Origin of the sequence: Amycolatopsis mediterranei (assembly GCF_026017845.1) — a bacterium.
Taxonomy (GTDB): Bacteria; Actinomycetota; Actinomycetes; order Mycobacteriales; family Pseudonocardiaceae; genus Amycolatopsis; species Amycolatopsis mediterranei.
The window spans coordinates 838,829-1,030,452 of sequence record NZ_CP100416.1 but is presented as its reverse complement, the minus strand read 5'-3'; the positions used below and the strand labels follow the sequence as shown (position 1 = coordinate 1,030,452).

The 191,624-nt window shown below is 71.2% G+C and carries 191 protein-coding genes (1 of these 191 cut by a window edge); 88 read left to right on the top strand and 103 right to left on the bottom strand.

Annotated elements, in window-relative coordinates; all coding sequences use genetic code 11:
• The 7 genes from ISP_RS05000 to ISP_RS04970 all read left to right on the top strand — a co-directional run.
• A partial coding sequence (locus ISP_RS05000; RefSeq protein ID WP_462477294.1) for a COG1361 family protein occupies positions 1 to 1,360 on the top strand: 1,360 nt, incomplete at its 5' end.
• 10 nt (positions 1,361 to 1,370) lie between these two features.
• Positions 1,371 to 1,880 carry a GtrA family protein gene (locus tag ISP_RS04995; RefSeq protein ID WP_013222897.1) on the top strand — a complete coding sequence of 170 codons (510 nt, stop codon included), beginning with the start codon at positions 1,371 to 1,373 and terminating at the stop codon, positions 1,878 to 1,880.
• A 37-nt stretch (positions 1,881 to 1,917) separates the two neighbouring features.
• Positions 1,918 to 2,445: a GtrA family protein gene (locus ISP_RS04990; RefSeq protein ID WP_034286038.1), complete on the top strand. Its 528-nt coding sequence runs from the start codon at positions 1,918 to 1,920 to the stop codon at positions 2,443 to 2,445.
• A gap of 242 nt (positions 2,446 to 2,687) precedes the next feature.
• Positions 2,688 to 3,977 carry an MFS transporter gene (locus tag ISP_RS04985; protein WP_459542243.1) on the top strand — a complete coding sequence of 430 codons (1,290 nt, stop codon included), beginning with the start codon at positions 2,688 to 2,690 and terminating at the stop codon, positions 3,975 to 3,977.
• 10 nt (positions 3,978 to 3,987) lie between these two features.
• Entirely contained in the window at positions 3,988 to 4,836 is an 849-nt protein-coding gene (locus tag ISP_RS04980; protein WP_013222894.1) for an NAD(P)H-binding protein, read from the top strand.
• 19 nt (positions 4,837 to 4,855) lie between these two features.
• The gene (locus tag ISP_RS04975; protein ID WP_013222893.1) at positions 4,856 to 5,500 is read left to right on the top strand and encodes a response regulator; all 645 of its coding nucleotides are present in this window, start codon (positions 4,856 to 4,858) and stop codon (positions 5,498 to 5,500) included.
• Between the two features lie 103 nt (positions 5,501 to 5,603).
• On the top strand, positions 5,604 to 6,227 hold the full coding sequence (locus tag ISP_RS04970) for a response regulator transcription factor (RefSeq protein WP_013222892.1): 624 nt from the start codon (positions 5,604 to 5,606) through the stop codon (positions 6,225 to 6,227).
• 19 nt (positions 6,228 to 6,246) lie between these two features.
• Here the strand turns inward: ISP_RS04970 and ISP_RS04965 are convergent, their stop codons facing one another.
• Positions 6,247 to 7,530, bottom strand: coding sequence for an ATP-binding protein (locus ISP_RS04965; protein ID WP_013222891.1), 1,284 nt, complete (start codon positions 7,528 to 7,530; stop codon positions 6,247 to 6,249).
• Positions 7,531 to 7,534: 4 nt separating this feature from the next.
• On the bottom strand, positions 7,535 to 8,230 hold the full coding sequence (locus ISP_RS04960) for a response regulator transcription factor (RefSeq protein WP_013222890.1): 696 nt from the start codon (positions 8,228 to 8,230) through the stop codon (positions 7,535 to 7,537).
• Positions 8,231 to 8,272: 42 nt separating this feature from the next.
• Here ISP_RS04960 and hisN point away from each other — a divergent pair, with 42 nt between their 5' ends.
• A complete protein-coding gene (gene hisN / locus ISP_RS04955) occupies positions 8,273 to 9,058 on the top strand; it encodes a histidinol-phosphatase (protein WP_013222889.1) in 786 nt (261 codons plus the stop codon).
• A gap of 129 nt (positions 9,059 to 9,187) precedes the next feature.
• Entirely contained in the window at positions 9,188 to 12,448 is a 3,261-nt protein-coding gene (locus tag ISP_RS04950) for a GH92 family glycosyl hydrolase (protein ID WP_013222888.1), read from the top strand.
• A 25-nt stretch (positions 12,449 to 12,473) separates the two neighbouring features.
• Here ISP_RS04950 and ISP_RS04945 read toward each other — a convergent pair whose 3' ends face one another.
• The 5 genes from ISP_RS04945 to ISP_RS04925 all read right to left on the bottom strand — a co-directional run bounded on the left by ISP_RS04945 (position 12,474) and on the right by ISP_RS04925 (position 16,343).
• Entirely contained in the window at positions 12,474 to 12,734 is a 261-nt protein-coding gene (locus ISP_RS04945) for a hypothetical protein (RefSeq protein WP_003105220.1), read from the bottom strand.
• Entirely contained in the window at positions 12,734 to 13,717 is a 984-nt protein-coding gene (locus ISP_RS04940) for a TNT domain-containing protein (protein ID WP_230468712.1), read from the bottom strand. The genes ISP_RS04945 and ISP_RS04940 overlap by 1 nt, the downstream gene beginning before the upstream one ends.
• Positions 13,718 to 13,944: 227 nt before the next feature.
• Positions 13,945 to 14,871, bottom strand: a complete 927-nt coding sequence (locus ISP_RS04935) for a hydroxymethylglutaryl-CoA lyase (RefSeq protein WP_013222886.1) — start codon at positions 14,869 to 14,871, stop codon at positions 13,945 to 13,947.
• The gene (locus tag ISP_RS04930) at positions 14,871 to 15,461 is read right to left on the bottom strand and encodes a PH domain-containing protein (protein ID WP_013222885.1); all 591 of its coding nucleotides are present in this window, start codon (positions 15,459 to 15,461) and stop codon (positions 14,871 to 14,873) included. The genes ISP_RS04935 and ISP_RS04930 overlap by 1 nt, the downstream gene beginning before the upstream one ends.
• Before the next feature lie 84 nt (positions 15,462 to 15,545).
• The gene (locus tag ISP_RS04925) at positions 15,546 to 16,343 is read right to left on the bottom strand and encodes a biotin--[acetyl-CoA-carboxylase] ligase (protein ID WP_034286032.1); all 798 of its coding nucleotides are present in this window, start codon (positions 16,341 to 16,343) and stop codon (positions 15,546 to 15,548) included.
• Positions 16,344 to 16,424: 81 nt separating this feature from the next.
• Here ISP_RS04925 and ISP_RS04920 point away from each other — a divergent pair, with 81 nt between their 5' ends.
• Positions 16,425 to 17,453, top strand: coding sequence for a C40 family peptidase (locus tag ISP_RS04920; RefSeq protein ID WP_013222883.1), 1,029 nt, complete (start codon positions 16,425 to 16,427; stop codon positions 17,451 to 17,453).
• Between the two features lie 2 nt (positions 17,454 to 17,455).
• Here ISP_RS04920 and ISP_RS04915 read toward each other — a convergent pair whose 3' ends face one another.
• Both ISP_RS04915 and ISP_RS04910 read right to left on the bottom strand, forming a co-directional pair.
• Entirely contained in the window at positions 17,456 to 18,112 is a 657-nt protein-coding gene (locus ISP_RS04915) for a response regulator (protein WP_013222882.1), read from the bottom strand.
• Positions 18,109 to 19,209 carry a sensor histidine kinase gene (locus ISP_RS04910; protein WP_013222881.1) on the bottom strand — a complete coding sequence of 367 codons (1,101 nt, stop codon included), beginning with the start codon at positions 19,207 to 19,209 and terminating at the stop codon, positions 18,109 to 18,111. The genes ISP_RS04915 and ISP_RS04910 overlap by 4 nt, the downstream gene beginning before the upstream one ends.
• 191 nt (positions 19,210 to 19,400) lie before the next feature.
• On the opposite strand from ISP_RS04910, the gene ISP_RS04905 reads away from it, so the two are divergent.
• From ISP_RS04905 to ISP_RS04895, 3 genes are all read left to right on the top strand, one after another.
• The gene (locus ISP_RS04905; protein ID WP_013222880.1) at positions 19,401 to 19,721 is read left to right on the top strand and encodes a DUF6223 family protein; all 321 of its coding nucleotides are present in this window, start codon (positions 19,401 to 19,403) and stop codon (positions 19,719 to 19,721) included.
• A gap of 10 nt (positions 19,722 to 19,731) precedes the next feature.
• Positions 19,732 to 20,070 carry a VOC family protein gene (locus ISP_RS04900; protein WP_013222879.1) on the top strand — a complete coding sequence of 113 codons (339 nt, stop codon included), beginning with the start codon at positions 19,732 to 19,734 and terminating at the stop codon, positions 20,068 to 20,070.
• Positions 20,071 to 20,156: 86 nt separating this feature from the next.
• The gene (locus tag ISP_RS04895; protein WP_014466615.1) at positions 20,157 to 20,342 is read left to right on the top strand and encodes a nuclear transport factor 2-like protein; all 186 of its coding nucleotides are present in this window, start codon (positions 20,157 to 20,159) and stop codon (positions 20,340 to 20,342) included.
• On the opposite strand, the gene ISP_RS04890 is transcribed toward ISP_RS04895, so the two are convergent.
• A complete protein-coding gene (locus ISP_RS04890; protein ID WP_013222878.1) occupies positions 20,300 to 21,349 on the bottom strand; it encodes an alkene reductase in 1,050 nt (349 codons plus the stop codon). The two genes, ISP_RS04895 and ISP_RS04890, sit on opposite strands and share 43 nt — an antisense overlap.
• A gap of 65 nt (positions 21,350 to 21,414) precedes the next feature.
• On the opposite strand from ISP_RS04890, the gene ISP_RS04885 reads away from it, so the two are divergent.
• The gene (locus ISP_RS04885; RefSeq protein WP_013222877.1) at positions 21,415 to 22,269 is read left to right on the top strand and encodes a sigma-70 family RNA polymerase sigma factor; all 855 of its coding nucleotides are present in this window, start codon (positions 21,415 to 21,417) and stop codon (positions 22,267 to 22,269) included.
• On the opposite strand, the gene ISP_RS04880 is transcribed toward ISP_RS04885, so the two are convergent.
• Positions 22,259 to 22,846 (bottom strand): dihydrofolate reductase family protein, encoded by a 588-nt coding sequence (locus ISP_RS04880; RefSeq protein ID WP_013222876.1) that lies wholly within the window; start codon positions 22,844 to 22,846, stop codon positions 22,259 to 22,261. The two genes, ISP_RS04885 and ISP_RS04880, sit on opposite strands and share 11 nt — an antisense overlap.
• A gap of 190 nt (positions 22,847 to 23,036) precedes the next feature.
• On the opposite strand from ISP_RS04880, the gene ISP_RS04875 reads away from it, so the two are divergent.
• Both ISP_RS04875 and ISP_RS04870 read left to right on the top strand, forming a co-directional pair.
• Complete coding sequence (locus ISP_RS04875; RefSeq protein WP_013222875.1) at positions 23,037 to 23,855, top strand: class I SAM-dependent methyltransferase; 819 nt, start codon at positions 23,037 to 23,039, stop codon at positions 23,853 to 23,855.
• A 15-nt stretch (positions 23,856 to 23,870) separates the two neighbouring features.
• Positions 23,871 to 24,530, top strand: coding sequence for a TetR/AcrR family transcriptional regulator (locus ISP_RS04870; protein WP_013222874.1), 660 nt, complete (start codon positions 23,871 to 23,873; stop codon positions 24,528 to 24,530).
• Positions 24,531 to 24,649: 119 nt separating this feature from the next.
• Here the strand turns inward: ISP_RS04870 and ISP_RS04865 are convergent, their stop codons facing one another.
• A complete protein-coding gene (locus ISP_RS04865) occupies positions 24,650 to 25,033 on the bottom strand; it encodes a nuclear transport factor 2 family protein (RefSeq protein ID WP_013222873.1) in 384 nt (127 codons plus the stop codon).
• A 96-nt stretch (positions 25,034 to 25,129) separates the two neighbouring features.
• Here ISP_RS04865 and ISP_RS04860 point away from each other — a divergent pair, with 96 nt between their 5' ends.
• On the top strand, positions 25,130 to 26,032 hold the full coding sequence (locus tag ISP_RS04860) for a LysR family transcriptional regulator (RefSeq protein WP_013222872.1): 903 nt from the start codon (positions 25,130 to 25,132) through the stop codon (positions 26,030 to 26,032).
• Here the strand turns inward: ISP_RS04860 and ISP_RS04855 are convergent.
• From ISP_RS04855 to ISP_RS04840, 4 genes are all read right to left on the bottom strand, one after another.
• Positions 25,989 to 26,873: a transglutaminase-like domain-containing protein gene (locus ISP_RS04855; RefSeq protein ID WP_013222871.1), complete on the bottom strand. Its 885-nt coding sequence runs from the start codon at positions 26,871 to 26,873 to the stop codon at positions 25,989 to 25,991. The genes ISP_RS04860 and ISP_RS04855 overlap by 44 nt on opposite strands.
• Before the next feature lie 22 nt (positions 26,874 to 26,895).
• Positions 26,896 to 27,894 (bottom strand): GlxA family transcriptional regulator, encoded by a 999-nt coding sequence (locus ISP_RS04850; RefSeq protein ID WP_013222870.1) that lies wholly within the window; start codon positions 27,892 to 27,894, stop codon positions 26,896 to 26,898.
• Between the two features lie 148 nt (positions 27,895 to 28,042).
• Positions 28,043 to 28,792 carry an SDR family oxidoreductase gene (locus tag ISP_RS04845; protein ID WP_013222869.1) on the bottom strand — a complete coding sequence of 250 codons (750 nt, stop codon included), beginning with the start codon at positions 28,790 to 28,792 and terminating at the stop codon, positions 28,043 to 28,045.
• Positions 28,789 to 29,646, bottom strand: a complete 858-nt coding sequence (locus ISP_RS04840) for an NAD(P)-dependent oxidoreductase (RefSeq protein ID WP_230468710.1) — start codon at positions 29,644 to 29,646, stop codon at positions 28,789 to 28,791. Before ISP_RS04840 ends, ISP_RS04845 begins: the two co-directional genes overlap by 4 nt.
• Positions 29,647 to 29,728: 82 nt before the next feature.
• Between ISP_RS04840 and ISP_RS04835 the strand changes: the two genes are divergently transcribed.
• Complete coding sequence (locus tag ISP_RS04835) at positions 29,729 to 30,094, top strand: winged helix-turn-helix transcriptional regulator (protein WP_176742073.1); 366 nt, start codon at positions 29,729 to 29,731, stop codon at positions 30,092 to 30,094.
• Here the strand turns inward: ISP_RS04835 and ISP_RS04830 are convergent.
• Positions 30,060 to 31,250: an FAD-dependent monooxygenase gene (locus tag ISP_RS04830; protein ID WP_014466614.1), complete on the bottom strand. Its 1,191-nt coding sequence runs from the start codon at positions 31,248 to 31,250 to the stop codon at positions 30,060 to 30,062. The genes ISP_RS04835 and ISP_RS04830 overlap by 35 nt on opposite strands.
• An 86-nt stretch (positions 31,251 to 31,336) precedes the next feature.
• On the opposite strand from ISP_RS04830, the gene ISP_RS04825 reads away from it, so the two are divergent.
• Entirely contained in the window at positions 31,337 to 31,909 is a 573-nt protein-coding gene (locus ISP_RS04825; protein WP_013222865.1) for a TetR/AcrR family transcriptional regulator, read from the top strand.
• Here ISP_RS04825 and ISP_RS04820 read toward each other — a convergent pair.
• The gene (locus ISP_RS04820) at positions 31,906 to 32,469 is read right to left on the bottom strand and encodes a flavodoxin family protein (protein WP_013222864.1); all 564 of its coding nucleotides are present in this window, start codon (positions 32,467 to 32,469) and stop codon (positions 31,906 to 31,908) included. The genes ISP_RS04825 and ISP_RS04820 overlap by 4 nt on opposite strands.
• Before the next feature lie 77 nt (positions 32,470 to 32,546).
• On the opposite strand from ISP_RS04820, the gene ISP_RS04815 reads away from it, so the two are divergent.
• Genes ISP_RS04815 through ISP_RS04800 form a run of 4 tightly spaced genes read left to right on the top strand, consistent with a single transcriptional unit; the run spans position 32,547 to position 35,603 of the window.
• Positions 32,547 to 32,963, top strand: coding sequence for a MarR family winged helix-turn-helix transcriptional regulator (locus tag ISP_RS04815; protein WP_013222863.1), 417 nt, complete (start codon positions 32,547 to 32,549; stop codon positions 32,961 to 32,963).
• 54 nt (positions 32,964 to 33,017) lie between these two features.
• Entirely contained in the window at positions 33,018 to 33,815 is a 798-nt protein-coding gene (locus ISP_RS04810; protein WP_013222862.1) for an SRPBCC family protein, read from the top strand.
• A gap of 34 nt (positions 33,816 to 33,849) precedes the next feature.
• Complete coding sequence (locus ISP_RS04805) at positions 33,850 to 34,956, top strand: sensor histidine kinase (protein WP_013222861.1); 1,107 nt, start codon at positions 33,850 to 33,852, stop codon at positions 34,954 to 34,956.
• Complete coding sequence (locus tag ISP_RS04800) at positions 34,953 to 35,603, top strand: response regulator (RefSeq protein ID WP_013222860.1); 651 nt, start codon at positions 34,953 to 34,955, stop codon at positions 35,601 to 35,603. Before ISP_RS04805 ends, ISP_RS04800 begins: the two co-directional genes overlap by 4 nt.
• Here the strand turns inward: ISP_RS04800 and ISP_RS04795 are convergent.
• A complete protein-coding gene (locus ISP_RS04795) occupies positions 35,587 to 36,381 on the bottom strand; it encodes a GNAT family N-acetyltransferase (RefSeq protein ID WP_013222859.1) in 795 nt (264 codons plus the stop codon). The genes ISP_RS04800 and ISP_RS04795 overlap by 17 nt on opposite strands.
• A 55-nt stretch (positions 36,382 to 36,436) precedes the next feature.
• On the opposite strand from ISP_RS04795, the gene ISP_RS04790 reads away from it, so the two are divergent.
• Both ISP_RS04790 and ISP_RS04785 read left to right on the top strand, forming a co-directional pair.
• Positions 36,437 to 38,074, top strand: coding sequence for an acyl-CoA carboxylase subunit beta (locus ISP_RS04790; RefSeq protein ID WP_013222858.1), 1,638 nt, complete (start codon positions 36,437 to 36,439; stop codon positions 38,072 to 38,074).
• Positions 38,071 to 38,295 (top strand): acyl-CoA carboxylase subunit epsilon, encoded by a 225-nt coding sequence (locus tag ISP_RS04785; RefSeq protein WP_013222857.1) that lies wholly within the window; start codon positions 38,071 to 38,073, stop codon positions 38,293 to 38,295. Before ISP_RS04790 ends, ISP_RS04785 begins: the two co-directional genes overlap by 4 nt.
• Here ISP_RS04785 and ISP_RS04780 read toward each other — a convergent pair.
• Entirely contained in the window at positions 38,286 to 38,744 is a 459-nt protein-coding gene (locus tag ISP_RS04780) for a MarR family winged helix-turn-helix transcriptional regulator (RefSeq protein WP_013222856.1), read from the bottom strand. The genes ISP_RS04785 and ISP_RS04780 overlap by 10 nt on opposite strands.
• A gap of 9 nt (positions 38,745 to 38,753) precedes the next feature.
• Positions 38,754 to 39,647 carry an LLM class flavin-dependent oxidoreductase gene (locus tag ISP_RS04775; protein ID WP_013222855.1) on the bottom strand — a complete coding sequence of 298 codons (894 nt, stop codon included), beginning with the start codon at positions 39,645 to 39,647 and terminating at the stop codon, positions 38,754 to 38,756.
• A gap of 468 nt (positions 39,648 to 40,115) precedes the next feature.
• Here ISP_RS04775 and ISP_RS04770 point away from each other — a divergent pair, with 468 nt between their 5' ends.
• The 3 genes from ISP_RS04770 (at position 40,116) to ISP_RS04760 (ending at position 44,055) form a co-directional block, all read left to right on the top strand.
• Positions 40,116 to 41,696, top strand: a complete 1,581-nt coding sequence (locus tag ISP_RS04770; RefSeq protein WP_013222854.1) for a TROVE domain-containing protein — start codon at positions 40,116 to 40,118, stop codon at positions 41,694 to 41,696.
• A 138-nt stretch (positions 41,697 to 41,834) separates the two neighbouring features.
• Entirely contained in the window at positions 41,835 to 42,461 is a 627-nt protein-coding gene (locus ISP_RS04765; protein ID WP_013222853.1) for a PadR family transcriptional regulator, read from the top strand.
• The gene (locus tag ISP_RS04760) at positions 42,442 to 44,055 is read left to right on the top strand and encodes a DHA2 family efflux MFS transporter permease subunit (protein WP_071831451.1); all 1,614 of its coding nucleotides are present in this window, start codon (positions 42,442 to 42,444) and stop codon (positions 44,053 to 44,055) included. The genes ISP_RS04765 and ISP_RS04760 overlap by 20 nt, the downstream gene beginning before the upstream one ends.
• 72 nt (positions 44,056 to 44,127) lie before the next feature.
• On the opposite strand, the gene ISP_RS04755 is transcribed toward ISP_RS04760, so the two are convergent.
• Complete coding sequence (locus ISP_RS04755) at positions 44,128 to 45,981, bottom strand: glycoside hydrolase family 3 protein (RefSeq protein WP_013222851.1); 1,854 nt, start codon at positions 45,979 to 45,981, stop codon at positions 44,128 to 44,130.
• Between the two features lie 118 nt (positions 45,982 to 46,099).
• Here ISP_RS04755 and ISP_RS04750 point away from each other — a divergent pair, with 118 nt between their 5' ends.
• The gene (locus ISP_RS04750; RefSeq protein ID WP_013222850.1) at positions 46,100 to 46,729 is read left to right on the top strand and encodes a Maf family protein; all 630 of its coding nucleotides are present in this window, start codon (positions 46,100 to 46,102) and stop codon (positions 46,727 to 46,729) included.
• Positions 46,730 to 46,829: 100 nt separating this feature from the next.
• The gene (locus ISP_RS04745; RefSeq protein ID WP_034286026.1) at positions 46,830 to 48,182 is read left to right on the top strand and encodes a dicarboxylate/amino acid:cation symporter; all 1,353 of its coding nucleotides are present in this window, start codon (positions 46,830 to 46,832) and stop codon (positions 48,180 to 48,182) included.
• Positions 48,183 to 48,279: 97 nt separating this feature from the next.
• On the opposite strand, the gene ISP_RS04740 is transcribed toward ISP_RS04745, so the two are convergent.
• Positions 48,280 to 49,002 carry a hypothetical protein gene (locus ISP_RS04740; protein WP_013222848.1) on the bottom strand — a complete coding sequence of 241 codons (723 nt, stop codon included), beginning with the start codon at positions 49,000 to 49,002 and terminating at the stop codon, positions 48,280 to 48,282.
• A gap of 179 nt (positions 49,003 to 49,181) precedes the next feature.
• Here ISP_RS04740 and ISP_RS04735 point away from each other — a divergent pair, with 179 nt between their 5' ends.
• The 6 genes from ISP_RS04735 (at position 49,182) to ISP_RS04710 (ending at position 54,053) form a co-directional block, all read left to right on the top strand.
• Positions 49,182 to 49,457, top strand: coding sequence for an SAV_915 family protein (locus ISP_RS04735; protein ID WP_014466613.1), 276 nt, complete (start codon positions 49,182 to 49,184; stop codon positions 49,455 to 49,457).
• 106 nt (positions 49,458 to 49,563) lie between these two features.
• Positions 49,564 to 51,363 (top strand): acetyl/propionyl/methylcrotonyl-CoA carboxylase subunit alpha, encoded by a 1,800-nt coding sequence (locus tag ISP_RS04730; protein ID WP_013222846.1) that lies wholly within the window; start codon positions 49,564 to 49,566, stop codon positions 51,361 to 51,363.
• Between the two features lie 58 nt (positions 51,364 to 51,421).
• Positions 51,422 to 51,958 carry a DUF1707 SHOCT-like domain-containing protein gene (locus tag ISP_RS04725; RefSeq protein ID WP_013222845.1) on the top strand — a complete coding sequence of 179 codons (537 nt, stop codon included), beginning with the start codon at positions 51,422 to 51,424 and terminating at the stop codon, positions 51,956 to 51,958.
• Positions 51,959 to 51,965: 7 nt separating this feature from the next.
• On the top strand, positions 51,966 to 52,361 hold the full coding sequence (locus tag ISP_RS04720; RefSeq protein WP_013222844.1) for a DUF1707 SHOCT-like domain-containing protein: 396 nt from the start codon (positions 51,966 to 51,968) through the stop codon (positions 52,359 to 52,361).
• 76 nt (positions 52,362 to 52,437) lie between these two features.
• Positions 52,438 to 53,463, top strand: coding sequence for a hypothetical protein (locus tag ISP_RS04715; RefSeq protein WP_230468709.1), 1,026 nt, complete (start codon positions 52,438 to 52,440; stop codon positions 53,461 to 53,463).
• Between the two features lie 59 nt (positions 53,464 to 53,522).
• On the top strand, positions 53,523 to 54,053 hold the full coding sequence (locus tag ISP_RS04710) for a GNAT family N-acetyltransferase (RefSeq protein WP_013222842.1): 531 nt from the start codon (positions 53,523 to 53,525) through the stop codon (positions 54,051 to 54,053).
• Positions 54,054 to 54,100: 47 nt separating this feature from the next.
• Here ISP_RS04710 and ISP_RS04705 read toward each other — a convergent pair whose 3' ends face one another.
• Positions 54,101 to 54,994, bottom strand: a complete 894-nt coding sequence (locus tag ISP_RS04705; RefSeq protein ID WP_013222841.1) for an SDR family oxidoreductase — start codon at positions 54,992 to 54,994, stop codon at positions 54,101 to 54,103.
• A gap of 119 nt (positions 54,995 to 55,113) precedes the next feature.
• Between ISP_RS04705 and ISP_RS04700 the strand changes: the two genes are divergently transcribed.
• On the top strand, positions 55,114 to 55,701 hold the full coding sequence (locus ISP_RS04700) for a TetR family transcriptional regulator (RefSeq protein WP_013222840.1): 588 nt from the start codon (positions 55,114 to 55,116) through the stop codon (positions 55,699 to 55,701).
• Positions 55,702 to 55,736: 35 nt separating this feature from the next.
• On the opposite strand, the gene ISP_RS04695 is transcribed toward ISP_RS04700, so the two are convergent.
• Positions 55,737 to 57,470 carry a glycerol-3-phosphate dehydrogenase/oxidase gene (locus ISP_RS04695; protein ID WP_013222839.1) on the bottom strand — a complete coding sequence of 578 codons (1,734 nt, stop codon included), beginning with the start codon at positions 57,468 to 57,470 and terminating at the stop codon, positions 55,737 to 55,739.
• A 259-nt stretch (positions 57,471 to 57,729) separates the two neighbouring features.
• On the opposite strand from ISP_RS04695, the gene ISP_RS04690 reads away from it, so the two are divergent.
• Positions 57,730 to 58,479: an MIP/aquaporin family protein gene (locus tag ISP_RS04690; RefSeq protein ID WP_176742072.1), complete on the top strand. Its 750-nt coding sequence runs from the start codon at positions 57,730 to 57,732 to the stop codon at positions 58,477 to 58,479.
• Positions 58,480 to 58,513: 34 nt separating this feature from the next.
• Positions 58,514 to 60,028, top strand: coding sequence for a glycerol kinase GlpK (gene glpK / locus ISP_RS04685; protein WP_013222837.1), 1,515 nt, complete (start codon positions 58,514 to 58,516; stop codon positions 60,026 to 60,028).
• Between the two features lie 48 nt (positions 60,029 to 60,076).
• Here glpK and ISP_RS04680 read toward each other — a convergent pair whose 3' ends face one another.
• The 5 genes from ISP_RS04680 to ISP_RS04660 all read right to left on the bottom strand — a co-directional run bounded on the left by ISP_RS04680 (position 60,077) and on the right by ISP_RS04660 (position 64,307).
• A complete protein-coding gene (locus ISP_RS04680; RefSeq protein WP_013222836.1) occupies positions 60,077 to 60,880 on the bottom strand; it encodes a VOC family protein in 804 nt (267 codons plus the stop codon).
• A gap of 80 nt (positions 60,881 to 60,960) precedes the next feature.
• A complete protein-coding gene (locus ISP_RS04675) occupies positions 60,961 to 61,608 on the bottom strand; it encodes a class F sortase (protein WP_013222835.1) in 648 nt (215 codons plus the stop codon).
• Between the two features lie 100 nt (positions 61,609 to 61,708).
• Positions 61,709 to 62,227: a hypothetical protein gene (locus ISP_RS04670; protein ID WP_013222834.1), complete on the bottom strand. Its 519-nt coding sequence runs from the start codon at positions 62,225 to 62,227 to the stop codon at positions 61,709 to 61,711.
• A 139-nt stretch (positions 62,228 to 62,366) separates the two neighbouring features.
• Positions 62,367 to 62,834, bottom strand: a complete 468-nt coding sequence (locus tag ISP_RS04665; RefSeq protein ID WP_013222833.1) for a hypothetical protein — start codon at positions 62,832 to 62,834, stop codon at positions 62,367 to 62,369.
• Between the two features lie 72 nt (positions 62,835 to 62,906).
• Positions 62,907 to 64,307, bottom strand: coding sequence for an NAD(P)H-quinone dehydrogenase (locus ISP_RS04660; protein WP_013222832.1), 1,401 nt, complete (start codon positions 64,305 to 64,307; stop codon positions 62,907 to 62,909).
• A 126-nt stretch (positions 64,308 to 64,433) separates the two neighbouring features.
• On the opposite strand from ISP_RS04660, the gene ISP_RS04655 reads away from it, so the two are divergent.
• Positions 64,434 to 64,886: a gamma-glutamylcyclotransferase gene (locus ISP_RS04655; RefSeq protein WP_187324689.1), complete on the top strand. Its 453-nt coding sequence runs from the start codon at positions 64,434 to 64,436 to the stop codon at positions 64,884 to 64,886.
• 70 nt (positions 64,887 to 64,956) lie between these two features.
• Here the strand turns inward: ISP_RS04655 and ISP_RS04650 are convergent, their stop codons facing one another.
• From ISP_RS04650 to ISP_RS04625, 6 genes are all read right to left on the bottom strand, one after another.
• Complete coding sequence (locus tag ISP_RS04650) at positions 64,957 to 65,790, bottom strand: hypothetical protein (protein ID WP_013222830.1); 834 nt, start codon at positions 65,788 to 65,790, stop codon at positions 64,957 to 64,959.
• Between the two features lie 218 nt (positions 65,791 to 66,008).
• Positions 66,009 to 67,310: an amidohydrolase gene (locus ISP_RS04645; protein WP_013222829.1), complete on the bottom strand. Its 1,302-nt coding sequence runs from the start codon at positions 67,308 to 67,310 to the stop codon at positions 66,009 to 66,011.
• 197 nt (positions 67,311 to 67,507) lie between these two features.
• On the bottom strand, positions 67,508 to 67,810 hold the full coding sequence (locus ISP_RS04640; RefSeq protein ID WP_013222828.1) for a hypothetical protein: 303 nt from the start codon (positions 67,808 to 67,810) through the stop codon (positions 67,508 to 67,510).
• Positions 67,811 to 67,859: 49 nt separating this feature from the next.
• Positions 67,860 to 68,843: a methylmalonyl Co-A mutase-associated GTPase MeaB gene (meaB, locus tag ISP_RS04635; protein ID WP_013222827.1), complete on the bottom strand. Its 984-nt coding sequence runs from the start codon at positions 68,841 to 68,843 to the stop codon at positions 67,860 to 67,862.
• A 3-nt stretch (positions 68,844 to 68,846) separates the two neighbouring features.
• Positions 68,847 to 71,015 carry a methylmalonyl-CoA mutase gene (gene scpA / locus ISP_RS04630; RefSeq protein ID WP_013222826.1) on the bottom strand — a complete coding sequence of 723 codons (2,169 nt, stop codon included), beginning with the start codon at positions 71,013 to 71,015 and terminating at the stop codon, positions 68,847 to 68,849.
• A complete protein-coding gene (locus tag ISP_RS04625) occupies positions 71,012 to 72,847 on the bottom strand; it encodes a methylmalonyl-CoA mutase family protein (protein ID WP_176742071.1) in 1,836 nt (611 codons plus the stop codon). The genes scpA and ISP_RS04625 overlap by 4 nt, the downstream gene beginning before the upstream one ends.
• A 152-nt stretch (positions 72,848 to 72,999) precedes the next feature.
• Between ISP_RS04625 and ISP_RS04620 the strand changes: the two genes are divergently transcribed.
• A complete protein-coding gene (locus tag ISP_RS04620; RefSeq protein WP_013222824.1) occupies positions 73,000 to 74,742 on the top strand; it encodes a serine/threonine-protein kinase in 1,743 nt (580 codons plus the stop codon).
• On the opposite strand, the gene ISP_RS04615 is transcribed toward ISP_RS04620, so the two are convergent.
• Positions 74,739 to 75,359 carry a MerR family transcriptional regulator gene (locus ISP_RS04615; RefSeq protein WP_230468708.1) on the bottom strand — a complete coding sequence of 207 codons (621 nt, stop codon included), beginning with the start codon at positions 75,357 to 75,359 and terminating at the stop codon, positions 74,739 to 74,741. The two genes, ISP_RS04620 and ISP_RS04615, sit on opposite strands and share 4 nt — an antisense overlap.
• A 119-nt stretch (positions 75,360 to 75,478) precedes the next feature.
• On the opposite strand from ISP_RS04615, the gene ISP_RS04610 reads away from it, so the two are divergent.
• From ISP_RS04610 to ISP_RS04600, 3 genes are read left to right on the top strand one after another with little or no spacing between them, the layout of a single operon-like run.
• Positions 75,479 to 76,438, top strand: a complete 960-nt coding sequence (locus ISP_RS04610; RefSeq protein ID WP_013222822.1) for a hypothetical protein — start codon at positions 75,479 to 75,481, stop codon at positions 76,436 to 76,438.
• Positions 76,435 to 76,854 (top strand): ABA4-like family protein, encoded by a 420-nt coding sequence (locus ISP_RS04605; protein ID WP_013222821.1) that lies wholly within the window; start codon positions 76,435 to 76,437, stop codon positions 76,852 to 76,854. Before ISP_RS04610 ends, ISP_RS04605 begins: the two co-directional genes overlap by 4 nt.
• Positions 76,851 to 77,630, top strand: coding sequence for a purine-nucleoside phosphorylase (locus tag ISP_RS04600; RefSeq protein ID WP_013222820.1), 780 nt, complete (start codon positions 76,851 to 76,853; stop codon positions 77,628 to 77,630). The genes ISP_RS04605 and ISP_RS04600 overlap by 4 nt, the downstream gene beginning before the upstream one ends.
• Before the next feature lie 139 nt (positions 77,631 to 77,769).
• Here the strand turns inward: ISP_RS04600 and ISP_RS04595 are convergent, their stop codons facing one another.
• Positions 77,770 to 78,933, bottom strand: coding sequence for a nucleotide disphospho-sugar-binding domain-containing protein (locus tag ISP_RS04595; protein ID WP_013222819.1), 1,164 nt, complete (start codon positions 78,931 to 78,933; stop codon positions 77,770 to 77,772).
• A 30-nt stretch (positions 78,934 to 78,963) separates the two neighbouring features.
• Between ISP_RS04595 and ISP_RS04590 the strand changes: the two genes are divergently transcribed.
• The 9 genes from ISP_RS04590 to ISP_RS04550 all read left to right on the top strand — a co-directional run bounded on the left by ISP_RS04590 (position 78,964) and on the right by ISP_RS04550 (position 87,701).
• Positions 78,964 to 80,598, top strand: coding sequence for a phospho-sugar mutase (locus ISP_RS04590; protein WP_013222818.1), 1,635 nt, complete (start codon positions 78,964 to 78,966; stop codon positions 80,596 to 80,598).
• On the top strand, positions 80,598 to 81,056 hold the full coding sequence (locus ISP_RS04585; protein WP_013222817.1) for a flavodoxin family protein: 459 nt from the start codon (positions 80,598 to 80,600) through the stop codon (positions 81,054 to 81,056). The genes ISP_RS04590 and ISP_RS04585 overlap by 1 nt, the downstream gene beginning before the upstream one ends.
• Before the next feature lie 289 nt (positions 81,057 to 81,345).
• Entirely contained in the window at positions 81,346 to 81,774 is a 429-nt protein-coding gene (locus ISP_RS04580; RefSeq protein ID WP_014466609.1) for a helix-turn-helix transcriptional regulator, read from the top strand.
• Positions 81,771 to 82,292, top strand: coding sequence for a hypothetical protein (locus tag ISP_RS04575; RefSeq protein WP_013222815.1), 522 nt, complete (start codon positions 81,771 to 81,773; stop codon positions 82,290 to 82,292). Before ISP_RS04580 ends, ISP_RS04575 begins: the two co-directional genes overlap by 4 nt.
• Positions 82,289 to 83,413, top strand: coding sequence for an MAB_1171c family putative transporter (locus ISP_RS04570; protein ID WP_013222814.1), 1,125 nt, complete (start codon positions 82,289 to 82,291; stop codon positions 83,411 to 83,413). The genes ISP_RS04575 and ISP_RS04570 overlap by 4 nt, the downstream gene beginning before the upstream one ends.
• 1 nt (position 83,414) lies before the next feature.
• Entirely contained in the window at positions 83,415 to 84,581 is a 1,167-nt protein-coding gene (locus ISP_RS04565) for an amidohydrolase family protein (protein WP_013222813.1), read from the top strand.
• 86 nt (positions 84,582 to 84,667) lie between these two features.
• Positions 84,668 to 85,057, top strand: a complete 390-nt coding sequence (locus ISP_RS04560) for a hypothetical protein (RefSeq protein ID WP_013222812.1) — start codon at positions 84,668 to 84,670, stop codon at positions 85,055 to 85,057.
• A gap of 23 nt (positions 85,058 to 85,080) precedes the next feature.
• Positions 85,081 to 86,370, top strand: coding sequence for a histidine--tRNA ligase (gene hisS / locus ISP_RS04555; protein ID WP_013222811.1), 1,290 nt, complete (start codon positions 85,081 to 85,083; stop codon positions 86,368 to 86,370).
• A gap of 56 nt (positions 86,371 to 86,426) precedes the next feature.
• Positions 86,427 to 87,701, top strand: a complete 1,275-nt coding sequence (locus ISP_RS04550; RefSeq protein WP_013222810.1) for a HEAT repeat domain-containing protein — start codon at positions 86,427 to 86,429, stop codon at positions 87,699 to 87,701.
• Between the two features lie 112 nt (positions 87,702 to 87,813).
• Here the strand turns inward: ISP_RS04550 and ISP_RS04545 are convergent, their stop codons facing one another.
• The 8 genes from ISP_RS04545 to ISP_RS04510 all read right to left on the bottom strand — a co-directional run bounded on the left by ISP_RS04545 (position 87,814) and on the right by ISP_RS04510 (position 96,355).
• Positions 87,814 to 89,007, bottom strand: coding sequence for a sensor histidine kinase (locus ISP_RS04545; protein ID WP_013222809.1), 1,194 nt, complete (start codon positions 89,005 to 89,007; stop codon positions 87,814 to 87,816).
• Positions 89,004 to 89,651: a response regulator transcription factor gene (locus ISP_RS04540; RefSeq protein WP_013222808.1), complete on the bottom strand. Its 648-nt coding sequence runs from the start codon at positions 89,649 to 89,651 to the stop codon at positions 89,004 to 89,006. The genes ISP_RS04545 and ISP_RS04540 overlap by 4 nt, the downstream gene beginning before the upstream one ends.
• Positions 89,652 to 89,714: 63 nt before the next feature.
• Positions 89,715 to 90,995 carry a cation:proton antiporter gene (locus ISP_RS04535; protein ID WP_013222807.1) on the bottom strand — a complete coding sequence of 427 codons (1,281 nt, stop codon included), beginning with the start codon at positions 90,993 to 90,995 and terminating at the stop codon, positions 89,715 to 89,717.
• Entirely contained in the window at positions 90,992 to 92,257 is a 1,266-nt protein-coding gene (locus ISP_RS04530) for a cytochrome P450 family protein (protein WP_013222806.1), read from the bottom strand. The genes ISP_RS04535 and ISP_RS04530 overlap by 4 nt, the downstream gene beginning before the upstream one ends.
• Positions 92,254 to 93,324 (bottom strand): alpha-hydroxy acid oxidase, encoded by a 1,071-nt coding sequence (locus ISP_RS04525; protein ID WP_013222805.1) that lies wholly within the window; start codon positions 93,322 to 93,324, stop codon positions 92,254 to 92,256. Before ISP_RS04525 ends, ISP_RS04530 begins: the two co-directional genes overlap by 4 nt.
• On the bottom strand, positions 93,324 to 94,865 hold the full coding sequence (locus ISP_RS04520) for an NAD(P)-binding domain-containing protein (protein ID WP_034286053.1): 1,542 nt from the start codon (positions 94,863 to 94,865) through the stop codon (positions 93,324 to 93,326). Before ISP_RS04520 ends, ISP_RS04525 begins: the two co-directional genes overlap by 1 nt.
• Before the next feature lie 114 nt (positions 94,866 to 94,979).
• Positions 94,980 to 95,903 carry an aldo/keto reductase gene (locus tag ISP_RS04515; RefSeq protein ID WP_230468998.1) on the bottom strand — a complete coding sequence of 308 codons (924 nt, stop codon included), beginning with the start codon at positions 95,901 to 95,903 and terminating at the stop codon, positions 94,980 to 94,982.
• Between the two features lie 50 nt (positions 95,904 to 95,953).
• Positions 95,954 to 96,355, bottom strand: a complete 402-nt coding sequence (locus ISP_RS04510; RefSeq protein ID WP_013222802.1) for a MerR family transcriptional regulator — start codon at positions 96,353 to 96,355, stop codon at positions 95,954 to 95,956.
• A gap of 83 nt (positions 96,356 to 96,438) precedes the next feature.
• On the opposite strand from ISP_RS04510, the gene ISP_RS04505 reads away from it, so the two are divergent.
• Positions 96,439 to 97,056, top strand: a complete 618-nt coding sequence (locus ISP_RS04505) for a TetR/AcrR family transcriptional regulator (RefSeq protein ID WP_013222801.1) — start codon at positions 96,439 to 96,441, stop codon at positions 97,054 to 97,056.
• Here the strand turns inward: ISP_RS04505 and ISP_RS04500 are convergent.
• The 5 genes from ISP_RS04500 to ISP_RS04480 are packed head-to-tail and all read right to left on the bottom strand — an operon-like array spanning position 97,029 to position 100,920.
• The gene (locus ISP_RS04500) at positions 97,029 to 98,306 is read right to left on the bottom strand and encodes a hypothetical protein (RefSeq protein ID WP_013222800.1); all 1,278 of its coding nucleotides are present in this window, start codon (positions 98,304 to 98,306) and stop codon (positions 97,029 to 97,031) included. The two genes, ISP_RS04505 and ISP_RS04500, sit on opposite strands and share 28 nt — an antisense overlap.
• Positions 98,303 to 98,887: an RNA polymerase sigma factor gene (locus ISP_RS04495; protein ID WP_014466608.1), complete on the bottom strand. Its 585-nt coding sequence runs from the start codon at positions 98,885 to 98,887 to the stop codon at positions 98,303 to 98,305. The genes ISP_RS04500 and ISP_RS04495 overlap by 4 nt, the downstream gene beginning before the upstream one ends.
• Before the next feature lie 35 nt (positions 98,888 to 98,922).
• A complete protein-coding gene (locus ISP_RS04490; RefSeq protein ID WP_013222798.1) occupies positions 98,923 to 99,834 on the bottom strand; it encodes a pentapeptide repeat-containing protein in 912 nt (303 codons plus the stop codon).
• Positions 99,835 to 99,868: 34 nt separating this feature from the next.
• Positions 99,869 to 100,492, bottom strand: a complete 624-nt coding sequence (upp, locus tag ISP_RS04485; protein ID WP_013222797.1) for a uracil phosphoribosyltransferase — start codon at positions 100,490 to 100,492, stop codon at positions 99,869 to 99,871.
• Positions 100,493 to 100,497: 5 nt separating this feature from the next.
• Positions 100,498 to 100,920: a protein-tyrosine phosphatase family protein gene (locus ISP_RS04480; RefSeq protein WP_013222796.1), complete on the bottom strand. Its 423-nt coding sequence runs from the start codon at positions 100,918 to 100,920 to the stop codon at positions 100,498 to 100,500.
• A gap of 85 nt (positions 100,921 to 101,005) precedes the next feature.
• On the opposite strand from ISP_RS04480, the gene ISP_RS04475 reads away from it, so the two are divergent.
• From ISP_RS04475 to ISP_RS04460, 4 genes are all read left to right on the top strand, one after another.
• Positions 101,006 to 101,620 carry a DUF1707 SHOCT-like domain-containing protein gene (locus tag ISP_RS04475; RefSeq protein WP_049878216.1) on the top strand — a complete coding sequence of 205 codons (615 nt, stop codon included), beginning with the start codon at positions 101,006 to 101,008 and terminating at the stop codon, positions 101,618 to 101,620.
• Between the two features lie 84 nt (positions 101,621 to 101,704).
• Complete coding sequence (deoC, locus tag ISP_RS04470; RefSeq protein ID WP_013222794.1) at positions 101,705 to 102,679, top strand: deoxyribose-phosphate aldolase; 975 nt, start codon at positions 101,705 to 101,707, stop codon at positions 102,677 to 102,679.
• Positions 102,679 to 104,112, top strand: a complete 1,434-nt coding sequence (locus tag ISP_RS04465; RefSeq protein WP_013222793.1) for an aldehyde dehydrogenase family protein — start codon at positions 102,679 to 102,681, stop codon at positions 104,110 to 104,112. Before deoC ends, ISP_RS04465 begins: the two co-directional genes overlap by 1 nt.
• On the top strand, positions 104,105 to 104,971 hold the full coding sequence (locus ISP_RS04460; protein ID WP_013222792.1) for an aldehyde dehydrogenase family protein: 867 nt from the start codon (positions 104,105 to 104,107) through the stop codon (positions 104,969 to 104,971). The genes ISP_RS04465 and ISP_RS04460 overlap by 8 nt, the downstream gene beginning before the upstream one ends.
• Before the next feature lie 38 nt (positions 104,972 to 105,009).
• Here ISP_RS04460 and ISP_RS04455 read toward each other — a convergent pair whose 3' ends face one another.
• Positions 105,010 to 105,897: a GH12 family glycosyl hydrolase domain-containing protein gene (locus ISP_RS04455; RefSeq protein ID WP_080582911.1), complete on the bottom strand. Its 888-nt coding sequence runs from the start codon at positions 105,895 to 105,897 to the stop codon at positions 105,010 to 105,012.
• Between the two features lie 64 nt (positions 105,898 to 105,961).
• A complete protein-coding gene (locus tag ISP_RS04450) occupies positions 105,962 to 106,600 on the bottom strand; it encodes a TetR/AcrR family transcriptional regulator (protein ID WP_013222789.1) in 639 nt (212 codons plus the stop codon).
• Positions 106,601 to 106,778: 178 nt separating this feature from the next.
• On the opposite strand from ISP_RS04450, the gene ISP_RS04445 reads away from it, so the two are divergent.
• Genes ISP_RS04445 through ISP_RS04435 form a run of 3 tightly spaced genes read left to right on the top strand, consistent with a single transcriptional unit; the run spans position 106,779 to position 109,431 of the window.
• Entirely contained in the window at positions 106,779 to 107,999 is a 1,221-nt protein-coding gene (locus ISP_RS04445) for a cytochrome P450 (RefSeq protein ID WP_013222788.1), read from the top strand.
• A gap of 10 nt (positions 108,000 to 108,009) precedes the next feature.
• The gene (locus tag ISP_RS04440; protein ID WP_013222787.1) at positions 108,010 to 109,200 is read left to right on the top strand and encodes a cytochrome P450; all 1,191 of its coding nucleotides are present in this window, start codon (positions 108,010 to 108,012) and stop codon (positions 109,198 to 109,200) included.
• Positions 109,201 to 109,236: 36 nt separating this feature from the next.
• Entirely contained in the window at positions 109,237 to 109,431 is a 195-nt protein-coding gene (locus ISP_RS04435) for a ferredoxin (protein WP_013222786.1), read from the top strand.
• 46 nt (positions 109,432 to 109,477) lie between these two features.
• On the opposite strand, the gene ISP_RS04430 is transcribed toward ISP_RS04435, so the two are convergent.
• Genes ISP_RS04430 through ISP_RS04415 form a run of 4 tightly spaced genes read right to left on the bottom strand, consistent with a single transcriptional unit; the run spans position 109,478 to position 113,571 of the window.
• The gene (locus ISP_RS04430) at positions 109,478 to 110,311 is read right to left on the bottom strand and encodes a carbohydrate ABC transporter permease (RefSeq protein ID WP_013222785.1); all 834 of its coding nucleotides are present in this window, start codon (positions 110,309 to 110,311) and stop codon (positions 109,478 to 109,480) included.
• A complete protein-coding gene (locus ISP_RS04425; RefSeq protein WP_013222784.1) occupies positions 110,308 to 111,240 on the bottom strand; it encodes a carbohydrate ABC transporter permease in 933 nt (310 codons plus the stop codon). Before ISP_RS04425 ends, ISP_RS04430 begins: the two co-directional genes overlap by 4 nt.
• Positions 111,240 to 112,580 carry an ABC transporter substrate-binding protein gene (locus tag ISP_RS04420; RefSeq protein ID WP_013222783.1) on the bottom strand — a complete coding sequence of 447 codons (1,341 nt, stop codon included), beginning with the start codon at positions 112,578 to 112,580 and terminating at the stop codon, positions 111,240 to 111,242. Before ISP_RS04420 ends, ISP_RS04425 begins: the two co-directional genes overlap by 1 nt.
• The gene (locus ISP_RS04415) at positions 112,567 to 113,571 is read right to left on the bottom strand and encodes a zinc-dependent alcohol dehydrogenase family protein (RefSeq protein ID WP_013222782.1); all 1,005 of its coding nucleotides are present in this window, start codon (positions 113,569 to 113,571) and stop codon (positions 112,567 to 112,569) included. Before ISP_RS04415 ends, ISP_RS04420 begins: the two co-directional genes overlap by 14 nt.
• Positions 113,572 to 113,699: 128 nt before the next feature.
• Here ISP_RS04415 and ISP_RS04410 point away from each other — a divergent pair, with 128 nt between their 5' ends.
• Positions 113,700 to 114,680: a sugar-binding transcriptional regulator gene (locus tag ISP_RS04410; RefSeq protein ID WP_013222781.1), complete on the top strand. Its 981-nt coding sequence runs from the start codon at positions 113,700 to 113,702 to the stop codon at positions 114,678 to 114,680.
• Between the two features lie 158 nt (positions 114,681 to 114,838).
• Here ISP_RS04410 and ISP_RS04405 read toward each other — a convergent pair whose 3' ends face one another.
• Entirely contained in the window at positions 114,839 to 115,165 is a 327-nt protein-coding gene (locus ISP_RS04405) for a winged helix-turn-helix transcriptional regulator (protein WP_013222780.1), read from the bottom strand.
• 69 nt (positions 115,166 to 115,234) lie between these two features.
• Here ISP_RS04405 and ISP_RS04400 point away from each other — a divergent pair, with 69 nt between their 5' ends.
• A complete protein-coding gene (locus ISP_RS04400; RefSeq protein ID WP_013222779.1) occupies positions 115,235 to 115,816 on the top strand; it encodes an NADPH-dependent F420 reductase in 582 nt (193 codons plus the stop codon).
• Positions 115,817 to 115,819: 3 nt separating this feature from the next.
• Here the strand turns inward: ISP_RS04400 and ISP_RS04395 are convergent, their stop codons facing one another.
• Both ISP_RS04395 and ISP_RS04390 read right to left on the bottom strand, forming a co-directional pair.
• Positions 115,820 to 115,966, bottom strand: a complete 147-nt coding sequence (locus tag ISP_RS04395; protein WP_014466605.1) for a hypothetical protein — start codon at positions 115,964 to 115,966, stop codon at positions 115,820 to 115,822.
• 80 nt (positions 115,967 to 116,046) lie between these two features.
• On the bottom strand, positions 116,047 to 118,551 hold the full coding sequence (locus ISP_RS04390) for a DEAD/DEAH box helicase (protein ID WP_013222778.1): 2,505 nt from the start codon (positions 118,549 to 118,551) through the stop codon (positions 116,047 to 116,049).
• 151 nt (positions 118,552 to 118,702) lie between these two features.
• Here ISP_RS04390 and ISP_RS04385 point away from each other — a divergent pair, with 151 nt between their 5' ends.
• Positions 118,703 to 119,974 (top strand): hypothetical protein, encoded by a 1,272-nt coding sequence (locus ISP_RS04385; protein WP_013222777.1) that lies wholly within the window; start codon positions 118,703 to 118,705, stop codon positions 119,972 to 119,974.
• Between the two features lie 235 nt (positions 119,975 to 120,209).
• Here the strand turns inward: ISP_RS04385 and ISP_RS04380 are convergent, their stop codons facing one another.
• Positions 120,210 to 121,415, bottom strand: a complete 1,206-nt coding sequence (locus ISP_RS04380) for an MFS transporter (protein WP_013222776.1) — start codon at positions 121,413 to 121,415, stop codon at positions 120,210 to 120,212.
• A 100-nt stretch (positions 121,416 to 121,515) separates the two neighbouring features.
• The gene (locus tag ISP_RS04375) at positions 121,516 to 122,610 is read right to left on the bottom strand and encodes an adenosine deaminase (RefSeq protein ID WP_013222775.1); all 1,095 of its coding nucleotides are present in this window, start codon (positions 122,608 to 122,610) and stop codon (positions 121,516 to 121,518) included.
• A gap of 213 nt (positions 122,611 to 122,823) precedes the next feature.
• On the opposite strand from ISP_RS04375, the gene ISP_RS04370 reads away from it, so the two are divergent.
• Positions 122,824 to 123,948: a hypothetical protein gene (locus ISP_RS04370; protein ID WP_013222774.1), complete on the top strand. Its 1,125-nt coding sequence runs from the start codon at positions 122,824 to 122,826 to the stop codon at positions 123,946 to 123,948.
• Positions 123,949 to 124,045: 97 nt separating this feature from the next.
• Here ISP_RS04370 and ISP_RS04365 read toward each other — a convergent pair whose 3' ends face one another.
• The 8 genes from ISP_RS04365 to ISP_RS04330 all read right to left on the bottom strand — a co-directional run bounded on the left by ISP_RS04365 (position 124,046) and on the right by ISP_RS04330 (position 134,999).
• Positions 124,046 to 125,323, bottom strand: coding sequence for a thymidine phosphorylase (locus ISP_RS04365; protein WP_013222773.1), 1,278 nt, complete (start codon positions 125,321 to 125,323; stop codon positions 124,046 to 124,048).
• On the bottom strand, positions 125,320 to 125,709 hold the full coding sequence (locus ISP_RS04360; protein ID WP_033261417.1) for a cytidine deaminase: 390 nt from the start codon (positions 125,707 to 125,709) through the stop codon (positions 125,320 to 125,322). Before ISP_RS04360 ends, ISP_RS04365 begins: the two co-directional genes overlap by 4 nt.
• Entirely contained in the window at positions 125,710 to 126,975 is a 1,266-nt protein-coding gene (locus ISP_RS04355; protein ID WP_013222771.1) for an ABC transporter permease, read from the bottom strand.
• A complete protein-coding gene (locus ISP_RS04350) occupies positions 126,972 to 128,063 on the bottom strand; it encodes an ABC transporter permease (protein WP_013222770.1) in 1,092 nt (363 codons plus the stop codon). Before ISP_RS04350 ends, ISP_RS04355 begins: the two co-directional genes overlap by 4 nt.
• Positions 128,060 to 129,631, bottom strand: a complete 1,572-nt coding sequence (locus ISP_RS04345; RefSeq protein ID WP_013222769.1) for an ABC transporter ATP-binding protein — start codon at positions 129,629 to 129,631, stop codon at positions 128,060 to 128,062. The genes ISP_RS04350 and ISP_RS04345 overlap by 4 nt, the downstream gene beginning before the upstream one ends.
• A gap of 78 nt (positions 129,632 to 129,709) precedes the next feature.
• The gene (locus ISP_RS04340) at positions 129,710 to 130,852 is read right to left on the bottom strand and encodes a BMP family lipoprotein (RefSeq protein WP_013222768.1); all 1,143 of its coding nucleotides are present in this window, start codon (positions 130,850 to 130,852) and stop codon (positions 129,710 to 129,712) included.
• Between the two features lie 287 nt (positions 130,853 to 131,139).
• A complete protein-coding gene (locus ISP_RS04335; protein WP_013222767.1) occupies positions 131,140 to 132,996 on the bottom strand; it encodes a glycoside hydrolase family 97 protein in 1,857 nt (618 codons plus the stop codon).
• An 11-nt stretch (positions 132,997 to 133,007) separates the two neighbouring features.
• A complete protein-coding gene (locus tag ISP_RS04330) occupies positions 133,008 to 134,999 on the bottom strand; it encodes an NPCBM/NEW2 domain-containing protein (protein WP_013222766.1) in 1,992 nt (663 codons plus the stop codon).
• Positions 135,000 to 135,394: 395 nt separating this feature from the next.
• Between ISP_RS04330 and sdhC the strand changes: the two genes are divergently transcribed.
• The 5 genes from sdhC (at position 135,395) to ISP_RS04305 (ending at position 139,843) form a co-directional block, all read left to right on the top strand.
• The gene (sdhC, locus tag ISP_RS04325; RefSeq protein ID WP_013222765.1) at positions 135,395 to 135,838 is read left to right on the top strand and encodes a succinate dehydrogenase, cytochrome b556 subunit; all 444 of its coding nucleotides are present in this window, start codon (positions 135,395 to 135,397) and stop codon (positions 135,836 to 135,838) included.
• A gap of 1 nt (position 135,839) precedes the next feature.
• Positions 135,840 to 136,253 (top strand): succinate dehydrogenase hydrophobic membrane anchor subunit, encoded by a 414-nt coding sequence (locus ISP_RS04320; protein ID WP_013222764.1) that lies wholly within the window; start codon positions 135,840 to 135,842, stop codon positions 136,251 to 136,253.
• A 20-nt stretch (positions 136,254 to 136,273) separates the two neighbouring features.
• Positions 136,274 to 138,028, top strand: coding sequence for a succinate dehydrogenase flavoprotein subunit (sdhA, locus tag ISP_RS04315; protein ID WP_013222763.1), 1,755 nt, complete (start codon positions 136,274 to 136,276; stop codon positions 138,026 to 138,028).
• Positions 138,028 to 138,798: a succinate dehydrogenase iron-sulfur subunit gene (locus tag ISP_RS04310; protein ID WP_013222762.1), complete on the top strand. Its 771-nt coding sequence runs from the start codon at positions 138,028 to 138,030 to the stop codon at positions 138,796 to 138,798. The genes sdhA and ISP_RS04310 overlap by 1 nt, the downstream gene beginning before the upstream one ends.
• Positions 138,799 to 138,928: 130 nt before the next feature.
• Positions 138,929 to 139,843, top strand: coding sequence for a hypothetical protein (locus ISP_RS04305; RefSeq protein WP_013222761.1), 915 nt, complete (start codon positions 138,929 to 138,931; stop codon positions 139,841 to 139,843).
• 287 nt (positions 139,844 to 140,130) lie between these two features.
• On the opposite strand, the gene ISP_RS04300 is transcribed toward ISP_RS04305, so the two are convergent.
• Complete coding sequence (locus ISP_RS04300) at positions 140,131 to 141,528, bottom strand: S8 family peptidase (protein ID WP_034286006.1); 1,398 nt, start codon at positions 141,526 to 141,528, stop codon at positions 140,131 to 140,133.
• A 63-nt stretch (positions 141,529 to 141,591) separates the two neighbouring features.
• A complete protein-coding gene (locus ISP_RS04295; protein ID WP_013222759.1) occupies positions 141,592 to 141,831 on the bottom strand; it encodes an SCO4848 family membrane protein in 240 nt (79 codons plus the stop codon).
• Positions 141,832 to 141,874: 43 nt separating this feature from the next.
• Here ISP_RS04295 and ISP_RS04290 point away from each other — a divergent pair, with 43 nt between their 5' ends.
• On the top strand, positions 141,875 to 143,119 hold the full coding sequence (locus ISP_RS04290; RefSeq protein ID WP_013222758.1) for a D-alanyl-D-alanine carboxypeptidase family protein: 1,245 nt from the start codon (positions 141,875 to 141,877) through the stop codon (positions 143,117 to 143,119).
• Here ISP_RS04290 and ISP_RS04285 read toward each other — a convergent pair.
• The 7 genes from ISP_RS04285 to ISP_RS04255 all read right to left on the bottom strand — a co-directional run bounded on the left by ISP_RS04285 (position 143,116) and on the right by ISP_RS04255 (position 149,077).
• On the bottom strand, positions 143,116 to 143,553 hold the full coding sequence (locus tag ISP_RS04285) for a winged helix-turn-helix transcriptional regulator (RefSeq protein WP_013222757.1): 438 nt from the start codon (positions 143,551 to 143,553) through the stop codon (positions 143,116 to 143,118). The two genes, ISP_RS04290 and ISP_RS04285, sit on opposite strands and share 4 nt — an antisense overlap.
• Positions 143,550 to 144,659, bottom strand: a complete 1,110-nt coding sequence (locus ISP_RS04280; RefSeq protein ID WP_013222756.1) for an acyl-CoA dehydrogenase family protein — start codon at positions 144,657 to 144,659, stop codon at positions 143,550 to 143,552. The genes ISP_RS04285 and ISP_RS04280 overlap by 4 nt, the downstream gene beginning before the upstream one ends.
• A gap of 58 nt (positions 144,660 to 144,717) precedes the next feature.
• Positions 144,718 to 145,728, bottom strand: coding sequence for an inner membrane protein YhjD (yhjD, locus tag ISP_RS04275; protein WP_013222755.1), 1,011 nt, complete (start codon positions 145,726 to 145,728; stop codon positions 144,718 to 144,720).
• Between the two features lie 243 nt (positions 145,729 to 145,971).
• Positions 145,972 to 146,472 carry an ATP-binding protein gene (locus ISP_RS04270; protein WP_013222754.1) on the bottom strand — a complete coding sequence of 167 codons (501 nt, stop codon included), beginning with the start codon at positions 146,470 to 146,472 and terminating at the stop codon, positions 145,972 to 145,974.
• Positions 146,469 to 147,500 carry a tryptophan--tRNA ligase gene (trpS, locus tag ISP_RS04265; protein WP_013222753.1) on the bottom strand — a complete coding sequence of 344 codons (1,032 nt, stop codon included), beginning with the start codon at positions 147,498 to 147,500 and terminating at the stop codon, positions 146,469 to 146,471. The genes ISP_RS04270 and trpS overlap by 4 nt, the downstream gene beginning before the upstream one ends.
• 46 nt (positions 147,501 to 147,546) lie before the next feature.
• Entirely contained in the window at positions 147,547 to 147,924 is a 378-nt protein-coding gene (locus tag ISP_RS04260) for a hypothetical protein (protein ID WP_013222752.1), read from the bottom strand.
• A 316-nt stretch (positions 147,925 to 148,240) separates the two neighbouring features.
• Positions 148,241 to 149,077 (bottom strand): exodeoxyribonuclease III, encoded by an 837-nt coding sequence (locus tag ISP_RS04255; protein WP_013222751.1) that lies wholly within the window; start codon positions 149,075 to 149,077, stop codon positions 148,241 to 148,243.
• Between the two features lie 94 nt (positions 149,078 to 149,171).
• Here ISP_RS04255 and ISP_RS04250 point away from each other — a divergent pair, with 94 nt between their 5' ends.
• The 3 genes from ISP_RS04250 (at position 149,172) to ISP_RS04240 (ending at position 151,643) form a co-directional block, all read left to right on the top strand.
• Positions 149,172 to 149,930, top strand: coding sequence for an MBL fold metallo-hydrolase (locus ISP_RS04250; RefSeq protein WP_013222750.1), 759 nt, complete (start codon positions 149,172 to 149,174; stop codon positions 149,928 to 149,930).
• 503 nt (positions 149,931 to 150,433) lie between these two features.
• A complete protein-coding gene (locus ISP_RS04245) occupies positions 150,434 to 151,015 on the top strand; it encodes a TetR/AcrR family transcriptional regulator (RefSeq protein ID WP_013222749.1) in 582 nt (193 codons plus the stop codon).
• A gap of 79 nt (positions 151,016 to 151,094) precedes the next feature.
• The gene (locus tag ISP_RS04240; protein ID WP_013222748.1) at positions 151,095 to 151,643 is read left to right on the top strand and encodes a hypothetical protein; all 549 of its coding nucleotides are present in this window, start codon (positions 151,095 to 151,097) and stop codon (positions 151,641 to 151,643) included.
• A 14-nt stretch (positions 151,644 to 151,657) separates the two neighbouring features.
• Here the strand turns inward: ISP_RS04240 and ISP_RS04235 are convergent, their stop codons facing one another.
• Entirely contained in the window at positions 151,658 to 151,954 is a 297-nt protein-coding gene (locus ISP_RS04235; protein WP_013222747.1) for an SH3 domain-containing protein, read from the bottom strand.
• A gap of 181 nt (positions 151,955 to 152,135) precedes the next feature.
• Positions 152,136 to 153,359 (bottom strand): NADP-dependent isocitrate dehydrogenase, encoded by a 1,224-nt coding sequence (locus ISP_RS04230; protein WP_013222746.1) that lies wholly within the window; start codon positions 153,357 to 153,359, stop codon positions 152,136 to 152,138.
• Between the two features lie 257 nt (positions 153,360 to 153,616).
• On the opposite strand from ISP_RS04230, the gene ISP_RS04225 reads away from it, so the two are divergent.
• The 3 genes from ISP_RS04225 to ISP_RS04215 are packed head-to-tail and all read left to right on the top strand — an operon-like array spanning position 153,617 to position 155,171.
• Complete coding sequence (locus tag ISP_RS04225) at positions 153,617 to 154,138, top strand: hypothetical protein (protein WP_013222745.1); 522 nt, start codon at positions 153,617 to 153,619, stop codon at positions 154,136 to 154,138.
• A 25-nt stretch (positions 154,139 to 154,163) separates the two neighbouring features.
• The gene (locus ISP_RS04220; protein WP_013222744.1) at positions 154,164 to 154,544 is read left to right on the top strand and encodes a DUF2203 domain-containing protein; all 381 of its coding nucleotides are present in this window, start codon (positions 154,164 to 154,166) and stop codon (positions 154,542 to 154,544) included.
• Positions 154,545 to 154,553: 9 nt separating this feature from the next.
• Positions 154,554 to 155,171, top strand: a complete 618-nt coding sequence (locus ISP_RS04215; RefSeq protein ID WP_013222743.1) for a class I SAM-dependent methyltransferase — start codon at positions 154,554 to 154,556, stop codon at positions 155,169 to 155,171.
• Between the two features lies 1 nt (position 155,172).
• Here ISP_RS04215 and ISP_RS04210 read toward each other — a convergent pair whose 3' ends face one another.
• Positions 155,173 to 155,658, bottom strand: coding sequence for a hypothetical protein (locus ISP_RS04210; RefSeq protein ID WP_013222742.1), 486 nt, complete (start codon positions 155,656 to 155,658; stop codon positions 155,173 to 155,175).
• Positions 155,659 to 155,765: 107 nt separating this feature from the next.
• Positions 155,766 to 156,179 carry a DUF2000 domain-containing protein gene (locus ISP_RS04205; protein WP_013222741.1) on the bottom strand — a complete coding sequence of 138 codons (414 nt, stop codon included), beginning with the start codon at positions 156,177 to 156,179 and terminating at the stop codon, positions 155,766 to 155,768.
• A 50-nt stretch (positions 156,180 to 156,229) separates the two neighbouring features.
• Between ISP_RS04205 and ISP_RS04200 the strand changes: the two genes are divergently transcribed.
• The gene (locus ISP_RS04200; protein WP_013222740.1) at positions 156,230 to 157,006 is read left to right on the top strand and encodes a helix-turn-helix transcriptional regulator; all 777 of its coding nucleotides are present in this window, start codon (positions 156,230 to 156,232) and stop codon (positions 157,004 to 157,006) included.
• Between the two features lie 67 nt (positions 157,007 to 157,073).
• Complete coding sequence (locus tag ISP_RS04195; RefSeq protein ID WP_013222739.1) at positions 157,074 to 157,655, top strand: HhH-GPD-type base excision DNA repair protein; 582 nt, start codon at positions 157,074 to 157,076, stop codon at positions 157,653 to 157,655.
• Between the two features lie 42 nt (positions 157,656 to 157,697).
• Here the strand turns inward: ISP_RS04195 and ISP_RS04190 are convergent, their stop codons facing one another.
• Positions 157,698 to 158,132: a TrmH family RNA methyltransferase gene (locus tag ISP_RS04190; RefSeq protein WP_013222738.1), complete on the bottom strand. Its 435-nt coding sequence runs from the start codon at positions 158,130 to 158,132 to the stop codon at positions 157,698 to 157,700.
• A 197-nt stretch (positions 158,133 to 158,329) separates the two neighbouring features.
• On the opposite strand from ISP_RS04190, the gene ISP_RS04185 reads away from it, so the two are divergent.
• Complete coding sequence (locus tag ISP_RS04185) at positions 158,330 to 158,518, top strand: DUF1918 domain-containing protein (protein ID WP_034285998.1); 189 nt, start codon at positions 158,330 to 158,332, stop codon at positions 158,516 to 158,518.
• On the opposite strand, the gene ISP_RS04180 is transcribed toward ISP_RS04185, so the two are convergent.
• A complete protein-coding gene (locus tag ISP_RS04180; RefSeq protein ID WP_013222736.1) occupies positions 158,515 to 159,693 on the bottom strand; it encodes an MFS transporter in 1,179 nt (392 codons plus the stop codon). The genes ISP_RS04185 and ISP_RS04180 overlap by 4 nt on opposite strands.
• Before the next feature lie 108 nt (positions 159,694 to 159,801).
• Here ISP_RS04180 and ISP_RS04175 point away from each other — a divergent pair, with 108 nt between their 5' ends.
• Positions 159,802 to 160,125: an ArsR/SmtB family transcription factor gene (locus tag ISP_RS04175; protein ID WP_013222735.1), complete on the top strand. Its 324-nt coding sequence runs from the start codon at positions 159,802 to 159,804 to the stop codon at positions 160,123 to 160,125.
• Between the two features lie 184 nt (positions 160,126 to 160,309).
• On the top strand, positions 160,310 to 161,494 hold the full coding sequence (locus ISP_RS04170) for an MFS transporter (RefSeq protein WP_013222734.1): 1,185 nt from the start codon (positions 160,310 to 160,312) through the stop codon (positions 161,492 to 161,494).
• Between the two features lie 50 nt (positions 161,495 to 161,544).
• Here the strand turns inward: ISP_RS04170 and ISP_RS04165 are convergent, their stop codons facing one another.
• Together ISP_RS04165 and ISP_RS04160 are read right to left on the bottom strand one after the other, a co-directional pair.
• Positions 161,545 to 161,868, bottom strand: a complete 324-nt coding sequence (locus ISP_RS04165) for a DUF3017 domain-containing protein (RefSeq protein ID WP_013222733.1) — start codon at positions 161,866 to 161,868, stop codon at positions 161,545 to 161,547.
• Positions 161,868 to 162,722, bottom strand: a complete 855-nt coding sequence (locus tag ISP_RS04160) for a bifunctional methylenetetrahydrofolate dehydrogenase/methenyltetrahydrofolate cyclohydrolase (protein ID WP_013222732.1) — start codon at positions 162,720 to 162,722, stop codon at positions 161,868 to 161,870. Before ISP_RS04160 ends, ISP_RS04165 begins: the two co-directional genes overlap by 1 nt.
• A gap of 223 nt (positions 162,723 to 162,945) precedes the next feature.
• Here ISP_RS04160 and ISP_RS04155 point away from each other — a divergent pair, with 223 nt between their 5' ends.
• Positions 162,946 to 165,966, top strand: coding sequence for a glycohydrolase toxin TNT-related protein (locus tag ISP_RS04155; protein ID WP_013222731.1), 3,021 nt, complete (start codon positions 162,946 to 162,948; stop codon positions 165,964 to 165,966).
• A 46-nt stretch (positions 165,967 to 166,012) separates the two neighbouring features.
• Here ISP_RS04155 and ISP_RS04150 read toward each other — a convergent pair whose 3' ends face one another.
• Positions 166,013 to 166,600 (bottom strand): pentapeptide repeat-containing protein, encoded by a 588-nt coding sequence (locus ISP_RS04150; RefSeq protein ID WP_013222730.1) that lies wholly within the window; start codon positions 166,598 to 166,600, stop codon positions 166,013 to 166,015.
• A 128-nt stretch (positions 166,601 to 166,728) separates the two neighbouring features.
• Here ISP_RS04150 and ISP_RS04145 point away from each other — a divergent pair, with 128 nt between their 5' ends.
• A complete protein-coding gene (locus tag ISP_RS04145) occupies positions 166,729 to 167,478 on the top strand; it encodes a class I SAM-dependent methyltransferase (protein WP_013222729.1) in 750 nt (249 codons plus the stop codon).
• Here the strand turns inward: ISP_RS04145 and ISP_RS04140 are convergent.
• The 5 genes from ISP_RS04140 to ISP_RS04120 form a co-directional block, all read right to left on the bottom strand.
• On the bottom strand, positions 167,450 to 170,761 hold the full coding sequence (locus ISP_RS04140) for an error-prone DNA polymerase (protein ID WP_037374098.1): 3,312 nt from the start codon (positions 170,759 to 170,761) through the stop codon (positions 167,450 to 167,452). The two genes, ISP_RS04145 and ISP_RS04140, sit on opposite strands and share 29 nt — an antisense overlap.
• On the bottom strand, positions 170,762 to 171,292 hold the full coding sequence (locus tag ISP_RS04135) for a hypothetical protein (RefSeq protein ID WP_013222727.1): 531 nt from the start codon (positions 171,290 to 171,292) through the stop codon (positions 170,762 to 170,764).
• 2 nt (positions 171,293 to 171,294) lie between these two features.
• Positions 171,295 to 172,902, bottom strand: coding sequence for a DNA polymerase Y family protein (locus ISP_RS04130; protein WP_459542242.1), 1,608 nt, complete (start codon positions 172,900 to 172,902; stop codon positions 171,295 to 171,297).
• Between the two features lie 418 nt (positions 172,903 to 173,320).
• Positions 173,321 to 174,016, bottom strand: coding sequence for a hypothetical protein (locus tag ISP_RS04125; RefSeq protein WP_013222725.1), 696 nt, complete (start codon positions 174,014 to 174,016; stop codon positions 173,321 to 173,323).
• A gap of 154 nt (positions 174,017 to 174,170) precedes the next feature.
• On the bottom strand, positions 174,171 to 174,719 hold the full coding sequence (locus tag ISP_RS04120) for an HD domain-containing protein (protein ID WP_230468707.1): 549 nt from the start codon (positions 174,717 to 174,719) through the stop codon (positions 174,171 to 174,173).
• 53 nt (positions 174,720 to 174,772) lie between these two features.
• Between ISP_RS04120 and ISP_RS04115 the strand changes: the two genes are divergently transcribed.
• Both ISP_RS04115 and ISP_RS04110 read left to right on the top strand, forming a co-directional pair.
• A complete protein-coding gene (locus tag ISP_RS04115; RefSeq protein WP_013222723.1) occupies positions 174,773 to 175,261 on the top strand; it encodes a GNAT family N-acetyltransferase in 489 nt (162 codons plus the stop codon).
• 45 nt (positions 175,262 to 175,306) lie between these two features.
• Complete coding sequence (locus ISP_RS04110) at positions 175,307 to 176,077, top strand: hypothetical protein (protein WP_230468706.1); 771 nt, start codon at positions 175,307 to 175,309, stop codon at positions 176,075 to 176,077.
• Here the strand turns inward: ISP_RS04110 and ISP_RS04105 are convergent.
• The 9 genes from ISP_RS04105 to ISP_RS04065 all read right to left on the bottom strand — a co-directional run bounded on the left by ISP_RS04105 (position 176,074) and on the right by ISP_RS04065 (position 186,442).
• A complete protein-coding gene (locus tag ISP_RS04105) occupies positions 176,074 to 176,853 on the bottom strand; it encodes a hypothetical protein (RefSeq protein ID WP_013222721.1) in 780 nt (259 codons plus the stop codon). The two genes, ISP_RS04110 and ISP_RS04105, sit on opposite strands and share 4 nt — an antisense overlap.
• A gap of 153 nt (positions 176,854 to 177,006) precedes the next feature.
• Positions 177,007 to 178,575 carry a bifunctional phosphoribosylaminoimidazolecarboxamide formyltransferase/IMP cyclohydrolase gene (gene purH / locus ISP_RS04100; RefSeq protein ID WP_013222720.1) on the bottom strand — a complete coding sequence of 523 codons (1,569 nt, stop codon included), beginning with the start codon at positions 178,573 to 178,575 and terminating at the stop codon, positions 177,007 to 177,009.
• Positions 178,565 to 179,182 (bottom strand): phosphoribosylglycinamide formyltransferase, encoded by a 618-nt coding sequence (gene purN, locus ISP_RS04095; protein WP_013222719.1) that lies wholly within the window; start codon positions 179,180 to 179,182, stop codon positions 178,565 to 178,567. Before purN ends, purH begins: the two co-directional genes overlap by 11 nt.
• A gap of 77 nt (positions 179,183 to 179,259) precedes the next feature.
• Positions 179,260 to 180,753: a cell division protein PerM gene (locus ISP_RS04090; RefSeq protein WP_013222718.1), complete on the bottom strand. Its 1,494-nt coding sequence runs from the start codon at positions 180,751 to 180,753 to the stop codon at positions 179,260 to 179,262.
• 136 nt (positions 180,754 to 180,889) lie between these two features.
• Positions 180,890 to 181,690 carry a DUF5336 domain-containing protein gene (locus ISP_RS04085; protein WP_013222717.1) on the bottom strand — a complete coding sequence of 267 codons (801 nt, stop codon included), beginning with the start codon at positions 181,688 to 181,690 and terminating at the stop codon, positions 180,890 to 180,892.
• Between the two features lie 270 nt (positions 181,691 to 181,960).
• On the bottom strand, positions 181,961 to 182,851 hold the full coding sequence (gene sucD / locus ISP_RS04080; RefSeq protein WP_013222716.1) for a succinate--CoA ligase subunit alpha: 891 nt from the start codon (positions 182,849 to 182,851) through the stop codon (positions 181,961 to 181,963).
• A 1-nt stretch (position 182,852) separates the two neighbouring features.
• On the bottom strand, positions 182,853 to 184,022 hold the full coding sequence (gene sucC, locus ISP_RS04075) for an ADP-forming succinate--CoA ligase subunit beta (RefSeq protein ID WP_013222715.1): 1,170 nt from the start codon (positions 184,020 to 184,022) through the stop codon (positions 182,853 to 182,855).
• 118 nt (positions 184,023 to 184,140) lie between these two features.
• Positions 184,141 to 184,464, bottom strand: a complete 324-nt coding sequence (locus ISP_RS04070) for a hypothetical protein (RefSeq protein ID WP_014466598.1) — start codon at positions 184,462 to 184,464, stop codon at positions 184,141 to 184,143.
• Positions 184,465 to 184,534: 70 nt separating this feature from the next.
• Positions 184,535 to 186,442: a hypothetical protein gene (locus tag ISP_RS04065; protein ID WP_014466597.1), complete on the bottom strand. Its 1,908-nt coding sequence runs from the start codon at positions 186,440 to 186,442 to the stop codon at positions 184,535 to 184,537.
• A gap of 929 nt (positions 186,443 to 187,371) precedes the next feature.
• Between ISP_RS04065 and ISP_RS04060 the strand changes: the two genes are divergently transcribed.
• The gene (locus ISP_RS04060; RefSeq protein ID WP_013222712.1) at positions 187,372 to 188,052 is read left to right on the top strand and encodes a M23 family metallopeptidase; all 681 of its coding nucleotides are present in this window, start codon (positions 187,372 to 187,374) and stop codon (positions 188,050 to 188,052) included.
• 957 nt (positions 188,053 to 189,009) lie between these two features.
• On the opposite strand, the gene pcrA is transcribed toward ISP_RS04060, so the two are convergent.
• Positions 189,010 to 191,424, bottom strand: a complete 2,415-nt coding sequence (gene pcrA / locus ISP_RS04055; protein WP_013222711.1) for a DNA helicase PcrA — start codon at positions 191,422 to 191,424, stop codon at positions 189,010 to 189,012.
• Positions 191,425 to 191,590: 166 nt separating this feature from the next.
• On the opposite strand from pcrA, the gene ISP_RS04050 reads away from it, so the two are divergent.
• Positions 191,591 to 191,624, top strand: the 5' portion of a protein-coding gene (locus tag ISP_RS04050; RefSeq protein ID WP_013222710.1) for a DUF1707 SHOCT-like domain-containing protein. Its footprint extends 392 nt past the window's final position; only the first 34 of its 426 coding nucleotides appear in the window; it begins with the start codon at positions 191,591 to 191,593; its stop codon lies off the right edge, out of view.

Genomic DNA, 191,624 nt, shown 5'->3' with positions numbered 1-191,624 from the left:
CGACGTGAACACCGGGTCGTTCGTGCCGGGCCCGCTCGCCCTGGGCGCGGCGGACGACCCGGAGCTGACCACCGCCGGCGCGGGCCCCCGCGGGGTGCGGCGGGGCGCGGGCGGCGGGACGCAGGAGGTCCCGGTCGCCGCCCCGGTGCCGCCGCCGGCCCAGCAGGTCGCACCGCCGGCCCCGCAGCCGCCGCCCCCGGCCCCGCCCGCGCCGCAGCAGCCCGCACCCCCGGTACCCCAGCCCCCGGTGCCCCAGCCGCCCGCGCCGCCCGCGGCCCCGTCGGTCGCGCCCGCCCCGCCGCCGGTCGCGCCCCCCGCTCCGGCACCGCCGCCCGCCCCGGCCCCGCCCGTGCCGGCACCGCCGTCGATGTCCGCGACGACCCCGCCGGGTGGCGTCGAGCTCAGCCCGGGCGCCGCGTCGAACCTGCCGATCACCGTGCGCAACGACGGCGGGAGCGTGTCCGAGCCGGTGGCCGTCGCGCTGAAGCTGCCGCCCGGGGTGCGTGCGGTCGACACCGGCGGTGGTGGCGCGCCGCAGGCCCGCGCGGAGGACCCCACCCCGATCTCGGTGAACTGCCCCGGCGGCCAGGGCACGGTCGTCTGCAAGACCGGCGCCGGCCTGCAACCCGGCCAGAGCGCGACGCTGAACTTCCGGCTGCAGGCCGACGAAGACGCCGAGGGTGGCACGGTGACCGGGTCGGTCACGGCCGGCGTGCAGATCTCCGTCCACGTGAGCGTCAAGGTCACCGTGAAGCTCCCGCCGGACGCCGTGGTCCTGGAAGCCCAGGGCGACGGGCTGTCGGCGTTCCCCTGGAACCACCACCCGCTGGTCTACGTCCGGGTCCGCAACACCGGCGAGACGACCAAGCCGGTGACCGTCACCTTCGACACCCCGCTCAAGCAGTGGTGGAGCCTGCGCGGCTTTCCCTGCACGACGACCGACGAGAGCGCGAGCTGCACGACGAAGAGCGCGGTGGCGCCGGGCCAGCACGTCAACCTGTGGGTGCGGCTGCTGGGCCGTCCCAACGACGGACGGGTGACGATCAACGCCCAGCTCGGCCGGGCGACGGCACCGCCGGTGACCGTGGACTTCGGCTGCTGGCGCCACTGGTGCGGCAAGGACCCGCTGCCCACGCCGACGACCCCGTCGGTCCCCACGACGACGCCGTCCAAGCCGAAGCCGACGCCGTCGAAGCCCACGCCGAAGCCACCGGTGACGACGACGGACACCGACGAGCCGGCGAGCGAGCCGCCGGTTTCCTCGACCACGACGAGCGCACCACCGCGGTCGGGCGGGAACCCGGGGGCCAAGCCGCCGACAGTCAGCCCCGGGAAGGTTTTCGGCTGGCTGACGGGGTAGCGTCCGCGCGGTGCGCGAGCTGCTGAAGAAGCATCGCGAGCTCCTCCGCTTCGCCGTCGTCGGCGGGATCAGCTTCGTGATCACGATGTCCATCGACTACAGCCTGAAGTTCACCGTGCTGCGGACCCACCCGGTGACGGCGCTGATCGTCGGCGTCCTCGTCGCGACGATCTTCTCCTACGTCGCCAACCGCGAGTGGTCGTTCCGCACCCGCGGCGGCCGGGAGCGAGCCCACGAGGCCGCGCTGTTCTTCCTGTTCAGCGGGATCGCGCTGGGCCTGAACGCGCTGCCGCAGTGGGTCTCGCGGTACGTGCTGGACCTGCAGGTGCCGCGGCTGTCGCCGTTCGGCGTCGAGGTGGCCGACTTCGTCAGCGGCATCATCGTCGGCACGGTGCTGGGCACGCTGTTCCGGTGGTGGGCCTTCAAGAGGTGGGTGTTCCCCGACGCGGACGGCCGCCCGCGCGCGGTGCCCGCCGAAAGCCTCGAAGATCCGGACATTCACGGCAGCAAGGCCGCCTGAACCACAGGTGAACGCGGGTGCTCCTAGACTGCGTGGTGTGACCGTTGTGGAAACCGTGCTCAAGCGCACGCCGGAACCACTGCGTTCGGTGCTGATCAAGCACCGGGAGCTGCTGAAGTTCGCGATCGTGGGCGGCACGACGTTCCTGGTCGACAACGGCGTCTGGTACACCCTCAAGCTGACGGTGCTGGAGCCGAAGCCGACGACGGCGAAGGCGATCGCGATCATCGTCGCGACCATCGTGTCCTACATCCTCAACCGCGAGTGGTCCTTCCGGACCCGCGGCGGACGCGAACGCCACCACGAAGCGGCCCTGTTCTTCGTCATCAGCGGCATCGCGGTGGGCGTCAACCTGGTCCCCCTGATCGTCTCGCGGTACGTGCTCGACCTCGAGGTCCCGCACGTGACGTTCCTGGTCCAGGAGATCGCGGACTTCGCGAGCGGCTCGATCATCGGCATGCTGCTGGCCATGTTCTTCCGCTTCTGGGGCTTCAAGAAGTGGGTGTTCCCGGACGAGCTGGGCGAGCGGCGGCGGGACAACGACCAGGTCACCCGCCTGCCCTGACCGGGTTCGCAAAGTACTTGTCTTTTGACATGTAGTTGTCTACTGTCCTCTTCGTCAGTGTTCCTTCGCAGACGACGCCGTCCGGGTTCGGCCGGGCGAGCGGGACGATTCGAGGTGGTTTCCGAGCGCGAAGAGGTCGCATCCGTCCGCGGATGACGATGGAGCCTTTTCCCGACTCGACGGGACGCGCGTTCCCGCGCGTCCGCATCTCTCGTCCCTTCTGACGAAACATGGACTTTCTCGTGAGCACAATCGCGCCTCCGCGCGCCCTGAAACCTGCCCTCACGGGCCTGTTCCTGTCCGTTTTCCTCGCGATGCTCGACGCCCAGGTCGTCGCCACCGCCCTGCCCCGGATCGCCGCCGAGTTCGGCGGGACCGGCGCCTACGCCTGGGTCACCACCGCCTACCTGCTCGCCGGGAGCGCCACCGCGCCCCTGTACGGCAAGCTCGGTGACGTCTTCGGCCGCAAACGCGTGCTCCTGGGCGCACTCGCCCTCTTCCTGCTGGGCTCGCTCGCCTGCGGCCTGGCGCCGTCGGCCGCGTTCCTGATCGCCGGGCGCGTGCTGCAGGGTGCCGGTTCCGGTGGTCTCTTCGTCTCCGTCGGCGCTTCGCTCGGCGAGCTGTTCACGCCTCGCGAAGGCGCGAAGTACTTCGGCTGGTTCTCGATCTGCTTCGCCGTCGCGTCGCTCGCCGGTCCGGTCGCCGGCGGGCTGCTCACCGGGCTCGCCGGGTGGCGGTCGATCTTCCTGGTCAACCTGCCGCTCGGGCTCGTCGCCCTGGCCTGCCTGAAGACGCTCGACCTGCCGAGGCGGCGCCGGGAAGCGCCGTTCGACTTCGCCGGCGTGCTCCTGCTCGGCACGGCGATCACCGGGTTCACCCTGCTCACGCCGTGGTCGATCGCCCTCGGCGCGGTCGCGGCCGGGGTGTTCGTGGTCGTCGAACGGCGGGCCGAAGCACCGGTGCTGCCCCTGCGGTTGTTCCGGGACCGGACGTTCACCGTGTCCGTGCTGCTCAGCGTGCTCGCCGGGTTCGCGTTCCTCGGCTCGGTCAACTACCTCGCGGTCTTCCTGCAGGCCGACGCCGGTCCGGCCGAAGGCGGCCTGCGGCTGGTGCCGATGACGCTCGCCGTTTCGGTCTCCTCCGTCGTCGCGGGCAAGGTCATCGCCCGCACCGGCGCGTACCGCTGGGCGCCGCGGTCGAGCATGGCGCTCGGCCTGCTCGCGGTGCTCGGCCTGCTCACCGTGGACGGTCTGCCGCTGGTCCTCGCCTGCCTGGTCGTCTTCGGCTTCGCGGCCGGGCTGAACCTGCAGGTGCTCGCCATGGCCACGCAGAACACCGCCCCGGCCGCGGACCGCGGTGCGGTCGCCGCCGGCGTCAACCTCGCCCGCGCGCTCGGCTCGGCCCTCGGCCCGGTCGCGCTCGGCTTCGCCTACCACGCCGGCACCCACGGCGTGTTCCTCGCGCTGCTGCCCGTGCTCGCGCTCGGCCTCGTCACGGCGTTCGCGCTCCCCCACGTCCTGCTTTCCCGCTAGGAGAACCACGATGATCTTCGTCCTCGGCGCCACCGGCAAGGTCGGCCGCCACCTCGTCCCCGCCTTGCTCGACGCGGGCGCACCCGTCCGCGCGCTGACCCGCGATCCGGCGCGAGCCCGGATCGACCCGCGTGCCGAAGTGGTCCGCGGCGACCTCGGCACCTCGGACCTGCCCGCTCTGCTGGCCGGCGCGGACCGCGTGTTCGTACTGAGCCAGGGCCACAACGCCGACCGGGAAGCCGCCACTGCCCAGGCCGCCGCCCAAGCCGGCGTCACCCACTTGGTCAAGCTGTCCACCACCGGTGTCCACTTCGGACAGAAAGACCCGATCACCCTCGCCCACGCCGAAGCCGAGCAGGCGGTCCGCGAAGCCGGGCCGGCCTGGACGATCCTGCGGCCCGGGACCTTCATGGACAACCGGTTTGCGTGGGTGGGCTCGATCCGCGAAGAGAACGCGGTGTACGTGCCCGACACCGATCCGCCGTCCGCGCTGATCCACGCCCGGGACATCGCCGCGGTCGCGGCCCTGGTGCTGACGACGTCCGGGCACGAAGGCGCGACCTACGAGCTCACCGGTGGCGAAGCCCTGACCACCGAGCAGCAGGTCGCCATCCTGTCCGAGGCGATCGGCCGGCCGCTGAAGTACGTCGAAGAAAGCGAAAGTGCCGCGAAGGAGCGGCTGGTCCGGAGGTACGGCTGGCCCGCGAAGGCCGTCGACGGCCTCTTCGCCCTGAAGCGCGAGTCGGCCCCGCACGAACGCGTCGTCTTCGACACCGTCGAGCGGCTGCTCGGCGGGCCGCCGCTGACGTTCGCGGCCTGGGCGCGGGAGAACGCGTCCGCGTACCATCACCAGGAGTGACCACGGGGAGGTGCGGCGGATGAGCGACCTGCGCGTCCTCGTCGTGGACGACCATCCCCTGTTCCGGATCGGCGTGAGCACGCTGCTCGCCGCCGAACCCGGGATCGAGGTCGTCGGCGAGGCCGCCGGAGGAGCCGACGCGGTTGCCTCCGCCACCGCCCTGCGGCCGGACGTCGTGGTGATGGACCTGCACCTGCCCGACCTGTCCGGGATCCAGGCGACCCGGCACATCGTGGCGGCGAACCCGGGCACCGGCGTGCTGATGCTGACGATGGCCGACGAAAGCGAGTCGGTCTTCGCGGCGATGCGCGCCGGTGCCCGGGGCTACCTGCTCAAGGACGCCGAGCCGGACGAGATCATCCGCGCCGTCCGGGCGGTCGCCCGGCGGGAGGCGATCTTCGGCCCGGACATCGCCAACCGCGTGCTCGCCTTCTTCAACCAGCCACCGGTCAGCGAACCGGTGTTCCCGGAACTGACCGGGCGCGAACGCGAGGTGCTCGCGCTGATCGCGGCCGGGCACAGCAACAGCCTCATCGCGAGCACGCTGTGCCTGAGCCCGAAGACCGTGCGCAACCACATCTCGAACGTCTTCGCCAAGCTGCACGTGGCCGACCGGGCCGAGGCGATCGTCCGGGCCAGGGACGCCGGTCTCGGCCAGTCCTGAAAGACCGTGCGCCCGGGCAACATCGGGACGCCGGTCCCATGCGCCCGGGACACGCGAGCGGGCAGGCTGGACAGCCTGCACCGTTCGAGGGGAATGGGGAACGATGTTCGAATCCGACCGGACACCGGTGGTCGTCCGCGCCACCGATCCGATCCTGCACGACGGCGTCTGCACGGCGCTGCGTTCGCGCGACGACGTCCGGGTGGTCGACGACGCCACGGCGCAGGTCGCCCTGCTGGTCGCCGACCGGCTCGACGAGCCGATGACCCGGCTGCTGGCCGGGCTGCACCACCAGGGCTTCACCCGCATCGTGCTGATCGCGGGCGAAGTCGACGACAACGAGATCCTGAACGCCGTCGAGCACGGGGTCTGCGCGGTCGCCCGCCGCGCCGACGCGGGGCCTGAGGTCCTGGTGCGCCTGATCAAGGCCGCCGCGGCCGGGGAAGGCGCGTTGCCGCCCGAGTTGCTCGGCCGGTTGCTGAACCGGGTTTCGCGCCTGCAGCGCCAGGTGCTCGAGCCGCGCGGCCTGCGCCTGGGCGGCATGAGCGACCGCGAGACGGAGGTGCTCAAGCTCGTCGCGGCGGGCCATTCGACGCAGGAGATCGCCGACGAGCTGTGCTATTCGCAGCGCACGGTGAAGAGCATCCTCCACGACGTCACCAACCGGTTCCAGCTGCGGAACCGGTCGCACGCGGTCGCTTACGCGTTGCGGGAGGGGCTGATCTGAGCGGCCGGCCGGGCGTTTCCTAACGCGGGACGCGCTCGGCCGGCCAGCGCACCTCGGGGACGTCGGTCGGCCGCGGCACCTTGAGGAACAGGCTGAACACCGCCGGACGGCGGTTCGACAACTCGAGGCGGCCGCCGTCGGCCTCGACCAGGGCCCGGGCCAAGGCCAGCCCCACGCCCGTCGAGCCGCCGCCGGAGAAACCGCGCTCGAAGATGTGCGGCGCGAGCTCGTCCGGGACGCCGGGGCCGGTGTCGCTCACCTCGATCACCACCGTGCCCTCGGCGTCGCCGCGGCGGGCGATGAGCGTGACCGTGCCCGAGCCGTGGCGCAGCGCGTTGTCCAGCAGCACGCCGATGACCTCGCGCAGCCGTCCCGGGGTGGCGCGGGCCATCAGGCCGTCGGCCACGCGCGTCCGGAGGTTGCGGCCCTCCGAGCGGAGCAGCTCGCGCCACTCCTGGGCCATCGCCGGCAGCTGCGTCGGCAGGTCCACCGGTTCCGCACCGACCTCGCGCGCCGCGCGGGCTGCCGCCAGCAGCTCGTCCAGCGCCTCGGCGAGCCGGTCCGCCTGTTCCTGGGCCGCCTTCGACTCGTCGGCCACCTCTTCGTCCGGGTGCACCGTGAGGGGTTCCAGCCGCAGCTGCAACGCCGTCAGCCGGCTGCGCAGCTGGTGCGAGACGTCCCCGACCAGCTGGCGTTCCCGTTGCACGAGCTGGGCCAGCGCGGTGCCGGACGCGTCCAGCGCTTCGGCGACCATGTCGAGTTCGCCGACGCCGTAGCGGCTCGGGTCCGGCCGGAAGTCGCCGCCGCCGAGCCGGGCCGCGCGTTCGGCCACGTGCCGCAGCGGCTTCGCGAGCCGTCGGGCCGTCGCGATCGCCACCACCGCGCCGGTGCCCACCGACAGCAGCACCAGCAGCACGACGACGAGCGTCACCGTCGTCTGGCGCTCGTGCATCGGGCCGGCCGGGACGGCGATCTCGACCTTGCCGTCGCGGGCGAGGTCGGCCGTCTCGGTGACGGTGACGGGACCGGGGCTGCTGCCGTAGCGCTTCTCGGTCTGGCCGCTGGCCCGGACGGTCAGCAGCCCGTTCGCCGGGACCGCGGCGCGCACCTGGTCGAGGTCGATCTCCTGGCCGTTGGCGATTTCGGTGTCCAGGATCGCCGCCGCCGCGCGGGCGTTCTCCGCGAGCGTCTCGCGGTAGCTCGACTCGATCTGCCAGCTCGCCACGATGCCCAGCGGGATGCCGAGGACCGCCGCGGTGACGGCGACGGCCAGCAGGATGGCCAGCAGGATGCGGCGGCGCATGGGCTTATTCGGCGTTGAAGCGGAAGCCGACGCCGCGGACGGTCGCGATCCGCCGCTCGCCGTCGTGGGTCTTGCTGGTGCGGCCGGCGGCCTCGTCGGCGGCGATGGCGAGCTTCCGGCGCAGCCACGACATGTGCATGTCGAGCGTCTTGGACGTCTTCGACTCGAGGTCGTTCCAGACCTCGGCGAGGATCTCGTCGCGGCTGACGACCTGGCCGGCCCGGCTCATCAGCACGCGCAGCAGCTCGAACTCCTTGTTCGCCAGCTGGACTTCGTGGTTGTCCACCGTCACCAGCCGGGCGCCGAGGTCCATCCGCACCCCGCCGGCCTCCAGGACCTCGGGCACCCGACGGCGCAGCAACGCGCGGATCCGGGCGAGCAGTTCGGCGAGCCGGAACGGCTTGGCGACGTAGTCGTCGGCGCCCGCGTCCAGGCCGACGACGAAGTCGACCTCGTCGGTGCGGGCGGTGAGCATCAGGACGGGCAGCTCGGTGCCGGCCGCGCGCAGCCGGCGGCAGACCTCCAAGCCGTCCATTCCGGGCAGACCGAGGTCGAGCACGAGCAGGTCGACGCGCTGGGCGGCGGTCGCGTCGAGTACCGAAGGGCCGTCGGTGACGACGTGGATCTCGTATCCCTCACGTTCGAGGGCGCGGGAGAGCGGTTCGGCGATAGCCGGATCGTCTTCGGCGAGTAGGACCATGCTCACCTGGCCAACTCTACGGTGAGCGGGCGTGAAACCATCGTGACCGTGCCTGGCTACGAAGATGATCTGGCTCTCGCCACCCGGCTGGCCGACGCCGCCGACGCGATCACGACGGCGCGGTTCCGCGCCCTGGACCTGGCGGTGGAGCGCAAGCCCGACCGCACCCCGGTGACCGACGCCGACACCGCGGTCGAGGACGCGATCCGGTCCCTGCTGGCCGAAGCGCGGCCGGACGACGCCGTGCTCGGCGAGGAGCGCGGCGGCTCGGCCGCGACGGGCCGCGCGTGGGTGCTCGACCCGATCGACGGCACCAAGAACTTCCTCCGCGGAGTACCCGTTTGGGCGACCCTCATCGCCCTGGTGGAGGACGGCGACCCGGTCGTCGGCCTGATCAGCGCGCCGCTGCTGGGCCGCCGCTGGTGGGCGGCTTCGGGCGCCGGGGCGTTCTCGAGCGACTCGGCCGGCACCCGCCGGCTGGCGGTTTCGAAGGTTTCGTCCCTTTCGGACGCTTATCTGTCCACAACGGACATCAACTCGTGGCGCGAGTACCACTCGCGCGAGAAGTACCTCGACCTGGTGGACGCGTGCTGGGAGAGCCGCGCGTTCGGCGACTTCTGGCACCACGTGCTGGTGGCCGAGGGCGCGCTGGACGTGGCGGCGGAGTGCATCGTCAACCCGTGGGACGTCGCGGCCGCGCAGGTGATCGTGACCGAGGCGGGTGGCCGGTTCAGCGACCTGGACGGCGTCGCGCGGTACGACAACGGAAGCGCGTTGTCGACGAACGGCCGGCTGCACGACGAGGCCTTGGCGGTCCTCGAGCGCTGAGGGCAGCCCGGCGAGCACTTCTTGACCGGTCTGGACCAGCAGTGGTTCACTCACGGTGCTCGCCGGGTCACCCGGTCTTCTGACAACGTTGTCAACCGGGGTGATCCGCTCACCTCCGGGAGGAAGAGCATGCGCAGAGTCGTCACCGCGGCTTTGATCGTCCCCCTCGTCACGGCGGTCGCACCCGCGGCCGCCGAACCCCTGAACCGCGACTTCGCCGCCTACGTCAACCCGTTCGCCGGCGCGAAGGCCGGCGACACGCCCGAGACCAACACCTACGCCGGCGACACGTTCCCCGGCGCCGACGTCCCCTTCGGCATGGTGCAGTGGAGCCCCGACACGCCTCTGCAGCCCAAACCGCCCGCCGGCCAGGGCCGCTACTACGCCCGTGACCGCGACGGCGGCTACGCCTGGGAAGAGAACCGGCTCCGCGGCTTCAGCCTCACCCACTTCAACGGCGCGGGCTGCGGCGGCGCGGCGGGCGACGTCCCGTTTCTGCCGGTCGCCGGCGCCCTGACGACGTCCCCCGCCGTCGACGCCACGAAGTACTTCCCCACCTTCAGCCACGCGAACGAATCGGCGTCGCCCGGCTACTACAAGGTGACGACCGATTCGGGCGTGACCACCGAGCTGACCGCGACCCAGCGCTCCGGCCTGGGCCGCTTCACCTTCCCGAAGGACGCCCCCGCCACGCTGCTGATCGACGTCGCGCAGTCCGCGATGGGCAGCGACGACGCCGCCGTGACCGTCGACCCGATCCGGCGCACCGTCGAAGGCTGGGTCTCCAGCGGCCACTTCTGCCGCGGGCCGAACACCTACAAGGTCTACTTCCAGGCCACCTTCGACCAGCCGTTCCGCACGTCCGGGACCTGGCAGGACGCGACCGTGACGCCCGGCGGCACCAGCGCCCGCGGCGGCAACCTGAGCAAGACGACGTGGGACAAGCAGGTCGTCACCGCCGAGGGCGGCTCCGGCGCCTACCTGACCTTCGACCCGGCGAAACCGGTCCAGGTCCGGGTCGGTCTGTCCTATGTAGACGCGGCCGGGGCGCGGCTCAACGCCGACCTCGAACAGCGGCACGACTCCTTCGACGCCGTGAAGGGCAACGCACGCCGGGCGTGGAACGACCGGCTGCGGCAGATCGCCGTCGAAGGCGGCACGGACGCGGCCACGAAGACGTTCTACACCGCGCTGTACCACACGCTCATGCAGCCGAACGTCTTTTCCGATGTGGACGGTCGCTACCCCGGGTTCGACAAGGCGATCCACCACGCCAAGCCGGGGCACGCGCAGTACGCGAACTTCTCCGGCTGGGACACCTACCGCGACGAGGTCCAGCTGCTGTCGCTGCTCGCCCCGCACGAGGCCGCCGACATGGCGCAGTCGATGCTCAACCAGGCCGACCAGGCGGGCGGGATCTGGGACCGCTGGTCGCAGAACAACGACTTCATGGGGGTGATGGGCGGCGATCCGTACCACTCGATCATCGCCGGCACGTACGCCTTCGGCGCCACGGACTTCGACGCCCGAAGCGCCCTGAAGTCGATGGTGCACGGCGCCACCCGCGTCCAGCAGGCGGGCGAACGGGCGCTCGAACGCCCGGGCCTGTCGGACTACCAGACGCTGGGCTACCACCCGAACAACGTCTCCGACATGCTCGAGGAGACGACGGCGGACTTCGGCATCGCGCAGCTCGCCCAGCGGCTCGGCGATCCCGGGACCTACCACCGGTTCATGAGCCGCGCCCAGTACTGGGAGAACGTCTACAACCCGGCCACGGGCTACCTGCAGACCCGGATGCGCGACGGCCAGTTCCTCTCGCCGTTCGACCCCGCGCAGTACCAGGAAATGCGCTACCAGGAAGGGAACGCGGCGCAGTACACGTGGATGGTGCCCTACAACGTCCGAGGTCTCTTCGACGCGATGGGCGGCAATGAAGCCGTGAAGAAGCGTCTCGACTTCTTCTTCACGAAGCTGAACAGCGACGCTAGCTCGCCGTACGCGTTCATGTCGAACGAACCGTCGTTCGAGGTGCCGTGGGAGTACGCCTACGCGGGCGCGCCGTCGAAGACCCAGGACATCGTGCGCCGCTCGGCGGAACTGCTGTTCAAGCCGGGCGAAGACGGCCTGCCCGGCAACGACGACCTCGGCGCGACGTCGGCGTGGTACGTCTTCGCCGCGCTCGGGATGTACCCCGAGGCGCCCGGCCGCGCCGAAATGGTGCTGGCCAGCCCGATGTTCCCGAAGATCACGCTGACCCGGGCGACCGGGCAGCGGATCACGATCACCGCGCCCGGCGCGTCCAGCTCGGTGAAGTACGTGAAGGACCTGAAGGTGAACGGGAAGCCGAGCACGAAACCGTGGCTGCCGGAGTCGTTCTCGGTGAACGGCGGCCGGCTGGACTTCACGCTCGGCGCGTCGCCGACGTCGTGGGGGTCGGGCGCTTCGGACGTCCCGCCGTCGTTCCGCGACGGTGAAGTTCCGGTGCGCGGCCGGGTCGGCCCGGGCCGGGTCGCGGTCGCGCCCGGCGGAGCCACCGGCGCCACGGTGATCGCCGAAGGCATCACCGGCGCGGGCACGGTGTCCTGGCAGGCGAAGCCGCCGGCGGGGATCACCGTGACGCCGTCGAGCGGGACGCTCTCTGTGGGCGCGCACGGAACGGCCTCGCAGCAGGTGCGGATCACCGCGGCGGCCGGGACTCCGGACGCGTACACGAGCGTGCCGGTGACCTTCGACGGGCAACCGGTCCCCGCGGTCCTGCCGGTGACCGTCGGAAAGCCGGGGACGCTGCCCGCGGCGAGCACGAACGTCGGCGTCACGGACGACAAGTTCGTCCAGTACGGCGACTTCGGCGAGACCGACCTCTACCCGGGCGGGTTCGCGTTCTCCTACTCGGCGCAGGGCTTCGCCGTGAACGGCATCACCCCGGGCGCGACGGTGACCGCGAACGGGCAGCAGTTCCGCTGGCCGTCGAGCCCGGCCGGGTCACCGGACAACGTCGTCGCGGCGGGGCAAACGCTTGCGGTGGATGCTCCGGCGGGCGCGTCGAAGCTGTCGTTCCTCGGCGCGGCGACCGGCGCCGAGGCCCAGGGCACGGTGACGGTCACCTACACCGACGGCTCGGCCCAGCAGGCACCACTCGGGTTGTCGGAATGGCTGCTTAAGGGCGGAGCGGAGACGCCGCAGTTCGGGAACACGGTCGTCGCGAAGGTGCCGTACGTGAACTCGGCGTTCCCGAGGTACATGTTCCGGCTTCAGCGGCCGTACACGTCGTACCTGTTCGCGACGGCCCCGATCGCCCTCGACCCGGCGAAGCAGGTCCGCAGCATCACCCTGCCCCCGTCGACCGGCGCGGGGCAGGCGCACGTCTTCACCTACGCGGTGAGCTGAGGCGGCCGCCCGGGTCGTGCGTCCGTCACGACCCGGGCAGCAGGCCGACGGCGCCGCGGGCGACCTGGGCCCAGGCCAGCCGGCCGAACAGGTAGTGGCACGCGACCTGTTCGCTGGTGAAGCGCGCCCAGTCGTAGCGGTTGCCCTGCTCGCGCCAGAACACCTCCCACGCCTCGTCCTCGCCCTGCATCAGGCACCAGGCGTTGTCGACCTCGGCGCCGAGCGAGACGACCTCCGGGGGCACGCCCAGCACGCCGAGCCACCGCTGGATCGACTGGGTGTTCATCAGTCCTCTTCCCCCTTGGCCTCGGCGAGGTAGCCGAGGGTCACCAGTTCGTCGGCCGCCAGCAGGGCACGGTACCGGGTGCCGCCGCCGACCTGCCCGAACCAGCCCGCGGTCTCCGAGCGCCACATCGGCACCTTGCGCACCACGACGTACCGGCGGTACTCGGCGTCCAGGAACGCGGGTGGCAGCGAGCGTTCCGCGAACGGCGTCCCGTCGGCGAAGAGCACCCGCCCGTAGGCCGGGCCGAAGCGGTCGAGGACCGTGTCGGCCGGGACCATCACCGGCTCGGGCCAGTCCACGCTGCTCTCGGGGAACTGCTCGCCCGGTGGCCACGCGTACTCGGGGCCGAGCTCGCTGTGCCCGACGACGAACCGGCGGATCCAGACCGCCTGGGTCGCGCGCGCGTAGGGCACGTACCCGTTGGTGAGGTGCCGCGGCACCGGCCGCGACGGCGCGGTCGGCGAGCGGCGGAAGCCCGCGGTGACGTTGGTCAAAGCCTGGTCGTCGAAGATCAGCCGGGCGTCCGGGTGGTCGTTCGGCGGGAAACCGTCCGGGTCTTCGGGCAGCGGCAGCTGGCGCGCCGGCTTGTCCATCGCCACCGGCAGGTGCCCGATCGGGAACATGTGCACCAGGAACAGCGCGACGACGCTCTCGCGTTCCATACGCGGCGAGCCGAGCGGCGGCAACGGCACCGGCGAACCCGGGTTCGGCGGCGGCCCGGCCACCGGCGGTGGCGGGCCGGCCACCGGCGGCGGCAGCGGAGCCGGCGTCGGCGGGGCCGGTGGGGCCGGGGGCAGCGGGAACGGCGGCAGCAGCGGCGACACCGCGTGCGGCCAGGCCGCGGGGTTGCCCGAGGGCGGGGTCGGGGCCTCTTCGAAGGCGCCCGAATCCGCCAGGCCGTACCCGGGCAGCTGCACCGGCCCGGTGTCGAGGTCGGCCTCGACCGGTTCGGAGCCCGCCTCGGAAGGCTCGGTCACACCCATCCTCCGGCTCGGTCGGTGCCCGGGGGCACACGCTGTTCGACGCGGCCGCGGCGCTGCCGGTCCCCCTTGATACCGCACCCCTTCCCCGCGGGCGCGGCGAGGTCACTTTCTCCTTCGGGGGCTCCGGGTGGCGGAGCCCCCGGCCCGGGGCGGAGCCCCGGATGTCACAGCTTCCTTTCGGGGGCTCCGGGTGGCGGAGCCCCCGGCCCGGGGCGGAGCCCCGGATGTCACAGTGCGGCGACCACGCGGGACGGGCTCGGGCGGCCGAGCTGTCCCGCCATCCACACGCTGGCCGCCACCAGCGCGTCCAGGTTGACACCGGTGGCCACCCCGAGACCCTCCAGCATCCACACCAGATCTTCGGTCGCCAGGTTCCCAGTGGCCGATTCGGCGTAGGGGCAGCCGCCGAGCCCGCCCGCCGAAGAGTCCACAGTCGACACTCCACATCGGAGCGCCGCGAGCGTGTTGGCGAGAGCCTGACCGTAGGTGTCGTGGAAGTGCACGGCCAAAGTACCGACATCGCCGAACAGCCCGATGAGCGTTTCGACCTGCCCGGCCGTGGCGACGCCGATGGTGTCGCCCAGGGAAAGCTGCGAGCACCCCATGTCCAGCAGGCGACGGCCGGCGTCGGCGACCTGCTTCGCCGGTACGACGCCTTCCCAGGGGTCACCGAAGCACATCGAGAGGTAGCCGCGCACGGCCAAGCCCGCTTCCCGGGCCCGCGTGACGACCGGCTCGAACATGGCGAACTGCTCGTCGAGCGAGGAGTTGAGGTTCTTGCGCGCGAACGTCTCCGTCGCGCTGGCGAAGATCGCGATGTGCTCGACACCGGCTTCGAGGGCCCGGTCGAGGCCCTTTTCGTTCGGGACCAGCACCGGGTACCGGACGCCTTCGCGGCGGTCGAGCCGGGCCAGCAGCTGCTCGGCGTCGGCCAGCTGCGGCACCCACTTCGGGTGGACGAAGCTGGTCGCCTCCAGCGTGGTGAGCCCGGCGCCCGCGAGCCGGTCGAGAAATTCCAGCTTGACCTCGACCGGGACGATCGTCTTCTCGTTCTGCAGCCCGTCGCGCGGGCCGACCTCCCAGATCGTGACGGAGTCCGGCAGCTCCCCCGCCGAGGGGACCCGCTCGGGCAGTCCCAGTGCGCGCGTGCCCATCAGCGGCGTCTCTCGCCACGCGGCGGCCGGCCGCCGCCCTGGGGCGGCAGGGGCGTGGTCTGCTGGGGCTGTTGCGGGGCACCCGGCCGGTAGTCGTCGTACGGGTTGTCGTTGACCTCGCGGTAGATGACCGTGTGCACCTTCTCGACGTGCGGGATGTCCTCGAAGCGCAGCGGCTCGTCCGACGCCGACTCGATGATGAGCGTGCCGCAGCCGAAGACCCGGTCCAGCAGGCCGTGCTCGAACTGGACGCTGTTGATCCGGCCCATCGGGATGTCGATGCCGGTGCGCTTGAGGACGCCCTCGCGGGCGATCAGCCGGTCCGTCGTCACGATGAAGTGGGTGGTCCGCCAGCGCACGAGCGGCGCCAGGAACAGCCACACGACCAGCACGAGCGCGACGACACCGATGGCGATCAGCCCGACCGTGTTCCACGGCGAGCCGGCGTCCTTCGCGAGGATCGCGAGCCAGGTGCCCGCGCCCACGGTGACCAGCAGCGCGAGCGTCGGGAAGATCAGCATCTTGAAGTGCGGGTGACTGTGCACCACGACGTGCTCTTGCTCGCTGAGCAAATCGTCCGGATAAGCCACGGCGGACGCTCCCAAGGTCGGTGCGGCGGTGTCGTCTCACCGTACCGGCGAGCGAGGACGCGGTGGGGGCAACGCCCCGAAGAATCAGGCCGGACGCACGTGGACCACGTCACCCGCGAAGACGGTGTGCCGCTGCCCGCCCGCCACGTCGACCTGCAACTGCCCGGCGGCGTCGATGTCGGCGGCTCGCCCGGTCAGCGAAGTCCCGTCCGGCAGCTGCACCTCGACGTCCTGGCCGAGGGTCGCGCAGTGGGCGCGGTAGTCGCCGAGCAGGCCGGCCTCGGTGAGGTCGCCGCCGGCCAGGCGCCAGCGCCGCTCGAGGTCGTCGAACCCGGTGAGCAGCGCGATGGCGACATCGGTGCGGTCGGTGTTCGTGGCGCCCCGCTCGGCCAGCGACGTCGCGGGGAGCCCGCCCGGGCCCGGCTGGACGTCGCCGAGGGGCAGGACGTTGAGGCCGATGCCGAGCACGATCGACGGGTCGTCCCCGGCGACGGCCTCGGCGAGGATGCCGGCACACTTGGCGCCGTCGACCAGGACGTCGTTGGGCCACTTGAGCACGGCGTCCACCCCGACGGACGCGGCGGCCGCCCGGACGGCGAGCCCGGCGACGACGGACAGGGAGCCGAGCACCGCGAAGGGGACGCCCGGCCGGAGCGCGACGCTCAGGTACAGCCCGGCGCCCTTCGGCGAGCTCCACGAACGAGCCCGCCTGCCGACGCCCGCGGTCTGCTCTTCGGCGAGCAGGACGGTCCGGTCGGCGGCGCCGGTTTCGAGGGCTTTCCGCAGGTCGGCGTTGGTGGAGCCGGTGCGCTCGACGACGTCGATCTTTGCGTACCGACCGTGGAGCGCGGAGGTGAGCCGGGCAGCGTCGATCACAGACATGTGCCCACCATATGGGAGTCCCCCTAACGTGCAAGCTACTCGCTCGTTCACTAACAGGTGCGCTCTTCTAAGTTGGAACCTGTGACGACGAAGCAGACTTCGTGGGCCCGCGGCGCTGCGCTGCGCGGCCTGGTGGCGCTGCCGCTCGTCGCGGGTCTGGTCACAGCGGGCTGGCTGCTGGCCGACCGGTCGCCGGAACCCGCGGCCGTCCCGGCGCCCCCGCCGGTGGTGCGCGACGCGGTGTCGGGTCCGTCGGTCCTCGAAGTCAGCGCACCGGTGAAGGCGCAGGAGCCGGGCCAGGGCGCGTCCGGACAGGGCGGCAAGAGCCCGTTGCAGCAGTGGGCGGACCAGCTGGCCGGCCCCCTCGACATCCCCGCGGACGCGCTGATCGGCTACGCGAACGGCGAGCTGGCGCTGCGCGGCGAAGACCCGTCGTGCCACCTCTCGTGGGTCACGCTCGCGGGCGTCGGCGCGGCGGCGTCCAACCACGGCCGCGGCGGCGGCAACCTGCTGGGCCTCTCGGCGGCGCAGGCCAAGAAGTACGGCTCCGACGCACCGGTGGCGGCCGGCCGGGCGCTGTGCGCGGGCGGCACCGACCTCGGCGCCGGCCCCGGCTGGTGGAAGGCCGTCGCGGCCTACCACCCGGGCAGCGACACCGAGCTGTTCCGCCAGCGCGTGCTCGGCATGGCCCAGCTGTACGCCACGCTGTCCCTCGACCCGGCATCGGCGGACTCGCCGCGGGTCCGCGCGACCCGCTTCGCGCTGGGCCAGCTCGGCCTCCCGTACGTCTGGGGCGGCAACGGCCCGGACGCGGGCGCGGCGGGCTTCGACTGCTCCGGCCTGACGAAGGCGTCGTACGACAGCGCGGGCGTCGCCCTCCCGCGGACGGCGGACAGCCAGTTCCGCGCGCTCCCGCCGGTGCCGGCCACCCAGGAACCCCGCCTGGGCGACCTGGTGTTCTACGGCAGCCCGGCCACGCGCATCCACCACGTCGGCCTGTACCTCGGCAACGGCCTGATGATCAACGCACCGACCGAGGGCCAGGCGATCCAGATCCACACGTACCACTCGAAGGGCGACGACTACGCGGGCGCGGGCCGCCCGGCCTGAGCTCAGGTCGGGCGCGGCGCCACCAGCCCCGATTCGTAGGCGAACACCACCAGCTGCGCCCGGTCACGCGCGTGCAGCTTCATCATGGCCCGGTTGACGTGCGTCTTCGCGGTCAGCGGGCTGATCACCATCCGCCCGGCGATCTCCTCGTTCGACAACCCCCTCGCCACGAGCGAGACGGCTTCGCGTTCCCGGTTCGTCAGCTCCGCCAGCCCCGCGCCGGGGACGAGCGGCTGGGTCACGTACCGGTCGATCAGCTTGCGGGTGATCGACGGCGCCAGCAGCGCGTCACCGCGAGCCGCGACGCGTACCGCGTGCAGGAAGTCCTCCGGCTGGATGTCCTTGACCAGGAACCCCGCCGCACCCGCGCGCAGCGCCTCGAAGACGTACTCGTCCAGGCCGTAGTTGGTCAGGATCACCACGTGCACCGCGGCCAGCGCCGGGTGCGCGGCGATGCGCCGGGTCGCCTCGATGCCGTCGACGCCGGGCATCTGGACGTCGACGAGCGCGATGTCCGGCAGGTGCTCCAGCGCGAGCCGCACCGCCTCGCCGCCGTCGCCCGCTTCGGCCACCACCTCGATGTCGTCCTCGACGTCGAGGAGCGCACGGAATCCGCTGCGGATGAGCGGCTGGTCGTCGGCCAGCAGCACCCGGATCACGCGGGGTCCACCGGCAGTTCGGCCTGGACGCTGAAGCCGCCTTCGCGGCGAGGCCCGGCCTGGAGCCGGCCGCCCAGCGCCGTGACGCGCTCGCGCATCCCGGTCAGGCCGACGCCCGGCGCACTGTCCACGGTGGCCTGGCCGTCGTCGTCCACCCGGATGACCAGCGTGCCGGGCCGGTGGTCGATCCGGACCGACGCGGTGGCCGCGGCGGCGTGCCGGGCGACGTTGGTCAGCGACTCCTGGACGATCCGGTAGGCGGTCCGGCCGACCGCGGCCGGCACGGCGTCGCACCGGCCTTCGACCGTCAGCTGCGCGTCGAGGCCGGTGGTCCGGACGCGGCGCACGAGGTCGGGGACGTCGTCGAGCCCACGCGGCGGGTCCTTGTCGTCGTCGCGCAACGCCTCCAGGGTCGCCCGCAGCTCCCGCGCCGCCTCGCGCCCGGCGTCGCGGATCGCCAGCAGCGCGTCGGGCACGTCTTCGCCGCGCTTGCCGGCCAGGTGGACGGCGACTTCGGCCTGCACCTTGATGACCGAGATCTGGTGGGTGAGCGAATCGTGCAGCTCCCGCGCGATGTGCAGCCGTTCCCCGTCCGCGCGCCGCCGCGCAGTTTCCTCGCGGGTGCGCTCGGCTTCGTCGGCCCGGCGCTCGGCCTGGCGCAACGCCTCCCCGGCCGCCCCGGCGGCGATCAGCCACGCCAGCTGGAGGACGTCCCGAGCCTGCGTGAACGCGGCGCCGGTGCCGGCCACGCCCGAAGCCAGGAGCGCGAGCGGAATCGCGGCCAGCATGAGCACCGAAGCGACCACCGCGGCGATCCGGTGTCCCGCCCGGACGGCGGCGTACACGGCGAAGAGGTAAGCGACGACGGGCACTTCGAAGCCGGCGACCTGGTACGCGAGCGCGCAGACCGCGGTCACCGCCAGCACGGCGATCGGCGCCCGGCGGCGCGCGGCCAGCGCCAGCCCGCCGGCGGCCAGCGCCGCGTACCCCAGGACGTCGAGGTCCGGGCTCCGGTGCGTGCCGGACACCCCGGCGACCACCAGGGCCACCGCCACGCCGGCGGCGATCACCCCGTCGACGATCTGCGCGCGGCTCACCTCCGAACCCTAACCGGGCGACCGCGCGGCGAAGTCCTGCGCGAAGCGCATTTCCGGGCTACTGCACCTGCGGTAGCCCGCCGGTTCCTGCGGCGTCCGCGGCAGCGCGAAGTGTCTGCTCGCGCACCACGACGGGCGGCGAGTCCGGCGGACATGCTTCCGGTGTCCGATCCGAGCCGAAGGAGCACCTCATGCTTGTCCTCGCCGCGGCCAGTTCCTACGACCTCACCCCGGGACGGCTCTGGTCCTTGATCGCCGTCGTGCTCGGAGTGGCGGGGGTCGTCGCGGGCGGGCGGGCACTGGCCCGCGGCCGGGGAGCCGTCGTGGCCCTGGCCGGCGGCCTGGCCGCCGTCGTCATCGGCGGCTGGGTGGTGGCCGCCGCGAAGGGTGGGCCCGGCACCGGCTACGGGATCGTCGGAGGCTACGTGGACCTGGTGATCGGCGGGGTCGCCCTGGTCCTCGGCGGCCTGGCGATGGCCCGCTCGCGCGGTTTTGTCGGTGGTCGCCGCTAGCGTCCGGGGCATGTACGAAATCGACTTCGCCGAGTTCCCCTCCACGTCCGCCGCGGCGTCCGGGCAGTTCTTCGAGCGCGCGTTCGGCTGGGCGGTGACACCGTACGGCCCGGACTACACCGACGTCCGGGGCGCCGGCCTCACCTTGGGGTTCCAATCGGCGGCGGACGAACAGACGAGCGCACCGCTGCTCACGATCCGCACGGACGACCTGGCGGCGGCCCGCGAGGCGGTGGCGGCCGCGGGCGGCGTGGTGACGAAGGAACCGTTCGCCTTCCCGGGCGGCCGCCGCTTCCACTTCCGCGAGCCCGGTGGGAGCGAGCTGGCCGTGTGGTGCCCGGACGCCTAGCGCGGCGTCCGGTTTCCGCCGGTGGCCTGGCCGCCTCTTCGCCCCGGACTTCGTGCTGCACCAGGCCGATGGCCTGCCCTACGGCGGTGTCTGGCGCGGCCACGACGTCCCCGCTCGTCGTGCTGACGAACGTGCGCGCCCGGGCCCGCGCCACCGGCCGCGAGCTCGAATTCCCGATCCTCCAGACGATCACCGTGGCCGGCGGCCGCATCATCGAAGCCCGCCCGTTCTACTGGGACAGCGCCGCCATCGCGGCCGTCTGCTCGACGTAACCGGCGGCCCCGCCGCCGTAGTACGTCGCGGGGTCGGCCGGCGCGATCGGCAGGCCGAGCGCGAACCGCGTCACCAGGTCCGGATTCGCGATGAAGTGCCGGGCGAACGAAACCGCGTCGGCGATGCCGGCCTCGATCACCGCGTTGCCCGTCTTGCGGTCGAAGCCGTTGTTGACGACCATCGGGCCGTCGAACAGTGTCCGGTAGCGGGCGAAGGCGGCGAAGTCCTGCCCGGTGTCGGGACCCCGGAGGTGCAGGTAGTCCACGGCGAGGCCGGCGACCAGTTCGTCGTACTCGGCGCGGAGTGCTTCGTCCACAGTGAACAGTCCGCCGGTCCACCACGGCGAAAGCCGGACACCGACCCGGCCGTGCGCGGCGGCCGCGTCGACGACCTCGGTGAGGAACCTGCGACGCGCGGCCGGCGAGCCGCCGTAGGCGTCGGTTCGGTGGTTGAGCCGCGGGTGCAGGAACTGCGCGAGCAGGTACACGCCGTTGGCCGCGACCTCGACACCGTCGAACCCGGCGCGGTGCGCCTTCTCGGCCGCCGCGCCGTAATCCCGGACCGTGGCCCGGATCTCGGCCACGCTCATCTCGCGCGGGGTGACCGTGCGGCGTTGTCCGGAAGTCGGGTACACGGGCTCGTCCGGGTTCACGGCCGACGGCCCCGCCGGCTGCCCGCCGAGGAAGTCCGGGTGCGAAACGGCTCCGGTGTGCCACAGCTGCAGCACGATCCGGCCACCGAGCGCGTGCACGACGTCCGTGACCCGCCGCCACCCGGCCACCTGCGCTTCGGTGTAGATCCCCGGGACGTCCGAGAAGCCGATGGCCCGTTCGCTCACCCAGGTGCCTTCGGCGACGATGAGCCCGGCGCCGGCGCGCTGCGCGTAGTAGGCGGCCTGAAGGTCACCGGGCACCCCGCCGGGGACACGCGCCCGGGTGGTCGGCGCCAGGACGACGCGGTTGGGTAGGCGCCAGCCGCCCAGGTCGGCAGGGGTCAGCAAGCTCATCCGGTCACCTCCGGTCGCGGGGATACGTCGAGGAGGCGACGGTGAACCCGAGCGAAAGGTGACCGATGGACGACCTGGCGGCGGACTTCGAGGCCGAACGCGGCCGGCTGCGCGGGCTGGCCTACCGGATGCTCGGCTCGGCGGCCGAAGCGGACGACGCCGTGCAGGAAGCGTGGTTGCGGCTGAACCGGGCCGGCTCGGTCGACAACCTGGCGGCCTGGCTGACCACGGTCGTGTCCCGCGTCTGCCTCGACGTCCTGCGTTCGCGGAAAGTCCGCCGCGAGGAGCCGTTCGAGGTGTTCCCGGAACCGGTGGACGACGCCGATCCGGCGGACGAAGCCGCGCTCGCCGACGCGGTGGGCCGCGCGCTGCTCGTCGTGCTGGACGCGCTCGGGCCCGCCGAGCGGATCGCGTTCGTGCTGCACGACCTCTTCGCGGTGCCGTTCGACCGGATCGCCCCGGTGCTGGACCGCACGCCGGTGGCGGCGAAGAAGCTGGCGAGCCGCGCGCGGCACCGGATCCGGGGCACTTCCCCGGTGCCCCCGGCCGATCTGGCCCGGCACCGCCGGGTGGTCGACGCGTTCCTGGCCGCCGCCCGTGGCGGTGACCTCGCCGCGCTGCTCGACGTGCTGGCCCCGGACGTCGTCCGCCGCGCCGATGCCGCCGCGCTGCCGGTGGGCGCGGTGCTCGAGACACGCGGGGCCCGCGCGGTGGCCGAGGAGACCCAGGTGTTCGGGAAACGGGCCCGGTTCGCGGAAACGGCCCTGATCGACGGCTCGGTCGGGGTCGTCGTCGCACCCCACGGACGGCTGGTGCTCGCCTTGGCCGTGACGGTCGACGGCGAGCGGGTGGCGGCGTACGAGGTGATCGCCGACCCCGCCCGCCTCGCCGCGCTGCACGTCACGCTCCTCAGCGCTTGACCCGGTAGGACAGGTGCGTCACACCGGTGCCTTCCACGACCTCCGGGCCGGTCAGCTCGGTGGTCGTGTCGAGGTGGTCGAAGAAGCGGACGCCGGAGCCGAGCAGCACGGGGATCAGGTCGACCTGGACGCCGTCGAGCAGCCCGAGGTTGAGGCACTGCTGGGCGATCGTGGTGCTGGCGACCGCGACGATCTTGTCCCCGGCGGTCTTCTTCGCCTGCTCGACGGCGCTTTCGAGGCCGTCCGTGACGAAGGTGAACGGTGCGTCCGGGTGCGGCCACTCCGCGGGCTCCTGGTGGGTGACGACGAAGACCGGCACGCCCATCGGGTGCGTGCCGCCCCAGCCCTGGGTGAGGTTGAACAGGCGGCGGCCGGTGAGCAGCGCGCCGACGTTCTCCATCGCCGCGCGCAGCATCTTCGCGCTGGCTTCGGAGGTCTTGAAGGTGGCCCAGTCGACGGCGGTGGAGGTCTGGACGTCGCCGTTGCCGAACCACTCGAACAGGTGATCGATGCGGTCTTCCGGGTCGGCCACGAAGCCGTCGAGGGACATGGACATGTTGGCGATGACGTCGGCCATTTCGAACTCCTTTTCACTGGTCAGGGGCGGTTTGCCCCGATGACGAGAAGTCTTGCGCGTTCGCCCGCCGGGAAGATCTGCCACCTGGCCGACATCCGGCGGCGGGTGGCCGATGCCTTGACAGCGGGTGGCCGCGGCGGCAGCATGAACACGTGTTCATGAACGTGTGTTCACAACGGAGGGGATGGGGATGACCGGGATCGTCAACACCGCACAAGCCGAGGCATGGAACGGCTACGAAGGAGAGCACTGGGCGACGCACGCCGACCGCTACGACGCCGTGAACAGCGGCTTCAACGATTTCCTGCTCGAGCGGGTGAGTCCGGGCGATCGCGTGCTCGACATCGGCTGCGGCAACGGCCAGCTGACCCGGCTCGCCGCGGCGCGGGCCCGGTCCGCGCTCGGCGTCGACCTGTCCGGGCCGATGCTCGCGACCGCGCGGGCACGGGCGGCGGAGGTGTCGAACGTGACGTTCGAGCAGGGTGACGTCCAGGTCCACCCGTTCGTCGAAGGCAGCTTCGACCTGGCGGTCAGCCGGTTCGGGGTGATGTTCTTCGCCGATCCGGTGGCGGCGTTCGGCAACGTCCGGCGCGCGCTGTCCGCCGGCGGGCGGCTCGCGTTCCTCTGCATGACGGCGCTGTCGGGCACCGATCTCGGCCGGCTGTTCGGGGCGATGGCGGCCTACCTGCCGCAGCCGACCGGGCCGGACGGCAGCGGGCCGACGTCCTTCGCGGACCCGGACCGGACCAGGGCGGTGCTGACCGAAGCCGGCTTCGAAGACGTGGTGTGCACCCCCGTCGAGGCCGACCAGGTCTGGGGCCGTGACGTCCCCGACGCGGCCCGGTTCATCGCGGACTGGGGCCCGGTCCGCCACCACCTGGGCCTGCTCGACGGCGCGACGGCGGCCAAGGCGACCGAAGCCCTCACCGAGGCGCTCGAGCCGTTCGCGGGCCCGGAGGCGGTCCGGCTGCGCGGCACCGCGTGGCTGGTCACGGGAAGGAGGCCGTAGCGGGGCGCCCGTACGATGGCGGTGATGTCACCGAGGAAAGCCGCCGCCCAGCAGGACGGGCAGTCCCTGCACGACCTGCTGCTCGAGACCGCGCAGAAGATGATCGCCACGCACGGCACGACCGGGATGACCGTGCGCGAGATCGCGCGCATGGCGGGCGTCGCCGACGGCGTGCTCTACAACCACTTCTCCGACAAGGAGGAGCTGGTGGCCCGGGCCTTGCTGGAGCACGTGCGCACGACGGAGGCGGAGCTGGGCGAACTGCCCGTGCCCGGCGAAGGCGTCCTCTTCGGGAACCTCCGCCGCCACGTGGAGTTCGGCCTGGCGCTGCACAAGGCGGTCGTGCCGGCGTTCAGCGGCCTGGTCACCCAGCCCAAGGTGCTGGAGCGGTTCGCGGAGATCAGCGAGCGGTCCGGCCACTGGCGCGACCGGCTGGTGGCCTACCTCGAGGCGGAACGGGCACTGGGCCGCCTGCGCCCGGAGTCCGAAGTGGACGCAACGGCGGCCATGCTGGTCGGCTACTGCCACGCCTCGGTGCTGACGACGGTCTTCCCGCACACGGCACCCCTCGACCCGCCACCGGTGAACTCGGTGGTGAGCGCCGCCCTGCACGGCATCGCGCCGAGGGAGATCGAACCGGCGGACGACGAGCCAGGCCCGGTCGCCGAGACGTGATGCCCCGGCCGGCCAAGCCGGCCGCGGTCGCCGAGGGCTGATGTCCCGCGTGGCGGGACACCGGCCGCCGTCGCTCACGAGCGTCGTCCCGGCAGGCGGTATCCCTCGGGGCAACTCGCTCAGATCATCGGGTTGCCGCTCGCCGTCGTCTCCGGGATCTCCTGCACCACGTCCCAGTGCTCGATGATGCGGCCGTCGCGCACCCGCATCACGTCCGCGATCGCGCTGCCACGCGAGCCGGGCGTCAGGCGGAGCAGGCTGTGCGTGCAGACGAGGTCGTCCTCGGCGATCACCCGGTGGACGTCCAGGGTGAGCTGCGGGAACCGGGCCACGAACCCGGCCAGGTAGCGAGCCGAGGCTTCCGCGCTCGCCGGGGCGTGGGGGTTGTGCTGGATGTAGCTTTCACCGACGTGCTCGGCGAAGGCGTCGGCCGGGCGTCTTTCGGTGAAGGCCAACCGGAGGAAGGCCAAAACCACTTCCTTGTTGCGTTGCGATTCCGTCATCAGTGTCAGTCCTTTGTGGAGTTATCGACACCAAGCCCACCATGCGCGAAAGAGAAAGGGAAAGACCTGTGGACTCTGCCGCGATACTCTCCCGGTATGGACGATGTCGAGGTCCGTGAGCTGCGGTATTTCCGCGCGGTCGCCGAAGAGCTGAACTTCTCCCGCGCCGCCGAGCGGCTCGGGATGGCGCAGCCACCGCTGTCCCGCGCGATCCGGCTGCTGGAGCGGCGGCTCGGTGTGCAGCTCTTCGAACGCACCAGCCGGCACGTCTCGCTGACGCCGGCCGGCGCCGTCCTCTTCACCGAGTCGGCGAAGGCACTGGACGCCGTCACCGCGGCGGTCCGGCGCACGCGGCGGGCGGCGCAGCGGACGCCGGCGCTGGTCGTCACCGCGAAGCCCGGGGTCGCGACCGATCTGCTGCGGCGGATCGCCGATGTGCACCCGGATCCGGTCGACGTCCGGGTCAGCGGGTTCGGCGAACAGACGGAGTTGCTGCGGGACGGCCGGGCCGACGTGGCCGTGCTCGGCTGCCAGGGCGGCACGTACCACGGCCTGGACGTCGAGGTGCTGTTCAGCGAGCCGCGGGTGGCCGCGCTGCCGTCGGACCACGAGCTCGCCGGCCGGTCCGTGCTGACCTGCGCCGACTTCGCGGGGCGGCCGACGCCGTGCTGGCCGCTCTCCTCGGCCGCGGACCGGGCGTACTGGTCCGGGCAGGACGTGACCGGCGGGCCGGTGACGCCGGGACCGATCGTGCACGACAGCGCCCAGCTGCTGGAGACGGTCGCGCTCGGGCAGGCGGTCGCGCTGCTGCCGGCGTCGGTCGCCGAGCTGCGCTCGCGGGACGATGTCGTCTACCGGCCGGTTGTCGACGCGACGCCGTACTCGCTGGCCCTCGCCTGGCCGGCCGGGGCGCGGGATCCGCGGATCCCGCGGTTCGTGCGGACCGCCGCCGAGGTCAGCGAAGCACTACCTCGGCCAGGAGCCGTCCCGGCGGGGTGACCGTGTGGATCACCGGGGGCACCCGGACGTCGTCGGCCTCGAAGGCCACCCGCAGCTGTTCGACGTCCGCGTCGGCCGGCAGCTCGGCCAGCTCGTCGGCGCGGGCGAGGGTGGCTGGGGCGAGCGCGGCGGAATCGTCGAGTGCGCCCCAGATGTCCCACTGGAGCATCTCGTGCTTGTTGAGCGCGGCGAGGTCCAGCACGAGGTTGTGCCACGCGTACGGGAGCCCGCGCAGGAACGGCACGTCCAGGTCCGGCGAAACGACCAGCAGGGCCGGGTCGAGCTCGCCGGAGCGGGCGGCGGTCCACGCGTCGGGGCCGGTCAGGAACCGGTCGCGGGGGACGTCGAGGAGGTCGAACCCGACGTCGTCCACCGGGTCGCGGAAGCCGGGTGCCAGCTGGGGCTCGACCAGACACCAGCCGTCGGCGGTGCGGACCTCGGCGACGACGTGGTCGAGGTACCAGCCGGGCATCAGGTAGCTCGCGAAGCCGACGCGGGCGCGGGCCGGGATGCCGTGGTGGCGGGCCATCGAGACGAACAGCAGTGTGAAGTCTCGGCAGCAGCCGACGATCCGGTGCAGCGGCGGCCGAGGCTCGCCGGGTGGAGCCGGGTCGAGCTCGCGCAGGCGCGCCCACATTTCCGCGGCGTACCGCAGGGTGATCTCGTCGTTGCGGGCGGCCGGAAACCCGTGTTCGGTGATCGCGCCGGAACCCCAGTAGTGGAACACCAGCTGGGACGCCGCTTCACGCAGGACGGCGAGGTCGGCCGGCGTGGCGTCGAGCCAGTCCGCGTGCGGGCCGGGGTCGCTGAACCGGCTGTGGCTGACGTAGAAGTCGTCCATGGCGGCCGACGCTATCCGGATTTCAGCCGGCTTGAACAGCCAATTCTCCGCGGAACGTCGACCGGTACGCGCTGGGCGACACCGCGAGCGCCGCCTGGAAGTGCTGGCGCAGCGAGGCCGCGGTGCCGAAGCCGGCCTCGGTGGCGACGCGGTCGACCGGCAGGTCCGTCTCCTCGAGGAGCTGGCGGGCGCGCTCGACCCGTTGCTGGGTCAGCCACTGCAGGGCCGAAATGCCGACCTCCTCCCGGAAACGGCGGGTGAACGTGCGCGTGCTCATCGCCTCGCGGGCGGCGAGCTCGCGCAGGGTCAGCGGCCGGTGCAGGTTCTCCAGCGCCCACGCCCGTGCTGCCTTCGTCGACGATGTGCGGGGCTCGGGTACCGGCCGCCGGACGAACTGGGCCTGGCCGCCTTCGCGGTGCGGGGACACGACCGTGCCGCGGGCGACTTCGTTGGCCACCGCGGTGCCGTGGTCGCGGCGGATCATGTGCAGCACCAGGTCGATCCCGGCGGCGACGCCCGCCGAGGTCAGCACGTCGCCGTCGTCGGTGTAGAGCACGCACGGGTCGACGTCGACCGCGGGGAACCGGTCCTGCAGTTCCTCCGCGGAACGCCAGTGAGTGGTGGCCCGGCGGCCGTCGAGCAGGCCGGCCGCGGCGAGCACGAACGCGCCGGTGCAGATGGAGGCGATGCGCGCGGCCGGCGGGATGCGGTCGAGAGCGGCCTTGAGCGGCGGGGTCAGCACGCGCGCCAGCGGCTCGTACTCGGCCAGGGACGCCGGGACGATCACCGTGTCCGCCTCCGCCAGCACCTCGGGGCCGCGGTCGACCGGGATGGCGACGTCCCCGTCGGTGCGCACCGGGCCGGGCTCGAGCGTGCAGGTCACGACCTCGTACAGCGGCTCCCCCGCCGCCGAGCGGGCCTGCCCGAACAGGCGGTGGACGATGCCCAGCTCCATCACCAGCATGCCGTGGCGAACGAGCACGGCGACGTGGTGGCGGTTCGGGTGCACGAATTCGGCCATGGCCCGATTCTTGCACACGGTGGCCTCCGGGCCACGCGATCGCGTGCCCGCGAGCCGTCCACGGGCCGCGCGGGGCGAGGCGCCGCCTGGCCCGCGCGGGGCGAGGCGCCGCCTGGCCCCCGCGCGCCCGGGGCGCGGGGCGCCGACCTCACGCGGGCAACGTCAAGCGCTGCCCCAGACCGCCGTCCACGGGGAGGTCGGCGCCGGTGGTGAACGTCGCTTCGAACGCCAAGAACAGCACCGCCGCCGCGATCTCCTCCGGGGTGGCGTGGCGCTTCAACGGCGTCACCTCGTCGCCGATCTCCTTGAACTTCGCCAACACCGGCTCCGGGACGCCGGTGACGCCCATCGTCGGCGTGTCGGTGTAGCCGGGGCTGACCACGTTCACCCGGATCCCGCGCGGCGCGAGCTCGGCCGCGTACGTGCGGGCGAACGAGCGCACCGCCGCCTTCGCCGCCGAATAGAGGCCCATCCCGGCGATCCCCGCCTCGGCCGCGACCGACGTCGTGAAGACGAACGAGCCGCCGGACTTGACCAGCGGTGCCAGCCGCCGGGCCGTGAAGTATGCGCCCTTGGTGTTGATGTCGAACGTCCGGTCGTAGAGCTCGGGCGTCGCGTCCTCGTACGGGGTCAGTGTCGAGAACCCGACGTTGATGAACACCAGGTCCAGCTCGCCGAGCGTGTCGGCGGCCACCGCACCCAGCTCGGCGACGTCGGCCAAACGCGCCGCGTCCGAGGACAACAGGTGCGCCTTGCCGGGCAGCGTTCCCGTCAGCGGCGACACGTCCCGGCCGGTCAGCAGCACCTCCGCGCCGCCGTCGAGCAGGGCGCGCACCACCGCGAGCCCCATTCCGTGCGTGCCGCCGGTGACGACGGCCTTCTTCCCCTGGTACCTCACCGGATCTCCTCGATGACGCTGGCGATCGCGTGCGAGCCGTGGCCGGCCGCGACCGCTCGGTCGAACAACTCCCGCAGCACGGCGGGCACCGCCGTGCCGATCCCCTGCGCACGGCTGGTCTCGACCAGCAGGCCGAGTCCCGCCGCGTTGATGTCCAAAGAGGACACTTCGGTGGCGTAGTCACCGCTGGCGACCTGCGAGCCGATGCCCGGCAGGAACCCGCCGACGGCCGAATGCCACGCCGACGCCAACGGCTCGAACTGCTCGGGCGTGACACCCTCGGTGCCGACCAGCGCCAGCGCGTGCAGGTAGCCGGCCATGGTCGACCACATCATGCCGAGCAGCGCCAGGTCGTACAGCGCCGCCAGCCCGGCGTCCTCGCCGAGGAACACCGGCGCCCCCAATACCTCCAATACCTCGCGCTGCGCCGCGAACGTCGGTTCCGAGCCGCTGTAGAGGATCTGCGCGGCCGGCGTCCCGATGCCCTGCGGCACGGCCATGATCACGCCGTCCACGTAGCCGACGCCTTCGGACGCCGCCCACTTCGAGACATCCCGTGCCTGCTCCGGCGTCCCGGACGTGAGGTTGACCAGCGTCCGGCCGGACAAGGCCGCCGCTTCGAGCGCCGGCCACTGAGTGTCGTATGTGGACAGACAACTGAGGACGACGCCTGCCGAAGCCGCTTCCGCCGGGGTCGCCGCGAGCCGGGCGCCGCGGTCGAGCAGCGGCCCGGCCTTGTGCGGCGACCGGTTCCACACCGAGACGTCGTGTCCCGCCCCCAAGAGCGCCCCGGCGAGGGCGGTGCCCATCCGCCCCAGGCCGAGCACGCCCACGTGTTTCTTGCTTTCTCCCATGGATTCCATGCTGCTGGCGCGCTTTACACTGGACAAGTACCGACTAATAAGTCGGGTACCCACCAAAACGTAAGGATCCTGGATGCAGCCTCGAACGTACCGCTGCGGATTGGACGCGGCCGTCGACGTCATCGGCGGCCGGTGGAAGGCCCTGATCCTGTGGGCGCTGCACGCCGAGCCGCTGCGGTTCGGCGAGCTGAAGCGGAAGGTGGCGGGAATCAGCGAAAAGATGCTGATCCAGGCGCTGCGGGAACTGGAGGCGGACGAGATCGTGCACCGCGAGGTGTTCCACGAGATCCCGCCGAAGGTCGAGTACTCGCTGACCGGGCTGGGTCAGCGGCTGAACACGGCGTTGCTGCCGCTGGGCGACTGGGGGGAGGAGAACATGGCCGGCATCGCGAAGCGCCGCGGCGTCACGCCGGCGCCACCGGATACGGCTTCAGCGTGATCGCGTTGCCCGCCTTGAGCGGCAGCTCTTCGATCAGCTTGCGCCACGGCAGGTACGGCAGCAGCCGGTAGTTGAGGTTGCGGAACTTCAGCCACCCGCGCGTGGGCGGGACGAACCACTTCCCGTTGCCCTCGGCCAGTTTCTGGCAGGCGTCGACGAAGCCGCGCATCTCGCGGGAGTAGGCGTCGAACGCCGTCGCGTGGTCGCCGCCCGCGGCCGCGAGCTCGCCCGCGAGCACGTACGCGCCGACGATCGCCAGGCTCGTGCCCATCCCCGAGAGCGGCGCGGCGCAGTACGCGGCGTCGCCGACCAGCGCGACGCGCCCGCGGGCGTAGGAGTCCAGCTTGATCTGGCTCGCCGAGTCGAAGTAGAAGTCCGGCGCTTCCCGCATGGCCGCCAGCAGCGTCGAGGTCTCCCAGCCGACGTCACGGAACTTCTCCTCGACGATCCGGCGCTGCTGCGCGGCGTCGCGGGGGTCGTAGTCCAGCTGGTCGGCGCCGAACCAGAACAGCGCCTTGGCCTCGGTGTTGTCCCGCGCGCTGTAGACGCCGACGGTCCGGTTCGGCTCGTTGTAGAACCGACCGGCGCGGTCGAGGCCGAGGTGGTTGGGCACCGTGAAGATCGAGACGTAGTAGCCGAGGTCGCGGCGGAACCGGGACTCCTCGCCGAAGGCCAGCGACCGCACGTTCGAATGCAGCCCGTCGGCCCCGATGACCAGGTCGAACTCGCGCGGCTCGCCGTGGGCGAAGGTGACCGTGACGCCGTCGCCGTGCTCGGCGATGCCGGTGACGGAATCGCCGAAGACGTACTCGACGCCGTCCCGCGTCGCGTCGTACAGGATGCGTGCGAGGTCGCCGCGCAGGATCTCGAGTTCGCCGCTCTGGTAGGTCGGCGGCGTGACCACCAGCGGCCGGTTCGCACTGTCCACATAGGTCACTTCGCCCATCCGGGTTGCCGCCGCTTCGACCGCGCCCAGCAGGCCCATCCGGTCGAGGACCTGCAGGGACGCGCCGCGGAAGTCGACCGCGTAGCCGCCGTCGCGCAGCTCGGGAGCGCGTTCGACGACCGTCGGCGTGAAGCCGTGACGGCGGAGCCAGAAGGCCAGGGCGGGGCCGGCGACGCTCGCGCCGGAGATGAGGACTCGTCTGTTCTGCATGCCGAGCACGGTAACCCCGATTTAGGCGATCGCGCAATGCGATCGCCTAAATCGATCGCCTAAGGCATTCGTGCTAGGCTGCGGCCATGGGCAACAAGGAGTCACTGCTGGCCGGCGCGAAGCGCTGTCTGTACGAGAAGGGCTACGCCCGCACGACGGTGCGGGACCTGGCCTCGGCGGCGAACGTCAGCATGGCGGCCATCGGGTACCACTTCGGCTCGCGCGAGGCGTTGCTCAACGCCGCGCTGATCGAGGCGAACGAGGAGTGGGGCGAAACGCTCGCGAAGACGCTGCAGGTGGAGACGCCACCCGACACGTCACCGGCCGAGCGCTTCGAGCTGATCTGGCAGCGCGTGATCGAGTCGTTCGGCGAGCACCGCCGGATGTGGGCGGTGAGCTTCGAGGCCTGCGCCCAGCCGGACCTCGACGAGCAGGTCCGCGCCCAGCTGGCGAACGCCGTCGAACTGGCCCGGCACGGCCTGGCGAACCTCTTCCAGGGCCTCGACGACGGGAGCGCCGAGGCCCGGGCCGCCGGCACGGTGCACCAGGCCCTGCTGTCGGGCGTGATGCTCCAGTGGCTGATCGACCCGGACCACGCGCCATCGGGCGCCGACCTGGCCAGTGGCCTGCGCCTGATCGCGAAGGACGTCCTGACCTAGGCGGTGACCAGGTCCGCGCCGGCGAAGAACGTCCGCGCGGCCGCCGTCGCGTCGGCGTCCAGGAGCACGTCACCGGGGCGGCTGCCGTTGCCGAGCAGGACTCCGCCCCAGTTCATGCTCAGGTACTCGGCGCACAGTTCCAGCGTGCCGATCAGCGGCCTGGCCTCGTGCGCCGTCTCGCTCAGGACGCTCACGCCCCACAGCGTCTTGCCGCGCATCCGCGGCTTGAACTCCACCGGCAGCCGCATCCAGCCCGACCAGTAGTCGAGGTAGAGCTTCACGCTCGCCGCCACCGAGTACCAGTACACCGGCGACACGATCACGATGTCCGTCGCGGCGAACGTCGCGTCCATCAGCAGCTGTTCGTTCTCGCCGGGCTCCGGATGCGAACCGGCGCCGTGGCGGCGGTCCTCGAACGGCGGCAGCGGCACCTCCGGCAGCCGGATCCACCGCTGTTCGACGTCCTTGGGCAGTTCCTTGGCCGCCAGCCGGGCCAGCATTTCGGTGTTGCCCCCGGCCCGCGCGGCGCCTACCAGGAACAGGAAGCTGCGATCGCTCATGTCGCCCTCTCCATGTACTTGCATGTACATATAAATACTGTCCCTGGACTATCCTGACGTCAAGAGGAGGCCGGAAGATGACTGTCGACGAACAGGCCTGGGGCCGCGTTCTCGTGCTGCACGCCCGGATCGAGCAGGAACTCGCCAAAGCCCTGCAGCGGCGCCACGGGCTCGGCCTGTCCGAGTACCGCGCGCTCGGCAAGCTCGTCGCGGGCCCCCGCGGCGGCCTGCGGATGCAGGAGCTCGCCGACGCGATCGGCCTCAACCAGAGCTCGGTCAGCCGGATGTGCGCCCGCCTCGAAGACGCCGGCCTGACCCTCCGCGACCTGTGCGAAGACGACCGCCGCGGCGTCTACTCCGTGATCACCGACGCCGGCCGCAAGCGCTACAGCGAGACCGAGCCGACGTACTGCGCGGTGCTGCGGACCGCGCTCGACAAGGCCGCGAGCGACCCGGAGCTGGCCGCCGCCGTCTCCGCCGTCCGTGGCGCTTGACCCGCATATTCCTCAGTGGTTATATACCGGGACAGGCAACCCACGGGAGGACGCGTGTCCGGACGAGCGAAGCTGCAGACCGACGGCGAACGCCCGGCGCTCCGGCTGGAGCGCCGGCTGAAGTACGCGCCCGAACGCGTCTGGCGGGCCATCACCGACCCGGCGGAGCTCGAGCACTGGTTCCCCGCGAAGGTGGCCGTCGAGCTGCGGGCCGGCGGCGCGATCCGGTTCACCTTCCCCGGCCAGGACAGCACGACGACCGGGCAGGTCGTCACCGTCGACCCGCCGCGCGAGTTCACCTTCGTCTGGAACGACGACACGCTGCGCTGGCTGATCTCCCCCGACGGCGACGGCAGCCTCCTGGAGTTCACCCACACCTTCGGCCGCGGCGACCCGGCCATCGCGAAGCTCGCGGCGGGCCGCACCGCCGCGGGCTGGGACGTCTGCCTCGACGCGCTCGCCGCCCGCCTGGCCGGGCAGGACTTCGCGCAACCGCAGCAGTGGCACGGGCGGATGGCGTCCTATGTGGAGGAATTCGGCCTCGACGACGGCGAAGTCCTCGACGACGGCACGATCCGCTTCCGCCGCGACCTCGTCTGGAAGCCGGTGGACGAGGTCCGGGCCCTGCTGCCGGACGAGCCCGGCTGGCACGTGCTCCAGGACCCCCGCGAGGGGACCCGGGTCGAGTTCACCGAAGCGGCGGGCGACGACGTCCCGGCGCAGCTGGCCCGGCGCCACGAACAACTCGACAAGCTGTTCGCCGCCACCCACGGCGTCACCCTGCCGGACTGGCCGCCCGAGCGCGTCGAAGCCGTGAAGAAGCATTACGCGGAGCATCCGCCCCAAGGTTGACGCGCGGGCGGGAGGTCCGCATTACGGTCGGTTCATGCGCATTCGCGTCGTGCTGGACGTGCTGGCCGTCCTGGTGCTGACCCTGGGGGCCGGCGGCAACCTCGCCGCCGGCGCGTGGACGCTGCCGCTGTGGCTGCCCGCCTGGCTCGGCTGGGCCATCCTCGTGGTGAGCGTCGTGCCGATCGTCCTGCGGCGCTGGTCGCCGCGGGCCGCCTACATCCTGTCGCTGGTGATGACCGCGGCGGCGGTGCCGATCGGCGGGCCGGTGCTGGCGATCGCCGTCGTGGCGGCGGGCTGTGCGCTGTACACCTTCGTGGTGGCCCACGGCAGCCGCGCGACCCGGGTCGGTTTCGCGGCCGGGCTGTTCGGCGTCGGCGTGATCGGCGTCGCGGTGCCGAACCCGAGCACGGCGACGACGGTGAACTTCGGCGCGTCGGCGCTGATCGTCGGGTTCGCGCTCGGCATCGCCGTCCACGGCCGCCGCGAGCACGCCGCGATCGAGCGGGAAACCCATGCCCAGCAAGCGGTTTCGGCGGAGCGGCTGCGGATCGCCCGGGAGATGCACGACGTCGTCGCGCACAGCATGAGCCTGATCGCGGTGAAGGCGGCGGTCGGCAACCACGTCGCCCTCGAACAACCCGACCAGGCTCGGGACGCGTTGCGGGTCATCGAAGACACCAGCCGCGAGACCCTGGCCGAGCTGCGGCGCATGCTCGGCGTGCTGCGCGACGGCACCGGCGTCCCGGCGCTGGCGCCCGCGCCGTCGCTCGAGGACCTGCGGGCGCTCGCCGAACGCGCGCAGCAGGCGGGTCCGGCCGTCGACCTGGTCGTCGACGGCCTCACCGAACTGCCGGGCGGGGTCGGCCAGTCGGTGTACCGGATCGTGCAGGAGGCACTGACCAATGTGGTCAAGCACGCGGGTGCGGCGACGTGCCGGATCCACGTCACCGGCGGCGACGGCGAGGTGACGATCGAAGTGCTCGACGACGGCCGCGGCGGCGATGCCGTCCCCGGCCACGGGCTGATCGGGATGCGCGAACGCGTCGCGGTCTACGCGGGGGAATTCTCCGCGGCGCCCGGCGAAACCGGGTTCCGCGTCTTCGCGCGGCTGCCCTATGAAGAACCGGTGGCGGCCCGATGACCCGCGTCCTGATCGCCGACGACCAGGCGCTGCTGCGCGGGAGCTTCCGGGTGCTGGTCGACAGCGCACCGGGCCTCGAAGTGGTCGGCGAGGCGTCCGACGGCGCCGAGGCGGTGGCCCTGACCCGCCTCGAGCGGCCGGACGTCGTGCTCATGGACGTCCGGATGCCGGAGATGGACGGCATCGAGGCGACCCGCCGGATCTGCGCGGAAACCGACGTCCGGGTGCTGATGCTGACGACGTTCGACCTCGACGAGTACGTCTATTCGGCGCTGCGCGCGGGCGCGAGCGGGTTCCTCCTGAAGGACACCCGCCCGGCGGACCTCCTGGCAGCGATCGAGGTCGTGGCGTCCGGCGACGCGCTGCTGGCGCCGTCGGTGACGCGGCGCCTGGTGGCGGAGTTCGCCCGGCTCCCGTCGGGCCCGGTGACCCGGCTGGACGGCGTGACCGCGCGCGAACAGGAGGTGCTGACGCTGATCGCCCGCGGCCTGTCGAACGACGAGATCGCGGCGCGCCTGCACTTGGGCATCGCGACGGTGAAGACGCACATCGGCCGCCTGCTGCACAAGCTCGCCGCCCGCGACCGGGCGCAGCTGGTGATCGCCGCGTACGAATCCGGACTGGTCCGGCCTACGCCGCCCGCGTGAACGGCGCGAAGCGCCGGCGGGGATCGCCGGGGAGCGCGCGTCCGCCGAAGACCAGGCGCGGTGCGGGTGCCGTGGGGACCAGGTCCCGCTCCCGGACCCACGCGGTCAGGGCCGGGAACCGGAAGTCCGGATCCACCCGCACCTCGCCCGGCGCCGACCGGGCCGCCCCGCGGATCAGCGCCCGCGCCTGCTCCTCCGACTCCGCGACGACCGGGCCGATCACCGTCACGTGGCCGATGTCCGTCCCGAACGCGAAGCCGCCGTCGACCGCGTAGGCCGCACCCAGCCGTTCCAGCAGCGGCCGCCGGTTCACGCCGTGGGCGGTTTCGTCCAGGCTCACGATCTCCTCGAAGTCCGTCGCCGGCCGCGCCCCCGGCCCGCCGTCGTCGGCGAACGTGCCGAGGTGGCCCTGGCAGCCGCCGTCGGCCACGAATCCCATCGACTCGTACAGCGGCAGGCCGAACTTCGACGCGTGGAGCCAGACCACCCGGTCGCCGGCCGCCGACAGGGCGTGCGCGGTGATCGCCCGGCCCAGGCCGCGGCGCTCGTACCGGGCCGCGACCAGCACCATCGAGATCGACGCCACCGAGCCGAAGCGCATCAGGACGGCGGCCGCCGCCAGGCCGTCGCCGTCCGGCGCGGTCACCCCGAAGACCCGGCCGACGTCGTGCAGCAGTGTCCACTTGCGCGGCTCGCGCGGCCACGAGCGGGATTCGGCCAGGTCGGAGCACGCGGGCAGGTCGGCGGCGGCGAGGGTCCGGATCGGCGGGAAGTCCATGGACGTTGCCTACGCCACACGCCAAGTGACCGACAAGTAGTTAAGCTCCCGTGGCATGAGCAGTGCGACGGAGCCGCTCGGGACGCCGCCCGAGGATGAACCGGACATCCACACCACGGCCGGCAAGCTGGCCGACCTCTACCGCCGGTACGACGAGGCGGTGCACGCCGGCTCGGCCCGTGCGGTGGAGAAGCAGCACGCCAAGGGCAAGAAGACCGCGCGCGAGCGGATCGAGCTGCTGCTCGACGAGAACTCGTTCGTCGAGCTCGACGAACTGGCCCGGCACCGCTCGACCAACTTCGGCCAGGAGAAGAACCGCCCCTACGGCGACGGCGTCGTCACCGGCTACGGCACGGTCGACGGCCGGCCCGTGTGCGTGTTCAGCCAGGACGTCACCGTCTTCGGCGGCAGCCTCGGCGAGGTCTACGGCGAGAAGATCGTCAAGGTGATGGACCTGGCGATCAAGACCGGCCGCCCGATCATCGGCATCAACGAGGGCGGCGGCGCGCGCATCCAGGAGGGCGTCGTCTCGCTCGGCCTCTACGGCGAGATCTTCCGCCGCAACGTGCAGGCCTCCGGCGTCATCCCGCAGATCTCGCTGATCATGGGCGCGAACGCGGGCGGGCACGTCTACTCCCCCGCGCTGACCGACTTCGTCGTGATGGTCGACGAGACGTCGCAGATGTTCATCACCGGCCCGGACGTCGTCAAGACGGTCACCGGCGAGGACGTCACCTTCGAGGAGCTCGGCGGCGGCCGCACCCACAACACGAAGTCCGGCGTCGCGCACTACCTGGGCTCCGACGACGAGGACGCGATCGCCTACGTCAAGGAACTGCTCTCCTACCTGCCGCAGAACAACCTCTCCGACGCGCCGGTGTTCGAACCGTCGGACAGCCCGGCCGGCTTCTTCGAGGACGTCACCGACGCCGACCGCGAGCTCGACACGATCATCCCGGACTCGCCGAACACCCCGTACGACATGCACGAGGTGATCAACCGCGTCGTCGACGACGGCGAGTTCCTCGAGGTCCACGAGCTGTTCGCGCCGAACATCATCGTCGGCTTCGGCCGCGTCGACGGCCAGAGCGTCGGCGTGGTGGCGAACCAGCCGACGCAGTTCGCCGGCTGCCTCGACATCGACGCGTCCGAGAAGGCCGCGCGGTTCGTCCGCACCTGCGACGCGTTCAACATCCCAGTGCTCACCTTCGTCGACGTCCCGGGCTTCCTCCCGGGCACCGACCAGGAGTGGAACGGCATCATCCGCCGCGGCGCGAAGCTGATCTACGCCTACGCGGAGGCCACCGTCCCCCTGGTCACGGTCATCACGCGCAAGGCCTACGGCGGCGCGTACGACGTCATGGGGTCGAAGCACCTCGGCGCGGACATCAACCTGGCGTGGCCGACCGCGCAGGTCGCGGTGATGGGGGCCCAGGGCGCGGCGAACATCGTGCACCGCAAGACCCTGGCGAACGCGGACAACGAGGGCCGGGACGTCGACGCGCTGCGCGCCGAGCTGATCCAGGAGTACGAGGACACGCTGCTGAACCCGTACGCGGCGGCGGAGCGGGGGTACGTCGACTCGGTGATCGTGCCGGCGCACACCCGCGGCCACGTCGCGCGGGCGCTGTCGCTGCTGCGGAACAAGCGCGAGTCGCTGCCGCCCAAGAAGCACGGGAACATCCCGCTGTGAGCGAGGAAGAGAGCCGTCCCCTGCTGCGGGTGGTCCGCGGAAACCCGAGCGACGCCGAGCTGGCGGCGCTGACGGCGGTCGTCGCCGCGGCGTCGGCCGCGAAGGCGCCGGAGAAGCCGAAGCCGCGTACGTCGTGGTGGGGCGATCACGCTGCTTCGCTGCGTCGGCCGCTTCACCCCGGCGAAGGTGCTTGGCGCGCTTCGGGTCTGCCTCAGGGCTGAAGGGCGTCGAGGAAGACCGTCGGGGCTTGGTTTTCCCGCACGACCGTCCCCAGCAGCGCCGCGAGCCGGTCGCGGTCCGGCGTGCTCAGGCCCGCGGCCAGCTCGTCGACGCGGCGGCACGTCGCCGCGTAGAAGTCCTCCGCGAGCTCGTGGCCTTCCCCGGTCAGGACGACGTGCACGGCCCGGCGGTCGTCCGGGTCGGGTTCGCGGCGGACGAGCCCGCGCCGGACCGCGCGGTCGACCAGGCCGGTGAGGCTGGATTTTTCGAGGCCGAGCGTGGCGCCCAGGTCGCCCATGCCGTACGGCCGGGCCATCAGCACGCACAGCAGCTGCCCCTGCTGCACGGTGAGCCCGTATTCGCGGGCGGACTCGGCGTAGACGGCGTTCACCAGGAACGACGCCCGCACGAGCCCGGCCACCACACCGAGGTCCGCCCCGCTCTTCCCCATCCGGTCAGCCTACTTCGCGACGGCCTCGCGCACGGCGGGCACGATCTCCCCGGCCCACCGCGCGGCGGCGACCTCGTCGGGCGTGCTGCGATCCGGCCCGAAGAGCACGAACCCGGCGGCGCCGTGCTCCAGCACCGCACCGGTCAGCTCCTCGACCCACTGCGCGGACGAGCCGCCGATCCAGCGGCCGTCCTCGGCGCGGGTCTGCGCGAGCGGCTCCGCGGTGATGCGCCCGGGAAAGTTGTACACGGTGGCGATCTCGCCGGGGTCCCGGCCGGCGGCCACGGCGGCCTCGTCGATCACCGGACGCGAGGTGCGGTAGCGCTCGCTGAGCCAGTCGGCGGCGCGCCCGGGCATCCACCCATCGGCGACGCGTCCGGTGACGGCGAGCGACTTCGGCCCCACTGACCCGGTCCACACCGGCGGCATCGTCTCTTCCGCCGGCACGAGCTCGGTGACCTGGTAGAACTCGCCGTCGAAGCTGACCGGATCACCGCCCCCGCCCAGTAGCTTCACGAGCCGGATGCCCTCTTCGAAGGCGCGCACGGCCTGCCCGGGCGTCAGTTTGGTGAAGCCGAGCCGCGCGATGTCGTCCCACAGCCCGCCGACGCCCATGCCGAGCACGATCCGGCCGCCGGTCAGGGCGGACAGGCTCGTGATGGTGCGGGCGAGCATCGCCGCGGGCCGGGTGGGCAGGTTGGTGACGCTGACCAGGCCGGAGACCCGTTCGGTCTTGCCCAGTAGGACACCGAGTTCGGCGTACGCGTCGAGCCGGTCGGGGTAGTAGGGGTGATCGGAGACGGTGATGAGGTCGAGCCCGCCACGGTCGGCCTGGACGGCCAGCTTCAGGGTGTCGGGGACGGCGGTGACCGCTGTGGACACGCCGATACCGAAGTGCGCCATGATTCCTCCCAGTTAGTTCGTACTACGAACATATCATAGGTAGTTCCTAGTACGAACTAAGTCGACCGACGCCGCCGGCCCGGCCCACCGGAAAACCAGTCGAGCCGCGGGCGATCGCTTGCTACCTTGGGTTCCGCCCGGTGCGACGGGGAAGGTTACTTCCGGAATCCCTTGGTTCGAATCCAAAACCGGCCGCTTCACGGTGGCCGGTCGACACCTTCGCCGACCGAGACCTCGGGCACCGACTTCATCCGCGTTCCCGGTGCGTCACCGATCTCGGGAGCCACGGCCACAGCGATGCCCGGTGCGCAGGCGAGGGTTACTTCCGCTCAGTGGGCAGGTCGGGGGTTCGAATCCCTCCCGGACCACACGGTCCGGTAGTTCAGTGGCAGAACAGCTATGTACCTTCACCGAATTCGATCTCGGGCATCGCTGTGGCCGTGGCTCCCTCCGCAAGAGGGGGAAGAAATGAGCAAGTTCAACACCGCACGAGCACCCACCGCGACCTCTCCGGTCCGCGGCGAGGCCACGCCGTCCACCGTCACGCACGAGGGTGGCGCCGGCTACGCACGCGACAGCAAGTCCGAACTGTTCCTGCTCGCCGTCACCAACATGGTCGGCGAGCACGCCTTCTACGAGTCCGCGGACACGCGCGACACGCGCTTCGCCGAGCTCGTCCGTCAGTCCACACTGGACGATCCGGAGTGGACCGCCCGATTCCTGCGCTGGCTGCGGACGGACGCGAACCTGCGGACGGCGTCGCTCGTCGGTGCGGCCGAGTTCGCCAAGGCGCGGCGGGACGCCGGTCTCGACGGGCTGAGCCGTCAGGTCGTCGCCGACGTGCTGCAGCGGGCCGACGAGCCCGGCGAGCTGCTCGCGTACTGGACTTCCGTGCACGGCCGGGCCGTGCCGAAGCCGGTCAAGCGCGGCGTCGCCGACGCGGCGGCGAAGCTCTACGACGAGCGGTCCTTCGCCAAGTGGGATTCCGCCGCGCGAGCGTTCCGGTTCGCCGACGTCCTCGAGCTGACCCACCCGGTGAAGCGCGACGACGCCCAGGGCGCCCTGTTCGGGCACATCCTCGACGAGCGGCACAGCCGTGGCAACGCGATCCCGGAGGTCCTGAAGACGCTGCGGGCCCGCGCCGAGCTCATGAGCTGGGACGTCGGCCGGCGACGCGAACTGTTCACCCGGCCTGACGCGGCGGACGTGCTGCGCGCGGCGGGCATGACGTGGGAGTCGGTCGCCGGGTGGCTGCAGGGTCCCCTGGACGCGCGCGTCTGGGAGGCGCTGATCCCGTCGATGAGCTTCATGGCTCAGTTGCGGAACCTTCGCAATTTCGACGAGGCCGGCGTCTCGGACACCGTCGCCCGGCAGGTCGCCGAGCGGCTCGCCGATCCGGCGCAGGTCGCGAAGTCGCGGCAGCTGCCCATGCGGTTCCTGTCGGCCTACCGCGCGGCGCCGTCGCTGCGGTGGGCGTGGGCGCTGGAGCAGGCGATCGCGCACGCGCTGGCGAACGTGCCGGAGCTGGCCGGGCGGACGCTGGTCCTCGTCGACACGTCGGCGTCGATGAACGACCGCTTCGGCAAGGACGGCAGCCTGTTGCGCTGGGACGCGGCCGCGGTCTTCGGCCTGGCGCTCGCCCGGCGCTGCGCGCAGGCCGACGTCGTCTCGTTCTCGGACGGCTACTGGGGCCGGGGCACCAAGGTGTTCAAGCTCCGCCGGGGCGGGTCACTGCTGAGCGACGTCGAGCGGTGGAAGTCCGGCGGCTTCTTCCTCGGCGGCGGCACCGACACGGCGGGGGCGGTGAAGAAGCACTTCGCGAAGCACGACCGCGTCGTGATCCTCACCGACGAGCAGGCCGCGCACGGCGACGTCGGGCACGCGCTGCCCGCGCACGTGCCGCTGTACACCTGGAACCTCGCGGGCTACCGGGCCGGCCACGCGCCGTCCGGCAGCGGGCACCGGCACACGTTCGGCGGCCTGACCGACCAGGGCTTCCGGATGATCCCGCTGCTCGAGCGAGGCAAGAAGGCCGATTGGCCGTTCTGAAGACGCCGTGAAGGCCCCCATGACGAGATCATGGGGGCCTTCACGCTGTGTACGGACCGTCACAGGAATGACCGTGGACCGCGCACTAATCCAGGTCGTATAGTCCACGTGGAATAACCGACATGGAGGGATCACGTCATGGCCGCGGCCAAGCTGACGCCACTCGGCATCGCCGTGCTGGAGCTGCTCCACGAGAAGCCCATGCACCCGTACGAGATGACCCAGCTCATGCGCGAGCGGTACGTCCACACGCGGGTCAACGTGAAGGCGGGCTCGCTCTACCACACCGTGGAACGCCTGCACCGCGGCGGTTTCATCGAGATCGTCGACACGCAGCGTGACGGCCGACGGCCCGAACGGACCGTCTACGGCATGACGCAGACCGGGCTGGACGAGTTCAACCAGCGCGGCCGCGAACTGCTCGGTGACCTCGCCGTGGAGTTCCCCGCCTTCCTCTCCGGGCTCGCCGTGATCGACGAACTGGGGAAGGAAGGCTCGCTCGCCGAGCTCGAACACCGCATCTTGCGGCTGCGCGCCGCGGTCGCCGCCGACGAGGCGGTGCTGCAGCGGCTGACCGAAGACGGGACGCCGCCGATCTACTGGCTGGACTGGCGCTACCAGTGCGACCACCGGAAGTTCGAGCTCGGGTGGACCGAGCGGCTCCACGACGACCTGCGGTCCGGACGGATCCCGTTCCAGGACGACGGACAACCCAAGCTCACGCTCATCACCAGGGAAGACGACGATGAACGCAAGACAAGCTAACCCGTGGGCCGCGCTGGGCGCGCTGTGCCTCGGCTTCTTCATGATCCTGCTCGACACGACGATCGTGTCGATCGCGATCCCGACCATGCTGCGCGAGCTGGGCGCCGGGCTGAACTCGATCGTCTGGGTGATCAGCGTCTACCTGCTCACCTACGCCGTGCCGATGCTGTTCACCAGCCGGCTCGGTGACCGCTTCGGCCCGAAGCGCGTGTTCCTCGCCGGCCTGCTCGTGTTCACCGGCGCGTCGCTGTGGTGCGGCCTGTCCGGCAACGTCGAGATGCTCATCGCCGCGCGGGCCGTGCAGGGTCTGGGCGCCGCGCTGATGACGCCGCAGACGCTGGCGTTCATCACGCACCTGTTCCCGCCGGCCAAGCGCGGCCCGGCGATGGGCATGTGGGGTGGCGTCGCCGGGCTGGCGACGATCGCGGGCCCGCTGCTCGGCGGGGTGCTGGTCGACCACTTCGGCTGGGAGTGGATCTTCTTCGTCAACGTGCCGATCGGTGTGATCGCCGTCGTGCTCACCCTCGTCCTGGTGCCGGACTGGCAGCCGAAGCACTCGCACTCGTTCGACCTGCTGGGGATCGTGCTCTCGAGTGCCGCGCTGCTGTGCATCGTGTTCGGGGTGCAGAACGGCCAGCAGTACGACTGGGGCACGGTCTTCGGCGGGATCACCGTCTTCGAGATCATCGCCGCCGGTGTGGTGCTGCTGATCGCGTTCGTGGTGTGGCAGCGCTTCAACCAACGGGAGCCACTGCTGCCGCTGCAGGTGTTCTCGAACCGGAACTTCTCGGCCGGGACGCTCACCGCGGCGACCGTCGGCTTCGCGATGACCGGCATGTTCCTGCCGCTGGTCATCTACATCCAGTCGGTGCTCGGGCTGAGCCCGACCATGGGCGGGCTGCTCACCGCGCCGATGTCGCTGCTGTCCGGGATCGTCGCGCCGTTCGTCGGGCGCGCGTCGGACAAGGTCAACGGCAAGTACCTGGTGATGTTCGGCCTGGCGGCGCTCGCGGCCGGGCTCGGGATCATCGCTCTGCAGGCGACGCCGGACAGCAACGCGTGGACGTTCGTGCCGGCGCTGCTGGTGTGCGGGCTCGGCATCGGCTGCATCTTCTCGCCGATGAGCAACCTGACGATGGGCTCGGTCGAGCCGCGGCTCGCCGGGACCGCGTCCGGCATCTTCAACACCGCGCGGCAGGTGGGTGGCGTGCTCGGCAGCGCGGCGATCGGCGTGCTGCTGCAGGCACGGATCAGCGCGTCCATCGCGGACGAGGCCACGAAGGCGGCTTCGCAGCTGCCGGCGCAGTACCGGGCGCCGTTCGCCGAAGGGATCGCGCACGCGGCGGCGAGCACCGGGGAGTTCGGCTCGGCCGGCGGCCCGTCGCCGATGCCGGGGCTGCCCGCGGAGATCGCCGCGCAGGCCGGGAAGCTGGCGACCGAGGCGGTCCACAGTGGACTGACCGACGCGGCCCGGGTGACGATGCTGCTGCCGATGGGCGTGCTCCTGCTCGGGGTGATCTCGGCGGCGGTGATGCAGCGGGTCAAGCCGCGCTGGGAGGCCCCGGCGCCGGCGCCCGAAACGGCCGCGGCCTGAAACCCGCGCAGGCCCCCGGATCCGGTTGTCGGGACCGGATCGGGGGCCTGCACGGACCGCGGGAGCGGTGGCCTAGTGGTGGTGACGGCGGTAGGACAGGCCGTACCCGTACGGGAACAGGCCCTGCTTGCCGTCACCGGCGTTGATCGGTTCTTGAGAAGAGCTCTTCGGCCAGGTGAAGCTCAGCTTCCCGGTCGGGTTGTAGTCGCCGTAGAGCACGTCCGCGACGCCGGCGCCTTCCGAGCCCGGCAGCCAGGCCGCCACCAGTCCCTTGACCGACGGCAGCTGCGCCGCGATGTCCAGCGGCCGTCCGGAGACGGTCACCAGGACCGTGGGCACGCCCGAAGCCTTCAGCTTGGCGATGAGGGCGAGGTCCTCGGCGTCGAGGCCGAGTCCGTCCGGCCGGTCTCCCCGCCCTTCGGCGTACGGCGTTTCGCCCACCACGGCGACCGCGACCTTGTAGCTGGAGTCGATTCCACCACCCGCACGGTCATAGGTGACCACCGTGCCCTTCCCGGCATCGGCCTTGATGCCGTCGAGGATCGTCGTGCCCGGGATGACCCGCGCGCCGCTCTGGCCCTGCCAGGTCAGCGTCCAGCCACCCGCCTGGTTGCCCATGTCGTCGGCGTTCTTCCCGGCCACGAAAATCTTGTTGTCCTGCTTCGCCAGCGGCAGCACGCCGTCGTTCTTCAGCAGCACCTGCGATTCGCGCACCGCCTGCCGCGCCACGGCGTGGTGTGCCGCGCTGCCGAAGTCCTTCTGCAGCGAGCGGTCGGTGTAGGGGTGCTCGAACAAGCCGAGCTCGAACTTCTTGGTGAGGATCCGCCGGTTGGCGTCGTCGATGCGGGACATCGGGACGTGTCCGTTGAGGACTTCGGCCTTGAGCGTGCTGACGAACTTCAGGTAGTCGTTGGGGACCATGACCATGTCGATCCCCGCGTTGACGGACTGGCTGACCTCGGCCGGGGTGAAGCCTTCCTGGCCGTCGATCTGGTCGATGCCGTTCCAGTCGGAGATCACGTAGCCGGAGAAGTGCAGTTCGCCCTTGAGCAGGTCGGTGATGAGGAACTTGTTGCCGTGGTCCTTGACGCCGTTCCAGCTGTTGAAGCTGATCATCACCGAGCCGACGCCGTGGTTCACCGCGGCCTGGAACGGCGGCAGGTGGATGCGCCGCAGCTCGTCCAGGCTGATCTGGGTGTTGCCCTGGTCGACGCCGCCGGTGGTGCCGCCGTCGCCGATGAAGTGCTTGGCGGTGGCCATGATCGACGTCGGGGCTTCGAGCGAGCGGCCCTGCAGGCCCTCGATGATCACGGAGTTCTCGACGGCGTTGCGGGGGATTTCGCCGAAGGACTCGTACGTGCGGCCCCAGCGGTCGTCGCGGGCGACGCACAGGCAGGGCGAGAAGCCCCACTTGACGCCGGTGGCGGCGGCCTCGTCGGCGGTGATCGCGCCGATCTTCTCGACCAGCTGCGGGTCGTTCGCGGCCCCCAGGCCGATGTTGTGCGGGAAGACCGTGGCGCCGTAGACGTTGTTGTGGCCGTGCACGGTGTCGGCGCCGTAGATGATCGGGATGCCGAGGCCGGTCGACGTCGCCGCCTTCTGGTAGGCGTCGATCATGTCCGCCCACGCGGCGGGCGTGTTCGGTGTCGGCGTCGAACCGCCGCCGGAGAGGATGGAGCCGAGGCGGGCGGCGGCGGACTGGGCGGGGGTCGCGGCTCCGCGCTCGCCCTCGGTCATCTGCCCGACCTTGTCGTCCAGGGTCATCCGGGCCATCAGATCCTTGACGCGCTGGGAAACCGGAGCATGCGGGTTCCGGTAGAGCGGCGTCGTGGCGGCGGAGGCCGCCGGGACGAGGGCGGTGCCCGAAAGGAGCAGGCCGGCCAGGACAGCGGTTCGCAGCGATCTCGTGGTGCGGAGGAGCGGCATTGTTCTCTCCGTGACGATCCGTCGATCTATAAGTTGCGAGCCACAACAAACTAGCTCTCCTCCAGGGTGACGACGGTCACAATTCGGTCACGACCGCCTGGTCAAGTAAGTTTCAGTCGTGCAGTTCGTCCTCGCCTCCCAGTCCCCCGCCCGCCTCGCCCTCCTGCGTTCCGCGGGCCTCGATCCCGCCGTGTTCGTCTCCGGCGTCGACGAGGACGCGGTCGCCGCTTCCCTGCCCGATCCGTCGCCGTCCGAGCTGGTCACGGCCCTCGCCGCAGCCAAGGCCGAGGCGGTTCTCGACCAGGTCGCCGCCGCCCATCCGGACGCCGTCGTGGTCGCCTGCGACTCGATGCTGAACATCGGCGGGCAGATGGTCGGCAAGCCGGGGTCGCCGGACATCGCCCGCCGCCGCTGGGCCGCGATGGCGGGAACATCCGGTGAACTCCTCACCGGCCACGCGGTCGTCCGGCTCGAGGGCGGGACGCGCACGAAGGAGACCGCGGGCTGGGAGTCGACCACCGTCCGGTTCGGCACGCCGAGCCCGGCGGAGATCGACGCCTACGTCGCCAGCGGGGAGCCGCTCAACGTCGCCGGCGGCTTCACGATCGACGGCCTGGGCGGCTGGTTCGTCGAAGGACTCGACGGCGGCCACACCAGCGTCATCGGGATCAGCCTGCCGCTGACGCGCCGGCTGCTGGCCGAGGTCGGCGTGAGTGTCGTGGATCTCTGGCGGCCTCCCGCATCCTGAGAAGGGCGCCACACGAACGGGTGATCCGGAAGAGTCCTCCCTTGCCTAACGTTCTCTTCACGAGGCAAGACAAGAAACTTTCGAGCACCGGAGTCGCCCCGTGTCTTTTGTACGGACATACACCAAGCCGCGGGTGTTCGCGGCCGCGGTTCTCGGCTCGCTCGTCGTCGGCGCCCTGCTCGGCGTCGTCGCACGGCAGACCGAGGCCGGCTGGCTGACCGATCTCCTCGACCAGATCGGCACCATCTTCACCACGCTGCTGCAGATCGCGGTGATCCCGCTGGTCTTCACGGCGATCGTGGTCGGCATCAACAGCCTCCGCGGCCTCGGCGGCGGCCGCACCGCCGCGCGCCTCGGCGGCAAGACGGTGCTGTGGTTCGCGATCACGTCGTTCATCGCGTCGCTGATCGGCATCGCGATCGGCCGGATCTTCAACCCCGGCGCCGGCGGGCTCGGCGGCGTCGCGGCCACGGCCAAGAACGCCGACAAAGCCGCGAAGAGCGTCGACCACTGGGGCTCGTGGGACGCCTTCGTCAAGGGCCTGCTGCCGGAGAACTTCGTGAAAGCGTTCTCCGACGGCGAGACGCTGCAGGTGCTGTTCCTCGCGCTGGTCATCGGCGCCGCCGCCTACAGCCTGGGTGACAAGGCGAAGCCGTTCGTGGACTTCACGACGAGCGTGTTCGAGATCATCCAGCGCTACCTCGGCTGGATCGTCCGGCTCGCCCCGATCGGCATCATCGGCCTGATCGGCGCGGCGGTGTCCAACTACGGCGACGCGCTGTTCCGGCCGCTGTTCTCCACCACGCTCGCGGTGTACGTGGGCTGCCTGCTCGTGCTGTTCGTCGTCTACCCGATCCTGCTGCAGTTCGTGGCGAAGGTCAGCCCGCTGAAGTTCTTCGCGAAGGCGGGCACGGCGATCCAGTTCGCCTTCGCTTCGCAGTCCTCGGCCGCGACGCTGCCACTGACCCGCCAGTCCGCGGTGAACCTCGGCGTCCAGCCGGCGTACGCGGCTTTCGCGACTCCGCTGGGCAGCGCGACGAAGATGGACGGCTGCGCGGCGGTGTTCCCGGCGATCGCGGCGATCTTCGTCGCCAACCTGGCCGGGGTGTCGCTGAACTTCTGGCAGTACGTGGGCATCGTCGTGGTCGCCGTGGTCGGCGCACTGGCGACCGCCGGGACCACGGGCTGGCTGACGGCCTTCACCCTGACGACGTCGTTCATCGGCCTCGACGCCAAGCAGGTGGCGCTGGGCTTGGCGCTGATCTACTCGGTCAACCCGATCATGGACATGATGCGGACGGCGACGAACGTGGCCGGCCAGATCGTGGTGCCGACGATCGTGGCCCGCAGCGAAGGCCTCCTCGACGACGAGGTCCTCAACGCCCCGACCGACAACCCGCTGCACACCGACGACGGCTCGACGGCCCGGCACACGGAACCCGCCCCCGCCTGACCCGAGCGCCCCAATGTGGCCTTCGGTGCGTTCAACGCACCCAATGTGGCCTTCGGTGCGTTCAACGCAACCAAGGCCACATTGGGGCGTTCGAGACTCAGGATGGGCAGGTGCGGAGGTCGGCGCGGGTGAGCCGGATGTCCGGCCAGCCGCGCAGGTCCGACGGCGACGTCACCCGCCGCGTGCAGCCCACCGACCGGCCCGCCAGGTCGTACACCTCGCCGAGCACCGGCGCCGTCGTGCACTTCGGGGTGCCGGAAGCGGCGTCCGGGCAGTCATGGCGGACCACGATCACGTCGGGGCTGGCGTCGGCCGTGACGTCGTAGAGCGACAGCGTCCCGGCGTCCGCGTAGAACGGCTTGCCCGGGTCGCGCCACACTCCCCCGCTGCCGACCAGCAGCTCGCCGTACGCGGCCGTCCCGCCGTCGCCGACGTCGCCGCGGACCAGGCACGCCGGGGCCGGGCCGTCGATGCAGCGCAGGGAGTTCTGGTCCAGCCGCACGTTCAGCTGCGCGATCGACAGCTCGAACACCGTGCCCGGCTCGGGCCCGACGCGCAGGCGGGCCGAACCGCCTGCCGTGTCGGTCAGCAGCACCACCGGCGTGCCCCCGACCGTCACCGCCGCGAGCTGGCGGCACGGGTCGCCGCCGCAGGTCACCACGGGTTTCACCGGCGTGGCGGCGGGTTCGGCCAGCCCGGGGGCCGCCTCGGGCCGCGGCCGCAGCAGGAAGACCGCGCCGATCGCGCCGACGGTCACCACCGCGGCCAGCACCGCGGTGAGCAGCGCCGACCGGGGCGTCCGCGCTGCCGTAGTCCGCATAAGACAGAGCGTAAGCCGCTTCGCGACCAGGTGTCGGAAGCGCCCCGTCGCGATGTGACTGAATCCCCCGGCGGTGCAACGCCCGTACCCCGCCCGGGGGCTCCGCCCGCACGAACCTCCCAAAGCGTGAGTGCCCGACGGGTCGTGAGTAGCGGACCGTGTCCGTCTATGTTGTCCGGGTGACGAACCCGAACCTGCCTCCCGCCCTCTACCTGCCGACCGGGCCGGCCGGCGCCGAGACCGAAGGCGCGTCGATCGAGCTGCGCCGCACGCCCGACGGCCGCACCGCGCTGGTCGCCTTCACCGCGCTGGACCGGCTGATCGACTGCTGCGGGGAGCACCAGCCGTGGGCGCTGGTGAACACCGAGCACCTGGCGAAGGTCCACGCGGCGAACCCGTACGACGTGATCGTGCTCGATTCGCCGCTGCCCGAGGAGCTGCGCCACCACGTCTGAGCGTGGTTCACCTCTCACTCAAGAGACTCCCGACGTCATATCCGTAGACTTCCCTGATGCCGCGTGGGCGGTCAGCAATGCAGCTGTCGGACGCAGGAGGTGCGGGGTGGCCGAGCAGGTCGGCGAAACCACGGGTGGTCCGGTGACCAAGATCCTGGTCGCCAACCGTGGCGAAATCGCGGTACGCGTCATCAGAGCCGCGAAGGACGCTGGCCTGGCCAGTGTCGCGGTGTACGCCGACCCGGATCGCGACGCGCCACACGTCCGGCTGGCCGACGAAGCCTTCGCGCTGGGCGGCACGACGGCGGCCGAAAGCTACCTGAACTTCGACAAGCTCCTGGACGCCGCCAAGCGCTCGGGCGCCGACTCGGTGCACCCGGGTTACGGCTTCCTCTCCGAGAATGCGGACTTCGCCCAAGCCGTCCTCGACGCCGGGCTGACCTGGATCGGGCCGAGCCCGCAGGCCATCCGCGACCTCGGCGACAAGGTCACCGCCCGCCACATCGCCATGCGCGCGGGCGCGCCGCTGGTGCCGGGCACCAAGGAGCCGGTCAAGGACGCCTCCGAAATCGTCGCGTTCGCCGACGAGCACGGGCTGCCGGTGGCCATCAAGGCCGCGTTCGGCGGTGGTGGCCGCGGCCTCAAGGTCGCGCGCACCCGCGAAGAGATCCCCGAGCTGTTCGAGTCGGCCACGCGCGAGGCGGTCGCCGCGTTCGGCCGCGGCGAGTGCTTCGTCGAGCGCTACCTGGACAAGCCGCGCCACGTCGAGGCGCAGGTGCTGGCGGACATGCACGGCACCGCGATCGTCGTCGGCACCCGCGACTGCTCGCTGCAGCGACGGCACCAGAAGCTCGTCGAAGAGGCGCCCGCGCCGTTCCTGAACGACGAGCAGCGCAAGCGCATCCACGAGTCCGCGAAGGCGATCTGCAAGGAAGCCGGCTACTACGGCGCCGGCACGGTCGAGTACCTCGTCGCCACCGACGGCACGATCTCCTTCCTCGAGGTCAACACGCGGCTGCAGGTCGAGCACCCGGTGTCGGAAGAGACGACCGGTCTCGACCTCGTCCGGGAGATGTTCCGGATCGCCCGTGGCGAGAAGCTGCGGATCACCGAGGATCCCGAGCCGCGCGGCCACTCGATCGAGTTCCGCATCAACGGCGAGGACGCCGGCCGCGGCTTCCTGCCCGCGCCGGGCACGGTGACGAAGTTCGTCGCGCCGAGCGGCCCGGGCGTGCGCGTCGACTCCGGCGTCGAATCCGGCAGCGTCATCGGCGGGCAGTTCGACTCGATGCTGGCCAAGCTGATCGTCACCGGCTCGGACCGGAACAACGCCCTCGAACGCAGCCGCCGCGCCCTGGCCGAGATGGTCGTCGAAGGCATGGCCACGGTGCTGCCGTTCGACCGCGTGATCGTCGACGACCCGGCGTTCATCGGCGACGAGAACGGCTTCAGCGTGCACACGCGCTGGATCGAGACGGAGTTCGACAACAAGATCGAGCCGTTCGTGGCGCCCGACATCGAGGCCACCGAGGAAGAGCCGCGGCAGAACGTCGTGGTCGAGGTCGGCGGCCGGCGGCTCGAGGTGTCGCTGCCGGGCGGGTTCGCGCTCGAAGGTGGCGGCGGTCGCGGTGGCGGGGTCACTGTCAAGGCGAAGCCCCGCAAGCGCGCCGGCGGCACCAAGGCCGCGGTGAGCGGCGACGCCGTCACGGCGCCGATGCAGGGCACGATCGTGAAGGTGGCCGTCGAAGAGGGCCAGACGGTGGAAGCCGGTGAGCTGATCGTCGTCCTCGAGGCGATGAAGATGGAAAACCCGGTCACCGCACACAAAGCGGGCACCGTCACCGGGCTTTCGGTCGAGGTCGGCGCCGCCGTGACGCAGGGCACGCAGCTTCTCGAGATCAAGTAGCGCAGTTCGTTACAGATGTCGTGGTGGGCCGCCCCCGGGGCGGCCTACCATCGACACCGTGACCGAAGTCCCGTCTCCGCAGCTGCGGATCAGCGACCAGAACCGCGAGTCCGCGCTGTCCGCGCTCGGTGAGCACATGACCGCGGGGCGGATCGACATCGACGAGTACGGCGAGCGCTCCGCCCGGATCACCGCGGCCAAGACCCGCGGCGAGCTCGGCGAGATCTTCGAAGACCTGCCGGCCCCGCACCCGAAGTACGACGGCGTTCCCCAGGCCGTCGCCGCTCCCGAGCCCGCCGCCGCACCCGTGCCGGCGCACCCGCGGACGCCCGACCAGTGGTCGCCACCGCAGCGGTTCGTCGCCGCGATCGTGCCGTTGACCTGGATCGCCGCGATCGCGCTGATCGCCGCCGTCAGCGGGGCCCTGTGGCCGGTCATCTTCGTGCCGATCGGGCTCACCGTCTTCGGCAAGTCCATGTGGGGCCACGATTGGAACCCGAACCACGACCGCCGCGACCGGCACCTGCGCGACCGGGACCGGCGGCGCGAGCTGCGCGACTCCTACCGCGATCGCCGGCGCGGGCTGGACCGCTGATCCCGCCGTGGGCGACATGCGGTTGAGCGACGCCGAACGCCAGGACGCCCTGGACGTCCTCGAGGAGCACGTCCGCACCGGGCGCCTGGACATCGACGAGTACGGGACCCGCACGGCGAAGGTGACCGCGGCCAAGCGGGTCAGCGAGCTCGTCCCGCTGTTCGACGACCTCCCGTCGCCTCGCCCGAGCGCGCTGCTCAACGGCGCCTCTGCGCCCCGGGTGCCGGTGGCGTCCTCGGACGACAGCGCGCTGGTCCGCTTCCTGACCGCGGGCGCGGTGCCGATCGCGATCGTCCTCGCGCTCGCGGTGCTGATCCTTTCCCGCGGGCGGCTGCTGATCATTTCGGTCGCGCTGCCGCTGGTCGTCGCGATGATCGCCGGGGCCCGCCGTCGCCGTTCTTGATTACTCCTTTCGCCGGGCAACCCGCTCCCGCGTTCCGACGTGGTTGCTCACGCAGGTTGGGGAAAGGGAGGAATCCATGAACAGGACATGGGCGCGATCGGGGGTGCTCGCCACCGTGGCGATCGCCGTCGCGGCTTTGGCAGCGGGGCCGGCGCAGGCCGCGACGGGCCGACTGGGCTGGCAGCCGACGCTGCTGCCGTTGCCCGCTGGAGCCGACCCGGCGGGGCGCGGATTTCTGAACGCCTCGGACGGCCACGGCGAGTACGCGGGGTCGTTCATCGTAGGCGACAAGCTGCAGGTGGTGAGCTGGCGCGACGGCAAGCCGGTGCTGCGCGGGACGCCGGCGGGCTTCGAGTGGGCGAGGGTCGCCGGGGAGGACAGAGCGGGGCGGATCTACGGCGAGGCGCTCGACTACGACACCGACGTCAACCGGACCTTCACCCTCGACGCCACCGGCTTCCACCTGTGGGCGCCCCCGCCGGGCTATGGCGACTTCGGGCTCCGTGCGGTCAACCGGCGCGGCGACGCACTGGGCACCCTGCCCACCGGTACCCCGGCGACGTACGTGCCGGCCGTCTGGCCCGCTGGGGCGGCTGCCCCCACGGTCCTGGCCTACCCGGCAGGCGCGGACTCCGTGACCGACATCGACGACGACGGCGCGATCCTGTTCGGCGGGTTCGACCGCGACATCGTCTTGAAGGACGGAGTGAGCAGGCCGCTGGCCGACATCCCGGGCTTCTCGTACCCGCACGGATCGGCGATCCGCAACGGCGTCGTGGTCGGGTTCGCGTCGAACGGAAACGCGTCGCAGGCGATCCGCTGGACGACGCCGGAGACACCGGTCGCGCTGACCGGCGGCGACTACGCGGGCGACCTGAACGTGCGCGGCCTGACGGTCGGCGCGGCCCCGTTCCCGGGTTCGTTGTACGGCAAGCCGACGGCGTGGCGCGGAACGACCCAGGCCGGCGAGCTGAAGCAGCCGGGCACGTACACGGGCTACGCAGCAGGCCACGTCACCGACGACGGAGTGTTCGCGGGGTGGGCGTCGAACGGCCCGCTCGACGAGGGCGGAGTGCCGGTGATCTGGCGCTTCACCCCGTGAGCCTGCCTTGATCGCCAGGCCGGGGGCGGCGTGCTCCCGGCCTGGCTAGGCTGGGTGGAGTGGAACCGGTGGAGATCAACGCGGGCACGTACTACCTGCGTCAGCTGCGTGCCGACCGGCACATCGACGACCGCCCGTTGCTGATGGAAGCGTTCGCCGACCCGACGCACCGCAAGTACGTCTTGAACTACCGGTTGCGCACGCTGGACGAGGCCACGGAGTACGTGGCCCTGCGGGCGGCCCAGTGGGCGGGAGACGAGCGCTGTTCCTGGGCGATCGCGGAGCCGACCTCGGGCAGGCTCCTGGGCGAAGTGGGGCTGCGCGAGCTGAACCTGGACGCGTCGTACGCGGAGGCGACGGTCTGGGTCCACCCCACGGAGCGCGGCAAGGGCATCGCGACGACGGCGTTGAACGCGGCTCTTCGATTCGGTTTCGGCGGCTTGGGGCTGACCGAGGTGAGTTACCGGTACGAGGAGAGCAACGCGGCGTCGGCGATCGTGGCGCAGCGCTGCGGGTTCACGCTCGTGGGCCCGGAGGCGGACCTGGCTCCGACGGGCGAGCGCCTGATCCGCTGGCACCGAACGTCCTGACCCCGGCCGGCCGGCTGCCCACCGTGCCGGCCTCCGGGTTCCGGCGCCTACGCCGAGTACGCCCCGGCGGCGAGGTCGTCGAGGAGAGTCGGCCCGCCCGGCGTCCAGCCGAGCAGCTTCTGCGTCGCCGTGCTGGTCGCGGCGAGGTCCATGCCGAAAAACGCGCCGATCCAGCCGAAGTGGGCCGGGACGTCGTCGGCGGGGATCGAGGCGACGGGCAGGTCGAACGCGCGGCCGATCGCCTGCGCGATTTCGCGGGTCGGCACGCCTTCTTCGGCGACGGCGTGCAGGCGGGTGCCCGCCGGCGCCTGTTCGAGGCCGAGGGTGACCATCCGGGCGGCGTCGGTGCGGTGCACGGCGGCCCAGCGGTTGGTGCCGTCGCCGGGGTAGCCGGAGACGCCCTTTTCGCGGGCGATCGCGGCGAGAACGGCGATGAACCCGTGGTCGCCGGTGCCGTGGACGCTCGGCGCGAAGCGCAGGCTCACGCTGCGCACCCCCTGGTCGACGAACTCGAGCGCGAGGTTCTCGCTCCCGCCGCGCGGCGAGCCGGCGCCGTGGAACGGGGACGCGTCGTCCTCGGTCGCGGGCCGGCCCTGGACGAGGGCAGCGATGCCGGAGGCGAGCAGGAACGGGCGGCCGGTGCCCACGAGCGTGTCGCCGATGGTCTGGACGGCGGCGCGCTCGGCCGCGTTCGAGATGGCCGGGTTGGCGAAGTCGTGCTTGTTCGCGAGGTGGATGACGGCGTCGGCGTCCTTGGCGCCGGCGCGGAGGCCGTCCAGGTCGTCCAGGTCACCGCGGCGAACGTGGGCGCCCTTCGCCGCCACCGCGGCGGCGGACGCGTCGGACCTGGCCAGTCCGGTGACTTCGTGGCCCGCGCCGAGCAGGTCGGCGACGACGGCCGAGCCGATCCAGCCGGATGCTCCGGTGACGAACACGTGCATGAGTGATCTCCTCCGACGGCTCCGCGACGAGGCGAAGCGGGTGATGTCTGCGACTGACGTCAGCCACAGACATCACCGTACTCTTCAAGTCAGCCGCTGTCATCACTACACTCGATCGCATGGTGCGCTGGGAACCGGGAGCTGCCGAGCGGCTTCAGAAAGCCGCTCTCGAGCTGTTCGCCACGCGCGGTTTCGAGCAGACGACCGCGATGGAGATCGCCGAGTCCGTCGGCCTGACCGAACGCACCTTCTTCCGCCACTTCAGCGACAAGCGCGAGGTCCTCTTCCACGGGCAGCAGCTGCTGGTGGACGCGTTCCTCGCCGGGGTCGACGCGGCGCCACCGGACGCGTCCCCGATGGAGATCGCCGCCTCCGCGCTGCACTCCGCGACGACCTTCTTCCCGGCCGAGCGCCGCGCCCACTCCCGGCTCCGGCAATCGATCATCGACCAGAACCCGGCACTGCAGGAACGCGAGCGGCACAAGCTCGCCAGCATCGCCACCACGGTCGCCGACGCCCTGCGCCGGCGAGGCGTCGAGGACATGACCGCGACCCTGGCCGCGGAGTCGGGCGCCACCGTGTTCGCGATCGCGTTCACCCAGTGGATCCGCGAGGACGAGCAGCGGTCGTTCGCCGACATCGCCGCGGAGGTGCTGCGCGAACTGCTGAGCTTGACCGCTACGGCGTCGGCGAAGCTCCCGCGCTGACGGGGTTCTCCCACGGGATCAACTCGCGCAGGACCTCAGCTCACCGGCTCCACGATGCCCGCGCGGGCCTCCGGGGCCGCTGACCGCAACGCGTCCGCCGCCTCGTCGCTCGGCTGGGACTGGGACTCGCGCTCCGCCTCCACCCGGGCCCGGTAGACCTCGATCTCGTGCTTCACCGTTTCGGGCGACCAGCCCAGGACTTCGCCCACCAGGGCGGCCACCTGCTCGGCGCAGTCCACTCCCCGGTGCGCGTACTCGATCGAGATGCGCGTCCGGCGGGCCAGGACGTCCTCAAGGTGCAGCGCCCCTTCGTGTGAAGCCGCGTACACCACTTCGACGCCCAGGTAGTCCGGGGCGTGCTCGATCGGCTTCAGCAGCTCCGGGCGGCCCTCCGCCGAGGCCAGGACCTCGTGGACCAGTGAGCCGTAGCGGTCCAGGAGGTGCCTCACCCGGTAGGGGTGCAGACCGTGTTCCGCCGCCAAGTGGTCGGCCTGGTTGACCAGCGCGTGGTAGCCGTCCGCACCCAGCAGGGGGACCTTGTCCGTGATCGAGGGCTGGGACCGGCCCGGCAGGTCCACCGCCGCCGCGTCGACGGCGTCCGCCGCCATCACCCGGTACGTCGTGTACTTGCCGCCCGCGATCGCCACCAGGCCCGGGGCCACCCTCGCCACCGCGTGCTCGCGCGACAGCTTCGACGTCTCTTCGCTCTCCCCCGCCAGCAGCGGGCGAAGGCCCGCGTACACGCCTTCGATGTCGTCGTGGGTCAGCGGGGTCGCCAGGACCGTGTTGACGTGCTCGAGGATGTAGTCGATGTCGTGCTTCGTCGCCGCCGGGTGGGCCAGGTCGAGCTCCCAGTCGGTGTCCGTCGTCCCGACGATCCAGTGGTTGCGCCACGGGATGACGAACAGCACCGACTTCTCGGTGCGCAGGATCATCCCCGACTCCGAGACGATCCGGTCGCGCGGGACGACGATGTGCACGCCCTTGCTCGCGCGCACCCGGAACCGGCCGCGGCCACCCGACAGGCGCTGCAGCTCGTCGGTCCAGACGCCGGTGCAGTTGATCACCGCGGCCGCCGAGATCTCCGTTTCGCGGCCGTCCTCGACGTCGCGCACGCGCACGCCCGACACCCGGTCGGCTTCGCGCAGGAACCCGACGACCTGGGTCGACGTCCGCACGACCGCGCCGTAGTGCGCCGCGGTCCGCGCCACCGTCATCGTGTGGCGGGCGTCGTCGGACTGCGCGTCGTAGTAGCGGATCCCGCCGATCAGCGCCGACCGCTTGAGCGCCGGCACCATCCGCAGCGCGCCCGCGCGGGTCAGGTGCTTCTGCCCCGGGACGCTGCGGGCGCCGCCCATCGTGTCGTACATCAGCAGGCCCGCCGCGGTGTACGGGCGTTCCCACACGCGGTGCGTCAGCGGGTACAGGAAGCTGACCGGCTTCACCAGGTGGGGCGCGATGGTCGTCAGCATCAGCTCACGCTCGCGCAGCGCCTCCCTGACCAGCCCGAACTCGAGCTGCTCCAGGTACCGCAGGCCGCCGTGGAAGAGCTTGCTCGACCGGCTCGACGTCCCGGACGCGAGGTCGCGGGCCTCGACGAGCGCGACCCGCAGGCCGCGCGTCGCGGCGTCCAGCGCCGTGCCCGCCCCGACCACGCCGCCGCCGATGACGACGAGGTCGAACGTCTCCTTGCCGAGCCGCTGCCAAGTCTCTTCCCGCTTGACCGGACCCAGTCGAGCCGGGTTCGTCTCCGCTGCGTGCTGCGCCACGTGACAGTCCTCCTCGTGCCGGCGAGGCTTCCAGCATCGCACGACCCGGTGATCATCCGCCCGTCCACGGATGACACTTGTGGCGTAACCCTCCGCGATCTTGACCGGGCACTTCACCACGATCTTGAAAAGATTCGCCTTCCAGGTGCTTGGAAGTAGCTTCTACGCCCCGGTAACGTCGCGCGGACGTGGGTCGGCAACGGTGCCGTGGCACGCCGTGATCGACCCTGCGCAGAGTGTCCAGTGTGGAGGTGCAGCGGTGAGTGCAGGGGCAATAATCGTCTGGGAACTACTGGGTACGGCGGCCCTGATCCTGCTCGGCAACGGTGTGGTCGCGAACCACGTCCTCCGGAAAACCAACGGCAACAACGGCGGCATGCTCTTCATCAACTTCGGCTGGGCGTTCGCCGTCTTCACCGGCGCCAGCATCGCCGCGCCCAGCGGCGCGCACCTCAACCCGGCGGTGACGCTGGGCCTCGCCATCGCCGACAAGACCCCATGGGCCAACGTCCCGTTCTACTTCATCGGCCAGTTCGCCGGCGCCATCATCGGCGCCATGCTCTGCTGGGCCACCTACAAGCTGCAGTTCGACGACCACCCCGAGCCCGAGAACACCCTCGGCATCTTCTCCACCGGCCCGCAGATCCCGAACACCGTGTGGAACCTCGTCACCGAGATCATCGGCACCTTCGTCCTGGTCGCGTGGATCCTGCTCAGCCCGACCTACGCCGCCGGTGACGGCGGGACGCCGAACTTCGGCAACTCCGCGCTGGGCTACGCGGGTGTCTCCTTCGTCGTCCTCGTGATCGGCACCTCCCTCGGTGGCCCGACGGGGTACGCCATCAACCCGGCGCGTGACCTCGGCCCCCGGATCGCGTACGCGTTCCTGATGCCGATCCGCAACAAGGCGAACGCCAACTGGGGCTACTCGTGGATCCCCGTCGTCGGCCCGCTGGCCGGCGGCGCCCTCGCCGCCCTGCTCTACCTCGTCGTCCACAACCTGACCTGATCGCCTCCTCCGACGCCGATTTCCGGGAGCACACATGACTTCGTACGTAGCCGCGATCGACCAGGGCACGACTTCCACGCGGTGCATGATCTTCAACCACGAGGGCCGGGTCGTCTCGGTCGACCAGCGCGAGCACGAGCAGATCTTCCCCCGCGCCGGCTGGGTCGAGCACAACGCGGAAGAGATCTGGGAGAACACCCGCCGGGTCGCCGCGGGCGCGCTGGCCAAGGCCGACCTCACCGCCAAGGACATCGCCGCCGTCGGCATCACCAACCAGCGCGAAACCGCGCTCGTCTGGGACAAGACGACCGGCCGGCCGGTGTACAACGCGATCGTCTGGCAGGACACCCGCACCGACAAGATCGTCACCGAGCTCGGCAACCTCGGCGGCGGCCAGGAGCGCTACCGCGACAAGGTCGGCCTCCCGCTCGCGACCTACTTCTCCGGACCCAAGATCAAGTGGATCCTGGACAACGTCGAGGGCGCGCGCGAGAAGGCCGAGGCCGGTGACTTGATCTTCGGCAACATGGACACCTGGGTGCTGTGGAACATGACCGGCGGCACCGACGGCGGCGTGCACGTCACCGACCCGACCAACGCCTCCCGCACCATGCTGATGGATCTCGACACCCTGCAGTGGGACGACGGGATCGCCGGCGAGATGGGCATCCCCCTTTCGATGCTGCCGGAGATCCGCTCCTCGTCCGAGGAGTACGGCAAGGTCCGCGAGAAGGGCGCGCTGGCCGGCGTCCCGATCGCGGGCATCCTGGGCGACCAGCAGGCCGCGACGTTCGGCCAGGCCTGCCTCTCGCCCGGCGAGGCCAAGAACACCTACGGCACCGGCAACTTCATGCTGCTCAACACCGGTACCGAAAAGGTGATGTCGCAGAACGGGCTGCTCACCACGGTCTGCTACAAGATCGGCTCGAACGACACGATCTACGCGCTGGAAGGCTCCATCGCCGTCACCGGTTCGCTGGTGCAGTGGCTGCGCGACAACCTCGGCATGATCGCGACCGCGGCCGAGATCGAGGAGCACGCGCGCAGCGTCGAGGACAACGGCGGCGCGTACTTCGTCCCGGCGTTCTCGGGCCTGTTCGCTCCTTACTGGCGATCCGACGCTCGCGGCGCGATCGTCGGGCTCACCCGGTTCGTCAACAAGGGCCACCTCGCCCGCGCGGTGCTGGAGGCGACCGCCTTCCAGTCGCGCGAGGTCATCGACGCCATGAACGCCGACTCCGGAGTCCCGCTGAAGTCGCTCAAGGTCGACGGCGGCATGGTCGTCAACGAGCTGCTCATGCAGTTCCAGGCCGACATCCTCGGCGTGCCGGTGATCCGCCCGGTGGTCAACGAGACCACCGCGCTGGGTGCCGCGTACGCCGCCGGCCTCGCCGTCGGGTTCTGGAAGTCCGAGGACGACATCCGCACCAACTGGGCCCAGGACAAGCAGTGGGACCCGGGGATGGACGACGCCCGCCGCGAGCGCGAGTACCGCAACTGGAAGAAGGCCGTCACCAAGACCTTCGACTGGGTCTCCGAAGAGGACTGACCGGCGAGGGCCGGGGGTGCCGCCTCGTGGCGCTCCCGGCCCGTCCCTTCAGACCTCCCAGCCTTCCGGCTCGCCCGACTGCTCGTTCGGGGCGATGACCGTGAACGGCACGCCCTGGTCGTCGATGACCTTCACCTGCCGCCCGTACGGCGAGTCCCACGGTTTCCCGTCGACCGTGCCGCCGAGCTCGACCACCTTGGCCGCGCTCGCGTCGGCGTCCGCCACCCAGAAGTACGCCGCCCAGTACGACGGCACCTCCGGGGGTACCGAGGCGGGGATCGCGCCGAGGCCGCCGACCGGGCGCCCGTCGATGAGCACCACCGCGTACGTGAAGTCGTCGCCCGAGATGTCCTGGAAGCCGAAGCCGAAGATCTCTTCGTAGAACGGCTTCGCCGCCGGATAGTCCCGGCTCATGCAGTCGTTCCAGGCCAGGGTGCCCGGGGCCGACGTGACCTGCGTACCGATGTGGTTCCCGGCCTCCCAGAGGCCGAAGACCGCGCCCGCCGGATCGGCCGCGACGGCCATCCGGCCCTCCTTCATCACCTCCATCACCGGCATGACGATCTGCCCGCCCGCCTCGGTGATGGCCGCGGCCGTGCGGTCCACATCGGACACCGCGAGGTACGTCGTCCAGGCCGCGGGGATGTCCTGCCCCGGTGGGGTCTGGCCGATGCCGGCGACCGGGCGTCCCCGCAGCTCCGCCATGCCGTAGAAGCCGGTCTCCTCACCACCCCGATGCACGTCCCAACCGAACAGGCCGCTGTAGAAGGCGATCGCCTTCGCCTGATCGGGCACCATCAGGTCCACCCAGCCGGGCGTACCGTCGGGCCATCTTTCGTCCCGGAACACCATGCCGACTCCCAACCCTCGTCTGTGCCGCCGCTGGTGACGACCCGGACAGTCTGGCACCGGGCACCGACAAAAACCGAAAATCAGGCCTGGACCAGGCGGGCGTAGACGACGATGTTGTCGACGTAGTTGTGCGCGTTCCGGTCGAAGACACCCCCGCAGGTGATCAGCCGCAGCTCGGGACCGGCCGTGTCGTCGTAGACGCCTTCGGCTTCGAAGTCCTTCTTCGGCACCTGGTGCACCTTCGTCACCTCGAACACCACCGTGGTGCCGTCCTTGCGGGCGATCGAGACCCGGTCACCGGGAGCCAGCTCCTTGAGCCGGAAGAAGATGCCCTTCTGGTGGTTGCCGTCGACGTGCCCCAGTACGACGGCCGGGCCGGTCTCGCCCGGCGTCGGCGCGTAGGTGTACCAGCCGGCCTGCAACGGCGTGGTCACCGGCGGCACCTGGACGGTGTTGTCCGGGTTGAGGCCGAGCGGGACCAGCGACGAGTGCGCGCCGATCTTCGGGATGTCGATCGAGACGGGTTCCGACTTGGGCAGCGCCGCAGCGGCGTCCTGACCGCCCGCCTGGGGCGCCGGAACCACCGCGACCGGCTGGGCGGGCGGCGGCTGCGCGGTGTCCGAGCCTGGGCCACCACCGAACGTCAGCGCCAGCACCGCCAGCGCGGCCAGCACCGCCACGACGAGGGCGATCAGGACACCCCGTCGGTTCGTGATCCTGCTGGTCATGCTCTCCCCCTCACTGGCGTCGGCGAGTTCACACGTCCGGGTGGTCCGATGGTCGAGCCCGACGGTACCTCCCGCGAACCTCGAGACGCCCCCGCGGCGCTCAGCGGCGCCACGACCGCCGGGCCAGTACGAGACCGCCGCCGCCGAGGGCCAGCACGCCCATGGCACCCGCGGCGGCGAGCGAACCGTGATCGCCGGGTCCCCCGCCGGTCTGCGGTGCTCCCGACGGCACCTTGGCCACCTGACGACGTTCACCCAGAACGGTGAACTTCGTGGTCAGTTCCGCGCCGCCGCAGGAGAACGACACCTTGTAGACGCCGGGTGCGGCGGCCTGCACGGTCGCCGACGCGGCCGCGGCGGGTGCCTTGGCCGGGTCGTTCTGCGGGCCGACGCGCCGCAACGCGCCGATCTTCAGAACCGGGGAGGCCAGGTCGCTCGTGCTCGAGGCTTCGCAGCCGAGCCGGATCTGCACCTTCGCGCCCGCCCGGGCAGCGGTCGGCATGACGCGCAAGTAGGCCTTCGGATTTCCGGCGTGCCCGGCCGGCGTGGCGGCGAAGGCCGCCGGAGCCGAGAGCAGCAATCCGCCCGAAACAGCGGCGACCGCCAGCACCTTTTTCATTTCCGTCCCCTTTTCCCCTTGGAAAAACTCCCCCGGGAGCTCTGCTTCAAAAGACGCTCTACCTGCGGAGAGGTTGCCTCGGGCCCAGAAAAAACCACCCCGGAGCGCGGCTCCAGGGTGGTCGTGGGCGTTTTCGAAATCAGCCGGCCATGCTGCCGTCGCCCGCCTTCGCGGCGCCGGAGGGCACCTTCGCGACCTGCGTGGCCGGCACCGTGAACTGCGTGGTGTAGGTCTGGCCGCCGCAGGTCACGGTCAGCGGGTACGTCCCCGCCGCGGTGCCGGGCTTGAGCTCGGCGTCGGCGCTGATGTTCGCGTCGGCGCCCATGAACGGGCCGGGGGTGTAGTTGGTGAAGGTCAGCGCCGGCGAGGAGAACGCCGGCGAAGGGCCTTCGCACTTCGCGAGCGCGACGTTCGGCGCGTCGCGGACGTACTTGTCCACCAGCGTCTGGTTGATCGCGGTGTTCACGTTGAGCTGCACCATGCCCGCGGTGGCACTCCGGGCCGGGCTCGTGCTCGGCGCCGGACCGGTGCTCTGCGCCATCGCCGATCCCGTCAGCGTCGTCGCGCCGATCACCGCTGCCGCAACGAAAACCACCGTCTTGCGCACGTTCGCACCCTTCGCGTCCTTCAGCCTGACAACCGACAAGACGCGACGGGTGCGCCCGGGTTGCGTGCCGGATCAGTCGAGATCGTCGTGGCGCATGAGCTGCCGCCCGGCCTCGGTGATCGAGCCCGACAGCGACGGGTACACCGAAAATGTCAGTGCCAGGTGGTCCACTGTGAGCTGGTTCTGGACGGCGAGCGCGATGGGAAGGATGAGTTCGCTCGCCTGCGGCGCCACGACGACACCACCGACGACCACGCCGGTGGCGGGGCGGCAGAACAGCTTCACGAAGCCTCGGCGGAGGCCTTCCATCTTCGCGCGCGCGTTGGTGGCCAGGGGCAGCATGATGGTGCGCGCGGGCACCTCGCCGGAGTCGATCGCCTGCTGGCTGATGCCGACGGTGGCGATCTCCGGGTGGGTGAACACGTTGGCGGCGACGGTCTTGAGCTTGATCGGCGCGACGCCTTCGCCCAGCGCGTGCCACATCGCGATGCGGCCCTGCATGCTCGCCACCGAGGCGAGCATGAGCACGCCGGTGCAGTCGCCGGCGGCGTAGATCCCGGGAACGGAGGTGCGCGAAACGCGGTCGACGGTGATGAACCCGCCGGGGCCGGGCGAGATGCCGACCTTGTCGAGGCCGATGTCCTTGGTGTTCGGCACCGAACCGACGGTCATCAGCGCGTGGCTGGCTTCGATCACGCGGCCGTCGGCGAGGAAGATCTCGACGCCCTTTTCGGTGCGCTCGACGCGATCGGCGCGCGCCTGCTTCGCGACGGTCGTGCCGCGCTGCGAGAAGACCTCTTCGAGCACCGCGGCGGCGTCGGCGTCTTCGTGCGGGAGGACGCGGTCACGGCTGGAGACGACGGTGACCTTGACGCCCATCTCGGTGTAGGCGGACGCGAACTCGGCGCCGGTGACGCCCGAGCCGATCACGGCGAGGTGCTCCGGCAGCTCCTGGAGCTCGTAGAGCTGGCGCCAGTCGAGGATGCGCTCACCGTCCGGCACGGCGCCGGGCAGGACGCGCGGGGTGGCGCCGGTGGCGATGAGGACGACGTCGGCGGGCAGCTTTTCGGTGCCGTCCTTCGTCGTGACGGCGACCTTGTGCGTCGCCAGGCCGGGCTCTTCGTCGCAGAAGCGGGCCTCGCCGGCGATGACGCGGACGCCTTCGCGCTGGACGCGGGCACGGATGTCGGCGGACTGGGCGAGCGCGAGGCCCTTCACCCGGCCGTGGACGGTCGGGAGGTCGATGCGGGTGTCGGCCATGTCGGTGTTGATGCCGAGCTCGCCGAGGTCGTGCATCTTCGCCAGGGCGCCGGAGCTCGCGATGAACGTCTTCGAGGGAACGCAGTCGTAGAGGACGCAGGCGCCACCCAGGCCGTCCCGCTCGACGATCGTGACGTCGGCCCCGTGCTGGGCTGCGACCAGCGCGGCTTCGTAGCCGGCCGGGCCCCCGCCCATGATCACGATCCTGGTCACCTGGGTCCTCCTCTGGCAGTCCGTGCGGTGCTCACACCGTACGCGGCGAAGGTGACCGGACACTGAAGTGGGCGAACACGGCGAGTGCGTCCACTCGGGTGCGAGAGGTGTCGCTACGCTGTCGGCGTGCCGTTGTATGCCGCGTACGGATCGAACATGGAGCCCGCCCAGATGCTGGAGCGCGCGCCGCACTCTCCGATGGCCGGCACCGGCTGGCTGGAGGGGTGGCGCCTGACCTTCGGCGGCGAGGACCTCGGCTGGGAAGGTGCCCTGGCCACGATCGTCGAGGACCCGGGGTCACGGGTGTTCGTCGTCCTCTACGACGTGACCCCGCTCGACGAGACCGGGCTGGACCGCTGGGAAGGCGGTGAGCTGGGGATCCACTCGAAGATCCGCCTCCGCGTCCAGACCATGGACGGCTCGGTCCTGGCCTGGCTGTACGTCCTGGACGCCTACGAAGGCGGCCTCCCATCGGCCCGCTACCTCGGCGTCCTGGCCGACGCCGCCGAGGCCGCCGGCGCCCCAGCCGACTACGTCGACGACCTCCGAACCCGCCCCTGCTCCGGCATAACCGGCTAACTCGTGTCGTCCGCCCAGGTACGCGTGTCGTCCATCTGAGTACGCGTGTCGTCCGGTCGGGTACGACCGTCTAGGTGGAGCGGAGCCGGAACGCCTCGTCGAGGTCCTTCAGCAGCTGACTCGAGTCGCGAAGATCCGCCGCAACGGCGCGAATGGTGATCCAGCCACGCGCCGCCATACGTGCATTTCGCTCGGCGTCGTAGGTAGCTCGATCTTCGTGTGCGGCGTACCCGTCGTACTCCAGGGCGATACGCCGGGATGGCCAGGCCATGTCCAGCCGGTAGAGCAGTCGACCGTCGATGGCTGTCAGCTCGTACTGCGGCTCCGGTACGGGAAACCCCGCCTCGACGACGATCAGCCTCAAGATGCTCTCCGGGGGCGACTCGGCCTTGCCGGTGGCAAGTTCCAAGAGGGTCAGCGCCCTGTGGATACCTCGACGGTCCCGGCGGTCTTCGAGGCGGTCCCGAATGTTCTCCCGGAGCTTCCCGTCGTGGTCCGGTGGCAAGGCTCGGAGCCACTCGTCCAAAGCGGCGAACGCCGTTCGCCGATCACCGTCACAAAGGAACTCCGCCAGTGCGAGGTCTACCGGAAACGTGGCAAGCCCGTCGAGTTCGATCACGTCCGTCGGCCGGTAGTACCCCTGGTGAACGACGAGGCCGGGCTTTGACTTGATCCGGCGTTCGTAGGGCACCGTGATGTGAATGTTCGCGCATGCTGATGCCGAAATCCCATGCAGGGCAAGTGATGTCGGGCCGGACAACACTGCAGGCCGCCCAACGGCCAACAGGGCTCCCTCAGCCCTCGTCTTCAGTTTCAGTGCATCGCTCGAGCGCATGACGACGCCTCGCCACGGTTGCATCAGCAACCCGCTGGCCAACGCCTCACGCACAGCGCGCTGCCCCATTTCTTCCACGGCACGTTGACGCGAAGCCGCGCCATGCCGTCCTCCCCACCCGGTCACAGCATCAAGAATCAGGCTCTTCCGTGATCTCCGGAAGAGCCTGATTCACCAGCTGTGGATAACTACCCGCCTGTGGATAACCCTGGGGACAACTCCTGTGCACAGACGGACGACACGCGCACCTGGATGGACGACACGCGTACGTAGGCGGACGACACGAGTTAGGCGAGGGTGGTTAGGGCGGTGTGGACCAGGGTTCGGACTCCGCAGAGGAGGGCTCGCTCGTCGAGGACGAACGTGGGGCGGTGGATGTCCGATTGGGGGGCCGGGGGGCCGGGCCAGACGCCCAGGCGGGCGAAGGCTCCCTGGACGTGCTCCAGGTACCAGCCGAAGTCCTCGCCGCCCGAGGACTGCTCTGTCGCGGCCACCGCGCCCTCGCCGAGGGCCGCTTCGGTGCCCGCGCGCATCAGGGCCGTCGACTCGGGGTCCGAGACCACCGGCGGGACTCCGCGGCGGTAGTCCAGGTGGAAGCCGACACCGGTGGGCGCCAAGAGCGACTCCACCGACGCCGCCACCAGCGGCTCCAGGGCCGTCCAGACCTCGTGGTCGGCCGTGCGCAGCGTGCCGCGCAGGACGCCGTCCTGCGGGACCGCGTTGGCCGCCTGGCCCGCGTGGACCGCTCCCCAGACGAGGACCGTCCCGGAACGCGGGTCGACGCGGCGGGAGAGCACCGCGGGCAGGGACGTGATCACCGTGCCCAGCGCGTGCACCAGGTCGGCCGTCAGGTGCGGCCGGGACGTGTGGCCGCCCGGGGACGTCAGGCGCAGCTCGATCAGGTCGGCGGCCGACGTCAAGGCGCCGACGCGCATCCCGACGGAACCCACCTCGAGCCGCGGGTCCACGTGCAGGCCGTAGATGCGCTCGACGCCGTCCAGCGCGCCCGCCGCGATCATGTCCAGCGCGCCGCCGGGCATGACCTCCTCGGCCGGCTGGAAGATCAGCCGCACCCGGCCGGGCAGCTCCGGCGCGCCGGCCAGGGCGCGGGCCGCGCCGAGCAGGATCGCCGTGTGGGCGTCGTGGCCGCACATGTGGGCCGCGCCCTCGGTCGTCGACGCGTACGGCAGGCCGGTCGCCTCCGTCAGCGGCAACGCGTCCATGTCCGCACGCAGCGCCACGCACCGCTCACCACTGCCGATGTCGCACACGACGCCGGTGCCGCCCGGCAGCACCCACGGCTTGAGCCCGACCGAGCGCAGCAGCGTGACGACCAGTTCCGTGGTCGCGAACTCGTGCCGCGACAGCTCCGGGTGCGCGTGGATGTGCCGCCGCCAGGCGAGCACGTCGGTCGCGTTGGCGCGCAGCCAATCGTCCAGCCAGAACGGGCCGCGGCCCGCACCAAGGTCCTCCACGGGAGCCATGCTTACGCCGGCCTCGGAAATCAGCGCCTCGGACCCCTCCATGGGGTTGATGATGCGCCCTTGGGGGTCGCCTGGAACGTCCGGCCGTGAGTCCAACACCGTCACGCCGCACCTCCTCCCGCAACACGGGCAACCCGCGCAGCGGCTGGGGTCACGCGTCGTGCCGATCGATCTGTCGTACGCATTTGCAGACGATCGTGCACCATGCAGGCGGCAAGCCGCGCCTCGAAAACGGCCGTCCTAGACGGCCGGTACCGGATCTGCGTTGAACGGCGTGCACCACTTCGGCAAAGCCGAAAACCTCAGGACTTCTTGGCCCGCTTCGAACGGATCTTGCGCCCCCAGATCACGATGCCGAGCAGGACCACCGCGAGCAGGCCCGCGATCAGCTTGTTCTTGGTCTTTTCGGTGTTGGCCTTGTCCGTCTGGGCCGGGTCGAGGACCGGGCCGGGGGGTTGCGTCTGCGCCGGGGCCGGCACCGCGGCCGCGTGCGCCACGCTCATCGTGACGGCGGCCGGACGCACCGGCTCGGCCAGCGCCGGCGACGCGGTGAACAGCACCGCTCCCAGCAGCCCGACCAGGACCAGACCCCGCAGTTTCGCCATGTCATCCCTTCGCCGCGACCAGGCATTCTGCCCACGAACTTCCCGCACGTCAGCCACCGAACGCGTCGAGGATCCGCTGTGCACCGAGGGTAGCCGTCAGTTCACCGTCCCGCACCGCCCGTTCGACGTCGGGAACGACCGTTCGCACCTCCGGATGCGCCGCCAACCGACCCAGCAGCTGTTCGCGGACCATCGCCCACGTCCAGTCGACCTGCTGCTGCCGCCGCCGGGCGTCGAGCTCGCCGGACGCCGTCAGCGTGTCGCGGTGCTGCTCGATCGCGCCCCAGACCTCGTCGAGACGCAGGTTGTGCAGGCCGCTGCAGGTCAGCACCGGGGGCGTCCACGACGCTTCGGGCCCGTAGATCATCCGCAGCGCGCCCGCCAGCTCCCGCGCCGCGCGCCGGGCGTCCCGCTCGTGGTCGCCGTCGGCCTTGTTGACCGCGATGACGTCGGCGAGCTCCAGGACGCCCTTCTTGATGCCCTGGAGCTGGTCACCGGTGCGGGCCAGGGTCAGGAACAGGAAGCAGTCGACCATGTTCGCCACGGTCACCTCGGACTGCCCGACGCCGACCGTCTCGACCAGGACGATGTCGTAGCCGGCCGCCTCCATCAGCACGATCGTCTCGCGGGTCGCCCGCGCGACGCCGCCGAGCGTCCCGGACGTCGGCGACGGCCGGATGAACGCGCGTTCGTCCACCGCCAGCCGCGCCATCCGGGTCTTGTCGCCGAGGATCGACCCGCCGGTCCGGGTCGACGACGGGTCGACGGCCAGCACGGCCACCCGGTGCCCGGCCGCGGTCAGGTCGGTGCCCAGCTGGTCGATGAACGTCGACTTGCCGACTCCGGGGACGCCGGTGATGCCGACGCGCCGGGCGCCGCCGGCCGCGGGCAGCAGCTCGACCAGCAGCTCCTGCGCCAGCGCCCGGTGGTCCTCCCGCTGCGACTCGACCAGCGTGATCGCCTTCGACAGCGTCCCGCGGTCACCCGCGAGCACCCCCTTGGCGTAGGCGGTGACGTCGATCTTGCGCGGCAACGGTCAGGACTCCTGCGCCGACAGCTGGCCGAGCAGGTCGATGGCCGCGTCCGCGAGCACCGTGCCGGGGCCGAAGATCGCCGCCGCACCGGCCTCGCGCAGCGCCGGGTAGTCCTGCGGCGGGATGACGCCGCCGACCACGACCATGATGTCCTCGCGGCCCAGCTCGGCGAGCTCGTGGCGCAGCGCGGGCACCAGCGAGAGGTGCCCGGCGGCCAGCGACGAAACGCCGACGACGTGCACGTCCGCCTCGATCGCCTGGCGGGCGACCTCGGCCGGGGTGGAGAACAGCGGGCCGACGTCGACGTCGAAGCCGAGGTCGGCGAAGCCGGTGGCGATCACCTTCTGGCCGCGGTCGTGGCCGTCCTGGCCCATCTTGGCGACGAGGATCCGCGGCCGCCGGCCCTCCTCCGCGGCGAACTCGTCGACCAGCTGACGGGCCTTCTCGACGTTCTGCGTCTTCCCCACCTCCTCGCGGTACACCCCCGAGATGGTCCGGATCTGGCCGGAGTGCCGTCCCCAGATCTTCTCGAGCGCGTCGGAGATCTCGCCGACCGTGGCCTTCGCGCGGGCCGCGTCGATGGCCAGTTCCAGGAGGTTTCCCCCGTTGCCGGCACCTTCGGTGAGCCGCCGCAGCGCGTCTTCGGTGGCGGCGGAGTCGCGTTCGGACCGCAGCCGCCGCAGCTTCTCCAGCTGCTGGGCCCGGACGCCGGCGTTGTCGACCTTGAGGACGTCGATCTCTTCGTCGTCGGTGACCTGGTACTTGTTGACGCCGATCACCGGCTGCCGGCCGGAGTCGATGCGCGCCTGGGTGCGCGCGGCGGCTTCCTCGATGCGCAGCTTCGGGATGCCCGCGTCGATCGCCTTGGCCATGCCGCCGGCCCGCTCGACCTCGGTGATGTGTCCCCACGCCTTGCGCGCGAGGTCGTAGGTCAGCTTCTCGACGAAGGCGCTGCCGCCCCACGGGTCGATCACGCGCGTGGTGCCGGACTCCTGCTGCAGCAGCAGCTGGGTGTTGCGGGCGATCCGCGCGGAGAAGTCCGTCGGCAGCGCGAGGGCCTCGTCGAGGGCGTTGGTGTGCAGCGACTGCGTGTGCCCCTGGGTTGCCGCCATCGCCTCGACGCACGTCCGGACGACGTTGTTGTAGACGTCCTGCGCGGTCAGCGACCAGCCCGACGTCTGGGAGTGCGTACGCAGCGAAAGCGACTTCGAAGACGAAGGGTCGAAGCCCTTCACCAGCTTCGCCCACAGCAGCCGGGCCGCGCGCAGCTTCGCGACCTCCATGAAGAAGTTCATGCCGATCGCCCAGAAGAACGACAGCCGCGGCGCGAACTTGTCGACACTCAGCCCCGCGTCGACGCCCGAGCGGAGGTACTCGACGCCGTCGGCGAGGGTGTAGGCCAGCTCCAGGTCGGCCGTCGCGCCGGCTTCCTGCATGTGGTAGCCGGAGATGGAGATCGAGTTGTACTTCGGCATGTGCTGCGAAGTGAAGGCGAAGATGTCGGAGATGATCCGCATCGACGGCTGCGGCGGGTAGATGTAGGTGTTGCGGACCATGAACTCCTTGAGGATGTCGTTCTGGATGGTCCCCGCGAGCTGCTCGGGTTTGACGCCCTGCTCCTCGGCCGCGACGACGTAGAGCGCGAGCACCGGCAGCACCGCGCCGTTCATCGTCATGGACACCGACATCTTGTCGAGCGGGATGCCGTCGAAGAGCTGCCGCATGTCGTAGATGGAGTCGATCGCCACGCCCGCCATGCCGACGTCGCCCGACACGCGCGGGTGGTCGGAGTCGTAGCCGCGGTGGGTGGCCAGGTCGAAGGCGACCGAGAGGCCCTTCTGCCCGGCGGCGAGGTTGCGCCGGTAGAAGGCGTTGGACTCCTCGGCGGTGGAGAACCCGGCGTACTGGCGGATGGTCCACGGCTGGTTGACGTACATCGTCGGGTACGGCCCGCGCAGGAAGGGCGCGATGCCGGGGTACGTGCCGAGGAAGTCCACATCGGACAGGTCGGCGGCGGTGTAGACGGGCTTGACGCCGATGCCCTCGGGTGTCTCCCAGGCCAGGGCGTCGGGGCCCTTGCCGGTGGCGTTCTCCACCGCGCGCGCCCACGCGTCGCGGTCGCCCGGCGACGGCGTGCCGAGGTCGAGACCGGCGAAGTTCGGGATGGTCATCGCGCAACTCCCAGCTTGGCGTGCAGGCCGTCGAGGACTTCCAGGGCGTCGCAGCCGGCGAAGACGTTGGCGTCCACGCCGTCGTAGGACCCCTTCCCCGCCAGTAGTACGTATTCGGCGCCGAGCGACTCGGCGACCTCGGCCGCCTGTGCCGCGTAGGCGTCGTCGGTGCCGCAGAGGCAGGCGATCTTCGCGCCGGACGCGCGGAACGCGCCGGGCAGGTCGTCGGTCGCGCCCGGGTTGACGGCTTCGATCCCGCCCGCCTGGAACAGGTTGGCGGCGAAGCCGGCCCGCGCGGTGTGCGCGGCGACCGGGCCGAGGGTGGCCAGGAAGACCTTCGGCCGCTCGCCGTGCGAAGCGAGGTACGCGTCCGAAGCGTCCCGCAGGGCTTCGAAGCCTTCGGCGTACCGGTGCCGCGGCAGCCCACCGTCCACAGGGGACTCGAGGCGGGTCCTGACCACCGGTTTCTCGGCCAGGTTCGGGAACTCGCTGACGCCGGTGAGCGGGTCGCGCCGGGTGGCGATCCGCTTCGAGCGCTTCTCCCACGTCGAAGCCAGCCGCCCGGCCAGCGCGCCGGAGGCGAGCTCGGCGACCAGGCCGCCCGCGCCTTCGATGGCGGTGAACTCGGCCCAGGCCGCGTGCGCGAGGTCGTCGGTGAGCTTCTCGACGTACCAGGAGCCGCCGGCCGGGTCGGCCACGCCGGCCAGCTTGGCCTCCTCCAGCAGCACGGCGTGGGTGTTGCGGGCGATCCGCGCGGAGAAACTGTCGGGACGGCCGATCGCCGCGTCGAACGGCAGCACGGTGACCGCGTCGGCGCCGCCGGCGCCCGCGCCGAAGCAGGCCACGGTCGTGCGCAGCATGTTCACCCAGGGATCGCGCCTGGTCAGCATGGCCGGCGACGTCACGGCGTGCTGGCGCATGGGCGAGGCGAAGCCGCAGACCTCGGCGACGCGCGCCCACAGGCGGCGTGCTGCGCGCAGCTTCGCGATGGTGGAGAACTGGTCGGCGGTCGCGGCGAGCCGGAACTCGAGCTGCCCGGCGGCGGCCTCGACGTCCAGACCCGCGTCCGTCAAAGAACGCAGGTAGGTGACGCCGGCGGCGACGAGCGCGCCGAGCTCCTGCGCGTCCGACCCGCCCGCTTCGTGGAACGGGAGGCCGTCGGCGACGATCGTCCGCACTTTCGGGTACTTCCCGGCGACACGCGCGGCAAGCGCGGCGGCCGGTTCGAGCGCCATGGCGGAACCGGAGCGGGCCGCCAGCCCAATCGGGTCGGCGCCCAGCACGGCGGTGGCTTCGCTCGCCGGGATCTCGCGCTCGTCGAAGAGCTCGAACAGGGCTTCGGCGGCCGCTTCATACGAGGTCCCCGCGTCCAGGACGACGGGCGCCAGGTCGAGGTAGACCTCGTTCAGGGCGTCAGCGAGGGACGCGGGCGGCACCGAGAGCCAGATCGACGTCACGCCGCCTTCGAGGTCGGCGAGGATCGCCTGGTTGACCGCGCGGGCGTCGTCGCCGGTGAACCGGGCGCGGACGTCCCAGCCGGTGCTGACCTGACCGTCCGGCCGGGCGCCGCGCACGTAGGGCGGCAAGCCGGGGAAGCCGATGTCGCCGGGGACGTCCTCGGCCGTGTACAGCGGCTGGATCTCGATCCCGTCGTAGGTCCGCGTGACGAGCTTGCTCTCCGGGGCACCCGCGAAGTCCTCCGGCAGCTTCCCGCTCTTGCGCAGCACGCCGGCGACCAGCTCTTGCCACTGCTCGCGCGTCGCCTGGGGGAACTCGGCCGCGAGGTCGAGTTCGGAGATCGGCACTGACTCCGGACCGGCCACATCAGTCATAACCTGTGATGGTAGAGGCACTCGGCGCGCCCGACCTGTGAGTCTGGTCGCGCTAGGGGGCGGGCCGCGGCCGGGTTGGGGGCCAGCCTGCAGGGACTGCCGGTCCCGTACGCCACAATTGGCGGGTGCCCCCCTCCAGCGAAGAGACACGAGTGGTCGCCGGTCGCTACCGGCTGCGTTCGGTGCTCGGCTCCGGGTCGATGGGCACCGTGTGGTCGGCCTACGACGAGTTCCTGCACCGGCAGGTGGCCGTCAAGGAGATGAAGGTGCCGCCGGGCATCCCGGCGGCGCAAGCGGACGAGCTGCGGGAGCGCACGCTGCGTGAAGCCCGCGCCATCGCCGTCCTCTCCCACCCGAACGTGATCATCCTGCACGACGTCGCCCGCGAGGACGACCAGCCGTTCGTGGTGATGGAGCTGCTGCCGTCGCGCAGCCTGGCGCACATCCTGCGCGACCACGGGCCGCTGACCGTCGGGCAGGCCGCCGCGGTCGGCATCGCCGTCGCGTCCGCGCTGGAGGCCGCGCACGCCGCCGGGATCACCCACCGTGACGTCAAGCCGGGCAACGTCCTGGTGGCCAGCGACGGCCGGATCAAGCTGACCGACTTCGGCATCGCCCGCAACGTCTCCGAGGCGACCATGACCCGCACCGGGATCATGCTCGGCTCGCCCGCCTACATCGCGCCGGAAGTGGCCTCCGGCGGCGCCGTCACGCCGGCCGCGGACCTCTGGGGCCTCGGCGCGACGCTGTTCGCCGCGGTCGAAGGCGCGCCGCCGTACGACGCCGACGGCGACCCGCTGGAGACGGTCGGCAAGGTCGTCAACGGGAAGGTGCCGAAGCCGAAGGCCGGCCCGCTCGCCGACGTCATCAGCGCCCTCATGACGAAGGAGCCGGGGCGGCGGATCACGCTGCGGGACGTCCGGCACCGGCTGTACCCGCTGCAGACGAAGACGCCGCTCGACCTGTTCGGGCCCGAGCTGTTCCACACCCCGGACGGCAAGAAGACCTCCGCGCAGCCGGACGCGACCGACACGCAGGTGATCAAGACCGTCCTGCCCGAGAAGGCCAAGGCGGAGAAGAAGGCCGAGGCGTCGAGCAGCGAGCTCGCCGCCGACCCCGGCCCGCTGCCGTTCCTGCGCCCGCCCGCCCCCGCGCCGTCGGCGGGCCCCACCTCGGGTGCGCCGACGATGTTCGTCGCACCGCCTCCGCCGCGGCCGGCGCGGCGCAGCTCCACGGCCACCGCGGTGCTCGTCGCGGTGGCGATCCTGCTCTTCCTGCTCGCCGCGGGTGGCGGGTTCGCGCTGGCCAGGACGGTCGGCGGCCAGTCGCTGCTGCCTCCGGCCGCCGCGCCGCGGAGCCCGTCGAACGGCCCGACCGACGTGCCGCCGCCGACGCTGGTCCAGCAGTCCGGCGACGCGAGCTTCGCGACCGGCAACGGCGGGCAGTTCGGCCTCCAGGTGCCGGAGGGCTGGCAGAAGTTCGTCGCCCCGCACACGACGACGAAGTTCGGGGCGAGCACGGCGGTCCAGTACGTCTCCCCCGACGGCCGCCGGTCGCTGCGGGTCGAGCGGCTGGTGAAGTACTTCACCCAGTTCCCCGACGACGTCGAATACATCAACTGGCTGAAGACGTCCTACCAGGGCAACGGGTTCCAGCTCTTCAACCCGTCGCCGTTGGCGGACAAAAAGGGCACGACGCTGACGTACCGCGTGACCGAGGGCGGCAACCTCCCCGACCGCGACGGGGCCGGCGGCACCCGGGTGACGTTCATGAACCTGATCCAGGCGGGCACGAGCCTGTGGATCCTCTCGGTCACCGTGCCGGCCGAACAGGAGAACTCGGGCCGCGAGGACGTCTTCAACCGCGTCGCCCCCACCCTCAGCGTCTCGGACTAACCGCCGAGGACCTTGCGGGACACCTGTTCCTGGGCGAGGTGGCGCAGGCCGGCGAAGATCCGGTCGCCGAGCACGGTCGCGACCAGGCCGGCCTCGATGATCTCGTCGAACGACGTCAGGCCGTTCACCACCTCGACGTCGAGTTCCGCGACGCGCATCGCCAGGACGGCGTACTCCTCGAGCCGTTCGATCAGCTTCGCCTGCCCGAGCTCCTTGGCCGTGGCCAGCGCGGCGACGAGGTTGGCCATCGCGCGGTGCTCAGGGGAGTGCACCTTCCAGCCGCGGCGGTCCATGAGGCCCGCCAGCAGGCCGGCCGCCCACTCGGCGGCCTCCTCGGACACCTGGGGCGCGGGCCCGGCCAGCTCCTCCTGGACGACGCCCATGGTCCGGTGCGGGGTCCGGTCGCCGTCGATCGCGCTCAGCACGACGCCGACCGAGGCCAGCGACAGCCCGCCGACTTCGGTGAGCGCCTTGATCAGCCGCAGCCGCCGGACGTGCGCCGCGGAGTACCGCGCCTGGTTCGGGCTGGTGCGCTCACCGGGCGGGAGCAGGCCCTCGCGCAGGTAGAACTTGACGGTCGCGACCGGCACCCCGGACTCGGCGCTCAGCTCGGCCATCCGCATGCGTTTCCGCTCCGATCCCGGGGTCCGTCTCGGGGACAACCCTGAAGACTTCTCAGTATGGATAGTTTAACTTTCCAAAACGGAGAGTTTGACTATCCGTTCTGGGAGGAACCATGACCATCCTTGCCGATCTCCGGAGCAGAACGCACACGTGGCACCGGCCGTCCGCGCTCGCGGCCGCCGCACTGGGGGTGGTCGCGGTGCTGTGCGTCGCCGCCATGCTCCTCGACCAGCGGACGCTGGCGGGTGCGCCGATCTGGGCGAAGCCGTTCAAGTTCGCGGTGTCCGGCGCGCTCTACTTCGCCACCTGGAGCTGGCTCGTCTCGCTGCTGCCGCGGTTCCGGCGCACGGCGGCCTGGCTGACGAACCTCCTGGTCCTCATCTTCGCCGCCGAGTACGTCCTGCTGGTGTTCCAGGCGGCCCGCGGCCGCGCGAGCCACTTCAACAACGCGACACCGCAGGACGCGCTGATCTACGACGTCATGGGCAAGATGATCATGGGACTCTGGGCCGCCACGCTCGCGCTGACGGTCCTGGTGATGTTCACGAAGGTGCCCGACCGGGCGAGCTCCCTGGCCGTGCGCGCCGGCGCCGTGCTCTCCCTGGTGGGGATCTCGCTGGGCATCCTGATGACGAGTCCGACCGCGCGGCAGCTCGCGCAGTGGAAGGCCCACGGACGGCCGGACATGGTGGGCGCGCACACCGTCGGACTCGAAGACGGCGGCCCCGGCCTGCCGATCCTCGGCTGGAGCACGGTGGCGGGCGACCTGCGGATCCCGCACTTCGCCGGGATGCACGCGCTGCAGGCCCTGCCGCTGCTCGCCATCGCGCTGGCGGCGCTGGCCGGGCGGTTCCCGCGGCTGCGCGACGACGTCGTCCGCGCCCGGCTCGTCCTGGTCGGCGCGGCCGGGTACGCGGGGCTGGTCGCGCTGCTCACGTGGCAGGCGCTGCGGGCGCAGTCGATCGTGCACCCGGACGCGACGACACTGGGGGCCTTCGCGCTGCTGGTCGCGGCGGTCGGGCTGAGTGCACTGGCCGTCGTCCGCGCGCCGGGACGGAAGGCGGTTCGATGACGCTGTTCACCTGGGCGTTCCCCCTGGCGGCGCCGTTCTGGGCGCTGCTGATCCTGGCCCCGAAGTGGCGGTGGACGGCGCGGATCATGGCGTCACCGTGGGTGCCGCTGCTGCCGCTGGTGTGCTACTTCGGGCTGGTGCTGCCGCACTTCGGCGCGTGGGGGCGGGCGATGCTGCAGCCCGACCTCGGCGTCCTGCAGACGCTGCTGGCCACGCCGTGGGGCGCCGGGCTCGTCTGGGCGCACCTCATCGCGTTCGACCTGTTCATCGCCCGCTGGATGTACTTCGAGGCGCGCGACCGGGAGATCTCGCCGTGGCTCGTCAGCCCGATCCTGGTGCTGACGATCTTCCTCTCGCCGTTCGGCCTGGTCGTGTTCCTCGTGGTGCGGGCCGTCCGGATACGCTCGCTCGCATGACTGAACAAGAAGCCGCGAGCGCCATCGCCAAGCGCACCGGCGTGGACGCGCACGACATCGCGGTGGTCCTGGGCTCGGGCTGGCGCCCGGCGGCGGACGTCATCGGGGAGTGCGAGACGGAGATCCCGTTCGCCGAACTGCCCGGTTTCACCACGCCCGGCGCGGTGGGCCACGGCGGCACCATCCGCTCGCTGCGGGTCGGCGGCAAGAACGTCCTGGTAATGCTGGGCCGGACGCACTTCTACGAGGGCAAGGGCATCGACCCGGTGGTGCACAACGTGCGCACCGCGGCGGCGGCCGGCGTCCGGTCGGTGCTGCTGACGAACGCGGCGGGCGGCCTGCGCGAGGGCTTCCAGGTGGGTCAGCCGGTGCTGATTTCCGACCACTTGAACCTGACCGCGCGCTCGCCGATCGTCGGCGCGAACTTCGTCGACCTGACGGACCTGTACTCGAAGCGGCTGCGGGACATCGCCCGCGAGATCGACCCGTCGCTCGAAGAAGGCGTCTACGCGGGCCTGACCGGGCCGCACTTCGAGACGCCGGCGGAAATCCGGATGCTGCGCACCCTCGGCGCGGACCTGGTCGGCATGTCGACGGTGCTGGAGGCGATCGCCGCCCGCGCGGCCGGCGTCGAGGTCTTCGGCCTGTCCCTGGTGACGAACCTGGCCGCGGGCATGACCGGCGAGCCGCTGAACCACGAAGAAGTCCTGGAGGCCGGTCGCGCGGCCGCGACCAAGATGGGCTCGCTCCTGCGGGAACTGCTCACCCGCGCCTGACCTCGTGTCGTCCCCTCAATCACGCGTGTCGACTCGTCAATCACGCGTGTCGACCCTTCGTGCACCGGAGCGGTGTGCGGAAACCGCCGACACGCGTGATCAGGAGGTCGACACGCGTGATCAGAGGGTCGACACGATGTCAGACCAGGGTCGGGAGCTCGGCGGCGACCTCGGCCGGGGACGGCATGGCCGCGACCTCCGCGGCCAGGGTCCGGGCCGCGTCGCGGACCGCGGAGTCCGTGAGCAGGTGACGCGCTTTCGCCGCCACGGCTTCGGCGGTGACCTCGGCGCCGAGCAGGCGGTCGCCCACGCCGGCCGCCAGCACCGCCTCCGCGTTGGTGAACTGGTCCGCGCCCTGCGGCAGCAGCAGCTGGGGCAGGCCCGCGCCGAACACGCCGAGCGTCGTGCCGCTGCCACCGTGGTGGACCACCAGGTCGACGTGCGGGAGCAGCGCCGCCTGCGGGACCCACGCCTCGAGCCGGACGTTCGCCGGGACTTCGCCCAGCGCGTTCTCGGGCAGCGACGGGCCGGTGGCGACCAGCACGTCGACGTCCAAACCGGACAGTCCGGCGATCGCCTCGGTGAGCACGCCCGCGTGCCCCATCGCCGTGCCCAGCGTCAGGTAGACCAGCGGACGCCGCTTGTCCAGCACGCCCGGCGGCAGCTCGCCCGGCTCGCTCCAGCCGACCGGGCGCAGCGGCACCCGGTGGGTGCGCGCCAGGAAACCGGGGTCCTGCACCGACTCCGGGCAGATGTCGACGAACGGGCCGCCGAAGGCCAGGTCCTCGCCGATCTCGATGCCCAGCTCGGCGCCGTGCTCGAGGATCGCGTCCCGGATCTTCGTGGTCATCGGGTCGCCGGTCGACACGCGGCCGAAACCGTGCGCCACCACCGGGAGCCCGGCCTTCAGCGCGGCGAACGCCCCGCCCGAATTGCCCACCTCGCTGACCACCAGGTCGGGCCGGACGTGCTCGAACAGCGGCAGCAGATCGGCGAAGAACCGCTTCGGCATCAGCTCGCCGAAGACCTTCGCGACGACCGGGAACAACACCTCCCGCGGGATGTCCCCCGGCGGGCCGGGCGGCCCCGCTTCGCCGAAGGTTTCGCCGAACGCCTGCCCGAACGCGTCCTTGATGGCGAGCCCGGCGGCCGCCGTCTCGAGCCCGGCTTTCGTCAGCTGTGGCAGGAAGTCTTCCGAGGTGGCGAAGACGACGTCGTGGCCCGCGTCGCGCGCGGCGACCGCCAGCGGGACGAGCGGGAAGGTGTGACCGAAGGACCCCAGTGAGGTGAACAGTAAGCGCACCTACCCGACCATAGCCCGTAGGCTGGCGCGGTGACATCGGATTCCACCCTGCGTGACGCCGCTTCCCGCTGGATCGCCGCCGATCCGGACCCCGCCACCCGTGCCGAACTCGAGGCCGTGCTGGCCCGGGCGGACGGCGGCGAACCCGGTGCCGCCGAAGACCTGGCCGACCGGCTGGCCGGCCCGCTGGAGTTCGGCACGGCCGGCCTGCGCGGCCCGGTGCGCGCCGGGCCGAACGGGATGAACGTCGCCGTCGTCACCCGGACGACGGCCGGGGTCGCGGAGTGGCTGAAGGCGCACGGGCACGCCGGCGCGCTCGTCGTCGTGGGCCGCGACGCGCGCCACGGCTCGGAAGCCTTCGCGACGGCCGCCGCCGACGTGCTGACCGCGGCCGGCTTCGACGTCAAGGTGTTCCCCCGCCCGCTGCCGACGCCGGTGCTCGCGTTCGCCGTCGGCCGGCTCGGCGCGGTGGCCGGGATCCAGATCACCGCGTCGCACAATCCCCCGGCGGACAACGGGTACAAGCTCTACGACGCGACCGGCGGCCAGATCGTCCCGCCGTCCGACGGCGAGATCGAGCGCGCCATCGAGGCCGCGCCGGCCGCCGCCGACGTGCCGCGGGCGTCCGGCGCCGAGGTCGCCGACCTGCTGGACCGCTACCTCGACGAGGTCGCGACGCTGCCGCTGGGCCACGAACGCGCGGTGCGGGTCGCCGCGACGGCGTTGCACGGCGTCGGCGCCGACACGCTGCGCGCGGCGTTCGAGCGGGCCGGGTTCACCGACCTGCACCTGGTCGGCGCCCAGGCCGCGCCGGACCCGGACTTCCCGACCGTGTCGTTCCCGAACCCCGAAGAGCCGGGCGCGACGGACCTGCTGCTGGCGCTGGCGTCCGATGTGGACGCCGACCTGGCCGTCGCGCTCGACCCGGACGCCGACCGGTGCGCGCTCGGCGTGCGCGAGCGCGACGGGCGGTGGCGCATGCTGCGCGGCGACGAGACCGGCGTGCTGCTCGGCTCGTACGTCTTGTCCACAGTGGACCGCACGGTCCTGCCGGACCCGCTGGTGGCGACCACGATCGTGTCGTCGTCGATGCTCGGCGAGATCGCCAAGGCCGAAGGCGCCCGCTACGCCGAGACGCTGACCGGCTTCAAATGGCTGGTCCGGGCCGGCGAGGGCCTGGTGTTCGCCTACGAAGAGGCGCTCGGGCTGTGCGTGAACCCGGGCTTCGTGCGCGACAAGGACGGCATCGCCGCCGCGACGCTGGCGGCCGGGCTCGCCGCGCGGCTGAAGGCGCAGGGCCGCACGCCGCTGGACGTGCTCGACGAGCTGGCGCGGCGCCACGGCGTCCACCTGACCGACCAGGTTTCGCTCCGGGTCACCGATCTCGCGGTCCGCGGCCGGCTGATGGCGAAGGTGCGGGAGACGCCGCCGTCCCGGCTCGGCGGCGTCGAAGCCGGCCTCGAAGACCTGCTGCCGGACGCCGACGTGGTGCGGCTGACCGGCGACGGCGTCCGCGTGGTCGTGCGGCCGTCCGGGACCGAACCGAAGCTGAAGGCGTACCTGCAGGTGGTGGCGCCGGTGACGGACGAACTGGCCGACGCCCGCGACGCGGCACAGGAGCAGCTGACGGCGCTGCGCGCGGACGTCGAGGAACTGCTCGCCTGATGCCGAGGCTGCTGATCGTCCACCACACGCCGTCCCCGGCGACGCAGGCGCTGTTCGAAGCGGTCGTGGCCGGGGCTGCGCACCCGGACATCGAAGGGGTGGAGGTGGTCCGCCGCGCGGCGCTGGCGGCCACGGTCCCCGACGTCCTCGAGGCGGACGGCTACCTGCTGGGCACGCCGGCGAACCTCGGCAGCATGAGCGGCGGGCTCAAGCACTTCTTCGACACGATCTACTACCCGTGCCTGGACGAGACGCGCGGTCGCCCGTTCGGGTACTGGATTCACGGCAACAGCGACACTTCGGGCACTGAACGGCAACTGCTGGCCATCACGACGGGCCTGTCCTGGACCAAAGTGGCGGAACCCGTCGTCACGACGGGCGATCCGGGCAAAACCACCCTGGAAGCGTGCACCGAATTGGGTGCGACGCTGGCCGCGACCCTGATGTCCGGAAATTAAAGGGGCCTGTCACCGGAAGCCCTGGGGGTCGACCTCCGGCAACAGGCCGTGACCAAGGGTTCGCCCGAGGGCGATCAACCTTGGTCCTGTGAAGCGTACTACACAGGACCGATCATGACGAGTCGAAGGCGCGACAACCTCTCGCCTGAGCCGTTCCGTGCACCCCCAGGGCACGGAGGACCAGGCGAGAGGCGAGCCAACTGTAAACCACTGCATACGACAGCTGTCAACATGTGCGTACAGTGGTTTCCGGCTAGAATTTCCGCGGCTGGATTCCCAGGGGGTGGAGATGGCACCGGAACGCACCTTCGCGGAGCGCCTGAGCGCCCTGATCGAGGCCGCCCGGGTCGACGGGCGCGCACCGCACAGCTACCGGGAGATCTCGGCCGCCGTCGAGCGAGCGGGCGGCCCGGCCATGTCGCCCGCCTACCTGCAGCAGCTCGCGACGGGCAAGCGGGTCAACCCGAAGATCCACTACGTCGAGGCGCTGGCGAAGCTGTTCGGGGTGCCGGTGACGTACTTCTTCGACGAAGAGGCGGCCGCGGCACCCGCCGGTGAGGCGCAGCTGATGGCCATGCGCGCCCAGGAGCTGTCCCCGCAGGGCCGCCGTCAGGTGATGGACCTGCTGGAGCTCGTCGAGCGCTACGAGCGGGCCGAACGAGAGGGCCGGAACCCGGAAGACAGCGCGGGCCGGGACCCGGGAAGCACGGCCCGATGAAGGAGCGCGAGCTGCGCCGGCGCTGCCGGAAGCTGCTCAAGGAGCTGGACATCGAGCCGCCGCTGGACGTCGAGGTGCTGTGCGCGCGGCTGGGCGAGCGGCGCGGGAAGCCGATCCGGCTGCTGGCGTACCCGCTCGAAGTGCCGGGCCCGTTCGGCTGCTGGATCGCGACGTCGTCCGCCGACTACATCTTCTACCAGGCCGAAACGACGAAATCGCACCAGGACCACATCATCCTGCACGAGCTCGGGCACATGCTGGCCGACCACCACCCGCACGGCGACGCCGAGCCGGCGGACTTCCTGCGCGGCCCCGCTCCGGATCTCGACCCGGATGCCGTCCACCGCGCCCTGCGCCGCTCGTCCTACGATGACGCGCACGAGTGGGAAGCCGAAACGGTCGCGACGATCATCCTCGAATGGGCGTCGGTCCTGAACTACACGATCCCCAGGCGCGCCGCGGACCGGGATCTCCGCCGGATCCAGGGGGCGCTCGGCGATCACCAAGGGTGGTTGTGAGCACACTTCTCAGCCCCGTCAACCTGATCGCGCTGGTGCTGTTCGCCGCCGCGCTCGCGTGGCGGATCTACCAGGTGACCCGCGCACCGACCGTGCCGAACTGGGCCGTCACCGCGTGCGTGGCCGGGTTCGCGGCGGCGTTCCTGCTGCAGCAGACCGTGATCTCCGACGAGGTCGACGCGCTGTTCGGCCGCGGCGCGGCGCGGGTGGCGAACAACGCCCTGCTGGCGTGCGGCCTCTGCGCGCTGGTGATCTTCTTCCTCGGCTCGGCGCTGGGTCCCCGCCGGTACCGGCGGGTGGCGGCGGAGCTGGTGCCGCCGGCGGCGGCGATCGCGTTGATGGTCGTCGCGATGGCCTTGACTCCGCCGGAGCTGCGGGGCCTGCCGCTGGGGCCGTCGACGATCCACGACAGCGGGGTCGCGGTCTTCTACCTCGGCGCCGGGCTGTACCTGATCTACGGCCTCGTCGCCTGCACCGCCTGGATCGTGCGGTACCAGCGGGTGGCCGACCGGGACCTGCGGATCGGGCTGCGGCTGGGCGCGATCGGGATGGCCAGTGCGGCGGCCGGCAGCGTCTTCCGGGCGCTGTACATCGTGGTGGCGTGGGCGTTCGGGCCCGTCGTCAAGATCCTGCTGCTGCTCGGCGTGCCGTTCGTGATCGCCGGCGGGATGCTGTTCCTCGCCGGCGTGACCTACCCGGGGGTGCGGGCGCGGGTTTCGGCGCTGCGGCGCCGCCGTCGGCACCGGCGGGAGCACGAGGCGCTGGCTCCCTTGTGGACGGTCCTGGTCGAGGCGTTCCCCAGCATCGTGCTGCGGACCCCGCCGCGCCGCGGCGACCGGCTGTCCCCGCGCGGCACCCACCGCGGGCACTACCGCCGGGTGATCGAGATCCGCGACGGACTGGTGCAGCTGTCGCCGTACCTGGGGGCGGACTTCGGCGAGGTCGTGGCCACCGATCCCGCCGCCGCGGCGGCCTCGTTGCGGGCGGCGCTGCGGCGGCACGCGGACGGCGAGGCCAGCGACGGCCGCGCCAAGCAGGTCCTGCCCGCCGGGGCGGACGACCTCGAATCCGACGTCCGGCCGCTGCTCGCGCTGTCGGCCGCGATGACGAACGGGAAGTGACGTGGACACCCTGATCACCGCCGGCCGGGTGCTGCCCCGGCCGGCCACGCCGGTCGACGACGGTGCCGTGCTGGTGCGCGACGGCGTCATCGTCGCGGCGGGCCCGCGCGCGGACGTCGTCGCGCAGGCCGCGCCGGACGCGTCCCGGCACGACTTCCCGACCGGGACCGCCCTCGCCGGGCTGTGCAACGTCCACGTGCACCTGGCGTTCGACGCGTCCCGCGAGATGCCGGCCCACTTCTCGGAAAGCGAAGACCTGCTGGAGGGCGCGCGCTCGCGGCTCACGGCGATGCTGCGCAGCGGCGTCACGACCGTGCGGGACCTCGGCGACCGCGGGCACCTCGGCGCGGCCGTCCGGCGCTCGTTCGAGGGTTCCCCGGCGCCGCGGCTGCTGGTGTCGGGGCCGCCGATCACCGTGCCGGGCGGGCATTGTCACTTTTTCGGCGGTGAAACGGCTTCGGACGGCGAAATCCGCGCCCTGATCGACGCGAACGCGGCGGCGGGTGCGGACGTGATCAAGGTGATGGCCAGCGGCGGCCAGATCACCGAGGGCGGCGCGGACATGTGGGAGTCGCAGTTCGACGCCCGGCAGCTGCGCGTGGTCACCGAGCACGCGGCGCGCCACGGGCTGCCGGTGGCCGCGCACGCCCACGGCGCCGACGCGATCGAAGCCGCGGTCCAGGCCGGGGTGTCGACGGTCGAGCACTGCAGCTTCATGACCGGGCCTCGCTCCTTCGACCGGCGCTCGCACGTGGCGAAGCGGATGGTCGCGGAGGGCATCTCGGCGTGCTCGACGAGCAGCCGCAACTGGCGGACGATCGTCGAGCGGCTCGGCGAGGACCTCGGGCTGGCGGTCTACGGGCGGCTGCCGTGGCTCGAGGAGCAGGGCGTCCGACTGCTCGCCGGGACGGACGCGGGACTGGCCGGCTCGGTGTTCGACGACCCGGCGGGCGCGCTGGAGCTGTACGAATGGCTCGGCTTCTCCCGGCGCCGGATCCTGGAGATCGCGACCGAGGACAGCGCGGCCGGGCTCGGCCTCGGCGACGTGACCGGACGGCTCGAAGCCGGGCTCGCGGCAGACGTCCTGGTCGTCGAAGGCGACCCGCTGAAAACGCTGGCCGCGCTCCGGAACCCGCTGCTGGTGCTGACCCAGGGCCGTCCCGCCTAGTTCCCCCATCGGGGAATGACCTGTTTGGTGACAGCGTTTTAAAACAGTGTTACTGTTGCGCCACCCCACCTCGAAGGAGCTTCCCGATGCACGGACCGACCCAGCTGTTCACGGTGATCGCGCTGGTCTCGCTGCCGACCGTGATGTACGGCGGCTACGCGCTGATGGGCGTCATGCGCGACCGCAAGCTCACCGAACACCAGCGCGCGATGTTCCGCGCCGGCCACGCCCACGCCGGCGTCCTGCTGATCCTCGCCCTGGTCGCGCTGCAGATCCTCAGCCGCACCACGCTGTCCGACACGACGTTGTGGATCGGCTGCTTCCTGCTGCTGTTCGGGATCCTCGCCCAATCGGGTGGCTTCTTCTTCCACCTGATCCCGGGCCGGGGCAAGCTCGGCGGCCGCGTGACGTCCGCCGGTGCGCTGCTCCTGGCGGCGGCCACACTGCTCACCGCGTACGGGGTCGCCTTCGCCTGAGCACCGGTCGTTAAGCTGATGACGTGCCTGAATACCTGCCGACCGCGCCCTACAAGGGGACCCGGGACTTCCTGCCCGCCGAAATGTCCGTGCGTACCCAGGTGTTCGGTCATCTCTACGACGTCCTCGAGCGCCGCGGCTTCCTCCGCTACGACGGCCCGATCCTCGAATCGGCCGAGATCTACGAGCGGAAGTCCGGCCAGGAGCTCGCCGACAAGCAGCTGTACACGCTGACCGACAAGGGCGGGCGGCGGCTCGCGCTGCGGCCGGAGATGACGCCGTCGGTGGCGCGGATGATCGCCGGGAGCGCGAAGTCGCTGTCGTTCCCGGTCCGCTGGTACAGCCACCCGAACTGCCACCGGTACGAGGCACCGCAGCGCGGCCGCGTCCGCGAGCACTGGCAGATCAACGCGGACATCTTCGGCTCGGACAGCGCCAACTGCGAGATCGAGATCTTCGAGCTGGTGCACGACATGATGGCCGCGCTGGGCGCGACGCCGGACATGTTCGTGCTGCGCGTCAACGACCGGAACCTGCTGACCTCGGCGCTCACCGACGTCGCCGGCGTGTCGGCGGACCACCTGTCCCAGGTGTTCGCGCTGGTCGACCGGTGGGAGAAGTACCCGCGCGAGAAGCTGGCCGAGAGCGCCGGTGAAATCGGGCTCTCGGACAAGCAGTTCGAGAAGCTCGCCGAGACGCTCGACGCGGGCGAGGCGCTGCTCGACGAGCTGCCGGCCGAGGTGCGGGCGGAGTCGAACCTGGTCCGCGTCCTGAACAGCAGCGCGGGTTCGCTGGTGAAGTACGAGCCGATCATCGTGCGCGGGCTGGCGTACTACACGTCGACCGTGTTCGAGGTCTTCGACACCTCGCCGGAAAACCGCCGCGCGCTCTTCGGCGGCGGGCGCTACAGCGACCTCGCGTCGATGTTCACCCCGCAGCAGATCCCGGGCATCGGGTTCGGCATGGGCGACGTGACGCTGATCGACTTCCTCGACACGCACGGCCTGACCCCGGCCCCGCGCAGCGAGGTCGACGTCATGGTGATCCCGGTGACCGAGGACCTCGCGGACGCGGCCCGGTCGGTGGCGGGTTCGCTGCGCCAGGCCGGCCTGCGGACGTCGACGCCGATCGAGCACCGCAAGCTGGGCAAGGAGCTGACCCGCGCGGACAAGGCGGGCGCGGTCGCGGTGGTGATCGTCGGCCAGGAGGACTGGGCCGCGGGGAACGTCACGGTCCGCAGCCTGGCGACGCGGGAGCAGAACCCGGTCGCGGTCGCCGACGCCCCGGCGGCGGTGCGGGCGCTGCTGGCGTAATCGGTTCGACTCCTCTCCGGCGTCCGGGCATCCTGGGCGCCGGAGGGGGTGGACCGATGATCGTTTTCGAGGACGTGCGGCAGTGGGCCGAGTTCGAGTGGGCCGTCCGCCGAGCGTCGTGGTATTACGGTGAAAGACGGCTCAGCCGTCGGCCTTCACGGGAAGAACTGGCCGAAACCGCGTGCGGCCGCAACGGGTATTTGCGCGAGGCCGCTGTCGAGCGGCTGGCGGTGAGCACCGATCCCGAAGCACTGCCGCTGCTCCTGCTCCGGTGTGTCGACTGGGTGCGGCCGGTCCGGGAGCTCGCACGGTCGATCGTTCTGTCCAAACTGGACGACTCCACGCTACGGGCGATGCTGCCGCTGATCGGCATCCTGCGAAGACGTCAGGTCGACGACTGGATGACCTCGCTGTTGCGCGAAGCCCTGCCGAGCGTGCTCGACGACGCGTTGGCGCTCGAGGACCGGGAAACCCGGCGCTGGGTGCACGCGGAGGCGATCGGTCTCCTGTCGCGCGAACGGCTGCTCGACATCGCGGTGCGGGACCACGACTTCGTGGTCCGCGCGATGTGCGGCACCGTGCTGCTCGACCGCGGCGAGTGCGTCGGGGAACTGCTGGCGGCCGGGGCGCCGAAGGTCCGGATGCGGGCGTTGACCATGCTCGGGCCCGACGCCCCCGTGGCCCACCTGGCGGACCGGTCCTCGGCGGTCCGGTCGATGGCGCAGGCGCTGGTCCTGAAGGCGGGCGGCGACCCGGCGGCGCACTACCGGGCGCTGCCGGCGTCGTTCGGCGCGCTCGCGGGGCTCGGCGAAACGGGGACCGCCGACGACGCGCCGGTCCTGGAGCGTCACCTCGCCGACGACCGGCCCCGGATCCGCCGGGCAGCGGTGCGCGGCCTGCGCCGGATCGCGCCGGAGTCGCCGGCGGTGCGGGCGTTGCTGACCGACCCGTCGCCGGCCGTGACCCGGCAGGTGGTGGAGTTCCTGCGCGGCAAGCCGGCCCTGGTCGACGTCCCCACGCTGCAGGACCTCCTGGCCCCGGCCCACCCGGTCCACACGCGCCGGGCGGCCGCGGCCCTGCTCCGCGACCGCGACACCTGGCGGCGCCTGCACGCGGACCTCACCCTGCTGCCCGACCCGGACCTGGCCGCCGACGCCCACCAGGACCTCCACGCCTGGCTGGCGCACTCGGCGGACACCTACACGACCCCGTCCCCCGCCCTGGCCGCCGAGATCGACGCGGCCTGCACGACCCTCGACCCGGCCTTGGCCCGCCAAATCCGCTTCGCCCTCCCGGGCCGGCGTGCAGGAAGGGTCGACACGCGTGATTGAGCGGTCGACACGCGTGATTGAAGGGTCGACACGGCGGAACCGGGCGTGCCTTGCCGTGTCGTCGCTCCAATCACGCGTGTCGACCCTCGAAGCACGCGTGTCGGCTGCCTGATCACGAGGGGTCGGCGCGAAGGAGGCGGAGGGTGAAGGTGGCTCCGGCTCCGGGGCGGGCCGCGGCCGCGATGGTTCCGCCGTGGCCCGTCACGACTTCGCGGACCAGGGCCAGGCCGAGGCCGAAGCGGCGTCCGTCGCCGTCGGAGCCGCGGGCGAAGCGCTCGAAGATGCGGTCCGCGTCGGTGGCCGGGAAGCCCGCTCCCGTGTCGCGGACCCGCAGCTCCACGTGCCGCTCGTCGGGGACGCCGAGCCACACCTCGATCGAGCCGCCCGGCGGGGTGTGGCCGAGTGCGTTGTCCAGCAACGCCGACAGCACGCGGCGCAACGCCGTCGGCACGCCCTGGACGACGTACGGCCGCCGCTCGCGCGTCACCGCCAGGCGAACCTGGCCCTCGGAGGCGCGGACCGCTTCGGCCGCGACCGCCTCCTCGGCCAGCACCCCCAGCTCGACCAGCTCCAGCGACGGCCGTTCGCCGCACGCCTGCGCGGACAGCAGCAGGTCCTCGACGACCTCGCCGAGTTCCCGCGTGCCGCGCACCAGCTGGTCGAGGTCCGCCGCGTCACGCCCGGACGACCGCCGGGCGAGCAGCTGCGCGCGCGTGTGCAGCCGGGTCAGCGGGGCCCGCAGCTCGTGGGACGCGTCCGCGACGAACGTCCGCTGCCGCCGCAAGGCGTCCTCCAGCGGCCGGATCGCCCGGCGGGCCAGCACCCGCCCGCACCCCAGAGCCGCCAGCAGCGCGAGCACCTCGGCGACGCCGAGCCCCAGCACCAGTGACGCGCGGTCCTCGATCTGGTACCGCTCCTCGAAGAACGCCTGGGAGACAACGCCGCCGTGGTTCTCCACCCGGATCGTGTGCGTCATCCCGCCGATCGACCGCCGCTCGGTGTAGACGTCGCCGGGCGACGGCACGAACGCGGCCAGCTCCGGGATCGGCATTCCGGGCGGCGGCGGTCCCGCGGGCGTGTGCGCCCCCGGCGTGAACAGCCAGACGCAGCCCGGCGGGGTCGCGCCGGGACCGAGCTGGATCGTCCTGGCCAGCAGCCGGTCGGCGTCGGCGTGCTGGCCGGACAGCAGGATCCCGTACGCGATCGCGCCCGCGACGGCCACGAGCAGCGACACCACCACGGCGATCTGCGCGGTGATCACCCACCGCGCCCGCCGCAGGGCCCGTTCCTCGGAGCCGGGACTCATACCACGCCGATCTGGTACCCCAGGCCGTGCACGGTCCGCACGACGTCCCGGCCGAGCTTGCGCCGCAGGTAGTACACGTAAGTATCCACAATGGACTCACCGGTCGAATCGGCGAACACGCGCGTGCGCAGCGCCGCCCGCGGGTGGATCGCCTTGGGCCGCTGCGCCAGCGTCCGCAGCAGCTCGAACTCCCGCCCCGAAAGCGTGATCCGCTCACCGCGCGGCAGCACGACTTCGTGGCGCTGCAGGTCGAGGGCCGCCGTGCCGAGGGGCAGGCACTCGGCGCCTTCGAGGTCACGCCGGCCCAGCGCGCGCAGCCGCGCCAGCAGCTCCTCGGCCTCGAACGGCTTGACGAGGTAGTCGTCCGCGCCGGCGTCGAGGCCCGCCACGCGGTCGGCCACCTCGCCCAGCGCCGAGAGCACCAGGACCCGCGTGGTCACCGCCCGGGCCCGCAGCCGCCGCAGCAGTTCGAGCCCGTCGAGCACCGGGAGCCGCCGGTCGATGACCATCACGTCGTAGTGCCCGGTGAGCCCGAGGTGCAGGCCCCGCTGGCCGTCGTGCGCCGCTTCGGTTTCGTAGCCCTCGTCCGCGAGCAGCTCGCCCAGCATGCCCGCCAGTTCCCGGTCGTCTTCGACCAGCAGCACTCTCGGTTTCGCCACCCCGTCGCGCACCGATCCATCTTGACAGTTATTTCCGAACTTGAAGAATCAACTTTTCCCGGTCACCGGAACGGGCTCGGCCATCAGGAGTACCTCCGTAGTCCCGTTGCGGGCATCGCGCCGGTCGAGCCAGCTGAGCACCGGCGCGGTCATGATCGTGGTGACCAACGCGACCAGCACCAGCACCGTGAACAACGCCGGCGACACGATCCCCGCGGCGAGCCCGACGTTCAACGCGATCAGCTGCATCAGCCCGCGGGCGTTGACGAGCACGCCGACGCGCGTCGCGATGAACTGCGGCTCCCCCGCCAGCCGCGCCGCACCCCAGGACGCGCCCAGTTTGCCGACGATCGCGACCACCACGCACAGCACCGCGAAGGCGAGCAGCTTCGGATCGGCGAGCAGCGCGAACCGCGTGTTCAGGCCGGAATAGGTGAAGAACAGCGGCAGGAAGACGATCCGCCCGATCGGCACGATCTTCGCGAGCACGGCCTCCGTGGCCGGCGTGCGGGGGAACGCGATCCCGACGCAGAACGCGCCGAACACCGCGTAGAGCCCGATGACGTCCGTGAACCAGGCGGCGGCGAACAACGTCATCGCGGTGACGAGCACCCGGTGGTCGACACTCAGCCGCTCGCTGCCCATCGCCTTCGCCAGCAACCGCCGTCCGATGATGAACACCACCCCGGCGAAGAGCAGGCCGCCGCCCAGCGCGAGCGCGACCGGCCCGGCCGACCCGGCGTGCATGCCGAGCACGACCGCCAGCAGGATCCACGCCAGCACGTCGTCGAGCGCGCCGCAGGCCAGCGCCAGCGAGCCGAACTTCGTCGACGCGATCCCGCGTTCGGTGATGATCCGCGCGAGCATCGGGAACGCCGTGATCGCCAGCGCGACGCCGACGAACGCCATCGACGTCACCGGCGATACCCCGTCCTTGCCGATGCCCACCCAGCTCAGGCCGATCGCGCTGACGCCGAACCCGAGCGCCAGCGGCACGATCGTCCCGGCCGACGAGATCGCCGCGACCGACTCGCGCGATTTCCCGATGCTGCTGAGGCTGAATTCGCAGCCCGCGCCGAACATGTAGATGACCAGGCCGATCTGGCCACCGACGTAGAGCAGCGAGCGGACGGCGTCCGGGAACAGCGCCGCCTGCACGTCCGGCAGCAGCAGCCCGAACAGCGAGGGGCCGAGCAGGACCCCGGCGATCATCTCGCCGACCACCGGCGGCTGGCCGAGCTTGACCGCGGCCAAGCAGACCAGCCGGGCCACCAGGAGGATCACCACGACGGCGAGGAAGAACGCCGGTGCCGCTTCGGACGGGCTCATCGGTTGCCTCCGGCGAAGTAGGTCGAGCACAGGGCTTGGTGACGGGCGTCGAGGACCATGTACGTGCCGAACACGAGCTGGGCGAGGCTGCGCCAGACGTCTTCCCAGCGGTCGCGGACCGCGAGCCACACCAGAGGTGCGCGACGGCGGCGGGCCCCGCGGGGCGTGAGCAGTGCCGGGCCGCGGTTGGGGATCGAGCGCGTGTGGGCGGCCGTCGAGGCGAGGCTGAAGCGGCGCAGCACTTCGCGCGTCACGACCCGCATGGTCGGCGGCGCGAGCCCCCGGGCGGGGCAGGCGCGGTTCTGCGCGACGCCGAAGGGGATGAAATCGTCCTTTCCGGACTGGGCGGCGTAGCCCGGGTAGCTGAAGCACAGCACCGTGCCCGCCGGGATGGTCAGGTCCGCCACCTCGATGTCGGCGGTGGCGATCCGATGCGCGATGCCGAACAGCGGGAACCGGCGGAGGCCGTCGTCGATGACGCGGTCGAGGTAGGCGTCGTCGTCGGGGTGGCCGGCGAGGCGCCGCTGGGTGTCCGGGGACTGGGCGATGATCATCAGCAGGTGCGCCATCGCCTCGGACATCTGCACGACGGCGGTGTTGAAGAACGTCCCCTGCAGGTAGTAGGCCTGCTCTTCCGGGGTCAGGGACTCCGGCAGCGGGTGCGGGACGTCGGCGAGGCGCCGTCGCAGGTACTTCGTCAGCCGGGCCCGGCGGCGCATGTTCCGCGGGCGCACGCACTTGAGCGCCGAGACGACGTCGTCGGCGTGCCCGACGATGAGATCGCGCGCCTCGGGCGGGCACGGCTCCTCGAACACCAGCTCGTAGTACAGCTCGGCCCAGATCGGCATCATCACGTCGCGCAGCCGGACGAGCCCGGGCTCGACGTCGTCGAGGACGTGCGCGGCCACCCGCCGGGCCAGCTCCTCGGAGTCCTTTTTGGACCGGATCAGGATGTGCCGGGTGCACTTGGCGACGGCGTCGTAGCGCGGCCCGGCCTCGAGGTGCTCCTGGTGCACCTGGGGGCCGGGCGCGAGCCAGTACCAGAACAGGTCGGACAGCGCGGCGCCGCGGCTGCGGCCGTTCGCCGCCGGGTCGGCGTAGACGCGCTTGAAGTTCTCGGCGCCCACCTGCGGACCGGGGATCGTCACCGCGTCCTGGCCGTTGACCAGCGCGAAGATCTGCATCCGCAGCGCGACGACGCGGCGGGGCAGCCAGGCGGGCGCGGACACCGCCGCCGCGGCCGCCAGCACCTTGCCGATCACCGCCGCACCTGATCCGGGGTCAGGTCGGCCGGGTGCCGCCCGCCGCACAGCGCGAGGGCCTGGTCGAAGTCGTCCCGCAACAGGTCCAGGACCTCGGAGACGCCTTCGCGGCCGCCCGCGGCGAGCCCCCACACGATCGGGCGGCCGACGCCGACCGCGTCCGCGCCGAGGGCGAGCGCCTTGACGACGTCGGTGCCGCGGCGGATCCCGCCGTCGAGCAGCACCGGGATCGCTCCGCCGACCGCCGCCGCGATTTCGGGGAGCACCTCGATCGTGGCGGGCACGGTGTCGAGCTGGCGGCCGCCGTGGTTGGACACGACGATCCCGGCGACGCCGTGGTGCACGGCCAGCCGCGCGTCCTCGGCGTGGAGCACGCCCTTGATCAGCACCGGGAGCTTGGTCTTCGATCGCAGCCACGCGATGTGGTCCCAGCTCAGCCCGGCCGACATGACGATCTCGCGAACGTGGCTGGCGTTGCCACCACTGCGGTTTTCGCCCAGGTTGCGGAGGTTCTCCACGACCAGCCCCGGCGGCAGGTCGTGGAAGGCGTTGCGGTCGTCGCGTTCGCGGCGGCCGAGCACCGGCGAGTCGACGGTGACGACGAACGCCTTCACGCCCGCGGCTTCGGCGCGGCGGACGATCGCCTCGGTGAACTCCAGGTCCGGCTGCAGGTAGAGCTGGAACCACAGGGCCGGGTCCGGCGCGACCTCGCGGGCCGCCGCGGCGATGTCCTCGACCGCGGTGGTCGCGGCCATGCTGACGATCATGATCGTGCCCGCCCGCGCCGCCGCCCGCGCGGTGGCCAGTTCGCCGTCGGAGTGCGCGAGCCGGTGGAACGCCGTGGGCGCGACGAGGATCGGCATCGAGGACGGCGTCCCGAGCAGCTCGATGCTCAGGTCCCGTTTGTCGCTGCCGCGCAGCACCCGGGGCACCAGCCGCAGGTCCTGGAACGCCGTTTCGTTCTCCCGCAGGGTGATCTCGTCCTGCGCGCCGCCCGCGAAGTAGTCGTAGTGGACCGGGTCGAGGCGGCCGCGGGCCGCCGCCTCGAACTCGGCGATCGTGCGCATCACAGCTCCCGGGCGAAGAACGCGGTCAGCGGTTCGACGTGCACCTCTTTGTCCCACTCGTTCTCGAGGTTCTCGGTGACGTGGTGGGTGGCGACCAGCTCGCCGCGGCGGTAGTGGCGGACGATCGGGTGCAGGTAGTGGCCTTCGCCCTGGTCGTTCGCCTTGTCCTGGGCCGCGCGCGCGACGAAGTCGAACGGATCGATCTTGTCGTGGTCGGGGCCGTAGTCGAGGGTGACGACGTAGGCGTCGTCCGGCGGGTCATGGAGAACGCGGTCGACCGGCACCTCTTCGAGGTAGCGGGCGGTGTCGCCGTCCACGACCAGGACGTCGCCGAGGAAGCCGAACTGCTGGTACAGCGCGGAAGTCCGGTTGATCCGGGTGATCACCGCGTCGGTCAGCGCGTCCGGTTTGGCGGGCAGCTCGGTGCCCGGCCACGGCGTGTCGTGGTGGCGCTCGTTCAGGACCTTGGTGAGCGCGCGGACGCCGTAGCGGAAGCCGTGGATGAACGCGCTGGTGGCCTTCTTGAAGTCGCGGACCTGCGTGATCGTGCCGGCGAAGTAGAGGCCGGGCACGTTCACCGACTCCCAGTCCGGGGTCTGCGCCGGGAAGCGGTCGTTGATCGTCAGCTCCGGACGGCAGTCCTCGTCGAACAGCGACGCGTCGAACCGGAAGCCGGTGCAGCCGATCACCCGGTCGTAGCGGATCTCCTTGATCACCTCGTCGGCGCGGGCGAAGGAGAACTTGACGTGGTAGCCGTCGGCGTCCTTGCGGACTTCGCGCACGTCGCCGTCGAGGATCGCGTGCTGGAGCTTCAGCTGGTACATGTCGAGGATGCCGGCGTTGTACGCGCGGAGGTGGCCGACGAAGTGCGTGCGCCAGGCCAGCTTCACCGGCCGCGGGCCGCCGACGTGCACGACCGCGGCCGTCTCGATGAGGTTGTCCGCGGTCTCGAACGCCGAGTTCCCCTTGCCCAGCACGAGGACGCGCTGGCCGGTGAAGCTCTTCGGGTCGATGTCGACGTCCACGTACTGGTCGATCAGCTCGACGCCGGGGAACTGCGGGAGGTACGGCTTGGTGACGCCGGTGGCCATGATCAGCCGGTGGGCTTTGAACTCTTCGTCGCCGGCGGTGAGGACGAAGAGCTCCTGCTCGCGGCGGATGCGCGTCACCCGGGTGTCGTAGCGGACGTTGACTTCGTGCTTCGCCGCGTAGTCGGCGATGTAGCGGAGGAAGTCCGGGGCGTCCGGGAAGAGCTTGTCGCTGTAGCCGGTGAAGAGGAGCGCATCGTCGCCGGCGTCGGGCTCGGCGAGGATCGAGTTCCAGTCCATCCGCATGCGCAGCTCCGGGTCGGTGTACCCGGTGTGCTTCTTGTTGATGGAGATGAGGGTCCGGTGCCGGGGGAAGGTCTCGAAGAAGTGCCCGGGCGCGGACCCGGCTTCCAGCACCAGGTACCGGTGCCCGGCGTGGCCGAGGTGCTGCCCCAGCTGCAGCCCGGCCGGCCCGGCCCCGACGACCAGATAATCGAGCACTTCCTCCGCCACGACGACCTCCTGGGGCTCGGCACCGACCACATGATCGGCGCCGAGCCTGCTCCGGAGATCTCAGAAAAGCCTCAGAAGTAAGTTACTTCCCGGCCGCGCGGGCGGGATACGGGCTCACCGGCCGGCCGCGCGGGCGAGCCGTTCGGGGTAGCGCTCTCCGGCGATCGCCTCGGCCGGTGCGGCGGCCGCGATGGCCGCCAGGTCGTCGGCCGTCAGCTCCAGCGAGGCCGCCGCCACGTTCTCCTCGAGGTACTTGCGGCGCTTGGTCCCCGGGATCGGCACCACGTCCTCGCCCTGGGCCTGGACCCACGCCAGCGCCAGCTGCCCGGCGGTGACGCCCTTGTCCGAGGCCAGCTCGCGCAGGGCCTCGACGATCGCCATGTTCCGCTCGAAGTTGCCCTCGGCGAAGCGCGGCAGGCCGCGGCGCATGTCGTCCTCCGGCAGGTCCGCGACCGACTTCACCGCGCCCGTCAGGAAACCGCGGCCCAGCGGCGAAAACGGGACGATCCCGATGCCGAGCTCGCGGCACGTGTCCAGGATTTCGCCTTCGATCCCCCGCGTCCACAGCGACCACTCGCTCTGCAGCGCCGTCACCGGGTGCACCGCGTGGGCGGCCCGGATCGTCGCCGCGCTCGCCTCGGAAATCCCGGCGTGCCGGATCTTTCCGGCCTCCACCAGCGAAGCCAGCGCGCCCCAGGTCTCCTCGATCGGCGTGTCCGGGTCGACGCGGTGCTGGTAGTAGAGGTCGATGTGGTCGACGCCGAGCCGGCGCAGCGACTCGTCGCACGACTGCTTCACATACGCGGCGTCACCGCGGGCGCCCATCGCGCCGTCGTTCCACACGATGCCGAACTTCGTCGCGAGCACGACCTCGTCGCGGCGGCCGGCGATCGCGCGGCCGACCAGCTCCTCGTTGACGCCGTTGGCGTAGACGTTCGCGGTGTCCAGCAGCGTCACGCCGAGCTCGAGCGCGCGGTGGATCGTGGCGATCGACTCGTCGTCGTTGTCGCGGACGCCGTAGGCCTGGCTCATCCCCATGCAGCCGAGCCCCTGGGCGCCGACCTCCAGGCCGCCCAGCTTCCTGTTCTTCACGCGGAAATCTCCTCCATGCCGGGTTCCACGCCGAGCACCTTGCGCTCGACCTGGGCGTAGTTTTCGATCTTGTAGTCGAGGATGTCGAGGCAGCCCTGCAGCTCGGCGATCCGCTCAGCGACCGATCGGCGCTGCTCCACCAGCAGGGCCTTGCGGCGGCCCGCGCTCGCGACGCCGTGACGGCGCAGCGACGCGTACTCGCGCATGCTCTTGATGGGCATCCCGGTGGTGCGCAGCTTGGTCAGGAAACCCAGCCAGTTGAGGTCGTCGTCGGAATAGGCCCGGCGGCCCGCGGTGTCCCGCGCGGGCGGGTCGAGCAGTTTGATGCGCTCGTAGTACCGGAGGGTGTCGATGGACAGTCCGCTACGTCGCGCGGCTTCCGCTATCGAGTAGCTCATGGCCCGACAGTACGACCTGGAGTGCACTCCAGGTCAACTCCACGCTCTGGCCTTCCATAACGCTGTTCCGATACGCTGAGTGCATGGCGCGACCACGCACGCACGACGAAGCGCTCCGGCTCAAGCTGCTCGACCGGGCCGGCGAGCTGCTCGCGGCCGACGGGCCGAAGGCGCTTTCCCTGCGCAAGCTGGCCGCCGACGCCGGGACGTCGACCACCGCCGTGTACTCGCTCTTCGGCAGCAAACCCGATCTGGTGAACGCTCTGTACACCGAAGGCTTCCGCCGCTTCGGCGCCCGGATGGCCGGGACGCCGCTGACCGGCGACCCCGTCGAGGACCTCGTCGCCCTCGGCAGCGCCTACCGCACGAGCGCGCTGGCCGACCCGCACCTCTACGGGATCATGTTCACCAAGTCGGTGCCCGGGTTCGAGCCGAACGAAGACGCCGAGAAGCTCGCCCGCGAGACGCTCAAGCCGCTGGAACGGATCATCCGCCGTGCCATCGCCGACGGCGTCTTCCTCGACGTCCCACCCGAGACGGTCGCGGTCGGCTGCTGGGCCATCGTGCACGGCCTGGTGTCCCTGGAACTGACCGGCAACCTGCCGGACGAGTTCGACATCACGGGCGCCTACGAAGCCGCCCTGCGCGCGAACGCCTCCGGCTGGCTGCGGCCTCAGACCAGCGGTACCGTCCCGTCGTAGACGACCCCGCCCTTCGCGTCCCGCGCCGTCACGTGGACCTTCGTTTCCGGGAGGACCTTGACGTTCGCGGGGGCCCACACGACGACCATCCCGTCCACGACGTGGACCTCGGTGCTCGCGCCGCTCCCGAAGTCGACGACCGCCGTCGCCGCGGTCGCGGGCAGGACCGCGGCGAACGGCCGGCGAGCCACCCCCGGCGGGGCACCCGTCTGGGGATGGCCCAGGGTGTCCACGAGCAAGGGGTATGCCTGCGGTTTCTCCGGTGGGGGACCGCTGGGGAACGCGCGGACCCTCGTCTTCCCCGGCCGCCGGTAGTCGGGCTCGGTGGTGCACACCACGAACCGGTCGCCGCGGCGGCCGAGGACCACCCGGTAGTCGTCCGTCTCGAGCAGCGGCCCCGGCTCGTACGCCGCCGCGTCGGGGATCACTTCCAGCTCCGCCGCCGCCAGGCAGTCGCCCAGCGCCCGGCCCGCGGACGACGTCCGGTCGGTCGTCACCGGCCGGTCCACGACCGAAAGCAGGGGCGGCGGCGCCGCGGGCAACGTCTTCGCGCCCGGTTGCATCGGCCTGCCGATGGTGAGCGTCGTCCGTGCCGGGTCGCTCCGGGTCACTCCGACGAACTGCCGGGTGACCGGGGAGAAGTAGATGGTCTGCGACATGTTGTCGCCGCTTTCGGTCAGCGAGTCGAGGAACAGCCCGTCTCCGTCGGGGGCGAGGATCCCGCCGACCATCCCGGTCGCGCTGTGCAGCAACAGCCCGGTGCGCGTGTCCGGGGCGTAGGCAGGCGTGGCTCCCGGGTCCGACAGCGTCACGGTCGTCTCGGTGGTCTCGCAGAACATCGGCTTGCCGGCGGCGGTCGCCGCGACCACCGCGTCGGCCTGGAAGACCTCCGTGAACAGCGGGACCCAGTCCGCACGCGGGGGCACGCGGTCCTCCTTGCCCGCCGCCTGCACCGCGGCCCAGCAGCGGTCCAGCGACGAGGTCGCCACCTGCACGTCGAGGGTGAGCCGGTTGGGGACGTGCGGGCTCGGCGGCGGTCCCGATGCGGGACCGGCCACGGGCTGCGGCCGGATCGCCTGCGTCGCGACGACCGCGCCCGCGGCCAGCACCACGACGGCCGCCGCGGCGGCGTACCAGAGGTGCTTCGTCCGCCGTGGTTTCGCGAGGCCCTGGCGGACTTCGGTCCGCAACCGCGCCCGGACGTCGTCCGGGAGCTTCTGCCGGAGTGGCAGGCCGAGGTCGTCGCTCATTTCTCCTCCAGCAACGTGCGCAGCCGGGCGCGGGCCCGGGACAGGTGGGCGCGGACGGTGCCCTCGGCGACGGTCAGCAGCGCCGCGGCGTCGGCGGCGCTCAGGTCGCCGAGCAGGCACAGCTCGACGACCTCCCGCTGCGCCTTGGGCAGCGTCCGGACGGCCTCGACGATCTCGCGCAGCCGCCGCTCGCCGTCGAGCCGCTCGGCCACGGTGTCGGCGTGATCGGACACGACCGGCGCGTCCGGCATCTTCTGCAGCAGCCGCAGCCGCCTTCGCGCGCCGCGGTACTCGTCGCGGGCCGCGTTGCCGGCGACGGTGTAGAGCCACGGCAGCGCGCTGTCGCGCACCAACGTCACCTCGGCGCGGCGGCGCCAAGCGGTGAGGAAGGTGTTCGAAGTGAGGTCCTCGGCCGCGCTCCACGAGCCGGTCAGCCGGTAGGCGTGGTTCCAGACGGCCTCCACGTGCCGTTCGAAGAGCTCACTGAAGGCCGCTTCGTCGCCTTCGGCCGCCCGGTCCCACAGCGCCCGGTCATCCAGCGCCTGATCACCCACCGGCGCCCCCGTCGCTTGGTTGGTCACACCCCTTCGTGGCCGGCACCGGCCCGGATGTTGCGCTACCCGGCTTCGGGGAACTGCGCGTCCGTCAGGTCGAGCTCCTGGTGTTCGCCGCCGTCGAAGTCGGCTCCCTCGACGAAGACCGTGCGCGAGAACTCGAACCGGCCGCCGGAGCGGATCCGGGTGAAGCGGACGTTGCTGGTGAAGTGCGCCCGGGAGAAGAACGCGCCTTCCTCGAAGACCGACCGGTCGAAGTTCACGATGTCGCGGAACTCCGTGCCGTAGAACCCCGCCTGGCGCGTGAAGCGCGTGCCGCAGATGTGGAGCTGACCGATGAACCGGGCGCGGCTGAAGTCGGCGGCGGCCAGGGTGCAGCCGCTCAGCCGGAAGTCGACGAGCGTGGCTCGCTGCAGATCGATCGACATCCCCGGCCAGTAGCCCGCCGCGTCGTGGCTCAGGTGCGTCTTGAGCAGCTCCTGCACGGCCAGCCGGACGAGGAGTTCACTCTCCTCGGGGTCGTCCTCCAGGTCGCGTGCCGCAGTGCCTTTGAGTCCCACGACCGGGGCCTTGAACGGCATCCGCAGGTAGGCACACCACACGTTGACGATCGTCTGGCGCTGCTTCGGGTTGTCCTGCCCGAGCCGCTCAAGCGCGTACAGCCCGCCGAGCCGCACCGGAGCCTTGTCGCTGCCGAGCTGCTCCACGGCCTTCGTGTACAGCTCGGTGACGCGCCGCTCCTCCAGGTCCCGTTCGGTGACGCTCGCGACGCGGGTCGTCTCGGCCAGCTGCAGCTCCAGCGTGCGCTGGCGGCGCGTGGCGAGCCACAGCGCGAACACGCCGCCCGCGCCCGCGCCGACGCCGAACGCCGTCTTGACCGCGTCGATCCGGACCGGCGCGTCCGGCCGTGGAGACCAGGCCAGGAACAGCCAGAGCAGCACCCCGGTGACAGCCGCGACCGCGACGGCGGTCACGGCGATCCACCGCCACTTCAGGACCGGCACCGGCTCAGACGGCGCCGTACTGGCGGTCACCCGCGTCGCCGAGGCCGGGGACGATGAAGCCGGAGTCGTTGAGGCGCTCGTCGATGCTCGCCGTGACCACGCGGACCGGCAGGCCGGTCTTTTCCAGGTGCGCCAGGCCTTCCGGCGCCGCGAGCGCGCAGATGGCCGTGACGTCGTCGGCGCCGCGGTCGGTGAGCAGGCGGATCGTGTACTCCATCGAACCGCCGGTGGCGAGCATCGGGTCGAGCACCATGACCGGCCGGTCGGCGAGCGATTCCGGCAGCGACTCCAGGTACGGCGTCGGCTTGAGCGTCTCCTCGTCGCGGGCCAGGCCGACGAAGCCCATCTGCGCGTCCGGGATCAGCTTGTGCGCCTGGTCGGCCATGCCCAGCCCGGCGCGCAGCACCGGCACCAGCAGCGGCGGCTTGGCCAGCTTGTAGCCATCGGTGCGGGCGACCGGCGTGTGGATCTTCTCGATCTTCACCGGCACGTCGCGCGTGGCTTCGTAGACCAGCATGACGGTCAGCTCGTGCAGCGCGGCCCGGAACGCGGCGCTGTCGGTGCGCGCGTCGCGCATCGTGGAGAGCCGGGCCTTCGCGAGGGGGTGGTCGACGACGTGCACATCCATGCGGGTCAATCTAGCCGTTTCGCGAAGCTCTTCACCCAGCCGCGCTGCCAGGGCGTTTCGACGGCTCGCTCGTGGTAGTGCGTTCTGGTCCAGGCGACGGCTTCGCCGGCCGGGACGCCGGAGAGGACGGCCAGGCAGGCCATGACCGTGCCGGTCCGCCCGGCACCGCCGTAGCACGCGACTTCGACGGTCTCGGTCTTCGCCCGTTCGTGGAGGGCCTTGATCTTTTCGCGGGCATCGGCGGGGTGGACCGGCAGGAGGAAGTCCGGCCAGGTGACCCATTCGTGCGGCCAGGTGATGCCGCCGCCGTGCTTGCGCCGCAGCCGGCTCGTCCCCAGGTAGAGCCCGAAATCGGGCTCGGGTCCGTCGGGACGTGGGCGGCCCAGCCCACGCCCGTTCACGCGGGTGCCGTCCGGAAACTCGACCATCGGGTCAGTGTCCTCCGGAAGAGGGACACGCTCGGTGGTTTTCGCCGATAGGCTACGCCGGGTGAGCGAACTGACGCCCGACCAGATGCGGGCTTCCGACGCGGACCGCGAACGCGTCGCCCAGGTGCTGCACAACGCCCTCTCGGAGGGCCGGATCACGGTGAACGAGCTCGAAGAGCGGCTCACCACGGTCTACGCGGCGAAAACCGTCGGCGAGCTGAAGCCGGTGACGGCGGACCTGCCGACGTCCGCGGCGGCCCTCGAGCCGGCCACGACGCGGGCCCTCGGCTTCCCGGACCAGCGCATCGGCGGCCACCCGGGCAGCCCGGTGTCGATCGGCGTCATGTCCGGCGCGGTCCGCAAGGGCAGCTGGGTCCTGCCCCCGCAGCACAACAGCTTCGCGTTCTGGGGCGGCGCGGAGATCGACCTGCGCCAGGCCCGCTTCGCGGACAAGCACTGCACGATCACCGCGGTCGCGATCATGGGCGGGATCACGATCACGGTCCCGGACGACATCAACGTGGACGTCACGGGCATCGGCTTCATGGGCGGCTTCGTGCTGGAGGACAAGTCGGGCGCACCCCCGGCCCCGCCGACGGCCCCGACGGTGAAGATCAACGGGCTGGGTTTCTGGGGCGGCGTCGTCGTGTACCGGAAGCCGGCGAAACGGTCCGAACCGCCACAGATCGAAGGGGCCTGACCTCAGCGTTGTGACGCGTCATGCACGCCGCGTCACACCCAAGCTGGGCTCGCGCTGCCGGACCCGCCGCCTAGACTCAGGCGCATGACAGCCACGACCAGCACGTCAGCGGCGCCGGCCACCCCGGCACCGCTGGTGGACGCGACTCGCGACGACGCGAGCCTGCGCCGCTTCCTGCTCGGGCTGCCCGGTGTCGATCAGGTCGGCGTCGAGCAGCGCGCGGCGGGCCTCGGCACGCGCAGCATCAAGAAGGACGCCAAGCGGTGGGCCATCGACACCGCCATCTCCATGGTCGACCTGACCACCCTGGAGGGCGCCGACACCCGGGGCAAGGTCCGGGCGCTGGCCGCGAAGGCGGTCCGGCCCGACCCCGAACGCCAGGACACCCCGCGCGTCGCCGCCGTCTGCGTGTACCCGGACATGGTCGCCACGGCCGTCGAAGCGCTGAAGGGCAGCGGCGTGCACGTCGCGAGCGTCGCCACCGGCTTCCCCGCCGGGCGCACCAGCCGCGAGATCAAGCTGGCCGACACGAAGATCGCCGTCGAGGCCGGCGCGCACGAAGTCGACATGGTGATCGACCGCGGGGCCTTCCTCGAGGGCCGGTACATGGACGTCTTCGAGGAGATCCGGGCCATCAAGGCCGCCTGCGGCGACGCCCACCTGAAGGTCATCCTCGAGACCGGCGAGCTGGCGACCTACGACAACGTGCGGCGCGCGTCGTGGCTGGCGCTGCTGGCCGGCGGCGACTTCATCAAGACCTCCACCGGCAAGGTCTCCCCCGCCGCGACGCTGCCGGTCACCCACATCATGCTGCAGGCCGTGCACGACTGGCACGTCCAGACCGGCGAGCTGCGCGGCGTCAAGCCCGCGGGCGGCATCCGGACCACGAAGGACGCGATCAAGTACCTGGTCGCCGTGCACGAGGTCGCCGGCGAGCCGTGGCTGACCCCGGACCTGTTCCGCTTCGGCGCGTCCAGCCTGCTCAACGACCTGCTGCTGCAGCGCCGCACCCAGGTGGACGGCCACTACAGCGGCCCCGACTACGTGACGGTGGACTGATGCCTGTTTTCGAGTACGCACCGGCGCCGGAATCGCGCGCCATCGCGAACCTGAAGGACGCCTACAAGCCGTTCGTCAACGGCGAGTTCGTCGACGGCTCGGGTGAGCCGCTGAAGACGATCAACCCGGCCACCGAGGAGGTCCTGGCCGAGGTCGGCACCGCGTCGAAGTCCGATGTGGACATCGCGGTCAAGGCCGCGCGCAAGGCTTTCACGGGTGTCTGGTCGAAGATGCCGGGCACCGAGCGCGCGAAGTACCTCTTCCGGATCGCGCGGCTGATCCAGGAGCGTTCGCGCGAGCTGGCCGTGCTGGAGAGCCTCGACAACGGCAAGCCGATCAAGGAGTCGCGCGACTCCGACGTCCCGACGGCGGCCGCGCACTTCTTCTACCACGCGGGCTGGGCCGACAAGCTCGACTACGCGGGCTACGGCCCTTCGCCGCGCCCCCTGGGTGTCGCGGGCCAGATCATCCCGTGGAACTTCCCGCTGCTGATGCTGGCCTGGAAGATCGCCCCGGCGCTGGCCACCGGCAACACCGTGGTGCTGAAGCCCGCCGAGACGACACCGCTGACCGCGCTGGTGTTCGCCGAGATCTGCCAGCAGGCCGAGCTGCCGCCGGGCGTGGTGAACATCCTCCCGGGCGCGGGCGACATCGGCGCGTCCATCGTGGAGCACGGGGACATCGACAAGATCGCCTTCACCGGCTCGACCGAGGTCGGCAAGGCGATCCAGCGCCAGGTCGCGGGCACGCCGAAGAAGCTGACGCTGGAACTGGGCGGCAAGGCGGCGAACATCGTCTTCGAGGACGCGCCGCTCGACCAGGCCGTCGAAGGCATCGTCAACGGCATCTTCTTCAACCAGGGGCACGTCTGCTGCGCGGGCTCGCGCCTGCTGGTGCAGGAGTCCATCGCCGAAGAGGTGCTGGAGAAGCTGCGCTACCGCGTCTCGACGTTGCGCATCGGCGACCCGCTGGACAAGAACACCGACATCGGCGCGATCAACTCCGCCGAGCAGCTGGCCAAGATCCGCGGGCTCGTCGAAGCCGGGGACGCCGAGGGCGCGCAGCGCTGGACCAGCCCGTGCCCGGTCCCGGACCGCGGGTTCTTCTTCGCCCCGACGGTGTTCGCGAACGTCCACCAGTCGATGCGGATCGCCCGCGAGGAGATCTTCGGCCCGGTGCTGTCGGTGCTGACGTTCCGCACGCCGGACGAGGCCGTCGCGAAGGCGAACAACACACCGTACGGGCTTTCGGCGGGCATCTGGACCGAAAAGGGCTCCCGGATCCTGTGGATGGCGAACCAGCTGCGCGCCGGCGTGGTCTGGGCCAACACCTTCAACCGCTTCGACCCCACCGCCCCCTTCGGCGGCTACCAGGAATCCGGCTTCGGGCGCGAAGGCGGCCGCACCGGGCTGGAGGCGTACCTGAATGTCTGACCGAATTTCCGTCGCGAAGACGTACAAGCTGTACGTGGGCGGCAAGTTCCCGCGTTCGGAGTCGGGCCGGGTCTACCCGGTGACGGACGCGAAGGGCAAGTTCCTGGCGAACGCGGCCCACGCGTCGCGCAAGGACGTCCGCGACGCGGTGGTGGCCGCGCGCAAGGCCTTCCCCGGCTGGGCGGCGGCGACGGCGTACAACCGCGGCCAGGTGCTCTACCGGGTGGCCGAGGTCCTGGAAGGCCGTCGCGACCAGTTCGTCGCGGAGGTATCGGCGTCGGAAGGCCAGGCCGCGAAGAAAGCCGAGTCCCTGGTGGACGCGGCGATCGACCGCTGGGTCTGGTACGCGGGCTGGACGGACAAGATCGCCACGGTCCTCGGCGCGGCGAACCCGGTGGCGGGCCCGTACTTCTCGTTCACGGTCCCGGAGCCGACCGGGGTGGTGGGCGTCTTGGCGCCGCAGCAGTCGTCGTTGCTGGGCCTGGTCGAGGTCCTGGCCCCGGTCCTGGCCACGGGCTCGACGGCGGTGGTGGTCTCGAGCGCGGAGCGGCCGTTGCCGGCGATCACGCTGTCGGAGGTCCTGGCCACGTCCGACGTCCCGGGCGGCGTGGCGAACATCCTCACCGGCCACGCGGCCGAGCTGGGCCCCTGGCTGGCTTCCCACGGCGACGTCAACGCGCTGGACCCGACGGGAGCCGCCCCGGCGGACCGCCCGGGCCTGGCGCGCGAAGCGGCGAACACGGTGAAGCGGGTGCTGACGGTCCCGGAGGCGGAACCGGACTGGACAACGGCCCCGGACCTCACCCGGCTGCGGCGGTACCTGGAGGCCAAGACGGTCTGGCACCCGCTGGGCGTCTGACCTGGTGAGCCGGCGGCCGCCACCTCGCGTGGCGGCCGCTAGCTCATCGCCACCGAGAAGTCCGACAGCGTGAACCGGGCCTTGCCGCCGCCGGTCGAGCAGAACTCGATGCCGTAGCCGATCTGGTTGACCGTCGGGTTCGGGGGGATCAGGCCCTTGCCGATCGCCCACGCGATCATCGCCTTCAGGTCCACGCTGCCCGCATACTGCGTCGAGCGGGACACGAACGCCACGTACCCGTCGTCGTCCGCCCAGACGTCGTAGGTGAAGCCGGCCGCCGCGTACGTCGTCAGCTTGTCGCCCGAGGGTTGCTGCTTGAGGTTCTCCGTCCAGACCATCACCTCGGTGACGCCCTTGCCGTCACCCACGCCGTTCAGCCAGAGGTCGTACGCCACGTCGTAGACGCCCGTGCCCGGGCCGCGGCCGGCGAAGGTGGATTTGATCACCGAATAGTCGTTGAACGGTTTTCCGTTCTGGTTGTCGATGTCCTTGTGCACGTTCGGATAGGTTTTCACCGACGTCGAATCGGGTTGGGTGGATTCGACGTACCAGTTGTCGTACGCGCACGCCCGCAGCGTTTCCGGGCCCGCTTCCCCGGCGTTCCACATGTTGTTGTGGACGTAGTAGCCGCCGTCGGACCAGCCGCCGTCGGGGTCACTGGTGGTGAACTCCGGCGTGCGGCAGCTCCGGACCGCCGCCGTCGACGGCGGTGCCGGTGTCGACGGAGGCGCAGGTCGAGACGTCGAGGGCGCCGGCAGCGAAGAGGAAGACGAAGCAGGAGGGGGTGCCACCGAAGAAGAAGACGTGGGCACCGGCGCCGGCAGTGAAGCCGGCGCGGCCGCTACGCCGTCGGTGGGCGTGCCGCCGCACCCGGCGAGCACCGGGAAGGAAATCGCCAACACCACGGCCAGCGTTCTTCGTCGCATTTTCCCGCCCATAGCTGCAATTGCCGGCAGAACGAGGCGGACCCTAACACGGAAATCGGCGAAATCAGTCGGGGTCGAGATCCCGGGACGTGATCGGACGGCCGGGGAGCGCCGAACCCGGCCGCACGCTGAGGCCGTCGATCATGATGCCGACGCACCGCCGGGCCGCCATCTCGGCGACCTCCGGCGCCTTCGCGCGCATCTGCCGGAGCAGCGTCGCCAGCAGGATCGCGATGTCGCCGGCCCCGACGTCCTCGCGGAGCTTGCCCTCGGCCTTCGCGCCGTCGACGAAGCCGTCGAGGACCACCAGGATCTCGTCGCGCAGGCGGCGGACCTCCGGGTCGTTCTTCAAGATCACCAGCGCCCGGTGCGAGACCATGGCCAGCTGCACGCTCAGCTGCAGCGCCACCGAGTGCCGCAGCAGCCGCTCCAGCGCGCGCCACGGCGACGTCTCCTCGGCGGCGATCGTGCGGGCGTCGATGAGCACCCGCTCGAAGTTGTCCATAGCGACCGCCCGGATCAGCGCGTCCCGGTCCGGGAACCGGCGGTAGAGCGTGCCGACGCCGACGCCGGCCGCGCGGGCGATCTCCTCCATCGGCGCCTCGGGACCGGAAGCGGCGAAGATGCTCTTCGCGGCGGCCAGGATCTGGTCGCGGTTGCGCCGCGCGTCCGCCCGCAGGGTGGTCTCGGGGTCTGCCGTCATGCCGTTCGCCTTCCGCTGAATCGCGCGGGCTGATTCTCGCACGGGCAGCAGGCCACACACTCCCCGCGCGAATGGGTAGCCGCCACCTAGTGGACGACTTCCCTCCGCTTCGGTACCTTGGACAGAGAACCGGAATGTAATCCTCCGCATACTTTCCGTCCGATTTAGGGGGTCCGAAATGACTGAATTGGCCGAGCCCGCGACGCGGGACGAGACCTTCCCACTGCTCCGCACCTGCCCGTTCGCACCGCCGCCGGCGTACGGGGAGCTGCGCGAAGCCGGACCGGTCCACCGCGTCACGCTGCAGTCCGGACAGGAGGCCTGGGCGGTGACGCGGCTCGAGGACGTCCGGCAGCTGCTGACCGACCCGCGGTTCAGCTCCGACCGGTTCAACCCCGGCTTCCCGATCCTGACGAAGACCGGCCGGCCGCAGCGCCGCCGCTTCACCGCGTCGCTGATCAACATGGACCCGCCGGAGCACGGCGCCGCCCGGCGCGAGGTCGTCGGCGAGTTCACCGTCAAGCGGATGAAGGCCCTGCAGCCGCGGATCCAGCAGATCGTCGACGAGCACATCGACGCGATCCTGGCCGGCCCGAAGCCCGCCGACCTGGTCTCGGCGCTGGCTCTGCCGGTGCCGTCGCTGGTCATCTGCGAGCAGCTCGGCGTCCCGTACGCCGACCACGAGTTCTTCCAGGTGCGCAGCTCCACCCTGCTGAACCGGGAAGTGACGCAGGAAGCGCGGGTGCAGGCCGTCGAGGAGCTGCAGAACTACCTCGACGAGCTGGTCACGGCGAAGGAGGCCGATCCGACCGACGACCTCCTCGGCCGCCAGATCCTCAAGCAGCGCGAAGAGCACGGCGACGTCGCCCACGACGAGCTCGTCTCGCTGGCCTTCCTGCTGCTCCTCGCCGGGCACGAGACGACGGCGAACATGATCTCGCTGGGCACCGTCGCGCTCCTGGAGAACCCGGACCAGCTCGAGATCATCAAGAACGACCCCGGCAAGACGCTCGACGCCGTCGAGGAGCTGCTGCGGTACTTCACCATCGCCGAGTTCGCGACCTCGCGCGTCGCCACCGAGGACGTCGAGATCGGCGGGCAGCTGATCCGCGAAGGCGAGGGCGTGCTCGGGCTGAGCTACTCCGGCAACCGGGACGAAGCCGCGTTCGAGAACGCCGACCAGCTCGACCTGGAGCGCGGCGCGCGCCACCACGTCGCCTTCGGCTTCGGGCCGCACCAGTGCCTCGGCCAGAACCTGGCCCGGATGGAGCTGCAGATCGTCTTCGACACGCTGTTCCGCCGCATCCCGGAGCTCAAGCTGGCCGCGCCGGCCGACCAGCTGCCGTACAAGCACGATTCGTCCATCTTCGGCCTCTACTGCCTGCCCGTGACCTGGTGAAGGAGACGCCATGACCGCGCTCCACGAGTTCCCGATGACGCGCACGTGCCCGTTCGCCCCGCCGCCGGCGTACGCCGAGATCCGAGAGGAAGACCCGGTCACCCGGGTGGGGCTGCCCGACGGCCGGAAGGCCTGGGTGGTCAGCCGGCACGAAGACGTCCGGACCGTGCTGAACGACCGGCGGTTCAGCGCCGACCGGCAGCACCCGGACTTCCCGCAGCTGGTGCCGGGGTTCCGGCGGCCGGACGACGAGCGCACCATGATCACCATGGACGCGCCCGAGCACGGGCCGGCCCGCAAGGCCGTGCTCGGCGAGTTCACCGTGCGCCGGATGGAGGCGCTGCGGCCGCGGATCCAGGAGATCGTCGACGAGCGGATCGACGCGCTGCTGGCCGGCCCGAAGCCGGGTGACCTGGTCGAGGCGCTGTCGCTGCCGGTGCCGTCGCTGGTGATCTGCGAAATGCTCGGCGTGCCTTATGCCGACCACGACTTCTTCCAGACCCACACGACGAAGCTGATCAAGCGCGACACGCCCCCGCAGGAGCGGCGGGCCGCGGTCGAGGCCGTGCGCGAGTACATGGGCGACCTCATCGCCGGGAAGGAAGCGAACCCGCCGGACGACCTGCTCGGGCGGCAGATCGTCAAGCTCCGCGAAGAGGGCACCTACCGGCGGGCGGCGCTGGCCGCGACCGGGTTCCTGCTGCTGGTGGCCGGGCACGAGACGACGGCGAACATGATCTCGCTGGGCACCGTCGGGCTGCTGGAGAACCCCCATCAGCTGGCCCTGATCCGGGACGACCCGGGCAAGACGCTCGACGCCGTCGAGGAGCTGTTGCGGTACTTCACCATCGTCGACGCCGCCACGGCCCGGTTGTGCGTCGAGGACGCCGAGGTCGGCGGGCAGCTGATCCGCGCGGGCGAGGGCGTGCTGGCGCTCGGCTACGCCGCCAACCGCGACGGCACCGCGTTCGAAAACCCCGACGACCTCGACATCGAGCGCGGCGCGCGACACCACGTGGCCTTCGGGTTCGGGCCGCACCAGTGCCTCGGCCAGAACCTCGCCCGGATGGAACTGCAGATCGTCTTCGACACGCTTTTCCGCCGGATCCCCGGCTTGCGGCTGGCCGCGCCGGTCGACGACCTGCCGTTCAAGGACGACGCGAACATCTACGGCCTGTACCGGCTGCCGGTGACCTGGTAGAGACGAACTGCCAAACCACCACAGGAGAAGAGGACCATGAAGATCATCGCGGACACCGGCAAGTGCGTCGGCGCCGGCCAGTGCGTACTCACCGAGCCCTCGCTGTTCGACCAGAGCGAGGAGGACGGCACCGTCATCGTGCTCGACGACCAGCCGCAGGGCGAGCTGGTCGAAAAGGCCCGTGAAGCGGTGCACGTCTGCCCGAGCCAGGCCCTCTCCCTGCAGGAATGACGCGGGGTGAAGGCCACCTCGAGCCCGGCTCGAGGTGGCCTTCCCCTTACTTGACCGCGCCCATCGACAGGCCGCGGACCAGGTGGTTCTGCGCGATCCAGCCGACGATCATCACCGGCAGCGAAGCCAGCAGCGCGGCCGCGGACAGCTGCGCCCAGTACAGGCCTTCGCTGGTGATGAACCCGACCAGGAACACCGGGACCGTGCCGGCCCGGGCCGCGGTCAGGTTGACCGCGTAGAAGAACTCCGTCCAGGAGAAGATCACGCAGATCAGTGCGGTCGCCGCGATCCCGGGCGCGACCACCGGCATGATGATCTTGCGCAGCAGCGTCGGCAGGTTCGCGCCGTCGATCCGGCCCGCCTCGATCATCTCGTGCGGTACTTCGAGGAAGAACGACCGCATCATCCAGATGGCCAGCGGCAGGTTCATCGACGTGTACAGGATGACCAGCGCCCACACCGTGTCGAGCAGCTCGGTGTTCTGCGAGATCACGTACAGCGGGATGATCGCCGCCACGATCGGCAGCATCTTCGTCGAGAGGAAGAAGCCGAGCGCGTTCGACGTGCCCTTGACCGGCGCCAGCGACAGCGCGTACGCCGCCGGGACGCCGAAGAGCAGCACCAGGGCCGTCGACAGGATCGTGACGAACGCCGAGTTCGACAGGTACGGCAGGAACCCGCCGCTCAGGACGTTGCCGAGCTGCTCGAACGTCGGGGTGAAGAACAGCTTCGGCGGGTCGGTGTAGGCGTCCGCCTCCTGCTTGAACGCCGTGAGGATCATCCACAGCAGCGGGAAGACGAACAGGATCGCGATGATCCAGGTCGCGACGGTCAGCGAGCCCTTGCCGTACTCGCGCTTGCGCGGGGCGACGGTCGTCATTTGATCCCTCCGCTCACCGAGAACGTGCGGAACATCAGGCGCAGGGCGAAGGTCGCGACGATCATCGTCAGGATCACCACGATCACGCCCATCGCCGAGGACTGGCCGACGTCGAAGCCCTCGAACGCGCGCTGGTAGATGTAGTACGGCAGGTTGGTGCTCGCCGTGCCCGGGCCGCCCTGGGTCATCAGGAAGATCGCGTCGAAGCTGTTCACGATGTAGATCGCGCCCAGCAGGGTGGCCAGCTGCAGGAACCGGGACAGGTGCGGCAGCGTGATGGAGACGAACGTCCGCCAGCGGCCCGCACCGTCCACATTGGCCGCTTCGAGCACGTCCTTGGCCTGGCTCTGCAGGCCGGCCAGGATGAGCAGCATCATGAACGGCGTCCACTGCCACACGATCTGGGCCATCACCGACGCCAGCGGGAACTCCGAAAGCCAGTCGGTGTCGGTGCCGAAGACGAAGTGCAGCAGCCCGTAGGTCGGGTCGAACATCGTCGTCTTCCACAGCAGCGCGCCGGCCGCCGGCAGGATCAGGAACGGCGTGATCAGCAGGGTCCGGACGACGCCGCGGCCGAGGAACTTGCGGTCGAGCAGGATCGCCAGGCCGAGGCCGAGCAGGAGCGCGACGAACACGCACACGACGGTCAGCAGCACGGTGTTGAGCAGGGCGACCAGGAACGTCGTGTCGCTGAAGACGTCGATGTAGTTGTCCAGGCCGACGAAGTGCCGCGACCCGGGCCGGACCAGGTTCCACGACTGGAACGAGTAGAACACGGTGAGCAGGAACGGCAGCTGCGTCACCGCGATGACGAAGATCAGCGCGGGCAGCAGCGGCAGCCGCCGCTTGGCCGCGGTGCTCAGGCCGCGTTTCTCTTCGACCTTCGCGTGCGTTTGGGACGTGGGGGTGGATACGGAGAGCGTGGACATCACTGCACCGCCTTGTAGGAGTCGCCCACCGTCCGGGCGTAGTCCTGGGACTGCTTCAGGGCGTCTTCGACGGACTCGCGGCCGGCGATCGCCGCCGACAGCTGCTGGCTCACCCGGGTGCCCAGGTCCTGGAACTCGGGGATGCCGACGAACTGGATGCCGGGGTAGGGCACCGGGCTCGCCATCACTTTCTGCTGGTTCGCGTCCGCGATGCCGTCGAGCGTGGGCTTCGCGTAGGCCTTCGCCGCGTCGGCGTACTCGGGGATGACGTACGTCGACTGGCGGACGCCCGGCGGGACGCGGTTCCAGCCGTAGGTGTGGCCGACCTTCTGCACGTACGCCTTGTCGGTCATCCAGGCCATGAACTTCCAGGCCGCGTCCTTGTCCTTGGCGACCTTGGGGATGCCGAGGGCCCAGGTGTAGAGCCAGCCGCTGGCTGGGGTCTTGACGACCGGCGCGGGCGCGTACCCGGACTTGCCGACGATCTTGCTGCTCGACGGGTCCTCGTTGGTGCCCGCCATCACCGTGGCGTCGTACCACATCGCCGCGTTGCCTTGCGTGTAGCGCGTGCCGCACTCGGAGAACCCGGCGCTGGAGGCCCCGACCTCGCCGTGCTCGCGGATGAGGTTGACGTAGAAGTTCGCGGCCTGCGTGAACTCCGGCGAGGTCAGCTTGGCGTTCCAGTCCTTGTCGAACCACTGGGCGCCGAAGGTGTTGGCCACGGTCGTGAACGGCGCCAGGCTCTCGCCCCAGCCGGGCTTGCCGCGCAGGCAGATCCCCGCCACGCCGTTCGCCTTGTCGTCGAGCTTCGCGGCGAAGTCCGCGATCTGCGGCCAGGTCGGCTTGGCCGGCATGGTCAGCCCGGCCTTCTGGAAGAGGTCCTTGCGGTAGGCCAGGAACGACGATTCGCCGTAGAACGGCACCGCGTACATCTGGTTCCGGTACGACAGCGACTGCTTGATGCTGGGGATGAAGTCGCCTTCGTCGTAGCCGGGGGTGGCCGCCATGTGCGGTTCGAGGTTCTCGAGCCAGCCGTTGGCCGCCCACTGCGGGGCTTCGTAGTTGCTGATCATGACGACGTCGAACTCGCCGCCCTCGGTGGCGGTCGACGCGGTGATCTTGGCGCGGGCCTGGTTTTCCGGCAGGGACACGAACTTCAGCCCGATGCCGGTGGCCTTCTCGAACTCCGGCGCGAGCGCGATCGCGTCCTTCATCTGCGGGTTGGCCACGATGGCGATGACGAGCGTGCTGCTGCCGGTGCCGATCGAGCCGGCGCCCGCGCAGCCGGTGGCCAGCAGCGACGTCGCCGCGAGGAGGGTGAGGAGCTTACGCACGGCCACCTCCGGGGAGTACCTGCACCTTGAGGCCCGAGCCGCTGCGCATCTTGGCCAGCGCTTCGGGGTACTGCTCCAGCGGCAGGGTGTCGGTGAGCAGCGCCTCGGTGTCGATCGCGCCGCCCGCGACGAGGTCGAGGGCGGCGCCGAAGCTGTGCAGCACGGCCATCGAGCCGACGATGGTGATCTCGTCGTTGTAGATGCGGAACGGTGAAAGCGCGACACGGGCTTCGGCCGGGGCGACACCGAAGACGAGCAGCCGTCCCCCGCGCCGGATCGCGTCGAAGGCGGCTTCGATGGCGGGCGCGGCGCCGGTGCAGTCGACGGCGACGTCGAACTTCTCGCCGTTCAGGTCGCTGACGTCCTTCGCGGTGGCAACGGCGCCGAGGCTCGTCGCCCGCGGCAGCCGGGCTTCGTTGCGGTCGACCACCGTGACCTGCGCGCCCGAGCGCTGCAGCAGCTGCTGCATGATCAGGCCCATGGTCCCGGCGCCGACGACGAGGAAGCGTTCACCGGCCTCGACACCGACACGGCGGACGCCGTGCACGGCACAGGAAACGGGCTCGACCAGCGCGCCCTGTTCCCAGCTCATCGAGTCGGGCATCCGGTAGCAGGTGGCCGACGGAACCGCGACGTACTCGGCGAAGGCGCCGTTGACGGTGTCGCCGGTGGCGCCCCAGTTCGCGCAGAGGTTGCCGTGGCCGGCGCGGCACGGGCCGCAGTAGCCGCAGAACAGCGACGGGTCGACGGCCACGCGGTCGCCGACCTTCCACTCGCCCGGCACGTCCGCGCCGAGCTCGACGATTTCCCCGGCGAACTCGTGCCCGGGGACGATGGGGTACGGCGTGGGCGGGAACTGCCCGTCCGCGATGTGCAGGTCGGTGCCGCAGATGCCGCACGCTCCGACCTTGACGACGACCTGACGTTCCCCGGGTTTCGGATCGGGCACCTCGCCGACCCTGATCTCACCGGGCCGGTCGACGATGGCGGCACGCATGCCTTGCCCCTTCCTCGCGCTCAGATGAGCAACGTTGACCTATCGCGACGAGAAGATGTGAAGGCATTACAGGTCTGACGTCGGTGTTACGTCAACCTTTCGGCCGGATTTCGCGCTATTATGCTCATATGAGCGCTTCCCGTAAGGCGGCTTCGCTTACTGAAGCGATCCTGCTCGCCACCGTCGCCCGGCGCTTCTACGTGCAGGGACGCTCCAAGCTGGAGATCGCCGACGAGTTCGGCGTCAGCCGGTTCAAGGTGGCGCGGATGCTCGACACGGCCATGGAGTCCGGGCTGGTCAGGGTGGAGTTCTCGCTGCCGGCACCGGTGGACCTGGTGTTGTCCGACGAGGTGCGCTCGGCGTACGGCCTGGAGCGGGCGCTGGTGCTCGAACGCTCAACCGAGCGGGAGCCGAAGGAGGTCGTCCGGGCGAAGATCGGCTCGCTGGCGGCCCGGCTGCTGGAGGAGATCGCGGCCCCTTCGGACGTCATCGGGTTGTCGTGGGCGCGCTCGGTGAACGCCATGGCGGAGGCGGTCCGGTCGCTGCCGCGGTGCCCGATCGTCCAGCTCTGCGGAGTGCAGGCCGGGATGGACATGCGCGGCCGCTCGGTGGAGACGGTCAGCCGCGTGACCTCGGTGTCCGGCGGCGACGCGTACCCGATCTTCGGCCCGCTGGTGCTGCCCGACCGCCGCACGACGGAGACGTTGCGGCGTCAGCCGGGGATCGCCGAGACGTTCGGCCAGTTCCGCCACCTGACGAAGGCGGTGGTCAGCATCGGCGCGTGGCAGCCGGGCGAGTCGACGGTGTACGACGCGCTGGACGAGGCCGAGCGCGCGGCGATCGCGGCCCGCGGCGCGACGGCGGAGGTCGCGGCCCGGCTGTTCGACGCGTCCGGCAATGCGTTGTCGACGGGCCTGGCCCACCACGTCCTGGCGATCAGCCACGAGGAGCTGATGGCGGTCCCGGAGGTGATCGCGTTGGGTTACAGCCGCCCGAAAGCCGCAGCGGTGGACGCGGTCCTCCGGTCCGGCATGGTCTCGACGCTGATCACCGACGCCGCGGCCGCCGTCCCGCTGCTGGCGCTGGCGGCGAAGAACCCGCCCCGCTGATACTCCCCCGGGCGTACTTCGCCACTGGCTTCCGTGGTCGCCGTCCGCGAAGCCGCCGGCCGCGCCGACGTGGGTGTTCGTGGCGGGGCTCGCCGCACCCGCCGTGGACGTCGCCGCCGGGATCGCCCTCGGCTACCCGCTGCCCGCGGCGGAGCTGGTCATGCTGATCGTGTTGCTCGGTCTTGAGCGGCGAGGACGTCGTCACCGTGCTCGGCGGCCCACCGCCCGAAGCCCTCGATCGGCTCCAGCAGCGTCTCCCCCAGCGGCGTAAGCGCGTACGCGCCTTCACGACGCTCGATGAGACCGTCGAACTCCAGGCGTCGCAAGGTTTCCGTGAGCACCTTCGCGCTGATTCCGCCGATCTCGCGCCGCAGGTCGACGTGCCGCCGCGGCCCGTCGCGCAGCGCCCACACCACCACCGGGTTCCACGTGTTGGCGACCAGGTCGAACGCGAGCCGCGTCCGGCAATCCGCGAGGAAGTCCATGGTTACCGTTTGGTTCCTTCCCAGGCTCCTACCGTCGGTTCCGGTACCAGCCAAGCACAAGGAGGACGCATGCGGATCGGGATCTTCGGCACGGGCGGGATGGCGGACGCGCTCGGCACGCAGTGGGCGCGGGCGGGGCACGACCTGATGGTGAGCGGCCGGTCCGACCCCGCCGCCTTGGCCGCGCGGCTCGGCGCCGCGACCGGACCGTGGCGCGAGACGGCCGTGTTCGCCGACGTGCTGCTCCTTGCCGTTCCCGCCGCGGCGATCGGGGAGGTGCTCGCCGAGGCGGGCCCGCTGCCGGGGAAGGTGCTGGTGGACTGCACCAACCACCCGGACCTGACGGGCACCCCGGTGGCGGCGCGGATCGCCACGGAAGCCCACGTGGTCAAGGCGTTCAACCTGGCGCACGTCGACGTCTGGCGGATGACGCCACCGGTGTTCGACGGCCGTCCGCTGTCGGTGCCGTTGTGCGGCGACGACCCGGCGGCGCTCGACGCGGTGAGCACGCTGGTCCGGGACGTCGGCGCCAAGCCGGTGCCCGCGGGCGGCCTGGACCGCGCGGCCCTGCTGGAGGCCACGGCGGCGTTCGTCATCGGGCTGTGGTTCGCGGGCGAAGACGCCCAGGCGATCCTGACCCCGGTGGGCTGAGTCTCAGAGGCCGTACTCGATGGCGGTGGCGTTCGGGCTCGCCGACAGCGCGTATTCCACCATCGATGCGGCCGACGCGGCCGGGGCGAGCGCCACGACCACCGCCGCGGCGACGAAGATCCCGGCCAGCACGCGCTTGACTTTCCCCATGGTCCCCTCCCAGGGTTGCGAAGCCTCCACGCTAACCCGAAACCACGCCGCCGGACTGCGCCGTTGAGCGCAACCCGGCGTCAGTGCGCGCCCACCTCGGTCACCCGGACGACCGCCATCCCGGCCTCGTCCGACGCGGCCAGGTCGACCTCCGCGCTGATGCCCCAGTCGTGGTCGCCCGCCGGGTCGTCGAAGGTCTGACGCACCTTCCAGACGTCCGGCTGCTGCTCGATCATGATCAGCGCCGGGCCGCGGGCGTCCGGGCCGGTGCCGAGCGTCTCGTACTCCTCGAAGTAGCCCTCGATCGCTTCCTGCCACGCGTCGGCGTCCCAGCCCGATTCCGCGTCCAGCTCGCCGAGCGGGAACCACGCCCGCCGCGCGAACAGCTCGACCCGGCGGAACAGCTCGTTGCGCACCAGGACGCGGAACGCGCGCTCGTTGCGCGTGACGGCCGGCGGCTCGGACGGCGGCCGCGTCGAGACCGGCCCTTCTTCGTCCGGGTGACGCAGGGCTTCCCACTCGTCGAGGAGGCTGGAGTCGACCTGCCGGACGAGCTCGCCGAGCCACTCGATGAGGTCCTGCAGCGGCTCGGTCTTGGCCTCGTCCGGCACGGTGTGGCGCAACGAGTCGTAGACGTCGGTGAGGTAGCGCAGCACGAGCCCCTCGGACCGGGCCAGCTGGTAGAAGCCGATGTACTCGACGAAGTTCATCGCGCGCTCGTACATGTCCCGCACGACCGACTTCGGCGACAGCTCGTAGTCGTCGACCCACGGGTGGCCCTGCCGGTAGCTGTGGAACGCGCCCTGCAGCAGCTCTTCGAGCGGCTTCGGGTAGCTGATGTTCTCGAGCAGCTCCATCCGCTCGTCGTACTCGATGCCTTCGGCCTTCATCGCCTGCACGGCCTCGCCGCGCGCCTTGAACTGCTGCTGCGAGAGCACCGGGCGCGGGTTGTCCACTGTGGATTCCACTGTGGACACGACGTCGAGCGCGTAGCTCGGCGATTCGAGGTCGAACAGCTCGATCGCGGCCAGCGCGAACGGCGAAAGCGGCTGGTTGAGCGCGAAGTCGAACTGCAGGTCGACGGTGAGCCGGATGATCCGGCCCTGTTCGTCCGGTTCGGACAGCCGCTCGACGACGCCGGCGGCGAGCAGCGCGCGGTAGATCGCGATGGCGCGCAGGATGAGCTTGCGCTGCGACGCGCGGTCCTCGTGGTTGTCCTCGAGCAGGTGCCGCATCGAGTCGAAGGCGTTGCCCGGCCGCGAAATCACGTTCAGCAGCATCGAGTGCGTGACCTTGAAGCTGGACGTCAGCGGCTCCGGCTCGGCGGCGATGAGCCGGTCGAACGTGCTCTCGGTCCAGTTGACGAACCCTTCCGGCGCCTTCTTCCGGACGATCTTCTTTTTCTTCTTCGGGTCGTCGCCCGCCTTCTCGAGGGCCTTCGCGTTCTCGACGACGTGGTCGGGGGCCTGCACGACGACGTACCCGTCGGTGTCGTAGCCCGCACGCCCGGCCCGGCCGGCGATCTGGTGGAACTCGCGTGCCTTGAGGTGCCGCTGGCGGACGCCGTCGTACTTCGTCAGCGCGGAGAAGACGACCGTCCGGATCGGCACGTTGATGCCGACGCCGAGGGTGTCGGTCCCGCAGATCACCTTCAGCAGCCCGGACTGGGCGAGGGTCTCGACCAATCGCCGGTACTTGGGCAGCATCCCGGCGTGGTGGACGCCGATGCCGTGGCGGACCAGCCGCGAGAGCGTCTTGCCGAAGCCGGCGGCGAACCGGAAGTCGCCGATCAGCTCGGCGATGGCCTCCTTTTCGGCCTTCGACGTCACGTTGATGCTCATCAGCGTCTGCGCCCGCTCGATGGCCGCGGCCTGCGAGAAGTGTACGACGTAGACCGGCGCTTGGCCGCCGTTGAGCAGCTCGGACATCGTCTCGTGCAGCGGCGTCAGCGCGTACCGGAAGGTCAGCGGCACCGGGCGCTGCGCCGACGTGACGACGGCGGTCGGCTTGCCGGTGCGGCGGGTGAGGTCCTTCTCGAAGAAGGAGACGTCGCCCAGGGTCGCCGACATGAGGACGAACTGGGCGTGCGGCAGCTCGAGGATCGGCACCTGCCAGGCCCAGCCGCGGTCGGGCTCGGAGTAGAAGTGGAACTCGTCGGCGACGACCTGCCCGACCGGGGCGTCCGCACCGAACCGCAACGCGATGTTCGCCAGGATTTCGGCCGTGCAGCAGATGATCGGGGCGTCCGGGTTGACGCTGGAGTCGCCGGTCATCATCCCGACGCTGTCGGCCCCGAAGATGTCGATGAGCTGGAAGAACTTCTCCGAAACGAGGGCCTTGATGGGCGCGGTGTAGTAGCTGCGACGGCCCTGGGCGAGCGCGGTGAAGTGCGCGCCGACGGCGACGAGGCTCTTCCCGGAGCCGGTCGGCGTCGAAAGGATGACGTTCGATCCGGAGACGACCTCCATCACCGCCTCCTCCTGCGCCGGGTACAGCTCGATGCCCCGCTCGGCCGTCCAGGTCGTGAAGGCTTCGAACAGGGCGTCGGGGTCGGGATCCGCAGGCAGGAGGTCTGTGAGAGTCATCAGGCGTCCATCGTGCCATCCGCTCGTCGCAAAGTCGGCAGGGGCGATCGCATCGCGAGTGGGAAACCCGTAGGCTTCGCGGTACCGCGCGTCGACTGGGTGATACTTCCGGTCACGCGCGCACACGGGCGGTACTCCGGAGGGCTTAGGAATGGCACAGGACATCATCCCGATCGAACTCGGCCTGCCGCAGGGCGACGTCGTCACCCTGTGGGCGCCGCGCTGGCGGGAAGACGGCGAGGAGTGGGAAGCGTTCCTCGGCGACGAGGACGACCTGTACGCCTTCGCCGACGCAGCCCACCTGGCCGCCTTCGTCCGCACCTCCGAACGGCACGACCTGCTCGACCACCCGGCCTGGGACGCGGTGCCGTCGCTGAACGTGCCGGAACTGATCCCGGACGAGGACCACACGTACGACCTCGTGGGCGTGCCGGAGCTCGTCGCCGAGGAGCCGGACGTCTGGCACATCGCCGAGCTGGCGGAGATCGTCGGCATCGTGCGGTCGCTCGCCGACGTCTGCGACCTCGAAGAGGTCCACGAGATCCTCGACTCGACCGAGGGCTTCTCGCTGCTCGACCAGGGCACGCTGCCGTTCACCGGGAGCGTCGGCGTCCAGGTGTGGAACGACCTGTCCGAGACGGTGTCGCAGAAGTGGGACACCGTGCTCGACGCGATCGACGGCCTGGTGACCCAGCCGGAGGTCGACGAGAAGGTGCTGGAGCAGACGGCCGAGGAGCTGGCGGCGTTCCACGAGGAGTCCGCCGAGGCCGAAGCCGGCGCCGAGGGCGAAGAGGACCTCGAAGCCATCGACACGCTCGACTCTTCGGACGACGAGGACGAGGAAGAGGAAGAGGACGAGGGCCCGGTCGGCTTCTGGGCCGAGGTCGGCATCGACCCGATCAAGATCATCACGTCCGGCGCGGAGTACTACACGCTGCGCTGCTACCTCGACGACGCCCCGGTGTTCCTGGGCAGCGAGGGCGAGATCGACGTCTTCACGTCCACGGGCGCGCTCGCCAGGGCCCTCGCCGACGGCAAGGAGCTGGGCGACACCGACCTCGCCGAGGTGTCCACGTGGGACGAGGTCCTGGCGAAGGCGACGGCGGGCGAGCTCGAGATCGAGGTCGACCCGGAGAACACCTACGTCCTGACGGGCCTGGACGCGGACATCGCGGAGGGCCCGGAGGCGATCGACCCGACCCAGCTGGAGCTGGCGGTCGAGCTGATCACGGACGCGGCGGACTGGGCGGGCGACGACTCGGCCGAGACAGCACTGGCGAAAAACGAGAGCCTGGGCTGGCTGGTGTCGTTCGTCCTCCGCCCGGAGCCGACGCGCCTGGAGCCGTCGGCGCCGTTCGACGCGGAGCAGGGCGCTTGGCGCAAGCTCGTCGAAACTTTCGAGAACCGCCTGACGGTGGCTTGAGTTCCGGCTTTCGAAGGCCGCCTCCCGGGTTCGTGAGGCGGCCTTCGCCGTGTCGACCCCCCAGTCACGCGTGTCGTCCATCCAGGCACGCGTGTCGTCCGCCTGGGTACGCGTGTCGTCCACCCAAGTTCGTGCGGGAAGGGTCGGCTCACGTGATCAGGAGGTCGACTCGCGTGTTTGAACGGACGACACGCGTACACCGATGGACGACACGCGTACCGGGAGGGACGACACGTCAGTCGGTGGGTTCCGCGCGGACCGGGACCACCAGCACCGCCAGCGCCGGGAAGATCGCGGCCACGCAGAAGGCCAGGGCGTACCTGCTGTCGCCGATCACCAGGCCCAGCAACGGCGGGGTCAGGGAGGCCGCGATGTTCTGGCCCGTGTTCTGCGTGCCCATCGCGCGGCCCGACCAGGCCAGGCCCGCCAGCTCGGCCGAGGCCGTGAAGCCCAGGCCGTTGTCGGCGACCGTGATCACCCCGCCCAGCGCCAGCGCCAGCAGCACCAGCCATGGCCACGAAGCATCGCCCAACGCCACCAGCAGCATGACCAGGCAGCTCAAGACCGCCAGCTGACGCATCGGACGCAGGCGGCTGCCGACCCGGTCGGACCACCAACCTGACCCCAAGCGCCCGGCAGCGCCCAGCACCTGGACCACCGCCAGGTACCAACCCGCCGACAGCGGGCTCCAGTGCTGCACCGACACCAGGTACACCGGCGCGAACGCCGACACCGCGAACTGCGGCACCACCAGCAGCGCGCTCGCCCCGTGCACCCGCCACAGCGTCGCGTGCCGGTACGGCGAAGGCGGCTTCTCCCCCGAAGCCGGGCGAGGCGGCCGCGGCGGGTCGGTCACCAGCCACGCCACCAGCAGCGCGACGACGATCGCCAACCCGGCCGGCAGCAGGATCGCCGCCCGGAAGCCGAAGTGCGCGGCCAGCGGCGGCAGCCCCAGCGCGGCCACGCCCACGCCGAGCGGCTGGGCCGTCTGGCGGATCCCCATCGCCACGCCCCGCTCGGACTTCGCGAACCAGCCCATCACGACGCGACCGCTCGCCGCGTTCACCGAAGCCGTACAGGCGCCCGCCGCCAAAAACACTCCAAAGAGGAGCCCGACCGGGTGATTTCCTACCCCGGCGTACACCAAGAGTAACCCCGAGATGCCCAGGCCAAGGGCCATGATGAGGCGCTCTCCGTAACGGTCCGCAGCCGCGCCCCACACGATCAGGGTGAACAACAACCCGATGCTGGGTGCCGCGACGACCGTGCCGGCCTCGGCCAGCGTCAGCCCCTCGGCGGCGCGCATGGCCGGGACCAGGAACGGGATGCCGTAGAGGAACGAGCAGCTCGCGGTCTGCGCGGCGAGGCCGAGCGCGAGGATGAGCCACCGACGGGAACTCGCCTGCACCTGCTCGCCCGCACCGCTCGCCACCTGCACCATCGTCCCCACCGTCTCACCAATTGAGAACAACTTCCTATATAGTGAACGATAGTTGGCACAGCTAAGGACCGCAAGCACCTTGCGGTCCGAAGCAGGAAGGTCAGGTCAGCGCGGCATACCCCGGCTTGATGACGTCGTCGATCAGCGCGAGCCGGGCGTCGAAATCGATGAACGCGGATTTCATCGCGTTGATGGTGAACCAGCGGAAGTCGTCGATACCATAGCCGAACGTCTCGTGCAGCGCGGCGAATTCGCTGGTCATCGTGCATCCGCTCATCAGCCGGTTGTCCGTGTTCACGGTCACCCGGAAGCGCAGCTTGGCGAGCAGGCCGATGGGGTGCTCGGCGATCGAGCGGACGGTACCTGTTTGGACGTTCGACGTCGGGCAGATCTCCAGGGGGATGCGGCGGTCGCGGACGTACGCGGCCAACCGTCCAAGGTGGACCGTGCCGTTCGCGTCGGTCTTGATGTCCTCGGCGATGCGCACGCCGTGCCCGAGCCGCTCGGCGCCGCAGTGCTGAATCGCTTCCCAAATGGACGGCAAACCGAAGGCTTCGCCCGCGTGAATGGTGAAGTGCGCATTGTTCTGACGCAGATATTCGAACGCGTCGAGATTGCGGGTCGGCGGGAATCCGTCCTCGGGACCGGCGATGTCGAAGCCGGCCACCCCGGCGTCCCGGTAGCGGACGGCCAGGTTCGCGATCTCGAGCGCCCGGGCGTGCTGGCGCATCGCGCAGAGCAACGTCGCGACGCGGATGGTGCCGCCGTTCGCGGCCACTCGCCGCGTGCCCTCCGTGAACCCCGCCTGCACAGCCTCGACCACCGCATCGAGTGACAGACCGCGTTCGACGAACAACTCCGGTGCGTAACGCACCTCGGCGTAGACGACCCCGTCGGCGGCCAGGTCCTCCACCGCCTCCGCGGCCACCCTGACCAGCGATTCCTCCGTTTGCATCACCCCGCAGGTGTGCGCGAACGTCTCGAGGTAGGAAACGAGTGAGCCGGAGTCGGCCGCACGGCGGAACCAGGTGCCCAGCTCGGCCGGGTCGGTGGTGGGCAGACCGGCGTAACCGGTCGCTTCGGCGAGTTCGGCGACGGTGGCCGGGCGCAGGCCGCCGTCGAGGTGGTCGTGCAGCAGCACCTTGGGCGCGCGGCGGAGTGTCTCGGTGGGCAGAACAGGGCTTTCGTCAGGCATCCCCCAACGGTAACCTCGTTGTCATTCCCCTACATGGCCGTAACTCTCAGGCTCGGGCTAACCCTCAGCGTTGAGGATCATGTCCCGAATCGGCCATCCGGGGGCAGCCTCCGTAATAGCCTCTTCACGGGGGCCATACAGACAGCAATTTTTGCAATCGATAAGCTTCGTGGCACGTCCCTCCATTTCCCCGCCGACGAAGGACACACAGCAGTGACCACTGACAACCACATTGCCGCCCCGTCCTTCGACCGGATGCGCAACATGCTGGTGCGCGCGGCCGAAGTGCGTGAGAGCGAGCAGCAGCAGATCTTCGACGCGCTCGACGACATCTACGCCCGCCTCGCGCCGGTGGACTCGCTGGGCGCGGTCCGCAAGCGGCTCTCCGAGATGCCCGACCGCACCGAGGTCAGCGTCCTGGCCGAGCGCCTCGACGAGACGATGTCCCGCCTCGAGGCGCAGGACGCGGCCCTCGCCGCCCTGACCCGCGCGGTCGAGAGCATCGTCGACAAGCTCGCCAAGCCCTTCGCGCAGCTCGACGGCCGCCTCGACGGCGTCGCCGCGCGCTTCGAGGGTGTCGCGGGCCGGATGGACGGGCTCGAGGACAAGCTCCAGAACATCCACCGCCGGATCGACGAGCTGGGCGGCCACCTCGACAAGCAGGACGCGAAGATCGAGTCGCTGCCGCAGTCGGTCACCGGCCCGGTCCGCGAGCGGATCGAGCAGACCGAGGCGGCGCTGCGCGAGCGCGTCGACCACGCCGACCACGAGCTGCGGGGCAAGGTCGACGAGCTGAGCCGCGTCACGCAGGAGCGCGTCGGCGAGCTGGGCCGCACCACGCACGAGCGGATCGACGCCAACACCGAGGCGCTCAAGGTCGCGCTGACCGAGACCGGCGAGATGATCGACGCGTCCGACCGCCTGGAGAACCTGGGCAACCGGCTCGAAACGGTCACCACCCGCCTCGACGACCTGGCCTCCCGCCTCGACAAGGTGGAGGACGGCTTCCTGTCCGGCATCGGCGACCTCGACGGCGCGCTCAAGGCGGGGCTGTCGAAGGTCGAGGGCACGCTGTCGAAGCAGCCGGACACCGACTCGGTCGACACGCTCGTCCGCAAGAGCAACGACGAGAGCGTCCGCCGCATCGGCGGCCAGCTCGACGAGGCCATGGCGACGTTCGCGGAGCTGATGCTCGGTGGCGGCCCGGCGGTCCAGCAGATCTCCCCGCCCCCGCCGGCCCCGCGCCAGCCGCGCCGCAGCTCCCGCAACGGCCGCGCCCCGAAGCCGGCCGACGTGAAGGCCAAGACGGGCGAAGGCTCGGAAGAAGCCACGGAGTAGGACTCACGCACGAAGAAGGCCCCCGCCGGGATCCGACGGGGGCCTTCTCATGTCACTCGGACGGGTGATCATCTTCGCGACGATCATCACAGTCCAGCTAGCTACGGATGGTCTCCACGACGATCGGGCCCGGTTCAGGCGCCGACGAAGCGATCGTGAACCCACCCTCGAGCGCGGACAGGGCGGCCGGGACCGCGTCAGGCGTGTCCGTGTGGAGTTCCAGCAGCGGGTCGCCCTCGGAGACCGCGTCCCCCGGCTTGGCCAGGCACAGGATGCCCGCCGCGGCCTGGACCGGGTCCTCCTTGCGGGCGCGGCCCGCACCGAGCCGCCACGCCGCGACGCCCACCGCGTACGCGTCCAGCGAAGCCAGCACCCCCGAAGAAGGCGCCGTGACCACGTGGACGTGAGAGGGCGTCGGCAGCGGCGCCGACGGGTCGCCGCCCTGGGCCGCGATCATCCGGCACCAGACCTCGTACGCCTCGCCCGAAGCCAGCACCGCCGCCGGGTCGACGTCGAGGCCGGCCAGCGCCAGCATCTCCCGGGCCAGGGCCACAGTCAGCGCGACCACGTCCGCCGGACCGCCGCCTTTGAGCACGTCGACCGACTCCGCGACCTCCACCGCGTTGCCGACCGCCCGCCCCAGCGGGACGTTCATGTCGGTCAGCAACGCCGTCGTCGGGACACCGTGATCGGCGCCGATCGAGGTCAACGCGGAAGCCAGCGAACGAGCCTGGTCAAGCGACTTCATGAACGCGCCCGACCCGAACTTCACGTCCAGGACCAGCCCGGACGCGCCTTCGGCGATCTTCTTGCTCATGATCGAGCTGGCGATCAGCGGGATCGACTCCACAGTGGACGTGACGTCCCGCAGCGCGTACAGCTTCTTGTCCGCCGGCGCCAGCCCGGACGTCGCCGCGCAGACCACCGCGCCGACGTCCTCCAGCTGCGATTGAATCTCCGAAGTGGACAGTGCGGCGCGCCAGCCGGGAATCGACTCCAGCTTGTCGAGCGTCCCGCCGGTGTGGCCGAGCCCGCGGCCGGACAGCTGTGGCACGGCCGCGCCGCACGCCGCCACCAGCGGCGCCAGCGGCAGCGTGATCTTGTCGCCGACCCCGCCCGTCGAGTGCTTGTCCACCGTCGGCCGGGACACCGAAAGCGACAGCCGCTCCCCCGACGCGATCATCGCGTGCGTCCACCGGGAGATCTCGGCCGAGGTCATCCCGCGCAGGAAGATCGCCATGGCCAGCGCCGACATCTGCTCTTCGGCGACGTCACCCCGGGTGTAGGCGTCGACGACCCAGTCGATCTGCTCGTCGGAAAGCGTGCCGCCGTCCCGCTTGGTCCGGATGACGTCGACCGCCGCGAACGCGCTCACGGGAGGTCGTCCGGGCCGAAGGCGTCCGGCAGGACGTCCGACATCGGCAGGATCCCGCTGGGCGTGTCCACCAGGCACGAAGATCCGCCGAGCTCGAACAGGATCTGGCGACACCGTCCGCACGGCATCAGCAGGTCACCCGCACCGCTGCGGCAGGCCACAGCGACCAGGCGGCCGCCGCCGGACAGCCGCAGCTGCCCGGCCATCGTGCACTCCGCGCACAGCCCGAGCCCGTAGGAAGCGTTCTCGACGTTGCACCCGGTCACGACCCGGCCGTCGTCGACGATCCCGGCGACACCCACGTGCAGGCCCGAATAAGGCGCGTACGCATGGGAAGCCGCTTCGATCGCTTGAGAACGCAGCGCATCCCAGTCCACAGTAGACACTCAGTCCTCACCCCGCCGGTACGGCTGACCGTCGGCCTTCGGCGGCCGCAGCCGTTGCGACGCCACAGCCAGCACGATCAGCGTCACGAAGTGCGCGGTGTACGGGATCAGGTCCGACGGCAGCGTGTCATTGGCCCAGTAGATCGCGTACAGCACACCGGCGCCGACGACGCCGAGTCCCGCCGCGATCCACTGGCGACGGAACAGCTGCACGATGACGATCACCGCGACCAGGATGACCGCGCCGTACAGCAGCGCGAGCACCGCTTCGCCGCCGCCGGCGAGCTGCAGGCCGTCCGCGTAGCCGAACAGCGCCGCGCCGCCGAGCAGGCCGCCCGGCCGCCAGTTGCCGAAGATCATCGCCGCGAGGCCGATGTACCCGCGGCCGTTCGTCTGGTTCTCCAGGTAGTCCGCGCCGCCGCGCAGCAGCACCAGCGAAGCGCCACCCATGCCGGCGAACGCGCCCGAGATGATCACGGCCACGTACTTGTGCAGGTAGACGTTCACGCCGAGGGACTCCGCCGCGACCGGGTTCTCGCCGCAGGACCGCAGCCGCAGGCCGAAGCGCGTCCGCCAGAGCACCCAGAAGCTCACCGGCACCAGGAGGATCGCGATCATCGTCAGCGGCGCCACTTCGGTGACCAGGCCGCGCAGGATGCCGGCGACGTCGGAGATCCCGACGCGCTGCTGCTTCTCCAGGTCACCCAGCCAGTCCGAAAGGAACGTCGCCGAGTAGGTGTCGAACTTCGGCACCGGCGGCGACTGCCGCGGGTTGCCGGAGATCGGCGCGAAGATCAGGTTCGCCAGGTACTTCGTGACGCCCAGCCCGAGCAGGTTGATCGCGACGCCGGAAACGATGTGGTTGACGTTGAACGTCACCGTCGCCACCGCGTGCAGCAGCCCGCCCAGGGCACCGAACAGCAGCGCGGCCAGCAGGCCGGACCACACGCCGCCGTAGTACGAACCCCAGGCGGCGCCCCAGGTCCCGAGGATCATCATGCCCTCGAGCCCGATGTTCACCACGCCCGCGCGTTCGGCCCACAGGCCGCCCAGCGCGCACAGCAGGATCGGCAGCGCCAGGCGCAACGCCGTCGACGCGGTGTTCGACGACGTCAGCGCGGCGACGCCGGTGGAGTAGGACGCCGACGAGATGACGGCGATGGCGATCACGGCCCAGATGACCCCGCGGAGCCAGCCGGGGATCCGGCCGCGCCGGCGCCGCACCGGCGTGGCCGGGGCGGACTCGAGAGCGACGTCGGTGCTCACACCGCACCCCCTTCGGCGACCGAGGAACCCTTGCTGCCGGCGAGTGCGCGGCCGACCCTGCGTTGTTCGGCCGCGAGGTCGGCGCGCCGCACGATCTCGTACGCCACGACGACCGACAGCACGATGATGCCCTGCATGATCGTCGCGATCTCCTTGGACACGTTGATCTGCTCCAGCGACACCGCGGAGGTGTCGAGGAACGCCCACAGCAGTGCGCCGAGCGCGATGCCGCCGGGGTGGTTGCGGCCGAGCAGCGCCACCGCGATGCCGGTGAAGCCGTACATCTGCGTCGCGGTGATGCCGTAGCTGTAGTCGCGGCCGAGCAGTTCCGGCATGGCGACCAGGCCGGCGACACCCCCGGAGAGCAGCATCGCGATGAGCGTCATCTTCTTCGCGCTGACGCCACCCGCGGCCGCGGCGGTGGTGGACTCGCCGGACGCCTTGAGCTCGAAGCCGAACCGGGTGCGGTTGAGCATGAACCAGTAGGCCCCGCCGATGAGCGCGGCGATGACGACGAACCCGAACAGCGTGCCCGAGCCGAGCGGGATGCCCGGGATCCGGCCGGACGGCTCGATCACGCGGGTGCCGATGTTGTTGCCCCGCTGCACGCCGAACTGGTCGGCGTTGATGAGGAACGCGATGATGCCGGCGACGATCGCGTTGAGCATGATCGTCGAGATGACCTCGCTGACCCCGCGGGTCACCTTGAGGACCGCCGGAACGGCCGCGTAGGCCATGCCCGCGACGACCGCGACCACCAGGATCGCGATGACGTGGATGACCGGCGGCAGCTTCATCGCGCCGCCGGCGATGGCCGCGACGACGGCGGCGAAGCGGTACTGGCCTTCGACACCGATGTTGAACAGGTTCATCTGGAAGCCGATGGCGACCGCGAGCCCGGACAGGTAGTACACCGTCGCCAGGTTCACCGTGTCGACCGCGGTCGAGCCCTTGAACATCTGGCCGATCATCGTGCCGTACGCCTGCAGGGGGTCGGCCCCGGAGATGATCAGCGCGATCGCCGACAGCAGGACGGCGAACACGATCGCCAGCAGCGGCGGCAGCAGTTTCGTGCGCCAGGACGTCATTCTTCGTCACCCTCCCCCGCGCCGGTCATCGCGGAGCCCAGTTGCTGCGGGGTCACGGTGGCGGGGTCGGCCTCGCTGACGAGCCGCCCGCGCAGCATGACCCGGATCGTGTCGGACAGGCCGATCAGCTCGTCGAGGTCGGCGGAGATCAGCAGCACCGCGAGCCCGGCGGCGCGGGCCTGGCGGATCTGCTCCCAGATCAGCGCCTGCGCGCCGACGTCGACGCCGCGGGTCGGGTGCGAGGCCACCAGCAGCACCGGGTTGCCGGACAGCTCGCGCCCGACGATCAGCTTCTGCTGGTTGCCGCCCGAGAGCGCCGCGGCCGGGACGTCGATGCCCGGCGTGCGGACGTCGTAGTCGCGGACGATCCGCTCGGTGTCGGCGCGGGCGCCGGCGATGTCGAGCAACTGTCCCTTCGAGACCGGTTCGCGGGTCTGGTAACCGAGGATCCGGTTGACCCACAACGGTTGCGTGAGCAGCAGGCTGTGCCGGGTGCGGTCCTCGGCGATGTAGCCGATGCCGGCCTCGCGCCGCGCCAGCGTGCCCGCCTTCGTGAGGTCGCGGGCCTTGCCTTCGGAGTCGACCAGTTCGATCTTGCCCGCGGACGGCTTGCGCATGCCCATGATCGTCTCGACGAGTTCGGTCTGGCCGTTGCCCTCGACACCGGCCACGCCGAGCACCTCGCCGGCGTGCACGGTGAAGGAGACGTCGTCGAGCGCGTTGCGGCCCGAGCCCTCGGCGCCCAGCGTCAGCCCGGTCAGCCGCAGCACGGCGCGGTCGGTGACGGTGGACTCGCGGGTCTCCGGGCTGGGCAGCTCGGACCCGACCATCATCTCCGCGAGCTGGTGGGAGGTGATGGTCTTCGGGTCGGCGGTGCCGACCGTCGTGCCGCGCCGGATCACCGTGACGGTGTCGGCGATCGCCCGGACCTCGTCGAGCTTGTGCGAGATGAACAGGAACGTGTAGCCGCCGTTCTTCATCTCCCGCACGGTCTCGAAGAGCGCGTCGACCTCCTGCGGCACGAGGACCGCGGTCGGCTCGTCCAGGATGATGATCTTCGCCCCGCGGTAGAGCACCTTCACGATCTCGACGCGCTGGCGGTCGGCGACGCCGAGCTCCTCCAGCAGCGTCTCCGGCTTGGCGTGCAGGCCGGTCCGCTCGGCGAGCTCGGCCAGCCGCGCGCGGGCGGCGCGGCCGATGCCGTGCAGGCCCTCGGCGCCGAGGAAGACGTTCTCGCCGACCGTGAGGTTGTCGGCGAGCATGAAGTGCTGGTGCACCATGCCGATGCCGGCGCGGATGGCGTCCTGCGGGTTGCGCAGTTTCACCTCTTCGCCGTTGATCGCGATGGTGCCCTCGTCCGGCGGCTGCATGCCGTACAGGATCTTCATCAGGGTGGACTTGCCGGCGCCGTTCTCGCCACAGATGGCGTGCACCTCGCCGGCAGCGACGGTGAGGTTGACGTCGGAGTTGGCCACCACGCCGGGAAAGCGCTTGGTGATCCCGGTCAGCTGGACGGCGGGGGCGCCCCGGTCGGGGACGGCCTCGGCCGGGGCCTCGGCTGTGCTCATGGGCGGGAGAATTCCATATCTCTGGAACGCGTGAGGGGCCCGGAGGAGAATTCCTCCGAGCCCCGAACACGTTGTGAGCTACTTCTGCGGCTTGTCCGAGACGGTGATCGCGCCCGAGATGATCTGGGCCTTGTAACCGTCCAGGACGTCCTTGATGTCGTCGACCTTGCCGCCGGAGGTGGCGTAGCCGACGCCGTCGACCTTGAGGTCGAACCGCTTCGGCAGCACCGTCAGGTCACCCTTGGCGACGGCCTGGATGTAGTCGAACACCGCGACGTCGACGCGCTTGAGCATGGACGTGATGATGACGTCCTTGTCGGCCGCGACGGTCTTCTGGTTGTACTGGTCGGAGTCGACCCCGATGGCCAGCGCGTTGCCCGCCTTGGCGGCGTCGAACACGCCCTTGCCCGAGGCGCCGGCGGCGTGGTAGACGACGTCCGCGCCCTTGGCGATCTCGGCCGCGGCCTTCGCGTTGCCCTTCGGCGGGTCCTGGAACCCGGAGAAGTCACCGGCCGGGGTGAGGTATTCGTCCTCGATCTTGATCTTGGACGAAGCGGTCTTCGCGCCCTGCAGGAAGCCGGCCTCGAACTTCTGGATCAGCGGGGTGTTGACACCGCCGACGAAGCCGATGTGGCAGTTCTTGCTCTTGTACGCGGCCGCGACGCCGGCCAGGAACGAGCCCTGCTCCTCGGCGAAGACCAGCGGCGTCACGTTCGGCAGCTGGATCGAGTCGTCGTCGACGATCGCGAACTTGGTGTTCGGGTACTTGGCGGCGACGGCCTTGACCGAGTCCGCGTAGGCGAAGCCGACCGCGACGATCGGGTTCAGGCCCTGCGAAGCCATCTGCTCGAGGCGCTGCTGCTTGGCCGACTCGGCCTCGCTGGCGGAGGCGGTGCTCTCGTTGACCGTCGTCACGCCGAGGTCGGACTTCGCCTTGTCGGTGCCCGCGGCGGCGGCGTCGTTGAACGACGCGTCACCCCGGCCGCCGACGTCGAAGGCCAGGCCGATCTTCAGCTTGCTGCCGTCGACCTTCTCCCCGGCGGCGGCCGTGCTGCTCGACGCGGCGGGCGCCGCGGGCGGCTTCTGCGCGGTGACGCAGTCGGAACCGCCCGACGAAGGTGCGGCGCTGTTGTTGCTGCTGCCACCGCTCGAGTCCTTGGCGCACCCGGCCAGGGCGAGCACCCCGGCCATGGCCGCGGCGGCCAGCGCGGTTCCACGCATGCGACGCAACGTGTGTCTCCCTCCCCGCTGATCCAGCGGATGGTCAAGGGCACGACCCGGCCCTACTGCCGGGTCGACCGCCAGACCGTACCCGGCGGACAGGAATGCGCCATAGGAAAGGCACGCTACGTAACACAAACGTTTACTCACGAGTCGCACGTGCGACGAACCGGACACCCAATGTGATCATCCGAACGGCGGAGCGGCCGGGCCGAACAGGGCCCCAACAGGCCGCCACCAGGGCGTTCCGTGCCCCGATGGCCGCCTGCGGAGGCCATTCGGGCTACTCAGGGGCAGGTCGACGCGCCCGCGGGGGCGACGCAGAGGCGCGCCGCGAATCCGCCGTTCGCGGCCACCGGAACGGTGAGGACGCCGCCGGATGTCACGCGCCGTGTCGTGACCTGAAGCTGCCCGTCGGCGCCGTCGCCGTAAATCTCGGCGAGCCAATCACCCGGTGGGAGGAAATCGAGTGGCGCGTCGAGCCGCGCCGCCGGCCCCGCCGCCAGCGCCCCGACGTACCACTGCGCGCCGCTGCGGCGGGCGATCACCGCGAGCTTCCCGGGGTCGCCGGCCAGCAGCCGCGTGTCGTCCCACGCCGTCGGGATGCCCTTGAGCAGCCGCTCGGCGACGGGGTGGGCGTCGTAACTCGCGACGCTGTCCGCGAAGTGCTGGACGCCCGATTCGAACAGCACCGACAGCGCGAGTTCGCCGCCGTCGCTGGTCGGCCGAACGCCGGAGAAGGTCACCGGCGTGAAGTCCATCGAGCCGGACAGGTTCCGCGTGAACGGCAGCGTCAGGTAGTGCTCGATCGGGAACGGCACCCGCCCCGGCTTCGGCTTCGTGCCCTCGGCGCCCTTCACCGCCTCGACGCTCATCACGTTCGGCCAGGTCCGCTGGATGCCCCGCGGGATCGGCGCGCCGTGGAAGTTCACCATCAGGTGGTACTTCGCGGCCGCCGCGAGCACCGCGTCGTACCAGCGGGTGCGGTCCTTCCGTTCGGACTCGACGAAGTCGATCTTCAGGCCGACCACGCCCCAGTCGGCGTACTGCTTGAAGTTCTTCTCCCGCTCGCTGTCGGTGTCGGTGATCTTCGCGTCGGCCCAGAGCCAGCTGCCGATGCCGCGTTGCTTGGCGTAGGCGACCAGGTCGGGCACCCAGGCGGCGTTCCAGCCCGAGTCGACGAGGTTGTACGCCCAGCCCTCCTTGGCCGCGAGGTCGACGTACTTCTCCTGCAGCGCCAGGTCACCGGTGCCCTCCGACCACCACGACCACGCCCCCGCGCCGGGCTTGATCCACGACGTGTCGGCGATCTTCGCCGGGCTCGCGAGGTCGGTGCTGAGGTCGGACTGCGTCACGGTGGCCAGGTCGCCGACGATCAGCGCCCGCCACGGCGTGGCCAAGGGTCCTTTCGCGACTTCCGCCGGGTCGCCGAGGGTCAGCTGGAAACGGTGCTGCGGGGTGAGCGTCAGCCGGGAGCCCGCGTAGCTGCCGTTCAGGTCGGATTCGAGGACCGACAGCCAGGTGTCACCGACGTGGAACAGCGCCGGGTAGCCGTACTCGACCGGGTCCTGCTGCGCGACCGGCTTGTGGACGTGGATGCTCTCGTAGTCGCTGCGGCCGTTGTCGAACGGCAGCAGGAAGGAGTCGGCGGCCTGCGGGACGGCGAACTCCGACGCCTCGCGCACGACCGTCACCCACTTCGGGGTGTCGAAGACGTACCGGTAAGCGACGCCGTCGCGGGAGACCCGGACCACGACGGCGAACGCGCCACCGGGCCCCTTGACGTCGAGCGTGGTTTCGGCGGCGTCGTAGGTGTGCTGCAGCCGCTTGCCGGTGGTGGTCGTGTACTCGTCGTGCACCGGCTGTTGCGTGATCCCGGTGACCTTCAGCCCCTGGGTGAGGTCACCGTTCGCCGTCTCGACGCCGAGTGCGGACGGCTCGAGCACCGTCGTCGCACCGCGGGTGACCGACAGCGTGAGCCGTCCCCGGTCCAGGGCGATGTGCGCGGCCGGCGTGGGCGCCAGCGACGCCCCCGGCGCGGTGAGCGTCCAGGACGTCACCGGCGCGGGCTGCCCGGCGGCCGGCAGCCCGACCAGCGCCACCCCGACGGCCAAGACGGCCGCCGTTCCCATGCGCTTCTTCATGCGAAGTCCCTTCAGGCGCAAGTCAGCCGGGCGCCGGCCCAGTCGCTGCGGTCGTAGGAGTTGCCGTCGCCGCCGTCGGTGACGACGAGCCGCAGGTACTGCGCCCCGTGCAGGTCCGCCGCCAGCGGCAGTGCGGGGTCCTGCCACGTCCGGACGCCCGTCGCGGCCGCCTTCGTCCCGTCCGCGTAGACCTCGAACGTCGCCGAGCCCTGCTTGTTCGTCGCCTCGCGCTCGTCGTCGACGCCGACGTCCGCGGTGAACGCCGTGCAGCGCCCGCCCAGGTAGAAGACGACTTCGCTGGGCGCGTGCGCCCCGAGGCCCTTGGGGTAGACGACGCCGTTGATGGTCAGGGGCTTGCCGTCGCCGGCGGGGATGCTGCCGTTGGACATGTCCCGCTCGACCGGGCCGTAGCCGTTCTTCTCCGCGGCCCAGCGCAGGTCGCTCGCCCACGCGGACGCGGTGGGCGGCGCCGCCGGCACGGTCAGCTGCTGGTCACCGGCCCAGGTGAGCTGCCCGAACCCGAGCGCGCGGTAGGTGACGCCGCCGTGCAGCACCGCCGTCGTGCCCTCGGTCCCGGCGGGCGGGGTGACCCGCCAGCGGCCGGCCGCGGTCTCCCCGGTCCCGAGCACGACCTGCCACGGCCGGGCCACCTGCTCGACGCGCCAACCCGCGGGTGCGGTCAGCGTCACGCGGGGGTCGAACACCGGGGCGCGGGCCTCGTCGGTCGCCGACACCGTGACCTCGAACGGCTTCCCGGCGGGCGTGATCTCGCCCGGGACGCCCGGGACCGGCGAAGCCAGCTCGATGCCGGTGCTCACCAGCGGCGCGTTCCGCCACCACGCCCCACCCGCGTGGACCCGGTAGACGACCGTCGCGTGCGGCGGGACGACCGCGGAGAGCCGGCCCGCCGTCTGGAGGTCGCGGTGCGCCCAGAGGTCGCGGGCGGTGTACCCGGCGGCCTGCGGCAGCCCGGCGTCCGCCGCGGTGGTGCCGATCGTGGCGGACGACGTCGTCTCGTTGAACAGCGCGATCGCCACGTCTCCGCCGTCCAGGGGCTTGGCGAACACCCAGTGTCCGTCCTGGTTGGACAGCACCCGCGCCTGGACGCCGCGGCGGTCCTGGTCGAGCGCGATGACCTCGGCGTTGCGCAGGACGTCGAAGTTCGCCGGCGACACCTTGCGCAGGTCGGCGCCGATGAGCAGCGGGGCGGCCATCATCGCCCACAGCGAGAAGTGGGAGCGGTACTCCTCGGTCGTCATCCCGCCGTTGCCGACCTCGAGCATGTCGGGATCGTTCCAGTGCCCCGGCCCGGCGTACGGCGCCAGCGGCGCGTTCGCCTTGAGGATCTGGAGCACCTTGGCCCAGTTGTCCTTGATGTCGCCGGTGGTCCGCCACAGGTGCCCGACGTCGGCACCCCACGTCCACGGCTTGTTCTCGCCCCACTCGCAGAGCGAATACACGATCGGGCGACCGGTCTTCTTCAGCGCGTCGCGCATCTTCGTGTAGCGCTCGAGCGCCGGGCGGCCTTGGTTGTTGCAGTTGTCGTACTTGAGGTAGTCGACGCCCCAGTCCGCGAACGTCTGCGCGTCGACGTCCTCGTGGTCGAGCGCGCCCGGCTGGGTCTTGGCGCAGGTCAGCGTGCCCGCACTCGTGTAGAGGCCGAACTTGAGCCCTTTCGAGTGGACGTAGTCGGCGAGCGCCTTGATGCCGCCGGGGAAGCGGGCCTTGTTGGCCTGCATACGCCCGTCGGCGTCGCGCTCCGGCTCGGCCCAGCAGTCGTCGACGTTGACGTACTGGTACCCGGCGGCCTTGAGTCCTTTGTCGACGAAGATGTCCGCGGTGTCGCGGATGAGCTGCTCGTCGACGGCGCAGCCGGTGGTGTTCCAGTTGTTGAAGCCCATCGGAGGGGTCAGCGCCAGTCCGTCGGGCAGGGCTTGTGCGGGCGTGACCGACACCACGGGCAGCAGGGCCGCGACGGCGATCACCAGGCCGAGTCGTCTCACCAGACGTCACCCCATCGTGAGAGATCCGATGTTTGTCCGAGCGACGCTAGGGACGACGTTCTGGTTGGTCAATGACACACGGATATCACCAGCCGTTCGGCCTAGCGCATCAGATATCAGATCTCTTAGACGTCGGATCTCCGGTCATCGGGACACCCGACAGCGCCGCACCGCCGAGTGCGCTGCACCACACCGCCGGGTGGCGGTGCCGGAGCGCCGGTGTCTGGTCCATCACAGAGGGGAACCCGGAGGTGAGTCACGTTCCGGGTGCGGGTCTAGCATCCGATTCATCCAGGCTCGATGACGTTGACTTCGGCATTGCCGCCCCCTCCGGCAGCGACTGCGGACCTCACCGGCCACCGGGCGCACAGTCAGACGTTGGAGGCCGTTCACCGATGTCCACCACGGCGAGCACTGCCCCCGCGGCAGAGGCGAGCGATCGGGCGGGTGCCTCACGCCGGCAGGGGACCTTCTACCGGGGCGACCCCGGCATGTGGTCCTGGGTGCTGCACCGCATCACCGGCGTGCTCACATTCTTCTTCCTGTTCGTGCACGTGCTCGACACCGCGCTGGTGCGCGTGTCGCCGAACACCTACGACCAGGTCATCGAGACCTACAAGACGCCGATCGTCAACCTCCTCGAGGTCGGCCTGGTCGGCGCGGTGCTGTTCCACGCGCTGAACGGCATCCGCGTCATGCTGGTCGACTTCTGGTCGAAGGGCCCGAAGCTGCAGAAGGCGATGCTGTGGGTCATCGGCGTGGTCTGGGTCGTCGTGATGGTCCCCGGTGCGTTCTTCATGCTGAAGCGCACCGCCGAAATGCTCTTCGGGGGTAACTGACATGGCCGACCTCGCCCTCGCGAACCCGCGCGCGCCGAAGCGCCCGGCCGCGCGCCGGAGCAACTTCGAGCTCTACAGCTGGCTGTTCATGCGGATCTCCGGGCTGGTCCTGGTCATCCTGGTGCTCGGCCACCTGCTGATCATGAACATCCTCGACGGCGGCGTGCACCGGATCAACTGGGGCTTCGTCGCCGGCCGCTGGGCCTCGCCGTTCTGGCAGTTCTGGGACCTGCTGATGCTGTGGCTCGCCGAGATCCACGGCGGCAACGGGCTGCGCACGATCATCGACGACTACGCCCGCAAGGACAGCACGCGGTTCTGGCTGAAGATCCTGCTGTACGTCTCGATGGTGCTGATCCTGGCCGTCGGCACGATGGTGATCTTCACGTTCGACCCGAACATGCCCGCGAACTAAAAGTCTCGGAGACTTTTTCGATGCAGTTCCACAAGTACGACGTGGTGATCGTCGGCGCCGGCGGCGCCGGGATGCGCGCGGCCATCGAGTCCGGCCAGCGCGCCCGCACCGCGGTCCTCACCAAGCTCTACCCGACCCGGTCCCACACCGGCGCGGCCCAGGGCGGCATGTGCGCCGCGCTGGCGAACGTCGAAGAGGACAACTGGGAGTGGCACACCTTCGACACGATCAAGGGCGGCGACTACCTGGTCGACCAGGACGCCGCCGAGATCATGGCGAAGGAGGCCATCGACGCGGTCCTCGACCTCGAGAAGATGGGCCTGCCGTTCAACCGCACGCCCGAGGGCAAGATCGACCAGCGCCGCTTCGGCGGCCACACGCGTGACCACGGCAAGGCCGCGGTCCGCCGCGCCTGCTACGCCGCCGACCGCACTGGCCACATGATCCTGCAGACGCTGTACCAGAACTGCGTCAAGTACGGCACGGAGTTCTTCAACGAGTTCTATGTGCTCGACCTCGTCACCACGCCGGACGAGGACGGCAACCCGGTCGCTTCCGGCGTTGTCGCCTACGAGCTGGCCACCGGCGAGCTGCACGTCTTCCAGGCGAAGTCCATCGTGTTCGCCACCGGCGGCGCGGGCAAGATCTTCAAGACGACGTCGAACGCGCACACCCTCACCGGTGACGGCCTCGGCATCATCTTCCGCAAGGGCCTCCCGCTCGAGGACATGGAGTTCTTCCAGTTCCACCCGACCGGCCTCGCGGGCCTGGGCATCCTGATCTCGGAAGCCGTCCGCGGCGAGGGCGGGATCCTGCGCAACGCCTCCGGCGAGCGGTTCATGGAGCGCTACGCCCCCACCATCAAGGACCTCGCGCCGCGCGACATCGTCGCCCGCTCGATGGTGCAGGAAGTGCTGCAGGGCCGCGGGTGCGGGCCGAACAAGGACTACGTCGTCCTGGACGTCACGCACATCCCCGAGGAGACGCTGAACGCGAAGCTCCCGGACATCATGGAGTTCTCCCGGACCTACCTGGGCGTCGACCCGGTGAAGGAGCCGGTGCCGGTCTTCCCGACCTGCCACTACGTGATGGGCGGCATTCCGACCAACATCCACGGCGAAGCGTTGCGGGACAACGAGAACGTCATTCCTGGCCTGTACGCCGCGGGCGAGGTCGCGTGCGTGTCCGTGCACGGTTCGAACCGGCTCGGCACGAACTCGCTGCTCGACATCAACGTGTTCGGCCGCCGCGCCGGCATCGCGGCCGCGGAGTACGCGCTGGCGCACGAGCACGTCGAGCTGCCTGCGGATCCCACGAAGCTGGTGGAAGAGCAGCTCGCGGGCCTGCTGTCGGAGCACGGCGACGAGCGCGTCGCCGACATCCGCAAGGAAATGCAGCAGACGATGGACTCGCACGCTTCGGTGTACCGGACCGAGGACACGCTGAAGCAGGCGCTGACCGACGTCCAGGCGCTCAAGGAGCGGTACCAGCGGATCACCGTGTCGGACAAGGGCAAGCGGTACAACACCGACCTGCTCGAGGCCGTCGAGCTCGGCTTCCTGCTGGAGCTGGCCGAGGTCCTGGTCGTGGGCGCGCTGGCGCGCAAGGAGTCCCGCGGCGGCCACGCCCGCGAGGACTACCCCACCCGCGACGACACGAACTTCATGCGCCACACCATGGCCTACAAGCAGGGCGCGGGGCTGTCCTCGGACATCCGGCTCGACTACAAGCCCGTGACCTTCACCCGCTACGAACCGATGGAGCGGAAGTACTGATGACTGCGGCAACCACTGAAGACGCTCCGGCCGCTTCGGACGAACACACCCCGATCACGGTCACGCTGAAGATCCTCCGGTTCAACCCGGAGGTGGATTCGGAGCCGCACTGGGAGTCCTACGACGTCCCGGCGCAGCGCACCGACCGCCTGCTGAACCTGCTGTTCTACGTCAAGGACTACATCGACGGGACGTTCTCGTTCCGCCGCTCCTGCGCGCACGGCGTGTGCGGGTCCGACGCGATGCAGATCAACGGCATCAACCGCCTGGCGTGCAAGGTCCTCATGAAGGACCTCCTGGCGAAGGACGGCAAGCAGACGACGATCACGATCGCCCCGATCAAGGGCCTGACGACGTTGAAGGACCTCTACGTCGACATGGACCCGTTCTTCGAGGCCTACCGCGCGATCAAGCCGTACCTGATCACGTACGGCAACGAGCCGACGCGCGAGCGCATCCAGTCCCAGGCGGACCGCGACCGCTTCGACGACACGACGAAGTGCATCCTGTGCGCGTGCTGCACGTCATCGTGCCCGGTGTACTGGAACGACGGCTCGTACTTCGGCCCGGCGGCGATCGTCAACGCCCACAGGTTCATCTTCGACTCCCGCGACGAAGGGGCCGAGGAGCGCCTGGACATCCTCAACGACGGCGAGGGTGTGTGGCGCTGCCGCACGACGTTCAACTGCACGGACGCGTGTCCCCGTGGGATCCAGGTGACCAAGGCGATCCAGGAAGTGAAGCGCGCCCTGCTGTTCAAGCGCGTCTGAGTTTCCAGCAACACCCGAAAGGCCCTCCGGCAACGCGTGCCGGAGGGCCTTTCGCCATTCTTTTGTCCTGGGCAACGGTGTGGGGGTGGGCTAGCCTGAAGGGTCGACACCGATTACAGGATGCGAGCGTATGGGTGGAAGTTCGGATCTTCGCCGCATTGTTTCCCGCAGACTGGCGCCCCTCGTCGCAGACCTCGAAGAACACGTCTTCCGCTACGGCTATTTCCGCACCCTCACCGGGACGCTCGCGTCACTGGGCACCGTCGGTCTCCTCGGCCAGGTCCTCGGGCTCGCCTGGCTGCGGGTCACGTTCGCCACGGCGGCCGCCTGCCTCTTCGTGCTGGTGAGTGCGCTTTCCTTCGCGGGCACCCAGCGTCTCCGCGGCAAGCTCAAGCACATCGAAGAGCTCCTGCACACCTACGCCGACCAAACGCATTCCCCTTCGCCGTTGTCGGTGCGGGAATGGCGGCAGGAAGTGACCGTCGAAGAAAACGGCGACGCGCACTGCCGCCGGGACCTGGTGCTCGACGCGGCCGCGAACGGCACCTTGCGGTACGTCTCGGTCAACCTCGTCTACTACGGCACCACCCGTCTGACGAACCGCGACCGGCGCAAGGTCCGGTGCCACGCCTACCACGCCGGCGAGGACGACGTCGACCAGAGGACCCGCGCCGACGGCACGTCGGTGTGGACGTTCACCGCGGACGGAAAGCCGAAGCTGGACATCTACATCCACCTGGGCACGGTGGTCCAGGCCGGTGACCTCATCACCGTCGAATGGGATTGGCCGGGCTATTCGGCCGACCTGATGAACGGCACCGCCCCGGAGAGTTTCGACGTCCTGTTCACCAAGGAGGTCGGCAAGTTCGAGCACCGGGTCGTCTTCCGGAACGTCCGGTCCCCCGCCGCCTTCAAGGTCCGCAACCAGAACGCCCAGAACCTGCAACGCCACCGGATCGGTCAGGACATCGTGGTCGAGTTCTCGGCGGAGGCCCCCGAAATGGGAGACCGGATGGGCTTCATCGCCGACTACTCGCAGAGTTGAGCCGAAGAGCCGGGCCGAAGAGAAAAACGCCCGGACCCCCAATGGCGGCCCGGGCGGAGGTGGCTGATCGAACGATCAGTTACCACCCGTCTCAGAGCCGCCTGACATGGAAATCCATTCCCGAGCCCCCCGTGGGCGGCTCATTGCTAGTTGGTCCGGTCAGGCTACACCGAGGCACGGACGACGTCTTCTCTTGTATACACCCGGTCAAGTGAATGCGGTGGACCGTACTCCAACCGGGGAAGGGCTCCTCCGCTTCGCGAGCGAAGGAGCCCTTTCGGTGACTCCTAACGCACCGCGTCCAGGGCGTCTACCAGGCCGTGGCCGTAGTACGAATTGTTCTTCGCCGGGCCCGTGCACTCCGTCTCCGTGGCCGGGCACTTCACCACGTCCGCCTCGCCCTCCAGGATCCTGGCCAGCAGCTGCGGCGGGATGCCCCGGAAGCGGGAGGCGATCAGCGCCGCCACGCCCGCCGCGTGTGGGGAGGCCATCGATGTGCCGCACTTCGAGCCGTACTGGCCGCCGACCACCGTCGACAGCGGGCACGACGGCCCTGCTCCCTCCGGCGGGGTTTGACCGAAGTCGCCGCCGGGGGCCGTCACGTCGATCTCGCCGTAGTTGCTGAACGACGACTTCGTGCCCGCGTAGCCGACCGACGAGACCTTCACGACCCCGTCGATCGCCTTCGGGAGGATGCCGCACGTCGAATCCACCGGGTGGGGGCGGTTCGGGTCGGTCGTCTGCTTTGTCGTGTCAAAGCCCGAGTTGCCCGCCGCCGACACGTTCAGGACGCCGTGGCGCGTCGAGAACTCGATCGCGCGCCGGACGGCCTCGAAAGCCGCCGCGTCTCCGGGTTCGTGAGCGCAGAAGAACATGCCCGGGTCGATGTAGTAGCTGTTGTTCGTCACCGCGAAGCCGTGCTCGGCGGCCCAGACGAACCCGCAGACCGCCGACTCCGGGAAGATGTAGCCGGCGTCGTTGACGACCTTCACCGAGGCCAGCCGCACGCCCGGCGCGATGCCCGTGAAGCCCGCCACCTTGTCCTTGCCGGCGATCGTGCCCGCCACGTGCGTGCCGTGGTCCGACGTCGTCGGAGCCCACGAGGCCGGTGTCAGGTCCGGCGCCCCCGTGATGCAGCCCGCCGAAGCGGCCGGGTCGACCGCCGCCTTCAGCGCCGGGTGCGTCGCCTCGATGCCCGAGTCGAGCACGCCGACCGTCACCGCGCGGCTGCCCTGGTAGATCTTGTTCGCTTCGGGCGCGTGGATCGCCTTCATGTCCCACTGCTGCGCGGACAGGTCACCCGCGGCGGCCACGGACCGCGTGTCCTCCAGCGTCCGCACCGCACCCAGCGAGCGGGCCGAGGCCGCGGCGCCCTGGGAAGCCACGTCCTTGCCGCCGGAGTAGGCCCGGTAGACGCCGATCTTCTGCTGGAAGTCCGCGTTGCGCGAGCTGGCGATCGCGACGCCGATCGGGGCGTAGTAGGCGACCTTCGTCCCGCACTTGGCCGCCAGCTCCTTGTCGACGGCCGACGCGCGGGTGCCCGGCTGGTACGTCACGACGTAGGTGTACGGCGTGCTCGTCGTGTCGCAGGCGGCCGGCGCGGCCTCCGCGGCCGGGGCCGCCGCGAACAGGCCGCCCCCGACGGCCAGCACGAGCGGGGCCGCCATTCGGCGTAAACGGGACATTCCACCTCCAGGGTCTGTGGCGTCAACCTAAACCGGCCCCGGAGGCCGCGCCACCGACCAAAGTCAGGAGGAGACGCGCGAAGTGGCGCGCACCCCGCGCCAGCCGAGCACGCCGATGATCGTGCCGAGCACGAACGACACGACCGTCAGCACGGCGTGCACCACGAAGTAGGCGGTCGGCGAGCCGTCGGGGGTCCAGGCCCGGTCGCTGTCCCACAGGTTCTTGGCGAAGGTGATCCAGATGATCCACGACCACACACCGAAGGCCAGCAGGAACAGCGAGGTGCCGCGTGAAAGGCGCATGCCCCTGAGTATGCGACGCGGGCCGCGGCGCTAGATTGCGTGGGTGCACTCTGTTGTCTCCCGGTCGCTCAAGGTCTTCACGACGACGCTCGCCGCCGCCCTCCTGGCCCTGAGCACCCCGGCGCTGGCCGCCGCCGCGGCGCAGCCGGGCCAGTGCGCGAACCACCAGGCGCCCCCGCCGCCGGTCGACACGTCGGAGAAGCCCGCGCCGGGCAAGCCGGCCCCGGCGCCGCTGGCCGTGCCCGCGGTCCCGGTCGGCGGCAACCGGATGGCCGAGTGCGGCCTGGTCACCCCGTCGGGTGCGCTCAACCCGCCGGACGGCAACACCGCGGCGTCGTGGCTGGTGCAGGACCTCGACACCGGCGCGGTCGTCGCGGCGAAGGACCCGCACGCCCGGCAGCGGCCCGCGTCGCTGATCAAGACGCTGCTCGCGCTGGTCGTGGTCACCCAGCTGGACCCGCAGCAGACGATCGTCGCGACGAAGGAGGACGCGGAGCAGGAGTGCACCTGCGTCGGCCTCGTCGCCGGCGGCCAGTACACCGTCGACCAGCTGCTGCACGGGCTGCTGATGCACTCGGGCAACGACGTCGCGCACGTGTTCGCCACGGCGCTCGGCGGGCCCGACTCCGCGGTGGCGAAGATGAACGCGCTGGCCGCGAAGATCGGTGCGCTCGACACGCGCGCCGCGACGCCGTCGGGCCTGGACGGGCCGGGCATGTCGACCTCGGCCTACGACCTCAGCCTGATCTTCAACTACGCGATGAAGCAGCCGGAGTTCGCGAAGGTCGTCGCGACGAAGAACTTCGAGTTCCCGCCGGCCGGCGGGAAGCCGGCCATCCCGATCTTCAACGACAACAAGCTGCTCGGCGTCTACCCCGGTTTCCTCGGCGGCAAGACCGGCTTCACCGACGACGCGCGCCACACCTACGTCGGCGCGGCGCAGCGCAAGGGCAAGCGCCTCGCGGTCGTCATGCTGCGCGCGGAGCAGAAGCCGACGAAGGTGGTCGACCAGGCGGCGAAGTTGCTCGACTACGGCTTCGCGCTGGAGGACGACCGCGCCGCGCCGGTCGGCCAGATCACCTACCGGCCGCCCGCCACGACGCCCGCGAGCGGCGACCCGTCCGTGCTCGCCGACGGCGGCACCGGCAACGGCGGCACGTCGGCGGCCGCGCCGGCGGCGAAGGAAGACCCGTTCGGCGCCACCGGCTGGATCATCACGCTGGTGGTGTTCCTGATCATCCTCGGCGGGTTCGTGGTCGGGCACCAGCGCAAGAAGGCCGCGAGCTAGCGGAACCCGGGCCCCGGCTCCGGGGTGACCCGGTCGGAGGTGATCGCGCCGCCGCAGTGCCGGCAGGCCACGAACGTCCCGGCGATCTCGCCGCAGTCGTGGTGCCGCAGGAGGATCGGCGGGCCCTCCGGTCCGGCGAGGTGCTGGTCGCCCCACTGCATGAGCGTGACGACGGCGCCGAAGAGGTCGCGCCCGGCGGCGGTCAGCACGTACTCCGGCACCGGGTCGACGCGTTCGAGCACACCGGCGTCGACGAGGGTCTTCAGCCGCGCGGACAACGTCGGGCGCGGGATGGCCAGGTTGCGCGCGAACTCGCCGTAGCGGCGCACCCCGAAGAAGCTCTCGCGCAGGATGAGCAGGCTCCACCGCTCGCCGACCAGGTCGAGCGCGCGGCCGACCGAGTCCGCCGTGAACCGGTGGCCGAGGCCGGTCACAGCTGTTCCGTCCGGGCCGGGACGCCCAGCAGCAGTTTGCCGGGCAGTTCGTAGCTGGCCGGGTTGACCTGGAAGTGCGCGGTCGCGGTGTGCGCGTCGCGGAACCGGCGCTGCAACGGCGAAGTCTCGTAGATCGCCGCACCGCCGCCGAGGTCGTACATGCTTTCGGCGACCTTCGCGGCCGTGCGCGTCACGTGCGTCGCGGCCAGCCGGAGACCCAGCTTGAGCGCGTCCGGCACCGGTTCGGTGCCCTGCGCGGCCTGCCAGGCGTCGTCGATGCTGCTGTAGAACAAAAGCCGGGCCGCGCGCAGGGCCGCCTCGGCCTCCGCGACGGCGGCCTGGGTCGCCGACCGCTCGGCCAGCGATCGGCTGGAGCCGAGGGGCCGGCGCGTCGAGGCGAGCTCGGCCAGGTCGTCGATCGCGCCGCGCGCGTTGCCCAGCGTGGCGGCCGCCACCGACAGCGCGAAGAAGCCGAAGAGCGGAAACCGGTGCAGCGCAACGGCTTCCGCGGGCGGACCGCCCATCACCGAGAAGACGCGGTAGTCCGGGACGAACAGTTCGTCGGCGACGCAGTCGTGGCTGCCGGTCCCGCGCAGGCCATTGGTGTGCCACGTGTCGAGCACTTCGATTTCGGCCTTGGGCAGCGCGCCGACGTAGAGCGCCTGTTCGTGGACGAACCCGGCGAAGAGCCAGTCGGCGTGCGGGATGCCGCTGCAGAACGCCCACCGGCCGGAGACGACGTACCCGCCGTCGACCTTCTTGCCGGTGCCGCGCGGCGCCCAGACACCGGCGGCGACCGTGTGCGGGTCTCCGAAGACTTCCTCGGCGCATTTCCGCGGGGCGTAGGCCGAGAGCAGGCTGCTCGTCACGGCGATCGAGACGCACCAGCCGGCCGAGGCGTCCCCGCGCGCGACCGTCTCGGCGGTTTCGAGGCTGACGGCGGGCGGGGCCTCGGGACCGCCGAGGTAGCCGGGGACGCCGGTGCGGAACAGCTGGGCGTCGGTCAGCTTCGCGACCAGCTCGGGCGGCAACGCACGCTGCCGCTCGGTGACGGGCGCGAGGGTCTTGGCGAGGTCGGCACACTCGCGGGCGGCGTCCAGCAGCACGAAACCCCTCCGGTTCAGATTTCTTACCGGTTCACTTTCTTTACTGGTGGGCCGGGTGTCAAGACTTGCGGCGGCCGCCCAGCCACGCCAGCAGCGCGCCGGCCCCGAAGGCGCCCGCGACGCTGCCGAGGCCCGGTCCGCGCTGCACGGTGACGCTCTGCTCCAGCCGCACCGGCGGCGGGGGTGCGATGACGGTGCGCTCGTTCTCCTTCGCCGTGGCCGTCCACGCCGTGATGAGGAGCAGGAAGCGCGACACGAGGTTCGCGAAGACGAGCAGACCGATGACCGGCCCGAACAGCGCGGCCGACGGCGACTTCGTGACGCTGGCCAGGTAGAGCGAGCCGACCTGCTGCAGGATGACGAACCCGACGGCGGCGACCACGGCACCCTTGACGGCACTGCGCAGCGCGACCTGCTCCCGGGGCAGCCGGGCGATGACCCAGAGGAAGACGAGCGTGTTCGCGGCCAGTCCGAGCACGATGGTCGCCCCGCGGAGCAGGACGATCGCCCAGGTGGCGTGCTCGAGCCCGACGAGTTCGAGCAGGAACTGCCCGACCCCGCCGCCGACCGCGGTCAGCGCGAAGGAGACGATGAGCGCGACCCCGAGCCCGATCAGCGCGACGAGGTCTTTGAGCGTCTGCTTGACGAGCGGCTGCGGCTGCTTTTCCTGGCCCCACTGCGCGGTGAGCGCGTCCCGCAGGTTCGACATCCAGCCGATGCCGGAGTAGAGGGCGATGAGCAGGCCGAAGATCCCGATCCCGCCGCCGGAGTCGAGCGCGCCCTTGACGATGCCGTTGACGAGGTCTTTGAGGCCTTCGGGCACGGAGTTGTTGATGCCGTCGGTGATCTTCATGATGATCGTCTTGTCGTGGTTGACGACCAGCCCGACCACGGCGAAGGCCACCATGAACAGAGGGAAGACGGAAAGCACGCTGAAGTAGGTGATGGCGGCGGCGTAGTGGTTGCCGTACCGCTCGGTGAAGGCGTCGTTGGCCCGGATGAGGTGATCGAGCCACGGGTACTTCCGCCGCAGCCGCGGCAGGAGCTTTTCCTTCTCTTCGTTCGCCACCGTGAAACGCTAACCACGCTTGGTGAACCCCGCAACGCGAGCGGTTCCCTCGGGGGAGGTGTCCTGCTGATGGGGCCGCCGGTGGTTGTCCACAGGGGTGGCCGGTTGTGGACAGCCGGCTGTTTCGCGGCCGGGAAAACCGGTGTCGTCGGGGGTTGCCGATAGACTGGACTTGGGCACGCCCCCCAGGGAGGGCGGGGGAGTTTTCGGGTCTGTGCCCCCGGCCCCGCCACAGGGGTCCACTCAGGTGAGGGCGGCCAGCAAGGCGGGGTAGGCGTCCGCCGCGGTGAGCACTGGCACCCCGCGCCGCGTGCCAAACGCCGCGACCGCCTCGTAAGCCTGATCCAGCTCCGGCTCGGACAGCGGGACGGCGACCTCGACTTCCGACGAACCGCGGGCCGCGAAGCGGCGCCGGACCACTTCGCGCCCCGGCAGCAGCACGACCTCGTGGAAGCTCGCCCCGCATTCGCTCGCCACCGCTTCGAGGCGTTCCGGAAACCCTGGCCGGGCCACCAGCTGCGGCACCACCACGTCGTGCCCCGCGGCGAGATGGGTGCGCGCCGCCGCCAGTGCGATTTCCCGCGCCAGCAGACCGGCTTCGCCCGGGGACGCACGCCAGCCGCCGATCATCGCGCGGATCCGGTCCACGTCCAGGGCCAACGCCGGTGAGTGGTTGTCGGCGTAGCGCCGGGCGAGCGTCGACTTGCCGCTGCCCGGCGGGCCGTTGAGCAGGATCAGCTTCACCGCACCGGCGGGAGGAACCCGATCCGCTCGTAGGTCTTCGCGAGCGTCTTCGACGCCACCTCGCGGGCGCGTTCGGCCCCCGCGGCGAGGACCTTGTCCAGTTCCGCCACATCGTCCAAATAGGACTTCGCACGGTCCTGGATCGGCGTCACCCACTCGACGAACACCTCGCCGAGGTCCTTCTTCAGGTCGCCGTAGCCCTTGCCCTCGTACGCCGCTTCGAGGTCCGGGATCGTGCGGTCGGTCAGGGCCGAGTAGATCGTCAGCAGGTTCGAGACGCCCGCCTTGTTCTCCGCGTCGAACTTGACCTCGCGGCCCGTGTCGGTGACCGCCGAGCGGATCTTCTTCGCCGAGCGCTTCGGGTCTTCGAGCAGCTCGATGATCCCGTTGACGTTCGACGCCGACTTGCTCATCTTGGCCGTCGGTTCCTGCAGGTCGTAGATCTTCGCCGTGTCCTTGATGATGTAGGGCTCCGGCACCACGAAGGTCTTGCCCAGCCGGTTGTTGAAGCGCTGCGCGAGGTCGCGCGTCAGCTCCAGGTGCTGGCGCTGGTCCTCGCCGACCGGAACGGCGTCCGCCCGGTACAGCAGGATGTCGGCCGCCTGCAGGACCGGGTAGGTGAACAGGCCGACGCTGGAGCGGTCGGAGCCCTGCTTCGCCGACTTGTCCTTGAACTGCGTCATCCGGCCGGCCTCGCCGAAGCCGGTCTGGCACTCCAGCACCCAGCTCAGCTGGGCGTGCTCCGGGACGTGGCTCTGCACGAACAGGGCGCTGCGCTGCGGGTCGATGCCGATGGCGAGCAGTTGGGCGGCCGAGACGCGGGTGCGCTGCCGCAGCACCTTCGGGTCCTGCTCGACGGTGATCGCGTGCAGGTCGACCACGCTGTAGAACGTCTCGTGCGTGTCCTGCAGCCGCACCCACTGGCGCAGCGCGCCGAGGTAGTTGCCGAGGTGGAACGAGTCGGCGGTGGGCTGGATCCCGGACAGGACCCGCGGGCGGCGCTCTGCGACGGTCTGCTCTTCGGACACGCCAGGATTCTTCCAGGCCGGGACGAGCGACGGGCGCCGAGGGCCCTCAGGCGTTCGGGCGCTGGGTGAGGAACGGCCGCGTCGGCGTCATGTCGGGCTCGCCGAGAACGGCTTCGGCCATCGCCGTGACCGGGTCGGGAACTTCCGGCACGGCGGGGGCAGCTTCGGCCAGGCGGGTCTTGCGGCGCTGGCGCAGCACACCCAGCGTCATGCCGACGATGCCGAGCGCGACGGCGACCAGCCCGACGGGGCCGAGCACGCCGAAGGTCGCGGCGTTGGTGTCGGCCTGCGCTGTCGTCGTGACGGCGGCGAACGCACTGCCACCGCCGGCCAGGAGCAGGCCGGCCGGGACGAGCGCGAGCACCACGGCCGCGCGGAAACCGCGCAGGGTGGACCGCAACAGGGTTCGACCTGGGTTGCGCACCGGAGTGCCTCCCGCGAGTAACGCTCACCCATCCGAGTGAGGCGTTGCGTGCTACTGGTCAGAAAACTACCGAGCGTGTCAAGACCTGCCGGTTCTGATCAACTCGGAAGCGAGGGTAGCGCTCATCCTTTAAGACGCTCCAATCGCCCCCGAGGTTCACTTCGCCACTCAGCCGGGCGACTTCACTACTACCCGGAGTAGAGCATGCTCGATCGGGTGTCACCCGTTCTCCGCAGCCTGCGCCAGTCGCCGCCGATGCGGCGCGGTTCGATTGGCGTCCTGCCGTGCCGGTGACTTTCACCGGAACGTGAGTGGTCTACACCTCTTGGGCCGGCTCGCGGGGAAAGTCGATGTCGTAGGTCGCGGTGACCGGCGCGTGGTCGGACCAGCGCTGGTCGTAGGCGGCGGCCCGTTCGACCACGACGTCGACGACCTTCTCGGCGAGCCCGGGCGTCGCGAGCTGACAGTCGATGCGCCAGCCGGAGTCGTTGTCGAAGGCCTGGCCGCGGTAGGACCACCAGGTGTACGGGCCGGGGCCTTCGGGGTCGAGCCGGCGCTGGACGTCGGTGTAGCCGGCCTCGGTGTAGACGCGGCCGAGCCAGGCGCGTTCTTCGGGCAGGAAGCCGGAGTTCTTGCGGTTGCCGCGCCAGTTCTTGAGATCGACGGTGTCGTAGGCGATGTTCCAGTCCCCGACGACCACGGCCTCCCGCCCCGCCGCGGCGGCCTTCGCCCGCAGTTCGGCGAGGTAGGGCAGGAACGCGGCCATGAACCGTTCCTTCTCGTCCTGCCGTTCGGTGCCGACGTCCCCGCTGGGCAGGTAAAGGCTCGCAACGACGACGTTCGGCAGGTGCACCTCGAGGTACCGCCCGCTGTCCTCGAATTCGGGCTCTCCGAAGCCGATCCGCACCTCTTCGGGCTCAACCCGGCTGTAGACGGCAACGCCATTGCGCCCCTTGACGGCCGAAGGCGCGTGCACGGAGAACCACCCATCGGGGCCGACAACGGCGGCGGGCAGCTGACTGGCTTCGGCCCGCACCTCCTGGCAGGCGACCACGTCGGCTTTCGTGGCGGCAAGCCACTCGACGAAGCCCTTTTTGGCGGCGGCGCGAAGGCCGTTGACGTTCACGGTGGAGACAGTCAGCACCCAGTGCACGCTACCGGCCAGGGCGCCGCGGCCACGGAACCGGGCGCGGCGGGCCCGGAAAACCGGTGCGGGGAGCCGGGGTTGCGGTGCCAGACTGTCGCGCATGGGCGAAGCGGCGAGCCGGTTGACCGTGCTGGGGAGCTGTGGCGCGTGGCCGGAGCCCGGCCGCGCCTGCGCCGGATTCCTGCTCGTGCACAACGGCTTCCGCGTGGTCCTCGACCTCGGGTACGGCGCCGCACCGCGGCTGTTCACGCACTGCCGCGACGGGTTGCCCGACGCAGTCGTCGTGACGCACGAGCACCCCGACCACTGCGCCGACGTGAGCGCGCTCGGGCGGGCGTGGCACTACACCGTCCAGGCCGGCGCACCCGCGGCACGGCTGCCGCTGCACTGCACGCCCGGCACGGTCCGCCGGCTCGAGGCCCTGGAGCCCCACCCGCACCCGGAGACGCTGTTCGAGGTGCACGACCTGGCCGAGCCGGCCGACATCGGACCGTTCCGCATGACGCCGTACCCGCTGCCGCACCACCAGCCGAACTTCGGCGTGCGCCTCACGGCGCCCGGGCTGACGGTGGCGTACACCGGCGACACGGGACCATCGCCCCTGCTGGCCGCGCTCGGCCGCGACGCCGACCTGCTCATCTGCGACGCCACCCTCCGCACCCCACCGCCGGAGGGAGAGCCCCGCTATCTGATGACGGCGGCAGAGGCGGGCCACTGGGCACAGAGGGCGGCCGCCCGCAGGCTCCTGCTCACCCACTTCTGGCCGGGCACCGACCGCCCCGCAGCCGCCGAGGAGGCCCGCGCCGAGTTCGGCGGCGAGGTGCTGGTCGCGGAAGAGGACTTCGCGATCGAGCTCTGACGGCCGACCTGCGGAGTAGGGGATGGCCCTTCCCCGGCCATCCGCGCCCATCAGATCCGAGCACCGCCGCCCAGCACACCCCGGCCGAGCACCGCCGCCGTCCAGCAGATCCGGCCGCCGAACCATCACCAGTTCAGCCCGGTCCCTTCCGGGACGCCGACCCGGCCCGGCAGCACCCCGCCGCCGACGCACCAACGATCTCCGCCACGCGCTCCGACCCCCGTCCGAGCGCGGTCCCCAGGCTCGATCCCCGCCGGCCGCCATGCCACCCGGCCGAGCCCGTCCGGCCCGCGAGACTCCCCCTGGAGACCCCGCGGACACCTCTGGCTCCTGCCGCGATTCAGTTGTCGCCCGCCCCCGGACGTTCCCTCCTTCCCGAGCGGCCCAACGCCGCCACCTGCGGTTTTCACTGTGATCAGTTCTAGCACCCACCACCGACAAAAACCGCGCCTTGACGACCGAAGCTACGAACCATAGCTTTAAAGCTATGTCAAGTAGCCACCATGTCGCCTAGAGCCGGCCTGACCACCGAGGCGGTGGTCGACCTCGCCATCGCCCTCGTCGACGAGTCCGGACCCGAGGAACTCACTCTCGCCAAGATCGCCCACCGCGCCGGCGTCGCCGCGCCCTCGCTCTACAAGCACGTCGAAAACCTCGCCGGCCTCCGGCGGCTGATCGACCTCCGGGTCGTCAAGGAAATGGCCGAAGCCCTCCGCACCGCCGCCACCGGGCGCGAGGGCGGCGACGCCGTTGCCGCCATCGCCGACGCCTACCGCCACTACCTGCAAAACCACCCCCACCGCACCGGCGCCCTGACCGCCGCACCCGATCGGGGGGACGCCGAACTCAGCACCGCCACCCACGCCGTCGCCGAGGTCGTCTTCGCCGTGCTGCGGCCGTTCGGCTTCGACCACGCCCGATCCGTCCACGCCACCCGGTGCATCCGCGCCGCCGTCCACGGCTTCGCCGGGCTCGAGGCCTCCGGCGGCTTCGGACGGCCGGAAGACGTCGGCGAGAGCTTCGAAGTGCTCAAGAAGATTCTCGTCCAGGGCCTCGAAAACTACGCAGAACAGGGAAACCGATGACCTTCATCCTCGCTGTACTGCTCTTCACCGTCGGGCTCGGCGTGCTCGACGCCCGCTTCCCCTGGACGGAGGCCGGCCGATGATCGCCGGGCACTTCGGGCTGGCCGCCGCCGTCAAGGCGGGGCGGCCCGCCATCCCCGTCTGGACGCTCATGCTCGGCACCGCCTGGCTCGACGTCGTCTTCGTGCCGCTCTACCTGAGCGGTGTCGAGACGATCGACGGCGACGGCTACGGCGGCGGTGTCATCCACGCCGACTACACGCACTCCCTCGTCGGCGCGCTCGTGCTCGCCGCGCTGTTCGGCGCGGTCGCCGCCTCCCGGCTCGGCCGCGAAGCCGGGCTCGTCCTCGGCGGTGTCGTGTTCTCGCACTGGCTGCTCGACCTCGTCGTGCACCGCCCCGACCTGCCGATCCTGCCCGGCAACGCCGGCGATCTGCCCACCTTCGGCTTCGGGCTCTGGCGGCTGCCCGCCGTCTCGGCCGTCGTCGAACTGCTGATGCTGGCGATCGGCATCGGCCTCTACTGGCGCGCCGCCGCGAAACGCGATCCGAAACGCGCGCGGGCGCTCGGCCTGTCGGCCGCGGCCTTCGGCGTCGTGACGCTCGCGGCCGACCTGCTGGGCGTCTGAAAAATCAGCAGAAATCAGCAGGCGGAGCCGGCGACGGGCTGGGTGTACTCGGCCGCCACCCACTTGTCGTCGGCCACCTTGCGGAAGCCGTTCTGCACGCCCGGCAGCGCGTCGAACTGGGCGTCGCGCAGGTACTTGCCGACGATCTTCGCGTTGCCGTCGGCCGCCTCGCGGGCGTTCAGGACGTCCGCGGTCACGGTCACCTTGCAGCCGGTGGCCGACGCCCCCGACGCCTGCTTGCCCGTGTTCATGGCGTAGACGATGACGACCAGGACGAGCGCGCCCAAGATGAGCAGAGTCTTCTTCGACATGCTTCCTCCAACCCGCGAACCCCGTCCCTCCGCCAAGGGTAGGCAATCCTTTACCCGGACGGCAGCGCCGGACGTCGCAACCACCCGGAGGCGCCAGTGGCCCGCGCGCGAGGTGACACCGCGTGATCAACCGAAAAACCCCTCCCCGGCGAACCGGGAAGGGGCTTTCGAAGCGGCGAACTCAGCCCTGGGCGATCTTCTTCGCCAGGTTGTCGTCCAGCGTCGCGAGGAATTCCTCGGTCGTCTGCCACGGCTGGTCCTTGCTGATGAGCAGCGCGAGGTCCTTCGTCATCTGACCGCTCTCGACGGTCTCGACGACGACCTGCTCCAGCGTGTTCGCGAAGCCGATCAGCTCCTGGTTGCCGTCCAGCTTGCCGCGGTGCTCGAGGCCGCGGGTCCAGGCGTAGATCGACGCGATCGGGTTGGTCGACGTCGGCTTGCCCTGCTGGTGCTGGCGGTAGTGCCGGGTCACCGTGCCGTGCGCGGCCTCGGCCTCGACGGTCCGGCCGTCCGGCGTGCGCAGCACCGACGTCATCAGGCCGAGCGAACCGAAGCCCTGCGCGACCGTGTCGGACTGGACGTCACCGTCGTAGTTCTTGCACGCCCAGACGTAGCCGCCCTCCCACTTCATCGCCGCGGCGACCATGTCGTCGATCAGGCGGTGTTCGTAGGAGATGCCCTTGGCGTCGAAGTCGGCCTTGAACTCGTTCTGGAAGATCTCCTCGAACACGTCCTTGAACTGGCCGTCGTAGGCCTTGAGGATGGTGTTCTTGGTGGAGAGGTAGACCGGCAGGCCGCGGTCGAGGCCGTACTGCAGCGACGCGCGCGCGAAGTCCTCGATCGACTTCTTGAAGTTGTACATCCCCATGGCGACGCCGCCGCCCTCGGGGAACTGCGCGACCTGGAACTCCATCGGCTCGGAGCCGTCGTCCGGGGTGTAGCTGATGGTCAGCTTGCCCGGGCCGGGGACCTTGAAGTTGGTCGCCTTGTACTGGTCGCCGTGGGCGTGGCGGCCGATGATGATCGGCTTGGTCCACGTCGGCACCAGCCGCGGGATGTTCTGGATGACGATCGGCTCGCGGAAGATCACGCCGCCGAGGATGTTGCGGATGGTCCCGTTCGGGGACAGCCACATCTTCTTGAGGCCGAACTCTTCGACGCGGGCCTCGTCCGGGGTGATCGTGGCGCACTTGACGCCGACGCCGTGCTTCTTGATGGCGTTCGCGGAGTCGACCGTGACCTGGTCGTCGGTGCGGTCCCGCTCCTCGATACCCAGGTCGTAGTAGTCCAGGTTCACGTCCAGGTACGGGTGGATCAGCTTGTCCTTGATGAACTGCCAGATGATGCGGGTCATCTCATCGCCGTCGAGTTCGACGACGGTGCCCTGGACCTTGATCTTGGCCATGAGCAGCGGTGCTCCTTCCGCGGATCTTCGCGTTCTTCGATACGTCTCGCCGGTAGCGGTACAAGCGTACTGCTTGACGCACCTGGATGGTTCAAGTAGTGGTCGGCATCAAGTCTCCACCCGGCCGTTGTGGCACGGATCACCGGGCGCGAACCCGCCGGTCAGCCGATCCGACCGCTCGCCGAGCGACCGTAGGTGTTCGGCGGTGAACCGAGGCACGATGCCACCCGTGAATCCATCATGCGGGAGGTGAGGCCGTGTCGACGCATCGGTACGCCGGCTACGAAGACGAATACGAGAACGACTACCAGGACTCCGACGACACCACCGACGTGCTCGACGAGCGGCCGCGCCGAGGCGCCGCGCACGTCGTGAGCGCACTGGGCGGCCTCGTGCTGACACCGGTCGCGCTGGGCCTGCTGAGCTGGGGCGGGCTGCGTCAGCAGCAGCTGATCCAGGCCACCTTGAGCACCAACCGCGACCCGCTGGGCATCGCGCTGCTGGCCGGCGGGGCGATCCTGCTGCTGGTCGTCGCCGCGCTCGGCGCACTGTCGGCGGTCGGCCCGATCCTCGGCGGCCTGATCTACGGCGTGCTGCCCGGCGTCGCCGCGATGGCCGTGCCCGAGTGGGGGTTCCGGCTGGTCAACCTGATGCCGAAGAGCGACATCGCGTACGGCGTCATGGACTTCCTCTTCATCGGCGGCCTGCTCGGCGTGGGCTTCCTGCTGGTCGGCAGCGGACTGGCCAACGCACTGGTCCGGCGGCGGCGCGAAGGCTGACGCACCCCGGTGGCATCATCGGGCGATGGGACTGTTCACCGTGGCGGAGGCCCGCGACGAACTGATACGCCTGAGACCGGTCCTCGACGAGATCGTGCGCGTCCGCGCCGACGCCGCCGAGCTCGCGGCATCGCTGCGGCCGGGTGGCCGCGCCACCGAGCTGGGCGGGCTGCCCGAGTGGAAGGCCTCTCAGGCCCGCCTCGACGACCTGATGACGACGGTGCAGCGCACCGGCGCCGAGCTCAAGGGGTTCGCGCCGCTGCTGGTCGACTTCCCGGCCGAGCTGGACGGCACCGACGTCCTGCTGTGCTGGCTCGAAGGTGACCGCGAGCTGGGCTGGTACCACCGCGCCGACCTCGGGTTCGCCGGCCGCCGTCCGCTGAAAACCGGTGGTGGTCCCGGCTAGGTTGGGTGCGTGAGCGACGAATCCCGGGCCGCCTTGTTCGACGGCACAGCCGAGCAGTACGACGCTGACCCGTTCCACGGTTTGGTGGCGGAAGCCCTGGTCGAGCCGCTCCCCGACGCGCCGGGGCTCGTCCTCGACGTCGCCACCGGGACGGGCTTCGCGGCGTACGCGGCGCTACGGCTGAAGCCCGCGCGCGTGCTGGCTGTCGACTTGTCGCCGGCCATGGTCGCGCGGGCCGAGGCGAAGGCGCCCGCGCAGGATCCGGACGGGCGGATCGAATGGCGGGTCGCGCCGGCGGTGCCGATGCCGGCCGAGGACCACTCGGCCGACGTCGTGCTGTGCGCGTCTTCGCTGCACTTCCTGGGGGCCACCGCGTTCGCCGACTGGCTGCGCGTGCTGCGCCCCGGCGGCCGGCTGGCGTTCTCGATCGTGTCGGGGGCGCGGTTCAAGCCGTCCGGGCCGTTCGCCGAGTTCGTGCCGGCGGATCTGTCCTTCCCGACCGGCGAGGCCGGCGCGGTGGCGCTGGCCTCGTCGGCGGGCTTCGTGGACGCTTCGGCGCGGACGTTCACCGTCGACACCGGCGACCGGATCCGCAGCGTCTTCCTGGTGCACGCGACCGCGCCGTGACTCAGAGGTGGAAGTGGACCTCGCCGCGGGTGGCGGGGGCGTCCGGGGCGCCGCAGCGCTGGACGAACGTCGCGTCGACGTCGGTCGTGCGGCCGTCGGCGTCCTTGTCCAGCCGGTCGATCGTGAAGTCGGCGTACGCCTCACTGCAGACGTTGCCCATGGTGTAGACGAAGATCCCCGGCGTGGTCTGCGCCTCGTCGCTCTGCCCGCGGAACTGCGCGCCGGTGTACGTGCCGGTGTGCAGGGTCTCCCCCGCCGGTGCGCTCAGCTCGACGGTCAGGTACTTCAGCCCCGACGAGACGTCGATCCAGAGTCTGCCGCTGGTGGACTCGAAGACGGCGATCTCGTCTCCCGGCGCCGCGTAGTGGGCGCTGCCCTCCAGCGGCCAGGCGCCCTCCTCCGAGACGTAGTCGACCGTCTGCAGCGGGTCCGCCGAGGCGACCGGCACGAGCGCCACGCCCAGCCCGGCCGCCGCCGCCAGAACCACACACGCACGACGAAGTGAATTCACGGAACCTCCCCATCCCGAGCCACTCTCCGCGGCACTGCCGATCATGCTGCCAGCTCACCCGGCCGGGGGATAGAGCAGTTCTCTCAGTGGTGCAGCGACGCACCCTTGAGGATCTTGTCCACGGCGTTCTTCGGCCCGTGCACCGCCAGCCCGGCCAGCGCCAGCTTCTCCCCCGGCACCTCGCGGACCGCCGCGCGGTTGTCGGCGTCGTTGCCGGTGTGGAACAGCTCGTCGGTGAAGATCGAGATCCGCAGCCCGCGGCCGAGCGCGCGGCCGTGCGCCGCGGTCAGCACGTCCGCCGTGCCGGAGAAGACCAGCACCGGCTGGCCGAACATCGGCAGGTACTCGGTGCCGTCGGCGTCGGCGTACGGCTCGCCCATCAGCTCGGGGGTCACGTGGGCGATGCCGCTCACCAGGAACGCGGTGACGTTCAGCCGCTGCCAGGACGCCAGGTCGTCGCGGAGCAGGACGGCGAGCTTCGTGTCGAAGGAACTCATGCTCCCCAGACTCGCCCGGGCGCGACGCGCGCGTCTTGTACGTTCTTGACATGGCGCACGTCGAAGCTTGGCGGCCGGCGGTCCCCGGGATCGCCGAGGTCTTCCACGCGCGCTTCACCACGCACGCCTACCCGCTGCACACGCACGACACGTGGACGCTGCTGATCGTCGACGACGGCGTCATCCGCTACGACCTCGACCGCCACCACCACGGCGCGCTCGGCCCGGCGGTGACGCTGCTGCCGCCGAACGTCGCCCACGACGGCCGCGCCGCGACCAGCCGCGGCTTCCGCAAGCGCGTGCTCTACCTGGACACGCCGGTGCTGGGCGAGGACCTGATCGGCGCGGCGGTCGACCGGCCCAGCCTCGCCGACGGCCTCCTGCGCACCCGCATCCACCAGCTCCACGAGTCCCTCGCCGAGCCGGGCGACACGCTCGAGGCCGAGAGCCGGCTCGTGCTCGTGGCCGACCGCCTGCGCACCCACCTGGGGAAACCGGCGTCGCCCGAGCCGAAGCGCGGCCTCGCCGACGACCTCCGGGACCTACTGGACGCGCACCTGCCGGAGGCGCTGACGCTGGCCGAAGCGGGCGAGACGCTCGGCGCCCACCCGGCGTACCTCGTGCGCTGCTTCGGCGCGCGGTTCGGCCTGCCGCCGCACCGCTACCTGACCGGCCGCCGGGTCGATCGCGCCCGCCGGCTGCTGCTCGACGGCACCCCGGCCGCCGAAGTCGCGACGGCGGCCGGGTTCGCCGACCAGGCCCACCTGACGCGGCACTTCAAGCGCTACCTGGGCACGACGCCGTCGCGCTACGCGAAAACCCGGTGACGGCCGGCCACGGTGGCGCTGGTCGTCGCGCACCTGCCGGAGAAGCTGGTTGTGTCAAGATGACGGCATGCTGCGCGAACTGCACCTGACCGGCGACCCGGCCGCCGACAAGCTGCTGAACGACGACCCGTTCGCCCTGCTCGTCGGGATGCTCCTGGACCAGCAGTTCCCCATGGAGCACGCCTTCGCCGGCCCGCGGAAGATCGCCGACCGGATGGACGGCTTCTCGCTGGCGAAGATCGCCGCCACCGACGTCGAGACGTTCGTCGAGATGTGCGTGGTGCCGCCGGCCATCCACCGCTACGGCGGTTCGATGGCCCGCCGCGTCCACGCGCTCGCCCAGCACATCATCGAGAACTACGACGGCCGCACCGAGGGCATCTGGCTCGACGGCCGCCCGAAGCCGGACGGTCCCGAAGTCCTCAAGCGTCTGCGGGCGCTGCCCGGGTTCGGTGAGCAGAAGGCCAAGATCTTCCTGGCCCTGCTGGGAAAGCAGCGCGGCATCCAGCCGAAGGGCTGGCGCGAGGCAGCCGGCGCGTACGGCGACCGCGGCTCGCGCCGGTCGATCGCCGACGTCACGAGCGCCGAGACCCTGGCCGAAGTCCGCGCGTTCAAGAAGGCCGCCAAAGCCGCGGCCAAGTCGGGCTGACGCACCAAGCGGGGTTCTCCGCGACCGTCCATTCGAGACCCATCACAGCAGACCGGCCAGTTTGTACAGCACCAGGCTGCCCGCCACCGCGACGTTCAGGCTGGCGCCGGTGCCGACCATCGGGATTTCGACGACGCTGTCGAGCAGATCGAGGACCTCCGGCGGGATCCCGGTCTGCTCGTGACCGAGCACGGCGATCGTGCGGCCGCGGGCGGCGGGCAGGTCGGCCAGCCGGACGGCTTCCTCGGCCAGTTCGACGCCGACCACCCGGGTGCCCGCCGCCCGTTCGCGGGCCAGCCAGTCCGGCGGGTCGTGCACCCAGTGCACGCAAGCCGGACGCCGCAACGTGTTTCCCCTCCGCAACGCTTCGGGCACCCACGGGAACCGCGGGACGGCGAGACACGCGCCGACGGCGTCGCAGGTGCGCAGGAGGGTGCCGAGGTTCACGCCGTGCAACGGCCACAGCGGGGCGGCCACCAGGTGCCCCCAACAGGAATGTGCCTTGCTCCGCCGGGTCTTCCGCAGCTCTCGGGGCGTGCGGACCCGGACCGAAGGGCTCACCGGCGCCGAGGCGCGGCGCCTCCGGATTCGCTGATCATGCCCTTGAGTCTAACCCGTTCGCGGGGTCCACGGGACGAGTTTCCGCTCTTACCCTGGACACGGAGGTGAAGCCCATGCACGCAGGAGTAGGAGACGAAATCCAGGTGCACGGCCGGACGGTGGGGTCGGCCGAGCAGCGCGGCGAGATCCTCGAAGTCCGTGGCCCCGACGGCGCCCCGCCCTATCTGGTGCGGTTCGCCGACGGGCACGAAGGGCTCGTCTACCCCGGGCCCGACTGCGAGGTCCAGGCGCACGCCGATTAGCCGGCGGCGACCTGTTCCCGAGGCTCGCGGACCCGCCCCCACACCGAGCCCACCAGCAGCAGGGCGACGAGGGTCAGCGCGGCCGCGACCTCGGGCAGCAGCAGCGGGCCGCCCGAAGCGAGCACCGCTCCCCCGACCACGCCGGACAGGCCGACGCCGAGGTAGATCGCGGACGCGTTGAGCGAGAGCACCAGCCCGGCGTGGCCCGGCGACAGCTCGATCAGGCGGTGCTGCACCGGCGGGTTGAACGACCAGGTCGCCAGCCCCCAGACGAACAGCGAGATCCCGGCCGCGACCGGCGTCACGGTCGTCAGCGGCAGCAACGCCATCACCGCGGTGATGGCCACGGTGACCACGAGCAGCGGCGTCCGCGAGCCCCAGCGGTCGGTCGCCCGGCCGCCCGCGAAGTTGCCGATCGCGCCGCCGACGCCGTAGCAGAAGAGCAGCACCGTCACGGTGGTGCCGTGCACGCCCGCGGTCGCCGCCAGCAGGGGCGAGACGAACGTGTAGACCATGAACGCGGCCAAGCAGGCGAGCACCGTCGTGGCCAGCATGACGAGCACCCGCGGATCGCGGCCCGCGGCGAAGCGCTCGGCCAGGCCGACCCGCGGCGGCGCCGCGACCGTGGGCAGGGCCAGCCGCACGGCCAGCGCGCTCACCAGCGAGAACGCGGCGACCAGCGCGAACGCCGTCCGGTAGCCGAGGTGCTGGGAAATGAGGCTGCCGAGCGGGACGCCGAAGATGAGCGCGACCGTCAGGCCGCCGAACACCAGCGCGACGGCGCGGCCCCGGCGCTCGGGCGTGGTCAGCTCGGCCGCGACGGCGCTCGCCGCCGGGGTGAACACGGCGGCGCCGACCGCGGTCACCACCCGGGCGGCCAGCAGCGAGCCGTAGCCGGGCGCGAGCGCGGCGAACAGGTTGCCGGCGCCGGTGACGACGAGCGCGGCGACCAGCAGCGTCCGGCGTTCCCAGGTGCCGGTGGCGGCGGCGAACAGCGGCGAGCCGATCGCGTAGGCGATGGCGAACGCGGTCACCAGCTGCGCCGCGGCCGTGGCCGAGACGTGCAGCTCGCCGGTCAGCGCGGGCAGCAGCCCGGCGACGATGTAACCGCTGGTCCCGACGCCGAAAGCGCCGAAGGCGAGAACGGAGATCCTCGACGGAGCAGGTACGGACATGGGTTGAGCCCCCAAGCGAAGCAGGGATTGGTTCGACGAACGTCGTAGTTCGATAGTGACCGTACTACGTCGCTGCCACAATTTCGACCAGCGTCGTACAATGGGCTCATGGCCAAGCACGCGACCCTGCCGCCGCTCCACTACCCGGCACGGGAAGAGATCACCGTCGAAGGGGTGCTCCGCGCCCTCGCCGACCCGGTGCGGCTGGCCATCGTCCGCCAGCTGGCGGCGACCGAGAACGAGATCTCGTGCAGCGGCCTGACCGTGCCGGTGACGAAGTCCACACTCACCCACCACCTGAGCATCCTGCGCCAGGCCGGGGTCGTGGTCGGCCGCCAGGAAGGCACCACCCGGTTCAACTCGTTGCGCCGCAACGATCTCGACGCCCTGTTCCCGGGCTTGCTGGCCGGCGTTCTGGCCGCCCCGCGCTGATCACCGCGCCTGCGGTGTGGATCGTCACGCGATATCGGGATGACAACCGCCCCCCTCGCTTGTTGGACTGTGGCGTAGGCAGCTCACGGCGCTGGGGCCGATTGGCTGCCTCTCTTTGTGTCCTTTACTGAACCGATCCAGAAGATCGGCTCGGTAATCGTTTACCCACCCTGGAAGGAGTGCCGTGCCCGTCGCGCTGCTCGCGCTCGCCATCGGAGCTTTCGGCATCGGGACCACCGAGTTCGTCATGATGGGCGTGCTGCCCCAGGCGGCCGCCGACTTCGGCGTCGACATCCCGACCGCCGGACACCTCATCTCCGCTTACGCCCTCGGCGTCGTCGTCGGCGCCCCCCTGCTCACCGCGGTCGCCGTCCGGCTGCCGCGCAAGACCATGCTGCTGGCCATGATGGGCCTGTTCACGGTGGGCAACGCCCTCTTCGCGCTGTCCCCGAACCAGCAGTTCGGCGTCGCGTTCCGGTTCCTCGCCGGCCTGCCCCACGGCGCGTTCTTCGGCGCCGGGGCCGTGGTCGCCTCCAGCCTCGTCGGCCAAGGCGAGCGCGCCAAGGCCGTGTCGATGATGTTCCTCGGCCTGACCTTGGCGAATGTCATCGGCGTGCCGCTGGGCACGCTGCTCGGCCAGCAGGTCGGCTGGCGCGCCACCTTCGGCGTCGTCGCCGTGATCGGGCTGCTCGCCATCGCCGCCATCGCGAAGCTCGTCCCGCACCAGGGCAAGCCCACCGCCGAAGCATCGCTCAAGAACGAAATCGGCGCCTTCAAGCGCCCGCAGGTGCACCTCGCGCTCGCGATCGTCACGTTCGGGCTGGGCGGCGTGTTCGCCTGCCTGTCCTACATCACGCCGATGCTGACCGACGTCGCCGGCTACTCGCCGTCGAACGTCACCCTGCTGCTGTCGCTGGCCGGGGTCGGCATGACGATCGGCAACCTGCTCGGCGGCCGGCTGGCCGACCGCGCGCTGATGCCGAGCCTGTACATCGCCCTGCTGGCGCTGGCGTCGGTGCTGGGCATCTTCACGATCACCGCGCAGGGCAAGATCGGCGCGGCGATCACGATCTTCTTCGTCGGCGTCGCCGGGTTCATGATCGGCCCGATGATGCAGGCGCGGATCATGGAAAAGGCGGGCGGCACTCCGTCCCTGGTGTCGGCCGCCGTCCAGTCCGCGTTCAACATCGCCAACTCGATCGGGGCTTACCTCGGCGGCTTGGTGATCGCGGGCGGCCTCGGCCTCGTCGCCCCCAACTGGGTCGGCGCACTACTCGCCGTCTTCGGGCTCACGCTGGCCATCGTCTCGGGCACCATGGACCGCCGCGAAGCCCGCGCCGAACGACGAGAACTCGCCCTGGCCTCCTGACCCACCCCCCGAAAGCGCCACTTTCCGGTGAAAGTGGCGCTTTTCGGCGCTCAGGGAGACCCGAGCGGGCCGCCGATGATCGTCAGGGCGACGTACAGCACCGCCGCCGCCAGGCACGTGAACGTCACGACGTCGACGAGCTTGCCCCGGATCGCCAGGAGGCCCGCCCTGGCCGTCGGCAGCGCCAGCCGCAACACCGCGGCGAGCAGGAGCGCGGCGCCGATCAGCGCCGCGCCCTCCCGCCAGTGGTACTGGAAGATCCGCAGCGCCGCGACGGCCACCACCAGCAACACCACCGCGAACGGCAGCTGGCTGAACCGGCCTTGCCCGCTCCGGCGGTCGCCGATGTCCCGCCGGTCCTCGGTCACCGTCATCAGCCTTGAACCGAGCGTTCCGCCGCCTCGACGACGTTGCTGACGAGCATCGCCCGCGTCATCGGACCGACCCCGCCCGGGTTCGGCGAAATCCAGCCGGCGACCTCGGTGACGCCCGGGTGGACGTCGCCGGTGAGCTTGCCGTCCACATGGGACACGCCGACGTCGAGCACCGCGGCGCCCGGCGCGACCATGTCCGGCGTGACGATCCCCGGCACCCCGGCCGCGGCGACCACGACGTCGGCGCGGCGGACCTCGGCGGCGAGGTCGCGGGTGCCGGTGTGGCACAGCGTCACGGTGGCGTTCTCGCTGCGGCGGGTCAGCAGCAGGCCCAGCGTGCGGCCGACGGTGATGCCGCGGCCGACCACGGTGACGCGCGCGCCGTTCAGCTCGACGCCGTGGCGCTTGAGCAGCTCGATGATCCCGTACGGCGTGCACGGCAGCGCGCCCCGCTGGCCCAGCACGAGCCGGCCGAGGCTGACCGGCGCGAGACCGTCGGCGTCCTTCTCCGGGTCGATCCGCTCGAGCACGCGGTTCGCGTCGAGGTGCTTCGGCAACGGCAGCTGGACGATGTAGCCGTGGCAGGCCGGGTCGGCGTTCAGCTCGTCGATGACGGCTTCGAGCTTCTCCTGGGTGATGTCGGCCGGCAGGTCGCGGCGGATCGAGTTGATCCCGATCTTGCCGCTGTCGGCGTGCTTCATCCGCACGTACGAGTGCGACCCCGGGTCGTTGCCGACCAGGACGGTGCCGAGGCCGGGCGTCACCCCCTTCGCGGCGAGGGCCGCGACGCGGGGTTCGAGCTCCGCGAAAATGGCGTTCTTGGTGGCCTTGCCGTCGAGAATCTTCGCCGTCACGGGCCCCATTCTGGCAAAGCGGCGCCCGCGCGTCGCTTCCAGGCGCGGGTGGTCGCAGCCCGTAGAGTGATCGCTACCCCACACGGTCCATTCGCGACGATGCCCGCGATCAACCTGTGATCTACCGCACGACGCATCACCCGAGGTCAGGACGTGTGCCACCGGGTGGCCGAGCGGCAAAACCCACATGCGGGGTGCACTCGCGCGCGCGAACAGTCAAAATGTGCGGGTGGCACAACCGACGACGCAGCTGAACGCGACCGAGCAGGACACCCTGGTCAAGCAGATCGGACTTGCCCTGCTGCGTGCCGCGCCGCGCGACTGGCGCAAAGTCACCGCGGAGTACCGGGCGCTCGGCAGGTACCACGAGCTGACCGGCGAGATCGTCACCGAGGACGGCACGGTGCACGAGTGGCTCGCCACCCATGACATCGCGACCCTCTTCGGCAGGCTCCGCGGTGGCATGTACCGCGACGGCCGCGGAACGTGGTTCAACGCGCGCTACCAGCTCGACCACCCGTCCAGTTACAACCTCGAGTACAACCGCGACGAGCCGGTGTGGAACCTCGCGCCGCCGCCGCAGGCCTACTCCGACGAACTGCGGATGTTCCCGCGCACCGAGGAGAACGTCCCCGAATGGCTGATCCGGCGGATGTCCGGGCTCGGCCCGGAGCAGCCGGGGCCGCACTTCCGGATCGCCCGGATCTTCGACACCGTCGGCCCGGCGGGCCGCCCGGTCATCAACCGCCCCGACCTCGAGGTCGAGGAGCAGGACCGGCTGCTGGAGTACCTCGAGCACGCCCCGCTGGTGGTGCCCGAGCGCGGCTACGACATCGACCGGCTGGCCGCGACGCCGGAAGCGACCGTCCCGGTCGCCTTCCACAGCGACGGCCAGTGGATTTGGCCCGCCGCCGTCAACTTCTACCTGCACAAGTACGGCGTTTCGCCCGAACCGGACCTGGTCGAGCACGTCCGCACCGTCGGCTTCAAGCTGCCGCCGGTGGACGAGCCGACGCTGCAGGCCGCCGCCGCGTACCTGACCCGGGGCAACCAGCCGCCGCCGCAGCAGCAGCGCCCGGCCGGCCCGCCGCCGCAGGGCCCGCCGCCCCAGGGGCCGCCCCCGCAGGGCCTGCCGCCCCAGGGTCCCCCGCAGCAGCAGGCGCCCGTGGGGCCGCCGCCCGTCGCACCCCCGCCCGTCGCGCCGCCGCAGCAGCACCAGGAGCCGCCCGCGCCGGTGGAGGCGCCGCTCTCGGTGCACGCGCCGGCCGAGCCGGAGGCCGCGGCCGAAGAGCACGAATACGCCGAAGAGGGCTACGACGAGCAGGAGTTCGAAGACCGCTTCGCCGAGGAAGACCACCAGTACGACGACGAGGAGTACGCGGAGCGGCCGGAGCACGCGGTCGGGACGAACGGCTCGTCGCCGGAGGCGGGCCGGGTGCCCGACCTGGAAGAGACCGCGGAGTACGTCCCCGACCAGCCGATCGGGCAGGAGCAGCCGCCGCGGGACGGCGAGCCCTTCCCGCGTCGCGACGACGAGCACGCCGCCTTCCAGCCGCCGCGGGAAGACGAGCACGCCTTCCCGGCCGAGCAGGCGTTCGAGCCGGGGCCGGCCCTGCACGACGAGGAACCGGCCGACCACCGGGAGGACGAGCCGGCGCACGCGGCGTTCGACTCCGGTCCGCCCGGGCCGGACGACGAGGCGGGGCACGCGTTCGACACCGGCCAGGCGGACGCCTTCCCGGCCGGCCGGCCGCACCAGGACGACGAGCCGTCGCACGCCGCCTTCCAGCCGACGGACGAACCCGATTTCCAGGCCGGTCAGCCGCCCCACCACGACGAGCTGTCCCACGCCTTCCAGGGCGGTCAGGCGCCGCACCGCGACGATGAGCCGTCCCATGCCTTCCAGGCCGGCCAGCCGCCGCACCGCGACGATGAGCCTTCGCACGCTGCCTTCCAGCCGCCGCGGCACGAGGACGAGCACGCCTTCCAGCCCTCGCGTCAGCCGGCCCGTGCGGAAGGCGAGGCCCCATTCCAGCAGCCTCGGCGCGAGCAGGCCGCGTTCGACCCCGGGCCGCCGACCATGATCACCCAGCCCGAGGTACCCGGCGTGCTGCCGGTGCCGGAGCCGCCGGCACCCCGGCCCGCGGCCCAGGCCGAGCCGCCTGCTCCCCCGCGTCCGGGCCGCCGGGCGCTGCGCCGCGAAACCCCGGACCACCCGGTGCTCGCCGGCCTGCAGGCCAAGCTCGACGAGCTCGACGTCCCCGAAAGCGGCTACAAGCTGGGCGAACCCGCCGAGCACGGGTGGAGCGTCGAAGAGGTCGAGGACGGCTGGCGCGTCGGCTGGTACGACGGCAAGCTCAGCAACCCCGCAGTGTTCGGCGACGCCGAGGACGCGGCCGCGTTCATGCTGGGCAAGCTGCTGCTCAACCCGGAGGGCCACCTGCCCCCCGAGGAGCCGCCCGCGCCGGAGCCCGCACCTGAACCGGAACCGGCCGCCCCGCAGCGGGTCGTCGCGACGGTCTCGCCCGAGATCGCCACCGGCTCGTACCCGGTCCGCAAGCCCGAGCCGGTGCCGCCGCAGGAGCAGACGGCGTTCACCAGCGCCGACGAGCTCTTCGGCGACATCGAGGACGACGAGCCGCCGGCCCCGCCGCGCCAGCCCGCGCCGGTCCCGGCCGGGCCGCCGCCGATGGCCCAGCAGGCCGGTCCGCCGCCCGGGGCGCCCGCACCGCCCCGGCGCGAACCGCCGTCGGCGCCGACGGTCCTGGCCCCCATGCCGCAGGGTGTCCTGCCGGTGCCACCGCCCCCTCCGGCGGGCGCGCCCGCGCCGCAGCGGCGGGACGAACCGGCCCGCCTGGCCGTCAACGGTGGCGGGGGTGGCGGCCAGCAGCAGTGGCCGATCGGCCCGCTGGCCGGTGAGCCGCCGCTGACGCTGTTCCGCGGCAAGGAGCTGCGCGAACTGCCCGTGGGCAGCGAGCTGGACCGCTTCGGCGGCCCGAACGGCAACCTGACGTACGCGGCCGGCACGCCGTTCGCCGAGCGGTCGCTGGTGCCGGAGTGGGTCAACCGCCCGTACCACGTCTACCGGGTGCAACGGCCCCTGGAGACGCTGGCCGGCGTCGCGATCCCGTGGTTCAACCAGCCGGGCGGCGGGTCGGCGTACCTGCTGCCGGCGTCGATCGAAGAACTCCTGGCCGAGGGCGACCTGATCGAGCTCGACCCGGGCGAACCCCCGATCGACTGAGTGCTTGCGAAGGCCCCGGCAGCGCACTGCCGGGGCCTTCGTGGTTTCAGCGGATGACGAGCCCGTGCGCGGCGGCGAAGGCGATCGCCGTTTCGACGTCGACCTCCGCGCCCCGCAGATCGGCCTGGACCAGGGCGTTCGCGTCGAGCCGCGCCCCGCGCAGGTCGGCGCCCTCGAGCTTCGCGCCCTGCAGCCGGGCGCCGGTCAGGTCACTGCCGCGCAGGTCGGCGCCGGTGAGGTCGGCTTCCATCAGGTTGGCTTCCCGCAGCCGCAGGCCGGAGAGCCCGAGCTTGCGCAGCCGCGCCTTCGCCAGCGACGCGAGCGAGAGGTCGCACTCGGTGAGCGCGATGCCGCCGAACCCGCTGTCGGTGAACGACGTGCCGAGCAGCGAGCACGCCGTCCAGCGGCTTTCGGCGAGCACCGTCCGGTCGAAGGTGCACGAGCGGAACGCCGACGCGTCGTGCCGGGAGCGCGACAGGTCGGCCCGGCTGAACACGCAGTCGTCGAAGGTGCAGCCGCGCGTCCGCAGCCCGCTCAGGTCCGCGCCGGTGAAGTCGCACCCGGTGAACCGGCGCTTTTCCCACCACTGCCCGGACAACACCGCTTCGCGGTAGTCCTCCCCCGTCTCCAGCACGGGCCCCAGGGTGCCACACCGCCCGGAGCGGCTTGCACTCGTCCACTATGGACGGGGGTGGACCAGCTCCGCACCCGGCCGATGGGTCTTCTCGCTGTCCGGTGCCGGCCGATCGCTAGCGTGATCTCATGCCCGACCAGCACTACACCGACGCCGGCCTCGCCTCGCTCTACGACGCGATGAACCCGCGGGAGAGCAGCGGCGACTTCGAGTTCTACCTGCCGATGATCATGGCCGCCGAGTCCGTCCTCGACGTCGGGTGCGGCACCGGTTCCCTGCTGCACTGGGCGCGCGAGTCCGGCCACGAAGGACGGCTCGTCGGCCTCGACCCCGCCGAAGGCATGCTCGTCCAGGCCCGCCGCCGGGACGACATCGAGTGGGTCCACGGCGATTTGTCGACCGCCTCCTGGGCCGGCGAGTTCGACTTCGCGGTGATGACCGGGCACGCGTTCCAGGTGCTGCTGACCGACGACGAGCTGCGCACGGCGTTCTCGGCCGTTTTCCGCGCGCTGCGCCCCGGCGGCCGGTTCGGCTTCGACACGCGCAACCCGGCCGCCCGCGGCTGGGAACGCTGGACACCGGACAACGTCTGGGAAACCGGCGAGGTCCGCTCGTGGAACGACGCCGGGCCGTTCGAGAACGGGTACGTCAGCTTCCGGACGACGTACGAAAGCCCGAACTGGGACGCGCCGCGGTACAGCGAGAGCACGTTGCGCTTCCTCGACGTCCCCTCGCTGAACGGGTTCGTCGAGGAAGCCGGGCTGGTCGTCGACGAGCAGTACGGCTACTGGGACCGTTCGCCGGTGTCGGACACCAGCCCGGAAATCGTCACGATCGTCCGGCGCCCCCTCACCGGAAGTCCCGTGACTTCGCCTTGATCCGCATCGGCAGCGGCTCGATGCGGTGGGCGAGGACGCTGACCACGCCGTCGGCCTTCTCCACCACCCCGCGGATCAGCAGCGCCGGGCTGCTGCGCGCGACGCGGTGGTAGCGCTGCCAGAGCCCGAGCGTGCAGATCACGTTGATCATCCCTGTTTCGTCCTCGATGTTGAGGAAGGTGACACCGCCCGCGGTCGCGGGGCGCTGCCGGTGCGTGACCGCGCCGCCGATCAGCACGCGCGCGCCGTCGTCGAGGTCCGCCAAGCCGCCCGCCGGCACGACGCCGAGTTCGTCGAGGCGGTCGCGGATGAACTCGGTCGGGTAGCTGTCCGGCGACACGCCGGTGGCCCAGACGTCCGCCGCCGCGACGTCGAGCCCGTCCATCCCAGGCAGCACCGGCGCCGGTGAGCCGACCAGGCCGGGCAACCGCTCCGGGCGTTCGCCGGCGACGGCGCCCGCGGTCCACAGCGCCTGACGGCGATCGCCGCCGAATCCGGCGAACGCACCGGCCGTGGCCAGCGCCTCGATCTGGGGCGTGGTCAGCCGCACGCGACGAGCGACGTCGGCCATGTCGCGGTAGTCGCCGTTCTCCGCGCGCTCGGCGACGATCCGCTTCGCGAGGTCTTCCCCGATCTTGCGCACGGTGCTCAGCCCGGTTCGTACGGCGTGGAGCTTTCCCTTGTCCGGCAAGGCTTCCAGGGTCGCGTGCGGCAGGCTTCGGTTGATGTCCGGGCCGTGCACGGTGACGCCGTGGCGCCGCGCGTCGGCGACCAGCGACTGCGGTGAGTAGAACCCCATCGGCTGCGCGCGCAGCAGGCCCGCCAGGAACGCGTCCGGGTGGTAGAACTTGAAGTAGGCGCTGGAAAAGACCAGGTGCGCGAAGCTCAGCGCGTGGCTCTCCGGGAAGCCGAAGTTCGCGAACGCCTTGAGCTTCAGGAAGATCTTCTGCGCGAGCTCGTCATCGACCCCGTTCGCGGCGGCGCCCTCGAGGAACCGCTGCCGCAGCAGGTCCATCTTCCGGTCCGACCGCTTCGACCCCATCGCGTGCCGCAGCTGGTCGGCCTCGGCCGCGGTGAAGTTCGCGACGTCCAGCGCGATCTGCATCATCTGCTCCTGGAACAGCGGCACGCCCTTGGTCTTGTGCAGCGCCCTCTCCAGCAGCGGGTGGTCGTAGGTCCACTCCTCGCGGCCCTGCTTGCGGCGGATGTACGGGTGCACCGAGCCGCCCTGGATCGGGCCCGGCCGGATCAGGGCGACTTCGACGGCGAGGTCGTAGAACTCGCGGGGCTGCAGCCGCGGCAGCGTCGCCAGCTGCGCCCGGCTCTCCACCTGGAAGACGCCGATCGCGTCGGCGCGGCACAGCATGTCGTAGATCTTCTCGTCGGCCAGGTCGAGCTCGGCCAGGTCGACCTGTTCGTCTTTGTACTCCGCGACGAGGTCGATCATGTAGTGCAGCGCGGACAGCATGCCGAGGCCGAGCAGGTCGAACTTGACCAGCCCGGCGGCGGCGCAGTCCTCCTTCTCCCACTGGATCACGCTGCGGTCGGCCATCCGCGCCCACTCGACCGGGACGACCTGGCTCACCGGCTCGGCGCACATGACCATGCCGCCGGAGTGGATGCCCAGGTGCCGCGGGAAGTCCTCGAGCGCGAAGGCGAGCTGCAGGACCTCGTCCGGGATGTCGTGGTCGTGGTCCTTTTCGGTGTTCTGCAGCGAGCCCCAGCGGTCGATCTGCTTGCTCCAGGCGTCCTGCTGGCCCGGCGAGTAGCCCAGTGCCCTGGCGGCGTCGCGGACGGCGGACCGGGCGCGGTAGGTGATCACGTTCGCGACCTGGGCGGTTCTGAGGCGGCCGTGTTTCTCGAAGACGTACTGGATGGCCTCCTCGCGGCGGTCGGACTCGATGTCGAGGTCGATGTCGGGGTAGCCGTCCCGGTCCGGGGCGAGGAAGCGCTCGAAGAGCAGTTCGTAGGCGACGGAGTCGACCTTGGTGATGCCGAGCGCGTAGCAGACGGCCGAGTTCGCGGCCGAGCCGCGGCCCTGGCACAGGATGTCGTGCTCGCGGCAGAACCGGACGATGTCCCAGACGATGAGGAAGTAGCCGGGGAAGCCGAGTTCTTCGATGATGGCGAGCTCGTGCTTGATCTGTTCCTTCGCCTGTTCTTCGTGTGGCTTGCCCTGGAAACGCTCCTCGGCGCCTTCCTTCGTCAGCTCGCGGAGGTAGGTCGTTTCGGTGTAGCCCTCGGGGACGTCGAAGGGCGGCAGCTCGGGGGCGATCAGCTTCAGCGGGAACGCGCATTCCATGCCGAGCAGGGCACTGCGCCGGACGGCGCCGGGGTACCGCCGGAACAGGGCGTCCATTTCGGCGCCGCTGCGGAGGAAGGCTGTCCCGGCGGCGGGCAGCCAGCCTTCGAGTTCGTCGATCCCCCGCCGGGCCCGGATCGCGGCGAGAGCATCGGCCAGCGGGGCACGTTCGGGCCGCGCGTAGTGGGCGGCGGTGGTGGCGACGGTCGGCAGGCCGAGTTCGCCGGCGAGCTGCGTCAGGAGGTCGTTGTGGGTGCTGTCGAGGGGCTGGCGATGGTCGGTGAGCTCGACGTAGACGTTGTCGCGCCCGAAGCGGTCCACCAGTTCTTTCAGCTTCTCCGCGGCGGCCGCCGGGCCGTGCGCGACGAGGGCCGAACGCACGGCGCCCTTGCGGCAGCCCGTCAGCACCACGCACTGGCCGGCGACCTCCTCGGCGACCGCGCCGAGGTCGTAGCTGGGCCGTCCCTTTTCGGCCTGGTGGTGGATCTGCCCGGCGGTGATGGCGCGGCAGAGGGCCCGGTAGCCCTGGTCGCCGCGGGCGAGCAGGAGGAGGTGCTCGCCTTCCGGATCGGGAACGCCGTTCTGCGGGCTGCGCAGGCCGAAGCTGAGCTCGGTGCCGAAGACGGTGTCGACGCCGAGTTCCCGCGCGGCCTCGGCAAAGCGCACGACGCCGTACATGCCGTCGTGGTCGGTGAGGGCGATGGCGTCGAGTTCGAGGCGCGCGGCCTCTTCGACGAGTTCTTCGGGGTGGCTGGCCCCGTCGAGGAAGCTGAAGTTGGAGTGGCAGTGCAGTTCGGCGTAGGGAACGCGGACGGTTTCGGCGCCATCATCGTTGCGCCGGGCGGGAAGGTCGCCGGGTCTTTGGTATCCCTCGCGGTGACGGCCCCAGGCGGGACTGTCACCGTGGTCGCCCGGCGGCATCCCGCCGGCGAGAGTGCGGGCGAGGTCCTTCCAGCGGACGGGTGGGTTGTTCCAGCCCATTCAGTGACTCCCGGGCTGGTCGCGCCGCTGGTCCTCCGCCGCCCGGCGGCGACGGTGCCAGTTGGTCGGGTGGTTCCAGCGGGATCGGGCTTCGGCTTCGGTCATGGGGCTTGCCGGCGCCTCGGCGTCACCCATGCGGCTTACATCCGGCGCCTCCGCGTGGCCGTCCGCGTTCGTGGGTTGGCTCGCCTCAGCCCGGCTCATGCGGCTCACGCCCCGCGTCCCCGCGCGACCGCCCACCCGCGCCGGCGGGCTCCAGCGGATCTCGATTCCGCTGATGCGGCACCCGTTCTCCCGCGACGAGCGCTGGACCGGAAGCGTGATCACCGGGCAGATCCACTCGTCGTCGGCGGCGGGCGGCTCCGGGAGCTGCCCGCGGACCGTCCACCTGTCCGGCGTGTCCGCTTGCTCGTCCGTCGCGGGCTCGGGGATCTCGCGCAGCCACTCGCGCTCCTCCGATGTCCCGCTGGGCGTGGCGCCGGGCTCGGCTCGCAGCCAGTTGCGCAGCTTTCGTGCGTAGTTCTCGTCCATGCTCAGTCGTACACTCCCTCGACCGTCCACAGTGGATTTTCCGTGCCTGCGCAGTGCACCAGCACCGCCTCGGGTGGCTCGTCTCCCTCACCGGCCAGGACCAGCTGCAGCCGCGCCCGCCGCGGGCCGGGCCGGCGGCGGTCGCCCGTCAGGGGCCACGGGCCCGCCCAGCCCACGACCTCCCGGCCCGCGCCGCCCGCGATGGTGAGGCGTCGCGGGGGCGCCGTGAGCTGGTCGCGGGCCGTGATGCCGACGGCCCGGCCGCCGTCGTCGAAGACCTGTGCCGGGACCGGCCGGTCGAGGACCGTCGCCGGGGACGGGGACGGCAGCCGCCCCGGCCAGGTCGCGTCCGGAGGTGTCGTCCGCTCGCGCGGGTCGCCCCAGGGCACCAGCCAGACGCGGCCCGCCGGGTCGCGGCCGCCGTCGAGCACCGGGGTGAGCACGCCTTCGGGCCCGAGCAGGCCCTGGACCCGCACGAACGCGCGGGCCGCCCGCTCGTCGGCCTCGTCGGAACCGCCGTTGCGCCACAGGTCGAGCTGCAGCGACCGCCCTTCGACGACCTCCTCGGGTTCCAGCCGCAGCCGCACGACGCCGGATGTCGGACGCTGCCCGGGCGCGGCGCGCAGCCAGCCCTCGAACTGCCAGCGCACGCGATCGGCGACGCCGGCGGGCGTCAGCGGTTCGGCGCAGCGCCACGCCCGGCCGAGGTGTTCGCCTTCTTCGGTGACCGCGTAGATGCCGAGCCGCGTGCAGGCGAGACCGTGCCCGGCGAGGGCCGCGCAGAACCGCGTCGCAAGCCCTTTGGCGAGGAACGCCGCGACGTCGACCCGCTCGACCACGGGGTCGAACTCCTCGGCCAGCGCCAGTTCGGGCGGTGGCCGGCGGCGCAGCGGCGGCCGTTCGGAACGGCCGCGCGCCAGCCGGTGGGCGAGCAGCCCGGCCGCACCGAAGCGGTTGGCGACGTCCCGTTCCGGCAGGTCGGCGAACGCACCGAGCGTCTTCAGCCCGAGGCGACGGAGCAGATCGACTAGCTCCGCACGGTCGGCACCGGGCTGGTCGAGCTCGGTGACCGGAAGCGGGGCGAGGAATTCGGCAACCCGCCCGGCCGGGACGAGCTCACCGCAGCGCGCGGCGAGCGTCGCGGCGAAGAGCCCCTCGGCGACGCCGACCTGACACTCGACCCCGGCCGCCGCGGCGACCTCGTCGAGAAGCCGTTCGACGAGCGCGTGTTCTCCGCCGAAGTAGCCGGCAGCCCCGTCGACGGGAACGGCGACCAGCCCGGGCCGCACGACCTCGACCCCGACAACGAGCCCTTCGACGGCCCGCGCGACGGCTTCGAAAAGCCGCGCGTCCCGCCCGTCGTCGGCGGGGAAGACGGCGAGTTCCGGACAGTTCGACTGAGCATCTCGCCGCCGCATCCCCCGCCGGACGCCACTCCGCCGGGCAACGGCGTTGCAGGCGACAACCCGGTTGGCGCTGAAGACGCCAACGGGCAGGGCGGCATCAACCCCGCCAACGGCCGCAGCGGCGACGGCGGGCCAGTCCGGGCACCACAGGACGAGCATGCGGGCGGGGGCGTCGGGTGTGCTGCGTGGGGACGGGACGGTCATTTGGCCTCCCGAACTCGACCGCCACTGCGACGCGGGCGGAGGTCATGGAGTGGTGGTCCGCCCGCGGACCTGGGCGGTAGGCCCACGCACTCGGAGGGTCGGCTCGCGTCCTCGGAGGGTCGGCTCGCGCACCCCAAGGGTTGGCCCACCCACCCAGAGGGTCGGCCCGCGTACTTGCGGGGTCGGTTCGCGTCCTCGGAGGGTCGGTTCGCGTCCTCGGAGAGTCGACTCGCGTACCCCGACGGTCGGTTCGCGTCGCTGGAGGGTCGGCCGGCGCACCCGGAGGGTCGGTTCGCGGGAGCAGGACCCGATCTCGCGTGACTGGAGGCGGAACTCGCGTGATTGGAAGGGCATCTCGCGTGACTGGTGAGGTCACATGCGTGGCTGGCGGGGCATGGGGGGTGGGGGTAGGTGGGAGTCATGCGGTGGCCTCGCGGAGCGAGGGGGCGGGGAGCGCCTGGGTGATCTCGCCGTCGGCTGCCGGGAGGTGGAGGTCGGCCGCGCGGGGGCGGGCTGCCGGGCCGCGGCCGTGGGCTCGGACCCGCACCCGGCGTGACTCGAGGTGGCCGTACCCACCGGATGGGCCCGACCAAGGCTCACGACGGCATGACAGCTCCACGTCCGCTCCGGGCCATGCCCCCGCCGACACCAGCACCGAACCGCGGTGACGAGCCCGGGCCGACAGCCGACGCGCCACGGCTGGCTGGATCGTCTCCGACTGGACCGCCACCACGTCGACGCCGTCCAGCAACGCCGCGATCACCGCCGGGAGCTCCGCCCCGGGACGCGGGACAAGGGCCAGGCGGGTGACGTCGACCCCGTATTCGGCCGCCGCCGCGATCCCCAACGAGGGCATGCCGACCACCGCCGCCCAGGAGCCCGCCGTCGTGGCCGCGGCGAGGAGGGCGAGCAGCAGCGAGGTGCCGCCGTGGACCGCCACCGTGCTCCCGCGCCGGAGCCCGATGTCGGGCAGCAGCCCGGCCAGCGCCGGGACGACCGGGAGCACCCTTCCCGTCGCCCTGGCCCGCTCGGCCTGGGCCGCCACCCGGCTCGCCGTGCTGACCCCGGGCAGGGCCGCCAGCCGGGCCACCGGCGGCTCCACCACAGCGGTCACCGCACGCACCTCCCCACTACGGACTAGGGCCGGCGGCCGAGCCTCTCCCAAAACGCGACCGACAGCACTGGTTCGCCGCGGGGAAGGCGGCGGTTCCACGTCGAACGTCTGTTCGACTGAGACCAGTCAACCGCGAACCACTCGAGGTGTCAAGTCACCCACTAGTGGGGTACGCGGCTTGGAAAGCCAAGCGCGCGTCGGCACCGGAAGCGATCCGCTCGAGCTCGTCGTCGAGGGCCAGAAAGGTCTCCCAAGGCGGCCCATCGAGCCGCTCGGCGACCCGCTGCTCCAGCTCCGGCAGCCGCTTTCCCTTCCACACCTTGTCCGCCAGCGTGACGAGCAGATCTTCGAAGGTGACGTCGGCAGCGTCCCAAGAGCCGTGCGTCCGCGCGAAGCGCGCCAAAGACTCCTCGACCCCCCGCGAACGCAGCAACGAGTACCCGGCGAGCTCGTGCGCCGATCCCGGCCCGGACAGCTCGTTGGGATGCAGGATCTTCCCGATGTCGTGCGTCGCCGCACCGAACAGCACCGCGGGGACGTCCACCCGCGGCCCCACCCACCCGGTCAGCGTGACCACGACGTCGTGCACCACCCGCAGGTGCGCGCCCAATCGGGGCGGCGCGGCCAGTGTCTCCAGCAAAGTCCGCGCCCGGGGCGGCAGCGGGGCGAATCCCGGGGCGTCGAGCGCGTGACGCAGGTTCACCCCGCCACGGTAATGAAGTTGCCCGCACCGGCGCCGGTCACTAGACAGGCGGCGTGGAGCTCACCGACGCCCGCCCCGAAGACTGCGCCGAACTGCTGGTCCTCCAGCGCTGCTGCTGGGTGCAGGAGGCCGTCCTCAACGACACCCTCGCCATCCCCGCCCTGCACGAGACCCTCGAAGACGTGCGTGACTGGACGAAAACGTGGTCGGTGTGGGTGCTGCGGCAGGACCACCGGCTGATCGGCGCCGTGCGCGCCCGTCTGGACGGGGACCGCTGGGAACTCGGCAGGCTGATGGTCGCACCGGACTTCGCCGGGCGCGGACTGGGTCGCCGGCTGCTCGCCCACGCCGAAGCGCAGGCGCCCGCGGAAGCCCGCCGGTTCGCCCTCTTCACCGGGGCGCGCAGTACCCGCAACATCGCGCTGTACCAACGGGCCGGCTACCGGCTCACCGACGCGCCGGCGCCCGACGGCCACATCGCCGGGGCGGTCTACCTGGAGAAGAACGTCACGCTGCGCGAAAAACCCGGTCCGGCCGCCTGACGCTGCGGCGTCGGCTAGATTCCCCGGTGGACTTTGGGGGTGGCGATGACCGAACCGCGGAGACGGCCGGACTCGGCAGTCACCCGCGCCCTCGTCGCGGCAGGAGTGGTGGGAGCGGCAGTAGCGGCTGCAGCGGTCGTCGCCGGCTGCGGGGTTCCGGGCGCCACGGCCGCGGCCACCGCGCCCACGACCATCGGCGCCCAGTGGCGCTCGTTCCGCGCCGACATCACCGGGATCCGCCCCGGTTCGGACGACCACAGCCTCTTCGTCCAGGTCGCGCTGCCCGGCAAGGACCCCGGCTGCGTCCGGGAGCCGCGGATCGAACAGGTCGTGGAGGCGAAGACGGACATCCGCGCGGACGTCGTCTACTCGACCCGCCCGGCCGCGGGCGGCTGCCAGGACAAGGTGGCCGCGGAAGTGCGGCTGACGACGAGGGACCCGATCGCGGACCGGACGGTCATCCTCAACGCCGACACCGGCAACGCCTGGCACAAGCTGGGCGCGGGCTGGGGCCACTGCGACCGCCAAGGCAGCTGTGCCGCGCCCGCCGACCACTGCGATCCCGCGTGGATCGGTGCCGCGGTGTCCGCCGCCGGTGCCGTGAGCCCCGGCACGATCCGCGCGTGCGTGCCGGGCTGGCTGATCCTCGACCTCCTGCAGCACCAGTCCGAGCCGCCGTCCCGCACCGCCTTCCGCTGGAGCGACGCGGGGTGGACGTCGTTCGCGCAGGCCCGCTCCGCCGGCTGCGCGGAGATCCTGGTGGTCGAGCCGAAGTTCCCGGCCGCGCTCTGCCGGACGCTGCCCGCGCCCGCCTAGCGCAGCTTTTTGACGATCTCCGCGCCGACCGCCTGCACGGCCGCGTCGGTTTCCTCCTGCGGCATCGGCGAGTTCGAGAAGAACCCCTTGTCCCAGCCGGACACTTCGAGGATGACGACGGTCGTGCCCTTCAGGACATGCAGTTCGGACCCGCTGAACGCGCTGTCGGTGGCCAGCCGGACCAGGACCGCCTTGTCGCCGATGCCGCGCACGTCCGTCGGCGGGAGCGCCGGTGCCTTCGGCTTGAACAGGTCGTTCGCCTGCTCGCGCGCGCTCGCCCCGGAGTACTGCGTGATCTGGACGTGCATGGTGGCGTCGCGGACGTTCTCGTCCGGGCCCGGCTTCCAGCTGCAGCCCTGCTGCTTGATGCCCGGGAGGTCCTGGGTGCCCTGGCCGCCCAGCACGAAGCTCGGGAAGCCCGCCTTCTCCAGCACCGGCGCCGGGACCTGGCACTCGGCGGGCACCGGCGACGACGACGGTGCCGCGCCGGTGCTCGCGAAGTAGTCGCCCGCGAAGATGCCCAGCGGAATGCCCGCGCCGAGCAGCACGACGACGCCGCCGACGATGCCGAGGACCAGCCCGGTCCGCTTCTTCTTCGGCGGCGGTGTCGGTGCGCCGTACCCGGCCGGCGGGTAGCCCGGCGGTGGATACCCGGGCGGATAGCCCTGCTGCTGCGGGTACCCGGACGGATAGCCCTGCTGCGGCGGATATCCGGGCTGCTGCGGATAGCCCGGGTACCCCGGCTGGCCTTGGCCGTACGGCGGCGGTTGCTGCATCGAGCCCTCCCTCTCGAAGAGCGGGTCAGTGACATCCGGGGCTTCGCCCCGGGGCCGGGGGCTCCGCCACCCGGAGCCCCCGAAAGCGGTCAGTGACATCCGGAGCTTCGCCCCGGGGCCGGGGGCTCCGCCACCCGGAGCCCCCGAAAGCGGTCAGTGCGCGAAGTGGCGCGTCCCCGTCAGGTACATGGTGACGCCCGCCTTCTCCGCCGCCGCGATGACCTCGGCGTCACGGACCGAGCCGCCGGGCTGCACGATCGCGCGGACACCCGCCTCGGTCAGCACCTCCAGGCCGTCCGGGAACGGGAAGAACGCGTCCGACGCGCCGACCGAGCCCTTGGCCCGGTCGCCGGCCCGCGCCACCGCGAGCCGCGACGAGTCGACCCGGTTGACCTGGCCCATGCCGACGCCGACGGTCGCGCCGTCGGTGGCCAGCAGGATCGCGTTGGACTTGACCGCGCGCAGCGAGCGCCACGCGAACTCGAGGTCGCGCAGGGTCTGCTCGTCGGCCGCGGCGCCGGTGGCGAGCGTCCAGTTCGCCGGGTCGTCGCCGGAAGCGTCGATCGCGTCGGCCGTCTGCAGCAGGACGCCGCCGGAGATCGGGCGGAACTCGATCGGCGACGCCGGGGCCGCCGGCAGCTTCAGCAGCCGGATGTTCTTCTTGCGCTGCAGGATCTCCAGGGCTTCGGCGTCGAAGTCCGGCGCCAGCACGACCTCGGTGAAGATCTCGCCGATCTGCTCGGCGGCCTCGCGGCTGACCGGCCGGTTCGTCGCGATGACGCCACCGTAGGCCGAAACCGGGTCGCACGCGTGCGCCTTGCGGTGGGCCTCGGCGATGTCCACGCCGATCGCGATGCCGCACGGGTTGGCGTGCTTGATGATCGCGACGGCGGGCTCGGCGAAGTCGTACGCGGCGCGGCGGGCGGCATCGGTGTCGACGTAGTTGTTGTACGACATGGCCTTGCCGTGCAACTGCTCGGCGTGCGCCAGGCCCGGGTTCTGGCTCTTGTACAGCGCGGCCTTCTGGTGCGGGTTCTCGCCGTAGCGCAGGACGTCGGCGCGTTCCCAGGTGGCGCCGAGGAAGTCCGGGAAGCCGGCGTCGACAGTGTTCTCGTCGGGGGCGTACGCGCTGGCGAACCATGACGCGACAGCCGTGTCGTACGCCGCAGTGTGCGCATACGCCTGGGCGGCGAGGCGCTTGCGGTCTTCGAACTCGAAGCCGCCGTCGGCGACGCGCTCGAGCACCCAGCCGTAGCGGGCCGGGTCGACGACGACCGCGACGCTGCCGTGGTTCTTCGCCGCCGCGCGGACCATGGCCGGGCCGCCGATGTCGATGTTCTCGACGCAGTCTTCGGGGCTCGCGCCGGACGCGACGGTCTGCGCGAACGGGTACAGGTTCACCACGAGCAGGTCGAACGCCGCGATGTCCAGCTTGCGCAGCTGCTCGACGTGGTCGGGGTTGCCCTGGTCGGCCAGCAGCCCGGCGTGCACGTGCGGGTGCAGCGTCTTGACGCGGCCGTCCAGCGACTCCGGGAAACCGGTGACCTGCTCGACCGGCGTGACCGGGACCCCGGCGTCGGCGATGGCCTTCGCCGTGCCACCGGTGGAGACGATCTCGACGCCGGCCGCGTGCAGGCCGGTCGCGAGGTCCAGGAGGCCCGCCTTGTCCGAGACGCCGATCAGCGCCCGGCGGACCGGGCGCCGTCCCAGGTCAGTGCTCACGAAATGTCACCTTTCGTCCGTCCACGGTGCAGCCACCGCGGCCGAGTCGCTCGATCGTTTCCACCAGCAGCCTGCGTTCGACGGCCTTGATCCGTTCGTGCAGGACGTCTTCGTCGTCGTCGCTCTCCACGACGACCGCCTCCTGGGCGATGATCGGCCCGGTGTCGACCCCGGCGTCCGCGAAGTGCACGGTCGAGCCGGTGACCTTGACCCCGGCCTCCAGGGCGTCGCGGACCGCGTGCATGCCGGGGAAGGACGGGAGCAGCGCCGGGTGCGTGTTGATCACCGTGAAGCGGCCGAGGAACTGCTCACCGAGGATCTTCATGAATCCGGCGGAGACGACCAGGTCGGGCCGGTACGCCGCGACGGCCTCGGTCAGCGCCTTGTCCCACGCGGCGCGGTCGGGGTGGTCGGCGACGCGGACGGTGAACGACGGGATGCTCAGGCGCTCGGCGCGGGTGAGGGCCTCGATGCCGGTGCGGTCGGCGCCGACCGCGACGACCTTGGCCGGGAAGCCGGACCGCCCGGTGGCGTCCAGCACCGCCTGCAGGAGGGTGCCGGAGCCCGACGCGAGCACGACGAGCTTCACCGGAGTGGGCAGGTCCAACCGTTGAGACAGAGCGGGCTCCTTGCCGCGGGCGGTGCGCAGCCGGGCGCACGGCGCTTCACCAGGTCACCTAAACCCTAACGGTCGCCCTCGTCCGGCTCGACGTCGCCGCAGGTCTCGGTGCCTCCGGTCACAGCGCCGCCCGGTCCGGGAGCGGCTTCGGGGACGTCCTCAGCCGGTTCGCCGAGCCCGAGCTCGGCGTCGGCCTCGGCTTCGAACTCCGCGTCCTCGGCGAAAATCTCCTCGTCCTCTTCGGACTCTTCAGAGTTCTCGGAGGCTTCAGCCGCTTCGAGCTCCTCGACGGCTTCGGCCGCTTCTTCGGCGTCGACGTCGTCGGCGTCCTGGAAGGCCTCGTTGTCTTCGAGCGCTTCGGGCGGCGGTGCGGCCGGCTCGTGCTCGCCGGTGAAGAACGCGACGAACGACCCCGGGATGACGATCCAGCAGAACGCGACGATCGAAGCGACGCCGACCGGGACGCTCACCGGGTCGAACGGGCCGTCACCGAGCCGCCCGCCGGCCAGCGTGCCCAGCACGACGCAGCCCAGCGCGACGACGGCACCGGCGACCGCGACCGCGCGGATGCGCTGCGCCGGATCGGCGTCGGCCTTGCGCAGCGACCAGCCGGCCAGCGCGCCGGCCGCCGCGGGCAGCACCAGCAGCGCCGGCCACCAGGCCGCGTGGTGCTCGGGCAGGCCGCCGAGCAGCGGGACGGCGGGCACGGCGCCGCCGCGGTAGCCGAACATGCCGACGGAGAGCGGCCCGATCGAGAACCCGGGCCCGGTGACGAAGGACAGCGCGGCCGCCACGGCGTTCGGCAGGTACAGCAGCGAGAGCAGGAAGAGCCCGAAACTGGTGCCGAACCCGGGTTCATAGGTGCCGGACACCGTCGCCCACGACAGCCCGGTCGCGACGGTGAACACGGCGGCACCGCCGGCCACCAGGATCGCCAGGCTCATCGCGCCGACGCGCAGCCCGCGCAGCGCGAGCGGGTCGATGCGGTCGGCGACGGCGTCCGGCAGCCCGCACGACCGGGTGATGCCCGCGCACGAGGCTGCGGCGGCCAGCAGCCCGGGCACGGCGAAGGCGAGCGCCGGGTTGGCCGTCACCGGCGAACCCTGCGCGCAGAGCGCGACGACGAGCCCGAACACCGCGTGCGTGCCGGTGATCGTGATCAGCACCGGCCGGGCTTCGCGGAACGACCGGCAGCCGAGGCGCCGGGCGGCGCCGGACGCCGTCCGCCCCGCGAGGGCGACCACGCCCAGCGTCGGCAGCAGCGGCAGCAGTCCGAGGGGGTGGCCGCCGATACCGAGGCGCACCTGGTGCGCGGCGAGCCAGCCGGGCCCGGCGGCCAGCAGCACGCCGGTGGTGGAGAAGGCGGAGCGGCCCGCGGTGAGGGCGACCAGGGCCAGCACGGTCGCGACGGCGGCGTAGCCGGTGACCAGCGGTCCGAGAGCGGCGGCGAGCAGCACGCGCAGCCGGGACGCCGGGGCGGGTTCGACGCCGGGTCCGGGCTCGCCCACCGCTTCACCCGGCGGGTGGGGGTCGTCGGTGAGCAGCTCCATGATCAGCACCCTGACATCCGGGCTGCTCCGTCCGGGTGAGCCACGCCGCCACCGGGCGCGGGAGCTCACCCGGTCGGGGCTCCCCCGACGAAGAACACCCGCTGTGACATAGAGCGTCACAGCGGGTGTTCGAAGCGGGGCGGCGTCAGTTCGACTTGCCGAAGCCACCGGGCGGCGTGCCCGGGTTCTCCGGCGGCGGCTGCTGGAAGAACTGGCCCTGCTGCGGGGCGTAGGTCGTGGCCTGCTGCCCCGGCGGCGGGGTGGTCGACGGCGGGTTCGGCGAGCCGTACTGGCCCGGCTGCGAGAACGGCGCCGACGGCTCCCCGGTGGGGGCGACCGGGCCCGACCCGTGGCCCGGCTGGCCGAACTGCTGACCGGGCTGACCCGACTGGCCGCCGTACTGCTGCTGGCCCGGCTGGCCGTACTGGCCGCCGTAGGACGGCGCGGCGGGCTTCGGCGACGGCGGCTTGATGACGTCGTGCGCGATCAGCAGCGCCCCGACCGCGACGAGCATCTGCAGGATCCCCAGGATCAGGATGACGGTGACGATGCCGGGCGAGGTCTGCAGCCCGACGAGGGTGTCCAGGACCTCGAGTGCGCCGAGGACGCTGAACAGCGCCGCGAACGGCAGCGTCCTCGGGCCCTTGGGCAGCGCGTGCAGCGCGGCGAGCAGGCCACCGCCGAGCAGGAACGTCCCGCCGAGGCCGACTTCACCGTTGTCGGAGAAGCCGAGGAAGTACTGCACGAGGCCGAGGCCGGCGACGACCAGGGCCAGCAGCAGCGGCAGGTTCTGGGGCAGGCCCGTCCCGCCGGAGGGCGCCTGGTGCGAAGGCGGCGCCTGTTGTTGTTGCTGCTGCTGCGACGGGAAGCTACTGGACGGCGGTCCGGGGGGCTGCTGGCCGCCACCCTGCTGGGGGTAGCCGGGCCCACCGCTGGGGAAGGTCATCGGATGCACTCCTGTCGGTTCCACCGGCACTCCGGGCGCGCGGGCGCCCGGAAGAAGACGAGGCGGCTAGTGTGCGCAGAACGCTAGCGCACTCCGCGGCCGCCAGCCCACCAGACGTGTGAATCCGCCGCGCGGTTTCCTGCCGGAACGCGGAAAGGCCGGGCACCCGTTCGGGTGCCCGGCCTCACCAGGCGTTACGTCCCCGTTTTCACCGGGGGTCCGGGGGCGGGCCCCCGGCCCCGGGGGCTTGCCCCCGGGACAACACGGCGGTCAGCCCAGGTTGTTGTACAGCTCACGCGCGAGGACGGCGGTCTCGCTCGGGGTCTTGCCGACCCTGACGCCGGCGGCCTCGAGGGCCTCCTTCTTCGCGGCGGCCGTGCCGGAGGAGCCCGACACGATGGCGCCGGCGTGGCCCATGGTCTTGCCCTCGGGCGCGGTGAAGCCCGCGACGTAGCCGACGACCGGCTTGGTCACGTTCGCCTTGATGTAGGCCGCGGCGCGCTCTTCGGCGTCGCCGCCGATCTCGCCGATCATCACGATGACCTTGGTCTCGGGGTCCGCCTCGAACGCCTCGAGGGCGTCGATGTGCGTGGTGCCGATGATCGGGTCACCGCCGATGCCGACCGCCGTCGAGAAACCGATGTCCCGCAGCTCGTACATCATCTGGTAGGTCAGCGTGCCGGACTTCGACACGAGGCCGATGTTGCCGGGGCCGGTGATGTCGGCCGGGATGATGCCGGCGTTCGACTTGCCCGGGCTGATCACGCCGGGGCAGTTCGGGCCGATGATCCGGGTCGTGTTGCCCTTCGCGACGGCGTGGGCCCAGAAGTAGGCCGAGTCGTGCACCGGGATGCCCTCGGTGATCACCACGGCCAGCGGGATCTCGGCGTCGATCGCCTCGAGGACCGCGTCCTTGGCGAACTTCGGCGGCACGAAGATGACCGACACGTCGGCGCCGGTCTCCTTGATCGCCTCTTCGACGGTGCCGAAGACCTTGAGGTCTTTGCCCTCGATGGTGACGGTCTGGCCGGCCTTGCGGGCGTTGACGCCGCCCACGATGTTCGTGCCGGACTTCAGCATCTTGGTGGCGTGCTTCATGCCCTCGGAGCCGGTGAGCCCCTGGACGATGACCTTGCTGTTTTCGTTCAGGAAGATCGACATCTCACGCACCTGCCGCGGCGAGCTCGGCAGCCTTGTCGGCCGCGTTGTCCATTGTGTCCACCACGGTGACCAGCGGGTGGTTCGCGTCCGCGAGGATCTGGCGACCCTCGACGACGTTGTTGCCGTCCAGGCGGACGACCAGCGGCTTGGTGGCCTCGTCGCCCAGGATCTTCAGGGCCTCGACGATGCCGTTCGCCACCGCGTCGCAGGCGGTGATGCCGCCGAAGACGTTGACGAAGACGCTCTTCACGTCGGTGTCGTTGAGGATGACGTCCAGCCCGGCCGCCATGACCTCGGCCGACGCGCCGCCGCCGATGTCGAGGAAGTTCGCCGGCTTCACGCCGCCGTGCTTCTCGCCCGCGTACGCCACGACGTCCAAAGTGGACATCACGAGGCCCGCGCCGTTGCCGATGATGCCGACCTGGCCGTCGAGCTTGACGTAGTTGAGGTTCTTGGCCTTGGCCTTCGCCTCGAGCGGGTTCTCCGCGTCCTTGTCCACCAGGGCCTCGTGGCCCGGCTGGCGGAAGTCCGCGTTCTCGTCGAGGGTGACCTTGCCGTCGAGGGCGATGATCTTGTCCTGCGGGTCACGGACCAGCGGGTTGACCTCGACCAGGGTGGCGTCCTCGGAGACGAAGGTCTCCCAGAGCTTCACCACGACGTCGGCGGCTTCGTCGATGATGTCGGCCGGGAAGTTGCCGGCCTTCAGGATCTCGAGCGCCTTCGCCTTGTCGACACCGGTGATCGAGTCGACCGGGATCTTGGCGAGCGCCTCGGGGCGCTCGACGGCGAGCTGCTCGATCTCCATGCCGCCCTCGGAGGACGCCATCGCCAGGAAGGTCCGGTTGGACCGGTCCAGCAGGAAGGAGAAGTAGTACTCGGACGCGATGTCCGAGGCTTCGGCCACGAGCACGCGACGCGTGATGTGACCCTTGATGTCGAGGCCGAGGATGGCTTCCGCCTTCTCCTTCGCCTCGTCCGGGGTCTGGGCCAGCTTGACGCCGCCCGCCTTCCCACGGCCGCCGACCTTCACCTGCGCCTTGACGACGACCTGGTTACCGATGTGCTCCGCGGCGGCCTTGGCTTCTTCGGGGGTGCTAGCCACCGAGCCCGGCAGAACCGGTACTCCGTGGGCGGCGAAGAGATCCCTCGCCTGGTACTCGTAGAGGTCCACTACTCCAGTCTCCTGACGACACGCCACTGCAGGTGGTCCGCGACCGGACCGCGCTGTCGGACCAGTCGAGGTTAGCGACCTGCGCAGACGCAGGGGACTCCGCACCTGGTGAAGTCGGTCACCGTACGCGGTCAGACGGTGCTTCACCGGTGTGAGACCGCCCACCGGCGAGCCGTTTCACCACCTCCGAGGCGGTCTCGGCGGTGAAGACGGGGACACCCCCGAGCGCGTCCTCGAGGTCTTCGGGCGGAGCGGCACCGAGCACGCCGACCGCGTCCGGGTCTTCTTGTTCGGCGGTGCGGACGATCTGTTCGACGGTGACCACGGGCCCGGCGTGGACGACCTCCACGCCGTCGTCGCGCAGCAGACGGCCCAGCGCGACGGCGGCCGGGTCGGGGCGGGTGAACTCGACGAGCAGCACCCGCAGCCGGTCACGGCGCATGGCGGTCACGGCGCATGGCGGTCACGGCGCATGGCGGTCATGGCGGACGGCGTTCGCCGACCCACGGCGGTCACGGCGCACGGCGTTCCCCGGCGGCGGACCTGTCGCCGGCGGACTTGCCGGCGGCCGACATGCCGGCGGCGGCGAGCAACGCGGCCGTGGCGGCGAGCGCGACCCAGAACCCGGCGGCCGGGCTCGCCCCGCCGAGCGTGCCGCCGACGAGCGGCAGCTCCGCGGCGTGCAGCGCGGTCAGCAGGGCGGCGCCGACGAGCAGCGCGGCCGCCGGCTTCGGCCGGGACCGTGTCGCGAGCGCGGTGGCGCCGACGACGACCGCGGCGGCGGTCAGCAGGCCCCACGACGGCGTGTCGAGGTGGGACCAGAGGCCGGCGGCGACGTAGCCGGGAACGGCGAAGACGGGCAGCCCGAACGCGGCGACGGCCAGGACCGCACCGGCCGCGACGGGGGCGAGGTTCTTGTGGTCCGGCTCGGTGGCGTCGCCGGCGTCTTCGCGTTCGACGACACCGGTGCCCGCGGCGGCGAGCGCGGCCAGGGCGGCGAGCACGAGCGCGGCGAACGTCCAGGCGGCGCCGGCCCCGAGGTCGTAGCTGAAGACGGGGGCGGCCGCGCCCCCGAAGCCGGCGAGGTTGCCGGCCTGGGTGGCGGTCAGCGCGGTGTTGAGGACGGCCGTGCCGGCCAGCACGATCCCGGCCCAGGCGACCCCGAGCACGGGCCGCGCGACGGCGGCGGTCTTCGGGACGAGCACGCCGGCGGCGGGGACGGCGAGCACGAGCGCGGCGACGAGGAGGAACCAGCGCGCGGGACTGTCGGCGGCGGCGCTGACCGGCGTGGTGGCGCCCGGGTTCAGCGCGGTGACGGCGACCTGCGGGGCGAAGGCGCCGATGAGCGCGGCGATGGCGGTGGCGAGACCGAGCAGGCCGGTGGTGAGCCGCCACCAGAAGAGGCCGGGAAGCTTCGCGCTGCCGGCGAGGTCGGTTTCGGTCTTTCCGGTGCGCTCGGTCAACCGCGTGCCCGCGAGGCCCGCGACGATGGCCGTCGCGACGAGCGCGAGCGCAGGTCCCCAGGTGACGTGCAGATCGTCTCGGAAGAGCCCGGCGAGAACGGGCGGCGCGGCCACCCCGAAGGCGGCGGCGGCCAGCCCGGCGAGAGCACCCCGGGCGACGTGCTCGGCCGGAGCGGCGAGGGCGAGCGCGGCGGCCAGCGGCAGGGCGGCGGCGATCAGGAGGTAGCCGCCGAGCGCGGGCCAGGGGCCTTCGAAGGCGGCGCGGGCGAGCAGGAAGCCGTTGTCGGAGTGGACGGGTGCGGTGAGCAGCCCGGCCCCGGCGACGACGGCGAGCAGCGGGACGAGCAGCCGCCACCGCCGCCGTTCGGGTTCGTCGTGGTTCCGGAGGGCCCGCCAGGCGACGACCCCGGCGGCCGCGGTCAGGACGTGCCCGGCGACGAGCAGCCAGAACCCGCCGCCGACGGCGGAGCTGTCGAGAAACCGGTCGGGCAGGTAGAGCTCGGGCCGGATGGTGAGCGGGCCGTTGACGGCGAACTGCAGGTCGAGGACCAGCCGCCCGGGAGCGAGGGCGGCGAGGCCGAGGACGAGGCCGCCACCGAGGCCGGGTTTCCCCGCGGCGGCAAACCGGATCGCGGCGACGGCGGGAGCGAGAGCGAGCAGGGCAAGCCAAGGCCAGCTGGTGAACCCGGGCCCGGCGGCGGGCGAGACGGGAACAAATCCGGCGGCGGCGAGGGCAACGGCTCCTAGGGCGGCCAGGACGAGGGCGGTTTTCAGGGCGCGTGAGGGGCGGGTTTCCGTGTCGTCGGCCCAGGGCTCGCTCTCGTTGGCAGCTGAGGGTTTGGGCTTGCCGGGCGTGCGCCCGGCGGTGGACTTTGGTTGCGAGGGGTTGCCGGGTGTCCGGGCAGCTCGGCCGGTCGATGCGGGCTGGGGGGAACTGCCTGCGGCCTTGGCCTGCACTCCGGAAGCGATGCCGGCGGCAGGCACGGGCCGGGTCGGCTCGCCGGACTTGGCCGCGTCGGCGGAAACTCCGGGCGCAATTGGGCTGCCTCCCGCAGCTGGAACGGGCCGCGTTGGCTCACCGGACTGGGCGGCGGCGGCCGAGCCGCCCGCCGAAGCGGTACCGCCGGGTGCGCCCGCGGCCGGGACGGGGCGCGTTGGCTCGTTCGAACCCGGTGCGCTCCGGGCCGTGGAGGCCGGGCTCTGCGCAGGCTCTTGGCGGGCGGGGGGCGGGCTCGGGGCCGCGTTCGCCGGACCTCGTGCCTCGGGCTCTTGGCGGGGGCCGGGGGTGCTTCCGGTGGGAGGCTCTGCGCGTGGGGGCATATTGCCCGCGACGCTAGCAAGTTCGCGCCGCCCGGGAGCCGTGGCGGGGCGCGAGTCGTCGGATGCGCTTCAACCCTCCTCCGCACTTCGTTATTCCGGCCTTCGGAGCCTTCAGGAGGCGCAAGGAGGCCCCGTTGGGCCTTTTGGCGGACCTTCACCACCCGTCAAGCCTGTAAGGCAAGTCACACCGAACGCCGTAAACCCCCTCTAACTTTGGGTGATTTACACAGGTGAGCCGCGTGCCGGTTCCACCCGATCGGCCGACAGCGGGGGCACGTCTTGCCGACAGCGGTACCCCTTCGTTACTGTCCCGGGGTCCCCATTACAGTCAGGTCACGAAGTAGGACGACGAGCAAACCACCCCCGAGGTTGGCTCACCGGGTTCCCCCGCCCACAGTCCTCGACCCGGCTCCCCGACGATGGAAGGCCCTGTCTTGGCTTCACACCGCTCCCCCGGCGGCCAAGCTCCTTCCCCGGCATTGAAGGACGCACTGGAAGGTGCGGTCGTTCGTGTCCGGGGTGCGCACCGCATCGCCCCGCCCTCTTCGGCCCTCCGCGGCCGTGTCGTGGTTGCCGCTGTTGCGGCTGGTGCGTTCGCCGCTGCTGCTGCGGGCTCGACCCTCAAGACAGTCACCGACTCCGACGCCGCCTTCACCCCCCTGGCCAACAGCCAGGACGCCAGCGCTTCGCTGACCGCGGGAGGTGCGGGCTCCGGGGGCGCTCCGGAACTCCTGCCCACCGGCCACACCGTCGACGCCTCCGCCGAAGCCGCGAAGCTCGCTGACAGCGCTTCTGTCACGCAGGCTCGTGAGCAGCGCGAAGCCGACGCCGCCAAGAAGGCCGCCGAAGAAGCCTCCCGCCCCAAGACCTGCCTGCCCGCGCACGGCACCTTCACCTCGGGCTTCGGTGCCCGGTGGGGCACGAGCCACCTCGGCATCGACATCGCCAACGCCATCGGCACCCCGATCTACGCCGCCTCCGACGGCACCGTGATCGAGGCCGGCCCCGCCAGCGGCTTCGGTCTCTGGGTGCGGGTGCAGCTCGACGACGGCACGATCCAGGTCTACGGCCACATGAACAGCTTCTCCGTCAAGGAGGGCCAGAAGGTCAAGTGCGGCCAGCAGATCGCCGAGATCGGCAACCGCGGCCAGAGCACCGGCCCGCACCTGCACTTCGAGGTGTGGCAGAACGGCACCAAGAAGATCGACCCGCGGCCCTGGCTCGCCGCGCGCGGCATCGTTCTCTGATCCGTTCGCTCCCGGCACGGGAGCAGGCACCAGCACGTACGACAGCGGTAACCCGGCCGTAGAGCGACCACCCGCTCCGGCCGGGACACCGCGGGCAGCAGCAGGCGAAGGGCGCTGGACACACGCGCTCCGCCGAGCCGCTCGTACGCTGAAACCGGTCACAAGATCAAGGTTGGCCACTGCGGGCCAAACACAAACACCCGGATCGGGTACGTCTTCGCTCCCCGGCGCAGGCCGCCGGACACCATCGAGCGGATCCGGCCAGGTCACCGCGCCCGACCCGACCGGGCTTTCCGGACGAAGTTCGCACGCGTCGATCTTGAGGCCGATCGCCCCCGGCAGCGGAAACTCCCCAGGCCGCAGCGGATCCCCGCCGGCGTCCGATGTCACGGGAAAGCGGATCCAGGCCGCCCACAGCCGCCTCAGCGCCCGCAACGGGCTACCGCTGCCCGCCCGGTAACCGGCGGATGAAGTACGCCACCGCGACCTGCCACACCGTGCACAGCTCCGCCGGCTGCCGGACCGGCAACCAGCCCCAGGGCACAGCTCCCCTTGCGCCCCCCGCGGAGCGGACACGCGCGGCACTCCGGGCTCTGGTCGTCCAGCGGCGTCCCCGGCCGCAGGTGACACAACGCCCGTCCGCACCGAGCTCGTGCTGCCTGAGCAGCGCTCGCCAGGCGGCGGCCAGCCGGCACGCCTCCGCTCCCGCACGCGAAGGAATTCCCGAAGCCCCCGAAGGCTCCCGACCCCGATCCGGAACCGTCGACCCCAGGACTCCTCGCAGGTATTTTTGTACCCCCTCGGCCAACAGCCCAAACAGCACCGCGTCCACACCACTTTACCCCCTCCGTCGAACCTTTGTTCGATCGCAGGGTCAGTTCTACCGGGTGGGTACGACGATTCCGGCGGCGATCGAAGTGATCGCCGCCGGATTCACTCGGACGGGTGGCGCTACAGCTAGAGCTTCACCATCGGCACGCTGCCGATCAGCATCAGGCGGACCTTGCCCGCCGCGCCGAAGTCGATCGTGGCCGTGGCCCGCGGGCCGACGCCGTCGCAGGAGATCACCGTGCCGAGGCCGTACTTGTCGTGGCTGACGCGGTCGCCGACGTCCAGCTTCAGCGCCACCGTGTCCTTCCAGCCCTTGCCGAACGACGGCGTGCCCGACGAAGACGGCGAAGAAGACCGCCGGCCGCCCCAGGTGGTCGCCGCCCGCGGGGTGCCGCGCGAACCGGAACCGAAGGAGCCGAAGCCGCTGCTGGACGGCTCCAGCCGCCGCCAGTCGACCAGGTCCGGCGGCAGCTCGTCGAGGAACCGCGAAGCCGGGTTCATCGACGGCTGGCCCCACGCCGAGCGCGTGATCGCGCGCGAGACGTACAACCGCTTCCTGGCGCGGGTGATCGCGACGTACGCCAGCCGTCGCTCCTCGGCCAGCTCCGCCGGGTCGCCCAGCGCCCGCATGTGCGGGAAGACGCCGTCCTCCCAGCCGGTGCAGAACACCACGGGGTACTCCAGGCCCTTCGCGGTGTGCACGGTCATCAGCGTGACCACGCCCGCGCCGCCGTCGCCTTCCTCGCCGCCGTCGGGCGAAGGCACCGAGTCGGCGTCCGCGACCAGCGAAACGCGTTCGAGGAACGCCGGCAGCGAGCCCGGCGCCGGGACGCCGTCCTCGACGACCGGCTCGGCGTTCTCGTCCGCGGCGACCTCGGCGGTGATCTCGGTGAACTCCCGCGCGACGGTGACGAGCTCGTCGAGGTTTTCCACGCGCGTGTGGTCCTGCGGGTCTTCCGACTCCTCGAGCTCGATGCGGTAACCGGTCTTGTCCAGCACCGCTTCCAGGACGTCGTGCACCTCGGCGCCGTCCGCCACCAGCATCCCGAGCTCGTCGAGCATGGCCACGAACCCGCCGATCGCCTTGACCGAGCGCGGGTTCAGCAGCGGCACCTTGCCCTCGACGGCGTCCCGCAGCGCCTGGGCGAAGGAGATCCGCTCGCGCTCGGCGTGCGTCGCCACGACGGCCTCCGCGCGGTCGCCGATGCCGCGCTTGGGCACGTTCAGCACGCGCCGCAGGCTGACCGTGTCCTCGGGGTTCGCCAGCACGCGCAGGTACGCGATCATGTCGCGGACCTCGCGGCGCTCGTAGAACCGCACGCCGCCGACGACCTTGTACGGCAGGCCGAGCCGGATGAAGATCTCTTCGAAGACGCGGGACTGGTTGTTGGTGCGGTAGAAGACGGCGACGTCGGAGTAGTCGGCTTCGCCCTTCTCCGCCAGCGCGTCGATTTCGCCCGCGACGAACGCTGCTTCGTCGTGGTCGTTGTCCGCGACGTAGCCGACGATCTTCTCGCCGTCGCCCGAATCCGTCCACAGCCGCTTGGCCCGCCGGTTCGGGTTCCGCTCGATCACGGCGTTGGCCGCGTTCAGGATCGTCTGCGTGGAGCGGTAGTTCTGCTCCAGCAGGATGGTGTGCGCGTTCGGGAAGTCCCGCTCGAACTCCTCGATGTTGCGGATCGTCGCGCCGCGGAAGGCGTAGATCGACTGGTCTGCGTCACCGACGACGACCAGCTCGGCCGGCTCGACGCCCGCTTCGTTCGGCGCGGTCCCGGCCAGCTCGCGGACCAGGGTGTACTGCGCGTGGTTCGTGTCCTGGTACTCGTCGACCAGCACGTGGCGGAAGCGCCGCCGGTAGTACTCGGCGACGTCCGGGAACGTCTGCAGCAGCGAGACCGTGCGCATGATGAGGTCGTCGAAGTCGAAGGCGTTGGCCTGGTTCAGCCGCCGCTGGTATTCGCCGTAGACCTCGGCGACGCGGCGCTCGAGGTCGTTGCCCGCGTTCGCCGCCGCGGTCTCCGGGTCGGTGAGCTCGTTCTTCAGGTTCGAGATGTGCACGGCGAGCGTGCGGGCGGCGTAGCGCTTCGGGTCGATGTCGAGGTCCCGCGCCACCAGGGTGATCAGCCGCTTGGTGTCGTCGGAGTCGTAGATGGAGAAGCTCGACGACATGTCCAGGACCTTGGCCTCGCGGCGCAGGATCCGCACGCACATGGAGTGGAACGTCGACACCCACATCGCGTTCGCGCGGCGCCCGACGAGCGCGGCGACGCGCTCGCGCATTTCGGCGGCGGCCTTGTTGGTGAACGTGATCGCCATGATTTCGCCGGGGTGCACCCGGCGTTGCCCGAGCAGGTAGGCGATCCGGCGGGTCAGCACCCGGGTCTTGCCCGAACCCGCGCCCGCCACCACCAGCAGCGGGCCACCGGCGTGGGTGACCGCTTCGCGCTGGGCGGGGTTGAGGTCGTCGAGCAGCTCGGCCTGCCCGCCGGCGGCGGGCTTGCGCACAGGGGTCGCGGCGGGGAGATCGAAGAGGGTGTCCATCGTGCGTCCACGCTACCCCGGGTGGGTGGGAGTGCGGCACAGCGTGCCGAGGCGGGTCGGGCGGGCGGACGCCCGGTCGGCGCGAGCGGCTACGGCGGTGGGCGTAGCTCCGGATGTCGCCTGCCACCCGACGCGCCGCGGGTTCCACGCGCGGAGCATCGGCGACATGGAAGACACCAGCTCCGCCCGCATCCGGGCCG

Coding starts and splice junctions, on each gene's coding strand:
- ISP_RS04980 (WP_013222894.1), top strand. CDS start 3,988: ATGATCTTCGTCCTCGGCGCCACCGGCAAGGTCGGCCGCCACCTCGTC.
- ISP_RS04975 (WP_013222893.1), top strand. CDS start 4,856: ATGAGCGACCTGCGCGTCCTCGTCGTGGACGACCATCCCCTGTTCCGG.
- ISP_RS04970 (WP_013222892.1), top strand. CDS start 5,604: ATGTTCGAATCCGACCGGACACCGGTGGTCGTCCGCGCCACCGATCCG.
- ISP_RS04965 (WP_013222891.1), bottom strand. CDS start 7,530: ATGCGCCGCCGCATCCTGCTGGCCATCCTGCTGGCCGTCGCCGTCACC.
- ISP_RS04960 (WP_013222890.1), bottom strand. CDS start 8,230: ATGGTCCTACTCGCCGAAGACGATCCGGCTATCGCCGAACCGCTCTCC.
- ISP_RS04950 (WP_013222888.1), top strand. CDS start 9,188: ATGCGCAGAGTCGTCACCGCGGCTTTGATCGTCCCCCTCGTCACGGCG.
- ISP_RS04945 (WP_003105220.1), bottom strand. CDS start 12,734: ATGAACACCCAGTCGATCCAGCGGTGGCTCGGCGTGCTGGGCGTGCCC.
- ISP_RS04940 (WP_230468712.1), bottom strand. CDS start 13,717: ATGGGTGTGACCGAGCCTTCCGAGGCGGGCTCCGAACCGGTCGAGGCC.
- ISP_RS04935 (WP_013222886.1), bottom strand. CDS start 14,871: ATGGGCACGCGCGCACTGGGACTGCCCGAGCGGGTCCCCTCGGCGGGG.
- ISP_RS04925 (WP_034286032.1), bottom strand. CDS start 16,343: ATGTCTGTGATCGACGCTGCCCGGCTCACCTCCGCGCTCCACGGTCGG.
- ISP_RS04905 (WP_013222880.1), top strand. CDS start 19,401: ATGCTTGTCCTCGCCGCGGCCAGTTCCTACGACCTCACCCCGGGACGG.
- ISP_RS04900 (WP_013222879.1), top strand. CDS start 19,732: ATGTACGAAATCGACTTCGCCGAGTTCCCCTCCACGTCCGCCGCGGCG.
- ISP_RS04890 (WP_013222878.1), bottom strand. CDS start 21,349: ATGAGCTTGCTGACCCCTGCCGACCTGGGCGGCTGGCGCCTACCCAAC.
- ISP_RS04885 (WP_013222877.1), top strand. CDS start 21,415: ATGGACGACCTGGCGGCGGACTTCGAGGCCGAACGCGGCCGGCTGCGC.
- ISP_RS04880 (WP_013222876.1), bottom strand. CDS start 22,846: ATGGCCGACGTCATCGCCAACATGTCCATGTCCCTCGACGGCTTCGTG.
- ISP_RS04875 (WP_013222875.1), top strand. CDS start 23,037: ATGACCGGGATCGTCAACACCGCACAAGCCGAGGCATGGAACGGCTAC.
- ISP_RS04870 (WP_013222874.1), top strand. CDS start 23,871: ATGGCGGTGATGTCACCGAGGAAAGCCGCCGCCCAGCAGGACGGGCAG.
- ISP_RS04865 (WP_013222873.1), bottom strand. CDS start 25,033: ATGACGGAATCGCAACGCAACAAGGAAGTGGTTTTGGCCTTCCTCCGG.
- ISP_RS04860 (WP_013222872.1), top strand. CDS start 25,130: ATGGACGATGTCGAGGTCCGTGAGCTGCGGTATTTCCGCGCGGTCGCC.
- ISP_RS04855 (WP_013222871.1), bottom strand. CDS start 26,873: ATGGACGACTTCTACGTCAGCCACAGCCGGTTCAGCGACCCCGGCCCG.
- ISP_RS04850 (WP_013222870.1), bottom strand. CDS start 27,894: ATGGCCGAATTCGTGCACCCGAACCGCCACCACGTCGCCGTGCTCGTT.
- ISP_RS04840 (WP_230468710.1), bottom strand. CDS start 29,646: ATGGGAGAAAGCAAGAAACACGTGGGCGTGCTCGGCCTGGGGCGGATG.
- ISP_RS04835 (WP_176742073.1), top strand. CDS start 29,729: ATGCAGCCTCGAACGTACCGCTGCGGATTGGACGCGGCCGTCGACGTC.
- ISP_RS04830 (WP_014466614.1), bottom strand. CDS start 31,250: ATGCAGAACAGACGAGTCCTCATCTCCGGCGCGAGCGTCGCCGGCCCC.
- ISP_RS04825 (WP_013222865.1), top strand. CDS start 31,337: ATGGGCAACAAGGAGTCACTGCTGGCCGGCGCGAAGCGCTGTCTGTAC.
- ISP_RS04820 (WP_013222864.1), bottom strand. CDS start 32,469: ATGAGCGATCGCAGCTTCCTGTTCCTGGTAGGCGCCGCGCGGGCCGGG.
- ISP_RS04815 (WP_013222863.1), top strand. CDS start 32,547: ATGACTGTCGACGAACAGGCCTGGGGCCGCGTTCTCGTGCTGCACGCC.
- ISP_RS04805 (WP_013222861.1), top strand. CDS start 33,850: ATGCGCATTCGCGTCGTGCTGGACGTGCTGGCCGTCCTGGTGCTGACC.
- ISP_RS04800 (WP_013222860.1), top strand. CDS start 34,953: ATGACCCGCGTCCTGATCGCCGACGACCAGGCGCTGCTGCGCGGGAGC.
- ISP_RS04795 (WP_013222859.1), bottom strand. CDS start 36,381: ATGGACTTCCCGCCGATCCGGACCCTCGCCGCCGCCGACCTGCCCGCG.
- ISP_RS04790 (WP_013222858.1), top strand. CDS start 36,437: ATGAGCAGTGCGACGGAGCCGCTCGGGACGCCGCCCGAGGATGAACCG.
- ISP_RS04780 (WP_013222856.1), bottom strand. CDS start 38,744: ATGGGGAAGAGCGGGGCGGACCTCGGTGTGGTGGCCGGGCTCGTGCGG.
- ISP_RS04775 (WP_013222855.1), bottom strand. CDS start 39,647: ATGGCGCACTTCGGTATCGGCGTGTCCACAGCGGTCACCGCCGTCCCC.
- ISP_RS04770 (WP_013222854.1), top strand. CDS start 40,116: ATGAGCAAGTTCAACACCGCACGAGCACCCACCGCGACCTCTCCGGTC.
- ISP_RS04765 (WP_013222853.1), top strand. CDS start 41,835: ATGGCCGCGGCCAAGCTGACGCCACTCGGCATCGCCGTGCTGGAGCTG.
- ISP_RS04760 (WP_071831451.1), top strand. CDS start 42,442: ATGAACGCAAGACAAGCTAACCCGTGGGCCGCGCTGGGCGCGCTGTGC.
- ISP_RS04755 (WP_013222851.1), bottom strand. CDS start 45,981: ATGCCGCTCCTCCGCACCACGAGATCGCTGCGAACCGCTGTCCTGGCC.
- ISP_RS04740 (WP_013222848.1), bottom strand. CDS start 49,002: ATGCGGACTACGGCAGCGCGGACGCCCCGGTCGGCGCTGCTCACCGCG.
- ISP_RS04715 (WP_230468709.1), top strand. CDS start 52,438: ATGAACAGGACATGGGCGCGATCGGGGGTGCTCGCCACCGTGGCGATC.
- ISP_RS04705 (WP_013222841.1), bottom strand. CDS start 54,994: ATGCACGTGTTCGTCACCGGAGCATCCGGCTGGATCGGCTCGGCCGTC.
- ISP_RS04700 (WP_013222840.1), top strand. CDS start 55,114: ATGGTGCGCTGGGAACCGGGAGCTGCCGAGCGGCTTCAGAAAGCCGCT.
- glpK (WP_013222837.1), top strand. CDS start 58,514: ATGACTTCGTACGTAGCCGCGATCGACCAGGGCACGACTTCCACGCGG.
- ISP_RS04680 (WP_013222836.1), bottom strand. CDS start 60,880: ATGGTGTTCCGGGACGAAAGATGGCCCGACGGTACGCCCGGCTGGGTG.
- ISP_RS04675 (WP_013222835.1), bottom strand. CDS start 61,608: ATGACCAGCAGGATCACGAACCGACGGGGTGTCCTGATCGCCCTCGTC.
- ISP_RS04670 (WP_013222834.1), bottom strand. CDS start 62,227: ATGAAAAAGGTGCTGGCGGTCGCCGCTGTTTCGGGCGGATTGCTGCTC.
- ISP_RS04650 (WP_013222830.1), bottom strand. CDS start 65,790: ATGGGGCAGCGCGCTGTGCGTGAGGCGTTGGCCAGCGGGTTGCTGATG.
- ISP_RS04640 (WP_013222828.1), bottom strand. CDS start 67,810: ATGGCGAAACTGCGGGGTCTGGTCCTGGTCGGGCTGCTGGGAGCGGTG.
- scpA (WP_013222826.1), bottom strand. CDS start 71,015: ATGACCATCCCGAACTTCGCCGGTCTCGACCTCGGCACGCCGTCGCCG.
- ISP_RS04625 (WP_176742071.1), bottom strand. CDS start 72,847: ATGACTGATGTGGCCGGTCCGGAGTCAGTGCCGATCTCCGAACTCGAC.
- ISP_RS04615 (WP_230468708.1), bottom strand. CDS start 75,359: ATGGCCGAGCTGAGCGCCGAGTCCGGGGTGCCGGTCGCGACCGTCAAG.
- ISP_RS04610 (WP_013222822.1), top strand. CDS start 75,479: ATGACCATCCTTGCCGATCTCCGGAGCAGAACGCACACGTGGCACCGG.
- ISP_RS04605 (WP_013222821.1), top strand. CDS start 76,435: ATGACGCTGTTCACCTGGGCGTTCCCCCTGGCGGCGCCGTTCTGGGCG.
- ISP_RS04600 (WP_013222820.1), top strand. CDS start 76,851: ATGACTGAACAAGAAGCCGCGAGCGCCATCGCCAAGCGCACCGGCGTG.
- ISP_RS04585 (WP_013222817.1), top strand. CDS start 80,598: ATGCCGAGGCTGCTGATCGTCCACCACACGCCGTCCCCGGCGACGCAG.
- ISP_RS04580 (WP_014466609.1), top strand. CDS start 81,346: ATGGCACCGGAACGCACCTTCGCGGAGCGCCTGAGCGCCCTGATCGAG.
- ISP_RS04575 (WP_013222815.1), top strand. CDS start 81,771: ATGAAGGAGCGCGAGCTGCGCCGGCGCTGCCGGAAGCTGCTCAAGGAG.
- ISP_RS04560 (WP_013222812.1), top strand. CDS start 84,668: ATGCACGGACCGACCCAGCTGTTCACGGTGATCGCGCTGGTCTCGCTG.
- ISP_RS04550 (WP_013222810.1), top strand. CDS start 86,427: ATGATCGTTTTCGAGGACGTGCGGCAGTGGGCCGAGTTCGAGTGGGCC.
- ISP_RS04545 (WP_013222809.1), bottom strand. CDS start 89,007: ATGAGTCCCGGCTCCGAGGAACGGGCCCTGCGGCGGGCGCGGTGGGTG.
- ISP_RS04535 (WP_013222807.1), bottom strand. CDS start 90,995: ATGAGCCCGTCCGAAGCGGCACCGGCGTTCTTCCTCGCCGTCGTGGTG.
- ISP_RS04525 (WP_013222805.1), bottom strand. CDS start 93,324: ATGCGCACGATCGCCGAGTTCGAGGCGGCGGCCCGCGGCCGCCTCGAC.
- ISP_RS04515 (WP_230468998.1), bottom strand. CDS start 95,903: ATGGGGATGAGCCAGGCCTACGGCGTCCGCGACAACGACGACGAGTCG.
- ISP_RS04510 (WP_013222802.1), bottom strand. CDS start 96,355: ATGAGCTACTCGATAGCGGAAGCCGCGCGACGTAGCGGACTGTCCATC.
- ISP_RS04505 (WP_013222801.1), top strand. CDS start 96,439: ATGGCGCGACCACGCACGCACGACGAAGCGCTCCGGCTCAAGCTGCTC.
- ISP_RS04500 (WP_013222800.1), bottom strand. CDS start 98,306: ATGAGCGACGACCTCGGCCTGCCACTCCGGCAGAAGCTCCCGGACGAC.
- upp (WP_013222797.1), bottom strand. CDS start 100,492: ATGGATGTGCACGTCGTCGACCACCCCCTCGCGAAGGCCCGGCTCTCC.
- ISP_RS04480 (WP_013222796.1), bottom strand. CDS start 100,920: ATGGTCGAGTTTCCGGACGGCACCCGCGTGAACGGGCGTGGGCTGGGC.
- ISP_RS04475 (WP_049878216.1), top strand. CDS start 101,006: ATGCGGGCTTCCGACGCGGACCGCGAACGCGTCGCCCAGGTGCTGCAC.
- deoC (WP_013222794.1), top strand. CDS start 101,705: ATGACAGCCACGACCAGCACGTCAGCGGCGCCGGCCACCCCGGCACCG.
- ISP_RS04465 (WP_013222793.1), top strand. CDS start 102,679: ATGCCTGTTTTCGAGTACGCACCGGCGCCGGAATCGCGCGCCATCGCG.
- ISP_RS04460 (WP_013222792.1), top strand. CDS start 104,105: ATGTCTGACCGAATTTCCGTCGCGAAGACGTACAAGCTGTACGTGGGC.
- ISP_RS04455 (WP_080582911.1), bottom strand. CDS start 105,897: ATGCGACGAAGAACGCTGGCCGTGGTGTTGGCGATTTCCTTCCCGGTG.
- ISP_RS04450 (WP_013222789.1), bottom strand. CDS start 106,600: ATGACGGCAGACCCCGAGACCACCCTGCGGGCGGACGCGCGGCGCAAC.
- ISP_RS04445 (WP_013222788.1), top strand. CDS start 106,779: ATGACTGAATTGGCCGAGCCCGCGACGCGGGACGAGACCTTCCCACTG.
- ISP_RS04440 (WP_013222787.1), top strand. CDS start 108,010: ATGACCGCGCTCCACGAGTTCCCGATGACGCGCACGTGCCCGTTCGCC.
- ISP_RS04435 (WP_013222786.1), top strand. CDS start 109,237: ATGAAGATCATCGCGGACACCGGCAAGTGCGTCGGCGCCGGCCAGTGC.
- ISP_RS04430 (WP_013222785.1), bottom strand. CDS start 110,311: ATGACGACCGTCGCCCCGCGCAAGCGCGAGTACGGCAAGGGCTCGCTG.
- ISP_RS04425 (WP_013222784.1), bottom strand. CDS start 111,240: ATGTCCACGCTCTCCGTATCCACCCCCACGTCCCAAACGCACGCGAAG.
- ISP_RS04415 (WP_013222782.1), bottom strand. CDS start 113,571: ATGCGTGCCGCCATCGTCGACCGGCCCGGTGAGATCAGGGTCGGCGAG.
- ISP_RS04410 (WP_013222781.1), top strand. CDS start 113,700: ATGAGCGCTTCCCGTAAGGCGGCTTCGCTTACTGAAGCGATCCTGCTC.
- ISP_RS04405 (WP_013222780.1), bottom strand. CDS start 115,165: ATGGACTTCCTCGCGGATTGCCGGACGCGGCTCGCGTTCGACCTGGTC.
- ISP_RS04400 (WP_013222779.1), top strand. CDS start 115,235: ATGCGGATCGGGATCTTCGGCACGGGCGGGATGGCGGACGCGCTCGGC.
- ISP_RS04395 (WP_014466605.1), bottom strand. CDS start 115,966: ATGGGGAAAGTCAAGCGCGTGCTGGCCGGGATCTTCGTCGCCGCGGCG.
- ISP_RS04390 (WP_013222778.1), bottom strand. CDS start 118,551: ATGACTCTCACAGACCTCCTGCCTGCGGATCCCGACCCCGACGCCCTG.
- ISP_RS04385 (WP_013222777.1), top strand. CDS start 118,703: ATGGCACAGGACATCATCCCGATCGAACTCGGCCTGCCGCAGGGCGAC.
- ISP_RS04380 (WP_013222776.1), bottom strand. CDS start 121,415: ATGGTGCAGGTGGCGAGCGGTGCGGGCGAGCAGGTGCAGGCGAGTTCC.
- ISP_RS04375 (WP_013222775.1), bottom strand. CDS start 122,610: ATGCCTGACGAAAGCCCTGTTCTGCCCACCGAGACACTCCGCCGCGCG.
- ISP_RS04350 (WP_013222770.1), bottom strand. CDS start 128,063: ATGACGTCCTGGCGCACGAAACTGCTGCCGCCGCTGCTGGCGATCGTG.
- ISP_RS04345 (WP_013222769.1), bottom strand. CDS start 129,631: ATGAGCACAGCCGAGGCCCCGGCCGAGGCCGTCCCCGACCGGGGCGCC.
- ISP_RS04340 (WP_013222768.1), bottom strand. CDS start 130,852: ATGCGTGGAACCGCGCTGGCCGCCGCGGCCATGGCCGGGGTGCTCGCC.
- ISP_RS04335 (WP_013222767.1), bottom strand. CDS start 132,996: ATGAAGAAGCGCATGGGAACGGCGGCCGTCTTGGCCGTCGGGGTGGCG.
- sdhC (WP_013222765.1), top strand. CDS start 135,395: ATGTCCACCACGGCGAGCACTGCCCCCGCGGCAGAGGCGAGCGATCGG.
- ISP_RS04320 (WP_013222764.1), top strand. CDS start 135,840: ATGGCCGACCTCGCCCTCGCGAACCCGCGCGCGCCGAAGCGCCCGGCC.
- sdhA (WP_013222763.1), top strand. CDS start 136,274: ATGCAGTTCCACAAGTACGACGTGGTGATCGTCGGCGCCGGCGGCGCC.
- ISP_RS04310 (WP_013222762.1), top strand. CDS start 138,028: ATGACTGCGGCAACCACTGAAGACGCTCCGGCCGCTTCGGACGAACAC.
- ISP_RS04305 (WP_013222761.1), top strand. CDS start 138,929: ATGGGTGGAAGTTCGGATCTTCGCCGCATTGTTTCCCGCAGACTGGCG.
- ISP_RS04300 (WP_034286006.1), bottom strand. CDS start 141,528: ATGTCCCGTTTACGCCGAATGGCGGCCCCGCTCGTGCTGGCCGTCGGG.
- ISP_RS04295 (WP_013222759.1), bottom strand. CDS start 141,831: ATGCGCCTTTCACGCGGCACCTCGCTGTTCCTGCTGGCCTTCGGTGTG.
- ISP_RS04250 (WP_013222750.1), top strand. CDS start 149,172: ATGGGCGAAGCGGCGAGCCGGTTGACCGTGCTGGGGAGCTGTGGCGCG.
- ISP_RS04245 (WP_013222749.1), top strand. CDS start 150,434: ATGTCGCCTAGAGCCGGCCTGACCACCGAGGCGGTGGTCGACCTCGCC.
- ISP_RS04240 (WP_013222748.1), top strand. CDS start 151,095: ATGATCGCCGGGCACTTCGGGCTGGCCGCCGCCGTCAAGGCGGGGCGG.
- ISP_RS04235 (WP_013222747.1), bottom strand. CDS start 151,954: ATGTCGAAGAAGACTCTGCTCATCTTGGGCGCGCTCGTCCTGGTCGTC.
- ISP_RS04230 (WP_013222746.1), bottom strand. CDS start 153,359: ATGGCCAAGATCAAGGTCCAGGGCACCGTCGTCGAACTCGACGGCGAT.
- ISP_RS04220 (WP_013222744.1), top strand. CDS start 154,164: ATGGGACTGTTCACCGTGGCGGAGGCCCGCGACGAACTGATACGCCTG.
- ISP_RS04205 (WP_013222741.1), bottom strand. CDS start 156,179: ATGAGTTCCTTCGACACGAAGCTCGCCGTCCTGCTCCGCGACGACCTG.
- ISP_RS04200 (WP_013222740.1), top strand. CDS start 156,230: ATGGCGCACGTCGAAGCTTGGCGGCCGGCGGTCCCCGGGATCGCCGAG.
- ISP_RS04195 (WP_013222739.1), top strand. CDS start 157,074: ATGCTGCGCGAACTGCACCTGACCGGCGACCCGGCCGCCGACAAGCTG.
- ISP_RS04185 (WP_034285998.1), top strand. CDS start 158,330: ATGCACGCAGGAGTAGGAGACGAAATCCAGGTGCACGGCCGGACGGTG.
- ISP_RS04180 (WP_013222736.1), bottom strand. CDS start 159,693: ATGTCCGTACCTGCTCCGTCGAGGATCTCCGTTCTCGCCTTCGGCGCT.
- ISP_RS04175 (WP_013222735.1), top strand. CDS start 159,802: ATGGCCAAGCACGCGACCCTGCCGCCGCTCCACTACCCGGCACGGGAA.
- ISP_RS04165 (WP_013222733.1), bottom strand. CDS start 161,868: ATGACGGTGACCGAGGACCGGCGGGACATCGGCGACCGCCGGAGCGGG.
- ISP_RS04145 (WP_013222729.1), top strand. CDS start 166,729: ATGCCCGACCAGCACTACACCGACGCCGGCCTCGCCTCGCTCTACGAC.
- ISP_RS04140 (WP_037374098.1), bottom strand. CDS start 170,761: ATGGGCTGGAACAACCCACCCGTCCGCTGGAAGGACCTCGCCCGCACT.
- ISP_RS04135 (WP_013222727.1), bottom strand. CDS start 171,292: ATGGACGAGAACTACGCACGAAAGCTGCGCAACTGGCTGCGAGCCGAG.
- ISP_RS04130 (WP_459542242.1), bottom strand. CDS start 172,902: ATGACCGTCCCGTCCCCACGCAGCACACCCGACGCCCCCGCCCGCATG.
- ISP_RS04110 (WP_230468706.1), top strand. CDS start 175,307: ATGACCGAACCGCGGAGACGGCCGGACTCGGCAGTCACCCGCGCCCTC.
- ISP_RS04105 (WP_013222721.1), bottom strand. CDS start 176,853: ATGCAGCAACCGCCGCCGTACGGCCAAGGCCAGCCGGGGTACCCGGGC.
- ISP_RS04085 (WP_013222717.1), bottom strand. CDS start 181,690: ATGACCTTCCCCAGCGGTGGGCCCGGCTACCCCCAGCAGGGTGGCGGC.
- sucD (WP_013222716.1), bottom strand. CDS start 182,851: ATGTCGATCTTCCTGAACGAAAACAGCAAGGTCATCGTCCAGGGGCTC.
- ISP_RS04070 (WP_014466598.1), bottom strand. CDS start 184,464: ATGCGCCGTGACCGGCTGCGGGTGCTGCTCGTCGAGTTCACCCGCCCC.
- pcrA (WP_013222711.1), bottom strand. CDS start 191,424: ATGGACACCCTCTTCGATCTCCCCGCCGCGACCCCTGTGCGCAAGCCC.